General features: G+C 69.5%; 216 protein-coding genes, 1 tRNA gene and 1 riboswitch (2 of these 218 cut by a window edge). Of the genes, 82 read left to right on the top strand and 135 right to left on the bottom strand.

Annotated features, from left to right (window positions below; translation table 11 throughout):
• The 5 genes from hrpA to AC1DWR_RS02405 form a co-directional block, all read right to left on the bottom strand.
• A protein-coding gene (gene hrpA, locus AC1DWR_RS02425; protein ID WP_477623549.1) for an ATP-dependent RNA helicase HrpA crosses the window boundary here: on the bottom strand, positions 1 to 349 show its beginning. It extends 3,578 nt beyond the left edge of the window; only the first 349 of its 3,927 coding nucleotides appear in the window; the start codon lies at positions 347 to 349; its stop codon lies off the left edge, out of view.
• A 31-nt stretch (positions 350 to 380) separates the two neighbouring features.
• Positions 381 to 563 carry a hypothetical protein gene (locus AC1DWR_RS02420; RefSeq protein WP_477623548.1) on the bottom strand — a complete coding sequence of 61 codons (183 nt, stop codon included), beginning with the start codon at positions 561 to 563 and terminating at the stop codon, positions 381 to 383.
• A gap of 99 nt (positions 564 to 662) precedes the next feature.
• On the bottom strand, positions 663 to 1,982 hold the full coding sequence (locus AC1DWR_RS02415; protein WP_477623547.1) for a bifunctional o-acetylhomoserine/o-acetylserine sulfhydrylase: 1,320 nt from the start codon (positions 1,980 to 1,982) through the stop codon (positions 663 to 665).
• A 157-nt stretch (positions 1,983 to 2,139) separates the two neighbouring features.
• Positions 2,140 to 2,254, bottom strand: a riboswitch (SAM riboswitch).
• 72 nt (positions 2,255 to 2,326) lie between these two features.
• Positions 2,327 to 3,580 carry a hypothetical protein gene (locus AC1DWR_RS02410; protein ID WP_477623546.1) on the bottom strand — a complete coding sequence of 418 codons (1,254 nt, stop codon included), beginning with the start codon at positions 3,578 to 3,580 and terminating at the stop codon, positions 2,327 to 2,329.
• A complete protein-coding gene (locus tag AC1DWR_RS02405) occupies positions 3,577 to 3,867 on the bottom strand; it encodes a hypothetical protein (protein ID WP_477623545.1) in 291 nt (96 codons plus the stop codon). The genes AC1DWR_RS02410 and AC1DWR_RS02405 overlap by 4 nt, the downstream gene beginning before the upstream one ends.
• Before the next feature lie 152 nt (positions 3,868 to 4,019).
• Between AC1DWR_RS02405 and AC1DWR_RS02400 the strand changes: the two genes are divergently transcribed.
• Positions 4,020 to 4,478 carry a nitroreductase family deazaflavin-dependent oxidoreductase gene (locus AC1DWR_RS02400; RefSeq protein ID WP_477623544.1) on the top strand — a complete coding sequence of 153 codons (459 nt, stop codon included), beginning with the start codon at positions 4,020 to 4,022 and terminating at the stop codon, positions 4,476 to 4,478.
• Positions 4,479 to 4,502: 24 nt separating this feature from the next.
• On the opposite strand, the gene AC1DWR_RS02395 is transcribed toward AC1DWR_RS02400, so the two are convergent.
• The 4 genes from AC1DWR_RS02395 to AC1DWR_RS02380 all read right to left on the bottom strand — a co-directional run bounded on the left by AC1DWR_RS02395 (position 4,503) and on the right by AC1DWR_RS02380 (position 9,134).
• A complete protein-coding gene (locus AC1DWR_RS02395) occupies positions 4,503 to 4,910 on the bottom strand; it encodes a hypothetical protein (protein WP_477623543.1) in 408 nt (135 codons plus the stop codon).
• Positions 4,903 to 5,268, bottom strand: coding sequence for a hypothetical protein (locus AC1DWR_RS02390; RefSeq protein ID WP_477623542.1), 366 nt, complete (start codon positions 5,266 to 5,268; stop codon positions 4,903 to 4,905). The genes AC1DWR_RS02395 and AC1DWR_RS02390 overlap by 8 nt, the downstream gene beginning before the upstream one ends.
• A gap of 53 nt (positions 5,269 to 5,321) precedes the next feature.
• A complete protein-coding gene (locus AC1DWR_RS02385; RefSeq protein ID WP_477623541.1) occupies positions 5,322 to 6,722 on the bottom strand; it encodes an RNA polymerase sigma factor in 1,401 nt (466 codons plus the stop codon).
• A 180-nt stretch (positions 6,723 to 6,902) separates the two neighbouring features.
• Positions 6,903 to 9,134 carry an MMPL family transporter gene (locus tag AC1DWR_RS02380; protein ID WP_477623540.1) on the bottom strand — a complete coding sequence of 744 codons (2,232 nt, stop codon included), beginning with the start codon at positions 9,132 to 9,134 and terminating at the stop codon, positions 6,903 to 6,905.
• Positions 9,135 to 9,287: 153 nt separating this feature from the next.
• Between AC1DWR_RS02380 and AC1DWR_RS02375 the strand changes: the two genes are divergently transcribed.
• Positions 9,288 to 10,079, top strand: coding sequence for a TetR/AcrR family transcriptional regulator (locus AC1DWR_RS02375; RefSeq protein WP_477623539.1), 792 nt, complete (start codon positions 9,288 to 9,290; stop codon positions 10,077 to 10,079).
• 21 nt (positions 10,080 to 10,100) lie between these two features.
• Here AC1DWR_RS02375 and AC1DWR_RS02370 read toward each other — a convergent pair whose 3' ends face one another.
• Both AC1DWR_RS02370 and AC1DWR_RS02365 read right to left on the bottom strand, forming a co-directional pair.
• Positions 10,101 to 10,529 carry a hypothetical protein gene (locus AC1DWR_RS02370; RefSeq protein ID WP_477623538.1) on the bottom strand — a complete coding sequence of 143 codons (429 nt, stop codon included), beginning with the start codon at positions 10,527 to 10,529 and terminating at the stop codon, positions 10,101 to 10,103.
• An 81-nt stretch (positions 10,530 to 10,610) separates the two neighbouring features.
• On the bottom strand, positions 10,611 to 10,970 hold the full coding sequence (locus tag AC1DWR_RS02365; RefSeq protein ID WP_477623537.1) for a hypothetical protein: 360 nt from the start codon (positions 10,968 to 10,970) through the stop codon (positions 10,611 to 10,613).
• 183 nt (positions 10,971 to 11,153) lie between these two features.
• Here AC1DWR_RS02365 and AC1DWR_RS02360 point away from each other — a divergent pair, with 183 nt between their 5' ends.
• Positions 11,154 to 11,375 carry a hypothetical protein gene (locus tag AC1DWR_RS02360; protein ID WP_477613351.1) on the top strand — a complete coding sequence of 74 codons (222 nt, stop codon included), beginning with the start codon at positions 11,154 to 11,156 and terminating at the stop codon, positions 11,373 to 11,375.
• Positions 11,376 to 11,392: 17 nt separating this feature from the next.
• Here the strand turns inward: AC1DWR_RS02360 and AC1DWR_RS02355 are convergent, their stop codons facing one another.
• Complete coding sequence (locus tag AC1DWR_RS02355) at positions 11,393 to 12,268, bottom strand: LysR substrate-binding domain-containing protein (RefSeq protein ID WP_477623536.1); 876 nt, start codon at positions 12,266 to 12,268, stop codon at positions 11,393 to 11,395.
• Between the two features lie 152 nt (positions 12,269 to 12,420).
• On the opposite strand from AC1DWR_RS02355, the gene AC1DWR_RS02350 reads away from it, so the two are divergent.
• From AC1DWR_RS02350 to AC1DWR_RS02335, 4 genes are all read left to right on the top strand, one after another.
• Positions 12,421 to 13,764: an MFS transporter gene (locus tag AC1DWR_RS02350; protein WP_477623535.1), complete on the top strand. Its 1,344-nt coding sequence runs from the start codon at positions 12,421 to 12,423 to the stop codon at positions 13,762 to 13,764.
• Positions 13,765 to 13,891: 127 nt separating this feature from the next.
• Complete coding sequence (locus tag AC1DWR_RS02345; RefSeq protein ID WP_477623534.1) at positions 13,892 to 14,221, top strand: hypothetical protein; 330 nt, start codon at positions 13,892 to 13,894, stop codon at positions 14,219 to 14,221.
• The gene (locus tag AC1DWR_RS02340; RefSeq protein WP_477623533.1) at positions 14,194 to 15,363 is read left to right on the top strand and encodes a flavin-containing monooxygenase; all 1,170 of its coding nucleotides are present in this window, start codon (positions 14,194 to 14,196) and stop codon (positions 15,361 to 15,363) included. Before AC1DWR_RS02345 ends, AC1DWR_RS02340 begins: the two co-directional genes overlap by 28 nt.
• Positions 15,364 to 15,431: 68 nt before the next feature.
• Positions 15,432 to 17,057 carry a LuxR C-terminal-related transcriptional regulator gene (locus AC1DWR_RS02335; protein ID WP_477623532.1) on the top strand — a complete coding sequence of 542 codons (1,626 nt, stop codon included), beginning with the start codon at positions 15,432 to 15,434 and terminating at the stop codon, positions 17,055 to 17,057.
• Positions 17,058 to 17,271: 214 nt separating this feature from the next.
• Here the strand turns inward: AC1DWR_RS02335 and AC1DWR_RS02330 are convergent, their stop codons facing one another.
• The 3 genes from AC1DWR_RS02330 to AC1DWR_RS02320 form a co-directional block, all read right to left on the bottom strand.
• The gene (locus tag AC1DWR_RS02330) at positions 17,272 to 18,051 is read right to left on the bottom strand and encodes a hypothetical protein (RefSeq protein ID WP_477623531.1); all 780 of its coding nucleotides are present in this window, start codon (positions 18,049 to 18,051) and stop codon (positions 17,272 to 17,274) included.
• Positions 18,052 to 18,203: 152 nt separating this feature from the next.
• On the bottom strand, positions 18,204 to 18,563 hold the full coding sequence (locus tag AC1DWR_RS02325) for a hypothetical protein (RefSeq protein WP_477623530.1): 360 nt from the start codon (positions 18,561 to 18,563) through the stop codon (positions 18,204 to 18,206).
• A gap of 355 nt (positions 18,564 to 18,918) precedes the next feature.
• Positions 18,919 to 19,356, bottom strand: coding sequence for an SRPBCC family protein (locus AC1DWR_RS02320; RefSeq protein WP_477623529.1), 438 nt, complete (start codon positions 19,354 to 19,356; stop codon positions 18,919 to 18,921).
• Between the two features lie 372 nt (positions 19,357 to 19,728).
• Between AC1DWR_RS02320 and AC1DWR_RS02315 the strand changes: the two genes are divergently transcribed.
• Positions 19,729 to 20,958: a matrixin family metalloprotease gene (locus AC1DWR_RS02315; RefSeq protein ID WP_477623528.1), complete on the top strand. Its 1,230-nt coding sequence runs from the start codon at positions 19,729 to 19,731 to the stop codon at positions 20,956 to 20,958.
• A gap of 84 nt (positions 20,959 to 21,042) precedes the next feature.
• On the top strand, positions 21,043 to 22,725 hold the full coding sequence (locus tag AC1DWR_RS02310; RefSeq protein ID WP_477623527.1) for an ABC1 kinase family protein: 1,683 nt from the start codon (positions 21,043 to 21,045) through the stop codon (positions 22,723 to 22,725).
• Positions 22,726 to 22,735: 10 nt separating this feature from the next.
• Here AC1DWR_RS02310 and AC1DWR_RS02305 read toward each other — a convergent pair whose 3' ends face one another.
• From AC1DWR_RS02305 to AC1DWR_RS02295, 3 genes are all read right to left on the bottom strand, one after another.
• Positions 22,736 to 23,014: a hypothetical protein gene (locus AC1DWR_RS02305; protein ID WP_477623526.1), complete on the bottom strand. Its 279-nt coding sequence runs from the start codon at positions 23,012 to 23,014 to the stop codon at positions 22,736 to 22,738.
• 76 nt (positions 23,015 to 23,090) lie between these two features.
• Positions 23,091 to 24,101 carry an aldo/keto reductase family protein gene (locus AC1DWR_RS02300; RefSeq protein WP_477623525.1) on the bottom strand — a complete coding sequence of 337 codons (1,011 nt, stop codon included), beginning with the start codon at positions 24,099 to 24,101 and terminating at the stop codon, positions 23,091 to 23,093.
• A gap of 155 nt (positions 24,102 to 24,256) precedes the next feature.
• Positions 24,257 to 24,775: a hypothetical protein gene (locus tag AC1DWR_RS02295; RefSeq protein ID WP_477623524.1), complete on the bottom strand. Its 519-nt coding sequence runs from the start codon at positions 24,773 to 24,775 to the stop codon at positions 24,257 to 24,259.
• Positions 24,776 to 25,078: 303 nt separating this feature from the next.
• Between AC1DWR_RS02295 and AC1DWR_RS02290 the strand changes: the two genes are divergently transcribed.
• Complete coding sequence (locus tag AC1DWR_RS02290; RefSeq protein ID WP_477623523.1) at positions 25,079 to 26,077, top strand: hypothetical protein; 999 nt, start codon at positions 25,079 to 25,081, stop codon at positions 26,075 to 26,077.
• A gap of 91 nt (positions 26,078 to 26,168) precedes the next feature.
• Here the strand turns inward: AC1DWR_RS02290 and AC1DWR_RS02285 are convergent, their stop codons facing one another.
• Entirely contained in the window at positions 26,169 to 26,591 is a 423-nt protein-coding gene (locus AC1DWR_RS02285; RefSeq protein WP_477623522.1) for an Hsp20/alpha crystallin family protein, read from the bottom strand.
• A 132-nt stretch (positions 26,592 to 26,723) separates the two neighbouring features.
• On the opposite strand from AC1DWR_RS02285, the gene AC1DWR_RS02280 reads away from it, so the two are divergent.
• From AC1DWR_RS02280 to AC1DWR_RS02250, 7 genes are all read left to right on the top strand, one after another.
• Entirely contained in the window at positions 26,724 to 27,083 is a 360-nt protein-coding gene (locus AC1DWR_RS02280; RefSeq protein WP_477623521.1) for a MerR family transcriptional regulator, read from the top strand.
• A 76-nt stretch (positions 27,084 to 27,159) separates the two neighbouring features.
• The gene (locus AC1DWR_RS02275; protein ID WP_477623520.1) at positions 27,160 to 28,125 is read left to right on the top strand and encodes an NAD-dependent epimerase/dehydratase family protein; all 966 of its coding nucleotides are present in this window, start codon (positions 27,160 to 27,162) and stop codon (positions 28,123 to 28,125) included.
• A 14-nt stretch (positions 28,126 to 28,139) separates the two neighbouring features.
• Positions 28,140 to 29,057, top strand: a complete 918-nt coding sequence (locus AC1DWR_RS02270) for an RNA polymerase sigma-70 factor (RefSeq protein WP_477623519.1) — start codon at positions 28,140 to 28,142, stop codon at positions 29,055 to 29,057.
• 201 nt (positions 29,058 to 29,258) lie between these two features.
• Positions 29,259 to 30,056, top strand: a complete 798-nt coding sequence (locus AC1DWR_RS02265; protein ID WP_477623518.1) for a trypsin-like serine protease — start codon at positions 29,259 to 29,261, stop codon at positions 30,054 to 30,056.
• Positions 30,057 to 30,207: 151 nt separating this feature from the next.
• Entirely contained in the window at positions 30,208 to 30,513 is a 306-nt protein-coding gene (locus AC1DWR_RS02260) for an ArsR/SmtB family transcription factor (protein WP_477613371.1), read from the top strand.
• Positions 30,510 to 31,487: a TIGR03086 family metal-binding protein gene (locus tag AC1DWR_RS02255; RefSeq protein WP_477623517.1), complete on the top strand. Its 978-nt coding sequence runs from the start codon at positions 30,510 to 30,512 to the stop codon at positions 31,485 to 31,487. Before AC1DWR_RS02260 ends, AC1DWR_RS02255 begins: the two co-directional genes overlap by 4 nt.
• Before the next feature lie 96 nt (positions 31,488 to 31,583).
• Positions 31,584 to 31,919: a YciI family protein gene (locus AC1DWR_RS02250; protein ID WP_477623516.1), complete on the top strand. Its 336-nt coding sequence runs from the start codon at positions 31,584 to 31,586 to the stop codon at positions 31,917 to 31,919.
• A gap of 65 nt (positions 31,920 to 31,984) precedes the next feature.
• On the opposite strand, the gene AC1DWR_RS02245 is transcribed toward AC1DWR_RS02250, so the two are convergent.
• The 3 genes from AC1DWR_RS02245 to AC1DWR_RS02235 all read right to left on the bottom strand — a co-directional run bounded on the left by AC1DWR_RS02245 (position 31,985) and on the right by AC1DWR_RS02235 (position 37,857).
• On the bottom strand, positions 31,985 to 33,373 hold the full coding sequence (locus AC1DWR_RS02245) for an HNH endonuclease signature motif containing protein (RefSeq protein ID WP_477623515.1): 1,389 nt from the start codon (positions 33,371 to 33,373) through the stop codon (positions 31,985 to 31,987).
• A gap of 301 nt (positions 33,374 to 33,674) precedes the next feature.
• Positions 33,675 to 35,564, bottom strand: coding sequence for a S8 family peptidase (locus AC1DWR_RS02240; RefSeq protein WP_477623514.1), 1,890 nt, complete (start codon positions 35,562 to 35,564; stop codon positions 33,675 to 33,677).
• Between the two features lie 148 nt (positions 35,565 to 35,712).
• A complete protein-coding gene (locus AC1DWR_RS02235) occupies positions 35,713 to 37,857 on the bottom strand; it encodes an MMPL family transporter (RefSeq protein WP_477623513.1) in 2,145 nt (714 codons plus the stop codon).
• A 261-nt stretch (positions 37,858 to 38,118) separates the two neighbouring features.
• Between AC1DWR_RS02235 and AC1DWR_RS02230 the strand changes: the two genes are divergently transcribed.
• Positions 38,119 to 38,883 carry a hypothetical protein gene (locus AC1DWR_RS02230; protein WP_477623512.1) on the top strand — a complete coding sequence of 255 codons (765 nt, stop codon included), beginning with the start codon at positions 38,119 to 38,121 and terminating at the stop codon, positions 38,881 to 38,883.
• 16 nt (positions 38,884 to 38,899) lie between these two features.
• Here AC1DWR_RS02230 and AC1DWR_RS02225 read toward each other — a convergent pair whose 3' ends face one another.
• Complete coding sequence (locus AC1DWR_RS02225; protein ID WP_477623511.1) at positions 38,900 to 39,766, bottom strand: hypothetical protein; 867 nt, start codon at positions 39,764 to 39,766, stop codon at positions 38,900 to 38,902.
• Positions 39,763 to 40,374, bottom strand: coding sequence for a hypothetical protein (locus tag AC1DWR_RS02220; protein WP_477613379.1), 612 nt, complete (start codon positions 40,372 to 40,374; stop codon positions 39,763 to 39,765). Before AC1DWR_RS02220 ends, AC1DWR_RS02225 begins: the two co-directional genes overlap by 4 nt.
• Before the next feature lie 151 nt (positions 40,375 to 40,525).
• Here AC1DWR_RS02220 and AC1DWR_RS02215 point away from each other — a divergent pair, with 151 nt between their 5' ends.
• The gene (locus AC1DWR_RS02215; RefSeq protein ID WP_477623510.1) at positions 40,526 to 41,278 is read left to right on the top strand and encodes a DUF5995 family protein; all 753 of its coding nucleotides are present in this window, start codon (positions 40,526 to 40,528) and stop codon (positions 41,276 to 41,278) included.
• Between the two features lie 59 nt (positions 41,279 to 41,337).
• Here AC1DWR_RS02215 and AC1DWR_RS02210 read toward each other — a convergent pair whose 3' ends face one another.
• Genes AC1DWR_RS02210 through AC1DWR_RS02200 form a run of 3 tightly spaced genes read right to left on the bottom strand, consistent with a single transcriptional unit; the run spans position 41,338 to position 43,198 of the window.
• Entirely contained in the window at positions 41,338 to 42,024 is a 687-nt protein-coding gene (locus AC1DWR_RS02210) for a DUF4230 domain-containing protein (RefSeq protein ID WP_477623509.1), read from the bottom strand.
• A gap of 60 nt (positions 42,025 to 42,084) precedes the next feature.
• Positions 42,085 to 42,810, bottom strand: coding sequence for an SHOCT domain-containing protein (locus AC1DWR_RS02205; protein WP_477623508.1), 726 nt, complete (start codon positions 42,808 to 42,810; stop codon positions 42,085 to 42,087).
• Between the two features lie 10 nt (positions 42,811 to 42,820).
• The gene (locus tag AC1DWR_RS02200) at positions 42,821 to 43,198 is read right to left on the bottom strand and encodes a DUF898 family protein (protein WP_477623507.1); all 378 of its coding nucleotides are present in this window, start codon (positions 43,196 to 43,198) and stop codon (positions 42,821 to 42,823) included.
• Positions 43,199 to 44,140: 942 nt separating this feature from the next.
• On the opposite strand from AC1DWR_RS02200, the gene AC1DWR_RS02195 reads away from it, so the two are divergent.
• The 4 genes from AC1DWR_RS02195 to AC1DWR_RS02180 all read left to right on the top strand — a co-directional run bounded on the left by AC1DWR_RS02195 (position 44,141) and on the right by AC1DWR_RS02180 (position 53,321).
• The gene (locus AC1DWR_RS02195) at positions 44,141 to 44,887 is read left to right on the top strand and encodes a hypothetical protein (protein WP_477623506.1); all 747 of its coding nucleotides are present in this window, start codon (positions 44,141 to 44,143) and stop codon (positions 44,885 to 44,887) included.
• 252 nt (positions 44,888 to 45,139) lie between these two features.
• Complete coding sequence (locus AC1DWR_RS02190; RefSeq protein ID WP_477623505.1) at positions 45,140 to 47,401, top strand: FG-GAP-like repeat-containing protein; 2,262 nt, start codon at positions 45,140 to 45,142, stop codon at positions 47,399 to 47,401.
• 141 nt (positions 47,402 to 47,542) lie between these two features.
• Positions 47,543 to 50,635, top strand: coding sequence for a DEAD/DEAH box helicase (locus AC1DWR_RS02185; RefSeq protein WP_477623812.1), 3,093 nt, complete (start codon positions 47,543 to 47,545; stop codon positions 50,633 to 50,635).
• A gap of 328 nt (positions 50,636 to 50,963) precedes the next feature.
• Entirely contained in the window at positions 50,964 to 53,321 is a 2,358-nt protein-coding gene (locus AC1DWR_RS02180; protein ID WP_477623504.1) for a hypothetical protein, read from the top strand.
• A gap of 864 nt (positions 53,322 to 54,185) precedes the next feature.
• On the opposite strand, the gene AC1DWR_RS02175 is transcribed toward AC1DWR_RS02180, so the two are convergent.
• Entirely contained in the window at positions 54,186 to 54,527 is a 342-nt protein-coding gene (locus tag AC1DWR_RS02175) for a hypothetical protein (protein ID WP_477623503.1), read from the bottom strand.
• A gap of 176 nt (positions 54,528 to 54,703) precedes the next feature.
• Between AC1DWR_RS02175 and AC1DWR_RS02170 the strand changes: the two genes are divergently transcribed.
• Positions 54,704 to 55,000, top strand: a complete 297-nt coding sequence (locus AC1DWR_RS02170) for a hypothetical protein (protein ID WP_477623502.1) — start codon at positions 54,704 to 54,706, stop codon at positions 54,998 to 55,000.
• A 125-nt stretch (positions 55,001 to 55,125) separates the two neighbouring features.
• On the opposite strand, the gene AC1DWR_RS02165 is transcribed toward AC1DWR_RS02170, so the two are convergent.
• Both AC1DWR_RS02165 and AC1DWR_RS02160 read right to left on the bottom strand, forming a co-directional pair.
• Positions 55,126 to 55,500 (bottom strand): PH domain-containing protein, encoded by a 375-nt coding sequence (locus AC1DWR_RS02165; protein ID WP_477623501.1) that lies wholly within the window; start codon positions 55,498 to 55,500, stop codon positions 55,126 to 55,128.
• Positions 55,501 to 55,704: 204 nt separating this feature from the next.
• The gene (locus AC1DWR_RS02160) at positions 55,705 to 56,877 is read right to left on the bottom strand and encodes a hypothetical protein (RefSeq protein WP_477623500.1); all 1,173 of its coding nucleotides are present in this window, start codon (positions 56,875 to 56,877) and stop codon (positions 55,705 to 55,707) included.
• 222 nt (positions 56,878 to 57,099) lie between these two features.
• Between AC1DWR_RS02160 and AC1DWR_RS02155 the strand changes: the two genes are divergently transcribed.
• Positions 57,100 to 57,855, top strand: a complete 756-nt coding sequence (locus AC1DWR_RS02155; protein WP_477623499.1) for a DUF429 domain-containing protein — start codon at positions 57,100 to 57,102, stop codon at positions 57,853 to 57,855.
• A 133-nt stretch (positions 57,856 to 57,988) separates the two neighbouring features.
• Here the strand turns inward: AC1DWR_RS02155 and AC1DWR_RS02150 are convergent, their stop codons facing one another.
• Together AC1DWR_RS02150 and AC1DWR_RS02145 are read right to left on the bottom strand one after the other, a co-directional pair.
• Entirely contained in the window at positions 57,989 to 58,432 is a 444-nt protein-coding gene (locus AC1DWR_RS02150) for a hypothetical protein (RefSeq protein WP_477623498.1), read from the bottom strand.
• Between the two features lie 598 nt (positions 58,433 to 59,030).
• A complete protein-coding gene (locus AC1DWR_RS02145; RefSeq protein WP_477623497.1) occupies positions 59,031 to 59,582 on the bottom strand; it encodes a hypothetical protein in 552 nt (183 codons plus the stop codon).
• A gap of 241 nt (positions 59,583 to 59,823) precedes the next feature.
• Here AC1DWR_RS02145 and AC1DWR_RS02140 point away from each other — a divergent pair, with 241 nt between their 5' ends.
• A complete protein-coding gene (locus AC1DWR_RS02140; RefSeq protein WP_477623496.1) occupies positions 59,824 to 60,777 on the top strand; it encodes a DUF4268 domain-containing protein in 954 nt (317 codons plus the stop codon).
• A gap of 198 nt (positions 60,778 to 60,975) precedes the next feature.
• Complete coding sequence (locus AC1DWR_RS02135) at positions 60,976 to 61,719, top strand: uracil-DNA glycosylase (RefSeq protein WP_477623495.1); 744 nt, start codon at positions 60,976 to 60,978, stop codon at positions 61,717 to 61,719.
• 172 nt (positions 61,720 to 61,891) lie between these two features.
• Here the strand turns inward: AC1DWR_RS02135 and AC1DWR_RS02130 are convergent, their stop codons facing one another.
• Together AC1DWR_RS02130 and AC1DWR_RS02125 are read right to left on the bottom strand one after the other, a co-directional pair.
• A complete protein-coding gene (locus AC1DWR_RS02130) occupies positions 61,892 to 62,674 on the bottom strand; it encodes a nuclease-related domain-containing protein (protein ID WP_477623494.1) in 783 nt (260 codons plus the stop codon).
• Between the two features lie 388 nt (positions 62,675 to 63,062).
• Entirely contained in the window at positions 63,063 to 63,431 is a 369-nt protein-coding gene (locus AC1DWR_RS02125) for a nucleotide pyrophosphohydrolase (protein ID WP_477623493.1), read from the bottom strand.
• Positions 63,432 to 63,572: 141 nt separating this feature from the next.
• Between AC1DWR_RS02125 and AC1DWR_RS02120 the strand changes: the two genes are divergently transcribed.
• Entirely contained in the window at positions 63,573 to 65,435 is a 1,863-nt protein-coding gene (locus AC1DWR_RS02120) for a DNA/RNA helicase domain-containing protein (protein ID WP_477623492.1), read from the top strand.
• Positions 65,436 to 65,550: 115 nt separating this feature from the next.
• On the opposite strand, the gene AC1DWR_RS02115 is transcribed toward AC1DWR_RS02120, so the two are convergent.
• A complete protein-coding gene (locus AC1DWR_RS02115) occupies positions 65,551 to 68,484 on the bottom strand; it encodes a vitamin B12-dependent ribonucleotide reductase (protein ID WP_477623491.1) in 2,934 nt (977 codons plus the stop codon).
• Positions 68,485 to 68,660: 176 nt separating this feature from the next.
• Positions 68,661 to 69,173, bottom strand: a complete 513-nt coding sequence (gene nrdR, locus AC1DWR_RS02110; RefSeq protein ID WP_477615318.1) for a transcriptional regulator NrdR — start codon at positions 69,171 to 69,173, stop codon at positions 68,661 to 68,663.
• A 525-nt stretch (positions 69,174 to 69,698) separates the two neighbouring features.
• Between nrdR and AC1DWR_RS02105 the strand changes: the two genes are divergently transcribed.
• Positions 69,699 to 70,187: a hypothetical protein gene (locus AC1DWR_RS02105; protein WP_477623490.1), complete on the top strand. Its 489-nt coding sequence runs from the start codon at positions 69,699 to 69,701 to the stop codon at positions 70,185 to 70,187.
• A 30-nt stretch (positions 70,188 to 70,217) separates the two neighbouring features.
• Here AC1DWR_RS02105 and AC1DWR_RS02100 read toward each other — a convergent pair whose 3' ends face one another.
• Positions 70,218 to 70,943, bottom strand: a complete 726-nt coding sequence (locus AC1DWR_RS02100) for a ZIP family metal transporter (protein ID WP_477615320.1) — start codon at positions 70,941 to 70,943, stop codon at positions 70,218 to 70,220.
• Positions 70,944 to 71,120: 177 nt separating this feature from the next.
• Between AC1DWR_RS02100 and AC1DWR_RS02095 the strand changes: the two genes are divergently transcribed.
• Together AC1DWR_RS02095 and AC1DWR_RS02090 are read left to right on the top strand one after the other, a co-directional pair.
• Positions 71,121 to 71,720 (top strand): GNAT family N-acetyltransferase, encoded by a 600-nt coding sequence (locus AC1DWR_RS02095; RefSeq protein WP_477623489.1) that lies wholly within the window; start codon positions 71,121 to 71,123, stop codon positions 71,718 to 71,720.
• 79 nt (positions 71,721 to 71,799) lie between these two features.
• Positions 71,800 to 72,633 (top strand): hypothetical protein, encoded by an 834-nt coding sequence (locus tag AC1DWR_RS02090; RefSeq protein ID WP_477623488.1) that lies wholly within the window; start codon positions 71,800 to 71,802, stop codon positions 72,631 to 72,633.
• On the opposite strand, the gene AC1DWR_RS02085 is transcribed toward AC1DWR_RS02090, so the two are convergent.
• The 3 genes from AC1DWR_RS02085 to AC1DWR_RS02075 form a co-directional block, all read right to left on the bottom strand.
• Complete coding sequence (locus AC1DWR_RS02085) at positions 72,623 to 73,324, bottom strand: DUF998 domain-containing protein (RefSeq protein ID WP_477623487.1); 702 nt, start codon at positions 73,322 to 73,324, stop codon at positions 72,623 to 72,625. The two genes, AC1DWR_RS02090 and AC1DWR_RS02085, sit on opposite strands and share 11 nt — an antisense overlap.
• 116 nt (positions 73,325 to 73,440) lie before the next feature.
• Positions 73,441 to 74,040: a dihydrofolate reductase family protein gene (locus AC1DWR_RS02080; protein WP_477623486.1), complete on the bottom strand. Its 600-nt coding sequence runs from the start codon at positions 74,038 to 74,040 to the stop codon at positions 73,441 to 73,443.
• A gap of 113 nt (positions 74,041 to 74,153) precedes the next feature.
• Positions 74,154 to 74,582: an SRPBCC family protein gene (locus AC1DWR_RS02075; RefSeq protein WP_477623485.1), complete on the bottom strand. Its 429-nt coding sequence runs from the start codon at positions 74,580 to 74,582 to the stop codon at positions 74,154 to 74,156.
• 47 nt (positions 74,583 to 74,629) lie between these two features.
• Between AC1DWR_RS02075 and AC1DWR_RS02070 the strand changes: the two genes are divergently transcribed.
• Positions 74,630 to 75,781 (top strand): winged helix DNA-binding domain-containing protein, encoded by a 1,152-nt coding sequence (locus tag AC1DWR_RS02070; protein WP_477623484.1) that lies wholly within the window; start codon positions 74,630 to 74,632, stop codon positions 75,779 to 75,781.
• 97 nt (positions 75,782 to 75,878) lie between these two features.
• Here the strand turns inward: AC1DWR_RS02070 and AC1DWR_RS02065 are convergent, their stop codons facing one another.
• Positions 75,879 to 76,376, bottom strand: coding sequence for a hypothetical protein (locus tag AC1DWR_RS02065; protein WP_477623483.1), 498 nt, complete (start codon positions 76,374 to 76,376; stop codon positions 75,879 to 75,881).
• A 106-nt stretch (positions 76,377 to 76,482) separates the two neighbouring features.
• Complete coding sequence (locus AC1DWR_RS02060; protein WP_477623482.1) at positions 76,483 to 76,881, bottom strand: LysM peptidoglycan-binding domain-containing protein; 399 nt, start codon at positions 76,879 to 76,881, stop codon at positions 76,483 to 76,485.
• 255 nt (positions 76,882 to 77,136) lie between these two features.
• On the opposite strand from AC1DWR_RS02060, the gene lexA reads away from it, so the two are divergent.
• Entirely contained in the window at positions 77,137 to 77,862 is a 726-nt protein-coding gene (gene lexA, locus AC1DWR_RS02055; protein WP_477615328.1) for a transcriptional repressor LexA, read from the top strand.
• A gap of 211 nt (positions 77,863 to 78,073) precedes the next feature.
• Entirely contained in the window at positions 78,074 to 78,286 is a 213-nt protein-coding gene (locus AC1DWR_RS02050; protein ID WP_477615329.1) for a hypothetical protein, read from the top strand.
• Here the strand turns inward: AC1DWR_RS02050 and AC1DWR_RS02045 are convergent.
• The gene (locus AC1DWR_RS02045; protein ID WP_477623481.1) at positions 78,262 to 78,675 is read right to left on the bottom strand and encodes a DUF4259 domain-containing protein; all 414 of its coding nucleotides are present in this window, start codon (positions 78,673 to 78,675) and stop codon (positions 78,262 to 78,264) included. The genes AC1DWR_RS02050 and AC1DWR_RS02045 overlap by 25 nt on opposite strands.
• Positions 78,676 to 78,744: 69 nt before the next feature.
• Entirely contained in the window at positions 78,745 to 79,284 is a 540-nt protein-coding gene (locus AC1DWR_RS02040) for an N-acetyltransferase family protein (protein WP_477623480.1), read from the bottom strand.
• Between the two features lie 18 nt (positions 79,285 to 79,302).
• Between AC1DWR_RS02040 and AC1DWR_RS02035 the strand changes: the two genes are divergently transcribed.
• Positions 79,303 to 79,980 (top strand): class I SAM-dependent methyltransferase, encoded by a 678-nt coding sequence (locus tag AC1DWR_RS02035; RefSeq protein ID WP_477623479.1) that lies wholly within the window; start codon positions 79,303 to 79,305, stop codon positions 79,978 to 79,980.
• A gap of 6 nt (positions 79,981 to 79,986) precedes the next feature.
• Here the strand turns inward: AC1DWR_RS02035 and AC1DWR_RS02030 are convergent, their stop codons facing one another.
• Both AC1DWR_RS02030 and AC1DWR_RS02025 read right to left on the bottom strand, forming a co-directional pair.
• Positions 79,987 to 80,886 carry an NAD-dependent protein deacetylase gene (locus AC1DWR_RS02030; RefSeq protein ID WP_477623478.1) on the bottom strand — a complete coding sequence of 300 codons (900 nt, stop codon included), beginning with the start codon at positions 80,884 to 80,886 and terminating at the stop codon, positions 79,987 to 79,989.
• 19 nt (positions 80,887 to 80,905) lie between these two features.
• Positions 80,906 to 82,189: a patatin-like phospholipase family protein gene (locus tag AC1DWR_RS02025; protein WP_477623477.1), complete on the bottom strand. Its 1,284-nt coding sequence runs from the start codon at positions 82,187 to 82,189 to the stop codon at positions 80,906 to 80,908.
• Positions 82,190 to 82,569: 380 nt separating this feature from the next.
• Between AC1DWR_RS02025 and AC1DWR_RS02020 the strand changes: the two genes are divergently transcribed.
• Positions 82,570 to 83,499, top strand: a complete 930-nt coding sequence (locus AC1DWR_RS02020; RefSeq protein ID WP_477615335.1) for a LysR family transcriptional regulator — start codon at positions 82,570 to 82,572, stop codon at positions 83,497 to 83,499.
• 10 nt (positions 83,500 to 83,509) lie between these two features.
• Here AC1DWR_RS02020 and AC1DWR_RS02015 read toward each other — a convergent pair whose 3' ends face one another.
• The 5 genes from AC1DWR_RS02015 to leuS all read right to left on the bottom strand — a co-directional run bounded on the left by AC1DWR_RS02015 (position 83,510) and on the right by leuS (position 91,390).
• On the bottom strand, positions 83,510 to 85,900 hold the full coding sequence (locus AC1DWR_RS02015) for a ComEC/Rec2 family competence protein (protein ID WP_477623476.1): 2,391 nt from the start codon (positions 85,898 to 85,900) through the stop codon (positions 83,510 to 83,512).
• Positions 85,897 to 86,847, bottom strand: coding sequence for a ComEA family DNA-binding protein (locus AC1DWR_RS02010; RefSeq protein WP_477623475.1), 951 nt, complete (start codon positions 86,845 to 86,847; stop codon positions 85,897 to 85,899). Before AC1DWR_RS02010 ends, AC1DWR_RS02015 begins: the two co-directional genes overlap by 4 nt.
• 75 nt (positions 86,848 to 86,922) lie before the next feature.
• Positions 86,923 to 87,558, bottom strand: coding sequence for a glycerol-3-phosphate 1-O-acyltransferase PlsY (plsY, locus tag AC1DWR_RS02005; protein ID WP_477623474.1), 636 nt, complete (start codon positions 87,556 to 87,558; stop codon positions 86,923 to 86,925).
• Positions 87,555 to 88,451, bottom strand: coding sequence for a DegV family protein (locus AC1DWR_RS02000; RefSeq protein ID WP_477623473.1), 897 nt, complete (start codon positions 88,449 to 88,451; stop codon positions 87,555 to 87,557). The genes plsY and AC1DWR_RS02000 overlap by 4 nt, the downstream gene beginning before the upstream one ends.
• Before the next feature lie 41 nt (positions 88,452 to 88,492).
• Positions 88,493 to 91,390 carry a leucine--tRNA ligase gene (leuS, locus tag AC1DWR_RS01995; protein WP_477623472.1) on the bottom strand — a complete coding sequence of 966 codons (2,898 nt, stop codon included), beginning with the start codon at positions 91,388 to 91,390 and terminating at the stop codon, positions 88,493 to 88,495.
• Positions 91,391 to 91,659: 269 nt separating this feature from the next.
• Here leuS and AC1DWR_RS01990 point away from each other — a divergent pair, with 269 nt between their 5' ends.
• Positions 91,660 to 92,193, top strand: a complete 534-nt coding sequence (locus tag AC1DWR_RS01990) for a hypothetical protein (RefSeq protein WP_477623471.1) — start codon at positions 91,660 to 91,662, stop codon at positions 92,191 to 92,193.
• Positions 92,194 to 92,243: 50 nt separating this feature from the next.
• Here the strand turns inward: AC1DWR_RS01990 and AC1DWR_RS01985 are convergent, their stop codons facing one another.
• Positions 92,244 to 92,429: a hypothetical protein gene (locus AC1DWR_RS01985; RefSeq protein WP_477615344.1), complete on the bottom strand. Its 186-nt coding sequence runs from the start codon at positions 92,427 to 92,429 to the stop codon at positions 92,244 to 92,246.
• A 140-nt stretch (positions 92,430 to 92,569) separates the two neighbouring features.
• Between AC1DWR_RS01985 and gntA the strand changes: the two genes are divergently transcribed.
• Genes gntA through AC1DWR_RS01970 form a run of 3 tightly spaced genes read left to right on the top strand, consistent with a single transcriptional unit; the run spans position 92,570 to position 94,634 of the window.
• Positions 92,570 to 93,289, top strand: a complete 720-nt coding sequence (gene gntA / locus AC1DWR_RS01980; RefSeq protein ID WP_477615345.1) for a guanitoxin biosynthesis heme-dependent pre-guanitoxin N-hydroxylase GntA — start codon at positions 92,570 to 92,572, stop codon at positions 93,287 to 93,289.
• Positions 93,286 to 93,900, top strand: a complete 615-nt coding sequence (locus tag AC1DWR_RS01975) for a DUF1989 domain-containing protein (RefSeq protein ID WP_477623470.1) — start codon at positions 93,286 to 93,288, stop codon at positions 93,898 to 93,900. The genes gntA and AC1DWR_RS01975 overlap by 4 nt, the downstream gene beginning before the upstream one ends.
• Before the next feature lie 11 nt (positions 93,901 to 93,911).
• Positions 93,912 to 94,634 carry a GAF and ANTAR domain-containing protein gene (locus AC1DWR_RS01970; RefSeq protein WP_477623469.1) on the top strand — a complete coding sequence of 241 codons (723 nt, stop codon included), beginning with the start codon at positions 93,912 to 93,914 and terminating at the stop codon, positions 94,632 to 94,634.
• A 48-nt stretch (positions 94,635 to 94,682) separates the two neighbouring features.
• Here the strand turns inward: AC1DWR_RS01970 and AC1DWR_RS01965 are convergent, their stop codons facing one another.
• The 3 genes from AC1DWR_RS01965 to AC1DWR_RS01955 are packed head-to-tail and all read right to left on the bottom strand — an operon-like array spanning position 94,683 to position 97,430.
• Complete coding sequence (locus AC1DWR_RS01965) at positions 94,683 to 96,275, bottom strand: phytoene desaturase family protein (protein WP_477623468.1); 1,593 nt, start codon at positions 96,273 to 96,275, stop codon at positions 94,683 to 94,685.
• A gap of 46 nt (positions 96,276 to 96,321) precedes the next feature.
• The gene (locus tag AC1DWR_RS01960; protein WP_477623467.1) at positions 96,322 to 96,966 is read right to left on the bottom strand and encodes a lysoplasmalogenase family protein; all 645 of its coding nucleotides are present in this window, start codon (positions 96,964 to 96,966) and stop codon (positions 96,322 to 96,324) included.
• 20 nt (positions 96,967 to 96,986) lie between these two features.
• Entirely contained in the window at positions 96,987 to 97,430 is a 444-nt protein-coding gene (locus AC1DWR_RS01955) for a DUF4396 domain-containing protein (protein ID WP_477623466.1), read from the bottom strand.
• 105 nt (positions 97,431 to 97,535) lie between these two features.
• Between AC1DWR_RS01955 and AC1DWR_RS01950 the strand changes: the two genes are divergently transcribed.
• Positions 97,536 to 98,174 carry a hypothetical protein gene (locus AC1DWR_RS01950; RefSeq protein ID WP_477623465.1) on the top strand — a complete coding sequence of 213 codons (639 nt, stop codon included), beginning with the start codon at positions 97,536 to 97,538 and terminating at the stop codon, positions 98,172 to 98,174.
• Here AC1DWR_RS01950 and AC1DWR_RS01945 read toward each other — a convergent pair.
• The gene (locus AC1DWR_RS01945) at positions 98,162 to 99,058 is read right to left on the bottom strand and encodes an arylamine N-acetyltransferase family protein (protein ID WP_477623464.1); all 897 of its coding nucleotides are present in this window, start codon (positions 99,056 to 99,058) and stop codon (positions 98,162 to 98,164) included. The two genes, AC1DWR_RS01950 and AC1DWR_RS01945, sit on opposite strands and share 13 nt — an antisense overlap.
• Positions 99,059 to 99,447: 389 nt before the next feature.
• Here AC1DWR_RS01945 and AC1DWR_RS01940 point away from each other — a divergent pair, with 389 nt between their 5' ends.
• Entirely contained in the window at positions 99,448 to 100,143 is a 696-nt protein-coding gene (locus tag AC1DWR_RS01940; protein ID WP_477623463.1) for a helix-turn-helix transcriptional regulator, read from the top strand.
• A 26-nt stretch (positions 100,144 to 100,169) separates the two neighbouring features.
• Here the strand turns inward: AC1DWR_RS01940 and AC1DWR_RS01935 are convergent, their stop codons facing one another.
• Entirely contained in the window at positions 100,170 to 100,718 is a 549-nt protein-coding gene (locus tag AC1DWR_RS01935) for a DinB family protein (RefSeq protein WP_477615354.1), read from the bottom strand.
• Between the two features lie 16 nt (positions 100,719 to 100,734).
• Positions 100,735 to 101,040 (bottom strand): hypothetical protein, encoded by a 306-nt coding sequence (locus AC1DWR_RS01930; protein ID WP_477623462.1) that lies wholly within the window; start codon positions 101,038 to 101,040, stop codon positions 100,735 to 100,737.
• 207 nt (positions 101,041 to 101,247) lie between these two features.
• Here AC1DWR_RS01930 and AC1DWR_RS01925 point away from each other — a divergent pair, with 207 nt between their 5' ends.
• A complete protein-coding gene (locus AC1DWR_RS01925) occupies positions 101,248 to 101,457 on the top strand; it encodes a DUF6582 domain-containing protein (RefSeq protein ID WP_477623461.1) in 210 nt (69 codons plus the stop codon).
• A 147-nt stretch (positions 101,458 to 101,604) separates the two neighbouring features.
• On the opposite strand, the gene AC1DWR_RS01920 is transcribed toward AC1DWR_RS01925, so the two are convergent.
• The 3 genes from AC1DWR_RS01920 to AC1DWR_RS01910 form a co-directional block, all read right to left on the bottom strand.
• On the bottom strand, positions 101,605 to 102,678 hold the full coding sequence (locus AC1DWR_RS01920; RefSeq protein WP_477623460.1) for a YihY/virulence factor BrkB family protein: 1,074 nt from the start codon (positions 102,676 to 102,678) through the stop codon (positions 101,605 to 101,607).
• A gap of 122 nt (positions 102,679 to 102,800) precedes the next feature.
• A complete protein-coding gene (locus AC1DWR_RS01915) occupies positions 102,801 to 103,691 on the bottom strand; it encodes an NAD(P)H-hydrate dehydratase (protein WP_477623459.1) in 891 nt (296 codons plus the stop codon).
• Positions 103,688 to 104,437 carry a histidine phosphatase family protein gene (locus tag AC1DWR_RS01910; protein ID WP_477623811.1) on the bottom strand — a complete coding sequence of 250 codons (750 nt, stop codon included), beginning with the start codon at positions 104,435 to 104,437 and terminating at the stop codon, positions 103,688 to 103,690. Before AC1DWR_RS01910 ends, AC1DWR_RS01915 begins: the two co-directional genes overlap by 4 nt.
• A 229-nt stretch (positions 104,438 to 104,666) precedes the next feature.
• Here AC1DWR_RS01910 and AC1DWR_RS01905 point away from each other — a divergent pair, with 229 nt between their 5' ends.
• Positions 104,667 to 104,930, top strand: a complete 264-nt coding sequence (locus AC1DWR_RS01905; RefSeq protein WP_477623458.1) for a hypothetical protein — start codon at positions 104,667 to 104,669, stop codon at positions 104,928 to 104,930.
• A gap of 55 nt (positions 104,931 to 104,985) precedes the next feature.
• Here AC1DWR_RS01905 and AC1DWR_RS01900 read toward each other — a convergent pair whose 3' ends face one another.
• Positions 104,986 to 105,207, bottom strand: a complete 222-nt coding sequence (locus AC1DWR_RS01900) for an ANTAR domain-containing protein (protein WP_477623457.1) — start codon at positions 105,205 to 105,207, stop codon at positions 104,986 to 104,988.
• A 52-nt stretch (positions 105,208 to 105,259) separates the two neighbouring features.
• Positions 105,260 to 105,655 (bottom strand): hypothetical protein, encoded by a 396-nt coding sequence (locus tag AC1DWR_RS01895; protein WP_477623456.1) that lies wholly within the window; start codon positions 105,653 to 105,655, stop codon positions 105,260 to 105,262.
• Between the two features lie 211 nt (positions 105,656 to 105,866).
• Here AC1DWR_RS01895 and AC1DWR_RS01890 point away from each other — a divergent pair, with 211 nt between their 5' ends.
• Positions 105,867 to 106,520: a PAS and ANTAR domain-containing protein gene (locus AC1DWR_RS01890; RefSeq protein ID WP_477623455.1), complete on the top strand. Its 654-nt coding sequence runs from the start codon at positions 105,867 to 105,869 to the stop codon at positions 106,518 to 106,520.
• 36 nt (positions 106,521 to 106,556) lie between these two features.
• Here AC1DWR_RS01890 and AC1DWR_RS01885 read toward each other — a convergent pair whose 3' ends face one another.
• Together AC1DWR_RS01885 and AC1DWR_RS01880 are read right to left on the bottom strand one after the other, a co-directional pair.
• Positions 106,557 to 106,787, bottom strand: coding sequence for a DUF3263 domain-containing protein (locus AC1DWR_RS01885; RefSeq protein WP_477623454.1), 231 nt, complete (start codon positions 106,785 to 106,787; stop codon positions 106,557 to 106,559).
• 150 nt (positions 106,788 to 106,937) lie between these two features.
• Positions 106,938 to 107,567, bottom strand: a complete 630-nt coding sequence (locus AC1DWR_RS01880) for a DUF2231 domain-containing protein (protein WP_477623453.1) — start codon at positions 107,565 to 107,567, stop codon at positions 106,938 to 106,940.
• Between the two features lie 417 nt (positions 107,568 to 107,984).
• Between AC1DWR_RS01880 and AC1DWR_RS01875 the strand changes: the two genes are divergently transcribed.
• The 6 genes from AC1DWR_RS01875 (at position 107,985) to AC1DWR_RS01850 (ending at position 113,695) form a co-directional block, all read left to right on the top strand.
• A complete protein-coding gene (locus AC1DWR_RS01875; RefSeq protein ID WP_477615363.1) occupies positions 107,985 to 108,353 on the top strand; it encodes a SpoIIAA family protein in 369 nt (122 codons plus the stop codon).
• Complete coding sequence (locus AC1DWR_RS01870; protein ID WP_477623452.1) at positions 108,350 to 110,533, top strand: response regulator; 2,184 nt, start codon at positions 108,350 to 108,352, stop codon at positions 110,531 to 110,533. Before AC1DWR_RS01875 ends, AC1DWR_RS01870 begins: the two co-directional genes overlap by 4 nt.
• Positions 110,534 to 110,624: 91 nt before the next feature.
• Positions 110,625 to 110,789 carry a hypothetical protein gene (locus tag AC1DWR_RS01865; RefSeq protein WP_477623451.1) on the top strand — a complete coding sequence of 55 codons (165 nt, stop codon included), beginning with the start codon at positions 110,625 to 110,627 and terminating at the stop codon, positions 110,787 to 110,789.
• A 93-nt stretch (positions 110,790 to 110,882) separates the two neighbouring features.
• Positions 110,883 to 111,878, top strand: a complete 996-nt coding sequence (locus AC1DWR_RS01860; protein ID WP_477623450.1) for an NADP-dependent oxidoreductase — start codon at positions 110,883 to 110,885, stop codon at positions 111,876 to 111,878.
• A 44-nt stretch (positions 111,879 to 111,922) separates the two neighbouring features.
• A complete protein-coding gene (locus AC1DWR_RS01855; RefSeq protein WP_477623449.1) occupies positions 111,923 to 112,789 on the top strand; it encodes an alpha/beta fold hydrolase in 867 nt (288 codons plus the stop codon).
• A gap of 303 nt (positions 112,790 to 113,092) precedes the next feature.
• Complete coding sequence (locus AC1DWR_RS01850) at positions 113,093 to 113,695, top strand: TetR/AcrR family transcriptional regulator (RefSeq protein WP_477623448.1); 603 nt, start codon at positions 113,093 to 113,095, stop codon at positions 113,693 to 113,695.
• A 60-nt stretch (positions 113,696 to 113,755) separates the two neighbouring features.
• On the opposite strand, the gene AC1DWR_RS01845 is transcribed toward AC1DWR_RS01850, so the two are convergent.
• The 6 genes from AC1DWR_RS01845 to AC1DWR_RS01820 form a co-directional block, all read right to left on the bottom strand.
• Positions 113,756 to 113,828: transfer RNA gene (locus AC1DWR_RS01845), tRNA-Ala, on the bottom strand.
• A gap of 96 nt (positions 113,829 to 113,924) precedes the next feature.
• Entirely contained in the window at positions 113,925 to 114,575 is a 651-nt protein-coding gene (locus AC1DWR_RS01840) for a histidine phosphatase family protein (RefSeq protein WP_477615368.1), read from the bottom strand.
• Positions 114,572 to 114,946 (bottom strand): ribosome silencing factor, encoded by a 375-nt coding sequence (gene rsfS, locus AC1DWR_RS01835; RefSeq protein ID WP_082592622.1) that lies wholly within the window; start codon positions 114,944 to 114,946, stop codon positions 114,572 to 114,574. The genes AC1DWR_RS01840 and rsfS overlap by 4 nt, the downstream gene beginning before the upstream one ends.
• A gap of 7 nt (positions 114,947 to 114,953) precedes the next feature.
• Entirely contained in the window at positions 114,954 to 115,562 is a 609-nt protein-coding gene (gene nadD, locus AC1DWR_RS01830) for a nicotinate-nucleotide adenylyltransferase (RefSeq protein WP_477615369.1), read from the bottom strand.
• Between the two features lie 2 nt (positions 115,563 to 115,564).
• Positions 115,565 to 115,816: a hypothetical protein gene (locus tag AC1DWR_RS01825; RefSeq protein ID WP_477615370.1), complete on the bottom strand. Its 252-nt coding sequence runs from the start codon at positions 115,814 to 115,816 to the stop codon at positions 115,565 to 115,567.
• A 779-nt stretch (positions 115,817 to 116,595) separates the two neighbouring features.
• A complete protein-coding gene (locus AC1DWR_RS01820) occupies positions 116,596 to 117,876 on the bottom strand; it encodes a glutamate-5-semialdehyde dehydrogenase (RefSeq protein WP_477623447.1) in 1,281 nt (426 codons plus the stop codon).
• Positions 117,877 to 117,965: 89 nt separating this feature from the next.
• Between AC1DWR_RS01820 and pdxY the strand changes: the two genes are divergently transcribed.
• Complete coding sequence (gene pdxY, locus AC1DWR_RS01815; RefSeq protein WP_477623446.1) at positions 117,966 to 118,817, top strand: pyridoxal kinase PdxY; 852 nt, start codon at positions 117,966 to 117,968, stop codon at positions 118,815 to 118,817.
• 21 nt (positions 118,818 to 118,838) lie between these two features.
• On the opposite strand, the gene proB is transcribed toward pdxY, so the two are convergent.
• The 6 genes from proB to AC1DWR_RS01785 form a co-directional block, all read right to left on the bottom strand.
• Positions 118,839 to 119,963, bottom strand: a complete 1,125-nt coding sequence (gene proB, locus AC1DWR_RS01810) for a glutamate 5-kinase (protein ID WP_477623445.1) — start codon at positions 119,961 to 119,963, stop codon at positions 118,839 to 118,841.
• 10 nt (positions 119,964 to 119,973) lie between these two features.
• Complete coding sequence (gene obgE, locus AC1DWR_RS01805) at positions 119,974 to 121,506, bottom strand: GTPase ObgE (protein ID WP_477623444.1); 1,533 nt, start codon at positions 121,504 to 121,506, stop codon at positions 119,974 to 119,976.
• 176 nt (positions 121,507 to 121,682) lie between these two features.
• Positions 121,683 to 121,952 carry a 50S ribosomal protein L27 gene (gene rpmA, locus AC1DWR_RS01800; RefSeq protein ID WP_179420401.1) on the bottom strand — a complete coding sequence of 90 codons (270 nt, stop codon included), beginning with the start codon at positions 121,950 to 121,952 and terminating at the stop codon, positions 121,683 to 121,685.
• Positions 121,953 to 121,988: 36 nt separating this feature from the next.
• A complete protein-coding gene (gene rplU, locus AC1DWR_RS01795) occupies positions 121,989 to 122,297 on the bottom strand; it encodes a 50S ribosomal protein L21 (RefSeq protein WP_140741724.1) in 309 nt (102 codons plus the stop codon).
• 200 nt (positions 122,298 to 122,497) lie between these two features.
• Positions 122,498 to 125,707: an Rne/Rng family ribonuclease gene (locus AC1DWR_RS01790; RefSeq protein ID WP_477623443.1), complete on the bottom strand. Its 3,210-nt coding sequence runs from the start codon at positions 125,705 to 125,707 to the stop codon at positions 122,498 to 122,500.
• 169 nt (positions 125,708 to 125,876) lie between these two features.
• Entirely contained in the window at positions 125,877 to 126,629 is a 753-nt protein-coding gene (locus AC1DWR_RS01785; RefSeq protein ID WP_477623442.1) for a TIGR03936 family radical SAM-associated protein, read from the bottom strand.
• A 79-nt stretch (positions 126,630 to 126,708) separates the two neighbouring features.
• Between AC1DWR_RS01785 and AC1DWR_RS01780 the strand changes: the two genes are divergently transcribed.
• The 4 genes from AC1DWR_RS01780 to AC1DWR_RS01765 all read left to right on the top strand — a co-directional run bounded on the left by AC1DWR_RS01780 (position 126,709) and on the right by AC1DWR_RS01765 (position 130,832).
• Entirely contained in the window at positions 126,709 to 127,686 is a 978-nt protein-coding gene (locus AC1DWR_RS01780) for a phosphotransferase family protein (RefSeq protein ID WP_477623441.1), read from the top strand.
• Positions 127,686 to 128,603, top strand: coding sequence for a TIGR03086 family metal-binding protein (locus tag AC1DWR_RS01775; RefSeq protein WP_477623440.1), 918 nt, complete (start codon positions 127,686 to 127,688; stop codon positions 128,601 to 128,603). Before AC1DWR_RS01780 ends, AC1DWR_RS01775 begins: the two co-directional genes overlap by 1 nt.
• A gap of 79 nt (positions 128,604 to 128,682) precedes the next feature.
• Positions 128,683 to 130,050, top strand: coding sequence for a transaminase (locus AC1DWR_RS01770; protein WP_477623439.1), 1,368 nt, complete (start codon positions 128,683 to 128,685; stop codon positions 130,048 to 130,050).
• A gap of 155 nt (positions 130,051 to 130,205) precedes the next feature.
• On the top strand, positions 130,206 to 130,832 hold the full coding sequence (locus AC1DWR_RS01765) for a hypothetical protein (RefSeq protein ID WP_477623438.1): 627 nt from the start codon (positions 130,206 to 130,208) through the stop codon (positions 130,830 to 130,832).
• A gap of 164 nt (positions 130,833 to 130,996) precedes the next feature.
• Here the strand turns inward: AC1DWR_RS01765 and AC1DWR_RS01760 are convergent, their stop codons facing one another.
• Positions 130,997 to 132,940: a S53 family peptidase gene (locus tag AC1DWR_RS01760; protein WP_477623437.1), complete on the bottom strand. Its 1,944-nt coding sequence runs from the start codon at positions 132,938 to 132,940 to the stop codon at positions 130,997 to 130,999.
• Between the two features lie 456 nt (positions 132,941 to 133,396).
• On the opposite strand from AC1DWR_RS01760, the gene AC1DWR_RS01755 reads away from it, so the two are divergent.
• Complete coding sequence (locus tag AC1DWR_RS01755) at positions 133,397 to 135,343, top strand: hemagglutinin (protein WP_477623436.1); 1,947 nt, start codon at positions 133,397 to 133,399, stop codon at positions 135,341 to 135,343.
• Between the two features lie 114 nt (positions 135,344 to 135,457).
• Positions 135,458 to 136,414, top strand: coding sequence for a cupredoxin domain-containing protein (locus AC1DWR_RS01750; RefSeq protein ID WP_477623435.1), 957 nt, complete (start codon positions 135,458 to 135,460; stop codon positions 136,412 to 136,414).
• A 78-nt stretch (positions 136,415 to 136,492) separates the two neighbouring features.
• On the opposite strand, the gene AC1DWR_RS01745 is transcribed toward AC1DWR_RS01750, so the two are convergent.
• Positions 136,493 to 138,499 carry a TIGR03960 family B12-binding radical SAM protein gene (locus AC1DWR_RS01745; RefSeq protein WP_477623434.1) on the bottom strand — a complete coding sequence of 669 codons (2,007 nt, stop codon included), beginning with the start codon at positions 138,497 to 138,499 and terminating at the stop codon, positions 136,493 to 136,495.
• Between the two features lie 90 nt (positions 138,500 to 138,589).
• On the opposite strand from AC1DWR_RS01745, the gene AC1DWR_RS01740 reads away from it, so the two are divergent.
• Positions 138,590 to 139,450 carry an SGNH/GDSL hydrolase family protein gene (locus tag AC1DWR_RS01740; RefSeq protein WP_477623433.1) on the top strand — a complete coding sequence of 287 codons (861 nt, stop codon included), beginning with the start codon at positions 138,590 to 138,592 and terminating at the stop codon, positions 139,448 to 139,450.
• 6 nt (positions 139,451 to 139,456) lie between these two features.
• Here AC1DWR_RS01740 and AC1DWR_RS01735 read toward each other — a convergent pair whose 3' ends face one another.
• Positions 139,457 to 140,599, bottom strand: coding sequence for an alpha/beta hydrolase (locus tag AC1DWR_RS01735; protein ID WP_477623432.1), 1,143 nt, complete (start codon positions 140,597 to 140,599; stop codon positions 139,457 to 139,459).
• A gap of 186 nt (positions 140,600 to 140,785) precedes the next feature.
• Here AC1DWR_RS01735 and AC1DWR_RS01730 point away from each other — a divergent pair, with 186 nt between their 5' ends.
• Complete coding sequence (locus tag AC1DWR_RS01730) at positions 140,786 to 141,397, top strand: protein-L-isoaspartate O-methyltransferase family protein (protein ID WP_477623431.1); 612 nt, start codon at positions 140,786 to 140,788, stop codon at positions 141,395 to 141,397.
• 14 nt (positions 141,398 to 141,411) lie between these two features.
• Here AC1DWR_RS01730 and AC1DWR_RS01725 read toward each other — a convergent pair whose 3' ends face one another.
• The 9 genes from AC1DWR_RS01725 to rimP all read right to left on the bottom strand — a co-directional run bounded on the left by AC1DWR_RS01725 (position 141,412) and on the right by rimP (position 152,330).
• On the bottom strand, positions 141,412 to 143,280 hold the full coding sequence (locus AC1DWR_RS01725; RefSeq protein ID WP_477623430.1) for an AMP-dependent synthetase/ligase: 1,869 nt from the start codon (positions 143,278 to 143,280) through the stop codon (positions 141,412 to 141,414).
• Between the two features lie 244 nt (positions 143,281 to 143,524).
• A complete protein-coding gene (rodA, locus tag AC1DWR_RS01720; RefSeq protein ID WP_477623429.1) occupies positions 143,525 to 144,706 on the bottom strand; it encodes a rod shape-determining protein RodA in 1,182 nt (393 codons plus the stop codon).
• A complete protein-coding gene (locus tag AC1DWR_RS01715; RefSeq protein WP_477623428.1) occupies positions 144,670 to 145,629 on the bottom strand; it encodes a bifunctional riboflavin kinase/FAD synthetase in 960 nt (319 codons plus the stop codon). The genes rodA and AC1DWR_RS01715 overlap by 37 nt, the downstream gene beginning before the upstream one ends.
• A 10-nt stretch (positions 145,630 to 145,639) precedes the next feature.
• Positions 145,640 to 146,554: a tRNA pseudouridine(55) synthase TruB gene (gene truB / locus AC1DWR_RS01710; RefSeq protein ID WP_477623427.1), complete on the bottom strand. Its 915-nt coding sequence runs from the start codon at positions 146,552 to 146,554 to the stop codon at positions 145,640 to 145,642.
• A complete protein-coding gene (rbfA, locus tag AC1DWR_RS01705) occupies positions 146,541 to 147,032 on the bottom strand; it encodes a 30S ribosome-binding factor RbfA (protein WP_477623426.1) in 492 nt (163 codons plus the stop codon). Before rbfA ends, truB begins: the two co-directional genes overlap by 14 nt.
• A gap of 167 nt (positions 147,033 to 147,199) precedes the next feature.
• Positions 147,200 to 150,142, bottom strand: coding sequence for a translation initiation factor IF-2 (gene infB / locus AC1DWR_RS01700; protein WP_477623425.1), 2,943 nt, complete (start codon positions 150,140 to 150,142; stop codon positions 147,200 to 147,202).
• Between the two features lie 205 nt (positions 150,143 to 150,347).
• Positions 150,348 to 150,605: a YlxR family protein gene (locus AC1DWR_RS01695; protein WP_477623810.1), complete on the bottom strand. Its 258-nt coding sequence runs from the start codon at positions 150,603 to 150,605 to the stop codon at positions 150,348 to 150,350.
• A gap of 95 nt (positions 150,606 to 150,700) precedes the next feature.
• Positions 150,701 to 151,789, bottom strand: coding sequence for a transcription termination factor NusA (gene nusA / locus AC1DWR_RS01690; protein WP_477623424.1), 1,089 nt, complete (start codon positions 151,787 to 151,789; stop codon positions 150,701 to 150,703).
• Between the two features lies 1 nt (position 151,790).
• Positions 151,791 to 152,330, bottom strand: a complete 540-nt coding sequence (gene rimP / locus AC1DWR_RS01685; RefSeq protein ID WP_477623423.1) for a ribosome maturation factor RimP — start codon at positions 152,328 to 152,330, stop codon at positions 151,791 to 151,793.
• A gap of 100 nt (positions 152,331 to 152,430) precedes the next feature.
• Between rimP and AC1DWR_RS01680 the strand changes: the two genes are divergently transcribed.
• Positions 152,431 to 153,453, top strand: a complete 1,023-nt coding sequence (locus AC1DWR_RS01680) for a DUF4439 domain-containing protein (RefSeq protein WP_477623422.1) — start codon at positions 152,431 to 152,433, stop codon at positions 153,451 to 153,453.
• Positions 153,450 to 154,394 carry an aminoglycoside phosphotransferase family protein gene (locus AC1DWR_RS01675; protein ID WP_477623421.1) on the top strand — a complete coding sequence of 315 codons (945 nt, stop codon included), beginning with the start codon at positions 153,450 to 153,452 and terminating at the stop codon, positions 154,392 to 154,394. Before AC1DWR_RS01680 ends, AC1DWR_RS01675 begins: the two co-directional genes overlap by 4 nt.
• 15 nt (positions 154,395 to 154,409) lie before the next feature.
• On the opposite strand, the gene AC1DWR_RS01670 is transcribed toward AC1DWR_RS01675, so the two are convergent.
• Positions 154,410 to 155,108, bottom strand: coding sequence for a response regulator (locus AC1DWR_RS01670; protein WP_477623809.1), 699 nt, complete (start codon positions 155,106 to 155,108; stop codon positions 154,410 to 154,412).
• Between the two features lie 25 nt (positions 155,109 to 155,133).
• Positions 155,134 to 156,750, bottom strand: a complete 1,617-nt coding sequence (locus AC1DWR_RS01665; protein ID WP_477623420.1) for a sensor histidine kinase — start codon at positions 156,748 to 156,750, stop codon at positions 155,134 to 155,136.
• Between the two features lie 109 nt (positions 156,751 to 156,859).
• On the opposite strand from AC1DWR_RS01665, the gene AC1DWR_RS01660 reads away from it, so the two are divergent.
• Complete coding sequence (locus AC1DWR_RS01660; protein ID WP_477623419.1) at positions 156,860 to 158,281, top strand: cation:dicarboxylate symporter family transporter; 1,422 nt, start codon at positions 156,860 to 156,862, stop codon at positions 158,279 to 158,281.
• On the opposite strand, the gene AC1DWR_RS01655 is transcribed toward AC1DWR_RS01660, so the two are convergent.
• The 5 genes from AC1DWR_RS01655 to AC1DWR_RS01635 are packed head-to-tail and all read right to left on the bottom strand — an operon-like array spanning position 158,226 to position 163,520.
• Complete coding sequence (locus AC1DWR_RS01655) at positions 158,226 to 159,638, bottom strand: wax ester/triacylglycerol synthase family O-acyltransferase (RefSeq protein WP_477623808.1); 1,413 nt, start codon at positions 159,636 to 159,638, stop codon at positions 158,226 to 158,228. The genes AC1DWR_RS01660 and AC1DWR_RS01655 overlap by 56 nt on opposite strands.
• Before the next feature lie 18 nt (positions 159,639 to 159,656).
• Positions 159,657 to 161,822 (bottom strand): molybdopterin-dependent oxidoreductase, encoded by a 2,166-nt coding sequence (locus AC1DWR_RS01650; RefSeq protein WP_477623418.1) that lies wholly within the window; start codon positions 161,820 to 161,822, stop codon positions 159,657 to 159,659.
• Complete coding sequence (locus AC1DWR_RS01645; protein WP_477623417.1) at positions 161,819 to 162,781, bottom strand: alpha/beta fold hydrolase; 963 nt, start codon at positions 162,779 to 162,781, stop codon at positions 161,819 to 161,821. The genes AC1DWR_RS01650 and AC1DWR_RS01645 overlap by 4 nt, the downstream gene beginning before the upstream one ends.
• Before the next feature lie 23 nt (positions 162,782 to 162,804).
• Positions 162,805 to 163,158: an Hpt domain-containing protein gene (locus AC1DWR_RS01640; protein WP_477623416.1), complete on the bottom strand. Its 354-nt coding sequence runs from the start codon at positions 163,156 to 163,158 to the stop codon at positions 162,805 to 162,807.
• Complete coding sequence (locus AC1DWR_RS01635; protein ID WP_477623415.1) at positions 163,158 to 163,520, bottom strand: response regulator; 363 nt, start codon at positions 163,518 to 163,520, stop codon at positions 163,158 to 163,160. Before AC1DWR_RS01635 ends, AC1DWR_RS01640 begins: the two co-directional genes overlap by 1 nt.
• A 234-nt stretch (positions 163,521 to 163,754) precedes the next feature.
• Here AC1DWR_RS01635 and AC1DWR_RS01630 point away from each other — a divergent pair, with 234 nt between their 5' ends.
• The 5 genes from AC1DWR_RS01630 (at position 163,755) to AC1DWR_RS01610 (ending at position 170,635) form a co-directional block, all read left to right on the top strand.
• Complete coding sequence (locus AC1DWR_RS01630; RefSeq protein ID WP_477623414.1) at positions 163,755 to 164,171, top strand: response regulator; 417 nt, start codon at positions 163,755 to 163,757, stop codon at positions 164,169 to 164,171.
• Complete coding sequence (locus AC1DWR_RS01625) at positions 164,168 to 166,774, top strand: hybrid sensor histidine kinase/response regulator (protein WP_477623413.1); 2,607 nt, start codon at positions 164,168 to 164,170, stop codon at positions 166,772 to 166,774. Before AC1DWR_RS01630 ends, AC1DWR_RS01625 begins: the two co-directional genes overlap by 4 nt.
• Before the next feature lie 170 nt (positions 166,775 to 166,944).
• Positions 166,945 to 167,790, top strand: coding sequence for an ice-binding family protein (locus AC1DWR_RS01620; protein ID WP_477623412.1), 846 nt, complete (start codon positions 166,945 to 166,947; stop codon positions 167,788 to 167,790).
• Positions 167,791 to 167,795: 5 nt separating this feature from the next.
• Positions 167,796 to 168,566, top strand: a complete 771-nt coding sequence (locus tag AC1DWR_RS01615; RefSeq protein WP_477623411.1) for a L,D-transpeptidase — start codon at positions 167,796 to 167,798, stop codon at positions 168,564 to 168,566.
• A 92-nt stretch (positions 168,567 to 168,658) separates the two neighbouring features.
• A complete protein-coding gene (locus AC1DWR_RS01610) occupies positions 168,659 to 170,635 on the top strand; it encodes a thioredoxin domain-containing protein (protein ID WP_477623410.1) in 1,977 nt (658 codons plus the stop codon).
• Here AC1DWR_RS01610 and AC1DWR_RS01605 read toward each other — a convergent pair.
• From AC1DWR_RS01605 to AC1DWR_RS01550, 12 genes are all read right to left on the bottom strand, one after another.
• Positions 170,613 to 171,233, bottom strand: coding sequence for a histone deacetylase (locus tag AC1DWR_RS01605; protein WP_477623409.1), 621 nt, complete (start codon positions 171,231 to 171,233; stop codon positions 170,613 to 170,615). The two genes, AC1DWR_RS01610 and AC1DWR_RS01605, sit on opposite strands and share 23 nt — an antisense overlap.
• 48 nt (positions 171,234 to 171,281) lie before the next feature.
• On the bottom strand, positions 171,282 to 172,070 hold the full coding sequence (locus AC1DWR_RS01600; protein ID WP_477623408.1) for an FAD:protein FMN transferase: 789 nt from the start codon (positions 172,068 to 172,070) through the stop codon (positions 171,282 to 171,284).
• Positions 172,067 to 172,567 carry an FMN-binding protein gene (locus AC1DWR_RS01595; protein WP_477623407.1) on the bottom strand — a complete coding sequence of 167 codons (501 nt, stop codon included), beginning with the start codon at positions 172,565 to 172,567 and terminating at the stop codon, positions 172,067 to 172,069. Before AC1DWR_RS01595 ends, AC1DWR_RS01600 begins: the two co-directional genes overlap by 4 nt.
• A gap of 8 nt (positions 172,568 to 172,575) precedes the next feature.
• On the bottom strand, positions 172,576 to 174,036 hold the full coding sequence (locus tag AC1DWR_RS01590; RefSeq protein WP_477623406.1) for a ferredoxin reductase family protein: 1,461 nt from the start codon (positions 174,034 to 174,036) through the stop codon (positions 172,576 to 172,578).
• A 79-nt stretch (positions 174,037 to 174,115) separates the two neighbouring features.
• Positions 174,116 to 174,838, bottom strand: coding sequence for a nucleoside/nucleotide kinase family protein (locus AC1DWR_RS01585; protein WP_477623405.1), 723 nt, complete (start codon positions 174,836 to 174,838; stop codon positions 174,116 to 174,118).
• Between the two features lie 6 nt (positions 174,839 to 174,844).
• Positions 174,845 to 175,627, bottom strand: coding sequence for a TSUP family transporter (locus AC1DWR_RS01580; RefSeq protein WP_477623404.1), 783 nt, complete (start codon positions 175,625 to 175,627; stop codon positions 174,845 to 174,847).
• The gene (locus tag AC1DWR_RS01575; RefSeq protein ID WP_477623403.1) at positions 175,628 to 176,389 is read right to left on the bottom strand and encodes an HAD family hydrolase; all 762 of its coding nucleotides are present in this window, start codon (positions 176,387 to 176,389) and stop codon (positions 175,628 to 175,630) included.
• Positions 176,389 to 178,191 (bottom strand): proline--tRNA ligase, encoded by a 1,803-nt coding sequence (locus AC1DWR_RS01570; protein ID WP_477623402.1) that lies wholly within the window; start codon positions 178,189 to 178,191, stop codon positions 176,389 to 176,391. The genes AC1DWR_RS01575 and AC1DWR_RS01570 overlap by 1 nt, the downstream gene beginning before the upstream one ends.
• A gap of 392 nt (positions 178,192 to 178,583) precedes the next feature.
• A complete protein-coding gene (locus AC1DWR_RS01565) occupies positions 178,584 to 178,982 on the bottom strand; it encodes a DoxX family protein (protein WP_477623401.1) in 399 nt (132 codons plus the stop codon).
• Positions 178,983 to 179,055: 73 nt separating this feature from the next.
• A complete protein-coding gene (locus AC1DWR_RS01560; protein WP_477623400.1) occupies positions 179,056 to 180,927 on the bottom strand; it encodes an HNH endonuclease signature motif containing protein in 1,872 nt (623 codons plus the stop codon).
• 130 nt (positions 180,928 to 181,057) lie between these two features.
• Entirely contained in the window at positions 181,058 to 181,297 is a 240-nt protein-coding gene (locus tag AC1DWR_RS01555; protein ID WP_477615421.1) for a hypothetical protein, read from the bottom strand.
• A 33-nt stretch (positions 181,298 to 181,330) separates the two neighbouring features.
• Entirely contained in the window at positions 181,331 to 182,176 is an 846-nt protein-coding gene (locus AC1DWR_RS01550) for a GNAT family N-acetyltransferase (protein ID WP_477615422.1), read from the bottom strand.
• 279 nt (positions 182,177 to 182,455) lie between these two features.
• On the opposite strand from AC1DWR_RS01550, the gene AC1DWR_RS01545 reads away from it, so the two are divergent.
• Positions 182,456 to 183,823: an esterase-like activity of phytase family protein gene (locus AC1DWR_RS01545; RefSeq protein ID WP_477623399.1), complete on the top strand. Its 1,368-nt coding sequence runs from the start codon at positions 182,456 to 182,458 to the stop codon at positions 183,821 to 183,823.
• A 91-nt stretch (positions 183,824 to 183,914) separates the two neighbouring features.
• On the opposite strand, the gene ispG is transcribed toward AC1DWR_RS01545, so the two are convergent.
• From ispG to AC1DWR_RS01485, 12 genes are all read right to left on the bottom strand, one after another.
• Positions 183,915 to 185,075 (bottom strand): flavodoxin-dependent (E)-4-hydroxy-3-methylbut-2-enyl-diphosphate synthase, encoded by a 1,161-nt coding sequence (gene ispG, locus AC1DWR_RS01540; protein ID WP_477615424.1) that lies wholly within the window; start codon positions 185,073 to 185,075, stop codon positions 183,915 to 183,917.
• An 88-nt stretch (positions 185,076 to 185,163) separates the two neighbouring features.
• Positions 185,164 to 186,525, bottom strand: a complete 1,362-nt coding sequence (locus AC1DWR_RS01535) for a M50 family metallopeptidase (RefSeq protein WP_477623398.1) — start codon at positions 186,523 to 186,525, stop codon at positions 185,164 to 185,166.
• Positions 186,525 to 187,793 carry a 1-deoxy-D-xylulose-5-phosphate reductoisomerase gene (gene dxr, locus AC1DWR_RS01530; protein WP_477623397.1) on the bottom strand — a complete coding sequence of 423 codons (1,269 nt, stop codon included), beginning with the start codon at positions 187,791 to 187,793 and terminating at the stop codon, positions 186,525 to 186,527. The genes AC1DWR_RS01535 and dxr overlap by 1 nt, the downstream gene beginning before the upstream one ends.
• Positions 187,794 to 187,877: 84 nt before the next feature.
• Positions 187,878 to 188,945 carry a DnaB-like helicase C-terminal domain-containing protein gene (locus tag AC1DWR_RS01525; protein ID WP_477615427.1) on the bottom strand — a complete coding sequence of 356 codons (1,068 nt, stop codon included), beginning with the start codon at positions 188,943 to 188,945 and terminating at the stop codon, positions 187,878 to 187,880.
• A gap of 83 nt (positions 188,946 to 189,028) precedes the next feature.
• Positions 189,029 to 190,489: an NAD-dependent succinate-semialdehyde dehydrogenase gene (locus AC1DWR_RS01520; protein ID WP_477623396.1), complete on the bottom strand. Its 1,461-nt coding sequence runs from the start codon at positions 190,487 to 190,489 to the stop codon at positions 189,029 to 189,031.
• Positions 190,489 to 191,583: an agmatinase gene (gene speB / locus AC1DWR_RS01515; protein WP_477623395.1), complete on the bottom strand. Its 1,095-nt coding sequence runs from the start codon at positions 191,581 to 191,583 to the stop codon at positions 190,489 to 190,491. The genes AC1DWR_RS01520 and speB overlap by 1 nt, the downstream gene beginning before the upstream one ends.
• Before the next feature lie 34 nt (positions 191,584 to 191,617).
• Positions 191,618 to 192,895 carry a saccharopine dehydrogenase family protein gene (locus AC1DWR_RS01510; protein WP_477623394.1) on the bottom strand — a complete coding sequence of 426 codons (1,278 nt, stop codon included), beginning with the start codon at positions 192,893 to 192,895 and terminating at the stop codon, positions 191,618 to 191,620.
• Positions 192,896 to 192,901: 6 nt separating this feature from the next.
• Complete coding sequence (locus tag AC1DWR_RS01505; protein ID WP_477623393.1) at positions 192,902 to 193,702, bottom strand: ABC transporter permease; 801 nt, start codon at positions 193,700 to 193,702, stop codon at positions 192,902 to 192,904.
• A 1-nt stretch (position 193,703) separates the two neighbouring features.
• Positions 193,704 to 194,618 carry an ABC transporter permease gene (locus tag AC1DWR_RS01500; protein ID WP_477615432.1) on the bottom strand — a complete coding sequence of 305 codons (915 nt, stop codon included), beginning with the start codon at positions 194,616 to 194,618 and terminating at the stop codon, positions 193,704 to 193,706.
• Positions 194,618 to 195,727, bottom strand: coding sequence for an ABC transporter ATP-binding protein (locus AC1DWR_RS01495; RefSeq protein ID WP_477615433.1), 1,110 nt, complete (start codon positions 195,725 to 195,727; stop codon positions 194,618 to 194,620). Before AC1DWR_RS01495 ends, AC1DWR_RS01500 begins: the two co-directional genes overlap by 1 nt.
• Positions 195,727 to 196,953, bottom strand: coding sequence for a polyamine ABC transporter substrate-binding protein (locus AC1DWR_RS01490; protein ID WP_477623392.1), 1,227 nt, complete (start codon positions 196,951 to 196,953; stop codon positions 195,727 to 195,729). The genes AC1DWR_RS01495 and AC1DWR_RS01490 overlap by 1 nt, the downstream gene beginning before the upstream one ends.
• Positions 196,954 to 197,010: 57 nt before the next feature.
• A complete protein-coding gene (locus AC1DWR_RS01485; RefSeq protein ID WP_477623391.1) occupies positions 197,011 to 198,468 on the bottom strand; it encodes a gamma-aminobutyraldehyde dehydrogenase in 1,458 nt (485 codons plus the stop codon).
• A 171-nt stretch (positions 198,469 to 198,639) separates the two neighbouring features.
• Here AC1DWR_RS01485 and AC1DWR_RS01480 point away from each other — a divergent pair, with 171 nt between their 5' ends.
• From AC1DWR_RS01480 to AC1DWR_RS01465, 4 genes are read left to right on the top strand one after another with little or no spacing between them, the layout of a single operon-like run.
• Positions 198,640 to 199,125: an Lrp/AsnC family transcriptional regulator gene (locus AC1DWR_RS01480; protein ID WP_477615436.1), complete on the top strand. Its 486-nt coding sequence runs from the start codon at positions 198,640 to 198,642 to the stop codon at positions 199,123 to 199,125.
• Positions 199,122 to 200,558: an aspartate aminotransferase family protein gene (locus AC1DWR_RS01475; protein ID WP_477615437.1), complete on the top strand. Its 1,437-nt coding sequence runs from the start codon at positions 199,122 to 199,124 to the stop codon at positions 200,556 to 200,558. Before AC1DWR_RS01480 ends, AC1DWR_RS01475 begins: the two co-directional genes overlap by 4 nt.
• 16 nt (positions 200,559 to 200,574) lie before the next feature.
• Positions 200,575 to 201,954: an NAD(P)/FAD-dependent oxidoreductase gene (locus AC1DWR_RS01470; RefSeq protein WP_477623390.1), complete on the top strand. Its 1,380-nt coding sequence runs from the start codon at positions 200,575 to 200,577 to the stop codon at positions 201,952 to 201,954.
• Positions 201,955 to 201,968: 14 nt separating this feature from the next.
• Positions 201,969 to 202,358 (top strand): pyridoxamine 5'-phosphate oxidase family protein, encoded by a 390-nt coding sequence (locus tag AC1DWR_RS01465; RefSeq protein WP_477615439.1) that lies wholly within the window; start codon positions 201,969 to 201,971, stop codon positions 202,356 to 202,358.
• A gap of 9 nt (positions 202,359 to 202,367) precedes the next feature.
• Here AC1DWR_RS01465 and AC1DWR_RS01460 read toward each other — a convergent pair whose 3' ends face one another.
• The gene (locus AC1DWR_RS01460; protein ID WP_477623389.1) at positions 202,368 to 203,366 is read right to left on the bottom strand and encodes an aminoglycoside phosphotransferase family protein; all 999 of its coding nucleotides are present in this window, start codon (positions 203,364 to 203,366) and stop codon (positions 202,368 to 202,370) included.
• A gap of 45 nt (positions 203,367 to 203,411) precedes the next feature.
• Here AC1DWR_RS01460 and AC1DWR_RS01455 point away from each other — a divergent pair, with 45 nt between their 5' ends.
• Together AC1DWR_RS01455 and AC1DWR_RS01450 are read left to right on the top strand one after the other, a co-directional pair.
• Complete coding sequence (locus AC1DWR_RS01455; protein WP_477615441.1) at positions 203,412 to 204,554, top strand: LOG family protein; 1,143 nt, start codon at positions 203,412 to 203,414, stop codon at positions 204,552 to 204,554.
• A complete protein-coding gene (locus tag AC1DWR_RS01450) occupies positions 204,551 to 205,069 on the top strand; it encodes a DUF1990 family protein (protein ID WP_477615442.1) in 519 nt (172 codons plus the stop codon). Before AC1DWR_RS01455 ends, AC1DWR_RS01450 begins: the two co-directional genes overlap by 4 nt.
• Positions 205,070 to 205,077: 8 nt before the next feature.
• Here the strand turns inward: AC1DWR_RS01450 and AC1DWR_RS01445 are convergent, their stop codons facing one another.
• Positions 205,078 to 206,115, bottom strand: a complete 1,038-nt coding sequence (locus AC1DWR_RS01445; RefSeq protein WP_477623388.1) for a hypothetical protein — start codon at positions 206,113 to 206,115, stop codon at positions 205,078 to 205,080.
• Between the two features lie 165 nt (positions 206,116 to 206,280).
• On the opposite strand from AC1DWR_RS01445, the gene AC1DWR_RS01440 reads away from it, so the two are divergent.
• The gene (locus AC1DWR_RS01440) at positions 206,281 to 206,799 is read left to right on the top strand and encodes a SigE family RNA polymerase sigma factor (protein ID WP_477615444.1); all 519 of its coding nucleotides are present in this window, start codon (positions 206,281 to 206,283) and stop codon (positions 206,797 to 206,799) included.
• Entirely contained in the window at positions 206,796 to 207,851 is a 1,056-nt protein-coding gene (locus AC1DWR_RS01435; RefSeq protein ID WP_477615445.1) for a hypothetical protein, read from the top strand. Before AC1DWR_RS01440 ends, AC1DWR_RS01435 begins: the two co-directional genes overlap by 4 nt.
• A 23-nt stretch (positions 207,852 to 207,874) precedes the next feature.
• On the opposite strand, the gene purU is transcribed toward AC1DWR_RS01435, so the two are convergent.
• The 6 genes from purU to pyrH all read right to left on the bottom strand — a co-directional run bounded on the left by purU (position 207,875) and on the right by pyrH (position 213,817).
• Positions 207,875 to 208,759 (bottom strand): formyltetrahydrofolate deformylase, encoded by an 885-nt coding sequence (gene purU, locus AC1DWR_RS01430; protein ID WP_477623387.1) that lies wholly within the window; start codon positions 208,757 to 208,759, stop codon positions 207,875 to 207,877.
• A gap of 28 nt (positions 208,760 to 208,787) precedes the next feature.
• The gene (locus AC1DWR_RS01425; RefSeq protein ID WP_477623807.1) at positions 208,788 to 209,990 is read right to left on the bottom strand and encodes a monooxygenase; all 1,203 of its coding nucleotides are present in this window, start codon (positions 209,988 to 209,990) and stop codon (positions 208,788 to 208,790) included.
• A gap of 116 nt (positions 209,991 to 210,106) precedes the next feature.
• On the bottom strand, positions 210,107 to 211,369 hold the full coding sequence (gene rlmN / locus AC1DWR_RS01420; protein ID WP_477623386.1) for a 23S rRNA (adenine(2503)-C(2))-methyltransferase RlmN: 1,263 nt from the start codon (positions 211,367 to 211,369) through the stop codon (positions 210,107 to 210,109).
• 40 nt (positions 211,370 to 211,409) lie between these two features.
• A complete protein-coding gene (locus AC1DWR_RS01415) occupies positions 211,410 to 212,372 on the bottom strand; it encodes a phosphatidate cytidylyltransferase (protein ID WP_477623385.1) in 963 nt (320 codons plus the stop codon).
• A 32-nt stretch (positions 212,373 to 212,404) separates the two neighbouring features.
• Positions 212,405 to 212,962, bottom strand: a complete 558-nt coding sequence (gene frr / locus AC1DWR_RS01410; protein WP_477615449.1) for a ribosome recycling factor — start codon at positions 212,960 to 212,962, stop codon at positions 212,405 to 212,407.
• 87 nt (positions 212,963 to 213,049) lie between these two features.
• Positions 213,050 to 213,817 carry a UMP kinase gene (pyrH, locus tag AC1DWR_RS01405; protein ID WP_477615450.1) on the bottom strand — a complete coding sequence of 256 codons (768 nt, stop codon included), beginning with the start codon at positions 213,815 to 213,817 and terminating at the stop codon, positions 213,050 to 213,052.
• 193 nt (positions 213,818 to 214,010) lie between these two features.
• On the opposite strand from pyrH, the gene AC1DWR_RS01400 reads away from it, so the two are divergent.
• Positions 214,011 to 215,972: a M13 family metallopeptidase gene (locus AC1DWR_RS01400; protein WP_477623384.1), complete on the top strand. Its 1,962-nt coding sequence runs from the start codon at positions 214,011 to 214,013 to the stop codon at positions 215,970 to 215,972.
• A 76-nt stretch (positions 215,973 to 216,048) separates the two neighbouring features.
• Here the strand turns inward: AC1DWR_RS01400 and AC1DWR_RS01395 are convergent, their stop codons facing one another.
• Complete coding sequence (locus AC1DWR_RS01395; RefSeq protein ID WP_477615452.1) at positions 216,049 to 216,234, bottom strand: hypothetical protein; 186 nt, start codon at positions 216,232 to 216,234, stop codon at positions 216,049 to 216,051.
• Positions 216,235 to 216,336: 102 nt separating this feature from the next.
• Here AC1DWR_RS01395 and AC1DWR_RS01390 point away from each other — a divergent pair, with 102 nt between their 5' ends.
• Positions 216,337 to 216,816, top strand: coding sequence for an iron chaperone (locus AC1DWR_RS01390; protein ID WP_477623383.1), 480 nt, complete (start codon positions 216,337 to 216,339; stop codon positions 216,814 to 216,816).
• Positions 216,817 to 216,917: 101 nt separating this feature from the next.
• On the opposite strand, the gene tsf is transcribed toward AC1DWR_RS01390, so the two are convergent.
• On the bottom strand, positions 216,918 to 217,748 hold the full coding sequence (gene tsf, locus AC1DWR_RS01385) for a translation elongation factor Ts (protein WP_477623382.1): 831 nt from the start codon (positions 217,746 to 217,748) through the stop codon (positions 216,918 to 216,920).
• Positions 217,749 to 217,815: 67 nt separating this feature from the next.
• On the bottom strand, positions 217,816 to 218,847 hold the full coding sequence (rpsB, locus tag AC1DWR_RS01380) for a 30S ribosomal protein S2 (RefSeq protein ID WP_477623381.1): 1,032 nt from the start codon (positions 218,845 to 218,847) through the stop codon (positions 217,816 to 217,818).
• 334 nt (positions 218,848 to 219,181) lie between these two features.
• On the opposite strand from rpsB, the gene AC1DWR_RS01375 reads away from it, so the two are divergent.
• The 3 genes from AC1DWR_RS01375 (at position 219,182) to AC1DWR_RS01365 (ending at position 222,400) form a co-directional block, all read left to right on the top strand.
• Positions 219,182 to 220,471: an MFS transporter gene (locus tag AC1DWR_RS01375; protein WP_477623380.1), complete on the top strand. Its 1,290-nt coding sequence runs from the start codon at positions 219,182 to 219,184 to the stop codon at positions 220,469 to 220,471.
• A 40-nt stretch (positions 220,472 to 220,511) separates the two neighbouring features.
• The gene (locus tag AC1DWR_RS01370; RefSeq protein WP_477623379.1) at positions 220,512 to 221,669 is read left to right on the top strand and encodes a pyridoxal phosphate-dependent aminotransferase; all 1,158 of its coding nucleotides are present in this window, start codon (positions 220,512 to 220,514) and stop codon (positions 221,667 to 221,669) included.
• Between the two features lie 134 nt (positions 221,670 to 221,803).
• Positions 221,804 to 222,400: a peptidoglycan DD-metalloendopeptidase family protein gene (locus tag AC1DWR_RS01365; RefSeq protein WP_477623378.1), complete on the top strand. Its 597-nt coding sequence runs from the start codon at positions 221,804 to 221,806 to the stop codon at positions 222,398 to 222,400.
• Positions 222,401 to 222,513: 113 nt separating this feature from the next.
• Here AC1DWR_RS01365 and AC1DWR_RS01360 read toward each other — a convergent pair whose 3' ends face one another.
• From AC1DWR_RS01360 to AC1DWR_RS01345, 4 genes are all read right to left on the bottom strand, one after another.
• Positions 222,514 to 223,338 (bottom strand): DUF3152 domain-containing protein, encoded by an 825-nt coding sequence (locus AC1DWR_RS01360; RefSeq protein ID WP_477623377.1) that lies wholly within the window; start codon positions 223,336 to 223,338, stop codon positions 222,514 to 222,516.
• A gap of 138 nt (positions 223,339 to 223,476) precedes the next feature.
• Positions 223,477 to 224,379: a tyrosine recombinase XerC gene (locus tag AC1DWR_RS01355; protein ID WP_477623806.1), complete on the bottom strand. Its 903-nt coding sequence runs from the start codon at positions 224,377 to 224,379 to the stop codon at positions 223,477 to 223,479.
• 63 nt (positions 224,380 to 224,442) lie between these two features.
• Positions 224,443 to 225,546, bottom strand: a complete 1,104-nt coding sequence (dprA, locus tag AC1DWR_RS01350; RefSeq protein WP_477623376.1) for a DNA-processing protein DprA — start codon at positions 225,544 to 225,546, stop codon at positions 224,443 to 224,445.
• Positions 225,543 to 226,879, bottom strand: partial view of a YifB family Mg chelatase-like AAA ATPase gene (locus tag AC1DWR_RS01345; RefSeq protein WP_477623375.1) — the 3' portion only. 202 nt of this gene lie beyond the right edge of the window; the window shows 1,337 of its 1,539 coding nt (coding positions 203-1,539); its start codon lies beyond the right edge, outside the window; the stop codon is at positions 225,543 to 225,545. Before AC1DWR_RS01345 ends, dprA begins: the two co-directional genes overlap by 4 nt.

The following is a 226,879-nucleotide window of genomic DNA, read 5'->3' as shown; positions in this document are numbered from 1 at the left end:
TCGCGCCGCCGAGCTCCACCTCGAGCTCCTCGGCGATCCGCTCGGCGACCGAGCGGGCTGCGATGCGTCGCGGCTGGGTGTGCCCGATCAGTCCGGCCTGCCCGCGCCCCACCTCGAGGCAGATCTTGGGCAGCTGGGTGGTCTTGCCCGAGCCCGTCTCGCCCGCGACGATGACGACCTGGTGGTCGCGGATCGCGGCGGCGATGTCGTCCTTGCGCGTGACGACCGGCAGGTCCGGCGGGTACTTGAGCTCCGGCACGGGCGGCGGGACGCGCGCGGGCCGAGGTGGGCCCGCCCGACGTGGCCGCCGAGACCGGGACCGCTGCTCGGAGGACACGGGCGAAATCATACGGGTGAGCCCCAGCCACCCCTGGATCTGCTCAGCGCACCAGTGTCGTCAGGTTGCGCGGGTTCGGCAGCTGGTCGGGAGCCAGGATCGCCCCGCCACCTGCGACGGTCACCAGCACGAGGACGACGGCAAGGACCGTCACGACCGCGACGAGGAGAAGCGGTGCGACCTGGTGTGGAAGGTGGACCGTGTGGACGTGCAGGTGGAGCGTCACGGGCCCCGGATGCGAAGCCATGCCCCAGTATCCCCCCGCGGCCGCCGGCTGACACCTGCATTCGACGTGTTGGGTCGGACGCAGGTGTCAGCAGTCGGCTCAGACGCCCTTGGCCGCGATGAAGCCCTGCTCCAGGTCGGCAAGGATGTCGTCGATGTGCTCGATGCCCACGGCGAGGCGCACCAGCCCCGGCGTCACCCCGGCCTTCAGACGATCGCCGTCCGGGCCCTGGGAGTGGGTCGTGGAGGCCGGGTGGATCGCGAGCGAGCGCACGTCACCGATGTTGGCGACGTGGCTGTGCAGCACGAGGGACTCGACGAACCGTCGCCCCGCTTCGACGCCGCCGACGATCTCGAACGCCAGCACCGCCCCAGCACCCCGCGGCGTGTACTTCGTTGCCTTCGCGTACGACTCGTGGTCCGGCAGGGAGGCCCACACGACCTGCTCGACCTGCTCGTGCTGCTGGAGGAACGCCGCCACCTTGTGCGTGTTCTCCAGGTGCCGCTCGATGCGCAGGCTCAGCGTCTCGATGCCCTGGGCGATGAGGAAGGCGTTGAACGGTGCGATCGCGGGACCAAGGTCGCGCAGCAGCTGGACGCGCGCCTTGAGGATGAACGCGAGGTTGGCGCCGAAGGCACTCCCCACGCCGAGGTCCCGCGCGAACACCAGCCCGTGGTAGCTCTCCTCCGGGGTGTTGTAGTTGGGGAACTTGTGGGGGTCGGCCCCGAAGTCGAACGTGCCCCCGTCGACGATCACCCCTGCGATCGACGTGCCGTGACCACCGAGGTACTTGGTCGCCGAGTGCACGACGATGTCGGCTCCCCACTCCAGCGGACGGATGAGGTAGGGCGTCGCGATCGTGTTGTCCACGACGAGCGGCACTCCGGCCTCGTGGGCGACGGCCGCGACGCCCTCGATGTCGAGCACCTCCGACTTCGGGTTGGAGATCGTCTCGCCGAAGAACAGCTTGGTGTTGGGCCGGACGGCGGCCCGCCACGACTCCAGGTCGTTGGGGTCCTCGACGAAGCCCACCTCGATCCCGAACTTGGGGAGGGTGTGCTTGAGCAGGTTGAAGGTGCCGCCGTACAGGCTCGGGCTCGCCACGACGTGGTCCCCCGCCTCGGCGATGTTGAGGATGGCCAGGGTCTCGGCGGCCTGGCCCGAGGCGACCAGCAGCGCCCCGACCCCGCCCTCGAGCGACGCGACTCGCTGCTCGACAGCGTCCTGGGTCGGGTTCATGATGCGGGTGTAGATGTTGCCGAACTCCTTGAGGGCAAACAGGTTTGCCGCGTGTTCCGTGTCCTTGAAGACGTAGGACGTCGTCTGGTAGATCGGCAGGGCGCGAGCGCCGGTGGCGGCGTCCGGCTCCTGTCCGACGTGGACCTGCCGGGTCTCGAACGACCAGTTGGTGGAGCTCATCTCGGTGTCCTTCACTCTCGTATGCCGCGTGGCACGGATCGGGGGCCCGTCACCGGCGGAGCGGGTGGTCGAGGTGCCTGTGAAGGGGAGGTTCGAGCTCCCGAGGTCCTGTGATCACTGATGCCACCGCCGGAACGGTGCGGGACACGTGGTGGGTCTCCCGCGCTTGCGGACGGCAACTGCGCCGCCCGCCAGGTCTTCACCCGGGGCACCCCACCGCGGAGGAGGGTTGCCGGCCAGCGAGCCGGGGCTTGTCGCTGGCACTCATGACCTGGGCCGAGGCTACGCCGGGGAGGTGAGCGAGCGGCATACCCATCTCTCATGGCGGACGCACGAACGGCGGGTCAGCGAGCGCCGGGACGTGGGTCGGGATCGGGGGTGGTGCCGCGCGCGTCGGTGGCGTCGCGGGCCCGCATCGCCAGGTCCCCCTCGTGCCGGGCGTACAGGTCGCGCCCGGTGCCGACGGCCCCCAGACCCGCCGCGGTCGCCTCGGCCGCGAGGCCGGTGACGAACATCGTCCGCGACCGGTCGGGGTCACGGGTCACCAGGGCGAGGTCGTCGAGCCACTTGTTGCGCACGAGGACGCGTGCACGTCCCGCGACCTGCTCGGCCACCCAGTGCGCCGTCGCGGTCGGCGAGCCCGGCGACCGGGTCGCGCGGAACGTGCGGGCGTCGGGCTGGTACTCGGCTCGACCGGCGCGGCGAAGCTCCTCGGCCGTCGCGAGCCGGAGCCGTTGAGCCGTGCCGAAGCGCAGCGAGCGTCGCGCCGTCCTCGTCGGGCCCGCGAGGGCCGCGGGGTTCGTCGCCAGGGCGCCTCGCTTGAGCACGCCGGACGCGGCGCCGGTGACCGACATGGCGGCGCCCACGCCGATGTGGCCCCAGTCCCCGTCGCCGTAGCCGACCTTGACCACCGCGTCTGCCGTCAGCTGGAGTCCGTCGCACGCCCCGGCGGCGACCCCCAGCGCCTTGGACGGCGGCGTGGGAGCCATCGCCACGGCCCCTGCCGCGCTCCCGAGCACGCCGGCCCCGCGACTGAGCCCCGTCAGCGAGTCGTACATCCGTGAGTCGTCGAGGCCGTCCTGGACGAGCTGGTGCAGAACCGTGGCGCACCGGTGGTCCGCCTCGGCGAACCGATGCCAGGCTGCGGCATGGCGGCGTTCGGCGACCTGGACGAGCTCGAGCTGCTCCAGCTCCTTGCGGTGCAAGTCCGCGGCGACCGCACGCTGCGTCGGGTCGGCGCTCTCCTGCGCCGTCACCCGCCGGTTGCCGAGGGCGACCGCTAGCTGCCACGCCTCCGCGTGCGTCGTCACCGCCCAGGAGGCGTCGTGCTGCGCCTCCGCCAGGGCTGCGGCAAGGGGCCGCAGGGCCACCGCCGACACCGCGTAGCGACGCCCGACCGAGACCAGGAGCGAGGCCGCGGTGCGGGACCGAGCGGCGAAGGCGGCGCCGCCCGGCCCCTCCCAGGTCGTCCTGCTCGGGTCGCCGAGGCTTCGCACCGTGCTCGCCAGGGCCAGCAGCAGCTCGCCCTGCCCGGCCAGCCGGTCGGCGAGTGCGCGCACCGTGCCGGGATCACCCGACAGCGGCCTCAGGATCGTCATCCCTGGCCACCGTCGAAGGCAGCGGCGCTCCTGCCCTCGACGTCGGCGTACAGCCGCCCGGCCAGCGCCGTCGCGGCCGCGAGGTCCTCGAGCGCGCGGCCGAGCACGTGACGTTGGTGCTCGAAGTCACCCAGCACCGACGCGAGGGCTCCGGCGCTGTCGCCGGGGCCCAGCGCCCAGGTCTGCTCCGAGCTGCGCACCGCCTGCCAGAGGAGGTCGTCGGCCACCTCCCGGAGGGAAGCGCCCAGCGCCACGATGGTGTCGGAGTTCACCTCGATCCGGGTCATGGGTCCGAGGGTAGGTCGGTCGTGGGACGCCTCCCGGAGTTGTCCACAGTCGCATGTGCGCCGGATCCTCGGCGCCCGACAGCTCCCACCGAGCCGACCCGCCTGCTCGACCCCTCCACCCGAGATGTGCCGGTTCGTGCTGTGATGGACCCATGAGCATTGTTGGTGAGTACGTCGCCAGCCCCACCGGCTGGGTCCGAACGCAGGTCGAGCAGATCGAGGCCGCCGGGACGACCCGAGCGGTCGCCATCCAGGGTCGACGGGTCGTGATGCTGACCATGATCGGCCTCTCCGGCAAGGTGCGAAAGGTGCCGTTGATGCGCGTCGAGCACGACGGTGTGTATGCCGCGGTGGCGAGCAAGGGTGGCGCGCCGGAGCACCCCAAGTGGTACGCCAACATCCGCAAGAACCCGGTCCTCGACCTCCAGGACGACGACCGCACGTGGACGGTCCGGGCCCGGGAGCTCGAGGGTGCCGAGCGCGAGGAGTGGTGGCCGCGGTGCGTCGAGGCGTTCCCGCCCTACGCCGACTACCAGGTCAAGACCGACCGGCTGATCCCCGTGTTCGTCCTCGAACCAGTCGACGAGCCGGTCGACGAAGCCACGGACTAGCGGTCGACGACAGCCGACCAGCCCTCAGCTGGGACGGGTGCGCCGCAACCAGAGCAGGCCGAGCACCGGCAGCACCAGTGGCACGAAGCCGTAGCCGGACCCGAAGTGCGACCACACCGTCTTGTCGGGGAAGGCGTCCGTGGCCAGGTAGGACGCCAGACCCACGATGAGCACGCCTGCCAGCTCGACGCTGATCGCCACCAGCGCGACGCGGCGCGACGTGAGGTCGCCGCGCTCCAGCGCGACCGTCGCGATGAGGTAGATGACCGCTGCGAGCGCCGACAGGACATAGGCCAGCGGCGCCCTCGAGAAGTACTCGGAGATCTGCAGCACCGAACGACCGGTGGCCGCGAGAGCCAGCAGGCCGTAGACCGCGACGAGGACCACGCCCGGTCCCGATCGGGTCGAAGGGGCGGACGGGGTCTCAGCCACGGAGGTTCCAGATCTGTTGGAGTCGAGCGGTCATGACCGCGACGGCGAACGCCCCGACGGCCACGACCCCCATCGCCCAGCGGGTCTTCTCCTTCAGCGCGAGGAACAGTGCCGCCGGCGGCACGAAGGGAAGCGTGATCGCATAGGCCGCGAACGTCGCCTGTTCGGCGCCGCCACCGGGTACCCGCCCGAGATGGACGAGGCAGACCACCAGCTGCACCAGGAGCCCCAGCTCGGTCACCCCGGCCACGAGCAGGAGGCGGTCGTCGACGAGGCGGCTGCGCGCGGCATACCAGGCGGCGACGGCCATCAGGCACACCGCCGCCACGAGCACGACGACGGTCAGCGGGAGGAGCACGGCGGGAAGCCTACGCGAGCGCCCCGTCGTGGTCGTTCGCCGGTCGGGGACCGTCAGCCGCCGGTCTTGACGCCCTTGCCGGACGACCGCGGGTTCGGCGCCTCTCTGTCGCCGGTCGTGGCCGGGTCACTCGGGGCGGACGCCGAGGTGCCGGCCTTGGCCGACTTGCCCTGGGCGGGCGGCGTCACGGACTTCGTCGAGTTGGGGGTGAGGTTGGGGGCATGCGTCGCGGGCGAGTGCGGAGCCGGCGTCTTGGTGCTCGGTGCCTTGGTGGTCGACGGCTTCGTCGGGTGCGTGGGCTTGGCCGACGGGATGACGCGCGCCGTCGGTGCCGACGAACCCTTGGTGGGCTTGGCCGCGAGGACCCCTGCGCAGTACGCCTCCACCCGGTCCGCCCCACCGGCAGTGCCCGTCAGGTTGCGGAAGGCGACCGACCGGTCGCGAGCGGTGCCCTTGGCCTTGTCCGAGGCCCACGCCCTGCACAGGCCTGCGGCGGGGCTGCCCGCGGCATGGGGCCCCACGCCTGCATTCGGCGGGGTCGTCGGGTTGCTCCCGGGGTCCGATGACGTGCCCTTGCCCGGGGCCTCGGGCGCCGGTGCCCCGACGGTGTCGTGCAGGACCTGCTGGACCGGGTCGGGCAGCACCCCGACGTAGGCGGCTGCCCCGAGACCGCCCAGCGACATCACCGACACGGACAGGGCCGTCGCGGTCAGGAGCGCGGCCCGCGACCGACCGGCTGCCGCCGCGGTCACGGCGCCCGCGGAGCCCAGACCGATGGCGATGACCTTGACCCCCGGCGACCGGCGTGCCGAGGACGGGATCTTGCGGAAGGCACTCAACGCGATGTGTTCGTCAGCCAGTTCCGCCGGCGTGGGAGGGGCGGCCAACGACCACGCGAGCAGGTCGGCGTCGGTGGCCAGCCGCTCCAGGGCCCGCGACTCGGCCCGTTCGATGTTCGCCTGGTCCACGCCGACGACGTCGGCCACCGCACTGGGCGGCAAGCCCGCCCCCAGGTGCAGCACGACGACTTCGCCCTGCCCGAGGGGCAGGGCGCGCAACGCGGTCAGGGTGTCGTTGATCCCGCGGTGCACCGGGTCGCCTCCTGCGTCGGACTCGATCAGCTCGTCGATGTCGAGCTCGCCATCGCCCTCGACCTGGATCCCCGGCAGCACGGTGACCGACCCCCAGGCCCGTCGGAGCGTGCTCTCCTCGGCGCGCTGGCGGGCACAGGCGAGCAACCACACGCGCCAGGCGAGCTCGTCCCCGACAAACCCGGGCAGACCGCGCACGACGGTGATCCAGCCCTCGCAGGCCTCGTCGTAGGGATCGTCGTGCCCGACGACCCGCAGGTAGCGGATCATGGCCGGGTTGGCATCACGCCAGAGCCGGGCGAAGGCATCCTCTTCGCCGGCTTGGGCGGCGCGCAGGGTGCGCGTGAATTCGGTCCCCAGCACGATCTCAGTATCGCGGTTCGGCCCGCGCCGTCCCCTCATCCGTTTGGCCCCAAAGTCAAGACTTGGTCAAGTCACCCGAGAGCAGTCCCGGCAGCCGCCGGCAGGCAGCGGGGGCGGTGGTGCCGTGGCCAGGGCTTCGGTGAGCACCGAAGCCCTGGCACGGTATGCCGCCCGCCCGGGTCAGGGCGCGACTGCCAGCTCCGGGGCGGGCACCAGGACCGACTCGCGAGAAGCTGGCTCCTCACGGTGTCCGTGCCGCTCCCACCACCGCGCGAGTGGACCGGGTGCGTACCAGTTCGCCCTGCCCAGCAGTCGCATCGTGGCGGGCACGAGCAGGGCCCGCACGACGGTGGCGTCGAGCAGGACGGCCACGAGCATGCCCACCCCGATCATCTTGAGGAAGACGATCCCGCTCGTCGCGAAGCCACCGATGACGACGGCCAGCAGCAGGGCGGCGCTGGTGATGATGCGCCCGGACCGCTGCACGCCGGCCGCGACCGCCCGGGTGTTGTCCCCGGTGCGGTCCCACTCCTCACGCACGCGGCTGAGCAGGAACACCTCGTAGTCCATCGAGAGGCCGAACAGGATCGCGAGCATCAGGATCGGCTGGGTCACGTCGAGGTAGCCGGGAGAAGTGAAGCCCAGCAGCCCCGACAGGTGACCTTCCTGGAAGATCCAGGTGACCACGCCGAAGGACGCGACGATGGACACGCCGTTCATCACGATGGCCTTGAGGGGCAGCACGACCGAACCGAAGGCGACGAACAGCAGGACGAGCATCACGGCCGCCACCATGAGCGCCATCCACGGCAGGTGGTCGCCGATCGAGTCGATCAGGTCCACGGCGTCGGCGGTCGGGCCACCGACCAGCGCGGTGGTGCCAGTGGGCAGGTCGACGGCCCGGATGCCCTTGAGCACGTCCTGGCTGCTCGAGGTCTGGGAGTTCCCCTGCCAGGTCGCCTGCACCAGCGTGAGCTGCTGGCCGTCCACGGACCGGGTCGCCACGGCTTGCGCCTGGGTGACCCCGTCAACCGCCTTCAGGCTCGTGAGGTAAGCCGAGGTGGCCACCTCATCCGCCCCGCGCACCATGATCGACGCGGTGGACGTCTCGCCACCGAACAGGTCCGCCTGCAGGTCCGCGGCCTGGCGGCTGGGCGAGCTGACCGGCAGGACACGCTCGTCGACGCTGCCCCACTGCGCCCCCAGGAACGGGCTGCCCAGCGCGAGCAGGCCGATGACGATGGCCACGAGGTAGGCGACGGGACGACGCATCACGCTGTGCGCGACCCTGGCCCAGGTGCCGTGCACCACCTCGTGGTCCGCGCCGTGCAGCTCGTCGGGGGTGCGCGCGTCGGCGAGGTGGGCGCGCGAGCCGCGGCGCCACGGCATACGGCCGAACTCGATGCGGGACCCGAGCACCCCCAGCAGGGCGGGCAGCACCGTCAGGGCCGCCAGCATCGCGACCAGCACTGCGGCCATCCCGCCGTAGCCCATCGAGCGCAGGAAGTTCTGGGGGAACAGCAGCAGCGACGCGAGCGAGGCGGCGACGATGAGGCCGGAGAAGAGCACGGTGCGACCGGCGGTGGCCATCGTGCGTTCCACGGCCGCGCGGACGCTCTCCCGGGACGTGTCGGGTTGGTGCGCCAGCTCCTCGCGGAAGCGGCTCACGACGAAGAGTGCGTAGTCAATCGCCAGGCCCATGCCGAGCAGGGTGATGACGTTGATCGAGAAGATCGAGACGTCGGTGACCCCCGTGATGAGGCGCACCACCGCGAACGCACCCATCACGGCGATCCCGCCGACCAGGGTGGGCATCAGGGCCGAGACGAGGCTGCCGAAGATCAGCAGGCTGAGCAGGAAGACGATCGGCAGCGAGATCGACTCGGCGCGCGCGATGTCCTTGGAGACCTGCTCGTTGACGTCGCCGAAGACCGCCCAGCGGCCACCCACACTCGTGCTCAGCCCGGGGGCGTCGAGGTCACCCTTGACGGCGTCCCAGTTGTCGCTCTTGGCGTCCTGGCTGGTGCCGGCGAGGGTGACGATGACGCGCGTGGCGTGTCCGTCGCTGCTCACCAGCCCCGGCGACCTGGTGTCGTAGTAGGTCACCGTCCCGGCCACATCGGTCCTGGGCAGTGCGGTCAGGGTGTCGGTGACCGCGCGCTGGAACGCCGGGTCCTCCACCCGCAGGGTCGGGCTGGAGTAGACGATCACGAGGTCGGTCTCCCGGCCGGGGAAGGTCGCCTGCTCGAGGACGAGCTCCTTCGCCGAGTCGGTGGCGGGGTCGTCGAACCCGCCGTTGGAGAGGTTGCCGAACACTCCTATCCCGTATGCCGCGGCGGCCAGGACCACCGCTATGCCCCCGAGGAGGACCAACCAGGACCTTCGTGCGACGAGCTGACCCCACCTGTGCATCCGAACCACTCCCTCGCAACCCTGCATCACCAATGTTTACAGCAGTAACAGTGATGGGTGTAAACTAAGTTGTCAAGGCTTCATGGTTAACTCTGCAGGACAAACCAGGGCACAGGGCATCCAGACCGTTCGCGGACGAGGAAGCAGGGCGAGATGACCGCGGTTCCGACGCGGCGAGAGCGTCAGCGGCAGGCGACGTTCGACGAGATCGTCGACGTGGCGCGACAGCTGCTTCGCGACGGCGAGGACGTCTCGGTGCGCGGCGTCGCCCAGGAGATGGGACTGACTCCCCCGGCGCTCTACCGCTACGTCGACAGCCACGCCGAGCTGATGGTGCGCGTCGCCCGGTCGATCTTCGAGGACGTGGTGGCGGCCATGACGACCGCGAGGGACCAGCAGGAGCCGGATGACCCGGCCGCGCAGATCGTCGCGTCCGCCGCGGCGTTCCGGAAGTGGGCGCTGACCAACCGCAACGAGTTCCAGCTCGTCTTCGCCTCGGCGACCTCGGCCGCGATCGAGGAGGCCGCGGCGGCTCAGCCCGTGGTGATCACCTCCCTGGACGGATGCCTGCCCGAGGAGTCGGGCGTGAAGATGTTCGGGGCCTTCTTCAGCGAGATCTTCGGGCGGCTGTGGGTCAAGTACCAGTTCCCCATCCCGGCCGACTCCGACCTCGACGCTGACCTGCTCAAGGTGCTGCGCAGCGAGATCAAGCCGGCCGAGGTGACCGACCCGCTGGGTGGACCGACCCCCGGCATGATCTGGATGTTCGAGCGGTCCTGGTCACGGCTCTACGGCACCGTGACCCTCGAGGTGTTCGGGCACGTGCACCCCGCGTTCATCTCCACGGGAGCGCTGTTCGGCGCGGCCATGCTCGACATCGGACGCGACCTCTGCATCGACGGCGAGTGGCCCCGGCTCCAGAAGGTCGCCCGCGCCCAGTACTGAGGTGCGCCTGATCGCGTCAGGTCAGGACGCCTGGCACAGTGGCGGTGGCAGGGCCTCGACGCCGTCCGGCGACGCAAGGTAGAAGCCCAGCAGCCGGACCTCGTGGCGCGCGCAGGCCTCGATCGTCTCCTGGTGCCAGGCCCGGTCGTTGTCGGTCGGCGTCACGCCACGACGGCGTCCGCGAGCGACCAGGATCGCCCCACCCGTCTCACCGACCATCGGAAGCAGCAGGTCGAGGAGGCTGCGCATGTCGGCGGTCGGCGCCTCCGGCGGCACATCGGACAGGACGACCGGCTGCACTCCCCGGTCCGCCTCGTCGCACACCATCAGGGCCAGGGCACCGTCTCGGCGTTCCTCGATGCCCAGGATCAGGTCGACCACGTCAGCCTGGATCGTGGTGTCAGTCAACGGAATCGTGCGCAGCTCGCGTGGAAGGTCTTCGTAGCTCATGCCCCGAATGCTGCCCGAACCCGGCGACCTCCCCCCGAAGTTATCCCCAGCCCGACCGCTGACGCCCGGATGGAGCTCGCGTCAGTGGCGAACCACTCGGCGCAGCAGCCGCAGGTCGTCGCGCAGCCGCGGGGGGATCGGCAGGTGGAGGGAGGTCAGCGCCTCCTCGTAGTCCGCCATCGCCGTCACGAGGCGCCCGCGCGCGATCGCGAGCACGTTGGGGTCCGACGGAGGACGTCGTTGCGCGGCGACCTCCGCCTGTGCCAAGGCCATCGCCGCGTGCAGCTCGGCGAGGAGCATGCGACCGGAGGACGACAGCCGCCCTTCGCGGAGCACTGGAAATGCGGTCTTCGTCCCTGCCTGGATCATCACCGTGGTCATCCCCGTCGCGGACGGACTGGGCGCCACCCGGTCGGGCCACGCCACTATCGTCCCCTTCACAGTACGCCCCTTGGCTTCGCCGACTGACCGGCCGAAGGGGCGCGGGCGCCCGTCAGCCTGCCCGTGGCCTACCGAAGGTCCGGGAGGTGGCGCCTCTTTCGGTCAGCTTCCCCTCGGACGAACGGAGGGGGTCGGCCTTGTTGCGTGACTTGCCGTGGGGGCCCGCTCCTAGCGTGCGGTCTCGTGAAGAACTCGCCTGTTGCCTCTGGTCGAAGCGCCACCGATGCGTATGCCGCGTGGTGCCGTTGCGGGGCAGCTGCTGCTGGCGAGGTCCACCCGTTGTGCACCGGTGCGGCGGCGGTCCACCACAGCGCACGGGTCGAGGTGCGGGCCGACCTGCTGCTCAGCCGGCTTCGGGCGATCCACCTCATGGGGACGATGGACAGCGAGCTCCGGCCGCTGTAGCGCGAGCTCACGCTCGGTCAGCCTCCGGTGACCGGACCTCGCGGCGCGCCACTGGCCAGGATGGCCGACGTGAGCGCTGTGGCCGCCTCGGCGGGTGCCTGGCGGTTGGTCAGCAGCATGAGGTCGAGGTGCGGCAGCTTGGGCAGCCCGCTGGAGGCCGGGAGCTCGACCAGGTCAGGCGGCATGAGCGTGCGCGCCATGACGGAGATGCCCAGGCCAGCTCGGACGGCGGCGAGCACCCCGTTGACGCCGCGGACCGTGCAGGTGATCCGGCTGCGGCGGCCGACGCGTTCGAGCGCCTGCACGCTGATGGCCCGGCTGAGGCTGGGCGCCTGGTAGACGACGAGCGGCACCGGCTGGTCGGAATCCACCCGGGCGCCGTCGACTCCGGCCCACACGAGCTGGTCGCGGCGGACGAGCTGTCCGCGCGCCAGGGTCGAGGTGCCCGCGTTTCGCTTGACGAAGGCGACGTCGAGGTGACCCGACTCGATGCGCCTGAGCAGCCCCTCGTTCTGCAGGACGGTCAGCTCGAGGTCGATCCGCGGATAGAGCTGGCGAAAGTCCCGCAGGATGCGCGGCAGGGGTGTCAGGGCGAGGTCGTCGGTCACCCCGAAGCGGAGCCGACCGGCAAGGTGGGAGCCGGTGAAGTAGCCGACGGCTCGTTCCTGTGCGGCCAGGATCTCGCGGGCGAAGCCGGCCATCGCCTCGCCGTCCGAGGTGAGCGCGACGCTGCGGGTGTCCCTGACGAATAGCGGCCGTCCGACCGCCTCCTCGAGCCTGCGCACGTGCTGGCTGACAGTGGGCTGACGGATCCCGAGGGCCTCCGCGGCCCGGGTGAAGCTCAGCGCCTGGGTCACGGCGAGGAAGGTGCGGAGCAGTTCCGGCTCGTACACGACCACTCCTTCGGGACACGTGGCGATCATTGCGAATCGCAATGACACTTATATTACTCATTCTGTCTCAGAATGCAGCGAGGGGAACGTCGTCGCGCGCACACTGGAGGTGAACGCAACCAACCCACACGCGAAACCGTCCAGGACGACTCATGAGCTCCACCGCTGCCAACACAGTCCACCTCTCCGATCCCGCACTCCCCCAACATGTTTCACGCACCTTTCCCTCGCTCGCGAATCGCAACTTCAGGCTCTTGCTGTCCGGCCTGCTGATCTCGGGCACCGGCGGGTGGATCCAGCGAATCGCCCAGGACTGGCTGGTCCTGACGCTCACCGACAGCCCGACCGCAGTCGGGATCACGACCGCCTGCCAGTTCCTGCCGACCCTGGCGTTGGGCCTGCACGGCGGTCTGCTCGCGGACCGTTTCCCCAAGCGCGCCATCCTGCTGGCCACCCAGGTGTCGATGTCGCTGACCGCAGCCGTGCTGGCGCTGCTCACGCTGAGCGGGCACGTCCGGGTCTGGCAGGTCTTCCTCCTGGCGGCCGTCCTCGGAGTCGTCACAGCGGTCGACAACCCCGTGCGCCAGTCCTTCGTGTCGGAGGTCGTCGAGGGACCGCAGCTGCGCAACGCGATCAGCCTGGTGTCCTGCACCTTCCAGATCGGCGCGATGGCAGGCCCCGTCATCGGTGGCCTCCTGATGAGCAGTGTGGGTGCGGGCTTTGCGTTCGCGGTCAACGCCCTCACGTTCGCGGCGCCCGTCACCGCGCTCCTGCTCATGCGCGGAGCAGGCCAGAGCCGTGTCGGGCTCGCCCGCCCCGCTGGAGAGCCGGTCAAGGCCCCCGTCTCCCCCGGGATCCGTGAGGGTCTGGAGTACGCCCTCCGAACGCCGACGGTCCTGTGGCCCGTGGTCATGGTCGGGGCGTTCGGCTTCTTCACCATCAGCCTGCCCGTCACGCTGGCCGCGTTCGCCAAGGACGAGTTCCACTCGGGCGCGAGCGGTCTCGGCCTGCTCAACGGGGTCGTCGCGGTCGGGGCCCTGGCCGGCGCCCTCACCACCGCACGGCGCAGCAAGCCGCTGCGCCTGCGGACAGTGGGGCTGGCCGCCTGGGCCCTGGCGATGGCCATGCTCCTCTCCGCGGCAGCGCCCGACCAGCTGTCCTTCACCCTCCTGCTCGTCCTCGTCGGCGCTGCAAACCTGGGCTTCCTCACGTCGGCCCAGTCGCTGGTCCAGCTCGCCACCGCCGACCACCTGCGCGGCCGGGTCGTCGGCCTCTACATGCTGGTGTTCATCGGCAGCGGGGCACTCGGCGGCCCCGTCGTCGGGTTGCTGGCCGAACACCTCGGTCCCCGCACCGGGCTGCTGATCTCCGGTGCGGTCCCGGCCGTGGTGACGATCCTCGTGTGCCGCCACCTGGCGCGCACCGCGTCGCTGCGGATCGGCCTCACCGCCTTCTCCGTCCGCGTCGTGCGACCCTCGGTGATGCCCCGCGGCTGAGGTGAGGCGCCCGCGTGGCGCGCACCCGGCATACCCGTCAGTGGGTGAATCGGGTCAGGGACCGCGTGGGGTGAATGGGCGTACCGCCCGACGAGGGACCTGGCCCGCGCTCCCTAGCGTCGAGGACATGAACAGCTCCCTTCCCCTGGTAGCGGGCACCATCGCCACGGTCGTCTTCGCGGCCAGCGCGCTGCCCATGCTGGGGAAGGCCGCCCGCAGCAAGGACCTCAGGTCCTACAGCCGCAGCAACCTCGTCCTGGCCAACGTCGGCAACCTCGTCTACTCGCTGTACGTCTTCCACCTGCCGCCGGGCCCGATCTGGATGCTGCACACCTTCTACATCGTCACCTCGGCCCTCATGCTCTTCTGGAGCCTGCGCTACCGAACGTCGGTGACGACCGTGTCAGTGACACCCCCGGGGAGCGAGCAATGCGCACCGAACACATCGAGACCGTGATCATCGGGGCCGGGCAGGCAGGCCTCGCCACCGCCCACCACCTCCAACGGATGGGGCGCCCGTGCGTCGTCCTCGACTCGTCCGTCCGGGTGGGCGACGGCTGGCGCCAGCAGTGGGACAGCCTGCGGCTGTTCAGCCCGGCGTGGGCCGACGGCCTCCCGGGGATGGCCTTCCCCGCACCGCGGTGGGCCTTCCCGACCAAGGACGAGTTCGCCGACTACCTGGAGGCGTATGCCGCGCGCTTCCGGCTGCCGGTGCGGCTCGGCACGCGCGTGGAGCGGGTGTCTCCGCTGTCCATCCCACCGGGCGGCTCCCCCGACGCGCAGGTCGGGTCGTCGGGCTACGTGGTCACGACCGCGGGAGGGCAGATCCACGCCGACCACGTCGTGGTGGCCACCGGTACCTTCGGGCGGACGCCCCACGTGCCGAGCTTTGCCGACCAGCTCGATCCGTCTATCCGGCAGCTGCACTCCAGCCAGTACCGCCGCGCGTCCCAGCTCCCCGAGGGTCAGGTGCTGGTCGTCGGCGCCGCTCACTCGGGGTGCGACATCGCCTTTGAGGTGGCGGCGACCCACGAGACAGTGCTGGCGGGACCGGACACGGGCCAGATCCCGGTGCCGTTCGGCTCGCCCCTGTTCAGGGTGGTCTTCCCGACGATGCTCTTCGTCTTCCGCAACGTGCTGACCCGGTCGAACCCGTTGGGCCGCAAGGCCAAGGAGCACTTCCGCCACGGAGGACCCCGCCTGCGGATCCAGCAGCGGGACCTTGCCGGGCGTGGGGTGGACTGGGTGACCGGTCGGGTGGTCGGCGCCAGGGAGGGCCTGCCCCTGCTCGACGACGGGCGCGTGGTCGACGCCCGAACCGTGGTGTGGTGCACGGGGTTCAGGCAGGCGTTCGACTGGGTCGACCTGCCGGTCTTCGGCGAGGACGGGTGGCCGCGGGAGCTCCGCGGGGTGCCGGACGAGGTCACGGGGCTGTACTTCTGCGGCCTCCAGTTCCAGTACGCCGCCTCCTCGATGTTGATCTACGGCGCGGGGCGGGACGCCAAGCACGTCGCCACCCGGATTGCCGACCGCGCGGGCACCGTGAGCGCGCGGGACCGACGCGCGGGCCGCCCTGCTGGCCAGTCCGTGGCCTCCTGACCTGGCGCACTGTTCGCGCCGGAGGCTCAGGCAGGACGGCGCGCGTATTCTCCGAGGAGGAGGGTGCGATGGGCATCGACACAGGTGTCGTCGAGGGCCGCGAGGCGTATGCGCGCCGGGCCTGGGGCACGGCGTACGAACGGCTGCGCGCCTTCGACACCAGCCACCTCTCCCCCGCAGACCTGGGCCTCCTGGCCGTGGCCGCCTACATGGTGGGTGACCGCGACACCACCACCGCGGCCCTGGAGGGCTCGTTCCACCAGCACCTCGACGCCGGGGACTCTCTGGCCGCAGCCCGCGACGCGCACTGGCTCGGGTACGTGTTCAGCGCCAACGGCAACCCGTCGGTGGGCGGCGGCTGGGTGGCCCGGGGAGCCCGCCTGCTGGCCGACCAGCCCGACGACTGCGTGGAGCGGGGCTTCCTGCGCATCCACGACATGATTCCACTGGTCTACGCGGGTCGATTCGCCGAGGCGCTCGAGGTCGCGACCCAGCTACTGGAGATCGGGCAGCGTTGGGGTGACTCGGATCTCGTGACGTTCGGCCTGGCCAGTCGTGGTCGGTTGCTGCTCTATGCGGGACGCGTTCCCGAAGGGCTGACGCTGCTCGACGAGGCAATGCTGGGCCTCACGGGCGGCGAGGTATCGCCGATCCTCACCGGCGAGATCCTGTGCCTGATGATCGAGGCCTGCCAGGAGGTTGCCGACTACGGGAGGATCACCGAGTGGACGGGGGTGCTGTCGCGCTGGTGTGACGCGCAGCCGGACCTGGTCCCCTTCACCGGGCAGTGCGCGGTGCACCGCGCGCAGGTCCTGCGGGCAAGCGGGGACTTCCCGCTGGCGCTGACCGAGCTGGCCCGCGCACGTGAGCGGTACGCCGCGAACGGGTCGCCGCCGGCGACCGGGCTGGCGCTGTACGAACAGGGAGAGATCCAGCGGGTCCAAGGTGAGTACGCCGCTGCCGAGGCTGCCTTCGCCCTGGCGCGCACCCATGGGCACGAGGCCCAGCCGGGCCTGTCCCTGCTGTGGCTGGACCGTGGTCGCACCGCGGCTGCCGCGGCCTCGGTTCGACGCCTGTTGAACGAGGCCTACGACCCCGTCACCCGCGCGCAGCTGTTGCCGTCGGCGGTCGAGGTGCTGCTCGCGGATGGCGACAAAGAGGCCGCCCGTGCGGCCGCCGACGAGCTGCAGCAGACCGCTGACAACTTCGCGTGCGATGGCCTCTCCGCCCGTGCCGCGTACGCCGTGGGGCTCGTCGCGCTCGATGCGGGCGACGCCGCCGGGGCGCTGGCTCCGCTGCGCCGCGCCTGGAAGGTGTGGATCGACCGTGGGGGTCGGTTCGAGGCAGCACAGGCCCGGGTGAGGATCGGTCTGGCCTACCGGGCGCTGGGGGACGAGGACTCGGCACAGTCGGAGCTGACCGTGGCGCAGCGGACGTTCGCCGAGCTCGGGGCCAGGCCGGCCCAGCACGAGGTCGAGCGGCTGCTGGCCCGCGACCTGCCGGATGGGCTCACTGCTCGGGAGGTGGAGGTGCTGCGCCTGGTCGCGCGGGGGCAGAGCAACCCGCAGATCGCCTCGTCGCTGTTCCTCAGCCAGAAGACGGTGCAGCGCCACCTCAGCAACATCTTCACCAAGATCGGGGTCACGTCGCGCACAGCCGCAGGGGTGTATGCGTCGGAGCACGACCTCGCCTGAGGCCAACGGACCTAAATCGGTGATGATCTGCCGGCAACACGTCCGGGAGTGGCGGACTTGTTGCGTCCTGGTGGTCACCGGGCCCCCGAATCGGGGATCGGTGACGATCTGCCGGCAACCAGTCGGGAGGGCCGGGACTTGTTGCGTCCTGGTGGTCACCGGAGCCTCGAAATCGGGGTCTGTGACGATCTGCCGGCAACACCTCGGGAGCCAGTCAGTTGGTGACAAGCCGGGCTTTGGCGGTCTTCACGGTCAAGGTCTCGGGGGTGCCCTGGATCGTCACGTCGCCGGGGATGACGATCCACTCACCGCCGTTGACCCGGTACTGACCTGCGTACGTGACGTCGGCTCGCACCCGGTAGTTGCCGCTCTTGGCGTACTCATGGCGGATGTCGCCATCGGGGTAGGGACCCCCGAGGGAGTTGGTGCGCTCGCTCGTGCCGTCCCCGTAGTCGTAGCGGACGGACTTGAACCGCGGGCGGATGTCGACTCGGAAGCCCGCCATCCGCGCCGGGTCCACGGCGTCCACCTCGTCCGGCTGGTAGCCCTTCGATGGCCAACGCAGCTCGAAGTAGGTCGGCAGCGTCACGAGGGTGACGTTGCCTTCGGGCTGGATGTTGACCGTTGCCAACGCAAAGTTCGTGTCGTGGAAAGCCGCCGTGATCTGGGCCATCGTGAGGCGAGGCCGCTCACCCGGAACCATCTCGGGCAGGCAGGTCACACCCAGTCTCTGCCATTGAGGAGCGGCGATGGGCTTGTCCAGGCCGTCGACCGGCGTGCCGTCCTTGTCGATCCGGGCTTCCCAGACGGCCAAAGGGGGTCCCTGCCCCTGGGCAGGGGTGTTCGCCTCGCAACGGGCGACAGCGCCGCAGGCGTTGTCGGTGTCGTTGTCAGGCCGAGCGCCGCCACAAAGCCCCGTCGACGCGTACTTGAAGAACGGGCCTGCCGCTCCGGGGAGACCGACCCGGCCAGCCTTCGCCTGGAGTTGCTTCATGTAGGAGCGACCAAGCGTGTCAACACTCGCGCCGGACTCGGTGTACTGGCCATTCGTGCCGCCGCATGACGGCGGGCAGGCTGCCCACGCCGCGCATGGAAGGGACAGCGAAAACGTCACGACGCCAAGCATGCCGAGGGCGAGCCGCCGGATCATGCCTTGTCAGCCCCGTAGAGCTTCCAGGAACCGTCGACCCAGACAATCGCGATACTCACGGGCAGCGACGAAACGTCATCTTGATGCACCCTATTGCCGTCTCGGTCGACTACCCATGCCCCTAGCTGCGCGGATGTTGCCTGAAAATAGAGCTGCCCCTTGGGTGCGCCATCCAGCGGGCCTAGACCCTTGAGGGCTACCGGAGGGGATGAGTACTTGCCTCCCCCTGCGACAAGGTCCTCGACCGATTGTTCGTTTCGCTGGCAGAAGACACACGAATCCACCGCGAGACCGGGCAGTACGCCGACCTCGGGTTCGCGGAGAACCTTGTTGAGAGTCGTGTAGTAGTACTCCACGAAAACTTGGCCGCCCTCGACGGTTTGGGCTCGAGCAGCAGCCGGGTAGCCGTCGGCTGGACTGCTCGTCGTTGTCGGACTCGTGGGCGGAGAGCTTGTCGGCGAAACGCTCGACGTCGTCGAACTGCTGGGCGGCGGGTCGTCTCCCGCACCCGCGCACCCCACTAAGGCCAGCAAGGCGACAAGGCCGCACACGGCATACGGACGCACAGAACTCACGCTCGATCTCCCCTCAGTAGCCCCCCGCTACTCGATCGCACGCGAGTCTATGCAAACAGGCGCCAACGGGCGCAGAGCCATCCACAGCGCGGATACCCGGCGAGCCAAGCCCGCGCCAGCGCCGGCGCCAGAGGGCTCAGCCCCGGCTGGTTACCCCTCCAGCCAGCCGGCCGAGTGCGTCGTCCCAGTGCTGCAGGTCGGCACGTGGGTCACCGGCGATGCCGCGACCTTCGTGGAAGACCTCGACCCTCGTCGCGTCCCCCTCAGGTCGCAGCTGCACGTCGAGCATGCTCAACGGCCCGTCCTCATGGGGGTGCCAGGTGACCCGCACCTGCTCGACGGGATGGAAGCTGCGCACCACACCGTAGGACCCGTCGGCCGCGTGCCACGGCTCGCCCTTGTTGCCGATCCGGGCGCCCTCGCCGAAGAGGGCTTCGGTGCCCGCGGCACTGATCAGGTGCTGCCAGACCTGCTCGACAGGTGCGGGGACCACAACCCCCGCGCGCACGCCTGCCTCCAGGTCGCCGGCGTCTGCGTCTGCGTCGTCCGGGACCGTTTCGACCACACTGCTCATGGAGAACCTCCGTCCGAGGGCCACTCCCCGGGTGGGCGTGACCCACGAGGTCCAGTCGACCAAGCCTTGGGCCCGCTGGCAACAGGAGCGGGCAAAATTCACTGGCGGCAAGGGTGGGGACCAGCCTCGTGAGGCACGCGGGAGGCGTGTGGTGACGCGCGTGGTGAGGCGTGCGGTGAGGTATGCCGGGTGGCGACCCGCTGCCACACCTCTCGTCGGGAGTCCCCGCGCCTAGTCCGTTCGGCTCGTGTGACGGCGGTCGAGGACATGGCGCCGCGGGGGTTGAGGACGATGGAAGCCGAGTTGTGGTGGGCGGATGTGCTGGGGGGATGCGCTGGGCGTAGGTGCCCGGCGAATGTGGGAAGGAACGGCGTGGAGCTCGACGAGGTGGAGCTGTGGCGGCTCGAGGTGTCGGCGCACTGCGGGTGCGGTGAGCCGCTGTCGCGCGGCATGCAGGCCGGCTTCGACCCGACGGCCAGGGAGCTGCTCTGCCTGCGGTGTCTGGACGACCTGCGGGCAGGACGACCGCGGACCCGTAGTGCATCCGCCGTGCCGAGCACGGACCTCAGCACCAGCGAGACTTCCACCAGCGAGACTTCCACCAGCGCCGGCAGGCCCACCAGCGCGGAGACTCCCACCAGCGTCGAGACTCCGCCCGGTGCCGTGGCGGCGCCATCCCCCGTGGGTGACCACGAGACGGACTACGGCGTGGTCGGGTACAGCGTGACGCGACCACCGCGACGCAATGGTTCCAGCACCGCCACCAAGGTGTTGGTCGCGCTGCTCCTGGCTGCCCTGGCCGTCGTCGGGATCCCGCGCCTACTGCCGGGGAGCGCGGGAGCGGACGCCTTCGGCAAGGGCACGGGCTCGTCGCTCGGTGACATCGCGATGGGGTCCCCGATCACGCCGGTCGCGCCGCCTGACTCAGACGGCGCGGCCCCACCCGTACCCTCCGACGCGGGCAAGACCCGTCTGCGCCCCTCGCCCCGACAACGCTCCACGTCCACCGCCTACACGTTCCTCGCGACCACGACGTCGGGACGACCCGTCGGGTTCGACCCGTGCAGACCGATCCACCTCGTGGTGAACGGCGCCGAGTCCCCCCGGGGCGGCGACCAGCTGATCAGGGAGGCTGCCGCGCAGGTGAGCGCTGCGACCGGCCTGGTCATCACGGTCGACGGTCGCACCAGTGAGACGCCGACCATCCGTCGGCGCAGTGTCGATGTGCGGCTCTACGGGAACCGGTGGGCTCCGGTCCTCGTCGCCTGGACCCACGACAGCGCCAACTCCGAGCTGGCCGGCCGGGTCGTCGGAGTCGGGGGTCCGGTCATGGCGCCCTACCGCGACCGGGCCGACCAGCACTACGTGACCGGTGCCGTGCTGCTGGACGCCCCCGCGTTCGAACAGATCCTCGACGAGCCCGGCGGCCGGGTGGGCGCGCGCAGCATCGTCATGCACGAGCTCGGTCATCTCGTCGGCCTGGGGCACGTGACGGACCGTCGCCAGCTGATGTACGCGTCGATGGAAGGCCAGACCGGATTCGGAGCCGGCGACCTCGAAGGGCTGCGCCTGGTCGGCTCAGGCCCCTGCTTCTCCGGCTGAGGGTTCAGGCTTCTCCAGCCGAGGCTCTGACCTGTGGGAATGGCGTGTGCGAGTGCAGGGGACCCGGCCTGCCAAGATGGCGCCATGAGATCTCCGTTCGACCCTTCCAACGCAGTCCGATACGCCGCACTCGCGCGGATGCTCGTCCGTCACGGCCGATCGGACCTGGTCAGCGGCGCGGGGTTCGACGAGTTCCTCGTCGAGGACGAGCGGCCGGCCGGCGACACGTCCGCCGCCGAGTCCCTGGCCGACGACCTCGAGGCCATGGGTCCGACGTACGTCAAGCTGGGCCAGCTGCTGTCGACGCGCGTCGACCTCTTGCCGCCGGCCTACACCGAGGCGCTGACCCGCTTGCAGGACAAGGTCGAGCCGTTCCCCTACGAGCAGGTCCAGCAGATCATCGAGGACGAGCTGGGTGTCTCGATCCGGCATGCGTTCGCCTCGTTCGACCAGGCTCCCCTGGCCGCTGCCTCCCTCGGACAGGTGCACCGCGCGGTCCTGCCCAGCGGCAGGGAGGTCGTCGTCAAGGTGCAGCGCCCAGGAGTTCGGGAGGTGGTGCGCGACGACATGGAGGCGCTCGGCAAGATCGCCGCCTTCGCCGACGACCACACCGACCTGGGACGTCGCTACGGCTTCGGTCAGCTGCTCACGCACTTCCGCCGCTCGCTCGCGGGTGAGCTGGACTACCAGCGAGAAGCGGCCAACCTGGTGCGCCTGGGCGAGCTCACTGCGGACTACCCCCGGCTGGTGGTCCCTCAACCCGTTGCCGACTACACCAGCGGTCGGGTCCTGACGATGGACCTCGTGCCCGGCCGCAAGGTCACCGACATCGGCCCCCTGGGCATGCTGGACATCGACGGTGAGCCGCTCGTGCGCGAGCTCTTCGCGGCATACCTGCGGATGATCCTCGTGGACGGCTTCCTGCACGCGGACCCGCACCCGGGCAATGTGCTGCTCACGCCGGACGGCCGGCTCGGCCTCATCGACCTCGGCATGGTCGCGACGGTCCCGCCGCGTGTCCAGGACAAGATCGTCAAGCTGCTGCTGGCGATTGGCGACGCCGACGGCGAAGACGTGGCAACGGTGCTCGCCTCCATGGGGGAACCGCTCGATGGCTATGACGCGGGGCAGTTCCGCGACGAGGTGGCGGCGCTGGTGTCGCGCGCGGTGTCACTGGGCGACCAGGTGCAGGCGGGTGCCGTCCTGATGGAGCTGAGCCGGCTGTCGGGCGTCCACGGCCTGCGCCCACCACCGGAGATGACCATGGTGGCCAAGGCCCTGCTCAACCTCGACCAGGTGACCAAGCACCTCGACCCGAACTTCGCACCCGCCGCGGCCATCCGCGAGAACGTCGCCGACATCATGGGCAGTGGCCTGAACGTCTCGGCGTCTGGGCTGATGGCCGCCGCCATCGATGCCAAGGAGTTCACGGCGAACTTTCCCAGCCGCGCCAACGCCATCATGGAGAACCTCGCCGGGGGCAAGTTCTCGCTGCGGGTGGACGCCCTCGACGAGGCCCGCTTCCTGCACGTCCTCCAGCGGCTCGCGAACCGCCTGACCATGGGCATCGTGATGGCGGCCCTCGTGGTCGGCGCGGCGCTCATGATGCAGGTGCCCACCGAGAACCGCATCCTCGGCTATCCCGCCATCGCCATGGTGTTCTTCCTGCTGGCCGCCCTGGGTGGCGCCGCGCTCGTCGTGTCGATCGTGCGCACGGACAGCCGAATCGCCAGGCAGGCGGCCACCGACCGCGACCCCAGGCCCTGAGGGGCGCCGCTCAGAACCACTGGTGCGGACGAGGGCGCGACTCGCGCCGCCCGGCCAGCAGGCCCCGGCCGAACCGGACGACGGTCCAGCACCACCAACGGTCGATGTCGCGGGTCGCGAGGTCCGCCCGCCACTCCCAGTAGTCGCACAGGTGGACGAGCTCGGCCTCGTTGAGCGAGAGGCACACATCCACGAACGTGCCCTGGTGCCCGACGGTGGGGTCGACGAAGGGAGCCCCGTCGTACACCACCCAGGTGGCCCCCGCGTCGATCCGGTCACCATCACCCATGAGGTGATGGTGACCCCGATCGAGCGGTTGCGCCTCCGTCGATCGAGGGAGGCCGAATGGTGTAGCGACGGTGATCTCAGGCGATGCGCTTCTGCGGCGCGGTCTCCTTGGTCTTGCCCGGGTCGCGCTCCACGATGTCACCGAGGACCTCGTCGATCTGCTTCATGACGGCCGGCTCGAGCTTCACACCCGCAGCCTTGACGTTCTCGTGCACCTGCTCCGGACGCGACGCCCCGACCAGCGCGGCCGCGACGTTGGGGTTCTGCAGCACCCAGGCCACCGCGAGCTGCGCCATCGACAGGCCGGCTTCGTCCGCGATCGGCTTGAGCCCCTGGACGCGGGTGAGGACGTCGTCGTTCATGAACCGCTTGATCATGTCGGCACCGCCCTTCTCGTCGGCGGCGCGCGAGCCCGCCGGCGGCTGCTGCCCCGGCTGGTACTTCCCGGTGAGCACGCCCTGGGCGATGGGGCTCCAGACGATCTGGCTGACGCCGAGCTCCTCGCACGTCGGCACGACCTCGCCCTCGATGACCCGCCACAGCATGGAGTACTGCGGCTGGCTCGAGATGAGCTGGAAGCCGAGCTCCTTGGAGAGCGCGACGCCCTCGCGGATCTGGTCAGCGGTCCACTCGCTGACGCCGATGTAGAGCGCCTTGCCCTGGCGGACGACGTCGGCGAAGGCCTGCATCGTCTCCTCGAGCGGGGTCTCGGTGTCGTAGCGGTGCGCCTGGTAGAGGTCGACGTAGTCGGTCTGGAGGCGCTGCAGCGAGCCGTTGATCGACTCCATGATGTGCTTGCGCGACAGGCCGGTGTCGTTCTTCCCACCCGGGCCGGTCGGCCAGTAGACCTTCGTGAAGATCTCCAGGCTCTCGCGTCGCTCACCCTTCAGCGCCTCGCCGAGGACGGTCTCCGCCTTGGTGTTGGCGTAGACGTCCGCGGTGTCGAACGTGCTGATGCCCGCGTCGAGGGCGGCAGCCACGCATTGCGCGGCGACGTCGTTCTCGACCTGGGAGCCGTGGGTGAGCCAGTTTCCGTAGGTGATCTCGGAGATCTTGAGTCCGCTGTTGCCGAGGTATCGGTAGTCCATGCTTCAACCGTATGCCGCGGCGCGGCATCGTGCGCAATCGACCGCCCACTGCCCACGCCCTGCCCCGCCCCCTCCCCCGCCCGCAGGCAGGTATGCCGGGTGGTCACCACCCGGCATACCCTCCTCGGCAGCCCGCGTGCCTGTTTCTGGATGTCTCAGTGCTGGGCGATGACGGTCCGCCAGCCGTAGTTGTAGGCGAACCCGGTCGGGAAGTTGTCGTCCGTCGCGCTGGAGTCGAACACGCAGAACTGCACCCACGCGGCGCCCTTGGCGAGCTCACCCGAGACGTAGCCGGTGCCGAACGGGTGGTCGACGAGCTTGACCGTGAACCGGTTGACGTGCCACTTCCCATCGCACTGGATCGTCTGACCGGCGGGGTTGTTGGCGTACTGGTAGTTCGTGTCGTACCAGGCGTCCGAGGTCATCCCTGAACCCTCAGCGGTCGGGTCGGGCCCGCCCTGCTTGATCGAGGCCCACAGGTGCGTTCCGGTCTCCCCACCAAAGCAGCGGAACTTGGCCTGGATGTAGGCGTTGCTCCCGTTGGCCACCACCTGGTCCCCTACCCAGGCGATCTCCGGCGGGGCAAGCTCCTCGGCGGAGGCGGAGCCGGCAGGCAGCGCCGTGACGGCGGCCAGGGCCAGCGCTGCACCAGCAGCGACGCGGGCAAGTCTCATCGGGTTCTCCTCATCCTCGTGGGAATCTCTCGCGCGGGCCGGGTGTCGACCCCGGCGCCCCTCGACGCTAGGTGGACGCATCCACGGCCGGATCCCGCCGAAGGGTGACGGAGCCCGTACGCCGGATGCGGTAGCAGCCCAGCGAGAGGTCGGGACCTAGGGCCCGGGTGTGGTGCGGTCGCGCACCGTACTTTCGGTATGCCGTCCACCCCGGCGGCCGGGCGACGCGCGCCCCTTCCACGCCTCACCGCGCACGCCACCCCCGCGGCCCGGCCCACCTCGACTCCCCTGGAGAATTGCCACATGGTCCCCGTCCTGGCCCTGCCCGCGCTGGTCCTTCCCACCCATGAACGCTGGTTCGTGGACTCGGCGCCCGCCGACTGGGGCTTCTTCCTGCGGCCTCTGCCGCTGGCGCTGACGGCCGCGGTGGTCGTGGTGACCGTGGTGTGGCGCAGGGTCGCGCTGCGTCTCGACCGCCCCGAGCTGCCCGTGTTGCGTGGTGTCGGACGGCTGGTGCCCTGGGTGCCGCGGCTGCTCGGGATTCACCTCGGCGTGGCCCTCCTTGCTCTTGCTGCCACGGGCGCGTTCGTCACGCCCGCCGTGGACGACCTGGACGCGACCGGCGGAGGCATCCTCCTGCTGCTCGAGTCCGCCCTCGGCATGTGGCTGATCACCGGGTTCCAGCAGCGTCCGGCAGCCGCGCTGACCCTGGCGCTCGGGCCGATCATGGCGGCATTCACCGGGCCGATGGCGCTCCTGGAGTGCGCCAACATCGCGGCCGTTGCGGCCTTCCTCGTCATCGCCCCGGCGGGGGTGAACCGTCACGGCGCCACGACCCTGTCCGACGCCCAGCTGCGGTGGGCGCTGCTCGCGCTGCGGGCCGGCGTGGGTGTCGCGCTGATCGCGCTGGCGTTCACCGAAAAGTTCACCAACCCGACGATGGCGCGCGAGACCCTGGAGCACTATCCGGCGCTCAACGTGTTCAGCCTCGTCGGGCTGCATGTGCCCACTGACGTGTTCATCGTCATCGCCGGAAGCATCGAGCTGTTGTTCGGTCTGCTGGTGCTGTCCGGGGCGCTGCCACAGGTCGCGGTGCTGGTCGCGATGGTGCCGTTCAACGCCACCCTGATCCTGTTCGGCCAGACCGAGCTGGTGGGCCACCTGCCGGTCTACGGCGTCTTCCTGGCCATGCTCGCGTACGGCTCCAACCCGACGACGGCCGCCGCAGTGCGGTGGCTGCCCCGTCGGTCCGACGTGGTGCTGCCGGCGGGCCGCCCGGTCGCCTCGGTCGCCCAGCGCTGAGCGCAGGGTTGAGGGGCCCACGGCTGAGGGACGCAGTGGGGTCCCCGCCGACCGTGCGGTCGGCGGGGACAACCCGTCTCGGGTCGGAACCTCAGGCGGAGATCGCGTGCTGTCGCCGCTCGCCCGAGCTGATCTCGATCTTGCGGGGCTTGGCCTGCTCGGCGACCGGGATCGTCAGCCGGAGCACGCCGTCCCTGTAGGCCGCCTCGACGCGGTCGACATCGAGGCTGTCGCCGAGGAAGAGCTGTCGGCTGAACACGCCGCGCGGCCTCTCGGTGGCGATCGTCTCGGCTTCGTCGGAGAGCCGACCGCGCTCGGCCTTGACGGTGAGCACGTTGCGCTCCACGTCGAGGTCGATCGAGCCCGGTTCGACGCCGGGAAGGTCGAACTCCACGACGAACACGTCGCCCTGGCGCCACGCATCCATCGGCATCACCGTGGGCCGAGCCATCGTCCCGAAGACTTGCTGTGCCAGCTGGTCCAGCTCGCGGAACTGGTCAGTCCGCATGAGCATCTCAACCACCTCCAGTGTTGTGAGGGTCCTGTTCTGCCGAACCCGACTTCGATCCACTAGAATCTCAGTCATGTTCTGTAGATTTTGTAAATCTCTAGCACGGGTTTTGTCAAGCCCTCGATCGAGGGTCGTATGAGCGCTGCGACGGGCCCTTCCGACCGCCCGGTCTACACGATCTCTGTGGCAGCCGATCTCGCCGGCGTGCCCATCCCGACGCTGCGTCTGTACGAGGAGAGAGGCCTGGTCCGCCCGGAACGCACCGCCGGCGGCACGCGCCGGTACAGCGACGCCGACCTCGCCCGGATCGCCCGCGTCAGCGAGCTGGCCGAGTCCGGGATCCCCCTCACGGCTGTGGCCCTGGTGCTGGAGCTCCAGGACGACAACGCCGACCTCGCCACGCGCAACCGCAGGCTGCGGGCGCGCAACTCCGACCTCCTGCGGGACAACGAGCGCCTGCGCGGCGATGGGGAGACTCCCGCCCAGGACACCTGACCAGCTGTCACAGCGCGGAAGGCTGTCCTGTCTTGATGGGTACAGCGATCGTTTTCATGGGACAAGGGAGTGAATGATGAAGGTCTTCGTCGCAGGAGCCACCGGAGCCATCGGCCGCCAGCTCGTGCCACGGCTGGTCGGGGCGGGTCACGAGGTGTACGGCATGACGCACCACGCCTCCCACCAACAGCTGGTGCGCGACCTGGGCGCCGCCCCGGTGCTCGCCGACGCCCTCGACGCCGACCAGGTCGCCGAGGCCGTGGCCCGGGTGCAGCCGGACGTGATCGTCCACCAGCTGACCTCCATCGGCCCGATGGACCTGCGGCACTTCGACCGCGCGTTCGCGATGACCAACCGGCTGCGGACCGAAGGCACGGACCACTTGCTTTCGGCCGGCCAGGCAGTCGGCGTGAAGCGGTTCGTCGCGCAGAGCTTCTTCGCGGCATACGAACGCACGGGAAGTCTGGTCAAGACCGAGGAGGACTCCTTCGGACCGGGCCCGGCCAAGGAGATGCGCGAGACGGTCGCGGCGATCCGCCACGTCGAGGACGCCGTCCTCGCGGCCAGCTGGACCGAGGGAGTCGTGCTGCGCTACGGCGGCTTCTACGGGCCGGGCACGTCCCTCGGACCGGACGGCGAACAGACCGAGGCCGTCCGGCGGCGCAAGTTCCCCGTGGTGGGCGACGGTGCGGGCGTGTGGTCGTTCATCCACATCGAGGACGCTGCCGAGGCGACGGTCGCGGCGATCGACCACGGCCGTCGGGGGGTCTACAACGTGGTCGACGACGAACCCGCGCCGGTGGCCGAGTGGTTGCCGGTCCTGGCGCGTACGTTGGGTGCCAAGGAGCCGATGCGCGTGCCTCGTTTCGTGGGGCGGTTGCTCACCGGTGAGATCGGAGCGGTGATGATGACCGAGCTGCGCGGGGCGTCCAACGCCAAGGCGAAGCGCGAGCTCGGCTGGAAGCCGTCGCACCCGAGCTGGCGCGACGGCTTCGGTGACCTGCGCACGGCACCGGGCACCAGGAGCCAGGTGACGACGTGAGCGCTGGAGGTCCCGTGAGCGATCGGGAGGGACTGCTCGACGAGCTGCGTCCCACTGCGTTCGCCATTGCCTACCGCATGCTCGGCAGCGTGTCCGAAGCCGAGGACGTGGTCCAGGAGGCGCTGTTGCGGGTGCACCAGTCCCTCGACGCGGGTGAGGAGATCGCCTCGCCTCGCGCCTTCGTCGCCACCATCACCACCCGGCTGGCGATCAACGAGCTGCGTTCCGCCCGGGCCCGTCGCGAGCGCTATGTCGGTGAGTGGCTCCCCGAGCCGATCGTCACCGACGCCGCCGACGACCCGGCCGCGCACGCCGAGACGGCCGACTCGCTGTCGCTGGCGATGCTGGTGCTGCTCGAGAGCCTGTCCCCCGAACAGCGGGCAGTGCTGCTGCTGCACGACGTGTTCGGCTACGGCTACCCCGAGATCACGGACATCGTGGGCAAGACCGAGGACAACGTGCGCCAGCTCGCCACGCGCGCCCGACAGCACGTCAAGGCACGCCGACCGCGGTTCGAGACCACCCGAGAACGGCAGCGCGAGCTCGCGACGAAGTTCTTCGCGGCCGCCGAACACGGTGACCTCGCCGGGCTCGAGGCGTTGCTCGCCCACGACGTCGAGCTCACCGGCGACGGCGGCGGCAAGGTGCCGGCGCTGGCCCGGTCGCTGCGCGGTCGTAGCCGGGTCGCGCACACCCTGACCAACTGGCTGCGGGCGCTGGCGCGGTTCCCCCAGGTGTCGATGCGGCCCGTCGAGATCAACGGCGACCCCGGAGCCATCTACGTCGACGACCAGGAGCGGATCCTCGGTGTCTGGGCCCTCGAGATCGTCGACGGCGAGATCATCGGCATCCGCTCGATCGTCAACCCCGACAAGCTCGGCCACCTCGGCCCGGTCGGCGACGCGGTCGCCATCCTCCGCTCCGCCCGCTGACGGCCAGTCCATATCTCGCCATCCCCAGCCAGTCAGAGCAACCCGGACCAAGCCGGGTATGCCGCGCGCAAAGGGCCGCGGGTCAAGGCGCCCCTACGCACTTGGTAGGAGGCGTGGGTCGCCCCTGCCGGCGTACGGTCGGGGCGGCGGCAGGGCCCGAGCAACCTGCCCTCGCCGGTGTCGCCGGAGGAGGAGCGAACCATGAAGCGTCCCGCCGCCCTGGTCACCGCCTGCGCCACCTTGGGCGCCATGCTCTGCGCCGGTCTCGGCCTGGCTGCCTCCCCGGCGGCGGCCATCGTCAACGGCACCCTCGACACCACCCACCGCAGCACCGGTGCGCTGGTCCAGTTGGACGGCCTCGGGCACCTGCAGGCGCGCTGCAGTGGCTTCCTGGCGGCTCCGACGGTGTTCGTCACCGCACAGCACTGCTTCGCGATCTTCAAGATCCCGGACGGCGACCGCGCGATGGTCAGCTTCGACCCTGTCATCACCGACGCCTCGCCGACGCTGGCGGGGATTGCCCACCACAACACCGCAGTCGGCTCGACCCCGAGCAGTGACCCGCACGACGTCGGCGTGATCGTCCTGACGAGTCCGGTGACCGACCGCTCCCCCATGAACCTGCCCAAGCTCGACGAGCTCGTCACCTTCCAGAAGGGTGGCCAGCTCGAGGCGCACGACCCCATCCGCATCGTCGGCTACGGCGCCACCACCGTGGAACGACCGCGGATCTTCACCTTCACCAACGAGCGCCGCACGACTCTCCTGGAGTTCCAGACGCTGCAGCCGGGCTTCATGGTGTCGCAGCAGAAGAACGGCGGCGCCTGCTACGGCGACTCGGGTGGGCCCAACATCGTGACTGTGGGCGGCCGTCAGGTGGTCGGCGCCATCACCCGCCACGTCAACGCCGGCTTCGACTGCGAGACGACCTTGTGGAGCTATCGGCTCGACACCCCGGCGGCACGGGCCTTCCTCAGCCAGTTCCTGACCCCTCCCTGACCCCTGCAACCCCAAGGGAGAGGTATGCCGCGTGGTCGCCACGCGGCATACCTCTCCTTCGACCGCCCGCGCACGTTCGGGCTGACCGGGCGCACCCCAGCCGTCACGGGCTGGACAGAATGCGTTAGTCGCGACTAACGTATTGCTCGTTGTGAATGATCCTCTCTCCGCCGCCGCCGAGCCGACTCGCCGCCGCATCCTGCAGCTCCTGGCCCGCGGGCCACGGGGCGTCACGGACCTGGCCGGCGAGTTCCCGGTGACCAGGTCCGCGATCAGCCAGCACCTGCTGGTGCTCGCCGACGCTGGGCTGGTGGAGGCCGAGAAGGTCGGACGCACGCGGACCTACCGGGTCGTGCCGAGCGGGCTGCAGCGGTTGCAGGCCGAGATCGACCGGTTCTGGACGTCCGAACTCGACCTGCTCGTCGCTGACGCGCACCAGATGAAGGGAACCCCATGAGCTTCACCAAGACCGCCGTCCTGCCCGTCTCCCCCGACGAGGCGTTCGCGCTGATCACCGAGCCCGAGCGGCTGCGTCGGTGGCAGACCGTGTCGGCGACCGTCGACCTGCGCGCCGGGGGCTCCTACCGGTGGACGGTGACGCCCGGCCACATCGCCGAGGGCACCTACCACGAGGTCGATCCGGGCCGCCGGGTCGTGTTCGGCTGGGGCTGGGAGGGCAACCCCGACCTGCCCAAGGACGCGTCGACCGTCACGGTGACCATCGAGCCGGCGGCCGAGGGTTCCCTTGTGACGCTGGTGCACGAGGGACTCTCCGAGGCGCAGGCCGTCATGCACGCCGAGGGCTGGAACCACTTCTTCGAGCGGCTCGAGCGGCTCGCCGCGACGGGCGACGCCGGTGCGGACGAGTGGGCGTGGGCACCCGAGAACCTCACTCCGCTCGTGGCGGCCGAGGCGGCCCTGGCCGTCATCCAGCCCGTCCTGCGCAACCTCACGCCGGCCGACCGCCCCAAGCCCACGCCGTGCGCCGACTTCACCGCGCACGAGCTCGCGGATCACCTCCTCGGCTCCCTCGTCCAGCTCGGGGGAATGGCGGGCGCGAACCTGACCGTCCCCGCCGAAGGCTCGCTCGAGAACAAGGTCTCGGTGCTCGCCGGCCAGGCGATCGACGCCTGGCGCGGGATCGACCTCGACGGCACCGTCGCCGGCCCCGGAGCCGCGGATGTGCCCGCGATGTTCCTGGCCAGCATCCTGCCGCTCGAGCTGCTGCTGCACGGGTGGGACCTCGCCCAGGCCTCCGGTCAGGACCTGCGCGTCTCCGACGAGGTCGCCGGTTACATCCACGACCTCACGCGGGGCGTCATCGCGCAGGGCCGGGGCAGCTCGTTCGCCGACGAGATCACCCCAGCCGCGGATGCCGACGCGGTGGAGCGGTTCGCCGCCTACGCAGGACGCACGCGCATTCCCGCCTGACGGCCGTCACCTTCCGGCGCTTCACCAGTCCCACAACCGCACACCGTCAGACTCGCCACACCCCGCGGCAAGCACGCAACTCAAGGAGAACCAGTCATGAGCAAGTTCCTGTTCATCTACCACGCACCGACCACCCCTGCCGAGAACACTCCCTCCGACCCCGCTGAGATGGAAGCCGTCATGGGCCAGTGGATGGAGTGGGCCGGCCGCGTCGGCGACGGCATGGTCGACTTCGGCACCCCGCTCGCAGGCGGCGTCCAGGTCACTCCCGAAGGCACCTCGGCCAGCACTCGCGAGGTCGTGGGCTACAGCATCATCGAAGCCGCCGACCTGGATGCCGCCCTCGCCCTCGCCCAGGGCCACCCGCACCTGAACATGCCCGGCGGTTGCACCATCGAGGTGCACGAGGCCCAGCCCGTCCCCGGCATGTGACCGACCGGGCACGCCCGCAGGCATGCTTCGCACCCCGCACGAGCCGTGCGGGGTGCGAAGCGGGTTCATGGTCGGGGCGGCGGTCTGCCCGGGAGGTCGACAGACTCGTCCCCCCGCTCGGACGCGCGGTTGGCGCGCCATTCCTCGAGGTAGATGTCGTAGGAGCCGGGCGTCAGGTCCCACCGCACGAACGGCCCGTTCGGACCGGCGACGACCTCGCCGGCGTAGCGATGGTTGTGCACGACCGTGTGATGTCGCTGGCACAGCAGCGCCCCGTGCTCGACGTCGGACGGACCGCCATCTGCCCAGTGAATGAGGTGGTGAGCGTCAGACCAGGTCGGCGGCTTGGTGCAGCCGGGGAACGTGCAGTGCCGGTCTCGTAGCCACAGGTGGCGGATCTGGGCCTGGGTGAACAGCCGCACGGCCCGGCCCTGCTCGAGAGTCTCACCCTTGGAACCGAGCACCGCGGGAACGATCTCGGCGTCGCAGGCGAGCCGACGCATGGTCTCGATGGACAGGGGTTCTCCGTCCACCGTGAGGCCAGCCCCACGGCAGGTCTGTTGCAGCTCGTTCAAGCCGATGGTCACGACCACGCTGGTCTTGGCTTGGCGGGGCACACCTTCCGGGGCGCTCACGGCCCGCTGGACCAGCTCGACCAACGCGTCCGCCCGTCGCGCGCCGGGCGTGCGCGGGTCGCGCTCCTTCGTCTCGGGGTCGGTCTGCGGCTTGGCCAGCGCATCGACCGCCGCGTCGACGATCGCGGCGCCCTCGGTGTCCAGCAGCATCGTGTAGCGCCACATCCCCATCGGGCCCTTGCCCTTCACCAGGGACCGATGCGCGCGCTTCACCTCCGCGTCGTGCTCGATCAGCCGGTCCGGTCGCATCATGTCGGCAGTCCGGCGCACCCCGATGGCGAGCGACTTCTCTGACATCCCGTCGTGGCCGCGCGACCCCGTCAGCAGGTGCTGGGTTGCGTCCTCCAGCTCGACGGGGTCGGCCATGCCGCGGACACCCTCGTGGAACCGCACCAGCATGGCCGCCTTGCCCACCGGCAGCGCGTCGGTCGCCTCCGGGTCCAGTCCCTCGGCAAGGGCTTCCTGCACCCCCGCCAACCGAGGCTCACCGTAGGAGCCCGCGACAGTGTCCAGGTCGGACAGCAGCCGCGGGCTCAACCCCGGCGCCCTCAGCCGCGCCCAGTCGTGAGCCCCCCACCCCTCGCCCACCCCGAGCCCACGCGACTTCGCCTCCACCAGCACCGCCGCCAAGTGGGCCTCGGTGCTTGCATGGAGCTGCCCGAGGGTGGTCATGGCGTCCTCGACCTCGCCGTCCGACAACGCCCACAACTGACCCGCCCCGGCGCCAGCCAACGCATCGCGCGACTCCCGGGCAGCATCCAGCACCGGTCGAGCGTGGGGTGCCCGTCCTCGCGTCGTGCCATCGGGTGCGATTGCCATGACCCCAACGCTAGACCGACCCACTGACAACCCAAGCGTATCCACCCGTCGCGAATTCGCTTGCTGTTCAATACCTTTCGATCTTTCAGCCACGCATGCCGTCACGGCGCCGATACGGCGCCGTATCTCCACAACGACGCCGATACGGCGCCGTTGTGGCGCCGTATCGGCGTTGCCCGTCCACAGGTCCGCGGCATCAAGGCTGTCGCCGGCGCCCAACCCAGCGATCTGTGGACAATCTTCCGTTCAGAGCGAACCTTCAGCGGTAGCGGACAACGACGCCGTATCGGAACCAGCCGGCTCAGCCCCTCTGCAGCTGGGCCACGTGCAGGGTCACCATCCGTCCACCGACGCTGTCGGAGTCGAGGGTGTCGGGGTCGGAGACGGCGTAGTTGCCGACGACGTCCAACGTGTAGGTCCCCGCCGAGGTGACAGGCACCTGGACGGTCGCCGTCCCAGCACCTTCGGTGAAGGACTCGGTCGAGGTGCCGATGACAGCCCCGGACGGGTCCTTCACCGTGACGGTGTAGCTCGTGCCGTTGATCCCCACCGCTGCGAGCGACGGGTGCGACAGCGACACCTTGAGCGAACTCACGCCAGAGCCCACCGGCACCGTGTAGGTGTGGCTGTCGGTGCCGCCCACCGTGGCGCGCGGGCTGTCGTACGTCCAGAAGTCACCGCGCGCGACCTTCCAGCCGTCCTCGGCCAGGACGCGGGCGTCGGCCTGGGCGCTGGCCCGGGCGAGGTCCTTGGCCCAGCTGCGACCACTCACCAGGGCGACGGCCTTGTCGAGGTTCGCGTAGCCGTAGCCGATCTGCCAGAACGGCAGCGTGCCGGTGTTGTCGTCGTTCGTGACCGGGCTGGCCGTGGCCTGCAGCGCGAGCCGCACCTGGTCGGGCGTGAGGGCCGGGTTCGCCTGCTTGAGCACCGCCGCCGCGCCCGCGATGTGCGGAGAGGCCATGGACGTGCCCGAGGCAGTGGTGTTCTCCCCCGGCGGGCACGGGCCGACGACGGTGCCGGTCGTGTCGCACGTCGACGAGATGTCGACGCCAGGCGCCGTCACGTCCGGGTGCACGAGACCGATGCGGTCGCCGGTGTACGTGGTGTGGCCACCGGCCGTGATCCCGGTCGGCTGCGAGTTGTCGTGCGTGAGGCCGTTCGACGAGAAGTCGCCGCGGTGCCGGTCCACCGAGCCGGCCGCGACCGAGATCACCCAGGGCGACTGGCTGAACGGGTTGAGGCTCAGCTCGGCGTTCTCGGAACCCGAGTTCCCGGCCGCGAAGACGACCGTGACGCCCTGGTCCACCACGGCTTTCGTCGCCACGGCCACCGGGTCGCGCGGGTCGAACTGGCGGTAGGAGTTGCCCCAGCTGTTGTTGACGACGTCGATGCCGAGCAGGTCGGGCTGGTCGAGCATGTAGTCATAGGCGGTCACGACGGCCGTGGTGAACAGCACCGCGCCGATCGCGAAACAGTCCAGCTCAGTGTCGGGGGCCACGCCGTAGCGCGAGCCGTCCGTCACCGAGCTCGAATCGGCCGCGATGATCCCGGCCACGTGGGTGCCGTGCCCCGACCCGAGATCCGTGTTCGAGTACGGCCCCTGGTCAGCCGGCACGACGAGCGTGGTCGACGAGTCGGCAGGCAGGTTGGCGTACTCACCACTGATGAGCGAGACGTTGTGCTTCACCCGGTGCGCGAGGTCGGGATGCGTTGCGTCGCAACCCGAGTCGACCACCCCGACCGTGACACCCTTGCCCGTGAGTCCCTTGGCCCGCAGTGCGGCGCCGCCCATCGCATCAGACGACGTGGTGTCGAGCAGCTGGATGTTCTCGTCGGGATAGACGTCGTTCGCCACCCCCGTGGTCACCGCCGACCGGAACTGCGCCACCGTGCCACTCACCAGGGCGAGCGGCAGTCGCTTCATGGGCTGCACGGTGAGGCCGAGGGCCTTGAGGGCGGTCACCTCGGTGGCCGTGGGTATGCCGTCGAACGTCGCGATCGCGCGTCCACTCGGCGTGCCGTTGTCGAGCAGCCTGGCCAAGCCCGGGGTGTCTCCCCCAACGACCCCAGCAGGGAGGGTGACGGTGGTCGCGGAAGCCGCCCCCGCGGCATGCCCGCCAGTCACGATCAGGGCGAGGGCGGTCGCGCCGGTGAGCGCGGCCTTGGTGGCGCGGTGGGACGTGCGAAGCATGGTTCCTCCACGGAGCAGTAGGTGCACCGTTAACGCGACGCGGAGGCTCGGGGTTACGCGAGCCGCCCTCGCGGGTCATCCGACACCAATGCCAGGCCAAGGCAGGGGTATGCCGCGGGGCCCGGCCCCGCGGCATACCTCACCTTGCTCAGTGGGTGGGCTGGAGCGTGGCCTCGGTCTCCTCCGGGGCCGCCGGCGTCGTCGCGTCGAGCGAGGCGTCATGCGAGGACAGGCTGCTCGGCCACCACATCCGGCCGCGCACGTCGAGGTTGAGCGCTGTCACGAGGACGGAGCGGACCACGAGCGTGTCGAGCAGGACGCCGAGCGCGACCGCGAACCCGATCTCGGCGAAGGTCACCACCGGCAGGGTGGCCAGCACCGCGAACGTCCCCGCGAGGACCAGACCGGCGGAGGTGATGACGCCACCGGTCGCGGCGAGCCCGACGAGGGCGCCACGTCGCGTTCCGATCTCCTTGGCCTCCTCGTGGACGCGGGTCATGAGGAAGATGTTGTAGTCGATCCCCAGCGCGACGAGGAAGACGAAGACGAACAACGGCAACGACGAGTCGGCCCCGGCGAAGCCCAGCACGCGTCGGAAGATCAACGCCGACAAGCCCATTGCCGCGCCGTAGGACAGGACCACGGTGCCGATGAGGATGAGCGGTGCGGTGATGGCGCGCAGCAGCAGGATCAGGATCAGCAGCACGACGCCGAGGATGAGCGGGATGATCCGCACGTTGTCGTCGGCCGACGCGCGCAGGGTGTCGGCTCGGGTGGCGGTGTCACCACCCGCGATCGCCTTGGCCCCAGGGACTTCCGCGATGGCGGTCCGGATCCGGTCGACGCTCTGGGTGGCCGCGTCGGAGTCCGGGGCGTCGGTGAGGGTCGCCTGGATCAGCGAGAGGTTGCCCTTGGTCACCGGGTCTCCGACCGTGGCGACGCCCTTGACCGATTTCAGGGTGGTCACGACTGTGGCGGCCTGGTCGGCGTTGGACAGCACCATGACGGGCGAGCCTGCACCGGCCGGGAAGTGACGGGCCAGGACCTGCTCTCCCACCACGGATTCCGGTGTGCCGTAGAAGGCGTCCTTGTTCTGCAACCCGACGGCGTTGAGCTGGAGGATGCCGAGCGAGGCGATGGCCAGCAGCAGGGACGTGACGACCCAGGTGCGCCGCGGGGCGCGGGCGATCCGGGCGCCGATGCGCGCCCAGAAGCCGTCACGGGTGTGGTCGACGGAGCCGTAGGACGGACGCACCGGCCAGAAGATCCAGCGACCGCAGACCACGAGCAGCGCCGGCAGCAGCGTCAGCATGACCAGCAGCCCGACCGCGACGCCGATGGCCGCGACCGGCCCCAGGCCCTTGGTGGAGTTCATCGTCGCGAACAGCAGGCACAGCATGCCGGCGATGACGGTGGCGCCGGAGGCGAAGATGGCAGGCCCGGCGCGGTGCAGCGCAAAGGCCATCGCCTCGTGCCGGTCCTCGTGACGACGCAGCTCTTCGCGATAGCGGGCGACGAGCAGCAGGGCGTAGTCGGTCCCCGCCCCGAAGACGATGACCGTGAGGATGCCCGAGCTCTGCGCGTTCACCGTGAGGGTGTCGTCCTTTGCGAGGAAGTAGATGACCGCTTGGGCGACGAAGAGCGCCGTGCCCGCCGAGATCACCGGGATGAGCCACAGGACCGGGCTGCGGTAGGTCAGCAGCAGGATGATGATGACGACGGTCATCGCCGAGTAGAGCAGCTTGCCGTCGATGCCGGAGAACGCCTCCGACGAGTCCGCCGAGAAGCCGACCGGACCGGTGACCAGCATCGACAGCCCGTCCGGACGGTCCTGGGCGATGGCGCGCAGGTCCTTCACGGTGGCGCCGAGCGAGTCCCACCCGGCATCGCCGGCGTCGATCGGCACGATCACCTGCAAGGCCTTGCCGTCCTGGGAGGGGATCGGGCCCACGGAGTCGTTGCGGACCGGCTCGAGGGCGTTGAACTTCGCGACCTGGGCGGTGACCGACTGGGTGTCCGCCGTAGTCAGCCCGCCGGGCCGCTCGTAGACGATGACAGCCGGGAACTCGTTCTTGCTCTGGAACGCCTCGATCTGCTTGACCACCTGGGTCGACTGCGCGTCGGCCGGCAGCCACGCGACCGCCTCGTTGTTGAGGGCGCCCTGCAGCTTGCCCGCGGGTCCGAACGCCGCGGCCAGCACCGCCAGCCAGAAGACGAGGACGAACCACTTGGTCACCTTCGATGACGGGAACCACGCCAACCGCCCGACGTCCCCGATCCGTGTCTGTGCCATCGCTGTCGCCTCTCCCCTACCCGGTGTTGCACCTCCCAGCTCGGCGCAGTTTCGCTCCACCGTAAGCCGCGTTCGTGGTGTCGTACAACGGTTTTCACGCGCAGTGAGGTTGGTCTCAGGGAACGGTCAGGGCGGACCCTGAGACGCTTTCGGGCATTTCGGGTCGTATGCCGCGTGGCCGCGGCTACGCCCAATGGCCGACCCGGGCGTGGGCCTGCTGCACCTACCGTGGAGGAAGCAGCGTCACGGAGAGGGGACACCATGGCCAGCACCCTCGCCGTCGATGGGCAGTGGGACGACCAGCACTCACCGACATACCTCCACGAGCTGCTCGAGATCCTCCGGGTTGTCGGGGTCGTGGGCATCGGGTGGGGATTGGTGTGCCTGGGGCTGGGCGGCCGACTCGCGATGTTCCTGCTGCGCCTCACCTCCCCCGACTACGTGCGCGGCGTGCTGAGCGACGACGGCTTCATCATCGGCCGGTTCACGTTGGCGGGCACCTACAACCTTGCGGTTCTCGGGGCCGCCTTGGGGGTGATCGGGGCGGCCGCCTACATCGCGGTGGCGCCGTGGCTGATCGGTTCGCCGGGGTTTCGCCGGTTCACGGTCGCCCTCACCAGCGCTGCGATCGGCGGCTCGGGGACCATCCACTACGACGGCATCGACTTCCACGCGCTCAAGCCGCAGGCCTTCGCCCTCGCGCTCTTCATCGCCCTGCCGTTCCTCTTCGGCTACGGCGTCGCGCTGCTGGTCGACAAGGTCGCGGAGCGGGACTCGTGGACCCGTCGAGGCAGGACGGCGTGGGTCCTCCCGCTGGTGCTCCTGGTGCTGATCGCGGCCAACCCCCTCGTGGCCGTGGTCCCGACGGTCGCGGCGATCATCGCCGTCCTGCTCGTCGCGCGCAGACTGTTCCACCGGCCGATCGCGTCCTCGCCAGTGGGGACCTTCGCAGCCCGGACGTTCTACTTCGCGATCGCCGCCTACAGCTTCTCGCAGTTGGGGATGGACCTGGTCGGCTTCGCCTGACGACGCTGGGCGCCCCCTACTCGTCCGCCAAGGACCTGGCCGACCGCGCGCGAGAGCGTTCGTGTCGACCCCGGCTCCCCTGACGACCCGGGTCCCGCACTGCTGACACGAGCGAGGCCGCGAACAGCCCGACGAAACCCACCGCCATCACCCAGGTCAGCGGACGGCCGGTGAAGAACTCGTCCCTCGCCCGCACGGCGGCCACCAGGATCAGCGCGAACATCACGAGCTGCACCCGTCGCATCAGCCGCACCGACTCCCAGCGGTCGTCGACCAGCACCCCCAGCCCCGCAGCACCGAGGCAGAACGTCGCGCCCACCACCCGACTCGTCAGCGGGGTGAGCGGCCACGGCCAGATGGTGATCGCCCACCTCGGCGCGACGAACAGGACCAGCCCGGTGACGACCCCGAGACCTCCCATGTCGGCCACGAACCGTCGTGCCACGCGGCCGAGGCGAGGTGCGTCGGGAGCTGGCTCCGCGGCATACCTCTGGTTGGTGAGCCAGGCCGCCGCGACCAGGAAGGGAGCGGTGAAGTAGAGCCCCGCCCACAGCCAGAAGGCGACCGTGTCGCGGGAGAACTTGTCCCAGTGCATGATCGTGGCGACGCCGAGCAGCGTTGCGAACAGGGCGACCGAGACGAAGCCCGCGCGCACCGCCGCCCAGTGGGCCTCGAGGAGGACCACGCGGACGAAGAAGTAGCAGCCGCCGAGGTAGGCCGATGCCAGCAGCATCGAGGTCATGTGCGCCTGGATGGTCCACGACCAGAGGCGGGCGGTGTCGCCGGGGAAGCCGTAGAGGAGGATGAAAGCCACGAGCAGGAACGGCGCGATGAAGGCCGCCAGGCCGCGGGTGGTGGTGAGCACCCGGTCGTCGCGAGTCATGCCGGCACCCGCGAGACCGAGTCGAGCAGGGCTGCGTAGGAGGCCACCAGGGCGCGCCGTTCGGCGGCCAGTCGCGGGTCGGCGAGGTCGCACCCTGCGGCCACCCACGCGTCCGACAGGTCCATCGCCTCGGCCCGCCATCGAGCGGCTTCGCGCATCGTCGACCGGGGCGCCGAGTAGACGTGGGCGTACAGCTCGACCAGGGCATGCTCGAGCTCGCCCCGGGTCGCGGAGTCCGCACGCTGGTGGGCCCGATGGATCCGCCACCACTCGACCTCCAGCTCCGATGCCCGCTGGGGGTCGAAGGTCAGGTCCGAGTGCGCGAGGACGAGCTCGTAGAACCGCCGCATCGATGCCCGCGCGGCGTCAGGATCGTTGTGGGGCACCGGTGCCCACGCCTTGTTGGCGCGCAGGACGTGCCACGCCGCGACGAAGGTCAGCCGCGGTCCGAGGCCGAATCCCTGGTCGACCATGCCGACGAACGCCCGCAGCGCCGGGCCCCACTCGCGTCGGTAGTAGCTCGCCCACGCCTGGGTCTCCAGGCGCCCGAGGGCGACGGGGTCGAAGTCACGAGGACTGTGGCGACTGAGACTGTGTCGACTTGCCACGCCGCACCTGCTTCCCGGCGGGAGGCGTCCGTCTCCAGCCGCTGACGTCCCCCCGCGCGAGCCGCTGACCAACCACCAACACGAGCGCTGGCGACCGCCGGACCCACGGCTCGATACTAGTCGCGCAGGCCCGTCCGGTCAGGGGGTTCAGATGCCCGAACGCGACATCGAAACAGTCGTTGCCGCCATGGATGCCCGGCTCGTCCGGATGCCTCCCGAAAGGACCGCGCAGCGACTGTTCCTCGAGACCTACCGCCGGACCACACTGGCCGTGGGCAAGGCGATCGAGGACGCCCAGTTCGAGGACCCGGAGTGGGTCGAGCGGTGGGACGTGGTGTTCGCCGACCTCTACCTGGACGCGCTCGACCTCGACCTCGCGGGTAGTCCTTCCGTGCCACGGCCCTGGCGCTTGGCCTTCTCGGCGCCCGAGTCCCTGCCCGCGCTCCGGCACGTCTTGCTCGGCATCAACGCGCACATCAACTACGACCTGCCGCAGGCGTTGTTGGCCGTGATCACCGACGCGGAGTTCAGTGATCCGCGGGTCGTCGCGCGACGGGCGCGTGACCACGAACGCATCGATGGGGTGCTGTCCGGCCGCGTCGCCGCCGAGGACGACGAGCTGGGAGTGGCGTCGACGCGGACTCTCGTCGACCGGGTGCTGCAACCACTGAATCGCTTGAGCTCCAAGCGATTCCTGCGCGAGGCGCGACAGAAGGTCTGGCACAACACCGTCGAGCTCCAGCACGCGCGCGTTTTGGGAGACGACGTGTATGCCGCGCGGCTGGCCGAGCTCGAAGTGCTGAGCGCCGCGCGCATCGCGGATCTCTTGGCGCCGGGTCAGGTGTTGTTGCGGTTGGCCGTCGCGGGGTTCGGGGTGACCCTCCCGCCGCCGTCCCTCACCTGAGGTTGCGGACCCGGGCTGGGCCGTGGGTCGGCGTGGGCCCATCCGTGGGTCGGCGCGCGTCAGCGCGGGTCCTCGTCGTAGGTGATCGTGACGGTCGTGTAGCCGAGCGATCCGAGCAGGCCGCGAAGCATCTTGCTCGTGTTCTCCTTGGCCTGGTTGGTCAGCAGGTCCTCGCCGGTGGCGGCTGCGGTCATCTGGCTGATCGCCTTGAGCTGGGCCTGCCGCTCGAGGTCCGACCCCTGGAACCGGTTGATGAGCCCCTTCTCGTGGCTGACCACGTAGCTCGACTGCAGGTCGAGAACGGGCTTGCCGGCGGTGGGGGCAGGCAGCTTGATCGTCACCGACTTGGCGTCCTCGGAAACGACGACCCGGCTCTTGTCGAGCTCGCCGAAGTCCACGACCGCGTCCACGTCGCCCTTGCCGACGTAGAGCACCCGCTCGCCACTGACCCAGGCGGGCAGGTGGTTGGTGTCCTTGTCGAGGTCCACGACAGTCTCGTAGTGCCCCGTCACCGCGTGGTACTCGCTGATGTCAGTGAGCGACCTGAGCACCGGCGAGCCACTGCGGTCGGTCGTCTTGTCGCCGAACGGGTTGAGCGAGGGCCGCCAACCGGCGAGCAGGGCCACCGCAGCGGCGACCAATGCCACGATGACGACCGCCCCCACGACTGACGTGATCACCGCAAGGGTGGGCAGCAATCGGAGGCGGCGGTCAAGGAGGGCCGACTTGTCGGACAAATCGCGCATGCTGCGAACGGTAGCCGAGCAAGGGCCCGGTTCGCCGACAGATCGCGCGCAGAGCGGGACCTACAGGCGGCCCAAGACCTCGGCCTTCTTGGCGGCGAACTCTTCCTCCGTGACGATGCCGGCGTCACGAAGCTCCCCCAACCGACGCAACTGGTCGATCGGATCCGGTGCCGCGGCTTCGATGGCTTGGACAGGCTGTGTCGGCAACCCCTGTGTCGGAACTCCGGGGATCTGGACCCCCGGGACCTGCCCAACGTGTCCCACGAGGTGCGTGTTCTCGTGACGGTGAGTGTTCTGGTTCCTCTGGATAGCCAGCCGCGCCTGGTGAGCCGTGTCGTTGATGATTCGTTGGGCCTCACGGCCGTCGGGGATGTCTTCCATCGTCACGATCTCGATTCCGTGCGTCCGCTGGACGTGAACCAACACGGAGAAGACACCCCTGGCCTTCTGCGTCATCGACTGACGTACGTCGACGTCAACGACGGCTGAGATCGGGACCTGCTGCGAGTCGGTCCTCAGGGCGCCCTTCTCGAAGAAGAGATAGTGCGCGGTCAGCCGAAACCTGCCGGCACCGATGCCGGACAGAGGCCGGCCTACCGATCGCCAGATGGCATCGGGGTCGCTCACGGCGGAGGTGTCGACCAGCCGACCCAGTGCAGTTGCACCGGCGCTCGGCGCGAGAGCCTGCTGGGACGAGTCGTGGAAGTGCTCGGTCCAGACTTCGCCGTCCCAGTAGCGCTGGCGTCCATCGTCAACGGGGTACCAGCCGGCTGGTGCGTTCGCCACGAGGACCCGCTCAGGACTGGGTCAGCTGGTGGGAGAAGGCGCCCACCGGCATGCCCCCCTGGCCAGCGTGGGGAGAGGCGAAGTCAGTGTGTTGCCACTTCCAGGCTGCGATGCGGGGGCCGACCCAGAAGAGGTAGATCCCGAGTGTGATCACCGACAAGAAGAACCACTTGATCCAGTTGCCGAAGAGACCCATCGCGGAACCCGTGAACTCCAGCTGTTGCCCATCGATGTACGAGTGCTTCGCGCGCCACCGCTCGTTCAGCACCAAGGCAAACGGATAGCAGATACCCAACGTGCAGACCGTGATGAGCACAGCAACGATGGCTGTGCCGAGATAGGTTGCAGCGCCGCCATCGAAGGTGAATCGCCCTGAGTTCCGTGCCATCGTTTTGCTTGTCCTTGAGGTTGTTGCGACGCGGATCCGGCTGGATCGGTGTGGACGGTAGCGCTCCGGCTCATGTGGGAGTGCAGAATTCGACCGAGTCAGTCCGATTTCACCCGTTTGGCCGAGGCTGGTCACCTCAGCGCCGGGACTCCGCCAAGGGCTCAAGCCCGCTCACGGGGCTAACCCCGTGAGCGGGTCTCCGCTATGGACAGTCCTCAGCCAGCTTGACGGAGCTGAGCAGGCGATCCAGTAGGCATTCGACTCATATCGGACCTTCACGCCCGAATGGTTCAATTTGGTCAGCCGTTCGGACGACCTGTGAACGTGGTGAGGCGTCGAGGTCCTAGCAGGCCACCCCGGGCCTGGAACCTCGCGATCCGTCGCGTCGTGCCGCGACCATGGCGGCTGCATGCCATCCGGCCCGGCAGAGCTCGAAGTGCTCAGCGCCGCCGCCCGAACCTCAGACGAACGGCTGAACTTCGACTGCGTTCGCGTAGGTCGCGCGTGCGGCTCGGGCGTCCTCCGGCAAGGTGGCCCAGCAAATGTCTCACTGGCAGGGGTAGAGCACTGGAGATCGACGACGGGATCTGGCTGAGGGCCGTCCTCGCGGACGCTCGCTGCCCGTGCGGCGAACGGGTCGCCGCGGGCGAGCGGGCTGGCTTCGAGAGCACCACTGGTCGGGTGGTCTGTCTGTGGTGCCTGGCCGATCGCAAGGCGGGCCGCCGACCTCCGCGTCGCCGGAAGACCATCGCTCCGCCGGAGGGGTCCACGAATCGGCCGTTGTACGCAGTGCCCGATGTAGCGGGCCAATCACTCTCTGGTCCCGGTCGGTCAGGGCGGTCAGGGCGATCGAGTCGGTCAGGGCGGTCCGGGCAGGCCGGGCGATCCCTGCAACCCAGGCGGCCGCGGTCGTCGCCGCGCACCGGCGTCACTCTGATCCTCGTGCTCCTCGTGCTCGTGGGCGCCGCGTACGTGGACAACGGACTCCTCGGCCACGACTCCGTGTTGCGCGCGTTCGGCATCAACCAGCTGCCGGGAGTGCCGAGTCGGGGACCTGACCGCCCGATCTCGGCCGGCTCGAACTCAAACCACTACGCGTTCACGGCCACTCGTCGGCCCGATGGGAACGATCCGGTGACCTGGAGCCCCTGCCGAACCATTCACCTTGTGGTCAACAAAGCAGCCGCTCCCCCGCAGGCCGATCGGCTCCTTCGCGAATCCCTGGACCGGGTCAGCGAACTGAGCGGCCTCAGGTTCGTGGTGGACGGCGAGACCGACGAGACCCCGGCTACTGACCGGCCGCCGCAGAACAAGAATCCCTTCAAGGGCCGATGGGCTCCTGCCCTCGTCGCATGGACCACTCCGGTCGTTGTCCCCGAACTGCAGGGAATCGTTGCCGGTGTTGGTGGCCCTCGCGAGGCGCCCGCCGGCTACCCGGACGAACGCCACTACGTCAGCGGGATCGTCTACCTCGACGGCCCATCGATCTCCGACGTGCTCCAGCGCCCCACCGGGTGGGCCCAGAGTCGTGCGATCGTGATGCACGAGCTCGGCCACATGGTGGGACTGGCGCACGTCAACTCCGATGCCGAGCTGATGGACGGCGAGAACGACTCCGGAATCACCGACTTCGGAGAAGGCGACCGCGAAGGTCTGCGCCGCCTCGGCTCGGGTCCCTGCCTGCGCTGACCATCGCGCCTCAGCTGAGCTGCAGAACAGCGGGTATGCCGCGCGGCTGGCAGAGCTCGAAATGCTCAGCACCGCCCGCATCGCCGACCGGTCAGTCCGGCGGCGCCACGGCGCGTCGCGGCGACACGCCGGTGGCGGATCGTCCTAACGGACATCTTTCCGGGAGGAATGCGACACGAGGAGGGCCCAGGTGCCACTCTTCACTGTCGTCACACCAGCCTCCTGTCCCCCACGATCCCCCCGGACTCCAACGTGCGCCTGCTGCCTGCCTCCCTCGCCGTCCTGGCCATCACCCCCGTCTTCGTGGCCCTCCCCACGGTGTCCTTCGCCTCCACGGACACACCCCATCCCGTCGCGCCACGCGTGCAGTCGACCGCGGTCCGCGGGATCGACGCCGTGGCGAACGGACAGCTGCGAAACCGCCGCGTACTTCGTGCCGGCCACGCCGTCAGCACCCTCACGCCGGTGCAGGAGCGGTCCCGGTTCACGGTCGCGGGAGTGTCGTGGGCGCGCACTACCGGGCTCAGCGGAGACGACGTGATCGTGCAGGTGCGCGTGCGAGAGGACTCAGGCTGGAGCGACTGGGAGACGCCCGGGGTGACCGACGAGGGTCCGCAGGGCGGGACCACCGAGTCGAGCACGGCGCGCCTCGGCACGAACCCGCTCGTCACTGATGGCGCGACCGCGATCCAGGTGCGGGTGGACACGCCGAACGGGCAGCCGCTGCCCGATGTCAGGGTCACCACCATCAACCCCGGGATGTCTTCCGCGGACGACGACCTCATCCCCCGCACGCCCGCCGCCTCAGCCTCCGCCGCGGCCACGATGCCGACGATCATCACGCGCAAACAGTGGGGCGCCGACGAGTCGCTGCGCGGGTCGACGACCTACAACACCACCGTCAAGGCGATCACGATCCACCACACGGCCAGCTCCAACGACTACACCGAAGCCACCGCCGCCGCCCAGATTCGCGGCATCTACGCCTACGACACCAAGGGCCTCGGCTGGTCGGACATCGCCTACAACTTCCTCGTTGACAAGTTCGGCCGGATCTACGAGGGCCGCGCCGGGTCCATCACGCAGGCAGTGCGCGGGGCCCACGCCATGGGCTTCAACACCAACACGATGGGTGTCGCCGCCCTCGGCAACTACGAGACCACTGCTGCGCCCGCCGTCATGGTCGACTCGATCGCGAAGGTCGCTGGTTGGAAGCTGTCGCAGTACGGCGTCGACCCGACCGCCACGACAAAGCTGACCTCGGCCGGCGGGACGGGCACCAAGTTCGCCGCCGGTGTCGTGGCCACCCTCTCGACCATCAACGCGCACCAGAACACGTCGTACACCGCGTGCCCCGGCAAGAACCTCTACCCGATGATGGCGACCATCCGCAGCAAGGCCGCCCTCTACGCGAGTTACTCGTCAACCGCCGGTCCGGCACCGGTCACGACGGCCAACCTGTTCGCGGCCTACGGCACGCTCACCCTCGCCACGGGCTCGACCGGCTGGGCGGTCCGCGACCTCCAGCTCGAGCTCAACAAGCGCGGGTATGCCGCGGGCACAGCAGACGGTGCCTTCGGGGCCTCCTCGCTTGGTGCGGTGCAGCGCTTCCAGAAGGCTGCTCTCCTCACGGTCACTGGCAAGGTCGCGGCCAACGACTGGCGGGCGCTGTCGGGGATCAGCTACGTGAAGACTGGGGCTCCCCCACCGCCACCTGCCCCCGTGCCCGCGAAGGCGATCGTGGGCTTCAACGCCGACGGACGCGGCGATGTCATCGGCCGCACCACGTCCGGCGAACTCTACTTCTACCCCGCCAAGGTGGGCGGCATCGGGACGCCGGTACGGATCAGCAGCGGCTGGAACGCCTACCGCCAGGTCATCTCCCCCGGCGATGTCAACGGCGACCAGATCGCAGACGTCCTCGCCACCACCTCCACGGGCATGGCCTACCTCTACAAGGGCAACGGCAAGGGCGGCCTGCTCCCCGGGAGCACCGTCGTTTCCCGCTCGTGGGCGGCCTACACCGACATCCTGACGCCGGGCGACTGGACCGGCGACGGCAAGCCCGACGTGTTGGCGCGCAAGGCGAATGGTGAGCTCTGGATGGTCGCGGGCGATGGCAAGACGGGCTTCCCCGGCACCTGGCAGCGGATCGGCACCGGCTGGCAGATGTTCAGCCAGATGATCACCCCGGGCGACGTCACCGGCGACGGTCGCGTCGACCTCCTGGGCCGCACCCCTGCGGGCAAGCTCTACCTCTACAAGGGCACCGGAGTGGCCACCGCCACCGCGACCGGTTACTTGCCTGGAGTCCCAGTTTCGTCCGGCTGGCAGGTCTTTAACACGGTGCTCTCGACCGGTGACCTCACCGGCGACGGCAGGGCCGACCTGATCGCCCGCACGCCAGCCAATATCGACTACGTGTATGCCGGGACCGGCAAGGGCGCCTTCGCATCACCCAAGCGCTTCACCGCCCCCTGGGGCGCCACGACCAGAATCACCGGAGTCCGCTGACCCAACACCCCCGAGGTATGCCGCGTGATCACCGCGGCGGTGAGCGCGAGGCTCTCCCCTCGAGCCAGCGCATTTCGGGATTGACCGGACATTGCCGCACCCGCCTGGCAAGCTGCCCCCGTGACGGGGAACGACGAGAGCCTGCTGGAAGGCTTGTATGAAAGCCTCATCACTCGCGGCCTCGACGCCAGGCTGAGCAGCACTGATGACCGAACAGTCGACCGCGCATCGATAGACGAAGCAGATGAGCCTGAGGTCCTGGCTCGGCACGTGCGGGCGGTTGCCCTGCGCGCATTCCGGAGTGAACGAAACCCTGAACGCCGGCTGGAACTGGTCAACTCGATCATCGAACGCTTCGGCGACTCCGAGGATCTGTTGTCCGGCGGCCCTCGCCACCTGATGTCTGTCAGCCGTCATGCCAGGCCCGGCGTGCCTGCTCAGTCCTCTATGGAGCGGCCATCCACTCCGCTGTCCGATGCCGCCCTGCTGACGAACGCGCAAGGCGAACCCGGAATGGGACACGAGGTCCGCGCAGAGCTCGCGAGCGCCGACCGCGTGGACGTCATCATGGCGTTCGTCAAGTGGTACGGACTAAGGCTGTTCGACGACAGGCTCAAAGCTCTTCACGACCGCGGCGTGCCGGTTCGCATCATCACCACGACATACATGGGTGCGACGGAACGGGAGGCGCTCGATCGACTGGTGCGTGATTTCGGTGCGCAGGTCAAGGTCCAGTACGACGCTCAGCGAACCCGACTCCACGCCAAAGCGTGGCTATTCCGCCGCAACACCGGCTTCGACACGGGATACGTCGGCAGCAGCAACCTGTCCCGCGCAGCCATGCTCGACGGCGTGGAATGGAACGTTCGGCTGTCGTCGATCGCCACCCCCGCCTTGCTCCAAAAATTTGGCGCCACTTTCGACAGCTACTGGAACGACAGCACTTTCGAGACCTACGACCCGGATACCGACCGCGACCGGCTCGACGACGCATTGGCGGAGGCGTCAGGCCACAAGACCCATGACAGGGTGACGCTCACGCTGTCCGGGCTGGAGGTGCGGCCCTATCCCTACCAGCAAGGGATGCTCGACCAGCTCGAAGTCGAACGCGTCGTGCGCGGGCGACACCGCAACCTGGTGGTCGCCGCCACTGGCACCGGCAAGACCGTCGTGGCAGCGCTGGACTATCGACGCCTGGCCGAGGTCGCGCCTGCCCTCCCACGGCTCCTCTTCGTCGCTCACCGACGCGAGATTCTCCAGCAGTCCATGCGGACCTATCGCGAGGTTCTCAACAACCCAGACTTCGGCGAGCTATACGTCGGCGGCGCGCGGCCAGAGCGCTGGGAACACGTCTTTGCGTCGGTCCAATCGCTGACTTCGTACGACGTCCAGAACATTCCGCCCGGCTCCTTTCAGGTCGTGGTGGTTGACGAGTTCCATCACGCCCAGGCGACGACCTACCGCCGGATCCTGAACCACCTCAACCCGCGCGAGCTGCTGGGCTTGACCGCGACCCCGGAACGCGGGGATGGGCTGGATGTGCGCACCTTCTTCGATGGTCGCGTCGCTGCGGAGCTTCGGTTGTGGGACGCCCTCAAGGCTGACCTACTCACCCCCTTTCACTACTTCGCAGTCGCAGATGGCGTGGACCTCACCTGCGTCGACTGGAAGGCCGGCGCCTACGACGCGACGGAGCTCTCTAACGTCTTCACAGGAAATGACGCTCGCGCTCGCGTCGTCCTGAAGACCGTGCAGGACAAGGTCGCCGACCTGACATCCATGAAGGCCCTTGGGTTCTGTGTGTCGCGGGACCACGCCCACTACATGACCCAGGTCTTCAACGACGCCGGCATTCGGGCAGCGACAGTGCTCGGGGATACCTCGACGGATGCCCGCGACGGAGCGATCGCGAATCTTCGGAATGGATCTGTCCAGGTCGTCTTCACCGTTGATGTATTCAATGAGGGCGTCGATATCCCTGCCATCAATACGGTGTTGTTCCTCCGACCGACTGAGAGCTCGACGGTCTTCCTCCAGCAGCTCGGACGCGGGCTTCGTCGGGCGAAGGACAAGGCAGTGCTGACGGCGCTGGACTTCGTAGGCCACCACCGCAAGGAGTTCAGATTCGACCAGCGCTTCCGTGCGATGACCGGCAGCACTCGAGCGCAGCTCGTCCGCGATATCGAGCATGGCTTCCCCTTCCTGCCTGCGGGGACGGAGATTGTGCTCGATCGCCAGAGCCAGGAGCTGGTTCTCGAGAACGTGCGCAGTCAAGTGGCTAAGCGTTGGACAACGCTCACCTCCGAGTTGCGTGCTCACCCCACAGACAGTTTGAGCGACTTCCTCGCGGAGTCTGGCGTTGAGCTGTCTGACGTGGTCCGAGGCGACAGGTCATGGACCAGGCTGCGAAGGGACGCTGGGCTCTCCGTCGCCGCCGGCGGCCAGTGGGAGTCGGCCCTGCTCAAACGCGTTCGCGCTCTTACCCACGTCGACGACCCGGACCGTGCCTCCGCATACCTCCGTTGGCTGGCTGATGACGCGCCGCAGTACGAAAGGGTAGATACTGCCCTCCAAGCCTTTGGGCGGATGCTGTTCTTTTCACTGTGGCCCGACGGTGGCGGCTTCAAGTCATACTCCGAAGGCCTAGCGGTCTTGCGCGCGGAACCTGCTGTGCGAGACGACCTGCGGGAGGTCGTTGCCCTCGGGCTAGCAAATGCGGAGCGTGTAAGCCTGCGTCCGGGAGGGGGACTCGCCCTCCGACCACTGCGTGTCCACGCGCGGTACACCCGCGAGGAACTCGTCGCCGCCCTCGACTACGTCTCGATCGATGGTCGCAAGCCGAACAGCTTCCGCGAGGGCGTGCTCTTCGCGCCCGCCGCCAACGCGGACGCGTTCCTTGTGACGCTTCACAAATCTGAAGCGGACTACTCCCCCACGACGATGTACCATGACTACGCCCTTAGTCCCGAACTCTTCCACTGGGAATCGCAGTCGGGCACCACAGTCGCCTCCAAGACCGGCCAGCGGTACCTACATCATCGCTCGCAGGGCAGCCATGTCCTCCTCTTCACACGGCCAAACAAGGTGACGGAGTTCGGCTCCGGAGCGCCGTACCTCTTCCTGGGCGAGGCTGACTACGTTGAGCACCGAGGCGAGCGTCCAATAGGCATCACTTGGCGCCTGCGAACTCCTATGCCAGCCGCCGACTTCGCTGCCGCCAGCGTCGTCGCGTGATTCGTGACCTCACATTCAGGACTTACACCTGCTTTGCAGTCTCCGGGCCAGAGTTGACGGGTCAGTTCGTCCCCACGGGGCCCTCCCGTGGCCGCTGCTTACCGCCCACAAAGGGCTTCCTGAGGAAACTCACACCAGCACCCCTAGCAACTCTGCTCATCAGCCGGGACGACGAGGTGGAGGCCACTCTGGCAGCCAATTACTACGAATTGCGGTAGATCGCTCGGCTTGAATGGGTATGTTCGGGGGCCGATACGCAGACTTGAAGCCGGGGGCCGTTTTGACTTACTACGATCAGGGCGCCGCGAGCCTCGATGAGCTCTGCGCGGTGATCGACTCGGACCTGGCGGACGGTGACAACGAAGCCACAACCCGTCTCAGACTGATCGACAAGCTCCTCATGGATGTGCTGGGCTGGCCACCCGACCAGATCAACTGCGAGGAGTATCACGAGGGCGGGTTCCTCGATTACGTCGTGGGAGCCCCGCGGTCCCGCCTAGTACTGGAAGCCAAGCGTGCCGGCCTCCACTTCGAGGTCCCAGCTGGCACAGACACCGGCACCGTGTCCCTACGCCAGTTCGCTGAATACTCCGCCACGAACGGCAAGGCGGTAGATCAAGTCCTTGCGTACTGTCAGCACGCTGGGATCCCCATCGCGGTTCTGTGCAATGGCCGTCAGATCGTCACGTTTCTTGGTAGTCGCTCCGACGGTGTAGCCCCACGTGACGGAGACGCGATCATATACAAGAGTTTCTCCGACGCCCGCCGCGAGTTCGCCTCGCTCTGGGACCAACTCTCTATGCCGGGTGTTGAGAGCGGTGCACTTGCTCGGCAACTCGCTTCAGCTCAGACCCTTGCTGTGCCCCCGGCCCCATTATCCGCATCCATTCACCAGTATCCAGGTTATCGAATTGGGTCCGCGATGGAGACGGACCTCAGCATTCTGGGCGACTTATTCATTCAGGACGTCGTGAACGATGAGCTGGTGACTGAGGATTTCTTGATCAATTGCTACTGCTCCAGCGGAGCCCTGTCGCAGTATGCTGCCGTAAGTAAGGAGATTCTTCGATCTCGCTACGCATCCCTACGTCAGCAGGTTCAAGTCACTAACGCGCGGGACAAGAAAGGTCCTGCCCCAGAACTGCAGAGCAGCCTACTCGCCGGCTCTCTCACGACGCGCCCCATCGTCTTGCTGGGCGATGTCGGGGTCGGAAAGAGCATTTTCTTAAAGCACCTCTTCCGCCTCGAGGCGAAGGAGGTGCTCAGCGACACTGTGGTTTTCCAGATCGATTTCCTCAATCATTCCGGACTCGACGCAGATGTGTCATGTCACATAGTCGAGTCCATCCGCCGGGAACTAGATCGATCGAGGTCTATTGACCTGAGCGAAGATAGACTTGTCCGTGCGGTATACAACGCCGAGATAAATCGCTTCCGTAAGGGGGTCAGCGGGCCTCTCGAAGTTGATGACCCAGCCGAGTATCGCCGTCGGAAAATCGACATGCTAGAGAAGCATTTGAGTGCAAGTCTTGAGCATGTACGCCGCACGCTGGAGTTCCTGCACGCCTCACGCGGACTCAACTTCGTGATTGCCCTTGACAACGTCGATCAACATGACATCGCATTCCAGGACAAACTATTCATCGTCGCTCACTCTCTCGCCGCCCAGTGGCCAGCCACCGTCTTCCTCGCATTGAGACCCGACACCTTCCACCAATCACGCAGAAGCGGTGCGCTCTCGGCCTATCAGCCACGCGTCTTTACGGTCTCCCCGCCACGCAGTGACCTAGTCATTGCTAAGCGCTTGCAATTCGCCGCCAAGCGACTCAAAGAAGATGGGCGCCTGCCGGGCTTCCCTGCTGGATTGACGCTCGACTCGACGACACTGCTCGTCTACATCTCAGTTCTGACTAAAGCCTTCACGGAAAATCAGAAACTCATCTCCGTGGTCGACAACTTGAGCTCGGGAAACACCCGTCGTGCCCTTGACTTCATATCTACATTCGTTGGTAGCGGCTACGTGCAAACGTCACGTATTCTGGACTTGGCTGCCGCCGGGGAGACGTACACGGTGCCGCCACATGAGTTCCTGCGCGCCATCTTGTTTCAGGACCACAAGTACTATGATCCGGAAACCTCCCCCGTTCCGAACCTTCTTTGGATCTCAACGAGAAGCGCTCAGGAGCATTTTCTGTTGCCGATTCTTCTCGCAACGGTTCAACAGTTGGGCAAGGGCGAGCAAAACGGTTTTGTGTCAAAATCGCGGATCTACTCTTCCATGCAAGCACTTGGCTACCCGCCCGCGGATATTGACGTTCATTTTGAAAGGGCGATCGAGTCCGAACTTCTCGAGGCGTCCGTCGCCGGCGATCCCCAGGCGCTTGTCCGGCCAACACCGGCTGGCGCCTACATGCATCAGACACTGATCGCCGACTTTGCATACCTGGATGCYGTAGTGGTCGATACGCCAATACTAAATCCGCAATTCCGGGCGCAGATTCGGGATGTGCAGCCGATTGAAGAACGTATAGAAAGGGTCGAGGCGTTCCTCACATACCTTGATGAGGCGTGGCCCTTCGGTGACGAGCCTATGACGTTCTCCTGGCCCACAACTCGTGGTGCGGCGGGTGCCGAGTTGGCGCGCGTCAAGCAGGGAGCTAAGCGGGCTTCGAGCCGCCGTGGGTGAACCGAGTTCGTGACATCACCTGGCCGCCTCCACATCAGGGGGCTCAGGTGCGTTTGGCGAGGGCAACCGAACCCACGAGCGGATGAGGGTCGAGAGCTGAGTCACTTCGCCGCGAGCGCTTCAGCCCCCCGCCCGAGAGGGTGTACCCAAGCGGCCCATAAGCACGAGCGTGGGTGCAACGGTGGTCAGCCATGCCAACACCAGGACGACTTGCGCGAACACCCGACTGTGCGAGTGGCATGGCCGTCGTTCAGCTCTACGTGGCTCTCGACGGGTACCTGATTGCATCAATTGCCGACCTCGCCCGTGTGCCCCGGCCGGATGGCCGTAAACCACTCCTTTTGGGGCGAGAGCCGAGATAGGGATGCTCCCCTAAAAGCCGCTGCGAGTCGCTCTACTCGAACTGTGAGGTCGCTGGGGACGTCGTCTGGCTCAACGAGGCAAGCGTGGACGTCCCTCAACGCTCCCGTTACCTGGCGTTTACCGAACAACTGAACGTCCGTCTCGATGCTTGCCTTGGCTTCTTGTAGCTCTTTGAGCAAAGCCTGCTCTGAGTCGCGCCGGGACTCCAAGTGGGCCTCTGCCCATCGATGCAAGAGGAGCAAGTGATCGTGGTACTGCCTCGCAAGGTACCCGGATCTTGATCTGGCTCGTTCTGACAGCGCACCAAGGGTCAGGCCAACGGCCAAGGAAAAGAGGCTCAGCAGCAGAGCGCCTGGATCGAGCATGCGTCCAGTCTCGACCATAGGCAGTGACACTGCACGGGAGCAACGACTCGTGCCGACCAACCCGGCAGGCTGAATGCACTGTTGGCATTTTCTTCCGGGCGCGGGGCCTTTGATGCGTCTTATCTCCGCGAGCGCATCAGCCCCCACCGCCCGAGAGGGCGTACCCAAATCCGCTCACAAGCACGAGCATGGGCGCAACGGTGGTCAGCCATGCCAACACCAGCACGACGTGCGCGAACACCCGACTGCGCGACCCGGTTTGGCGTGGGTGGTGGAGCCCCCACCGCGCCAGCACCACCGAAGTCCCCGCACAGGTGACAAGTGCCGCGGCGACACCCATCACCGGCCAGGGGTTGTTGCCGTCGTCGTATTGAAGCAAAAGGAGACCCACACACTCGCCGGCCATGGTCGCCAGCGCGACCAAAAGGGCTGCCAATGAGTACCTCGGCTCCACAGCCGGACGGTTGGCCGCAACCATGGTGCGAGGATACATCTGCGGTCAGTAGAGCAGGCTGAGCGCAGCGAGTTCGCGATGCCCCGGGCGAAGCGGCGCCTTTCGCCCCTATCGGCTTCACACACCGGTTGGCAGCATCGGCCGCGTCATTTCGCCGCCTCTGCAACACCACCGTCAGACCCAGGAAGTAGCTTCTAGTTATGTCTGAGTACCCGTACGATGCACGTCGCCGTGTTGATGCCCTTATCGAGTCAATGAAGGCCCTGATCGCGCGCGACCCCGAACAGGAGGTTCGTGGCGTCGCGTTGGGTGTGGTGGATGCGGCCATAGCAGCGGTAAAGGAAGCCAAGCCGGAGGATCCCGTCGCGAAGGCGACGTCGGAGATCTTCTCGGCAGATCAGATCGGGAGCGGCGAAGGGGTGCGAGCCGCTGATCTGCTGGTCGTCGCCGAACAGCTGGCAGCCGCCATTGGTCCGTATCCGATCGTGATCGCCTAGCGGATATCTGATCTCGGCACGGCATTCCGCCTCGATCGAGGCGGTGCCTGACGTTCCCCTCCGCGTTTCAAGCGGGCCAGCACAGCCCAAGCCTCTGGGTGGGTTTGAGGTCTCAGGTCCAGTCGCTACAGAACGTGGTGGGCGATGAGCTTGTTCAAGTAGGCGACGTCTGTGTTGCCCTTGAATTCGAACTTGACACGCCCTAGCCCTGAGAACCACAGCTCCAGCTCTGCGTCCAGGTCGAAAGTTCCGGCTGTCTCCAGGGAGAAGGCCTGAACCTTGACGAATGGCAGCGAGGTGTAGTCCTTCTTCTTACCCGTAATGCCCTGGACGTTGACTGCGATGATGCGCTTGCTCGTGAAGACGATGTAGTCACGTATCCCTTTGAAGGCAAGATAACCCTGCTCGCCCTCGATCAAGAGCGGGTCGATCTGGCTCGCGACTTCCGAGTAGTCGATCCGGCCCAGCTTGATGTAGCTCGCATTCTGAAAGTCGATCACGTCAGCACACTAGCCACGACGTCGCGTCGGCGTGACTCAAACGCATCTGCTGCTCCGATGCCACTGTCCATGAGGCGCCGGACCAGACGAGGGAGGCGGCTTCGAAGGACAGAGCATCGTGCGTCAATGGGCCGCTTGGCGGGCGACGTGCACTGTAAGCGCACTTGCGTGGTCGCGGAGCTAATCGCACAGCGGATCCCACCGTTACAAGATGGCGGATCTCCTCCTCGGTTGCTCAGGTGGCGTCGATGGCACGGGCACAGCGATCGTGAACAGCTCAGCCCCGCGTTCACCCTGAGGGACGAGACCAGCGGGCAAGCGGTGGGCCACGATCCTTTGCTTCTCGGTGGCCGGCTTTGGGGCCGGGAGGGTGGCCCCGGTTGTGAGGTTCTGTAGTGTCGCTTTGACTGCGTACCACCCCAGCACGTAGCCGCCCAGCCCACCAACGACCCAGCTGGCCCAGTCTGGCCAGTAGTCGTTCGCACCCATTGCGTACAGAAGTGCGGCCAACTGACCCGCCGTAGCCGTCAATGTGAAGAATGCGGCGAAAGTCAGGGCTCGGGGGGTGACGTACAGGCCAGCAGGGATTTCAGGGGCAGTCGTCGTACCGTGCTCATCCTTCTGCTCGTCCACTTTCTCGGCCTGTCGCCGGAAACCCTGGAGCACCATCGGGCTCAGGCCAGCCAGTCCGACAGAAACGGCCGCGGCGACGAGTGCGATGGCAAGCAGGTTGCTGGCGTCCTCCCCAAGCAGCGCCGTGGTGACCTCTTTGGTCCCAAAGATGCCGGTAAAGAGAGCGGCCAGCACGGTTGCGTTGGCGGCCCAACTGTCAGTGAACTTCCAGGACGCTTCCAGACCGGGAAGGGTCAAGTCGTAGTCCTTATCACCCCGGTTCCTTGGCGGTTCCCAGTGATTCCAGGCAGCGGTCAGGACCACGATCGACGCCAAGCCGACCAGCAGATATGAGAGGACGACCGCCCACCAGTTGGGATTCGGCATCTTCGGCTTGTCGGCATGCAGTTCGAATGGGACGCCGCCGACTGTCACGATGAAATCAATGCCCTGCTCTCGGTTGCAGGCCGCGGCAAAGGTGAGGGTTAGCTTCTGCTGCCGGTGTTCTTTCAGCGTCGCGTCAACAGGGGTGATGGTGCAGCCGCTTGGCACGTTCGCCTTGGTGGCCACGGTCACTGTGGCGTCCGTCGAGCCTTGGTTCTGTAGGGTGATGCTGCCCGTGGCTTCTCCGCTTTCCTTGGCGGTGAGGGCTACGGTGCCAGTATCCGCTACCAATACGGGCCCATCGTCAGCTGGGGCCGGCCCAGCAGCAATGAGTTGCACACCAAGGATCAGGGCTACGACGACTGTCGTGCGAACGTGCATGGCAACCCCCGGTTTTGGGTGCGAGTGTAACGACCTTCGCATGGTGACATGACTCTCGAATGGCGCCAACGGGACCGGGGTCGAGAGCAACGGTCCACCTCTCACGCTCGTTGTCGGGCATCTGTGCTTGCTCGCACGGACTGACCGCCGATATCGCGATGCTCAGGTGCGTCATACCGCCGCGAGTCGCCAAGAACCACCGAGCATCACGAGGATGTGGCCATGAATTCTCGCAGCTGGGGCCTAGACGTATCCACGAACAAGGCCAAGACAGCTGCCGTCGCTATCGACTGGTCGACAGCCGGCGAGGCGCGCATCGTCGACGTACGACATCCGCTCCCCGCAGAACATATTGCACCCCTAATCGCCGAGCACAAGGCGAGCAGCTGGGCCGTCGACGTGCCATTCGGTTGGCCGGACCTCTTCGTCGACCTGATGGCAAATCGCCACCACGGACCGCTGTCTGCCCAAGCCATGCCGGATGCAGTGGATTGGGACAAGTGGCGCACGCGGCAGATCGCGCAACGACTCACTGATCGGTTCCTCACCGACGATCCCCGGATCAAGACGCGCCCGCTTCCAGCGTCCTTCCAACTGCTCGGCGCGACCGCCGCGATGTGGGTGTTGGTCGAGGCTCAGTTGGTCTCCCTCGGGGTCCCGGTCGACCGAGCCGGTCTGGATGGAACTGTGTGCGAGACCTATCCCTCAGCGGCTCTTGCCGCGTGGCACCTCGGGAAGGGGAAACAGACCTGGCCTGAGTTGAGGTCCAATTTCGCCTTCCTCACTGCCGAGGAGAACCTGCTCAGCCACTTTGCCAGTGACGACGTGTGCGACGCCATCGTCTGTGCACTGGTTGCCCGGGCACGCGACCTCGAGTTGACCATTGGCCCACCGGACCACGAGCTCGCGGAGGCGCGGCGGGAGGGCTGGATCCACGTCAGCTGCGAACCGAGTGAATTGCTAGTTAAGACGGGCTAACACGTTAATGGCCGGGCCTCCTTGAGGAGGAGGTGACAATTTTCGCATCAAGCGTCGGCGAGTGAGTCTTTCCGCCGCGTGGCGTGTCAGTCCTCATTTGTCGGAGGACCAACTGCTGACGAGCGAAGAGTTCCTAGGCACGATCGAAGATGAGATCGAAGTCCTTGCGCCACGTGGCTCCGTGATCCTCAGACGCCTCCCACCGACCCGCTACTCGGTGCGGCCCCACGTCAGCGATGAATCGCTGGAACATGTCAGGGTCCTCGCGACTCAGAACCCACTGCGAGTCGTCGAAGGTCATCGCGAAGACCCGGCACACTCCTCGTTCGTCGTGATACAGGGCCGTGTACGCGTCGCGCGCGTCGCTGCGACCGAGCACCAGGACCATCTCGCTCGTTGCGCTTCCGACATCGCCCTCCATTGTCCAGCGGAAGACCACGAACGCGTCGCCGAGCCATTCGACCGTCGCCGAACCTGGCACCTCCAAGTCGGCCGGCTCAAGGAACCACGCATTTCGCATCGTCGTCCGCCACGGTCCGACTAGGACACCCAACCGCTCCATGCCCTCGTTGCGCATCGCTTCCTCCTTGACGTCGATACTTGGCCAACCTGGGCTGGGTGATCGAGCTGACCGACCAGGCGTCTGCTGAAGGGCCTCAATGGATTTCATTCTTGCTCCTGGCGCGATCCGCTCAGTCAAGCAATTGTCGCGAGGGTGCGTCATTTCGCCGCCACTGCCTCACTCATCGCACCCGAAGCAGACCCCGCTGACGGACAACTCGTAGACGCGGCATCTCGGGCAGATCGCGGCGTTCGCGTCCTCAAACCCGCCACCGCGAGGACCCGATTCCCGCCGCGTAGACAACGCAAGGATCCAACCATCCCCATCACGAGCCACACCGTCCGGCAACCCCGCTGCCCGGTCCGCGTACCACCAAAGGAATCCCGCGGCGATACACATCAGTGCCCGCCCCTGGGCGTCGGTGGCACGGATGTAGGCGTTACTCGACGTTCGCCACAGGTATGCCGTCCGGTCGGCCAGACGGTCAAGTTCGCCAGCCACGAGTTGCCGGTCGTAGGCCGTCCAGTCCCGATTGAAAGCGATGGCCTGCGGGCGGGTGGCCGGCGTCCCTCCCCGAATCTCGTTGGGATACGGACTGGCGGTGGATTTCGCGTCAGGCACCGCGCACCTGTTTCCAACGCTTGGCCTGCTCGTGTGTAAGTGCCCAATAGATCTGGTTGTCTCTGCCCACCTTGCGTCCCTCAATGGCGACCAACGGCCAGTCGCGCGCATTCGGGTAGTGAGCCGTGAGATGGGCCGGCAGCTTACGGGGCGCATCACGCCACTGGTTGAGGGTCATCCCTGACTCTTCGCAGACCTGCTCCGTCGAGATGAACGGGAACGAGTCATCGACGTGCCCTAGGCACACATCCATGGCGCGGACCCATCGTCGCGCGGTCTCGAAGCGGTTGTCACGGTCAGCCAGCCGCTTGAGATCATCAATGTCCCAAGGGATGTGACCCGCCAGGGCGGTCGTTGCAGCACGCGCGAACTGGTCACCACCTTCCGACGCGGTCGATGCCAGGCCACTGAGTGCCGGCAGAGCGATCGCGGGCATCGCTGAACTCGTGGAGACCCCGCGCGCCCGGGCGCGCTCCGCCACTATCGCCGTGACGTCGTCATAGTCCTCACTGTCGACCAAGACCGGAATCCAGGTTCGGTTCATTTCTCCTCCATTGCAGCAATCCATTGTGTTACCCATAACAGTAATGGATTACTAGGGTGCTGCAACCCGTGTTGTGGTGGAGAGGGGCGGAGAGGGAGGGCGTTCCAAGCCATAGCCGGGTCGCGAGCAGCGTCATAGCCGCCTCGGTCGACCATCCTCAGTGCGGTCTTGGACGAGTAGTTGGCTTGTCGCTTCAGCCCAACAGCCAGACTCAGACCGTGGCCAGTGGGACAGTGAGCACATGTCTGAAGCGTCGCTCCCAAGTCTGGGCCGGCTTACCCGCGTGCCCCCGCGAGAAGTCTGGCCCCACGAAGCGCACAGCTTCACCCCCTGGCTGCTCAAGAATGTGGATGTTCTCAGCGAACTCCTCGGAATGGAACTCGCTCTCGAGGTTGCGGAGCATCCGGTCGGTGGGTTCAGCCTTGACCTCCTAGGGCGCGACGAAACCACCGGTGAAGTGGTAATCGTCGAGAATCAACTCGAGACGTCAGACCACACCCACCTAGGCCAGATCCTCACGTACGCGGCCGGCACTGATCCGACGACCATCGTGTGGGTAGCAGCCTCCTTCAGGCCGGAACACCGTGCGGCCATCGACTGGCTCAATGCGCGCACGGATGAGAACACGAGGTTCTTCGGCGTCGAACTTGGCGTCGTCCGGATTGGTCAATCAGAGCCTGCCCCCTCGTTCCGGCTGGTGGCGCAGCCCAACGACTGGGAGAAGACGGTCAGAGCCGCCACGATCCAGGTCGAAGCAACAGGCAAACAGATGCTCTACCGCTCCTTCTGGACCCGATGGATAGAACTGATGCAAGCAGAGCGGCCCGGTTGGTCAAGAGCCACTCGGCCACCCCGAGAGTCGTGGTTCACCACTACGACGGGCACGAGCGGCGTCAGCCACTACACGTCGTTCACGAGGCGTGGCCTCTCCAGCGAGCTGGTCTTCGAATCATCCGATGCGGACCTGAACATCGCGCGATACCAAGCGCTGCGAGCTCATAGGGACGCGGTAGAGAGTACGTACGGCGGACCGCTGGAGTGGCAAGAGCTGCCCGGTCGAAAGGCAACGCGAGTAGCCGACTACCTTCCCGACGCGGACGTAACCGAGGAAGACGATTGGGACCACTACCTAGTCTGGCTGCTCGACCGACAAACACGTCTGCGCGCTGCCGTCGCTGATGTACCGACTGGCTGAGACGTCTGGCTGAGCGCCATCCCTGGAGGTAGCGCCGGCTGAGTGCGGGCCTTGCTGCCCCTCGAGCTGACACCTCGAGGAGCCGTGCATCCGATTGAGTCGCGTCACAACGCCGCGACAGCGGCAGTGTTGTTGGTCGCGTCCCAGTGATCGCGTCCAAGAGTCTGTCGGATCGGTCATCACCATTACGCTCAGGTCGTGGCTAGAGCAACGCGGATCTTGGATCGCCTGGCCAAGGACGAGAGGATCGCCGCCGACTGGGTTGGTGGTCTTCGCGCTGCCGACGCCGAGATCGACTCGAAGATCGAGGCCTGCTTGGCGAAGGTGGCCGCTGCGGGCTCGTACTTGCCGGTCGAGCAGGAGAAGAACTCCGTCATCTGGCGCGCCTTCGAGTTGCCGCTCACGCAGGTGCGGGTCCTAATACTCGGGCAGGATCCCTACCCAGACCCAGCGCGGGCGACGGGATTGAGTTTCTCCACCGGTCTAGGCGGCGATGTCCCGGCCTCGCTGGCCAACATCTACGAAGAGCTCGCCATGGCCGGGTACCCGATGTCACCAACCGGCAATCTTTCCGCATGGACCACCCAAGGCGTCATGCTGCTAAACCGCGCACTGACCCTCCCCCGCGACGAGCAGTCACGGCCGAAACGGCACATCCGGTGGTGGTCGCCCCTCGCTGTGGCCGCTATGAAGGCAATCCGAGCAGAGGCCAAAGCTCGGCCGATCGCCGCGATGCTCTGGGGAATCCCTGCCCAAGGCATGCGCAAGCACTTGGAGCCCGAAGTTCAAGTCTTCGCCTCTAGCCACCCATCGCCAATGTCGGTTCACCGGACGGCCGGCGCGGAACCGGCATTCCGCTCTTCGGATCCCTTTGGCAAGGTCAACCGCTGGTTCGAGAGCCGTTCGGACGAGCCCATCATCAACTGGACAATCGTCGACTGAGCTCATCAGACAGTCTCTTCAACGTCGGTCCGCGATACCGCAAGCATCTCGCTCGCAGAGGCGACCCTCTGACTGCCTACTTGGAGGCGGTGCCGGGGAGCGTCACTCCGCCGCCTGCGACTCAGTGTTTTGAGCTGAACACCCACAGAAGTGCCCCAACGACAACCGGGTGTCACCTAATAGCTGCCTCCAGAAGGAGCGCAATTGCCGGGAGGGCAAGCCCCCCACTCCAGGTGTAAGCCGCCCACTTCCAAGTTGGTGAGTGGCGAAGGAAGTAGCTGGGGCAAAGAAGCAAGCAGGCCGATGTTGCGGTGACGGCCACGGAACGTGTCCGACTCAAGGTCTCGCCGAAGGCGACAAGCGCGAATGCCCCGGCGCCAATCCCCAGACCAGCCCTCGCGACCATCTCAGCGACGGATGGTGGCAGCGGGTGCTTCTCCATCTCAACGGGATCACGACGCGATACCTGGCTCTCAAGAGCAGACCAGCCATCATCAATTTGGTTGTCACTGAGGACACGCCGATCCATTCCTGCGGCCCATTCCTTCAATCCACCACGGCCGGTGACCACAGTGACTCCGCCGACAACGCGGCGTGGGCTCGTGGCACTCAAACCGCCACCCCAAAGCACGACGACTGGCTCGGGCGCGATGCCAAGTCTCTTGAAGGGGTACCAGAGGGCAAGCCTTCGAGCATTGTCGCGCGCCTGCGCGACGGCTTTACCGAGTCGCTGCCTGCCGTAGTCACCGTCCCAGGAACCGCTCCACTTCGTCTCGATTGCGTAAGCCCCACCAGGACCAAGCAGAATGTGGTCGGTGTCGCTTCCGGTCAGCCTCACGTGGTTTACGAGTTGCCAGCCGCGACGTACGAGGCGATGCAGTTCGCCTGACGTCCACTGCTCTGCATCGTCACCCATCATCCGCGATGCAGTGCCGGTGGCCTGGATCGTGGTCACCCACAAGGCACCTGGGATGGCGACCAGGCACGCACCCAGCACCACCCCCGAGATAAATGCGTTTGGCATCGTCCAAGCCACTGCGACCGCCACAGCCATTCCAATGGCGAGAAAGGTCGCGTATGGGATCCAGTTCCTGCGAACGAACGCTCGCTGCTCAGCTCGAGTTTTCGCACGGGCCCACGAGCCCGCCCGAGCCGCCCCAGCAAGTTCTCGTCTTCTGCGGCGGTTCCTGAGACGGTTGAGCGATGTCACTCAGGGAGTGTGCAACACGCCAGCTCGATACAGCGGGAGACTCGCAGCCGACCCGGCCACGTGACGTGCCCACTGCCTCAGTCCGAGGCTCGAGGCAATGCCGCTAGGGGCAATCTTCCGATCGGCACGCGGTCTACGCGTGCTCACCGCCACCCTCAGTCCGTGATGGCGCCACGCCCTGCACCCTCGCGACAGGATGCTTCTTGGCCGACTTTTCAATCTTGGCCAGGGCCGCAGATCCCAAGTCGACCTCGCATTGCTCCGCTAGTCCGACCAGGTAAACCAACACGTCGCCCAACTCTTCCGCGACACGTGTGTGCAGAGGTTCCTCGCTGATGCGCTGCTTTGCCTCATCAGCAGGCAACCACTGCAGCAGCTCGGCTAACTCCCCCACTTCACCAACGAGCGCCAACATCACCGACTTGGGGTCTTGGAACTGCTCCCAGTCTCGCTCCTCACGGAACCGCCGTGCTGCCTCACGAATCGCCTCTAGGTCGGACACAACGGCGAGTATGCCTCGTCATCCAGACATCGACGCCACTCCCTAATAGAGTCGCCCAGGTAATTGCGGCCCGACGGGCTTCCGTCACAGGACATGCCCCCACCCGCACGAATCGCTTCGTGCTGCCTGGGGTTCTGATCTGTGACGCTGTACCGGACGTCTGTCGCTGGCTTCTCCGCCATCGAGCACCACTTCGCTGACCTCATCGCCGAACAGATGACGATTCGCACCGGCCGCCGCCCATCCACCGGGGAATATCGATCGTGGACGCGCAGCATCCCCGCGCTCCAGGCCGACCTTGTGGCTGCGGGACTACACGACGTGGAGATGCTTCTCGAATACCAGCTGCCCCTCACCAGCAAGAGAGCTGATGTCGTTCTGGCGGGTCAGCACCCCACGACCGGCGGCGCCTCCTACTTGGTCGTCGAGCTGAAGCAGTGGAGTCACGCAGAACAGTTTGAAGACAGCGACTCGCTCGTCCGCATCGAGCAATACGGCCATCGCCCCGTCACCCATCCGGCGCTTCAGGTGCGGGACTACTGCGATTACATGCTTGGTTTCACCACGGTCCTCGCGGACGATCCGCGATCTCTGGCAGGCGTGGCGTACCTCCACAACGCGACTGAAGACGGCGTAAGCGACCTCTTCCGCATTCCTGGGGATGATCACGGACGCATCTTTACCGGACAGCGGAGGGGTGACTTCCAGGACTTCCTCAAATCGCGGTTCGCACAGGGCGGAAGTGGCGCGGCATATGCAGATCGACTGCTGGCCAGTCGAATCGCCCCTTCGAAGCAGTTGCTCGCCGTGGCGGCCGACGAGGTTCAGCGGCGCGAGATGTTCGTGCTGCTCGACGAACAGCGGGACGCCTACAACTACGTTCTCCATGCGGTGGAGCGCGCACGACGGGCCAACACCAAGACAGCTGTCATAGTCTCTGGCGGGCCAGGCAGCGGGAAGAGCGTCATCGCCTTGTCTCTGTTGGGCGAACTCTCACGCCAGGGCCGGTCAGTGCTCCACGCGACCGGATCGCGCTCCTTTACGCAGACGCTTCGCAAGGTTGCGGGGAAGCGGGCGCCTGATGTGCAGAAGATGTTCCAGTACTTCAACTCGTTCATGGCAGCAGCCCCGAATGACCTCGACGCCCTAATCCTCGATGAGGCGCACCGCATCCGAGAGACGTCCGTCTCGCGTTGGACCCGAGCCGAGCATCGCACAGGGCGTCCGCAGGTGGAGGAACTGCTGGATGCCGCTCGCGTGCCCGTGTTTCTCCTCGATGAGTTCCAAGTTGTGCGCCCCGGCGAACAGGGCACCGTTGAGGACATCGAGAAGCATGCTTCCAATCACGGCATCCAGGTCGAGAAGATCAACCTCGATGCGCAGTTCCGGTGCGGTGGCTCTGAGGAGTACCTCCTCTGGGTGAAGCGCCTATTGGGCCTCGAGAGCGGTGGCCCCGCCACGTGGACCGGCGACCCCCACTTCGAGGTCGAGGCGGCTGATAGCCCATATGAGATGGAGGCATACCTTGCTTCCAGGCTCGATGCCGGCTATTCGGCTCGAATCGCGGCTGGCTATTGCTGGCCTTGGAGTGATCCCCGCAAGGATGGATCGCTTGTCCCGGACGTGCGGGTCGGCGATTGGTCGAGGCCGTGGAACCTCAAGGGAGATCGCTCGGTGGGTGGGGCCCCGGCTGCCGCGCTGTGGGCATCCGACCCAGCCGGCTTTGGCCAGGTGGGCTGCGTGTATACGGCCCAGGGCTTTGAGTACGACTATGCGGGCGTCATCGTCGGCAATGACCTGGTGTGGCGCGACGATCGTTGGATGACCGTCCGCTCGGCCAATAGGGACCCAGACTTTAGGAACACCACCAAGGTGAGCGATGGCGACTTCGACCGACTGGTGCGCAATGTTTACAAGGTTCTGCTGACCCGCGGTCTGCGTGGCGTCATGCTCTTCTCGACAGACCCAGAGACACAGACCTTCTTGCGCCGCCTGACCTCGTAAGAGCGACCACACGGTGGCCGCGGGCTACGGGATCACGCGTTCCTAGAACTCTGCACAAACGACGGTGGGCCCGGAGCGAAATCGCTCCGGGCCCACGGTCGTACTACTGGCTAGGTCAGCTGCAGCCGCTGGTGCTTCCGCAGCCTTCGCAGACGTAGCAAGAGCCGGCGGGGCGCATCTTGGTGCCGCAGGTGAGGCACATCGGGGCGTCGGCGGAGATGCCCTGGAACTTCTCCAGGAGCTCTGCGGACGAGTGGACCTCGACCGAGACCTCGCGGGCGCTGGCTGCACCGGCGCCGGACTTCACGGAGTCGGCGTCGAGTGCCTTGCCCTCGACCGTGGGAGTCGAGGTCGCGGCGGCGGCCGGCTTGGTGACGGGGGCGGACTGGCTGAAGTTCTCCAGCTCGTCCTCGAGCTCTTCGTCCGACTCGTCAGCCTCGGTGGCCTGGTAGGAACCGGTCTCGAGCTGGCGAGCGCGCTCCTCGGCGGTGTGGATGCCCATGAACGAACGGGTGTCGAAGTCCATGTGGTCCAGCGCCAAGCGACGGAACACGTAGTCCATGATCGACTGCGCCATCCGCACGTCGGGGTCGTCCGTGAGGCCAGCAGGCTCGAACCGCAGGTTGGTGAACTTCTCGACGAAGGTCTCCAGCGGCACGCCGTACTGCAGGCCGATCGAGACGGCGATCGAGAACGCGTCCATCACGCCGGCCAGGGTCGAGCCCTGCTTGCCGAACTTGAGGAAGATCTCGCCCAGGTCGCCCGACTCGTAGGTGCCGGCGGTGAGGTAACCCTCGGCGCCACCCACGGCGAACGACGTGGTCTGCGAGGTCCGGCGCTTCGGCAGGCGCTTGCGCACCGGGCGGTACTCGACGACCCGCTCGATCTTGGCCTCGGCCGCAGCCGTGACCTTGTCGGCGGCAGCGTCCTTGGCGGTCGACCCACCATCGGACAGCGGCTGACCGACCTTGCAGTTGTCGCGGTAGACCGCGATCGCCTTGAGGCCCAGCTTCCAGCCCTGCATGTGGACGTCCTCGATCTCCTCGACCGTGGCGTTCTCAGGCAGGTTGACCGTCTTGGAGATCGCGCCGGACAGGAACGGCTGCACGGCCGCCATCATCCGCACGTGACCCATGGCCTCGATCGACCGCGCGCCCATGGCGGTGTCGAAGATCTCGTAGTGCTCGGTCTTGAGGCCGGGAGCGTCGATGACGTGACCCTTGTCGGCGATGTACTCGACGATCGCCTCGATGGTCTCGCCCGTGTAGCCCAGCTTCTTGAGCGCACGCGGGATGGTCAGGTTGACGATCTGCATCGACCCGCCACCGACGAGCTTCTTGAACTTCACCAGCGAGAAGTCGGGCTCGATGCCGGTGGTGTCGCAGTCCATCATGAAGCCGATGGTGCCGGTCGGGGCGAGCACCGACGCCTGGGCGTTGCGGTAGCCGTTCTTCTCGCCGACCTTGACCACGTCGTCCCACGCCTTGGTGGCTGCGCGGTGGATCGAGGTGTCCATCGTGTCGAGCGGACGGATCGCGTCGTTGGCGCTCTGGTGCTTGCGCATCACGCGCTTGTGGGCGTCAGCGTTCCGGGCGTACCCGGCATACGGACCCACAACGCCGGCGATCTCGGCGGAGCGCTTGTAGGCGGCACCGGTGAGCAGCGAGGTGATCGCGGCAGCGAGCGAGCGGCCACCCTCGGAGTCGTAGCCGTGACCGGTCGCCATGAGCAGCGCGCCGAGGTTGGCGTAGCCGATGCCCAGCTGGCGGTAGTCACGCGTGGTGTCGCCGATCGCCTCGGTCGGGAAGTCCGCGAAGCAGATCGAGATGTCCATCGCCGTGATGACGAGTTCGGCCACCTGCTGGAACTTCTTGGCGTCGAACGTGTCGTCGTCCTTGAGGAACTTGAGCAGGTTGAGCGAGGCCAGGTTGCACGAGGAGTTGTCGAGGGACATGTACTCCGAGCAGGGGTTGGACGCGGTGATCCGGCCGGTCTCGGGGTTGGTGTGCCAGTCGTTGATGACGTCGTCGTACTGGATGCCCGGGTCGGCGCACTCCCACGCGGCCTCGGCCATCTTGCGGAACAGCTCGCGGGCGTCGATCGTCTCGATGACCTCACCGGTGTTGCGAGCGCGCAGCCCGAACTCGGTGCCGTCCTCGACCGCCTTCATGAACTCGTCGCTGACGCGGACCGAGTTGTTGGCGTTCTGGTACTGGACACTCACGATGTCCTTGCCGCCGAGGTCCATGTCGAAGCCGGCGTCACGCAGCGCGCGGATCTTGTCCTCCTCGCGCGCCTTGGTCTGGACGAACTCCATGATGTCGGGGTGGTCGACGTCGAGCACGACCATCTTGGCCGCGCGACGGGTCGCGCCACCGGACTTGATCGTCCCCGCGGACGCGTCGGCGCCACGCATGAAGGAGACCGGGCCCGAGGCCGTGCCACCGGAGCTCAGCAGCTCCTTGGACGAGCGGATCCGCGACAGGTTGAGGCCGGCGCCGGAGCCGCCCTTGAAGATGAAGCCCTCTTCCTTGTACCAGTTGAGGATCGAGTCCATCGAGTCGTCAACGGCGAGGATGAAGCAGGCGGAGACCTGCTGGGGGCTGTGCGTGCCGACGTTGAACCAGACCGGCGAGTTGAAGCTGAACACCTGGTGCAGCAGGGCGTAGGTCAGCTCGTGCTCGAAGATCTCGGCGTCCTCCGCGGAGGAGAAGTAGCCGTGGTCCTTGCCCGCCTTGACGTAGGTCAGCACGACGCGGTCGATGAGCTGCTTGAGCCCGGTCTCACGCTTGTCGGTGCCGAGCGCGCCGCGGAAGTACTTCGTGGTCACGATCGTGGAGGCGTTGACGCTCCAGAAGTCGGGGAACTCGACCCCTCGCTGCTCGAAGATCGTCTCGCCGGTCTTCCAGTTCTGCTGGACGACGTCGCGCTTCTCCCACGTCACCTCGTCGTACGGGTGCACACCAGGGGTGGTGTAGATCCGCTCTACCTTGACACCCTTCCCGGAAGTCTTCCGGGCACCTGCACGTGCCCCTGCGGTTTCAGTCATTTCTGGTGGCCTCCCTAGCCCCTGGTGTTTCTACTGTTGATTGTCTCGTGCGGCACTGACAGTGCCGCGATGCTCTGGTGGTGCGTTGCCCTTGGTGGTGCGTCGCCTGTGGCCGTGCTTCTCGTCTGGTCTCTCGTCGTGCGTGGCCGTGCGGGACGGCGGGTATGCCGCGGGGCCTAGCCCGGCGGCATACCCGCCTGGGTCTGTGGTCGCGAGCGCGGCTCCGGCTCGGTGCCGGTGGCGTCGCGCTCGGCGCGCAGCAGGGTGATCGCACCCTCGAAGTCCTCGAGGCTGTCGAACGCCTGGTAGACGCTGGCGAACCGCAGGTAGGCGACCTCGTCGAGCTCGCGCAACGGTCCGAGGATCGCCAGGCCCACCTCGTGGGCCTCGACCTCGGCCTGCCCCTGCTGGCGGATGCACTCCTCGACCCGCTGGGCCAGGATCGCGAGGTCGTCCTCAGTGACCGGACGGCCCTGACAGGCCTTGCGGACGCCGACGAGGACCTTGCTGCGGCTGAACGGCTCGTTGGCGCCGGAGCGCTTGGTGACCGTCAGGCTCGCCGTCTCGATGGTGGTGAAGCGACGACCGCATTCGGGGCACTGGCGACGCCGGCGGATCGAGCTGCCGTCATCGGTCGTGCGCGAGTCCATCACGCGGGAGTCGGTGTGCCTGCAGAACGGGCAGTGCATGTCGGTCTCCTCCCGGTGGGCGTCTGCTGGTGCGGATCCGGCCCCGTCCTGTGGACGGAACTGGGGACTTGCTGGGGACAACGTGTGGACAACCCGCCCTAGCCTGTGCACTACATGTGGACGAACTACAGCGATGTAACCACTAGATGTAGGGATAGTCTGCCTCGCTGTGACCTGCGACGCAAGCCGTTCCCCGAAACTTGTGTCGAAGTGTGCATCGCCGCAGGTCAGAGGCTTGCGGCGGCGCGGCGCGACACGCCCAAACTGGTGCTGGTGTGACTGATGTGACGTCAGAGGCGCCCAGATGTGGGGTCTGTCCCGAATCCACTCCCCCACATGTGGTGCCCGGGATCGTCGAGGGCTCGTGAAGGGCTCGTGGGGGCGCTCACTGGCCACATCCGCAGGCACCCAGCGGAAAATCGGCTCACCGCTCGGCGACCGAGGCCTACGCAGAGTGAGGCTCCCCTCCCCGGCCGCTCGGGTGCAGCATGGGGCCGTTGCAGGGAACCATCGGAGGAGGTTCTCATGAGCCAGGGAGAGATGAATCGTCGTCAGCTGGTCCGGGCCGCAGCGGGGGTGGCCGCCGGAGGGGTGCTGATCGGGGGCACGGGGGCGGCGTCCGCTTCGGCGGGCGAGGGCCATTCGGGCCGGGGGCTGGTGGGCACGTGGGTGGTGGACCACACCGACGACCCGCCTGGCGAGCCCGACCCGGGGCGGACCCTCGTCAGCCTCGCGACGGGGGGTGTCCTCGTCGCCAACGACGTCAAGCCGCCAGGCCCGGGCGCCACGGGCGCGTGGGCATCGACCGGTCACAACCGCTTCAAGGCCACGGCCTGGGGAGCGATCCCCGGGCAGCCCGGCGGTGATCCCGACGTCACCGTGAGGCTGAAGATCCGCGGCAAGGTCCAGGGGGACACGGTCTCGGGGACCTACCGGTTCACCGTGTTCGCGCCGGACGACAGCATGTTGTTCGAAGGCACGGGGACGTACACCGGCACCCGCCTCGAAGCCTGACAGGAGGGGCGGCGCCGCGTGCCATCTCGGTTACGCCATCGAGAGCAGGAACGCGGCGCTGAACCCCACCACCGTCAGCAGGCCGACGAGGCGTCCGGCGTGCTCCACCGCCTCGGGGACCATCGTGTCCGCGAGCATCGTGAGGATCGCCCCGGCGGCGAACGCCTGGATGGTCGCGACCACGGCCGGATCCGCTCCGTCGAGCAGGACGCGACCGAGCGCCGCCGCGACGGTGGAGGCTGCGGCGACCGCGAGCCACATGCCCATGATGAACCGCGCGCTGTGCCCAGCCGACTTCATCCCCGCTGAGGACGACAGACCCTCGGGGATGTTGGACAGGAACACCGCGGCGACGACCGCCACGCCCACGCCTCCCCCGCCGATCGTGCTGACGCCGATCGCTGCCGACTCCGGTATGCCGTCGAGCAGGGCTCCGAGCGCGAGTGCGGTCCCAGCCGCGCCGGCTTGCGGGCCGTTGGGACTCTTGCGCCGGTGCCCGCCGCGGCTGTCGATCCACCAGTCGCCGAGGAAGAACACGACCGACCCGGCCAGCAGCCCCAGGACGGTCGACACTCCCCCTGCTTTGTCGTAGGCCTCACCGGCGAGCTCGAAGGTCAGCGCACTGACGAGCACCCCCGAGCCGATCGCCATGACCCAGCCGATGACGCGCTTGGAGGCGGGCAGCCAGATGCCGGCCGCCGCCCCGATGAGCAGAGCCGCTCCCCCGACGAATCCCCAGAACGCTGCTTCGAACACCCGCGTCTCCTGTCCTCGACCACGCTTGACCTGCGCCGATGCGGCAGCGGGCCCTCGGACCCTACCTGCGGCCAGTTCTCGAGCGGGTGGCAGATCGACCCCTCCGCCGGTGTTGAAAGCGGTTTGCCACCCTCTCGAGCCGCGCCGGTCGTCTGTGCCTGGTGCTTTGCTGGACTCGTGACGGCAACGGAGACGTGGGAGACGCACCCGGTGACGCCCGACCGGTTCGAGGACTTCGCCGACGTCATCAACAGGAACCGGCGTGCCAACCACTGCTGGTGCCTGTCCCACCGCCTCCAGGTCAAGGAGATCGAGGAGCTCGGCGGGACGGGACCGGGCGCCCGCGAGCGCGCCATGCGCAGCCTGTGCGAGCGCGAGCACCCGCCGGGAGTCGTGACCTACCTCGACGGCGAGCCCGTCGGCTGGTGCAACATCGGCCCGCGCGCGGAGATCACCCGGCTGGCGAAGTCGGCGCTCATGCGTCCCGTCGACGACCTGCCGGTGTGGAGCATCGTCTGCGTCGTGGTGCGTTCGGGGTTCCGCAGGCGTGGCGTGACGGAGCACCTCATCGAGGGTGCCGTGGCGTATGCCGCGGCGAACGGCGCGCCCGCCGTCGAGGCCCACCCGGTCGATCCCGGCGACCAGCGGATGGACCTCACGATGGCGTTCGTCGGGACTCGTCACATGTTCGAGAAGGCGGGGTTCGCGGTCGTCGGGACCACCGACGCGGTCGCCAGCAAGCTGCCACGTCTGGTCATGCGCCGCCCCCTCTCCTGACTGCCGGCTGCGCGCCACACGTGGCACCTTCGTGCAAACGGACGATGTCGTCCGCAAAGGCACGGAGGATCGTCGGAGCATGGCCACGATTCCCGAGGACGACTGGCGCCGACGGCCCGGCATCTTCTTCGCCGTCAACGTGATCTCGATGGCGGCGCTGCTCGTCGCCGTGCTGATCTACTCCAAGGACCCGGAGCCGAGCCGGCTCTACTGGTCGTTCTCGTTCCAGTCGGTCGTGCCCCTGTGGGTGCCGTGGGCAGGGGCGCTGGGCGGGGCGACGATCAGCCTCGTCGGCATCGTCAAGCACGCCCACAACTGGGACCCCGACTACTACCTGTGGCACCTCGCCCGCCCGCTGCTCGGCGGCGTGTGCGGCACCATCGGCGTGCTGATCGTCGTGCTGCTCATCAAGAGCGTGACCGCCTCCCCCACGACGCCCGCCAGTGGCGACTCGGCGGCCGCGGTGCCCGTGGCCTACGACGGGCCGGGCATCGCCATCCTGGCCGTGATCGCGTTCGTCATCGGCTTCCGCGAGGAGACCTTCCGGCACCTCATCGAACGCGTCGCCGACGTCATCCTCGGTCCGGGCGCGGCGACGACCAAGGACATCGTCGCCTTCGTGCCTCGCAGCCTCGACCTGACCACGACGGGCACCAACCCAGTGGGCAGCACCGTCCACCTGTTCAACGGCAGCAAGGACGCGCTCGGCATTGCGGCGGGCTCCCTCGTGGTGGAGCCGTCCACGGCCGGGTTCGTCGCCCAGCTCGAGACCGAGGGCGCCATCGCCCCCGGCGACGCGGTCTCCGTGACCGTGACCTGGACGCCGGCCGGCCCCGGCACCGCGACGGCCAAGCTCACCGCACAGCTCGGCGGGTATGCCGCGGACGTCCAGCTGCGGGGAGTCAGTACCTGAGGTCGTTGCTCCGCAACCTCAGCGCCAGGGCGACCAGGCAGGGGAACGTCACGGTGAGGATGACGACGCGCTGGGCCAACCCGGCATACCCGTGCAGTGGGGCATCCTCGGGGATCGCGAAGACGCCGAGCGTCACGAACCCGACCAACGCCAGCAGCCCCGCGACGAGGGTCCAGCGGTGCAGCACTGTGCCCCACCGCGGATCGGCCCGAAGTCCGTGCGACAGGGCGAGCAGCGCCAGCCCTGAGCTGAGGAAGAAGGTCACGCCGCCGACGAAGTGGTGCCCGGGGTCGTAGGCGACGCCTTGGGCGTCCTGCTCGATGGGGAAGGCCGCGGCGATGAACAGTCCGACGCTGCACAGCCCGAGGAGGGCCGGGCCCAGCCGGCTCAGCCGACTCCGAGCGACACCGCGGTGCATCCCCCAGGCGAACGCCGCCATGAGGACGCCGAACACGACGAAGTTCGCCTGCTGGACCCAGCCGTGCGGTCCGGCCTCGAGGTTGCTCACTGGTTCGCTGACCCAGTCGTAGGTGTCGTGGCGGGCCAGCTGCTGGACGAGGAAGACCGAGGTGAACAGGATCGGGCCCGTGATGCCGGCGAGGGCAGGCCAGTGCAGGTCTGCCGTGCCGGCGTGGGTGGCGCCACCGGTGGCGGTGGCGATTTCCTTGTGTGGGGAGATCGAGGTGGTCATGGCTGCCTCCTGGTCGGGTGGGTGCTCATGCCCTCGACGCTACGAAGGGCCCGCCTCATCCCGCGTCGGCCGATCCGCCCACTCGCGCACTCACCTGGATGGGTCGATCCACCCATCTAGCCCTTGTTCACGCTGTAGTCGATGAAGGTGGCGTACTCGCTCTGCCGGACGCCCTTGTGGGTCAGCTCGATGTCCTGCTCGAAGCCGTCGAACAACCGCTTGCCGCCGCCCAGGATGACCGGGGCCACGATGATCGACAGGTCGTCGACGAGCCCAGCGGCCAGGGCCTGCCGGATCACGTCGGCGCCGCCCATCACGTGCACGTCCTTGTCCCCTGCGACGGCCCGCGCCTGGTCGACGGCCTCGGCCAGACCGTCGACGAACGTGAACGCGTCGCCCTCGGGCTGGTCCTCCGGTCGGTGCGTGACGATGAAGAACGGCACGTCCCAAGGGTTCTGGTCACCCCAGTGCCCGGCGGCCTCGTAGGTCGCGCGCCCTCCGACCACCGCGCCGAAGTTGGCCATGGCCTCGTCCATCCACGCCTTGTCGACCTCCCCCATCTGGCCGGTCGGCTCCTCGGCATAGGTCCACGGCCCGCCGAACACCCAGTAGTGCAGCCGCTCGCCACCCTCACCGAGCCCCTTGTCCGGGCCGTCGTCCGGCCCGGTGACGTAACCGTCGACCGACGTCGTGATCCCCGCGATGACCTTGCCCATGACTGCCGCCTTCCGTGGTCCGCGCCCACGGTCGGCGTCGGCCCGGTGTTCGTGTCTCCTGGTGTTCCTGTCAGCAGTACCGACCGGCAACGGTCCACGAACTCATCGGTCCCTCAGGCGGGCCCGCCCTCGCACTGCGCCTTGAGCCCCGCCGACTCCATCGCGAGGTAGCGCTCGGTGAGCCCGTGGTAGAGCCGCCCGACCAGCGAACCCACGATCCCACTCTGCTCCACCGAGAGCCGGACCCTGCTGCCACCGCCGGGGAGTGCCTCCACCGAGTGCCTCGCCGTGGTGAGCGCCCCCGGGCCGGCCGACACCCACGTGAACATCCGCCCCGGGTCGAACTCGGTCACGACCCAGTCCACCGTCGGGACCTTGGGCTGGCTGATCTTGGCCGCCGAGCCCGTCCGCAACGGGCCGTCCTCGAGGCGGCGAACCCAGCGCACCGAGGCGGTCCAGTCCGACCAGTGCTCGACGTCCGTGAGCACCTCCCAGACCCTTTCCGGCGGGGCGGCGATGTCGACCGTCGTGCTCTGCTCCACCCCTCCATGGTCGCGCACCTGTCGGCGGTATTCGAGAGGATGACGCCATGGATCACGCGAGCGTCCTCGCCCAGCGGCTGGCCACCCAGCGGCTCAGCTCGGCGCCGCTGCCCCGCGCCGCCGACGTCGTGCGACTGCTCACCTGTGTGCAGAGCCAGGAGCGCGACCACGCCTTCTTCTCGCTCGCCATGCGCTCCCGCAAGGACCGGTATGCCGCGGTGCAGCGTGAGTTCGACGCCGGCGCCTTCCTGCGCACCCACATCCTGCGGCCGACGTGGCACTTCGTCGCTCCCGAGGACCTGCGCTGGATCCTCGCCCTCACCTCGCCGCGCGTGCTGTCGAGCATGGGAGCGCGGCACCGCCAGCTTGGTCTCGACGAGGCCAAGCGGCTCGGCGACGGGTTCGAGCTGCTCGCAAACCTGTTGCAGGACAAGAACTTCCTCACTCGACCCGAGCTCGGTGAGGCGTTCGTCGAGCGCGGTTCACCCATCAAGCCCGGCGAACAGCTCGGCCACCTGCTCATCGTCGCGGAGATGCGCGGCCTGGTCTGCTCAGGGCCGATGAAGGGTGTCCACCACTCGTACGCCCTGGTCGACGAGGTCATCGCGCCGACACCCGAACGCAGCCGGGACGAGGCTGTCGTGGAGCTGGTCCGACGGTTCTTCAGCGGCCACGGGCCTGCCTCGGTCAAGGACTTCACCCGGTGGGCCACCATGACGGTCAGCGACACCAAGGCAGCGCTCGCGCAGCTCGGCGACCACCTGGAGGAAGTGGAGATCGACGGCATCCCGCACTGGTTCGACCCCACGCAGGTGCGACGGGTCAGTCGAGGCGCCCCGGCGGCCTACCTCTTCCCGACCTATGACGAGGCGGTGCTGACCTATCCGCAGGTGAACTTCTCAGCGCTGCCGGGCCACCCCTATGCCGAACACACCGACCCGTTCTGGGCGAGCGTGGTGCTCGACGGCACCAACGTCGGGCTCTGGAAACGGACCGTGCGACCCGACGCCGTGCAGGTCGAGGTGCACCTCGCTCCTGAGGTCTCGACCCGCGGGCGCACCCAGGTCAGGGTGGCGGCCCAGCGCCTCGCTGGCTTCCTCGGACGCGACCTGTCCCTGGTCGAGAACGAGGGCACCCCGCACCTCTGGGGCGGCGAGCTCGGCCACCCAGCACGCAGGCCGAAGCGGGCCGACCGCTGAGCGGTCGGCCCGCCACCGTCCCCCGCGCCCCTGTCCCCTCGAGGGTGCGTCAGTTCGTGATCGGCAGGATCACGTCACAGAAGTGGCGGCGCGGGGTCTAGGAGGCGAAGCCCCGGAAGGTGTCGGTGATGCAGCCGACTGAACCGGCATCCAGCGTGCACGTGCGGTTGTCGCCCGCCAGCTTGCCGCCGCCCGAGCTCACGCCGGGCAGGGTCGAGTCGATGACCCACCAGTCCCCGAAGGTCCGGTAGCCGCCGCCTTCAGGGAGCACGTTCGGGTTCTGGAACGCGGGGAGGGTGATGAAGGCCTGGTAGCCGACGGTCACCGTCGCCGTGCCACAGGTGAGCTGCTTGACCCCGCTGAAGACGAGCTGGTTGTGGGTCCGCAGGTCGGCGGCGTTCTCGAGGTCGGTGACCTGGGTGCAGGACGAGAGCGGACCAGTCGCGGCCGTGATGTCGCTGGGCCCGTCCACGAACTGGGTGTCGACGGTGAACGAGGTGGGAGTTCCCGCCGCGGCGGTGGCCGGGAGGACCGAGAAGGTCACTGCTCCGGCAGCTGCGGCCAGGACGGCCGCCATCCGTGTGGTGGTGTGCATGCCGACCACGGTCCTACGAGGTTCGCGCCCAGCGCATCGTGGTTATCGCGTAGCGCGAAATGCGTAGGCCACTCGACCGACGCGCTCAGTCGGCAGCTGGCGGGTCTCAGCCGACGGCGGGGATGAGCAGCGTCTGACCGGCGTGGACGTTGCTGTCGGTCAGGTCGTTGGCGACCTGGATCTGGGCGACCGCCTCGGCCATGGACAGCTGCGGGAGCTGCTCGACCGCGATCTGCGACAGGGTCTGACCGGACTGCACCGTGGTGGAGTGGTCGATCACGGTGGCGGACGCGCCACCGGAGAACACGGCGATCGCCAGGGCCACGGCCGTCACCACGACGGTGAGCGTGATCGCGAGCCGGGCTGCACGGGTCAGGCGCAGCGGGGCGGCGGGAGCGAGGGCGACCTCTGGGCCGGTGGGCACCGAGACCAGGCGGGGGCGAGCCGGGCGAACGGGGACCCGCACCGGTGCGGGGGCGACGTCCCAAGCGACTGCTGCACTCATCAGGTCCTCCATCGTGACGTGCTCTGCTGCGTTCCTCGAACGGATGTGCGAAGAACTGCTTGACTGATTTCTAGCACGCATGTTCGAATCAATCAAGACACGCGTCGAACACATGTTTGGCACAGGCGTTCGAAGGCCATACGCTGTGTTCATGCCGCAAGCACATCAGAGGGCACTGACAACGGCTCCGCGAGCACCCGGCATACGGCACCTGACCTGCACCTGCACCCGAAACTGCTCAAGTGAGGAAGCGGCATGAGCGACGACAACGTCAAGGAACTGCCCGACCGCGATCGCGGTGACGGGCTCACCGTCCGGCAGCGACGGGTGCTCGAGGTGATCCGCAACTCGGTCGACCGGCGCGGCTACCCGCCGAGCCTGCGCGAGATCGGCGAAGCGGTCGGCCTCACCTCTCCCAGCTCGGTCGCCCACCAGCTCTCCACCCTCGAGCGCAAGGGCTTCCTGCGCCGCGATCCCAACCGGCCGCGCGCCATCGAGGTGGTCTCGCCCGACTCCCCCGCCGACATGCGGGGCTACCGCGGCGGCGCCTCCGCCGAGGACGAGACGGCGACCTACGACGAGACCGGGTCTGGTGACCAGCGCCCGGCTGCGACCTACGTGCCCGTGCTCGGGCGCATCGCCGCCGGTGTGCCCATCCTCGCCGAGGAAACCGTCGAGGACGTCTTCCCGCTCCCCCGGCAGATCGTCGGCGAGGGCCAGCTGTTCCTCCTCCAGGTCGTCGGCGACTCGATGATCGAGGCAGCGATCTGCGACGGCGACTGGGTCGTCGTCCGCCAGCAGCCCACGGCCGACAACGGAGACATCGTCGCGGCGATGCTCGACAACGAGGCCACCGTCAAGACCTTCAAGCGCAAGGACGGCAAGGTGTGGCTGATGCCGCACAACGCCGCCTTCGACCCCATCGACGGAGACCACGCCACGATCCTCGGCAAGGTCACGGCGGTGCTTCGTCGGGTCTGAGCTCGACCCTCAGGTCCGGCGACGTGTGCCGCGGAGCGCCTCGTGCGCGCCGCGGCACACGTGCGTGCAGGCGCATAGTGGGGCCGGCACGAGTCGACCCATCATCCGTTCGGCTGATGGCTCATTCGCCCGAACGGACCGAAGCGGACCTCGCGGGCCCGTGTGCGTCACGTGCCCCGTAACAGGCGACTCGCAGGAGCGTTCTCTACACATGGAGGCCCAACCCGACCCCGATCTCACCGACCAGGTGCTGGGGTCCGAGATCGAACTGCTCGCGGACCTGATCGACGCCGCGAGCCACGCCTGCTCGCAGCTGAACCTGGACCAGATCGACGCGGCTCTCGGGATCTGTCGGGCACAGGGTCAGCTCCCCGCCCAGTCCCCCGCCCATTCCCCCGCTCAGTCACCCAGCGCGTCGAGGTAGTGCGTGATCTTGGTGGCGAAGCGTTCGCCGCCGTCACCCTCGGCCCACAGCTCCCACAGCTCGTTGTCGTCTGACTGCATCGCCCGGTGCAGTGCCCGCGTGGCGAGCTCCTCCAGCTGTTCGTCCACCTCGATGGGTTCCTCGTCGACCCACCAGGGCACATTGCGTTCTCCCACGACGGATTCGAAGTCGTCGCAGGCAGCCACGAGCACCGCTGCCGCCACCGCCTGCGACATGGTCGGCGCCTCGATGTACCCCCGCGCGCGGACCACTTGGTCGAGGGCCGCCTCGACCCGTTTGCGTCGTACGTCGTGCTCGGACTCCTCGAGCTCGTCGAGCAGGTCGAGCGCGTCGTCGTTCTCGAACGGCCCGGCTCCGGTGGCGCCCATCTCCCAACCTCCACAGCGTGCGAACGATGCTCCTTCGAGGGTGCCAAGAGACGCAGCGACACGCCAGTCCTACTCGTGCGGAGTCATCCGTTGGTACCAGGCCGTGTCGACGTAACGACCGAACTTGTGTCCGACCTCGCGAAGCACTCCCACCCGCTCGAAGCCGCACGCGACGTGCAGCGCCACGCTGGCGTCGTTCGGCAGCGCGATCACGGCCACCTGGGTGTGCACCTCGGGGGCGGCGTCCAGCCGCGCCAGCAGCGCGGCATACAGGGTCCGTCCGAGGCCGAGACCGCGGGCGCCCTCCGCGAGGTAGACCGACACCTCCTTGGTGCCGTCGTAGGCCGGCCGCGGGCGGAAGGGGCCGGAGAACGCGTACCCGAGCAGCTGCTCGTCCGTGCAGGCGACGAGGACGACGTTGCCGACGTTGCCCGCACTGGTGGCGGCGAGCTTCTCACCGAGGTATGCCGCGCCGCGGGGTTCGGTGTCGAAGGTCGCCAGCGAGGTGCGGACCTGCTCGTCGTAGATGGCGGCCATCGCGGGGAGGTCCGCCTGCGTCGCATCACGGACGACGATTGCGCGGCCGCTGTCCGGGGCATTCCTGCTCATATCGGCGATGCTAGGGGGATGAGCGACGAGCACGGCCACCGCCACGACCACAGCCACGGGACGCATGACTCGGCTGCGGCGGCGAAGCTGCCCGACCCCGACCGCGGTGGGCCGACGGACCGACAGGCCTTGTGGGACGAGCGGTATGCCGCCCACGAGCACGTCTGGAGCGCGACGCCCAACGCCGAGGTGGAAAGGATCGTGGGCGCCTGGCCGCCCGGTCGCGCCCTCGACCTCGGCGCCGGCGAGGGCCGACACGCCGTGTGGCTGGCCTCGAAGGGCTGGCGGGTCACGGCGGTCGACTTCTCGGCGGTGGGGCTGGCCAAGGGCGAGAAGGAGGCCTCCAGTCGCGGGCTCCGGATCGACTGGGTGGTGGCGGACGCCCGGTCCTGGCACCCGGCGCCCCTATTCCTCTTCGACCTCGTCCTCGTGTCGTACCTCCACCTGCCCTCGGACGTGGTCTCGCGCACCCGGACGTGGCTGACGCCGGGCGGTGCGCTGGTGGTCGTCGGCCACGGCCTGCGCAACCTCACCGAAGGGGTCGGCGGCCCGTCCGACCCAGCGCTGCTGCACACACCGGAGCAGCTGCGGGCGGCGGCCGGGGACCTTCAGGTCGAGCGCTGCGAGGAGTACGTGCGGCCCACCGAGCAGGGCGACGCGATCGACGTGGTGCTGATAGCCCGGCGACCGGCGTGAGGTTCGTCAGGCGGCCAGCCGGCTGAGCAGTTCCTCGAGGGTCGGGGCGAGTGGCGCGTCGAGCTGCACGGTGGCCTCGCCGTCGCCTCGGGTCGGTCCGCGAGTGATGATCGCGACCGGGATGTCGAGCGCTGCCGCACGGCGGACGAACCGGTAGCCGCTCATGACCTTGAGGCTGGAGCCCAGGACGACCACCGCGCTGGCCTGCTCCGTGAGGCGAAAACACTTCTCCACCAACGGTTTCGGCACGGACTCGCCGAAGAACACGACGTCTGGCTTGAGCGTGTCGTGACCGCAGACCAGGCACAGGGGTGTCCGGAAGGCGGCCACGTCGACGTCGTTGAGGACGATGTCGCCGTCCGGACGGATCTCGTCGCTGGTCACCGTGTAGGTGGGATTGGCCTCGCGCATCCGGTCGTCGAGGTCCCAGCGGGAGGTGCGGTCGCCACAGGTCAGGCAGACGACCCGCGCCAGCGACCCGTGCAGCTCCTCGACGTCGGTGGCGCCGGCGCGCTGGTGCAGGCCGTCGACGTTCTGGGTGATGACCGGGCCGACCAGCCCGCGGCCCTGGAGCCTCGCCACGGCCTCGTGGCCCGAGTTGGGCTCGGCCCGGTTGAACCGTTGCCACCCCACATAGCTGCGCGCCCAGTAGCGCTGCCTCGCCTCGGAGGACCCCAGGAACTCGGCGTACTGCATGGGCGTCACGCGGCGCGTGCCGTCCGGGCCCCGGTAATCGGGGATGCCCGAGTCGGTCGAGATGCCGGCGCCGGTCAGGACGAGGACGTTGCCGCGCTCCAGCAGGGCGGCGACCGCGGCCAGCTGGTCGGCGACCGCGGCCAACTGGTCGGCCATGGCCACCTGGCCGCATGTGGCCGGTTGGTCGGTCTCGGCGGCGGTCTGCGTCACGCGGCAAGGGTACGTCGGGTCAGGACCTGCCGAGGAGTCGGCGCTTCGCCGAGTCGACCAGGGCAGCACTCGCCACCCCGGGATCGGCCACCTCGTCGTGCGGCGGGGCCGCCGGGCTGTCGCGGGTGACGAGCTCTGGGGAGTGCGCCCGGACCTGGGCGTCCGCCACGAGGTAGCCGTGGCGTTCGAGGATCTGCTGCTCCGCTGGGCTGAAGGCATCGAGGTCGGTGCGGACGGCGTTGACCAGCTCAGTCGTCTCGCGGGGGTAGGAGCCGTCGACGACCGTGTCGAGCGCCCACGACGTGCCGCGGAGGACGCCTCGCGCATAGCTGGCCTGGAGCCACCGACTGCGGACCGACTGCCCGCCGTTGGTGGCGATGCCGAGGATGCGCAGCGTGCGGCCGACGACGGTCCGCTCCGTGCGTGCGCGGAAGACTCCCCCGCCATCACTGACCAGGACCGTGGCGTGCCGCTTCCAGACCGGCTCGAGCCCGAGGTTGTCGTAGATCCCGCCGTCGGTCAGCCGGATGCGCCGCATGATCGAGGCGCGCTCCTGCTCCGACTCGAGGCCGCGGTGTCCCCCGGTGAGGTGCATCGTGAGCCCGTCCACCACCATCGGCGCGAAGAACGGCGGGAAGGCGCAGGAGGCCGCCACGATGTCGGCGATCCGCAGCCCGGCCGGCGGCGCGGCATACCCCAGGCGGTAGTCCCCCACCCGCCCGTGGGGACGGTGGGCGGTCGGGCCCTCGAACACCCAGTCGACGCCGTAGCCGATCTCGGTCGCGCCAGTCACGACTCCCGGACCACCAGTGTCGTTGTCGCGCAACGGTTTCGACCACCAGCGGACGACTTCGGCGAGTTCGTCGGCCAGCGCCCGGACGGCCGCGTCGGGGTCGAACCACTTCCACGGCGTGACCCTGGACAGCAACGCCGGCGTCCGGACGTTGCGGGAGGCGAGCCGCTGGAGGGGCATGGCCACGCACTCCTCGAAACCCTCGACGATGCCGCCCGCCGCCGGGAACCGGAGCTCGGGGTCGGCGAGCAGGTTGGCCACGATCGAGCCGCCGGACACCCCACTGATGGTGGTGAGCTGCGACAGCACGCCGAGCTCGTTGAGCCGGCGAACGGCACCGAGGTGGAACAGGGCGGCGCGGTAGCCGCCACCGGACAGGCAGAGCGCCACGCCTGTCCGATGCGTCGCCGCGCCCACCTCCGCGTATGCCGTGTCGCTGGGTTCGAGCGCGTCGCTCTCGGTGGCTGCGCGCTCGTCGGCGTGCGTGGTGCTGGTGGGCTCAGGCTTCATCGTGGACCGATGAAAGCAGAGGCCGGGGACACCCGCCCGTCGGCAGGGCTCGGCGACTTGTTGCCGGCAGATCGTCACCAGACCCCCCAAACGCGGCTCCCGTGACCACGACAACGCAACAAGTCGCAGGGCTCGGCGACTTGTTGCCGGCAGATCGTTACGAGACCCCCCAAACGCGTCCCCCGTGACCACCAGCCGGCAACAAGTCGCGGGGCGCCCTCACCTGTTGCCGGCAGATCGTCACCAGACCCCCCAAACGCGGCTCCCGTGACCACCAGCCGGCAACAAGTCGCAGGTGGCGGGTCGCCCTGGGCCGGCATCATCCATCACGATGCCATCAACAACTAACCATCTTGATAACGAGCAGTTATGCTTCATCCATGATCGACGCCGCAGGTCTCCGTGTCATGAAGGCCATCGCCGACGAGGGCAGCTTCACCGGGGCTGCGCTGTCCCTCGGCTACTCCCAACCGGCGATCTCGCAGATGGTGCGCCGCCTCGAGCAGCGCACCGGCACCGTGTTGGTCGAACGAGTCGGCCGCAACGTACGCCTGACCGAGGCCGGCCAGGTGCTGGCGCGCCACGCCGTTGGCGTGCTGTCCGCCCTCGATGCCGCCGAGGAGGAGGTCGCCGCGATTGCGGGCCTGCGCGCCGGGCGGGTCCGCCTGATGGCCTTCCCGTCCAGCTCGGCCACCCTCGTCCCGCGCGCGCTCGCCCTCGTGAAGAAGCGGTTCCCGGACGTCCAGGTCACCTTCACCGAGGCCGAACCCCCCGAGTCGCTCGCTGCGCTCAAGGCCGGCGAGTGCGACCTCGCGGTGGCCTTCGCCTACGAGGGCACCGACGTCGGCCGCGGAGAGGAGGACATGGAGCTCTTCGTGACCCACAAGCTCCTCGACGACGAGGTCCGTCTCGCTCTCCCCCGCGAACACCCGCTCGCGACGCTCGACGTGGTGGACCTGTCCGCCCTGGCCCAGGAGAACTGGATCGCGGGGTGCCCGCGGTGCCGTGGCCACCTCCTGCAGATGTGCGCGACGGCCGGGTTCTCCCCCCACGTCGGGTTCGAGACCGAGGACTACGTTGCCGTGCTCGGGCTGGTCGCGGAAGGCCTGGGCGTGGCGCTCATCCCCGACCTCATCCTGCGGACGGCCCACCACCACGATGTCGTCACCTTGCCGATCAACCCGGCCTCGCGCCGGTCCATCAGCGTGGTCACCACCGCCGACCTGCAGCGCGTCCCGGCCGTCCAGGCCACCATCGAGGCCCTCGTCGAAGCCGCGAAGGCCAAGCCCCGCGTCCTCGCAAGCACCTGATCCAGCTTGCTCATCGGCGGCGCCAGGTGACCGCCACGTCGTCCCCCTGCGAAACCACGGCGACGTCCCCGCGCTGGTCGGTGCGGTAGACGGCATACCCGTTGTGTCGCAACACCTCCAGGGCCTTGGGTGATGGGTGACCGTAGTCGTTGTCCTTGCCCACACTGATCACCGCGACCGGCGCGCGGACCGACTCCATGAGGCCCTCGTCGAGGTTTCCGGAGCCGTGGTGGGCCACCTTCACGACGTCGAAGCGTGACGCCTGTGCCGACATCGACGAGCTGCGCCGCAGCTCGAGGAGCACCGCGTGGGCCCCTTCGCGCTCCACGTCGCCGAGGAGCAAGAGGTCGACTGGGCCGGACCGCACAGCCAGCACCACGCTGGCGTTGTTCGGCACGGAACCCGACGCGATCCGTCGGGCCGGCCACCACACGTCTGCCGTGACTCCCGTCCAGGCCAGGTGGTCGCCGGCATAGAGGTCACGGATGGGTATGCCGCGCGCCCGGGCCCACGCCTGCACCTCCGTCCACTGGTAGGGCGGTTCATGCACCGGGCTGGCGAGGATCTCACGGACCTCGCGGCCCGCCAACGCACCGGGGAGCCCGTCGACGTGGTCGGCGTGAAAATGGCTCAGGACAACCGAATCCAGCACTGATATGTCGAGACGGCGCAGGCAGGAGTTGATCGCGACGGGGTCCGGCCCAGCATCCACGAGCACCGCGTGACCGGGAGTCGTGGCCAGCACGAGCCCGTCGCCCTGCCCGACGTCGCAGGCCACGAGGCGCCAGCCGGGTGGGGGCCAGGTGACCGCCGAGGTCGGGGCCGCTGCCGCGAGCACGAGCAGGCACACGCTGGTGGCGATGACCGGGTGGAGCCTGACGCGGTGGGTCCACCACGTGCCGCTGAGGAGGACGAAGACGGTCAGGACCGTCAGCAGGATCGCTCCAGCCGCACCGTCCGGCCACGGCAGGGTGCCGCCGGGGACGGTGGCACAGGTACGGGCGACTCGGGCGATCCCCAGTGCCGGCACCGCCCCGACCCAGCACAGGATCCTCGCCCCGAACGGCCAGATCGGGGCCACGGTCGCGGCAGCCACCCCGGTGACGGTCGCGGGGGCGACCAGCGGAGCAGCGAGCAGGTTGGCCAGCACGCCGACGACCGACACCGAGCCTTGGATCAGCACGACCACCGGGGCGCACATCGCCTGTGCCGCAACGGGAATGGCCATCGCAGGCCCCCATCCGTGGATGCGGCCCGGGAGCCGGCGCCCGATGGCTTCTCCCCAGCTGCGGGTGAAGAGCAGGAGCCCCAGGGTGGCGAGGGTCGAGAGGGCGAAACCGTAGGACCGGCTGAGCCAGGGGTCGACGACGAGCAGGACGACCACCGCCGCAGACAGGACCGGTATGCCGGCCGCTCGTCTCGACCGGCTCAGCCCGATCAGCCCGATGGTCCCCATCGTCGCGGCCCGGATGACGCTGGGCTCCGGCCGGGCGAGGACGACGAAGCCGGCCAGCACCAGAACCGCCACCAGCGGGCGCCAGCGACGTCGCACGCCAGCCAGCGACGCGCCGCCGAGAGCGCATGCGAGGACGATGGCGACGTTGCTGCCCGATACGGCGGAAAGGTGGGTCATACCGGTCGCGAGCATGGCGTCGGTGAGGTCCTGTGGCGTGTGGCTGGTGTCCCCGATGACGAGTGCAGGCAACAGGCCACGCGCATCGGGGGGCAGCGGGGCTGCCGCCTCACGCATTCCCGACCGCAGGTGTTCGGCCGCCCTGGCGACCAGGCCGGGCGCAGCGAGCGAACGAGGCGTGCCCCGGGGTCGCAGGACCGCGACGACGTCGTCCCCTGGTTCGGCCGCGAGCAGGATGCCTTGGACCCGCACCCGCTCGTGCCAGCGCACAGCCTCCCAGCGCTGGTCACCCATCACGAGGACCGGTGTCGACACCCGCGCAACGCGGCCTCGTCCCGTGACCTCGTCGACGCGCAGCGTGAGGCTCACGGTCGCGCCGTCGAGACGGCGGCCACCGACGACCACGGGATCCCTGGTCACGACACCGGACACGGTCACCGAGGCCTGCTGCGCCGCCAGGGACCGGATCGGGCCCGCCTCACGCGAGGACACGTGGGCAGCCGTCGCCGCGAGCACGAGCGCCACGGCAGCCAGGACCAGTCCGCCCAGCCCCGCGCCGCGCCGCCGGGAAACAGGTCGGGGCAGCCACCAGACCAGGACGGCCGCGACACCAGCACTGAACGCGGACGCGACGACCAGGAACGGAGGTCGGACGCCGAGCGTGGCGGCGCTGACCGCCCACGCCGTCACGGCGGGAAACAGCAGGCGCAGATCCAGGAGCCGAGGCTGGTCGACGCCCCGCCGCAGCGCTCCGGCGCTCCCGCTCACACCGTCACCTTGGGTTGCAGTGCGGCGAAGATCTTCTCCCCGATCCCACTGACCTCCCCGAGCTCGTCGACCGAGGCGAATCGTCCGTGTTCGGTGCGCCAGTCGATGATCCGCTGGGCCAGGACCGGGCCGACGCCCGGCAGCTCTTCGAGGTCGGCAGCGGACGCGGAGTTGAGGTTCACCCTGCCGGAAGCCGCCGAGGCACCGCCCGCGCCCGCGCCTGCTCCCGCGCCTGCCCCCGCGCCCGCGCCCGCTGTGCCAGCCCCCGCGACCACGACCTCGCCGGGCTTGGGCACGCGGAGCTGCTCGCCGTCGACCAGCGGTCGCGCCAGGTTGATGGCTGCGAGGTCCGCCCCCTTGCGAACCCCGGCCTTGGCCACGACGTCGGAGACCCGGGACCCGGCCGGCATGGTGAACACACCAGGGCTCTCCACCTGGCCGACGACGTGCACCGTCACCGTGCCCACAGGTGGTCCACCACCACCGGAGGCCGTGCTCGACGAGGCGAACCCGCTGCTGGTCGGCCCCCTGTTCCCGAGGGCCGACCCCGACTGTGACGGCGCCACCTGGGGCGTGCTCGCCGCCCTGGCCCAGGCCACGCGGGCTCCGAAGCCCACTGCCGCCACGAGCACCACCAGCAGGAGACCTGCCGCCGCGGCACGCGGCCCGCTGAGCCGGGCGCCCCGCAGGGACGCAGGGATGGTCAGGAACCGGGGGCCGGGTGGGACAGGACGGCGGTGGCGACCACCCCGTACGCCGCTGGGCGGGCGCGACGGGCCACTGGCTGGCTTGGCCGCCGCCGTCTCGATCCACGTGCGCTCCGGCAGCCAGGGGACGACCTCGGGCCGTGGCGACCCGAGCGCCGGAGGCTCACGCGTGCGGTCTGCGGCCTCCAACAGGGCCCGCGCGCGGGCTGAGGTTTCCGACGGTCGGCGACGGGACGGCATACAGGCACGCTAGGAAGCCGACCAGGCGCGCGACACGTCGTCGCAGCGGCCCTGTGGACAGCGTCCCGAGCCGGCTCAGCCTGTGGACGACGCGTCCCGTCGCGCCGAGATCCAGAGCTCAATGTTGCGCCGGTGCCGGTAGATGACGAGCAGGGCGAGGACAACGCACCAGGCCCCGGTCTCACGCTTGCCCACGGGCACCCACCGGAACCAGGTCAGCACTCCCAGCACCAGCAGCAGCACGCACGCCGACACCGAGGCCCCCGCCACCCAACGCATGCGCCAGACCAGCAGCCCGAAGACCACGAGCATGCCCACGCCGTACCACGGCTGCACGGCGAGGATCGCCCCCAGCGAGGTGGCCACCCCCTTGCCGCCCTGCCCCTTGAGGAACGGCGACCAGATGTGGCCCAGCACGACCGCGAGCCCGACCCACAGCCCCGTCACCGACCCGAGGAAGTGTTGGGCGACCAGGACCGGCAGCAGACCCTTGAGCACGTCGAGGATCCCCACAACGACCCCCCAGCGCGCGCCCAGGACGCGTCCGGCGTTCGTCGCTCCGGGGTTGCCCGACCCCGCGTGGCGCAGGTCCTTGCCGAGCAGCCTGGCCAGGATCGTCGCCGGGTTCACCGCCCCCACGACGAACGCGGCCACCGAGGCGGCCACGACCTCCACCAGGTCCCCCGTCGACACGTCCGCCAGAGCGGTCATGGGCTCGGCCGGGGTGACACGGCGACGGCGATGGTGCCCGGGCCGACGTGGGCGCCGACGACCGCGCCCAGCTCGACCACCTGGACCGCGCCCTTGCCGGCCTGTCCCCCGTCTGCCGTGGTCGCGACGTCTGCGACGCGTTCGCGCAGCCGCCCGGCGAGGTCGTCCGCCCGTGCCTGGGAGTCGAGGTGGTGCACCGCGATGTCGACGAGCGACCCGGCCTTCTCGGCGGCCTGCGCGGCCGACACGGCCAGCTCCTCCAGCCGCGCGAGCGCCCGCGACGAGGTGCGCACCTTTTCCAGCGGCCGGATGCTGCCGTCCACCAGCCCGAGGATGGGCTTGATCGCCAGGGCTGAGCCCAGGAACGCGGACGCCGAACCGATCCGGCCGCCCCGTCGCAGGTGCTCGAGCGTGTCGACGTAGAAAACCACAGTCGATGCCTCGGCTCGCGAACGGGCCCGCGCCGCAACGTCTTCCAGCGACGCGCCCTGCTCGGCCAACTCTGCCGCGGACAGCACGGCATACCCCATCGCCATGCCGAGCGACCGCGAGTCGACCACCGTCACAGGCACAGGCGACTGCTGCGCGGCGAGGTGCGCCGACTCGATCGTCGAGGACATGTCGGCCGAGATGTGCACCGAGACGATCCCGTCGGCTCCGCCTGCGGCCGCCTTCTCGTAGGCATCGAGGAAGGCCTGGGGCGAAGGACGCGAGGTCGACACGGGCTTGAAGGCTCGCAGCGCCGTGGCGACCTCGCCGGTCGTGATGTCCACGCCTTCGCTGAACTCGGTGCCGCCGACGATGACGTGCAGCGGCACCACCTGGATCGAGTGGGCCTCGAGCTCCGACCCCGGCAGGTATGCCGTGGAGTCGGTGACGATCGCGATGCTCACTTGCGCAGGCTATCGGTGCGGGCCACCGGTGCAGCGCAGGATCACATCGGGACGATGTTGACGAGCTTGGGGGCTCGCACGATCACCGTGCGGATGCCGCCCTTGGTCGCCGCGAGGACCTTCGGCAGCGCCAGCACCTGCTCGCGCAGGGCGTCCTCACTGATGTCCGCGGGCACCTCGAGGCGGTCGCGGACCTTGCCCTTGATCTGCACGACGCAGGTGACGGTGTCCTCGACGAGCAGGGCAGGGTCGGCCACCGGGAACGGCTCGAAGGTGATCGACTCGATGTGCCCCAGCCGTTGCCACAGCTCCTCGGCGATGTGGGGGGCGAGCGGCGCCACCATGACGACCAGCTTCTCGGCTGCCTCGCGAGGCACGGCCTCCAGCTTGGTCAGCGCGTTGTTCAGCTCGATGAGCCGAGCGATGGCCGTGTTGAACCCCAACGTCGGGAAGTCCTTGGACACCGCGTCGATGGTCCGGTGCAGGGCCCTGGCTGTCGCGTCGTCCAACGGCACCTCGGCCACCCGCACTGCGCCGGTCTCCTCGTCGATGACGTTGCGCCACAAGCGCTGCAGGAACCTCTGAGCGCCGACGACGGCACGGGTCTCCCACGGCTTGCTCAGCTCCAGTGGACCCATCGACATCTCGTAGACGCGGAGCGTGTCGGCGCCGTACTGCTCGAACATCTCGTCCGGGCTGACGACGTTCTTGAGCGACTTGCCGATCTTGCCGAACTCGCGGCTGACGGGTTGGCCCTGCCAGGTGTAGGACGTCTCGCCACTGGCGTGGTCGGGCACCTCGACGACCTCGGACGCCTCGACGGGCTGGCCTCGGTCGTCACGGTAGGCAGGCGCCTGGATGTAGCCCTGCGAGAAGTACTTGCGGAACGGCTCGTCACTGGTCACGTGACCGAGGTCGTGCAGCACCTTGTGCCAGAACCGCGCATACAACAGGTGCAGCACGGCGTGCTCGACCCCACCGATGTAGAGGTCCACCCCACCCGGGTCGACGACCCCCTCGGGCGAACCGACCACGGGCGTCTCCCGCGGGCCCATCCAGTAGGCCTCGTTCTCGGGGTCGACGAAGGCCTCGTCGTTCGCGGGGTCGAGGTAACGCAAGTAGTACCAACAGGATCCGGCCCAGTTGGGCATCGTGTTGGTCTCCCGGCGGAACTTGCGCATGCCGCGACCGTCGCCCAGGTCCAGCTCGACGTTGACCCAGTCCTCGACCCTCCCGAGAGGCGGTTCGGGCTGGCTGCTCGCGTCCTCGGGCTCGAACGTCTTGGGCGAGTAGTCCGGGACGTCCGGCAGCTCCACCGGCAACATCGAGTCCGGGACGGCGTGGCTGACGCCGTCCTCGTCGAAGACGATCGGGAACGGCTCGCCCCAGTAGCGCTGTCGGCTGAACAGCCAGTCACGCAGCTTGTAGCTGACCGTGGGCTGGCCGAAACCCTTGTGCGCCAACCACTCGATGATCGTCGCCTTGGCCTCGGCGACGCCCATGCCGTCGAGCGACACGTCGTCGTTGGACGAGTTGATCGCGGGCCCCTCACCGGTGAACGGCTCGTCCTCCGGGTGGCCCTCCGACGGCTGCACGGTGCGCACGCGCGGCAGCCCGAACTGGCCGGCGAAGTCCCAGTCGCGCTGGTCCTGTCCGGGCACCGCCATGATGGCGCCGGTGCCGTAGCCCATCAGGACGTAGTCGGCGATGAACACCGGGATCCGTTGCCCATTCACGGGATTCGTCGCGAACGCGCCGGTGAAGACACCGGTCTTGTCCTTGCCCTCGGTCTGGCGCTCCACGTCGCTCTTGCGTGACGCCGCCAGCCGGTATGCCGCGATGGCGGCTTCCGGCGACGCCTCGCCCCCGGTCCAGACGGGGTTGGTGTCGGGCGCCCACTCCCCGTCCGGGACAAGCACGTCCACCAGGGGGTGCTCCGGCGCCAGCACCATGAAGGTGGCGCCGAAGAGGGTGTCGGGCCGGGTGGTGAAGACCTCGATCGACGCGTCCTGGCCGACGACCGGGAAGGCGACCCGTGCACCCTGGCTACGACCGATCCAGTTGCGCTGCATGGCCTTGACCTTGTCGGGCCAGTCGACGCGGTCGAGGTCGTCAGCCAGCCGGTCGGCATACGCGGTGATCCGCATCATCCACTGGCGCAGGTTCGTCTTGAAGACCGGGTAGTTGCCGCGCTCGGAGCGCCCGTCGTTGGTGACCTCTTCGTTGGACAGGACCGTGCCCAGGCCGGGAGCCCAGTTGACCGGCGCCTGCGAGGTGTAGGCCAGCCGGGAGTCGTCGAGGATCTCGGACCGCTCAGCCGCCGACAGCTCCGCCCACTGCTGACCGTTGGGGGTGGGGCGGTCGCCGGCCTCGAACTGCTCGACCAGCTCGGCGATGGGGCGGGCGCGCCCCGTGCCACCGTCGGGGCGCACTGCCTCCGGGTCGTACCAGGAGTTGTAGATCTGCGTGAAGATCCACTGGGTCCACTTGTAGTAGCCCGGGTCGATGGTCGCGATGGTGCGGCGGTCGTCGTGACCGAGCCCCAGCCGGCGCAGCTGGCGCTTCATGACGACCATGTTCTCCTCGGTCGTCTTGCGCGGGTGCTGACCGGTCTGCACCGCGAACTGCTCAGCCGGCAGGCCGAAGGCGTCGTAGCCCAGGCAGTGCAGGACGTTCTTGCCGGTCATCCGGTGGTAGCGCGCGAAGACGTCGGTCGCTATGTAGCCGAGGGGGTGTCCGACGTGCAGGCCCGCGCCGCTGGGGTAGGGGAACATGTCGAGGACGAGCAGCTTCTCGCGACCCGCGACCTTGTCGGGCTCGGCCCAGGGACCCGCAGGGTTGGGCGCGTGGAAGGTGCCCTCCTCCTGCCAGCGGTCCTGCCAGGCCAGCTCGATCGTCTGGGCCAGGTCGGCGGTGTAGCGGTACGGCGTCTCGCTCATCTCATCCTCACGTCAGCTTGTACACATCTGAGTCTTCACACAGAAGAACCCCTCACGCAGGAGGGGTTCGCCGCGGTGACGTGGACCAGGTGGTCCGGACCGTCAACGCGGCTCGGGAAGAAGCAGCGACCGTGCCATGGCCAAAGGCTACCGCAGCGTGCTCCGGGCGGCCCATGTCCCCTCCGCGCCGGCGCCGCGCGGTCCGGTCTCGCCTACGGATACGTAGATCTGACGATGACAGGACGAGGTGGGGGTCGTACGTTTGGGCCATGCGGACAACGGACCGGATTGTGGCGCTGGTGCGGCGGACGACGCCGCTCCTGGGGCTGGTCGGCGGGCTCCTGTTCTTCGCCTACTGGTTCGTCAGGGCGCGTGAGGTGTCACTGCCGCCGCTCGTCGGCCCACTCCTGGACCTCGCGACCGTCCTGCTCCTCGGCACCGCCGTGCTCGGCTACCAGCTGGAGCAGGGCCTGGCGCCGGGGGCGTGGATCGGCTGGGCCGGCGTGGCCGCCGTCCTCGAGGGACTGGTCTCGTCACCGGCATCGGTGTGCCTGGGCCTGTTCCTGCTGGGAGTCTCGATCGCTCGCTGCGGTGTCCACCCGCGCGTGCCGGGGATCATCATGGCCACCAGCGGGATGGCCCTCTTCATCACGTACTTCATGTCCTCGGGTTTCGGGCGCGGATACGCCGAGGTCGGGTTGCTCTCCAAAGTCGTGATGGGGCTCGCCCTGATCGGCGTCGCCGCCTCGCTCGCAGACCTCCTCGTGCTCGAGCGGGGAGCCGAGCAGCACGCTCGGGCCTGACAGCCCGAGGCGGGCCTGACAACCCCGAGGCGGGCCTGACAGCCACGGACTCAGTCCGGCGGTTCCTTGGGGGTCTGCCCTCCATCGGCGGGGGTCTGCCCTCCATCTGCCGGGTCGGCCATCAGCTCGGCGCTGTCCAGGAGCACCGGCTCTTCGTACCCGGGCGGGTACGGCGGGTCCGGGGTCACGGGTGGAAAGATCGTCCCGTCGGGCTGCAGGTGTGAACTCTGGGTCATGGGTGACCACCTCCGTCAGCTACTGAAGTGCCCTTTGCAGCAGGGTTCAAACGTGTTTGCGAAGGTGAGCCCCTGGGTACAGCCACTGGGCCCGGAGGTGATCAACCCTGCCCCGGGCTTTCCCATCGTCAGGAGCACCAGTGTCCAACGACAGCCTCCCTGCCCTCCTGGAGGACCTGGCCGGCGACCACGACGCGTCCAGCCCCGTCGAGGAGATCGCCGAGGGTCTGGAGGCAATGGTGCTGCACCCGGACTACCCCTGCCTGGGAGCCCGTTCGGTGTTCAACCGCGATCGCGCCACCGTCGTCGTGCTGGAGGAGCTGGGCACGACCGCGAGCACCCGGCGCCTGCTCAGCGCCCTGACGTCGTTCGGGCGGGAGACAGATCGAGAGGCGGGCTTTGCGTCCCTGGTGGCCGTCTTCCGCGCGACCGAGGTCGCCGGCGAAGCCGATTTCGAGGAGCTGCTCTGGCGGCAGCTGGAGCTGCTGCACGAGGCCGACCACCAGCCGTGGGATCCACGCGTGTCGGACGACCCTGCCGACCCGCACTTCGCCTTCAGCGTCGGCGGGACCGCGTTCTTCGTCGTCGGCCTGCACCCGCAGTCCTCCAGGATCGCCCGACGGACTCCTCTGCCCACCTTGGTCTTCAACCTGCACGAGCAGTTCGAGGAGCTCCGGGGGTCGGACCGCTTCGACCGGATGCGTGACACCATCAGGCGCCGCGACCTCGAGCTGCAGGGAACCCTCAACCCGATGGTCGCCGACCATGGGCGGAGCTCGGAGGCCCGGCAGTACTCCGGTCGGGCAGTACCCCCGACCTGGGTGGCGCCGGCCAGCTTCGACGACGAGGAGACGACGTGAGCACCACGCTGGCACCGCAGACCGGGACGGGGTTCCTCCTCCTGGCCGGGCAGGTGCTGACCGTCACCGACCCTGAGGGCGGACAGGTGAGCGACCTGTTCTGCTTCAGTGCCGACGACCACGACGAAAAGCTGTCAAGCGGTCGCACCATCGACTACGCCAACACGATCTTCCTCACGACCCCTCATGTGCTCTACAGCAACCGCAGCGCCCCGATGCTGACGGTCGTCGAGGACACCTGTGGTCGTCATGACTTCCTGCTCACCCCGTGCAGCCAGGACACCTTCGACCTGCTCTACCCCGAGTTCGACGGGGCCTACCACCCCAGCTGCCTGGAGAACCTCAGCTCCGGCCTCGCACCTTTCGGTGTCCGGCCCGACCAGATCGGGACGACGCTCAACATCTTCATGAACGTCTGGCCCGAACCCAGCGGGGAGCTCCACATCGACCCCCCGACCTCCGTCGCGGGCGACCGGTTCTCCGTCCGGGCCGAGATGGACCTTCACGTGGGCCTGACGGCCTGCTCCGCCGAGAAGTCCAACGGTGGGGTGTGCAAGCCCATCGAGTACCTCGTGACGGACGACGTGGCCACGCGAACTGGCAGCGGGTGATACTGGGCGTCATGCAGACGCCCATCCCGCGGGAGACGACCGAGGCCTTTGCCTCCCTCGCCAAGCTCGTCTACTCAGGAACCGGATCGAGTGACGTCCTCGCCGCGATCTGCCGGACCGCCGTCGACGTCATCCCCGGGGCCGACCACGCCTGCATCTCGACGCTCGACGCGGACCAGCAGCTCCACACACAGGCCTCCACGGACGACGTCGCGAGCCTGATGGACCGGCTCGAGTCCGAGGCCGGCGAGGGGCCGTGCCTCGACAGCATCCTGGAGGACTCCGTCCAGCACGATGCCGACATCACCACCGCGACCAAGTGGCCCCGGCTCGCAGAGCTGACCCTGGCTCGCACCCCGGTCCGGGGAATGGTGGGCTACCAGCTCCTCGAGGGCCTGGGCGCCCGGGCGGCCTTCAACGTCTTCTCGGACACCCCTGGCGCCTTGACCGAGGAAGCTGCCGACGTCGGCGCCGTGCTCGCCGCCTTCACCTCCGTCGCGCTCGCGGCCACCGAACAGCGGGCCACCGCGGAGAGCCTACGGCTCGGGCTCCAGAGCAACCGCGAGATCGGCAAGGCTGTCGGGCTGCTCATGGCCGCCCACTCGGTGGGCGACGACGAGGCGTTCCGCATCCTGCGCGCCGCCTCGAACCACACCAACACCAAGCTCGCGGCTCTGGCCGAGCAGATCAACGCGAACCACCGCGAGGGTCTGCACGACGAGGCCCTGGACTGACCGCAGCGCGGCCGTCCACGCGCGAAGCCAGCCCGCACGATCCGGCCCCTAGGACCTGAGCAGCCGGTCCCAGGCCGTTCGGCTGAGGGCGCGGCGCAGTCCGCCGGTGAGGCGTGCGTTCGCACCGAGTGCGGCTCGAGCGGCGTTCCAGCCGCAGGCGCCGTGGACTCCGCCACCGGGGTGCGCGGAGGCGCCGGCGAGGTAGAGCCCCGGCACCGGTGTCTCGGGGCGTCCCAGTCCCGGGGTGGGACGGAACACGAGCTGCTGATGCAGTCCCGCGGTCCCGGCGTTGATGGCCCCGCCGAACAGGCTCCGGTTCTGCGCCTCCAGGTCCCCCGGCCCCTGGACGTAGCTCGCCACCCGGCCGTCGCGGAACCCGGGTGCGACACGTTCGACCGCGGCCTCGACCCGCTCCACGTGGTCGGCCAGCTGCTGAACCGACCAGTCCGGGCCCTGCGGGACGTGGGTGTAGGCCCAGGCCGACTCCGTGCCTTCAGGGGAGCGCGTGGCATCCGACGTCGTCATCTGCCCGAACAGGATGAACGGCCGCTCGGGGGTCCGCCCCACGGTCAGGTCCGCGGCGAAGTCGACGAAGCCGTCGTTGTCGACGCCGAGGTGCACGGTGCCTGCGCCCCTCGCGGCGTCGGCCGTCCAGGGCACCGGCCGGTCGAGCGCCCAGTTCACCTTCACGGTGGCGTGGTCCCACTGGAACCTCGCCAGGTCACGCTGCAGTCGGGCCGGCAGCGGGTGGTCGGCCAACAGGTCCCCGTAGAGGCTCGGTGCCGGCACGTCGGCGAGGACCGCACGCCCAGCCCCCAGGAGGGTGCCGTCCGCGAGCCTGACACCCGTGGCGCGGCCATGAGCGGTGGTCACAGCGGTGACCGGCGTGCCGGTCAGCACGCGCACTCCCGCGCTCTCGGCGCGACGACGCAGCGCACCCGCGAGCTCGCCCGCCCCGCCCTGTGGCACAGGGAACCCGACGTCCTGGCCGAGCATGCACAGCAACCAGCCGAACATCCCGCTTCCGGCGGAGTCGGGCGACAGGTCGCTGTGCAGGGCGTTGCCGGTGAGGAGCAGTCCGCCCCCCTGGCCGGAGAACCGCTCCTGTCCGAGCCGGCGGCTGGGGGTGATCGCAAGGCGCGCGAAGTCGAGGGTGTCCGCGGCGCCGAGACTGCGCAGCATCCGGGCGGCCGAGGCGACCGGGGGGAAGGGTGTGAACAACGCGTCCAGCAACGGGTCGCGAATCCGGTCCCAGCCGCGGACCAGCTCCAGCCAGGCCTCCCCGTCGCCGGCGGCCTCCGCCTCCAGTCCGGCGGCGGTGTCCTCGGCGCGCGAGCAGAGGAGGGCCGCGCTGCCGTCGTCGAGCGCATGGGCGAGCACGTGCGGGGCGCGCCGCCAGACCAGACCGTGCTCCTCCAGGTGCAGGTCGCGGATGATCGGGCTCGCGGCCGCCAGCGGGTAGAACGCGCTGAACAGGTCGGTGACATATCCGGGCGACGTCACCTCCGCGCTGCGGACTGCTCCACCCACGTCCTCGTTGGCCTCGACGAGCAGGACGTCCCACCCTGCGTCAGCCAGGGCGATGGCGGCCACCAGGCCGTTCGGTCCCGCCCCGACGACGACCGCATCCGCAGTGCTCACGCGCCTTGGTCCCTCTCGCTGGAGAATCGCTGGTTCGCCCACTGTGTCACCTGAGGACGCCGAGCACGATCAGGACCTGGCCGAGGTGGTAGGTCACCATCACCGTCAGCGGCCCGAAGCGGCGCGCCCGGACGAACCGGTCCAGCGCCAGGACCGCGTCGCTCACCATGAACACGGTGGCCCCCAGTGCCACCAGCAGGTGCCCCGTCGCCCACGCCGCGACGACCATGGCGCCGATGACCCCCATGTATGCCGCGACGGCGCCTGCCAGCACCGCCCCACCTTCGGCGCGCGCCGCCGGGACCACGCGACGACCCACCACGGCGACCATGGTCACGACGACTGCCAGGCCGACGAGACCGAGGTCGGCACGCGGCATACCGAGGTGGAAGAAGGCGACCACGAACGCCACGTGGGCCGCCAGGAAGCTCCCGAGCCCCACGATGAACCGCGGTTCGCTGTCGGAGAGGAGAGCGACGTCTCCGGCCAGGCTGAGCCCGAGCGCCGCGAGCAGCCACCAGCCCGCGGTGGACTCAGACGCTCCCATCGCCGATGCAGCCACCGCCAGCAACACCAGGACCAGTGGTTTGAGGACCCACTCGCGTCGGCGGCCGCGCACTGCGACGGCCCACCAGTCCAGGGGTGCCGCGACCGCCACGGCCGCCAGGCTGGTCAACGCGAGCTCGGGCACGGGCCCAGCGTGACAGACGCTCAGTGGTGGTATCGATGCATCAGGGCGTGACCTCGCCCACGGGCGATGAGCCAGCGATTCACCGGCACGGTGACGACGAAGGCAATCGCCAGGGAGGCCAGCAGGGTGCCCCAGAACAAGGAGCTCGCGAGCCCGGCCTCCATCGCGCCGGGGATGGCCACGACGAACGCGTTGTCGACCAGCTCCATCACCGAGATGGACACGGTGTCGGAGGCGAACGCGACGCCGAAGGCCGCCGCGAGCGGCAAGCCGGCCGCCAGCACGGGCCGCAGAGCCAGCGAGTAGCCGAAGACGAACGCCAGGGCGATCGACAGGACGACGGTCGCGAGGTTGCTCCAGCCGAGCGCGGAGCCGATCACCATCCCCAGGACCTCGCCGATGGCACAGCCGGTGAGGCAGTGCAGCGTCGCGCTCACCGCCTGCCGCCACAGGGACTGCGTCATCACATGCGTGTGCTGGTGGCTCATGACGAGGCCAACCATACCCCCTATGGGTATATTCCATGCCATGAGGACCCGGTGTCGGGCCCTGCACCTACGCTCGCGACCATGACCGCACCCGTCCCCAGCCCCGACGACCTGCGCATCGTGGTCGACGCGATCATGATCGGCTTCGCCCAGGTGCCCGACGACGGGTGGGCGCGGCAGGCCCACGGCCTCGTCTGGGACTGTCGCGACACCGCCGCCCACGTCGTCGACGACTTCGCCGCCTATGCGATGAACCTGTCGAGCCGTGAGGTCCACCTCGACGAGTACGTCCCGTTCCTCGACCCGCCCCAGTGGCAGCCCACCACCCCGCCGAACCTGGTGTGGCCCGACCCCGCCAAGGGCACGGCGGCCATCGTGCGTTGTCTCGACGCCGCCGGGGGGCTGCTTGTCGCCGTGACTGCGACCGCTCCCCCGGGCCACCTCGGCTACCACCCAGCCGGCAACTCCGACGCGTCGGGGTTCGGCGCGATGGGCATAGTCGAGGGGGCGGCCCACGCGTGGGACGTCCTGACGGCGCACGGCATCGACTTCAGCATCGACGACGACATCTGCGTCTGCGTCCTCAACCGGCTCTTCCCCGGCTCCATCCGCACCGGCGACGGCTGGCACGACTTCCTCACCGCCACCCACCGCACCGAGGCCAACCGGGCCCCGCACTGGCGCTGGGACTCGACCGTGCGCGACAGCTACGGCGACTGAGTCTCCCGACCTGAGCGCAGCCGGCGCACGACGGCCAGGAGGCGTTCGGTCTCGTCTTCGGTCAGGCCGACGCGCAGCTCACCCAGCAGGGTCGGGAGCTCCCCCGCCGCCAGCTCGCGGTGTTCGGAGGGCTCGCCGGGACGGCGAACCGTGACCGCCTCGTGCGTGACCGTCACGTGCCGGTCCGGCAGGTGACGGGTGAGCATGAGCCCGTGCCGGAAGTGCGACGTCGGATAGGTGCTGGTGAAGTGGTGCCCCGCCCGCACGTCGACCTGCTGGACAGGCAGGTCGTCGGTGGTGTGCATGAGCTCCCAGGCCCCGTCCCGCTGGCGTTGCAGCTCCCACGTCGGACCACCGGCCGGGTTCTCGTGGCGCTGGAGACGGTAGGCCCAGCCCCCGTGGTCGTCCAGCGCGCCGTCCACGAAGCGGATCGGGTGCATCAGGCTCAGGCCGAAACCGGGGTCGGCCAGCCACGACGTTCCGTCGACCTGGAGCGCGAGCACGCAGTGGGTCCTGGCCGAAGCGGTCACGTCGCCGACCCGTGCGAGCCGCCGCTCCACCTCGTACCCGAGGGCGGTGAGGACGGCGCCGAAGAGCGTGGCGTGCTCGAAGCAGTACCCCCCACGACCACGACCGACGAACTTGGCCTGGACGTCGGGCAGCTCCACACCGGGGTGCTGCTCGAGCAGGACGTCGATGTTGTCGAACGTGAAGGTGCGCACGTGCGCCTCGTGCAGGGCCTGCAGGGTGGCCAGGTCGGGCTTCTCGACCCGGACGCCGACTCGCGTGAGGTAGCCGTCGACGTCCACCACCGTCGACGGCAGCCTCAAGACTGCGTCGGGTGGGCGCACACCGGTGTTGCCCTTCTCGAACGCGGTCGCCACGTCCGCATGCTACGTCGCCGGTGTTCGGGCTGCGATGCGCCACAGCGCGATGAACGACCGGACGAAGAGCACCCGGTCGTTCATCGTGGGCGGGCGTGCCGGTCGCTGCCAGCGCCCAGGCATCCCCTGTTGCCTTCCCGACGCTCACCTCGACCGACCTCAGCCACGGCCAAGCGGACGGTTCCCACCGTTCGTGCGAACCGCTGGCAGCCGCCCTCACCCAACCCAGCCGGCGCCACCACTCGGTGTGGGTCGCCGCCTGATGAAGGGTTCCACGCGCGCCCGTGGCACGAGTAGTGTCAAAAGCGGAACTTTGGCGCGTCATTGCGGGGGCGGCTGTGGGGGATCAGGACCTTGTGAGGCTCAGTGTCGAAGCTGCCCACCTGGCCGTGCGCGGCCAACCGTACGGCGAGCTGCTCGCGAACGCCGTGCACCGTCAGCTGCGCGCCGACGCCGGCGCCGGCCTGACGACCTGGACTGTGGGGGCTGACGGAGCGGACCGCGTGTCGGTGGACGTGGCCGGGCAGGACCCGCTGGATGCAACCTACGTCGAGCGGGCCAAGGCGGTGGTGTCGCAGCACCCGTCGTTCAGCGCCGGCCTGCCGGAGCTGGCGACCCACCGGGTCAGCGACCTGACCCCCATGGGCCCGTTCTGGGACTCTGAGCCGTACGAGGCGATGCATGGCTTCTGCGGCGGACGCTACCCGGCCGCCCTGACTCTGCTCGCGACCCCCACCACCCTGGTCTTCCTCGGCGTCCACCGCAGCCGTCACGACTTCAGCGACGACGACATGCGCCGCCTGGAGCTGGTCCGTCAGCCCCTGGCCAGCGCTCTGGTCTTCCGACACCAGCTCGAGGACGCCGCCCGTCGGATGCAGACGATCCTGCCGCCCAGTGTGACGTTCACCGACCGTGAGGCCGAGGTCCTGGCCCTGGTCGCGCGGGGCTGGACCGACCGGCGCATCGCCCACCGCCTCGGCATCACCGAGCGCGGCGTCCGCAAACGGGTGTCGACGGCCCGCGAGCGCGTCGGTGCCCACAGCCGAGCCCAGGCCGTCGCACTCTGGTCCAAGCTCAACCCCTGAGGGCAGCGGGACCGCACGGCGCGGCGTCAGGTCCAGAGCGTGAGCTGCCTGCGATGGTGCGCGTAGTGCAGTGCGGGGTAGGCGTACACGTCGAACAGGGTCATGTGCGGCTCGAAGTACGGGTCCCACCGCGTCGGGAAGGGCATCCCCTGAGCCAGCCGGTCCTCGGGTGCCTGCTCGAGGCTGCGGACCAGCGCGCCTATCGTCCGGTCACACAGCCACCCCATGCGGGCGTGGTCGAACACGAGCGCCCCGCCGCACGAGCCGGCGTAGTTGACCCAGTGGAACGGCACCGTGCCCGCGTCCAGGAACCACACGAAGGTCCGGCCGACCGAAGGTGGCAGAACGGAGAGAAGACGAACCAACGGCACGAGTCGTCTGACGATCAGGAACCCGAACACCATGTGGAAGAGCAGCTGCTCGTTGGTCCATCTGGTGCCGTTGGAGCGTGCACGGAGCAGTGCTGGGGTCGTCGCCGCCAGCAGGCGGTGCAGGTCGTCCCTGCACCAAACAAGGTCGGCGACGACGGCGTTGCGGTCAGCAACCTCCCCGCCATCGCTCTCGCGGTGCCTCACGGGGCGGCCACGACCATCAGGGCAGGTGTCGGTCCAGGCGGCGCAGCAGCGACCCGACGACCGGCCAGTCCTGGGCGCCGGCGCGCATCACGCGGCCACGGACCACCGCGACGCCCCGGCGGACCCTGACGCCCGGGGCGCCGCGCCCGGCGTTGGCGCGGGCTCGCGCGCGTCGGTGGAGCCATCGCGCGCACCCGGTGCACACCCCCACCTCCGGGTGCGTCCCCAGCCGCGTGAGGTCGCGCTCGTCGAAGCCGTTCCCGCAACACCAACAGAACAGCCGCTCCACCCGCTCGTGCTCCACCGCCGCCTCTGCTGCCATGAGCCCATCGTCACCCCACCACCCACCCTGTGGCCAGAGGTGTCGCACGCTGAGGGCCTCGTCGAGGTGCACACCGGGGCGGTCGGGCTCCTGCGTGACCTGCAAGACCTCCACCGTCCAGCCGCGCTTGGCCACACCTCGGCCCAGGGCGGGGGTTTGAGCTTGGCGCCTGCGGGTATGACCTCAGCCTCTGGAAAGGAGTCGACCGTGTCGAAGGATCTCAGTGACAGCGAGAACCGCAAGAAGCTGAAGAAGTCGTCGTTCGCGCTGCCGGAACAGGAGAAGTACCCGATTCCTGACATCGAGCACGCTCGGAATGCTCTGGCCCGGGTGGCCCAACATGGAACAGCGGCCGAGAAGAAGCAGGTCCGGTCGGCTGTCGAGAAGAAGTATCCGAGTCTGAAGAAGGACGACTGACGAGCCGGATAGCCACCCTCACACTCGACTGGCGGTCGACTCACCCAGAGGTCGAAGTGGGCGTCCACCCGCAAAGGGTGCGCTGATGGTTCGCTTTCGGTGTCGCTCGCGAGATCGCGTTCGCGCTCCAGGACTCGTCGCGGTAGCTCAACGAACGTCGTGATCGCCACCACGAGTAGCCCGCAGGCGGCGCCCACGCTCCACGTCCTCGGCTTCCTTCGCGTCCGCCTTGTCCGTGCCCCGGGTGTCGCGGGCCGGCAGCTGCACCGTCTCCTCGGCGGGTATGCCGGACTGGAGCTCCCGTCCGCGCTCGAGCTCGGCGTCGAGCTCCGCGCCGAACAGCAGCGCCACGTTGGTGATCCACAACCACAGGAGGAAGACGACGACGCCTGCCAGTGCGCCATACGTCTTGTCGTAGTTGGAGAACGAGCTGACGTAGAAGCCGAAGGCGGCCGACGCGAGGATCCAGACCACGATAGCGACGACCGCACCCACACTCACCCAGCGGAAGCGTGGTTGCTTCACGTTGGGTGTGACGTAGTAGAGGATCGCCACCACGAGGACGACCACGAGAAGGATCACCGGCCACTTGGCGACGTTCCACAGCAACACCGCGGTCGAACCGAGCCCCATCGCATCACCCACGGCACGGGCTGCGGGACCGGTCAGCACCAGCGCCATCGCCACCAGCGCGACCAGGACGACCTCCGCCAGCGTCACTGCGAGCATGACGGGGCGCAGCTTCCAGAACGGCCGTCCTTCCCGGATCTCGTAGATCCGGTTCATGGCACGCCCGAACGAGCCGATGTAGCCGGAAGCAGACCACAGGGCAGTCACGAGCCCCACCACGAAGGCGATCCCGGCGGCCCCCTCCCGATCTGCCATGGTCTTGAGCGTCGGTCCGAGCGTGTTCGCGGCCGAGCCGGCGCCGACGTCGCGCAGGATCCCCAGCAGGGTGTCGACGGTCTGCTGGCCCTGGCCGAAGAGGCCGACAAGGGACAGGAGGGCGATGACAGCGGGGAACAGCGCCAGGACGGCGTAGTAGGTCAGGGCCGCCGCGAGGTCGGTGCACTGGTCTTTGCTGAACTCGCGAAGGGTCTTTCGCGCGATGTACTGCCACGACTCACGCGTGACCTCCGTCGGCGAGTCGGGGACGGCAGCATCCGGGCTTGAGGATTGGCGTTCGGCTTCGTGGTGCGTGGAGTGGGTTTCGGCGGACATGACGCTCCTTCAGGCGGGGAGGGCTGGGTCGGTCAACCTCTGGGCGCAGCGTCCCCGACCTCATCTCTCGTGGGTATGGGTTTCGTGGTCTGAGCGGGCCAATGCGCATACGCGACCATCGTTCAGGTTGCCTGCGACGACAGCTGCGTCATCACCCGCGGGACCCACGGGAGCACCTCTCGGGCGAGGAAGCCCACCGGCGCCTGGTGTTCACTGACCGCCCTGCCGGCCGTCAGGTGGAGCACCACGCCCCAGGCTGCCGCGCCCTCCGCCGGGACGCCTCGCGCAAGTAGTCCGGCGACGATGCCTGCCTTGACGTCGCCAGACCCTGCGACCCCGAGACCGGGAACTCCCGGGTGGCGCCACACGACCGCCGAGCCAGGTGCGGCGATGTACGTCGTTTCGCCACCCGCGACCACAGTGGCGCCGCACCGGTCCGCAAGCTCGGCACAGCACTCCCCGGGATGGGCTGCGACCTCGCTCTTGTCCCGCCCGAGCGTCTCTGCGAGCTCGGACTCGTTCGGTGTCAGGACCGCCCTTCCGTCGAGATGAGCGACCCCGTCCGGGTGTTCGGTCAGGTAGGCCATGGCCAGGGCATCCAGCACCAGAGGACAGTCCAGTCGCGGCACCAGTTCGTCGAGCAGGTCGTTGGCCGAGTCCGGTGACATCAGCCCCGGCCCCAGCAAGAGCGCGTCGCAACCGTCAGCGAGCGTGAGCACCTGTTCGGCCGCCTTCGCGGCGATCTCGCCGTCGCTGGTCTCGTGCAGGTCGGTGACCAGCGCCTCTGGGAGGGCGACGCTCACGGCGACGGCCACGCTCTTCACGGTCGCGAACTGTGGCTTTCCGGCGCCGGCCCGCATCGTGGCCTCCGCAGCCAGGAGCACCGCTCCGGGAGTCCGTCGGCTGCCCCCGACCACGACCACGCGACCCCGTCCCTCCTTGCCCCCGCCCGGGTCCGGTAGTGGCCACGCGCCGAGTTGATCGGTGCCCAGGTCCCGGACGGTCCGGCTCATGACGCGCTCCCGCGCCCTGCGTGCTCTGGCTCGTGCGTGGCCGGAACGCCGCTCGACTCCACCACTGCGGACGACGCGTACTCGACGAGCTCGGGTACGCCCGCCGGTCCGCGTCGGTACGTGGTGGTCGAAGCGTTGGGGACGTCCACCGTCTGGTCCAGCGTGAGGACTGCGGCCTCGTCCATCCCCTCGAGCACGTAGCGGAAACAGGTGATCACCGCCTGGTGGGTGAAGATCCACAGCCGGTCGGTGGCCGGGCGGGTGCCGACGTCACGCAGGAACGAGCGGACCCGCAGGGCTACGTCACACCAGCTCTCACCGCCGGGTGGCCGGTAGTAGAACTTCCCGAGGTGCTCACGCCGCCGCGCCTCGTCGCCGTACTCGTCGCGGATGCCGGTGCCGGTGAGCCCGTCGAACAGTCCCAGCTCGCGTTCGCGCAGCCGCTCGTCGCGCATCACTGGGGTAGCGAGACCAGCCGTGGCGAGCGCCAGCTCGGCCGTGTCCGCGCTTCGCCGGTAGGGCGAGCTGACGACGGCAGTCGGTCTCGCGGTCGCGCCCAGCTCGCGCAGATGCCGCCCCAAGGCGTCCGCCTGTTCGCGCCCCGTGTCCGAGAGGGGCACGTCCGCGTCGCGGTCTTGCAGGTCGAGTCGGGCGGCCCCGGCTTCACGGGCCGCGCGATCTGCCAGGTTGCCGATGCTCTCGCCGTGACGCACCAGCACGAGGCTGGCCGGTCCTAGTCGCTGCATGTCGAGCACGAAGCTCTCCCTCCTCGCGAGGACCGCCGTTGGCCGCTCTAGGTGTGCGATGCATGTACATGCCCGCTACCCCGTCCCCGGGCCAGACAAACAAGCCCGCGCCATCCGTCCCGCGATCGTGAACCCTGCCGTTGTGCGCGTTTGAGTCAGAGTGGTTGTGGGAACGGTGAGGTGAGCACCCATGGACACGCCGGRTGTGATGCAACCCCGGGAGACACCAATGACCTCGCCCACCGCGCCGACCAGCCCCCAGGCCTCGAGCTGGGCGGACGAGCTCGGCACCTACCTGAGCCCTCGATGCTTTCCAGCCACGCACGATCACCTCGCCGCCACGTTGATCAAGCAGCATGCTCCAAGCCATCTCCTGTGGCACCTGTCGGTCGCCACCAGGACACAAGAGTTCCGGTCGTTGGACGAGCTCGTCGAGCACTTGGTCATCGCGGCTACGCGCGCCCCACTGACCAGTTTCGGCGATCCCGCCTGACCCACAGCGGCGCGTTCGGCCCCCGGATCAGCAGTGCGCAGCGCCCGACATCGGTCTAGAGCAGCCGGGTCTTCACCAGGATCCGGGCGAGTTCCGCATCCTGTATGCCGGCTCGTTGGGCGGCCTCGTGGAGACGTTGGCTTGCCGCCTGGTCACCCACGCGATGCGCGGCCATGATCATGCCGACGGCCTGGTCGGTGACGAACTGGTCTCGCATCGTCTCCGGTGTCTGTTGCGCCCGACGCACCCCGGAGAGGGAGAGGTCGGCATTGGTCACGGCGCCTGCCGGCCACCCGCCGCATTCGGCGGCCAGCTCGGAGTGCAGCCCGTCAAAGGCCGTGGGTGTGCTTCCGTAGGTTGACCCCGCCGACGACGACGTGGTCCTCCAGGAGGGGAATGGAGAGCGTGCTTTCGACGCCGGCGGTGTTCTCCGCTCGCGCGAACAGCAACCAGTTGCCTTCGTCGAGGGGATCCGAGCCGGTCGTCGCCACGACGGCGCCCTGCTGCATGGACTCGACGCAGGGGCCGTTGCCGAGGTACTGCACCGCGTCCAGAGACGCGACGTCCAAGCCGGTGGCGACCCACGTGAACGCCAGTCCTTGCTGCAGAAAGGACAGCGTCAGGCCAACACACTCCGGGGCAAGCGCGCCCACCCGGTCGGCCATGGCGCCGAACCGAGCCGTCAGGTCCTCATCATGGAACCGTGACATCTCGGCCAGCGCCAAGCGCGTCTCGGGAATTCCTTCCATGCTCTCGCTGACCTCCGCTAGACCGTCTACGTCACATCTACCCGATCCCGCGTCAACTATGCAATGCACCGACCACTCGCTTCGAGCCCGTGGCGTCGGCGGATTCCGCGTCGTATTCTTGGCCTTGGTCGAGAAGTGGCCTTCCCACTTGGGAGATCCCTCAGGGTCGTCATGTAGGAGGTAGCCGGTGACCCGCGACGGTGCGCAAAGCGACGGCCAGACGATGTCGTTCGAGTACGAGGCCGAGAGTGGCCGCTGGACCTGGTCCGAAGGTCTGCGAGAACTCCACGATCTGGCACCTGACGAGGCACCCACCACCGATCTCATCCTGGATCACATGGTCGAAGAGGACCGTCCGGTCATGATTGCCAGGTTTCAGCATCACCTCGACCACCCGGGCCCGTACTCGTGTGTCTACAGCCTCGTTCGCGGCGATGGCCAGATTCGCCGAGTCATCTTCGTCGGGGAGAGCGAGGCCGTCGGTGGAGAGGTCAAGCGGCTCACTGGTTTCGTCGTCGACCTCACCGAACCCATACGCGAGACCGCCAGGGCTGCGGTGGCCGCCTCCGCGGAGCATCGGGCAGCCATCGAGCAGGCCAAAGGGGCGTTGATGCTGACGTTCGGCGTTGAGGAGGACGGCGCCTTCGAGCTGCTCCGGGCGTACTCCAGCCGGCACAACATCAAGCTCGCGGAGGTGGCGCACCGCATCGTGGCCGGCCTCTGCGACCCTGCCTTCAGCCGGGACGAGCCGGTCCGCAGCCTGCTTGACATTGTCATGTCCCTTGAACCCAGCGATGGTGCAGGCAGTCTTCCGACCCGTTCATCGTGGCACTCGACCTGACGCATTCGTGTGCTGGCGCGAGGCTGACGTGTCTGGTCACCTACCGCCGAACTGCGCGCGGATCGGGGGGACGAGCCGTCTGCGGATGCGCCGCACCGTGAGCGGGTCGTACGCCATCGCTTCGGGACGCATCGCAATCGCGATCAGCCGACGGTCGTACTCGGAGGCACTCATGCCCCACCGCTGCGCGACCTCTTGGTCCCTCGCACCGGCGTGGCGCCACCATTCTCGTTCGAAGTCGAGGATGGCCATCTCCGTGTCAGTCACAGAGGACCTCCTTCAGCAGGGCGCCCGACGACGGGTGCGGATAGGCCTTCCTTACCCGCTGGAGGTGCTCGTCAATCCACCACTCGGTCCCCGATTCCCGGGGCTTGGGGGTAGCGAGCCGCCATCCGCTCACGCCTGCGCCGGTGGGGTTCACCGGGGATCCGGTCGGCCGAGGCTCGGCCCCACCGCGTCAGTTTCGTATGCCGGGTGCCGAGTTCCGGCCTTCCTCGCGATTGCGAGGTGACCACCGAGGTATCCCGCCCCGCTGGCGACGACGGTAGCCGCCATGCTGGCGGCCACGCCCGAGCCGTGCTGGCCGCGACGTCGCAGACCCAGGGACACGGCATACAAGCCAACAGCCCCGAGGTTCAGCGCCGCGTGCAGCGCGCCGACACGGTTCTCCGGCCGGTTCAGCTGACGCCACTCAGCCATGCCCGTGACGACGGTGGGCAGCACAGACACGAGGCCCGCCGCCAGCAACAGGCGCGCAGCGGGGCGGTCAGCTCGCCTGCCACGCACGTCGAGCAGCACCGCCGAAGACCAGAGCCCGATGGGGACATCCGTCATGACCGGGTGAAGTGCGTGACCCGTACCTGCGCCCAGCAGCAGCGAGCGAGTGGGCTCCGCGGCGAGCGGCCTCGACGCAAACTCGAGCACACGACCCAGTCGGTCCAGAGCCGCCGACGACTCGAGGCGGTGCATCGCGCGGACGACCATGTCGTCGCCTTCGCCGCCCTGCGGGACTGCATCGGGTAGGGCACACGGATCCGTGAGTGTCATCCCCACCCATTACCCAGGCGCGGGAGATCCCAACCCCCGGGCGACAGGGAGAGGGCCCCTGACCAGCGATTCCGCTGGCCAGGGGCCATCTCGTCTTCGGTGGAGGGGATCCGCCAGGGGACGCGAATCGGCCCTGTGAGCAGCAACCCCTCTGTGTGGAGGTTGGCCCGCAACGAGCGGGCGCTCCTCAGTGGGTGTGGCTTGGCTCGCTGATGGCGCGAAGGGTTGCGGGGGCCGCAACAGGCACTCGGCGGACCCCGACCGATCAGCCGCCTGTCGGCAACGTCAGGCTGTCCACCTAGATGTAGGACATCACTACTTGGGGGAGATATGTCCCGACCGATGCCGTTCTGTCGTTTACGGACGGCACTAGGGTACCTTGGCGCTAGATCGGGGACTCTGGCTGGAGGTGGCGGGATGAGTGCCGAGGACAAGTGCTACGAGGTCTCGTGGGACGAGGCAAGCGGTACGGCACGGACCGATTGGCTCCCGGGTGCGGTGTGCGGCATCGAGGAGGCTCGCGCTGTGGACGCCGAGATCAAGGCCCTAGGACGGGGCAAGGTGCTCTCCTTGGTCGACCTTCGTCAGGTTGAGTCGATTGACCGTCCCGCTCGGGAGTTCTTCATGGACCGCAATCCCAACTACCGAGCCGTCGCGCTCATCGCCGCGTCGGCCTCTACGCGAATGCTGGCCAACTTCTTCATGGGGCTGAAGCGAGGCGCGATCCCGGTGAAGATGTTCACCTCCGAGGCGGACGCCGTCGCGTGGCTGCAAGTGCAGGCATGACCGAGGCCCGTCAGACGGGCATCGACAGCATCATCGAGCTGCTCACCAGCCTCGCCGCCGGCGACCTTGATGCCCGCGGGGCACGCCCCGCGGAGGATGACGACCTCGACGCCGTGGTGGTCGGAATCAACATGCTGGCTGAGGAGCTCAGCGCCAACCGCTCCGAGCTCGAGCAGCGCGTTGCCAGCCGCACGGCGGAGCTCGAGGTCGCCCGCAAGGAGGCCACGGAGGCTTCACGCTTGAAGTCAGAGTTCCTGGCCACGATGAGCCACGAGATCCGGACCCCCATGAACGGAGTCATCGGGCTCACCGAACTACTCGGGCACACCGACCTGGACGAGACCCAGGTCCAGTACGTCGACAACCTCCAGAACGCCGGGCAGGCCCTCCTCCAGGTCATCAACGACGTCCTCGACTTCTCCAAGCTCGAGGCAGGAATGGTCGACTTCGAACTCGTCGACCTCGATCCCCGGTCGTTGGTCGAGTCCGTGGCGACTCTGATGGCACCCATGTCCGCGCGCCAGGAGCTGGAGCTGATCGCCTACTGCGCCCCCGAGGTCCCAGCGCGACTGGTCGGCGATGAGGGACGGCTGCGCCAGATCCTGCTCAACCTCGCCTCCAACGCGGTGAAGTTCACCGACAAGGGCGAGGTGGTGATCACCGCACGGATGAGCACGACGGACCCGGGCCGGGTGCGCTTCCAGGTGACCGACACAGGAATCGGCATCGCGGAAGATGCGCAGCACGCCATGTTCGACTCCTTCACCCAGGCCGACCCGTCCACCACGCGCAGGTTCGGTGGCAGCGGTCTCGGACTGGCGATCTCGCGCAGCCTGACCGAGGCGATGGGCGGCGCCATCGGAGTGGACAGTGAAGAAGGCGTTGGCAGCACGTTCTGGTTCGAAGTGCCGCTCCCCGTGTCGGCGACCGGTCCACCCCGGGTACCGCGCCGCGACCAGCTACAGGGACTGCGGGTCTTGGCCGTGGACGACAACGCCACCAACCGGCTGGTGCTCCACGCGCATCTCACGGAATGGGGAACGCGACCCGACGTCGTCGAGCATCCAAACGCGGTCGTTGGCATGATGCGCGCCGCACTCGCCTCTGGCGATCCCTACGCGATCGCGGTGCTCGACAGGTGCATGCCGTACATCGACGGCCTCGAGCTGGCGGGCCTCATCCGCGCCGAGGATACGTTGCGCGGCACTGCGCTGATCATGCTGTCGTCGTCGATCGAGATCGACCGGGCCGAGCTGCGGCGCGCCGGGGTCCAGGACGCGTTGAGCAAGCCGGTGCGCAGTTCCGAGCTCTTCGACCGACTCCTCAAGCTGGTGGCGGATGCGCCCACCACGGCGTCCCAGCAGGCGGAGAAGCCCGACGCGGCGCGCGCGGCGACGGCTTCGGGACGCGTGCTCGTCGTCGAGGACAACACCGTGAACCAGCTCGTCGCCGAGGGGCTGGTCACACACCTGGGCTACGACGTCGACATCGCCGAGAACGGTGTCAAGGCCGTGGAGGCCGTCACGTCCGTCGACTACGTGGCCGTGCTGATGGACTGCCACATGCCCGTGATGGACGGGTACGTCGCGACCCAGGAAATCCGGCGGCGGGAGAACGGCGGTATACGGGTGCCGATCATCGCCATGACAGCGGGCGTGACGCCCGCGGATCACGAAAGGTGCTTGGTGGCCGGGATGGACGCGTACATCCCCAAACCCGTCGCCCTGAGAACACTCAAGGACGTTCTGGACCGCTGGGCGCGCCCCGCCCATCGCCGGGCAAACCAACCCGACCCTGAGCCGCCGAGCTCGCTCGACAGCGACACATTGGCCTTGGACCCGGAGCGCCTCGCGGCCTTGGACCCCGGGCGCCTCTCGGCCCTACGCGAGCTCGGCGCAGCAGCCGGGCCCGGGCTCCTCCCGGCTCTAGTCGACGCCTTTACGACCGCTTCCCCGGCCCTGCTCGCGACGATGCGCCGAGCCCTCGACGCCAACGACACCAACAGCCTGCGAAGCGCTGCCCACGAACTCAAAGGGTCAGCGGCGAACCTAGGCGCCCGCCGCGTCGCCGACCTGGCCCGTCAGGTCGAAACCGGCGGAGAACCAGCTGACGTCGCCTTGCTCGATTTGCTGGGGTCCGAGCTCAAGCTCGCAGAACGACTGTTGCGCGCTGCCCTCTGACAGAGGGAACGCGCAGCCCACGTCGCTATCGCATACGAGCCGAGCCCGGTCAGCCTTCCAGGTTCACCACCGCTTGCGGCAAAGCATGCTGATGGACACCGTCAGCGGGATCAAGACCATCGACGAGTCGCTGTCGGACGCCTTTGGACGCGGGACGCTCAAGACCCAGCACGGGTCCACGAGGGCCGAAAGGCTCGGCCGACCCGCTTCCGGCGTTGCGCACAAGGAGGATGTGGCGCCGCGTCCAGCCAGGTGACGCCTTCCGGCTGAAGACGGCTCCCGCTTGACAGATTAACTGAGCGTGCTCATTATTGAGGTCACTCAGTTAATCTGTCGAGGAGAAGTCAGCATGCGAGCGTTCGTCGTGAGGCAGTACAAGGGTCCGTTGCAGCAAGCGGATGTCTCCGAGCCCGTGGTCGGAGAGCGCGACGTGCTGGTAGAGGTCCAGGCTGCCGGGCTCAACATGCTCGACGAGAAGATCCGGACGGGCGAGTTCAGGCAGATCCTCCCGTACAAGCTGCCGCAGATCCTCGGCAACGACGTCGCCGGAACGGTGATCGGCGTCGGTGCGAAGGTGCAGGGCTTCAGGCTCGGCGACGAGGTGTATGCCCGGCCCGACAAGGACCGCATCGGAGCCTTCGCGGAACGCATCGCGGTTGCCGAGGCGGATCTGGCGCTCAAGCCCGCGTCGGTCAGCTTCGAGGAAGCGTCCTCATTACCGCTGGTGGCGTTGACCGCATGGCAGGCGCTCGTCGAGCGGGGCAACGTGCAGCCAGGACAACGGGTCCTCATCCACGGCGGCGCCGGCGGAGTAGGAACGATCGCGATCCAGCTCGCCAAGCACCTCGGTGCCACGGTCGCCACCACCGTCAGCACCGGCAACGTCGACTTCGTGCGCGCACTCGGGGCGGACGTGGTCATCGACTACCGCCGCCAAGACTTCGAACGGCTCCTTGACGGGTACGACCTCGTGCTGGACAGCCTCGGCGGGACAAACCTAGAGAAGTCGCTCCGCGTGCTGCGCCCCGGTGGCAAAGCGATCGGGATCGCCGGACCACCCGATACGGCCTTCGCCCGCGAACTCGGCGCGAACCCGATCCTCCGGCTGGTGATGACCGCCCTCAGCAGCCGCATCCGCCGCCAAGCCCGGCGCCTGGGCGTGACGTACGAGTTCCTCTTCATGCGCGCCAGCGGTGACCAGCTTCGCCACATCACCGATCTCGTCGATGCCGGCGCACTGCGCCCCGTCGTCGGACGGGTCTTCGACTTCGACCAGACCGTGAAGGCGGTTCAGTCGCTCGACAAGGGCGGCATCCGCGGCAAGGCCGTCATCAGCAGGGCCTGACCAGCCCACCTCATCACCCGAGAACCAGGACACAGGAGAACATCATGAGCACGAACAGCCACGCACAGGACGACGTCATCACCTCCTACAAGGACGCGCCGACCCGCACCATCCACGCCGGCGGCGTGACCTACGCCTACCGCGAGCTGGGGCCGAAGGTCGGGGTCCCCGTCGTCTTCTTCGTCCACCTCGCCGCGAACCTCGACAACTGGGACCCCCGGATCATCGACCCCATCGCCGCTCAGCACCACGTCATCACCTTCGACAACCGCGGCATCGGGGCTTCCACCGGCACGGTTCCCGACAGCATCGAGGCGATGGCCGACGACGCCGCCACCTTCATCAAGGCGCTCGGCTTCGAAAAAGTCGACATCTTCTCCTTCTCCCTCGGCGGCATGATCGCCCAGGCCCTCGTGGTGAAGCACCCCGGCCTCGTCCGCAAGCTCGTCCTTACCGGCACCGGCCCCGCTGGCGGCAAGGACATGGACAAGGTCGCCGGCGTCACCTACTACGACATCCTCCGCGCCGCCGTGACGCGGTCGGACCCGAAGGAGTTTCTCTTCTTCAACCGCAACGCCACGGGCAAGCCTGCCGCCCGCGCGTTCGTGGAGCGCCTCAAGGAGCGCACCGTGGACCGCGACGCGCGAGTGGCGGTGAAGGCCTTCCAGACGCAGCTCAAGGCGATCAAGCAGTGGGGACGCTCGCCCGCCGCCGACCTGTCGAAGATCACCCAGCCCACCCTGATCGCCAACGGGGACAACGACCGGATGGTGCCCTCGGTGCTCTCCGAAGACCTGCACCGCCGCATCAAGGGCTCCGAGCTGGTCATCTACCCCGACTCCGGCCACGGCGGCATCTTCCAGTTCCACGACAGATTCGCCCCGGTCGCCGTCGAGTTCCTCGCCCGCTGACCGACCGGGCGACCCAACCCAGGAGGAGTCAGCGACATGAGCAAGTCACTGGCGAAAGCGCCGATCGAACGAGATGCAGCCAACGGCGCTCGTGACCGAGGTCCACGACGCTGTCGAGGCCGGCGAGTACGAGGTCATCGCCGATGACCTGACCGGCCAAGTCAGGGCGGCTCTCGGCGGACCGGTGGGGCGCTCTAACCGGAGTTCCGAGATACGAGAGCTCTCGCACCGCCGTGGAAGAATGAGCGCCGGCACCTTCGAGCCGGCACCCCGGAGCCCAGACCGCAGAGAAGGGCGGCAGACATGCCACTCACCTCCCAACCCGTCGGACGGCGCGAGCGGAACAAGCAGCAGAAACTCGACCGCATCACCGCCGCCGCACGGGAGCTCTTCGCCGAGCGCGGCGTCGACGAGGTCACCGCCCAGGAGATCGCCGACAGGGCCGATATCGGTGCGGGCACGCTGTTCCTCTACGCCAAGTCCAAGGGCGAGCTCCTGCTGCTCGTGCAGAACTCCACCTACGCCGATGCGCTCACCCAAGGCAGGAGGGCGGCCGAGAACATCCCCGACATGCTCGACGCGGTCATGGCGATCGTCCGCCCGGTCGTGGAGTGCAACCGCAAACAGGTCGACAACGGACGGACCTACCTACGAGAGATCGTTTTCGGCGACCCCGAGGAACCCCACCACCGCGACGCGCTCAACCTGACCGTGCAGACCGAACTGGCGATCGCCGATGTGCTACAGCGGGACGATCGCATCCACTCCGACGACGCCGCTACCCTCGCGCACATCGTCTCCGCGATCATGTTCGTCAGCATGGCCGCGACAATCAACATCGCCAAACCGGCCGACGACCTCGTGCGCCAGGTGAGGGACCAGGTCCGGGTTCTGCTACCCGCGTGATGCCGTCGGAAATGGCCCCTGACCAGCGTTTCCGCCGGCCGGGGGCCATCTCGTGTTCGGTGGAGCTGAGGGGATTCGAACCCCTGACCCCTTCCATGCCATGGAAGTGCGCTACCAACTGCGCCACAGCCCCGGTCTCCCGAGTGGGACATCCCCCGAGGGGGACTGCGGAAGTTTACCCAGTACCCCCACCCAATCTCCAAATCGGGGCGGCGTCCGCGCCCAGACCTCAGGCCGACGCGTTCCAGGCCTGGATCCGCCAGCCGTTCTCGGCCTCGACGACCTCGGCCCAGTGGCAGTTGCCGAAACCCCCGAGCACCCGCCAGGCGGTGAGCCGGTCGAGGTCCACGAGCTCGGCGATGACCACGCGGCCGGTCACCCCGTGCGTCGCCACGATGGCCGTCTGCCCCGCCGGAAGGCCGTCGAGCAGGTCGTCGAGAGCGGCGCGGACCCGCTGCGCCACGTCCGACAGCGACTCCCCGTCGACCCCCCGCACGAAGTCCTCGCCGCGCAGGTGTCGCAGCCGCTCCTCGGGGAACTCGCTGCTCACCTGTTCGCTCGTCATGCCTGCCCACTGACCCACGTGGATCTCTCGCCACCGCGCGTCGTAGCTGATCGGCAGGCCACACGCCTGCGCGACCTCCGCGCCGGTCTCGGCCGCTCGTTTCAGGTCCGAGGCCACGACCACCGACGGTGCGTATGCCGCCAGCGCACCGGCCGCGGCGCGTGCCTGTTCGTGGCCAAGGGAGGACAGGTCACTGTCGACCTGTCCCTGCCAGACGCCCCGCGCATTGTCGTCGGTCTGGCCGTGCCTGAGCACGATGATCCGGCGCCGACCAGAGGTCGTCGGGGCGGTCGAGGCCGAGGCCTCGCCGCTCATGCGTCCCGGCGCTTGGGCACGCCGAGGTCGATCTCGGGGCAGTCCTTCCAGAGCCGCTCGAGCTCGTAGAACTCGCGCTCCTCATCGTGCTGGACGTGCACGACGATGTCGCCGAAGTCGAGCAGCACCCAGCGGCCGTCCCGCTCGCCCTCGCGGCGGATCGGCTTGGCACCCTTCTCGCGGAGCTGGTCCTCCACCTCGTCGACGATGGCGCCGACCTGTCGGTCGGTGCTCGCCGAGACGATCACGAACACATCGGTGAGGGCGAGCTGTTCGCTGACGTCGATGCCGGCCACTGTGGTGGCCAGCTTGTCGTCGGCGGCTTTGGCGGCCGTCATGGCCAGGTCAAGGGATCGTTCGGTGGCGGGCACTGCTCTCCTACGTTCGTGCCGGTGCGCCGGCAGGTGAGCCGGCGGCATACAGGCGGTATTTGTTGACGTACTGGACGACGCCGTCGGGCACGAGGTACCAGACGGGTTCGGCGCGCTCGACGCGCGCTCGACAGTCGGTGGAGCTGATCGCCATCGCGGGCACCTCTTGCAAGGTGACCCGGTCGGCGGGGAGACCGGACTCGGAAAGGACGTAACCCGGCCGGGTGACGCCCACGAAGTGGGCGAGGTCGAACAGCTCGTCCGCGTCCTTCCAGGACAGGATCTGGGCGAGCGCGTCGGCACCGGTGATGAAGAACAGCTCGGCATCGGGCCGCTCACGGTGCAGGTCGCGCAGGGTGTCGATCGTGTAGGTCGGGCCGGGACGGTCGATGTCCACCCGGCTCACCGTGAAGCGGGGGTTGGAAGCGGTCGCCACCACCGTCATGAGGTAGCGGTGCTCCGGTGCGCTGACCTCGCGCTCGTCCTTCTGCCAGGGCTGGCCCGTGGGGACGAAGACGACCTCATCGAGCCCGAACCGGGTCTGGACTTCGGAGGCGGCCACGAGGTGGCCGTGATGGATCGGGTCGAACGTCCCGCCCATCACTCCGAGGCGCATGGTCAGTGGTGGCTGCCCTGGTGGTCGGTGTGCGCGCCGTGGCTGTCGTGCTGGTGGCCACTGCCGTGCGAGGCGTGACCGAGGACGTGCTTCTGCGCGGTGCCACGGAAGGCCCACAGGACGCCGAGGAGGGCGAGGAACGAGACGAACGCGAGGGCCCCGAAGGCATAGGGAGACATCGGCAGCTCGCGAGTGTGCTCCTCGGCGACAACGACCAGGTTCGACAGGGACACGGACGACGACGACAACGACATGGGCCCCAGCGTACCCGCCGGCAGGGCCCGGGCCGTGCCCATCGCCGCCCCCGCCTCGCAAGCCCCCGCTCTCCCGGGATCCGCCCGGGGATCGGACCGGATTCATCGGCGCGTCTGTCCACGGATGTTGTGCACAGGGGTGTGTACAACATCCCGTGCGAGCACGGCCGGGTGTGGACAACGGTGTGGGAAACCGGTGGACGAAAAATGTTTCGCGAAACCTATTGCGGCACAACGGATGCGGCCATTAGAAATCTCTCACGCGCTCCGGTCGGAGGGTCGAAACGGGGAGACCCGGGACGGCCGTGAGACAGGAGCACAGGTCAGCCGGATAACGGACGACCGCCTCGACCGGGTTCGCTCGGACGAGGTCCTTGAAGCCTTCGGGCTGACAGGTCCGCGGGCGACGCCGCGGAGGAATGCCGGGCCCGTTGACCAGATCGCATCGCCGTGGCTTGCACCGGTTCGCCGGAGCAGGCAGGGCGCCATCGTCGCAGTGGCCACAACATCCGGTTCGCCGGAGGACGTGGGCGATCGACAGGGGCAGGGACATGGCCGGTTCGCCGGCCGAGGAACTGCACCACCCGTGGGGAGAGTCGTCACCTCGGTGACGACAGCACCCGCACCGCGAGCATGGCGCCACCTCGGTGGCACCGGACCTCGCACCCGGAGATCCACCCAGCAGCTGGCTCTGTCAGCGGCCGGGAGGATCGCCACCGAGGGCCCCTCGAACTCATACTTCGAGGGGCTCTCACCTTGTCCCTGGACACACCCGAGCGTCAGGCGCGCACCTGTCCGTCGCCCTCGACGATCCACTTGGTCGTGGTGAGCTCCGGCAGGGCCATCGGCCCCCGGGCGTGCAGCTTCTGGGTGGAGATCCCGATCTCCGCGCCGAACCCGAACTCTCCCCCGTCGGTGAACCGCGTCGAGGCGTTCACCATGACGGCAGCGGCGTCGACCTCGCTGGTGAAGCGTCGAGCGGCGGCGCGGTCCTCGGTCACGATCGCCTCGGTGTGCCCGGAGCCGTAGGTGCGGATGTGCTCCATGGCGGCGTCGAGGTCGGGCACCACGCGGACGCTCATCTCCAACGCGAGGTACTCGGTCCCGTAGTCCTCCTCGGTGGCCGCCTGATGGGCCACCCCGGCAGCCTCAGCAGCCGCGCCCGATGCGTCGTCGGTGTGCAGGACCACACCGGCACCTGAGAGCTCGGCCAGGACCTTGGGCAGGAAGTCAGCCGCGACCGCCTGGTGGACCAGCAGCGACTCGGCGGCGTTGCAGACGCTCGGTCGATGGGTCTTGGCGTTGACCGTGATGGCCAGGGCCTTGTCGAGGTCTGCGGCAGCGTCGACGTAGACGTGCACGACGCCCACCCCGGTCTCTATCAGCGGCACCGTGGACTCGGTCACGACGGTCTGGATCAGGCCGGCACCGCCGCGAGGGATGATCAGGTCGACCAGCCCGCGCGCGGTGAGCAGGGCACGCACCGAGTCCCGTCCGCCTTCGAGGAGGGTGATCGCGTCCGCCGGCAGGCCCTGGGCCTCAAGGCCCGCCCGCATCACGTCGACCAGCGCGCGGTTGGTTGACTCGGCGGCCGAGCCTCCCCGGAGGATGACGGCGTTTCCGGACTTCAGGCCCAGCCCGGCGGCGTCGACAGTCACGTTGGGGCGCGCCTCGTAGACCATGCCGACGACGCCCATGGGTACCCGCACCTGGCGGATCTGCAGGCCGTTGGCGAGGGTCGAGCCCCGGACGACCTCCCCCACCGGGTCTGGCAGGGCGGCCACGTCACGCAGCGCCTGGGCCACGGCGGCGACCCGCTGCGGGTCGAGAGCCAGGCGGTCCAGCAGGCCCTGCGGCATACCGGAAGCGCGGCCGCGCTCGAGGTCCTCGGCGTTGGCCGCGACGACGCGGTCGGTTGCGGCGTCGAGGGCATCGGCGAGCGCGTGCAGCGCAGCGTCCTTGTCCGCCCGTGAGAGCAGCGCCAGCCTGCGGGAGGCCGCGCGAGCGGCGCGGGCCGCGGTGGCGACCTGCGCGACGGCGGCGTGGTCGATCTCAGCCATGCCCCAAGGGTATGCCGCGTGGCCACCCCGCCATGCGCCCGTCCAGCAGCCGGGTGGGGACCTTTCCGCCACGCTGGTTGAATGCTGGCGTGAGCATCCTGTCGATCCAGTCCTCGGTCGCCTACGGCCACGTCGGCAACAGCGCCGCCGTCTTCCCCCTCCAGCGGCTGGGGGTCGAGGTCTGGCCCGTCCACACCGTTCACTTCTCGAACCACACGGGTTACGGCGAGTGGCGCGGGCCGTTGCTGCCCGCCGACGACGTCCGCGCAGTCCTGCGGGGCGTCGAGGAGCGTGGCGCGTTCGCCGAGGTCGACGCGGTGCTGTCCGGTTACCAGGGAGGCGAAGACATCGGGGACGTGATCCTCGACGCCGTGGCGCGGGTCAAGGCGGCCAACCCCAGTGCGATCTACGCCTGCGACCCGGTGATGGGCAACGCCAAGAGCGGCTGCTTCGTGCACCCGGCGATCCCGGTGCTGCTGCGCGAGCGCGTGGTCCCGGCCGCCGACCTGATCACGCCCAACCAGTTCGAGCTCGGCTACCTCACGGGCACGCAGCCTCGGACCATCGAGGAGACGCTGGCCTCCGTTGACCTCGCGCGCGACCTGGGTCCGTCGATCGTGCTGGTCACGAGCGTCGAGCGTCCCGACGCCCCCGCCGACACCATCGAGATGATGGCCGTCACCGACGACGGCGCATGGATCGTCCAGACGCCGCGACTGGCCATGAAGGCCAACGGTTCCGGCGATGTCACGGCTGCCCTGTTCACCGCGCACCTGCTGTCGACCGGCGACCCGGCGGTGGCCCTGGCCCGGACGTCGAGCAGCGTGTTCGACCTGCTCCAGAACACCCTCGACTCCGGCGAGCGAGAGCTCCAGCTGGTCCAGTCGCAGGAGACCATCGCCGAGCCGCGACTGCAGTTCGAGGTCAGCCGGCTCCGCTGAGGGCGCCAGGTGAAGACGGTCCTACAGGATGACGAGGTCGTCGCGGTGGACGACCTCACGCTCGTACTCCGGCCCGAGCTCCTTGGCCAGCTCGTGGGTCGAGCGGCCCAGCATGCCGGGCAGCTCGGCAGAGCTGTAGTTGACCAAGCCCCTGCCGACCACGCGCCCCTCGGGAGCACACAGGTCCACGGGGTCGCCGTCGGAGAAGGTGCCCTCGACTCCGGTGATCCCGGCGGGCAGCAGCGACGTACGCCGCTCGGTGACCGCTCGCACTGCCCCCGGGTCGAGCAGCAGCCGGCCCATCGGCGTCGTGGCGTGGGCCAGCCACAGCTTGCGGGAGGTGCGGCGCGAGCCCGTGGGGACGAACACGGTGCCCACGTCCTCGCCGGCCAGCGCCTGCTCGACCTGGGTCGCACTGGTGAGCACGGTCGTGATCCCCGCGGCGTTGGCGATGGAGGCCGCCTCGACCTTGGTGACCATTCCGCCGCTGCCGACGCTCGAACCCGTGCCGCCGATCGCGATCACGTCCAGGCCCGCTCCCCCGACCACGGTCGGCACCCGCTTGGTGCCGGCTCGGCTGGGCGGCCCGTCATACAGGGCGTCCACGTCAGTGAGCAGGACGAGCCCGTCGGCGTGCACGAGGTGGGCCACCAGGGAGGCAAGCCGGTCGTTGTCCCCGAACCGGATCTCGTGGGTGGCCACGGTGTCGTTCTCGTTGACGATGGGCACGATGCCCAGCTCGAGCAACCGGTCGAGGGTGCGCCGTGCGTTGGTGTAGTGCGACCGACGGGTCATGTCGTCGGCCGTCAGGAGCACCTGCCCCACCGTGAGCCCGTGGACACCAAAAGCCCGCTGGTATGCCGCGACGAGGGCTCCCTGCCCCACACTGGCCGCGGCTTGCTGGGTCGCGAGGTCCCAGGGCCGCCTGGTCAGGCCGAGAGGTGCGATGCCCGCGGCGATGGCGCCCGAGGACACCAGCACGACCTGGTGACCGGCGAGGCGTCGCTTGGCGAGCACGTCGACGAGGGCGATGAGCCGCTCCTCGTCGAGCGCCCCTCCCCCGACGTCGGTCAGGCTCGACGAACCGACCTTGACCACGAGGCGCCGGGCGCGGGCCACGTCCCCCCGGCGGTCAGCCGCGCTCATCCCTCGACGCTCATTCCTCGGCGTCCTCGTCCTTCGCCGTGGCCCAGTGACCGGCCCGACGCTCGGCAGCGAGCTCGTCGCGGGCGGCGGTCTTGGCCGCGCGACGGTCGGCGTAGTCGGCCCGCTTGTCGTCGCGGGTGGGACGGGCAGCGTCCTCGAGCCGCAGGTCGGTGCCGCGGGCGCCCAGCAGCTCGGCGCCGGCCACGAGGGTGGGTTCCCAGTCGAAGACGACGGCGTCGTCCTTCGGGCCGATGAGCACGGTGGCTCCGGCGACCGCCCCGGCGGCGAAGAGCGCCTGCTCGACGCCGGCCCGGCCCAGCCGGTCGGCGAGGTAACCCACGGCCTCGTCGTTGGAGAAGTCGGTCTGGCGCACCCAGCGGGTGGGCCGCTCACCGTCGATGCGGAAGACCTCGCCGTCCGGGGTGTTCTCGCGGATGACCTTGAAGCCGGTGTCGTCGACCGACTTGGGCCGGATCACGATGCGCTGCGGGGTGGCCGCGGCTGCGGCCTCGATCTCGGCCCGAGCGGCCTTGACCTGCCGCGCCATGGCGAAGGTCAGCTCACGCAGCCCCGTGTGGGCGACCGCGGACACGACGAACACCTCGATGCCGCGCGCCTCGAGGTCGGGCTTGACCATGTCGGCCAGCTCGTTCGCGTCAGGGACATCGGACTTGTTGAGCACGACCATGCGCGTGCGCTCGGCCAGCGGTCGGCCGCCGAGGGTCGCGTCAGGGACGTACTGGGCGAGCTCGCGCTCGATGACGTCGAGGTCGCTCATCGGGTCGCGGCCGGGCTCGAGGGTCGCGCAGTCGATCACGTGCACCAGGACCGAGCACCGCTCGACGTGGCGCAGGAACTCCAGCCCGAGGCCCTTGCCCTCGCTGGCGCCCGGGATCAGCCCGGGGACGTCGGCGATGGTGAAGCGGGCGTCACCGGCCTGGACGACGCCGAGGTTGGGCACCAGCGTGGTGAACGGGTAGTCCGCGATCTTGGGTCGCGCGGCCGACAGCACCGACACGAGTGAGGACTTCCCTGCAGAGGGGAAGCCGATCAGCGCGACGTCGGCGAGCGACTTGAGCTCGAGGACGATGTCGAGGGTGTCACCGGGCTCACCGAGCAGGGCGAAGCCGGGCGCCTTGCGACGGGCCGACGACAGGGCCTTGTTGCCGAGGCCGCCGCGGCCACCCTTGGCGACGACGAACTCACCGTCGAGCCCGACGAGGTCCATCAGCACCGCCCCGGAGCCGTCCTTGACGACCGTGCCCTCGGGAACGGTCAGCACCAGGTCGCCACCGTCGGCGCCGTTGCGCTCGTCGCCGGCGCCGGGCTTGCCGTTGGTGGCCTTGCGGTGGGGGTGGTGGTGGTAGTCGAGCAGCGTGGTGACGTTGGGGTCGACCCGCAGGATGACGTTGCCGCCCCGTCCGCCGTTGCCGCCGTCGGGGCCTCCGAGCGGCTTGAACTTCTCGCGCTTGACCGAGGCGACTCCGTGTCCGCCGTCGCCGGCGGCGACGTGCAGCACGACGCGGTCGACGAACGTGGTCATGGGGGCTCCTCTGGTCTCAGGCATGAATTCTAGGTGGGACGGGTGGAGGGGGCGGGCCCGTGTCGGGCCCSCCCCCTCCGGTGCGGTGCGTCGCGTGGCCTGGCCACGCGGCATACCGAAGTTTCTGATCTCCTGCTTCGCCCGGAGGTATCTGATCTCCTGCTTCGCCCGGAGGCTCAGCTGGCGTCCGAGGTCTCCAGCGGGACGATGTTGACGACCTTGCGCCGACGCTTCGTGCCGAACTGGACGTTGCCCGCGACGAGCGCGAACAGCGTGTCGTCGCCGCCACGGCCGACGCCGTCACCGGGGTGGAAGTGCGTGCCACGCTGGCGGACGAGGATCTCGCCCGCGTTCACGAGCTGGCCGCCGAAGCGCTTGACGCCGAGGAACTGTGCGTTCGAGTCGCGACCGTTGCGGGTCGAGGACGCACCCTTCTTGTGTGCCATGTCAGTACCTGCCTATGTCTTGTTCTGGTCCGAAACTCAGGCGTCGATCGAGGTGATCTTGACCTGGGTCAGGTGCTGACGGTGGCCCTGACGCTTGCGGTAGCCGGTCTTGTTCTTGTACTTCATGATCGTGATCTTGGGGCCCTTGGCGGCCTTGACGACCTCAGCCTTGACGCTGACCTTGGCGAGCTTGGCAGCGTCGCTGGTCACGGTCGAGCCGTCGACGACGAGCAAGGGGGTCAGGTCGATGCTGTCGCCAGCCTTGCCGCTGACCTTGTCGATGATGAGGACGTCGCCGACGGAAACCTTCTCCTGGCGACCACCAGCGCGAACAATCGCGTACACGTGGAACTCTCTTTCCTACTTCGGGTGGCACGCGCTCTCTGTCTGGACCGGCCGGCAGCTACCCGCGCTGTGACTCAACTCAGCCGCGGACGCCGGATGGTGGGCGCACCAAGGGTGAAGATTACCGGCTAGGGGCCTTGCCGACCAAACCGGCGGTCGTGCGGCACACCGACGGGTGATCCACCGGTATGCCGCACGGCTCAGGCTTGCTCTGCCGTCGCCTCCGCGGAGGGCTCGCCGTCGGCGTCGCCGGCGCCTGCGCGCRGCGGGCCGGCCGGTGCGACGACGCGGCCGCGCTTGCGGCGCTTCGGGGCCAGGGCCACGGGCTCGGGAGCGAGCTCGCGGACCGACTCGGGCTCCGTCAGCGTCTCAGGGACAACCTCAGGGGCAACCTCAGAGGCAGTCTCCGGGACAGCCTGGTCGGGCTGCTCCTGGTCGACGTCCTCGTGCACCTCGACGACCGGTGCATCCTGCCCACCCAGGTCGTCGTGCTCGGGGTGGTCGTGGTCGTCGTCGTGGTGGTGGTGGTCGGCCGACTTCAGGGCCGCCGCGTGCGCGGCTGCGGCGATCTGGGCCGGGGTCGGACCGGAGTGGACCGGCTGCGGCGGGGCCTGCTCCTCAGGGGCCGAGGTGCCGGAGCGTCCGCGACGGCCGCGGCCACTGCGTGAGTTCTGGCCGCTCGAGCCGGCGCCACCCTGACTGCCCCCACCGCTGTCCCGGTTGTCGCGGCTGTCCCGGCCGTCGCCACCGGACGACCGGTCGACCGGGTCGGCGTGCACGATGATCCCGCGTCCACCGCAGTGTTCGCAGGTCTCGGAGAAGACCTCGATGAGGCCCGACCCGACGCGCTTGCGGGTCATCTGGACCAGGCCGAGCGAGGTCACCTCGGCGACCTGGTGCTTGGTCCGGTCCCGGCCCAGGCACTCCAGGAGGCGGCGCACCACGAGGTCGCGGTTGCTCTCCAGGACCATGTCGATGAAGTCGATGACGATGATGCCGCCGATGTCGCGCAGCCGGAGCTGGCGGACGATCTCCTCAGCCGCCTCGATGTTGTTCTTGGTGACGGTCTCCTCGAGGTTGCCCCCCGAGCCGACGAACTTGCCCGTGTTGACGTCGACGACGGTCATGGCTTCCGTGCGGTCGATGACCAGGGAGCCACCCGAGGGCAGCCAGACCTTGCGGTCCATGGCCTTGGCGATCTGCTCGTCCACGCGGTAGTGGGTGAACAGGTCCTCCTCGGACGTCCACTTCTGGAGCCGCTCGGCGAGGTCGGGGGCGACGTCGCCGAGGTAGTCGCTGACCTCGCCGTAGGCCTGGTCGCCGGCGACCACGAGGGAGGTGAAGTCCTCGTTGAAGACGTCGCGGATGACGCGGACCGTGAGGTCCGGCTCGCCGTGGACGAGGGACGGGGACCCGCCCTTGGCCTTGCCCTTGGAGTCGGCCTTGCCCTTGATCTTGTCCCACGTCTTGGTGAGTCGCTCCACGTCGGCGCGCAGCTCCTCCTCGCTCGCCCCTTCGGCGGCCGTGCGCACGATGACGCCGGCGCTGTCCGGCACGACCTCCTTGAGGATGCCCTTGAGGCGGCTGCGCTCGGTGTCGGGGAGCTTGCGGGAGATGCCCGTCATCGAGCCCTCGGGCACGTAGACGAGGTAACGGCCCGGGAGCGAGATCTGGCTGGTCAGCCTGGCGCCCTTGTGACCGATCGGGTCCTTGGTGACCTGCACGAGAACGGTGTCACCGGACTTGAGGGCGTTCTCGATGCGCTTGGGCTGGTTGTTCTCCAGCCCCGCGGCATCCCAGTTGACCTCACCGGCGTACAGCACGGCGTTGCGGCCCTTGCCGATGTCGACGAAGGCAGCCTCCATGGACGGGAGCACGTTCTGGACCCGGCCGAGGTAGACGTTGCCCGCCATCGAGGCGTTGCTCTCGCGCGACACGTAGTGCTCGACGAGGACGTTGTCCTCGAGCACGCCGATCTGGGTGCGGCCCTCACGCTCGCGGACGACCATGACTCGCTCGACGCTCTCGCGACGGGCGAGGAACTCGGCCTCGGTGATGATCGTGCGACGACGGCCGGCCTCGCGGCCCTCGCGGCGACGCTGCTTCTTGGCCTCGAGGCGGGTCGAGCCCTTCACGCTCTGCGGCTCGTCGCGGCGGGACTCGCGCACGCGGGTCACGGTGCCGGGCGGGTCGTCCCCCTCGGCCGAGGAACCACTGCGGCGACGGCGACGACGACGACGGCTTGACGACGCGTCGCCGTCACCACCCTGGTCGTCGAGGGCATCGGAGTCGGGGCCCTCGGAGGAGGGCTCGTCGTCGTCCTCAGAGGAAACAGCGGCGTCGGCGTCGCCCTGACCTCGGCCACGGCCGCGGCCCTTGCCGCCACGGCGGCGCCGGCGGCGACCGCCCTCGGAGTCGTCGTCGCCTGCGTGGCCGTCCCCACCCTGGTCGGCCTGCGCGGCGTCCTCGGTGCGTTCGGCGGTGTCGGCGTCCTCGCGGGCGGTTGCGTCGCCCTGGGCGCCGCCCTGCTGCCTGGCCCCACGGCCGCGGCGGCGGCGCGGTGCGGGTGCGTCCTGCACCTCGCCGACCTCGGCCGCGCCATCGGCCTGCTCTGCCTCGCCTGTCGTGTCCTGCTCGACGACCGGGGCTGCCTCCGTGACCTGCGGCGGTCCCGCCGCCTTGGTGGCCGCGCGGCGGCGCGTCGGCCGGGCCGCTGCCGGGTCCGGCGCCTGGAACACCACGCCGAAGCTCGGCACGGCAGCGGCAGTCGCTGCGGCCTCGTCCTCGGAAGTCTCGTCCTCGGGCGTCTCGCCCTCGGTGGCCTCGGTGGCCTCGGCGTCGATCGTCTCGTCGTTGATCGTCTCGTCGAGCGCCGGCTCTGCCGTGGCGCGGGTGGCCCGACGCGACCTCGTCCTGCGGGCGGCGGTGGCAGGCTCGGCGTCCACCGCGGTCGGGTCGGTGGTCTCGTCGATGGTCTCGCCGATGGCCGTCCCGTCGACGGCGGGCTCCACGTCGGCGGCAAGGGAGTCGGCGGTGGCCTTGGCGGCCTTCTTGGGAGCCGCCTTCTTCGCGGTGGCCTTCTTCGCAGTCTTCTTGGTGGCCGACTTGGTGGCGGCCTTCCTCGCCGCGACGGGAGCTTCGGTCGTGTCGGCGGCATCCGTCTCGGTGGAGCCGAGGGCAGCGTCCAGGGCCAGGACGTCCTGCGCGACGACGGCTGCGCCCGAGTCGGTGACCTCGACAGCTTCCGGTGCGGACGCCTTCTTGGTCGCCCGTCGTGCACGCTTGCGGGCTGGTGCCGGGGCGCTGACGCCAGCGTCCGCAGCAGGCTCCTGCGCGGAGGTACCCGAGGTGTCTGGGCCCTCTGAGGTGCCTGAGGAGTCTGATGTGAACAGGTCTTCGTTGGAGGCCATTCGGCGCCCTTCCGTCACCCACGGGCGAAGGCCACACCGAGAGTCCCGGAGGACTCTCCCATCGGCCACGTGGTGCGCGGTGTTGCGTCGTGTCGGTGGCGGGTGCCGTCGACACGGAAGTCGGGTGGGCTACGCCCGTCAAGGCTCGCGCAGGTCGCGCGGCACCAGGTCAGGCGCCGTCGTCGTTCTTGTCGGCAGCCAGTGGATCAGCCACCCCAGCGGTTGCGGGTCGCAGCGGGCCTTGCGCCAGTCGGGTCACCAGGGGTGGTGTCGGTGGCGTGAGCTCCGTGGCTGCTCGCAGCGCGGTCAGGACGTCGTCGGGGCGTACGGCCGGTGTGGTGTGCCGTACAACCACCCGCAGTATCGCACAGTCGGGGCGCTGCGACGGCTCCGTGGTCATCGACACGACGGCCGATCTCACGTCGAAGGTCTTCGGACCGGTCTTGAAGGTGCGGGTGACCTCGACCCGGTCGAGCGCGAGGAGCTGGTCGGCGGCCTGCTGGAGCTGCTCGACGGTGAGCCCCGGGAAGTCCATCACCCAGTCGCTGCCCTGGAGCCGGTCCGCGAGCGCACCGGGGGCCGCTTCGACCACTTCGAGCACGTCCAACCCCTCGGGCAGCGCCTCGTCGAGGGCCCGACGCACGGACTCGGGGTCGACCCTCTCGGTCACCGAGATCTCGAAGTACTCGGCCTCGCTGGCGGTCCCGGTGGGCGCCGCGTTCGCGTAGCTGATCTTCGGGTGCGGGTGGAAGCCGGCCGAGAACGCCATCGGCACCCCCGCACGGCGCAGGGCACGCTCGAGGGCACGCTGGAAGTCACGGGTGGAGGAGAACCGCAGCCGACCCCGCTTCGCGTACCGGATCCGCAGCTTCTGCACCGCCAGGGCGGGTGGGGGTCCTTCGGGAACGCGCTGCCTGGCCATGGGGCAAGCCTAGGCACCGGCTCCTGAGTGGCTCCATCGGGCCATGGTGGGCGGCTGCGCTCCGTGCCACGGTGGACTCGTGGCAGCGGGCGACGTCCTGAGCGACGTCGTGGAACGCACAGTGGTCTCGGACCACGTGGGCAAGTCGGGAGTGGGGCTCGAGCGGGTCCGGCTCCGGGACGGGCGTGCGCTCGTGGTCAAGCGGGTCGACCCCCGACACGACGTGACCCTGGCCATGACGGGCGGTGGGCCCTCCCCGGAGTACGTCCTGTGGCGCGACGGCGCCTTCGACCGGCTGCCCTCGGGCGTCGGTCACGCCGTGGTGGACGGCTGGGTCGAGGGTGACAGCACGGTCCTGGTGCTGCGGGACCTCGGCGACCGCGTCCTGACGTGGGAGGACCGGCTCTCGGCCGAGCGGGCCGCACAGACGATGACCGCAGTCGCCTCCCTCCACCGTGCCTTTCTCGGCCAGGCGCCGCCCGGACTGGCTCAGCTCGACCTCGTCGTGACGCTGTTCACCCCGCGACGCGTCCGGGAGGCCCGGGTCGCCGAGGTCGAGCTCATGCGGCTGGCGCTGCGCGGATGGGAGCTGTTCGCCGATGCCGTCCCGCCCGACGTCGCTGACCCCGTGCTCCGCCTGCTCGACGACCCCACCCCGCTCGTCACCGCCCTGCACCGTTCGCCGTCGACGTTGGCCCACGGTGACCTGGCCACGGTCAACATGGCGTTCGAGGGAGACGACCTGGTCCTCCTGGACTGGGCGATGGCGACGCAGGGACCGGGAGCCCTCGACATCGCCAGGTTCGTCGCCGGGTGCTCCTCGGTCGTCGAGGCGACGAGGGAGGACCTGATCGGCTGGTATCGGGCAGCGGCCGGCGAGGCGTGCGACGACCGGACCATGCACCTCGGGCTCCTGTCGGCCATGGTCTGGCTGGGGTGGAACAAGGCGCTCGACGCGGTCGAGCACCCGGACCGGGCGATCCGGGCCCGGGAGAGGACGGACCTCGACTGGTGGGTACGGGCCACCAGAACGGCACTGCAGAGCGGAGCTATCTGATGGACCTCAACACGCTGTACCACCGCACGGTGGAGCGCTGGGCCGACGTCGTCGTCGCGGTCCGCGACGACCAGTGGGACTCCCCCACCCCCTGCAGCGAGTGGAGCGTGCGGGACCTGGTCAACCACGTGACGTCGGAGGACCTGTGGACCGCTGCCCTCATGGAGGGCGGCACGATCCAGGAGGTGGGCGACCGCCTCGACGGCGACCTGCTCGGCGACGAGCCGGTGGCGCGGTCGATCGATGCGGCGAAGGCAGCCACCACGTCCGTCGCCGAGCGGCTCCCCCGGGGCGGCACGGTTCCCCTGTCCTTCGGCGACACCGACGTCGCCGAGTACGTCTGGCAACTCGCCTCGGACCACCTCATCCACTCCTGGGACCTGTCGGCGGCGACCGGGACGGACCGGCGGCTCGACCCGACCCTCGTGGCGGGCGTGGCCGGCTGGTTCGCCGAGCGCGAGGAGGCCTACCGCAGCGTCGGCGCCGTGGCGCCACGGGCCATCTCCCACGGCGGGTCCCAGGCCGACCTGCTCGCCACCTTCGGACGCGACTCGGAGTGGGGCCCCAACCATGCCTGCGCCGCACGCTTCCTGCGGGCGTTCGGGAACGGGGACATGGACGCGGCCCTGCTGGAGATGACGCCGGACTGCCTGTTCGAGGCCACGGGGCCGGCGCCGGACGGGGTCCGCCACGAGGGGGCCGATGCCGTGCGCGCCGTGTGGACCCAGATGTTCGCCGAGACGACGGACCCTGTCTTCACGACCGAGGAGCAGTTCGTCGCAGGTGACCGGGCGCTGTTCCGCTGGTCCTACGCCTGGACGAACGACGATGGCACGCCGGGCCACGTCCGCGGCGTGGACGTCGTCCGCTTCCGCGACGGGCTCATCTGCGAAAAGTTGTCGTACGTCAAGGGCTGACCACGCACCGCTGACTACGCACCGCAACGGAATCCGCACTCGCCTGCGACCGGCCCGCCCGGGGTCCTAGCGTGGCCGCATGGCCCACCTCGACCGCGCCCGGCTCACCGCGCTCCTCAACCGCGAGCAGGCGGCATACACCGACAACCACCCCCGCAGCAGCGCCTTGTTCGAGGAGGCCGACAACCTCTTCGGCCGCGTGCCGATGACCTGGATGAACATGTGGTCCGGCGGATTCCCGCTCTACCTCGACCGCGCGACCGGCAACCGGGTCACCGACGTCGACGGCCACACCTACGTCGACTTCGCCCTCGGCGACACGGGTGCGATGGCCGGCCACTCCCCTGCCGCGACCGTGGCCGCCGTGCAGCGCCGGGCCGGCGACCTGGGCGGCATCACCACGATGCTCCCGACCGCGGACGCCCAGTGGGTGGGCGCCGAGCTGGAGCGACGCTTCGGTATGCCGTTGTGGAGCTTCACGCTGTCCGCGACCGACGCGAACCGCTGGGCGATCCGGCTGGCACGGCTCGCCACCGGCCGGCCCAAGGTGCTGGTGTTCGCCTACTGCTACCACGGCTCGGTGGACGAGGCGTTCGCCCTGCCCGGCCCCGAGGGCAAGGCGCAGAGTCGCCCCGGCAACGTCGCTCCCCCGGTCGACCTCGACCTCACGACCCGCGTCGCGACCTGGAACGACCTCGCGTCGGTCGAGGCAGCGCTGGCCCACGGCGACGTCGCCGCGATCCTCACCGAGCCCGCCCTGACCAACATCGGGATCGTGCTGCCCGGCGAGGGATTCCTGGCCGGGCTCCGCGAGCTCGCCACCCGGTACGGCGCCCTGTTGATGATCGACGAGACGCACACGTTCTCGGCCGGGTGGGGTGGCGCGACCCGTGAGTGGCACCTGGAGCCGGACATCTTGGTCATCGGCAAGTCGATCGGTGGCGGGATCCCTTGTGGCGCCTACGGGATCTCCCGAGAGGTCGCCGACGCGGTCACCCGCCACACCGATGCCGGCGAGGCCGACATCGTCGACGTGGGTGGCGTCGGCGGCACGCTGGCGGGCAACGCCCTGTCGACGGCGGCGATGCGGGCCACGCTCGCGGAGGTGCTCACGCCCGACGCGTTCAGCCACATGACCGAGCTGGCGACGGCCTTCACCGCCGGCGTCCAGGCGACACTCGACGAGCTCGACGTCCCCTGGTCGATCAGCCAGCTCGGCGCCAGGGCGGAGTACCGTTTCGCGCGTCCCGCACCCGGTAGCGGTGAAGAGTCCGCAGCGGCCGCCGACGACGTGCTCGATGCCTACCTGCACCTCGCGATGTGCAACCGGGGCATCCTCATGACGCCGTTCCACAACATGGCCCTGATGTGCCCCGAGACGAGCCGGGCGGACGTCGACCTGCACACCGCGACCTTCCGCGAGGTCGTGGGGGCACTCTTCGCGTGACCTCGGTCCTCGCGCAGGGCTGTCGGCCAGTGCCTGGCCGACCGCTCGGCGCACAGCCCGGATTGTCTGGTGACGTGGCAGCGGCCCCGGCGTAACTTCGTCAGGTGGACCACTTCAGTGGGAAGCGGCCCCTGCAGAGAGCGGAGGGTTTCGAGGTGTTCATCCAGATCATCCAGGGAAAGTGTCGGGACGCGGACCGAATGCACCAGCTGACCGATGAGTGGCGAGAGCAGCTGGGACCGACGGCCGAGGGCTGGCTCGGGGGGACCTACGGCATCACTGACGACAACGAGTTCGTGGGCGTGGTCCGGTTCGAGAGCCGGGAGGCCGCTGCGAGGAACTCCACCAGGCGCGAGCAGGGTGAGTGGTTCACCAAGATGCAGGAGTGCTTCGACGGCGACGTCACCTTCCACGACTGCGACAACGCGCAGATGTTCCTGAACGGCGGTTCCGACGACGCGGGCTTCGTGCAGGTCATGCAGGGCCGGCTCAGTGACACCGAGCGGTTCCGGCGCTTCATGGACCAGCCGATGGACATGCTCCAGGAGCAGCGTCCCGAGATCATCGGCGGCACCATCGCGATCGACGAGGACGGCTTCTTCACCGAGACCATCGCGTTCCGGAGCGAGGAGGAGGCCCGCGTCGGCGAGAAGAAGGAGATGCCCGAGGACCGTCGTCGCGAGTTCGAGGACGAGATGGCCCAGGTGAGGGACATGCGCTACCTCGACCTGCACTCCCCGTGGTTCGCCAGCGCACCAGCCGGCGGGATGTCGATGAGCTGACCGGCTTGCCGACCCTCCCTCCCCCGTGCGGAACGTACGCCGCCCGCCCACCTCAGGCGCTGAGCCTGGGTGAGCGGGCGGCATACCCTGACCCTCTCCGCACGAGGAGCCAGGGGGTGGCGCCGACGAGAGGGTGAAGGGGCCCCACCCGCCGGCGCGCGCGGTCAGGAGGAAGCGACCGCGTTCAACCACGCCTGTCCGTTGGGGACCCCGACGCCGGTGACGTCGTCGTACCCGGGGCGGACGTGGATGGTCAGGGCGTCATCACGGTCGAAGTAGCGAGCGCTGTAGACGTAGCCGTCGCCGGCGTCGACGCCGTTGACGTAGTCGGAGCGAACGTCACCGGGGTAGGCCGCGATGTCGGACTTGGTGATGTCGATGCTGGTGCTGCGGGCTCCGTAGAGCACCGGGTTGGCGAGACCGAACGCGTGACCCGCCTTCTGCTGGGCCAGCGCGAACATGCCCGCGTAGAGCGGCGAGGCGAGCGAGGTGCCGCCGATGCGGTACTCGGAGTACTGCTGCGACCCGTCCGGGAAGGTCTGGGTCTCACCGACGAGCATGCCGGTGTTGGGGTCTCCGAGGGCCGCGACGTCGGGCACCGAGCGCATCGCGCCGCCACCGTAGGTCTGCGAGATGGCCGCAGGGACCACACCCGCCTGGTAGGAAGGCTGGGCGAACAGCCGCGAGGTGCCGCCGCCGCTGCCGTAGAGGAACGCCGGGGTGTTCCACGTCGTGGTGGTCTTGTTCAGCGTGCCCTTGGCGGTCTCCCAGCCGAGCTCGAAGACTCGACCGTTGGCCTGGGACACGCCGGCGCTGGTGCCGCCCACCGCCGTGACGTAGGGGCTCGAGGCCGGCCAGTCCGGGCTGGGGGTGGCGCCCGCGACCCCGCCGGTCTCGTCGCCGCTGTCGCCGGAGGAGAAGAACAGCGTCATGCCCTCTGCGGCCGCCTGGATCTGGGTGTCCAACGACGGCTTGATGGTGCCGGCCGGGAGTGCTTCGCCGCCGTAGCCGTAGGAGTTGCTGACGATGTCGGCGAGGTGCTTGTCCACCACCTTGTTCATGATCGCGTCCATGTCGCGGTAGTTGTTCGGGGCGCCGATGTAGGTGATGTCGGCTCCCGGAGCCATGGTGTGGACAGCCTCGACGTCGAGGGTCTCCTCACCGGCCCAGCCCTGGGGGTCCTGCCTGGGGTTCTCGGGACGGTTGTAGGTGCCCGGCGCCACGACCTGGGTGAAGTGACCGTTGAGGGACGGCAGCCCGTGGGCGGCCGAGTAGGTGTTGGCGTCCTGGAGGATCGTCGGCGACGCGTAGGCGTCGATGATGCCGACCGTGACTCCCCGGCCGTCGTTGCCGGAGCCGATCGCCCCGGTCATGCCGTACAGGCCCTGGAGCTGCGCCCCGGCATACCCCTTGGGCGCGAAGGCGCTCGGGGAGGCCGGCAGGGCGGTGCCGTCCGGCGTCGGGGTGTTCTGCACCGTCTTCTCGCCCCAGTAGGCGCTGGTCGGCTCGGCGTTGCGGAACAGGTCCGGTCCCGGGGTGACCTTGTCCTCGTGGGCCAGGGTCTGCGACTCGTCGAGCCCGACGACGCCCTCGACGGCGGTCAGGCTCGCCGGGACCTTGAGCGCCGAGGCGTTGGCGCGCACCACCTTGCCCTCGGTGCGGTACTCCGCGAAGGAGGTGTCGAAGGCGGCGGCCGCCTGGGCAAGCGTGCCGGTGGCCTCGACGTACTTGCGGTTGTCGGGGGTCGTGCCGATCGAGAAGCCCTGGCTCTTCAGCCACGCCGAGACGCTGTTCACGTCGGCCTGCACGGGCGAGAACTGGGCGCGGAACTGCGCCGGGGTCAGGAACTTCTTGTAGTTGGCGCTGCCGGGGGTCGAGACGGAGCTGGCGTATGCCGCGGCCGCGTCACCTCCGCGGTAGTTGAGGTAGACGCGGAACGTGACCTGCTGGGTGCCGTCGGTGCTGGCGGCGCGGTTCTTCGCGACGGCCCAGGACGGGACGCTGCCGGGCAGGGCGTGAGGTCCCGACGTCGCAGCCAGGGCGGATCCGGCGGTTGCGGCAGTGACCAGTGCGGCTGCGCCCAGTGCGGCGCAGGCGGTTCTCGACATTCGTGACATCAGACCTCCGGGACGAGTGGCCCGGGGCAGCCGGGTCTCGGCCGCCCGCAGGTGGAGCGGTCTCATTCGACACCGGGGGTTCGTCCCTGCCCGATGACAAATGTCACCGGTTTCATGTGAGTTCCCTGAGAGCCCTGTGGTGCGAGGGGCCGGCTTGGCCGTGAATCGCCGGATTGCCTGCTTCCTCCAGCACATTCGGCGTGCTTCCACCTGCGCCTGGTGGCGGTGCTGCTCGACGCCGGGCCGTCCTAGCGTGGGAGACCGGCACCGACCGACAGTGCCCGACGACCCCAGCGTCCTCCGAACCCCCTGCTGGCGGGAGCTCCCCTGACGACGGAGCCGCGGTTTACACCGCCGGCGATGCCGACCCGGCTCCAACCCGGGCCGGTGCAGCTGAAATTTGGAGGAGTCATGACACAACGCATGACCGCAGGGGGCGCAAACAGGATGACCCGCAGGTCGCGGCTGAAGGCCGCCCTCGCCATTGCCGGGCTGGTCGTCGCCGGAGCGGTGGCCGTGCCGCAGGTGGCCTACGCCGCCGACGGCCCCTTCAGCATCGACGGTACGGTGCCCGATGCCAACACCACCGAGCTCGCGGACGGCTTCGGCAACGTCAAGGAGCTGGGCCCGAAGAACTCGAACGTCACCAAGATCGGCGTCATCCACAGTGCGGCTCTGCCGATGCTGGACACGACGAACCCGAACGGCCAGGTCGACCTGCGCCGTGCCTGGCTCGACACCGAGCGTGACACCGCCGCCCCCAACCACGACTGGCTCTACTTCGCCTGGGAGCGCGACGCCAACAGCGGCAGCGGCTTCATCGCCTACGAGTTCATGCAGAGCGCGGCGCCCGCCGCCTGTGCCTACGACACCGCCACGGACGCGCAGCTCATCGCCGCGTGCAACCCGTGGGCCAACCGCAAGGCCGGCGACTTCATGATCCTGTGGGACCAGCAGGGTGGCAGCAAGGACCTGTTCCTGCGCACCTGGTCCGGCACGGCGCCCAACCTGGTCCTGAGCGCCCCGACCCAGCTCAACGCCACCGTCTCGCAGGCCGAGTACAGCTCGGACGGGTTCCGCGGCGAAGCAGCGGTCGACCTGACCGCGACCATCTTCGGCGGCAGCACGGCCTGCAAGACGTTCGCCAACACCATCCCCAGCACGGTGACGGGCAACTCCGACTCGGCCGACTACAAGGACACCATCCTCAAGAACGCTCCTCCGATCACCAACTGCACCTCCACGACCGTCACCACGCCGAAGACCGGCGCCGGTGGTGACATCCCTGCAGGTGGTCTGTCCATCGGGACGGGTGTCGTGTCCGTGAAGGACTCGGCCGTGGTTGACCTCGTGGGCGGCACCGCCACCCCGACTGGCTCAGTCGCGTTCAACCTCTGCAAGGTCGACTCCCCCGGGCTGTGCACGACTGGCGGGACCTCGGTCGGATCGACCAACCTGACCGGCGCGGCCTACCCCGTGACGGTCCTGTCGCCGATCGCGTATGTGACGTCGGCAGGTCGGTACTGCTGGCGGGCAGCGTGGAGCGGTGACTCGGCCAACGGCATTCCCGGGTCGTCCGACTCCCGTGCGAGTGAGTGCTTCACCGTGAACCCGGTGACACCCACCCTGGCCACCAGCGCCAGTGACGACGTGGTCCTCGGTGGTTCCGTGAGTGACAGCGCCACCCTGAGCGGCTTGGCCACCCAGCCGGCCAACCCGGTCATCAACCTGACCGGTACCGGTGGTGCTGCAGCGGGCGGCACGGTCACGTTCACCCTGTTCGGGCCGGACAACTGCACCACCGTCGCCTACGCGTCGTCGGCAGTCACCGTCAGCGGTAACGGCACCTACAACACGCCGAACCCGCAGTTCGTCCCGACCGCCGCAGGCACCTACCACTGGGCGGCCTCGTACAGCGGAAACCTGCCGAACAACAACGGCACGACCCACAACACCGCGTGCGACGACACCAACGAGGACGTCGTCGTCACCACCGTGCCGTCGTCGCTGACCAGTGCGCAGACCTGGGTGCCGAGCGACTCGGTGACCGTGTCTGCCACCGCCGGCGGCGCCATGGCTGGCACCGTGTCGTTCGAGTTCTTCACCAACGGCGCCTGCACCGGATCGAGCGCGTTCTCGACGACCAAGACCGTCGCCGGCGCCTCACCGCAGTCCGTCCTGTCGGGCAACGCCCCGACGCAGACGGCCTCCGGCTCGTTCTCGTGGCGGGTCAGCTACGACAGCACCAACCCCGGGCAGCGTGACATCCCGGCCAGCTGCCACGAGACGTCGGCGCTGACCGTGGCCAACGGCGGGACGATCTCGCGCCGCCCACGCCTGCGACCGATGGCGCGTCCAGGAGCGGAGGACGCCGGAAATCGTCCAAAGGCATGAGGTCACGTCATGGACGGACGAGCACCCTTGTCATGGAGTGCGCGCGCTGAAGGGGCCCACGAGCAATCCGACGCGGCCGCGACCGCGACCGTGAGTCCCCCTTGAGGAGCACCCATGTCCGCGAAGTCAATGCTGCGACGGCTCGTGCTGGCCGTCGTCTCCGTCATAGCCCTCGCCATCCCAGTCGCCCTCGGCTCGAGTGCCTCGGCGGCAACGGCCGGACCCGTCACGTGGCACGTGCGCGTCGGCGCCGAGACCCCCGACATGGCCGTCACCGCCATGGCCTTCCTGCCCGAGAACATCTGGGTCGACGCCGGCGACACCGTCCACTGGACCTCCAACAGCGCAGAGCCGCACACCGTGACCTTCCTTGCCCCCGGGACGGCGCTGCCCGAGTTCAACCCGTTCGACCCGTCACAGACCGCCGCCCAGGGATCCTCGCTCTACAACGGCACCGCCTACGCCAACTCCGGAATCCTGGCCACGCAGCCGATCTTCGTGTTCACCAACCCCGCCACCAGCTACCAGCTGACCTTCACGACCACCGGCGACTTCACGTACGTCTGCCTGCTGCACGGTCTGATGATGACGGGCACGGTGCACGTCCGTCCGGCCGGCACCGCCTACCCCTACACCCAGCAGGACTACGACAGGGTCGGCACGCAGCAGGCCCAGGCCGCGCTCGGTCACGGACGGGACGCCTGGCGGCAGGCCCGGCAGTCCCACGCCACCACCGGGTCCCGTGTCCTGGTCGGCGTGGACGGCGAGGGCTTCGGGGTGTCGCGGTTCGTCCGCGACCACCTCGTCGTGCACGTGGGCCACACGGTCTCGTTCTACGTGGCCGGACCCGGCGCACCGCACACCGTGACCTTCGGCGAAGAGCCTCCCGGGCTCGCGATCCTGGCCCCATCCGGCGACCCGACCCACTTCGCCGGTGGCGACCTCAACAGTGGGGTCCTCGCGCCCGGCACCCCGTTCGACGTCACCTTCACCACCGTCGGCACGTTCCACTACATCTGCGCCATCCACGACGACATGGGCATGGTCGGCGACGTCGTCGTCGTCCCCTGAGAGCCGGGCGCCCGCGAGTCTGAAGGATCGTCCGGACCCTGGTCCGGACGATCCTTCAGACTCGGTGGCTGTGCCGCGTCAGTGCGTGTGGTCGCCCGCGAGCATCGCCTCGCGACCGGCGCCGAGGACGGTCAAAGGGAGCAGCGTCTTGCCCGTCGGGCCGACCTCGATGTCGGTGCCCATCTGGGGGCAGACCCCGCAGTCGAAGCACGGCGTCCAGCGGCAGTCGTCGACCTCGGTCTCGTCGAGGGCGTCCTGCCAGTCGGCCCAGAGCCACTCCTTGTCGAGCCCCGAGTCGATGTGGTCCCACGGGAGCACCTCGGTCTCGCCGCGCTCGCGCGTGGTGTACCAGGCCACGTCGACCGGGAGGTCGGCCAGCGCGGTGTCGGCCGCGGTCATCCACCGGTCGAACGAGAAGTGCTCGCTCCAGCCGTCGAACCGCCCGCCGTCGCGCCAGACCTGTTCGATGACCCGGCCGATCCGGCGGTCGCCACGGGACAGCAGTCCCTCGACGATGCCGGGCTTGCCGTCGTGGTAACGGAATCCGATGGACGAGCCGTAGCGGCGGTCGGACCGGATCGCCTCGCGCAGCTTGGCCAGGCGGGCATCGGTCTCCTCGTCGCCGAGCTGGGCGCACCACTGGAACGGCGTGTGCGGCTTGGGCACGAACCCACCGATCGACACGGTGCACCGGATGTCACGGCGACCCGAGACCTGGCGACCGGTCTCGATGACCTTCTTCGCGAGCTCGGCGATCTGGAGGACGTCCTCGTCGGTCTCGGTGGGCAGGCCACACATGAAGTACAGCTTCACCTGGCGCCAGCCCGCGCCGTACGCCGCGGCGACGGTGTTGATGAGGTCGTCCTCGGACACCATCTTGTTGATGACCTTGCGGATGCGTTCGCTGCCGCCCTCGGGCGCGAAGGTGAGCCCGGAGCGGCGGCCGTTGCGGGTGAGCTCGTTGGCGAGGTCGATGTTGAAGGCGTCGACGCGGGTCGACGGCAGCGACAGCCCGGTCTGCGTGCCTTCGTAGCGGTCAGCCAGACCCTTGGCGATGTCGGCGATCTCGGAGTGGTCGGCCGAGGACAGCGACAGCAGCCCGACCTCCTCGAAGCCTGTGGCGGCCAGGCCGCGTTCGACCATCTCGCCGATACCGGTGATGGAGCGCTCACGCACCGGGCGGGTGATCATCCCGGCCTGGCAGAACCGGCAACCGCGCGTGCACCCACGGAAGATCTCGACGGACATCCGCTCGTGCACCGACTCGGCCAGCGGCACGAGAGGCTGCTTGGGGTAGGGCCACGCGTCGAGGTCCATGACGGTGTGCTTCGACACCCGCCACGGCACTCCGTGGGCGTCAGCCTTGGGCGCGACCCGCTGGATCCGCCCGTTGGGCAGGTAGGAGACGTCGTAGAGCGACGGGACGTAGACCCCACCGGTCCGAGCCAGGCGTAGCAGCAGCTCGCGGCGGCCGCCCGGCATACCCTCCGCCTTCCAGGCACCGATGTGGTGCGTGACCGCGAGCACGGCCTCCTCGCCGTCGCCCACGATCGCAGCGTCGACGAAGTCGGCGACCGGCTCCGGGTTGAACGCGGCGTGACCGCCGGCGATGACGATCGGGTCGTCGTCGGTGCGGTCGACCGCGTGCAGCGGGATACCCGCGAGGTCGAGCGCGGTGAGCATGTTGGTGTAGCCGAGCTCGGTCGAGAAGGACAGCCCGAGCACGTCGAAGTCCCGCACCGACCGGTGCGCATCGACGGTGAACTGAGGCACGGCGTGCTCGCGCATCAGTGCCTCGAGGTCCGGCCAGACCGCATAGGTCCGCTCGGCGAGGGCGTCCGGGCGCTCGTTGAGCACTTCGTAGAGGATCATGACGCCCTGGTTGGGCACGCCCACCTCGTACGCGTCCGGGTACATCAGCGCCCAGCGGGTGGTCAGCTCCTGGCCGTCCGGGCCGTGACCGCCGCAGTTCCAGTCCTTCACCGTGGAGTTCAGCTCGCCCCCGACGTACTGGATGGGCTTGCTGACCTGCTCGAGCAACGGCTCGAGCAGCGGGAAGACGGAGGCGCCGCAGGTGTGGGTCATGGTGGGACAAGGATAACGGCGGCACCGCCGGGTGCCGAAAATGCGATGATTCCCACGCTTCTCACAGCAAGGGCTCCTACCATCGCGCGGGTGCCTCGCCACTTGCCGCCGCCGCGCGTCGTGGCCGGCGGCGCCGCCCTGGCGGTCGGTGCGGTCGCCATCGCGGCGGTGGTGGGCGTGGTCGGCTCGCGGCCACTCGCTGGATCGACCCCGGTGCACACCGCCCTCCCCCACGAGCGCAGCACCCCGTCGGCGTCGCCACAGGGGGCGACCCCGACCACCTCGGACACCATGTCCATCGTGGGACTCGGCGACTCGGTCACCGCCGGGTCCAACTGTGACTGCGCAGCGTTCGTGGAGCGGCTCGCCGACCTGGTCTCGGCGCGGGACGGGCGGGCTGCGACCGCCACCAACCTCGGGGTGCCGGGCCTGACGACCGGCTCGCTCGCCGCGCAGCTGACCCAGCCGGGACCGTCCGGGTCGGTGGCGTCGGCTGACACGGTCGTGGTGACCATCGGGGCCAACGACCTCGGACCACTCGAGGACCAGTGGGAGCGGACGGGGTGCGGTGCGGCCTGCCGGGCGCCAGCCGTGACGGCCATGGCGCGCGGGCTCGCTGACGACCTCGCCCGGATCAGGGACCTCGGGCACGCCGGTCAGCGGGTGGAGGTGACGACCTACTGGAACGTGTTCGAGGACGGCGACGTCGCCGACCAGCAGCGCGGGCTGGGCTTCGCGGACTGGAGCGACAAAGTGACGCTGTCCGCCAACCGAGCGATCTGCGCGACGGCGCGGATCTTCGGTGACACCTGCGTGGACCTCTACACGCCCTTCCTCAGCGCGGAAGGCAACCGCAACCCCACCCCGCTGCTGTCCTCCGACGGGGACCACCCGAACGCCGCCGGTCACCAGGTGATCGCCCGTGCCCTGCTGGCGGCGACACCTCCCTGAGGACGGTCAGGCGCCGAGGTGGGCGGACAGGAAGTCGAGGGCCTGCGGCATCAGGGCCGACCACGTGGCGAAGTTGTGTCCGCCGCCGGGGACGACCACGGTCGTCACGGACATCGGGGCGTGCACGAGCGCGACGAACCGCCGGGTGTCGCGGATCCCCGTGCCCCCGACTTCGCCGGTCCCGATCGTCGCAAAGAGCGAGACCGGGGGTTCGGGCTGGTGGCGCACCAGCCATTCCGGGTCGTTGAGGTCCCGCAGCACCGACGACCCACCCCAGAGGTCTCCGGTCGTCCCGTCCCGGAGCGTGTGGTAGTAGCCGGAGAGGGAGGCCGCCGTCGTGAACACCGAGGCGTGGGTGAGCAGGAGCTTGGTTGCGCAGTAGCCTCCGGTGGAGTCACCGATGGCACCCCAGCCGACCGGAGCGACCCGCAGGGTCTGCGACACCGTCCTCGGGACGTCCTCACCGAAGTAGGTCAGGGTCTGGGGTCCGGCCGGCACGTCACTGCACTCGGTGTCCCGTGGCGGTGCCACGGTCGGTCGCATCATGACCAGGACCATCGGCCGCGCGCGGTGCGCGTCGATCTGCGACAGCAGGACATCCGGGTACTTCATCCGCGAGACCAGGTTCCTCGTGGTTCCCGGGTAGCCGGTGAACACCTCCACCCCCGGGAACACGGTCCGCGCGTACGCCCGCTGGAAGTACTGCGGTGGCAGGTAGACCGCGGCAGGTTCGGACAGTCCGCTGTGCGCGCCCGACAGGGTGAGGGTCTCCACCCGCCCGCGCGTGGCCCACTGCGCAGGCGTCGACCAGGAGTCGACACCCCCGAGGGAGGCGTCGCTGGTGGCTGCCACCGGGAGGGCGCCGTGCCGCCTCGTCGGTGGGTTCACCCCGGCGTGGACCGCCGCAGCCGCCGAGGACGACGTGCCCAGCAGCTCCGACCAGGATCCGTAGAAGAACCCGTAGTCGTTGAGGGCAGCTGCGACCAGCAGCACCGCGCCGAGCTGGGACGCCACGACCAGCGCGACCCTCTGCCCCACGCGCGCAGGGGCAGGGCCGCGGACGCGGGACCACATGACGAGCGCCAGGACGGTTGTGGCGACCGTCGCCAGACCCAGCGTCACGAGCAGGGGCCAACCAAGCAGGGGCATGCGCAAACCTCCGACCGGCCCCGGCACCAGGGCACGAACCCAGCGTGCGCGCGGCCGATGTGAGCAGACTGCGTGCTGGCTGGGGGTTGGCTGGGAGCCTCAGCGCGCATTCAGGTTCGCGTGGGGCCGGCAGGTCAGACGCAGCCCGCGGAGCGCTGGGCGACCCCGTCCGGCGATACTGGACGGGTGCCGAGCACGGCCGAACGAGTGGCTGCGGCGATGCAGGCGGTCCCCCGTCTGGCGTTCCTGCCGCCCGCCCAACGACGTCACAGCGAGCGCGATGCGCCGCTCCCGATCGGTCACGGCCAGACCAACAGCCAACCGACGACCGTCCGGCAGATGTTGGAGCTGCTCGACGTCCAGCCCGGTGACCGGGTCCTCGACGTCGGCTCCGGGTCCGGCTGGTCCACGGCCCTGCTGGCCCACATGACCGGACCGGCGGGCCGGGTGACGGGCGTGGAGCGGGTTCCGGACCTCGTCACCTTCGGCGCCGCCAACCTGGCGCTGAGGGGTATGCCGTGGGCGCACGTCGAGGCGGCGGTGCCGGGCGAGCTGGGCCACGCGTCATACGGACCGTATGACCGCATCCTGGTGTCGGCGCAGGCGCCGTCGCTCCCTGCCGAGCTCGTCCGGCAGCTGGCACCACGCGGGGTGCTCGTCATCCCCGTGGCGGGACGGATGGTCCGGGTGGTGGCACGCGACAGCGGGCCGGCGGTCGAGGAGCACGGGTGGTACCGCTTCGTGCCCCTCGTCGCCGACCCGCCGCGTGGAGCTGCTGCTCCGGGTCCTGCGGACTAGCCCTCTGGCGCGACCTACTGGCTGGTGTAGAGCGCGTCGAGCGTCGTCTGGTACTTCTCGCTCACGGCCTTGCGGCGCAGCTTGAGGCTCGGCGTGAGGTCACCGTCCTCGATGGTGAGGTCGTGGTCGAGGATCGTGAACTTCTTGATCTGCTCCCAGCGGTTGAGGTTGACGTTGAGGTTGTCGACGTACATCTGCACCATGTCGCGCACCTGTGGGGAGGTGACGATCGCGCGGTAGTCGCCGGCGACTCCGTGCAGGTCGGCCCACTCCTTGATCGCGTCGGCGTCGAGGGTGACCAGGGCCGTCACGAAGTTGTGGTCGGACCCGTAGACCATGAACTGGCTGACGTAGGGGCACAGGCCCTTGAAGGTCGACTCGATGAGCGAGGGACCGACGTACTTGCCACCGGACGTCTTGAAGAAGTCCTTCTTGCGGTCGGTGATCTTGAGGTACCCGTTGTCGTCGAGGGTCCCGATGTCGCCGGTGTGCAACCAGCCATCGGCGTCCTTGGTCTCGGCCGTGTCCTCGGGCTTGTTGTGGTAGCCCTCCATCACGCCGGGACCACGCAGCAGGACCTCGCCGTCCTCGGCGATCTGGACCTCGGTGCCGGGCAGGGCCCAGCCGACGGTGCCGATCGCGTTGGTGGCCGGCCGGTTGACGAACGACGCCGCGCTGGTCTCGGTGAGGCCGTAGCCCTCGAGGATGACCAGGCCGACGGAGTCGAACCAGGTCGCGATGTCCTTGTTGAGCGCCGCAGACCCGGAGATGAAGAACCGGATCCGACCGCCGAAGCGGGCCCTCACCTTGTGCAGCACGAGCTTGTCGGCGACGGCGTACTGGCGGGCGAGCATGCCCGAGGGCTCCTCGCCTCGCGCGCGGGCGTCGGCGACCTTGGCGCCCACGCCGGTGGCCCACGCGAACAGCTTGGCCTTCACGCCGCCCTCGTTCGCGACCATCGTCGTGATCCGGCCGTAGGCCTTCTCGAAGATGCGCGGTGCAGCTCCCATGAAGGTCGGCTGGACGACGGCGAGGTTGTCGACGATCTTGTCGACGCGGCCGTCGATCGCCGTCGGGAAGCCCATCTGCAGGGGCAGGGTCAGCAGCACCTTGCCGAAGACGTGCGCCAGCGGCAGCCAGAGGTACTGGAGGTCGCTGGGGTTCAGGATGCCGATCGAGTCGACGGCAGCGGCTTCGTAGGTCCACGCGTCGTGGCTGAGGCGGACGCCCTTGGGACGGCCCGTCGTGCCCGAGGTGTAGATGATGGTGGCGAGCTGGTCCTTGGTGAGGGCGTCGATGCGGTCGTCGACGGCCGAGGAGTTCGTCGTGAGCAGCTCGGCGCCCATCTGCTCGAGCTCGTCGAGGCTGATCACCCAGTCACCGTCCGTGGTGCCGTCGATGGTCACGACGCGGACGATCTCCGGCAGGTCGATCCGGCGCTCCCGAAGCTTGGCGACCTGGTCGTCGTCCTCGGCGAACACGACCACGCTGCCCGAGTTGGACAGGATGTAGGCGACGTCCGGGGCGATCGTCGTCGGGTAGATCGTCGTGGTGGCACCACCGGCGCACATCACCGCGAGGTCCGCAAGCGCCCATTCGTAGCGCGTCGAGGAGGCGATGGCCACGCGGTCCTCGGGCCGTACGCCGAGGGCGATCAGGCCGGCGGCGAGGCGGTAGGCGCGCTCGCGCACCTGGCTCCAGGTCACCGACGACCAGGAGTCGTCCTCCGCGAAGCGGAACGCCTCGGCCTGCGGCGTCTTGGCGACCCGGTCACGGAACAGGTGGGCCACCGTGGGCGGGCGTTGCTCCAGGACGGCGGCGTTGAAGCGCTCGTTCCTGGAGGCGGCTCTCGTGGAGGTGGCATGGGGGGCTTGAGTCGACATTGACCGTCCTCGGCTCGGTGACAGGGAGTGTGGGGTGACAGTGGGGTGAGACTGCGTGCGGTGACAGTGCGGTGACACGGCGTGACAGGGGTGACAGGGGTTGCCGGGGATAGTGCCACGCACGAGGGTCCAACGGGGGTGATCGAGCGCGATTGTGGCCAAACAGTTGGACGTTGCCGCGGAGCGCGTTGAACGCGTCACGCTTCGTGCGGTCAGGTCTCGTGTCGGCGGTATGCCGCGTGGTTCAGCGCCGCCGCGAGGCCAGGTGTGCGTTGTTGACCAGGCCGACCGCCAGCCAGCAGGCGAACATCGAGGACCCGCCGTACGACAGGAACGGCAGCGGCAGTCCGGTGACCGGCGTGATCCCGAGGTTCATGCCGACGTTCTCGAAGACCTGGAACAGGAACCACACCGCGACCCCGGAGGCCATCAGCCGTCCGAACGCGTCCTGGGCCCGTGCGGCCACGAGGACGGCGCGCAGCACCACGAACCCCAGGAGCAGCAGCAGGCCTGCGGCGCCGAGGAAGCCCAGCTCCTCCCCCGCCACGGAGAACACGAAGTCGGTCTGCTGGTAGGGGATGAACCCGCCCTGGGTCTGCCGACCCTCGAACAGCCCCTGGCCCTGCCAGCCCCCGGAGCCGATGGCGATGCGCACCTGGCGGGTCTGGTACCCGATCCCCTGAGGGTCCGCCTGCGGGTCGGCGAAGGCCGTCAGCCGATCCCGCTGGTAGTCACTGAGGACGGGCGTGGTGAGGGCGACGACGACAGCCGCCGCCACCAGGGCCGTTGCAGCCGCGAGGTAGCGCTTGGGGGTGCCGGCGACCGCGATCACGCCGAACCCGAGCGCGCCGAGGACCAGGGCCGATCCGAGATCGGGCTGGAGCATGACCAGCCCGATGGGGACGCCCACCACGAGGACGGCGAGGAGCAGGTCACGACCGTCGGGCTGGGCCTGGCGGTCGATCCGCTCCCCCAGCAGGATCGCCAGGCCGAGGCACAGGGCGACCTTGGCAAACTCCGACGGCTGGACCGAGAATCCCCCGGGCAGCAGGATCCACGAGTGCGACCCGTTGACGGTCGACCCGACCGGGGTGAGCACCAGCACGAGCCCCGCGACGGACGCGAGGTAGAGCAGGGGCGCCACCGCCCGCAGCAGCTGGTACCCGGTCCTGGTCACGGCGGCGGCCAGCGCCACGCCGAGGACGGTGTTGGTCAGGTGCCGCACGAGATAGGCCGACCCGGCCTGGTGCCGGGTCGCCGACCAGACGAGCAGCGCCCCGATCAGCGAGAGCCCGAGGGCCGCGACGACCAGCCCCCAGTCGCTCCGGCTCCACCGCGCCGCGCCGCCACTCGCCCTGGCCCAGGTCCCGCCGGAGCGGGACCTGCTCGTCAGGACGGGACGATCGAGGTGAGGACCTGTCGACACTTCTCGATGTCCCCGGCCATGGCCTGGAGCAGCTCGTCGATGGAGTCGAAGCGCAGCGTGGGGCGGATGTGCTCGACGAACTCGACGGTGACCTCCTCGTCGTAGAGGTCGAGGTCCGTCCGGTCGAGGACGTAGGCCTCCACGGTCCGCACGGTCCCGTCGAAGGTCGGGTTGGTCCCCACCGAGATCGCTGCCGGCAGGGTCCGCTCGGGGTCGTTCGCGGGCTTTGCCACGCGGGTGAGCCACCCGGCATACACCCCGTCCGCGGGGACGAGGCCGAGCGAGTCCGGCGCGAGGTTGGCGGTCGGGTAGCCCAGCTCACGCCCGCGGTGGGCGCCGTGCACGACGGTGCCGGTCATGCGGTGCGGCCGTCCGAGGATCGCGGAGGCGGCTCCCACCTCGCCGGCGGCGAGGTGGCGACGGACCGCGGAGGACGACCAGCGCTCGCCGTTGCCGAGGTCGTCGAGGACGATCACGTCGAAGCCGTGCTCCTCCCCCAGCGCCGCGAGGGTGGACACGTCGCCGGTGTAGCCACGCCCGAACCCGCGGGCGTCCTCGCCGACGACGATCGCGCTGACACCGAGCGTCTCGACGAAGGTGCGGACGATGAACTCCTCCGCGCTCTGCTGCGCGAACTCCTCGGTGAAGTCGAGCACGAGCAGGCCGTCGATGCCGGTGGTCTCGAGCAGCTCGTCGCGCAGCCGCCCCGGCGCGATGAGCTCGAGGGTCTCGGGGTGGAAGATCGCCGCCGGGTGCGGGTCGAACGTGACGGCCACACTGGGCAGGCCCCGCTGGCTCGCCTCGGCGAGCAGGCGGGCCAGCACCGCTCGGTGTCCGAGGTGGACTCCGTCGAAGTTGCCGAAGGTGGCGACGCAGGGGCGCAGGCCCTCAGGGGTCTGGGCGGGATCGGTCCAGCGGTGCACGGAGGACACTCTACGAACCAGCGGGGGCAAACACGACGTGCGCCCTGGCCTGACGTCCGGTCTCGTCGAGCATCGCGACCAACCGGCCGTCCGGCGAGAAGGCCGCGACCGGCTCGGTGCGCCCCTCCTGCGCGGACTCGACCCGCTGGCCATAGCCCACCGCAGTCGTCTCCGAGTCGGTGAGCTCGCGCACGATGAACTGGGCGCGAGCCGCGTCGGCGAGCGGGGTGACCGGCATCCGCTCCGAGTCCTCGACGGCGCCGAGCGCCTCGAGGTCGTGCGCCCGGTCGAGGGTGAAGGCCCCGACCCGGGTGCGGCGCAGCGCGCTGAGGTGGCCGCCGACGCCGAGTGCGGCACCGAGGTCGCGGGCGAGCGCACGGACGTAGGTGCCGGAGCTCACCGTCACCTCGACGTCCACGTCGAGCACGGGTATGCCGCCCACGTCACCCGGGCGCGTCGCGAGGATGTCGAACCGGCTGACCGTCACCGGTCGTGGGGGCAGGTCGACGTCCTCGCCCGCCCGGACCCGGTGGTAGGAGCGCTCACCCTTGACCTTGATGGCCGAGACCGAGCTCGGCACCTGCTCGATGTCGCCGGTCAGCTGGCTCACGGCCGCCTCCAGCTGTCCCGGGGTGACGCCATCTGCGGCCGTGGAGGAGGTGACCTCCCCCTCGGCGTCGTCGGTGATCGTGGCCTGGCCCAGCCGGATGGTGGCGGTGTAGTCCTTGTCGCAGCCGACGAGGAAGGTCAACAGCCGGGTGGCCCGGCCAATGCCGAGCACCAGGACGCCGGTCGCCATCGGGTCGAGGGTGCCGGCATGGCCGACCTTGCGCGTCCCGCACAGCCGACGGGCCCGGCCGACCACGTCGTGGCTGGTCCAGCCCGACGGCTTGTCGACGACGAGCAGGCCGTCAGGCGCGGGCATCCGCGCCGTTGTCGCTGGTGTCGTCCCTGGTGTCGTCCGTGGAAGGAGCCTCGTCCTCGGGCTCGGGCTTGCGGTAGGGGTCGGCGTCGCCGGCGTAGGTCGCGCCGGCCGCAGCCGCAGCCACCGCCTCGTCGCGCTCCTTGGCCTCGCGCAGCAGGTCCTCCATGTGCGCGGCGGTCTCGGGGATCGCGTCGGCGAAGAAGTCCAGGCTGGGCGTCAGCCGGATCTGGATCTGCTGGCCGACGAACGACCGCAGGCGACCCTTGTTCTTCTCCAGCAGGGCGGCCGTCTTCTCGCGCTGGGCCTCGTCACCGAACACGGTGTAGAAGACCGAGGCGTGCTGGAGGTCGCCGGTGACGCGGACGTCGGTGACGGTGATGAAGCCCAGGTCGGGGTCCTTGACGATCGACACGACGTTCGCGGCGATGAGCGTCTTGATGCGATCGGCGATCTTGCGCGCGCGTCCGGCGTCAGCCATGCGAGGACTCCTTGCTGGTGTGGGTGAGGTGGGAACTCTCAGGCGAAGGCTGATGATGGCGCGCACCACCGTAGAGCGAGCCTGCGAGAGGTGCAGGCGCCATCATCCGGCTTCGCCGGGTGGGCCGGCGGTGACATGCAGCCGCCGCCGGCCCACCCGGCATACCGTCAGGCGCGGGGCTTCTCCCGCATTTCGTACGTGGCGATGAGGTCGCCGAGCTGGAGGTCGTTGTAGGACCCCAGGTTGATGCCGCACTCGAAGCCCTCACGGACCTCGGTGACGTCATCCTTGAACCGGCGCAGTCCGGCGATCTCGACGTTCTCGGAGACCACGACACCGTTGCGGGTGATCCGGGCCCGGGTGCCGCGCTTGATCTCGCCGCTGCGCACGATGGAACCGGCGATGTTGCCGAACTTGCTGGAGCGGAAGATCTCGCGGATCTCGGCGGTGCCGAGCTCCACCTCCTCGAACTCCGGCTTGAGCATGCCCTTGAGGGCCGCCTCGATCTCCTCGATGGCCTGGTAGATCACCGAGTAGTAGCGGATCTCGACACCCTCGCGCTCGGCGTAGTCGGCGTTCTGGCCCTCTGCACGCACGTTGAACCCGATGATCACCGCGCTGGACGCCATGGCCAGGTTGATGTTGTTCATCGTGATCGCACCGACACCGCGGTCGATGATCCGCAGGTCGACCTCGTCGCCCACGTCGATCTGGAGCAGCGCGTCCTCGAGGGCTTCGACGGAACCGGACACGTCACCCTTGAGGATGAGGTTGAGGGTCTCGACCTTGCCTGCTGCGAGGGCCTCGGTGAGGTCCTCGAGCGAGATGCGCTTGCGGGCCTTGGCCAGGGAGGCCTGACGGTCCGCAGCTTCGCGACGCTCGGCGATCTGTCGGGCCGTGCGGTCGTCCGGGGCCACCACGAAGGTGTCACCGGCGCGCGGGACCGAGGACAGACCGAGCACCTGCACCGGACGGGACGGACCCGCCTCGGTGAGGTTGTTGCCGTGCTCGTCGAGCATCGCGCGGACGCGGCCGTAGGCCGAGCCCGTGACGATGGCGTCCCCGACGTGCAGCGTGCCGGCCTGGACCAGCACCGTGGCCGTGGCGCCACGGCCACGGTCGAGGTTGGCCTCGATCGCGACACCGCGGGCGTCGCGGTCGGCGTTGGCGCGCAGGTCGAGCGCGGCGTCGGCGGTGAGCAGGACGGCCTCGAGCAGCGCGTCGATGTTCTGTCCGGCCTTGGCCGACACGTCGACGAACATGGTCTCGCCGCCGTACTCCTCGGCGACGAGGTTGTACTCGGTCAGCTGCTGGCGCACCTTGGCCGGGTTGGCACCCTCGACGTCGATCTTGTTGACCGCCACGACGATCGGCACGTCCGCAGCCTGGGCGTGGTTGAGCGCCTCGATGGTCTGCGGCATGACGCCGTCGTCGGCCGCGACCACGAGGATCGCGATGTCGGTCACCTTGGCACCACGGGCACGCATGGCGGTGAACGCCTCGTGACCGGGGGTGTCGATGAAGGTGATCGGACGGTCGACGCCCTCGTGCAGCTTGTGCACCTGGTAGGCACCGATGTGCTGGGTGATGCCGCCGGACTCGCCACCGGCGACGTCCTCGTTGCGGATCGCGTCGAGCAGGCGGGTCTTACCGTGGTCGACGTGGCCCATGACGGTCACGACCGGCGGGCGCGCCTCGAGGTCCTCGTCGTCCTCACCCTCGATACCCGTCTCCAGGTCGATGTTGAAGGCGTCGAAGAGCTCCTTCTCCTCCTCTTCGGGGGAGACGACCTCGATGTTGTAGCCGAGCTCGGCACCGAGCAGCTTGAAGGTGTCCTCGTCCAGCGACTGGGTGGCCGTGGCCATCTCGCCGAGGTGGAAGAGCACCGTCACCAGGGCACCGGGGTTGGCGTTGATCTTGTCGGCGAAGTCGCTGAGCGACGAGCCTCGGCGCACGCGGATGAGCGTGTCGCCGTTGCCGCGGGGCACGCTGACGCCACCGAGTGACGGCGCCTGCATCTGCTCGAACTCCTGGCGCTTCGCACGCTTGGACTTGCGTCCGCGCACGGGACGGCCACCGCCGCGCCCGAAGGCACCTGCGGTCGAGCCTCGACCGGCGCCACCACGGAAGCCACCGCCACCGGGGCGACCGGCGAAACCGCCGCCACCACCACCGGGGCCACCAGGGCCTCCGGGACCACCGGGTCCACGGCCGCCACCGGCACCGCCGGGGCCGCCGGGGCCCCGTGCGCCACCGCGGGCGGGACGGTCACCGGGACGGCCGACCGCACTGCGGTCGGGCATCATGCCGGGGCTGGGACGGGCTCCGGCCGGACGCGGTCCACCGGGGCCGGCAGTGCCGCCAGGGCGCGGACCGGCGGCACCGGGACGGCTCTGGGGGCGCGGCATACCCTGGCTGGGCGCGAAGGGGTTGTTGCCCGGACGGGCGCTGTCGCGGCCGCCACCCTCACGGGGTGCGCCTTCGCGGGGTGCGGCGTCGCCACGACCCGGCTGTCCGCCGTCACGGCCGGTGCGCATGCCCTGGCTGGGCGCAAACGGGTTGTTGCCCGGTCGCGGTGCGCCGGGACGGGGAGCGCCCGGGGCGGAGCCGGCCGGACGCGGGGCGCTGCCGGGACGCGGGGACGCCGGGACGCCGGGACCCTGCTGGTCACCATCACGAGCGGACTGGACGTCGGCACGGGCGGCGGGAGCCTCCGGAGCGGCGGGCGCGGTGGGAGCCGGGCTCGCCGGTGCGGCGGCAGCAGGAGCCGTCACCGTCTCGGGAGAGGCGGGCGCCGGTGCCGGTGCGACCGGAGCCGACGGGGCAGCAGCCGGAGCCGACGGGGCAACGGCAGGCGCTGCCGGCGCCGCAGGGGCGGCGGCAGCAGGCGCAGCGGGAGCGGCCGGACCGGCCGGCTTCGCTGCAGCCTTCTTGGCGGGAGCCTTCTTGAGGTCCTCGGGGAATGTCTCGGTCGCCTTGCGGACGACGGGGGCCTCAATCGTCGAACTGGCGGTCTTGACGTACTCGCCAATGCTGTTGAGGTGGGCGATCAGCGTCTTGCTGTCGGTGCCGAGCTCTTTGGCGAGCGCGCTTACACGGACCTTGGCCACGTTTCTCCTGTTCCTGGTCCGCAGTCAGGTGACAGGCGCGGACCGTCGTCAATGCTGGTTGGAGCTCATTGCTGAGTTCTCATCGGATGCTCATCAGCGTCAAACCCATTCTCGGTTCGATGGACATAACCGGTTCCATGGACGGTGCCCATGGAGGCGGACGGTTTCCCTCGGGATGAGGGGGATTGCATTTCAATGACACTGCCTAGCTCGTGGTCCGGTCCAGGCCCTCGACGTATGCCGTGACCGCTGCCGGATCCGGCGCGGCGCTGACACGCAGCGCGCGACCGAACGCCCGGCGGCGAAGGGCCTGCTCAAGACAGTCGCCCGTGGGGTGCAGCCAAGCGCCGCGCCCCGGCAGGCAACGCCGCAGGTCAGGAGTCAGCCGGACTGCTCCGGTCTCATCCGTCTCCGCGACCACTCGCAGGAGTGCCGACCAGCTATCCGTCCGGCGGCATCCCACACACGTCCGGGTCGGTTGCCCGTGCGAGGTGTGGAGGGTCGTGCGCGATGCCGCTGGCCGGAGTCCAGTCCGGTCGGTCACCACCAGTCTAGCCCCTACTGCCGATCGGACGCGTCATCCGCACCTGCGGAGGACGCCGCGACGGGGGCGGTGTCAGGGCGGATGTCGATGCGCCAACCGGTCAGCTTGGCGGCCAGGCGGGCGTTCTGGCCCTCCTTGCCGATGGCCAGCGACAGCTGGTAGTCGGGGACGATCACGCGCGCCGAACGCAGCGTCGGGTCCACGATCTGCACCGACTGGACCCGCGACGGCGAGAGGGCCGCGGCCACGAACGTGCGGGCGTCCTCGGAGTAGTCGACGATGTCGATCTTCTCCCCGTGGAGCTCGGTCATGATGGCCCGGACGCGGGCGCCCATCGGGCCGATGCAGGCGCCCTTGGCGTTGAGCCCCGCGACCTTGGAGTGCACCGCGATCTTGGTGCGGTGGCCGGCCTCACGCGCCAGGGCGGCGATCTCGACGGAGCCGTCGGCGATCTCGGGCACCTCGAGGGCGAAGAGCTTGCGGACCAGGTTGGGGTGGGTGCGGGACAGGCCGATCTGGGGACCCTTGGGCCCGCGCCGCACGGACACGACGAAGCAGCGCAGCCGCTCCCCGTGGACGTACTTCTCCCCCGGCACCTGCTCGGCCAGGGGCAGGATGCCCTCGACCGTGCCGAAGTCGACGGTCACGACCCGGGGGTCCGGGCTCTGCTGGATGATGCCGGCGACGACGTCGCCCTCGCGACCCTTGAAGTCGCCCATGATCGCGTCGTCCTCGAGGTCGCGCAGCCGCTGCACGATGACCTGCCGCGCGGTGGACGCGGCGATCCGGCCGAACCCGGTCGGGGTGTCGTCGAACTCCGGGCCGTACTCACGGACCGGGCGCTCGACCGACGCCGGCGGAGCGTCGGAGTCCGTGTCCCCGTCCGGCTCGGCGGCCTGGGGCTCGGGCTGCTCGAGCTCCTCCTTGGCCCAGACGATGACGTGTCCGGTCTTGCGGTCGAGCTCGACCCGCGCCGAGCGGTAGGCGCCTTCGGTGCGGTGGTAGGCCACGAGGAGGGCCTGCTCGATCGCGGGGATGAGGATGTCGAGGGAGATGTCGCGCTCGCGCTCCAGCGCCCTCAGTGCAGCCAGGTCGATGTCCATGTCAGTGCTCCTCAGAATCGTCGTCGTCGTCGTCGCTGGCTGCCCTCGAGAACTCGACCTGCACCACGGCCCTGGACACGTCGGCATACGCCACGTCCACGGACTGTGCCGGCACCTGCTTGACCGCAGGGACCTCGAGGGTCACACCCGTCTCACCCGCAGCGGTGATGCGGCCGGTCACGGCCGGGCCCTCCAGCGGGGTGATGGTGACCAGCCGGGAGACGTTGCGCCGGAAGTGGCGAGGCTCGGTCAGCGGCCGGTCGATGCCCGGCGACCCGACCTCGAGCGTGTAGGGCTGCTCGCCCATCGCGCCGGTCTCGTCGAGGGCATCGCTCACGGCTCGGGTGGCGTCGGCCACCTCGTCGAGGGTGAGGGGCGGCGTCCTGGTCGTCGTGTCACCCGTCGCGTCGAGGATGCGGTCGATCCAGAGGCGGACCAGACGACGCTTGCCTGCGGGGGTCACGGCGACGTCTTCGACCAGCAGGCCGAGGTCACGCAAGGGGCCCTCGACGGCGGGACGAATCTGTTCCTTGACGCTCACTGACTCGTCCTCTCTGAAGTTTGGTGGCCGTGCACCGCCACTCTATCTGCGCCGTGAGTGGGCCGCATGCCCGCACCTGCGGGCATGTCATGATCGGCCCATGCCCCAGGACGACGCCGGTAGGCCGCCGTGCCCCACCCGGCGCCGCGTGCTCACCCTGGCGCTCGGCGCCATGGCGGCAGCCTCGCTCGCGGCCTGCGGCATCAGGCTCGAGGACGACGCGCCGAGCGTGCCACTCATCCCCACTCGGGCACCCATACCGAGCGAGGCGTTCCTGCTGGCCCTGTGGCGGCACAGCGACGACCTCGCCGCGCGGGCCACCTCCCTGGCCGGTCCGGCGACCGGAGTGCCCGCACGGCTGGCCGCCCTGCACCGCAGCCAGGTGTCGGTGCTCGAGGCGGAGCTGCTGAGGCTCGGGGTACCGCGCAAGGTGCTGGACACCGCCGCCGCCGGCCCGTCGGCCTCGTCAACCGCGACGGCCACAGCGTCCGGCACCTCGGAAAACCCCACCGGCTCGGCGAGCACGAGCACCGCACCTGCGGTCCCGGGTCCCAGGGGTCTGGGCGCCGAGGAGGCCAGCGACCTGGGCCCGACGGCGATCGCCTCGCTGGCGAAGGTGCCCTCGCAGGCCATCCCCCTGGTCGGAAGCGTGCTCGCCCAGCGGGCCGCCGCGGCGACCCTGCTGGGCGCGCCGGCGACGTGGCCCGAGACCAGCTGGTCGGCCCCCTCCCTGGCAGCCTCGTACCTCGAGAGCACCCGCGCCGCCGTGTACGCCTTCGAGGTCGTGGCCGCCCAGTCCCCGAGTGGGGCCCAGCACTCCCTGGCGCTGGCCACCCTCTCCGCCCTGGAGTCGCGCGCGCAGGACCAGGAGTCCCTCGCCGGCGCCTCCGCCGGGCCGCCTGCCCTGGGCTATCCGCTGCCCTTCCCCGTGACGACGACCGCGACCGCACGCAGGCTGGCCGGGCAGGTGCTCACCCAGCTGCGGGCGTCCGTCGCCAGGGACCTGGGGTCCACCGGAGGCGACCTCGGTCCCCTCGGCGCGCTCGTCCAGTGGCTCGCCGACACCGAGGTCCTGGCGTCGCAGTGGGGGGTCCGGCTGTCGGCCTTCCCCGGCCTCACGTGACGCGTCCCGAGGACGTTGTCGAGCTCGTCCCGGAGTCGTTCCGCTCCGCCGTGCGCCGTTTCTCGGCGCAGGACGGTGCGGTGGGCGGCCCGTCGGGTGCCGACTGGTCCGCACGGCTACCCCGGCTGCTGGCGGAGGTCCTCGACGACTGGGGCCTGGAACCGCTGGGCGTCGGTGCGACCGGGTGGACAGCCGTCGTCGTGCCGGTCCGTCGCGACTGCGAACGGCTGGCCCTGAAGCTGGTGTGGCCCCACGTGGAGTCGCGCGACGAGCCGCTCGTGCTGCGGCACTGGGACGGCCGCGGTGCCGTGCGACTGGTGGCGGCAGACCCTGGCAGGAGCGCCCTCCTGCTGGAGGCCCTCGACCCCGACCGCGACCTGCGCTCGGTGGACGTCGACCAGGCCTGCCAGACCGTCGGGGAGCTGCTCCGCCAGCTGCACGTTCCGGCCCCGGCGGGGCTTCGGCGCCTGTCGACCTTCGCCCGCGAGCAGCTGTCGCGGCTGGAGTCCGCAGAGGGAGCCCTGCCCCGTCGCATGCTGGAGCGGACTGCGTCGCTGGTCCGCGACCTCACCGCGGACCCGGGGTGCGACGCGACCCTGGTGCACACCGACCTGCACTACGAGAACGTGCTGGCGAGCCTGCCCGAGTCGGGTCGCCCGGACTGGCTGGCCATCGACCCGCACGCCATGGCCGGACACCCCGGCTTCGAGATCCAGCCCCTGCTGCGCAACCGCACCGACGAGCTCGGCAACGGGGCGGCCTTCCGCTACCTGGTGCGGCGCCGGCTCGAGATCTGTTGCGAGGCAGCCGGGATCGACGAGGGCCAGGCCCTCGCGTGGACCTATGTCCACACGGCGATGGAGGCAGGTTGGGCGGCCGGGGACGGCGACCGCGACGCGGTGTCCTTCAACGTCGCCCTGCTCAAGGCCCTCGACGGCTGACCCCGCTCAGCGCGCTCACTGCCAGCGGTACTCCACCTCGGGACGCCCGGCACCGGCATACCTCTGGGTGCGTACGGCGAGGCGGTTGTCGCAGAGGTGCTCGGCATAGCGGCGAGCGGTCACGCGACTGACCCCGATGGCCTCGGCGAGCTCGGTCGCCGACAGTCCCTGTCCGGTGTCCCGCAGCGCGCGGGTGACGCGCGCCAGCAGATCCTCGCTCATCCCCTTCGGCAGCGCGGTGGGGCTGCTGGTGCGCACCCCGGCGAAGACCTCGTCGACCTCCGCCTGGGTCGACAGGTGCTGGGTGTGGCCGAGCTGGGTCCGATAGGCGCGGTAGGCCTCGAGGCGGTCGCGCAGGGTCGCGAAGACGAACGGTTTGAGGAGGTACTGCACGACGCCCAGGGACACCGCCGCGCGCACCACGTCGAGGTCGCGGGCGGAGGTCACCGCGATGACGTCGGCCTGGTGTCCCCCGGCGCGCATCGCCCGGATGACGTCGAGACCGTGCCGGTCGGGCAGGTTCATGTCGAGCAGCACGACGTCGACCGGCGTGGCCTGCAGGGCGCGCAGCGCCTCGTGACTCGTGGCGGCTGTGGCCGCGACGACGAAGCCGGGCACCCGCCCCACGTAGGCCGCATGCGCCTCCAGGGCGACCGGCTCGTCCTCGACGACGAGGACCGTGAGGACAGCGGGCTGGGCTGGGTCGGCGGGCAGGGCTGTGTTGGCGGGCAGGTCGTCGTCAGGCACGCGTCTTCGCCTCCAGCGGCAGGCGCACCGTGAACCGGGCCCCCGGCGGCCCCGACACCTCCAGCACCCCGTCAAGGCGCGCCACCGACTGCGCCACGAGGGCCAGCCCGATCCCGCGGCGACCCGCTCCCCCCTGCTCCTTGGTGGAGAACCCGCGGCGGAACGCCTCGTCGACGGCGTCCGGCGGCAGCCCCGGCCCGGAGTCCGCGACGCTGAGCACCACCCGGCCGGCCTCGATCCGCGAGCTCACCTCGACCTGGCGTTCGCCGGACCCCGAGGTGACGGCGTCGAAGGCGTTGTCGATGAGGTTGCCCACGATGGTCACGACGTCGCGCACGGGTGCGACGTCCTGTGGCCAGACCGCGTCGTCCGCGATCCGGAAGTCGATGCCGCGCTCCGCGGCCTGCGCTGCCTTGCCCAGCAGCAGCGCGGTCAGGGCCGGTTCACCCACCGACGCCACCACGCTGTCGGTGAGCCGCTGCGAGACCTGCAGCTCGTCGGTGGCGAAGGCCAGCGCGCGCTCGGGATGGCCGAGCTCGATGAGCGACACGATGGCGTGCAGCCGGTTGGCCGACTCGTGGGCCTGCGAGCGCAGCGCCTCGGTGAGCCCGCGGGCCGAGTCGAGCTCGCCGGTGAGGTGCTCGAGGTCGGTGCGATCGCGCACCGTGGCGACGAATCCCAGTGCGCGGCCGTCCCACTGGGCGCGCGCCTTGTTGAGGACCAGCACCCTGGCCGAGGTGACGTGCAGCTCGTCCTCCCGTGGCTCGCCGTCGGTCAGCGCGGCCAGGAGGGGAGCGGACAGCCCCAGCTCGGCGACGGGGCGGCCACGGGCGTCGTCCGGCAACCCCAGCAGCCGGACCGCCTCGTCATTGGCGAGCCGGAGCCGTCCGTCGAGGTCGGTCAGCAGGAGTCCCTCGGTCACCGCGTGCAGCACCGCGTCGTAGTACTCGACCATCTCCCGCAGCTGCACCTCGCCCAGGCCGTGGGTCTGGCGACGGATCCGGCGGCTGACGAGCAGGGTGCCGAAGCCGGACAGCAGGGCTGCTGCCAGTCCGGCGAGCAGCAGCGCCGGGAGCTGGCCGCGCAGCCGCTCGCTCACGGCTGCCTTGCGGATGCCGACCGCCACCAGCCCGACGACCGCCCCGTCGTCGGCCCGGACGGGCACCACCACCCGGCGGGACGGCCCGAGCGTCCCGGTGTAGTCCTCGACGACGGTGCCTCCAGCTCGGGCCGCCGCGATGTGACCGAGGAACTGGCCACCGATCTGCCGGGGGTCGGGATGGGTGTAGCGGATGCCGGTCGGGCTCATGATGACGACGAAGTCGGTGCGCGTCTCGCGACGCACGTCCTCGGCAAACGCCTGCAGCCCGGCTCCCGGCGCACCGGTGCGGACACCCGCGACGACGGAGGGCGTGCTGGCAACCGTCTCGGCGACAGCGGTCGCCCGTGCGGTCGCCTCCTGCGTGCCGGCCCGCTGCGCCTGCGCGTAGGCCGCGAGGGTTCCCACGCCGACCACGAGCAGCGCGACGAGCACCTGCAGCACGAAGGTCTGCGCCGCCACGCTCCACCGCGCCGGTGCGGTGAGCCACCGAGGTGCGCTCACCGGCATACCGGGAACTCAATGAACACAAACGTGACCCTAGTCACTCGTGGGGCCACCCTCGTCCTTGTTCACCGCTCCCGGGCCGCGCCCGGGACCCGATCCCCTGGAGACCACCGTGAGCACCAGCGCCGACAGCGTCGTCGAACGCCCCGTACCGAAGCGGGACCGCACGCACTACCTCTACATCGCCGTCATCGTGGCGATGGTCCTCGGCATCATCGTCGGGTTCGTCAACCCCGAGTTCGGGGTCAAGCTCAAGTGGCTGGGCACCGGCTTCGTGAGCCTCATCAAGATGATGATCACCCCGGTCATCTTCTGCACGATCGTGCTGGGCATCGGTTCGGTCCGCAGGGCCAGCCAGGTCGGCAAGGTCGGCGGTCTGGCGCTGGCCTACTTCGTCACGATGTCGACGTTCGCCCTCGCGATCGGCCTGCTGGTCGGCAACATCGTCAAGCCCGGCGCCGGCCTTCACCTCACGGACACGCTGGCCGCCGCCGGCCAGAAGCAGGTGGGTGAGGCCCACACTACGACCACCGACTTCATCCTCGGCCTCATCCCCGACACCGTCGTCTCCTCGCTGACGTCGGGCTCGGTGCTCCAGGCCCTGCTGGTGGCTCTGCTCGTGGGCTTCGCGCTGCAGAAGATGGGCCGCGCGGGAGAGCCGATCCTGGTCGGCATCAAGCACCTCGAGCGCCTCGTCTTCCGCCTGATGGCGATGATCATGTATGTCGCGCCGATCGGTGCGTTCGGAGCGATGGCCGCCGTGGTCGGCGCCACCGGCGTCGACGCGCTCAAGAGCCTGGCCCAGGTGATGGTCGCGTTCTACATCACGTGCGCGCTCTTCGTGTTCGTCGTCCTGGGGACGCTGCTCAAGCTGGTGACCGGGGTCAACGTCTTCGCCCTGCTGCGCTACCTCGCCCGCGAGTTCCTCCTGATCCTCTCGACGTCCTCGTCGGAGTCGGCCCTGCCGCGCCTCATCGCCAAGATGGAGCACGCGGGGGTGTCCCGGCCGGTCGTCGGGATCACGGTGCCGACGGGCTACTCCTTCAACCTCGACGGAACCGCGATCTACCTCACGATGGCGTCGCTGTTCATCGCCGACGCCATGGACAAGCCGTTCTCCATCGGCCAGCAGGTCTCGTTGCTGGTGTTCATGATCATCGCCTCCAAGGGTGCTGCAGGCGTGACCGGAGCGGGTCTGGCCACGCTGGCCGGCGGCCTCCAGTCGCACCGCCCCGACCTGGTCGACGGCGTCGGATTCATCGTCGGCATCGACCGGATGATGAGCGAGGCGCGGGCGCTGACCAACTTCGCCGGCAACTCGATCGCGACGGTGCTGATCGGGCACTGGGTCGGCGAGCTGGACCGACCTCGGCTCGACGCGGTGCTCGCCGGCGACCTGCCGTTCGACGAGTCGACGCTGATCGACGACCACGAGCCCGACGGGGGCCCCGGCACCGCTGGCCACGGGTGGGCGACGGTCAGGCAGGCTGGTCGGTCCCGTTGCCGGACACGGCGACGGCCACGAGCTCGTTGAAGCCGGCGCGGATGCCGTCGGCGATGACCTCGACGTCCGGGAAGCTGTCGAAGTCGGCCGTGATCCCGAAGCTGAAGGTGTCGAGGTAGGAGAAGATCCCGGTGGCCACCCGCACGCCGGCGAAGACCGGCACGTAGGGGTGCGACCCGATGAGCCGGCGGCCCAGGAGGTACAGCGGGATCCGCGGACCCGGGACGTTGGTCGTGCCGGTCTGGGTGAGCTTGTTGGGCATCCGCGACATCGACCGTGCGCCGAGGGCGAGCAGGGTCGGAGCGGCGTAGTCGGCCAGCCCGACGATGGCCGCTGCGTCCACCGCGCCCATCCCCCGCTTGTTGCGGTCCATCTGCTCACGGATCAGGGTCAGCCGCCTGCTCGGGTCCTCCTCCCCGACCGGCAGGTCGACGACGACGCTGGTGACCTGGTTGTTGACCTGGCCGCGTCCTGACGCCTGGCGGGTCGACACCGGCACGAGCGAACGCACCACCATGTCGAGGACCAGCTCACCCCTGCCGGCCAGGAGGTCGCGATGGCCGCGGGTGACCGCCGCGAGGATGACGTCGTTGACGGTGCCGCCGAGTGCGGTGCGAATGGTCTTGACCTCGGCCATCGTGGCCTCGGTCCAGACCCAGCGGCGGTTGGGGCCGAGGGGGCCGTTCATGCTCACGGGAGTGAGCTGCCCACGACCGGGAATCAGTTGCGCGATCTGTTGCGGGACAAGCTCTTTGGCCGCGACGCCGACACCGGCGAGCGCCAGGGGCACCTTGCCCAGGTCGGAGATGCTGGGCACCCCGAGAGCCTGCAGGGGTTCGGTCACGAAGTCCCGCAAGGACCCCGCCGTGAGGGCGACCAGGGACGGGGACGGCGAGGGCGACCAGTCCGACGGCTCCCGACGCTGCGGCTCCGGCTCGACGTCGAAGATGACCTGCATGAGGTCGGTGCTGCCCTCGCCGTCGATCATGCAGTGGTGCGCCTTGGAGATGAGCGCCCACCGGTCGTCCGCGAGGCCCTCGACCAGCCACGCCTCCCACACCGGCTTGGTCATGTCGAGGCGCTGGGCGAACACGCGGCCAGCGAGGTTGCGCAGCTGCTCCGGTCCGCCGGGCTTCGGCAGCGACGTGTGTCGCACGTGGTAGAGCAGCTGGAAGTGCGGGTCGTCGACCCAGACCGGGCGACCGAGCTGGAACGGCACCGTCTTGATGACCTGCCGGTAGCGCGGGACCAGGTCCATCTTGGCGGCGAGAAGTCGGACGAGGTCGCCGTAGGCGGGCGCGGGACCCTCCAGGACGGAGACCCCGCCCACGTGCATCGGCGTGTTCTCGCCCTCCATGTAGTAGAACATCGCGTCCATCGCGCTCATCCGGTCCACGACGGCTCCTCAGGCTGGGGTGAGGGTGATCGGGATGCCGTTGAGGGCGGCCGTTCCCGTAAGGGCGTCGACGAACAGGTCGTCGGCGAGGACGTTGCTGTTGACGCCGGCGTGCGACGCCGCGACCGCGGTACGGGCGCCTGGACTGGAGTGCCCCCAGCCGTGCGGGATGCTGACGACGCCCGGCCGCACCGTGTCGGTGACCTCCACCGGCACGGTGATCGACCCGGCCCGCGAGCGGACGACCGCGTCACCGCCGTCGCGCAGCCCGAGCCGCGCCGCGTCCTCGGGGTGGACGTGGGCGGTGCAGGTGTTGGCCCCCCGCACCAGTGGGGCCAGGTTGTGCATCCACGAGTTGTTGGAGCTGAGCTGACGCCGCCCGATGAGGACCATGCCGCCGGTCGGAGCCGTCTCCAGCACGGCGACCAGCCGTGCCACGTCGTCGGTGATGGCCGTCGGTGTCAGCTCGATGGTGCGGCTGGCGGTGCGCAACACCTCAGGGATGCGAGGTGAGAGAGGTCCGAGGTCGCGTCCGTGCGGTGCGGCTTCGAGGTCAGCGAGGGTCAGGTCGTAGGGGCCGCCGCGAAGCATGAGGTCGAGCAGCCGCGCAGGTCCGTGCCGCGGCTCGCTCACGGCCGGGTCGAGCTGGTAGCGGGCCGCTGTCTGCGCGGCCAGGAGGTCGTCGAGCCGCTCGACGTCTGTCTTGGGCCCCTGTCCGGCCGCGATTCCAGCCAGACGCAGGAGGGTCTGCCACTCCTGGGGCAGGTCGGTCTCGATGGCGGCCGGACTCCAGTTCGCCATGTTGCGCACGGACAGCTGGGTGAAGGTCAGGTCGAAGTGGTCTCGGGCGAGCGGGGACGGCCCCGGCAGGATGACGTCGGCGTGCTCACTGGTCTCGTTGAGGTAGACGTCCAGCGACACCATGAGGTCGAGGGTCTGCACCGCCGCACGGAGCCGGTCGGCGTTGGGGGTGCTGAGGCAGGGGTTGCCTCCGACGACCACCAGGGCACGCACCTGCCCCCACCCCGGCGTGAGGATCTCCTCCGCCAGGGTCGCGACGGGCAGCTCCCCCATCACCTCCGGGAGGCCCCGCACCCGACTGCTCCAGCGCCCGTGTCGCCACACCTTGCTCGGCGTATCGCCTTTCGCCGCAACGCTGTTCGTCTGTCCGGCCGGGGCGAGCGGGAACATCGCGCCGCCCTGTCGGTCGAGGTTGCCGGTGATGACGTTGAGCACGTCGACGAGCCAGCTGGCGAGGGTGCCGAACGCCTGCGTCGTCGTCCCGATCCGGCCGTAGACGGCTGCAGCCTCCGCAGCTGCGAGCTCCCGGGCCATCCGCTCGATCTCAGGGGCCGCGATGCCGGTGTGCTCGGCGACCGCGTCCGGCGTGAACGGGGCGGCGAGCCCCGTCAGTGCCTCGAGCCCGGTCACGTGGTCGGCGAGGTGGCGCAGGTCGGCAAGGCCCTCGCGCAGGATGACGTTGACCAACCCGAAGAGCAGGAGGGCGTCGGCGCCCGGCCTGATGGCGTGGTGCTCGTCAGCCAGCTCGGCGGTGCGGGTCCGTCGCGGGTCGACGACGACGACCTTGCCGCCACGGTTGCGGATCGCCTTCAGCCGTCCGCGGGCATCCGGCACGGTCATCAGCGACCCGTTGGAGACCAAGGGGTTGGCGCCGAGCATCAGCAGGTGCCGAGTGCGGTCGAGGTCCGGCACCGGGATGGTCATGGGGTCGCCGAACAGGTAGCCGGACGAGTAGTGCTTGGGCAGCTGGTCGACGCTGCCGGCGGTGTAGATGTTGTGGGTGCCGACTGCGCGGTAGAACGCACGGCCGTAGAGCGTCACCCCGAGGTTGTGCGAGGAGGGATTGCCCAGGTAGAACGCGACCGCGTCAGGGCCGTGCTCGGCGATGATCGGCACCAGCCGTCGGTCGATCTCCTCGAACGCCTCGTCCCAGCTCACGTCGTGCCAGTGCCCGTCACGTTTCACGAGGGGACCGCGCAACCGGTCGGGGTCCTCGTGGAGCGCCTTGAGCGAAGCGCCCTTGGGACAGATGAAGCCGTGCGAGAAGGCGTCGTCCGCGTCGCCGCGCACGGACGTGACCGTCTCACCGTCGAGCGTCACGGCGAGGCCACAGGTGGCCTCGCACAACGGACAGGTCAGGTATGCCGTGGTCATGGGCTCGGGGCGAAGCCGTGGTCTCCCAGCCAGGTCACCATCCGGTCCCTGACTGCGTCGGGCACCTCGAGCTGAGGGGTGTGCCCGACTCCGGGGAGGAACATCGTCTCCCAGGACGGGTTCGCGGCAGCGACGGCTCGCGCGGCCGCGACGGGGACCAGCCGGTCCAGCTCGCCGTGCACCAGCAGGACGGGCCTGTCGATGCTGCGCATCACCGACCGGTACCGGCGCGGGTTCGCCAGCACCCTCATCAGAGACCGCGCGGCGCCGAGGAAGGCCGCCTCCTGGCCCGGCACACCCCGGCGATGTGCCGCGAGGACGACACCGGCGTCGACGACGTCCGGGTTGGCGCGACTCGGATCGGCGAAGCACAGGTTGACGACGCTCTGGACCCGTTGGCGGTCGCTGGTCCGCCGGGTCAGCAGCTCCAGGTAACGCTCACCGACGAACGGTGTGGCGTAGACCAGGAAGGTGGCGCTGACCGCGAGGTCCGGGCGTTGCCGTGGCACCGGGATGGACGGGTCGATGAGCACGAGCCCTTCGACCAGCTCGGGGTGGGCCGCCGCCGTCAGCAGTGCGACCATCCCACCCATCGAGTTGCCGACGAGAACCGCGGGACGCCCCACGACCTCCCTGACGAACCGCGCCAGGAGGTCTGCGTTCGCCTGCACCGAGGTGGACCGGTTGGTCCCCGGCGTGAGTCCGAAACCCGCCTGGTCCACGGCATACACGTGGTGCCTCTGAGCAAGCGGCGGCGCGACCCCGACCCAGTTGAGGTGCGAACCGCCGAGGCCATGCACCATGACGATCGGCACTCCCGCAGTGGCGTCGTCCGCCTCGTCCGGCCCGCCGTAGTCCACCCAGTGCACCGGCCCGCCGAGGTCGGTGACCCACCCGGTCCCGCCCCAGGGCTCGGCTAGCTGAAGGCTCGCGGGCCGCGATGCCGTCTCTGTTGTCACCTGTTGCTCACCCTCAGAGGATCTCAACCAGAAGTCGGGATCGCCAGTGCCTCGCGCAACCGTTCGACCACGTCCAGCCTCCGTTGGGCCCGGACCTGTCCGTCCTCGGCGTCATCCGCCTCGTCCAGCAGGGACTCCAGGGCGCGACCGAGCTGGCTCGCCTCACCGAACCCGAAGGTGCCTGCCGAACCCACCAGGGAGTGTGCGGCCCGGCGCGCGGTCAGCCGCGCGTCGTCGGCCGGGCCCCCGTCACCGAGGCGGTGAAGGGCGTCCGCGATGACCTCCACCCGCGCGAGGTTCGTGAGCCTGGCGCGGTCACGAAAGGATGCCATCGCCGGCAGCGCTGTCTCCGGATCGATGGGCTGGTCGGGGGGCATCAGGACCAGCCGAGAATCGTGGACAGCTCAGCCGGGAGCAGCATCGGGTCGAACGGCTTGCGCAGCACCCCGTTCACTGGCAGGGCCGCCAGGGCGGCGCGCTCGGCGGCCAGGACACTGGCCGTGAGCAGCACGATGGGTATGCCGGCCGTGGCGGGATCAGCCCGCAGGGCCACCACCGCCGTGGGACCGTCCATGCGCGGCATCATCACGTCCATGACGATCGCGTCCGGCTGTTCGCTGCGAGCGCGGTCCAGCGCCTCCTGGCCGTCGGCTGCGGTGATGACGATCCAGCCGCCGACCACCTCCAGGCTCATCTGCGCCACCTCGAGGATGAGCTCGTCGTCGTCGACGACCAGCACTCGGCGGGCAACGCCTTCCTGAGAACCGTGCGCGGCCCCGTTCACCTGCAGGGGTGCTGGGATGGGAGTGGTTTTGCGGCCATTTGGCCAGTGTGCAGCACCTTCACCCCCTGCGCACACTCGACCGGCTGGCGCACACACTGCGCGTTGGCCGCGAACCGGTGCCGCAGGGTCAGATAGAGGGCACACTGTGCGCATGAGGACAAAAGCACCAGCGAGCGACCAGCGCACTCGATGAGCGACGCCGGGGGTGGTGCCGCGGGACCGACAGGGGTGGGGGCCCGACGGGTTCTCGTCGTCGACGACGACGAGCTCATCCTCGAGGTGGCCCAGATGTGCCTGGAAGCGGTGGGAGGCTGGCAGGTGACCACGGCCAGCAGCGGCCAGGAGGGGCTGGACCGGGCGGTGTCGGAACGACCCGATGCCATCGTGATGGACGTGATGATGCCCGGCATGGACGGCCCCACGACTGCTGTGGCGTTGCGCGAGAACCCGGTGACAGCCGGCATACCCATCGTCCTGCTCACGGCGAAGGCCCAGGGAAAGGGGCAGCCGGACCTGTCCGCACTGCCGGTGGTCGGCGTCCTGAGCAAGCCGTTCGACCCGATGCTCCTGCCGGGAACCTTGGCCTCGATGCTGGGCTGGTCGTGACGACCGCCACCGCCGACGCGCAGCGAGGTCCCGCGTGGGTGCGCCGGCTCCGGTCGGGCGACCCGCTCGGCGGCCTGCCGCTGGGCCGCGCCCTGCTCGTGGCGGCGGTGGTCGCGATCATCCTCCCGCTGCTCGTGGTCACCACTGCCCTGACCGGCTTTGCGGCTGTTGAGCGCGCCCACGCCAAGGCCACCGGCCTGCTCACGGCCCAGCAGTACCAGCAGGATGCCAACCTGATGTACGCCACCCTCCACGGCGACGTGCTCGAGTCGCTCGAGGCCTTCGGGGGCAACAACGAGACCGGCGCCGAGCTCGCTGCCCGCACCCGGACCCACGTCGCCCGGCTCGAGAACGACCTGCGCAGGCTGGCCGCGTCGACACTGGACAGCACGCTCGCCCCGGACGTCCGCGCCCTGGATACGAGGCTGAGGGCCTACGCCGCCGAGGCCGTCCGGCTGACCGATCTGGCCACCACGTCACCGAGCCGGGCTCGTGAGGAGCACGCGGCCTTCGACGACGCCTTCGACGAGCTGGGGGGGCCACAGTCGACGTTGACGGCCGCCTTGGCCCGTGAGGCCGGCACGGCGAACAGGGCAGCCGACCGTCGGCAGGAGACGGCGATCCGCTGGACGGCCATCGTCGCGGCCGCGACCTTGGGCGCGATGTTGCTGCTTGCCTTCGCGCTGTACCGCCTCGGTGTCGGGAACGAGGCTCTCTTGCGGCGCGTGGAGGAGAACGCCGAACAGCTGGCCTTCAGCAACGCCGAGCTCCAGGACGCCCAACAGCTCGCTCACATCGGCAGCTGGCAGTGGGACCTCGCGAGCGGGCAGACCCAGTGGAGCGCCGAGTTCTACCGCATCCTCGGCATCCACCCGGACACCGAGGGCGATCACGCCGACCTGTTCACCGCCCGCGTCCACCCTGAGGATGCCGCCGACGTCGTCCGGGCCCAGGAGGAAGCAGCCACCGCGCAGCGTGATATCCACTCGGAGTACCGCATCGTGCGCCCCGACGGCACCGTCCGCGACGTCCGGGCCATGGGGCGGGCGGTGCGCGACGACTCCGGCACCATCGTTCGCCTGGTCGGCACGGTGCAGGACGTCACCGAGCAGCGCGTGGTCCAGCGGATGAAGGACGAGTTCGTCGGCGTCATCAGCCACGAGCTGCGCACTCCCCTGACGTCCATCCGCGGCGCGCTCGGCCTGATGGCCGGCGGCGCCGTGGGAACCCTGCCGCCCAAGGCGCAGCGGATGGCCGATGTCGCGCTGAACAGCTGCCAGCGCCTGGTCCGCCTGGTCAACGACATCCTCGACGTGGAGAAGCTGTCCGCCGGAAAGCTCGAGCTCGACCTGGAGCTGCTGTCCGTGGACGAGCTGGTCGCTGCGGCCCTCGAGGAGATGCGTGCGATGGCGCAGCAGGCGGGGGTGACGCTCAGCGCGAACCACAGCGACGCCTTCGTGCTCGCCGACCGGGACAGGATCGCCCAGACGCTGGCGAACCTGCTCAGCAACGCGGTGAAGTTCTCCCCCGAAGGTGGGGTGGTGACGGTCCACGCCGGGCCGGCGTCGCCCGAGGCCGGTGGTGACGACATGGTCCTGTTCACCGTGACCGACCAGGGCCCCGGGATCCCCGCCGACAAGCTCGAGACCATCTTCGACCGGTTCGCCCAGGTGGACGCCTCGGACACCCGCGCCAAGACCGGCACCGGTCTCGGCCTCCCCATCTGCCGTGGCATCGTCGAACAGCACGGCGGCCGGATCTGGGCGACCAGCACACCGGGGTCGGGCAGCACCCTGACGTTCATCCTGCCGGCCGCCCCGGCTCAGGTGGAGGACGAGCAGGCGGGACCCAGGCCGGTGGGCGCTGTCCTGATCTGCGACGACGACCCGGACATCGTGGAAGTCCTCGCCGCCATGCTCGAAGCCCACGGCTACTCCACCCTGACCGCCCGCACCGGCCAACAGGCCCTGGAGCTTGCCACCGGCCAGGCACCCAGCCTGATCCTGATGGACCTGCGCATGCCGGGGATGTCGGGCTGGGAGACCATCGCCGCCCTCGGCGCGAACCCGGCAACCGCGCACATCCCGGTCGTCATCCTCAGCGCGCTGGCCCCGGACGACTACGCCGTCCCCACCGCATCCGCCTGGCTGACCAAACCCGTCGACCAGGGCGCCCTGATGAGCTCCTTACGCAAGGCGCTGGGCACCGACGCCACCACCAGCGTCCTCGTCATCGAGGACGACGAGGACCTGGGCGAGGTCCTCAAGGGCTTCTTCACCGACCACGGGGTCCACGCCCGCGTGGCCCACACCGGGATGCAGGCCCTGGCCATGAGCCGTGAGGTGGCACCTGACCTGCTCGTCCTCGACCTGGGGCTGCCTGACATCGACGGGTATGCCGTCGTCAGCGCCTTGCGCCGCGACGAACGGCTGCGGTCCCTGCCGATGGTCGTCTACACCGGCAGGGAGCTCGACGAGACCGACCGGCGCCGGCTGCGCCTGGGCGAGACCCGGTTCGTGACCAAGGCGGGAGAGTCTCCGGAGGACTTCGAGCGACAGGTCATCGGACTCCTGCGGACCATCACGTCCCCCACCCCAGCCTGAATCCCCGACAGCGGAGCCATCCCACGAGTCGTGGCAGGCCAACGCCCCTTTGACAAACCGTAGAAAGGGGGCGACCCTCAACACGAGCAACAGCGGGGAAGATTCGCGCGGGCAGCGCCCCCAACTGGTTCGGCCGTCCGCAGCATTTCCTTTCTGTTAGGGCGCCCACCGTGGCCACACGTCGCATCTCCATCCCTTCTGCCGCCTCCCTTCCCACTCACCGCAGCCGCCGGCTTCTGACCGTCGCCTGCGGGCTGGCCATCGCACTCGTGGTCGGCTTCGTGGGGACGCGACCCGCGGAAGCGGCCACCGCTCCCGTCGGGCTGGGCACTGCGGCCAGCTTCGCGGTGCTGGCCGGATCGACCATCACCAACACCGGAGCGTCCCGCATCAGTGGAAGCGCTGGCGTCAGTCCAGGCTCCGCAGTAGTGGGCTTTCCTCCCGGTCTGGTGTTCAACGGGACGATCCACCGCGCCGACGCGGTGGCGCGGCGGGCCAAGTCCGATCTCACCACCGCCTACAACGATGCCGCTGGGCGGAGTACCACGGCGACCGTACTTCCGGAGCTTGGCGGCAGGACACTGGTTCCCGGCGTGTACAGCGGGACCACGCTCGAAGTGACCGGCGCGCTCACCCTGAACGCCCAGGGCAACCCGAACGCCGTCTTCGTCTTCAAGTCGGCCAGCACCTTGGTGACCGCTTCCGGGAGCCGCATCCGGCTGATCAACGGCGCCAGCCCGTGCAACGTCTACTTCCAGGTGGGCAGCTCGACCACGCTGGGGTCGAACTCGGTCTTCGTCGGCACCGTGATGGCCCAGGCCTCGATCACGGCAGTCACCGGCGCCACCATTGCCGGTCGACTCCTGGCCCGCACCGGCGCGGTGACGCTGGACCGCAACACCATCACGCGGCCGGGCTGCGGGACTGCCGCTGCATCCACCCCGTCGGGCGCCGGCACACCGGGAGTTGCAGGGGCTGCGGTCCCAGTGCGCTCAGGAGCCCGTTTCACCGGGTAGAGGTCATGCCCCGGCGACGCCTGCCCCAGCTCTTCGTGATCGCCTTGGCGGCGACCGTGCTGGCAGGCTGCAACCCCACGGCCCCGACCGCAGGCCCCGCGCCCGCCACCGCTACAGGGTCGGTCACCGCCACCCGTGCACCCGCGGCAGTCACGACGGCGCCGGGGACCGGCGACTCACCGTCGGCCACCTCAGCCCTCTCGGCCACCGCCGTGGGGCAACCCCTGCCCGTGTACGCAAAGCCGGACGGCCCGGTGACCCACACCCTGTCGAACCCCCAAGCCAACGGGGCGCCCCGGACGCTGCTGGTCATGAAGCGCGAGGGAGCCTGGCTGCAGGTGTCCCTGCCCGTCAGGCCGAACGGCACCACCGGCTGGGTGCGGAGCACCGACGTGTCGACCGCGCGGGTCCTGTACCGCATCGCTGTCTCCACCACCGCTCACCGGCTGCGGCTCTACAAGTCCGGGCGACTGGTCGCCACCTTCCGCGCGGCGACCGGCACCGGGGGCACCCCCACCCCGCTGGGCACGTTCTTCCTGGCCGAGCTCCTGGCCCCGACCAACGCCGGCTACGGCCCGTACGCCTACGGCCTGTCCGCCTTCTCGGACGTCCTCACAAGCTTTGGCGGTGGTCCGGGCCAGATCGGACTCCACGGCACCAGTGACACCTCCAGCATCGGCCGCTCCAGCAGCCACGGCTGCATCCGGCTCAGCAACAAGGACATCACCACCCTCGCCAAGCTCCTGCCCCTGGGCACCCCCGTCACCATCGCCTGAGCAGGCTCAGCACCCACAGCGCCACCAGCACCCGCTGCACCGGCTCCACCCGCATTCGCCCTCCCCGAGGCCTCTGAGGGAGAGTGGGACCCATGCCGAACCGTCTGGCCGACTCGACCTCCCCCTACCTGTTGCAGCACCAGGACAACCCCGTCGACTGGCAGGAATGGGGTCCGCAGGCGTTCGCCGAGGCGCGCGAGCGAGACGTCCCCGTCCTCCTCTCGGTGGGGTATGCCGCGTGCCACTGGTGTCACGTGATGGCTCACGAGTCGTTCGAGGACCAGGACGTGGCAGGGGTGCTCAACGCGGATTTCGTCGCGGTGAAGGTGGATCGCGAGGAACGACCCGATATCGACGCGGTGTACATGGCGGCCACCACGGCCCTGACGGGACACGGCGGCTGGCCGATGACGTGTGTCCTCACGCCGGACGGCGACCCCTTCTTCGCCGGCACCTACTTCCCCAAGGGTCAGTTCCTCCAGCTCCTCGCGGGGGTCACCGACGCCTGGACCACCCAGCGCGACCGCGTCCTCGAGAGCGGCGCCCACATCGCTTCGCGGCTCCGCGAGCTGTCGGCCCCGGTCACTGGACAGGTGCTGGACGAGGGCGCACTCGAAGCGGCTGCGGTGCAGCTGCGTGGCCAGTTCGACCACGGCGCAGCGGGATTCGGCGGTGCGCCGAAGTTCCCGCCGTCGATGGTGCTCGAGTTCCTGCTGCGCCACCACGCCCGAACCGGGTCCGAGGACGCCCTCGCGATGGCGGCGAGCACCTGCGAGGCGATGGCACGCGGCGGCATCTACGACCAGCTCGCGGGCGGGTTCGCGCGCTACTCCGTCGACGCGCGCTGGGTGGTTCCCCACTTCGAGAAGATGCTCTACGACAACGCCCAGCTGCTCCGGGTCTACACCCACCTGCACCGGATCACCGAGGACCCGTTGGCTCGCCGCGTCGCCCTGGAGACTGCCGAGTTCCTGCTCCGAGACCTGCGCACCGACGAGTGCGGTTTCGCCTCGGCGCTGGACGCGGACACCGACGGCGTCGAGGGCCTGACCTACGCGTGGACACCGGCCCAGCTGGCCGAGGTCCTCGGTGACGACGACGGCGCTCGGGCGGCCACCCTGCTCACCGTGACCACCGGCGGCACGTTCGAGCACGGATCGTCCACCCTCCAGCTGCCGGCCGACCCTGACGACGGGGCCTGGTGGGCCGACGCGCGACGCCGGCTGTTCGAGGCACGCCAGGCACGCCCGCAGCCCGGCCGCGACGACAAGATCGTCACCTCGTGGAACGGTCTGGCCATCGCCGGGCTCGCCGACGCGGGTGCCGTCCTCGGCAGGCCCGACCTCGTCGAGGCCGCCGCGGCGTGCGCTGAGTTCGTCGTCGCGACCCACGTCGTCGACGGCCGCCTGCGCCGGACGTCGAGGGCTGGCACGGTCGGAACCGCCGCCGGTGTGGCCGACGACTACGGCAACCTGGCGGAGGGGCTGCTCGCGCTGCACCAGGCCACCGGCGACGCGAAATGGCTTGCGACCGCACGAGATCTGCTCACCACGGCGGTCGAGCACTTCGCCGCTGACGACGGCGGGTTCCACGACACCAGTGATGACGCCGAGGCGCTGTTCACCCGCCCGCGCAGCGCCGCCGACAACGCCGAACCATCAGGCCAGTCGGCGCTGGCCGGCGCCCTCCTCACCTGCTCGGCCCTGACCGGGGACACAGCGATGAGAGACCGGGCAGAGGCAGGGCTCTCAGCAGCAGGGCAGCTGGCCTTGCGCGACCCGCGCTTCGCAGGCTGGACGCTTTCGGTGGCCGAGGCGTCGGTCACCGGCCCCTTGCAGGTTGCCGTCGTCGGCACGGGCGCCGATGCCGACGCCCTGGCCGGAGTCGCGCGCCGCTCGGCCTCACCCGGACTGGTCGTGGTGCAGGGCGAGCCCGATGCCCCGGGGCACCCGCTCCTCGCCCAGCGGCCCCTCGTCGGTGGTGGCGCCGCGGCATATGTGTGCCGTGGTTTCGTGTGCGACGCCCCGGTGACGGACGTCGCGGCGCTCACCGCGGCGCTGGCTCGCTGACGAGCTCGGTCAGCCGGGCCGCATCCCAGTCGGGCTGCATGCCCGGGCGCCCGAGCAGGTAGTCCGTGAGCTCGTCGTCCGACAGGTCGTGGGCCTCGCGGACGCCTGCGGCGAGCGTTCGCAGGTAGGCGGGTGTCGGTGAGTTGGGTTGCACCGCAGTCGGATCCGGCGTCGTGAAGGTGAGGACCGGCGTCCCCTCGAGCTCGCCGACCAGGTGGAGGGCTTCGTAACGACCCGGCCCCACCTCGTGCCGCGCGTGCTCGAGCACGTGCGAGAGATCGAGGTCTGCGCCCGGCGCCCGATGCATCTCCTGGGCAGCGACGTCGGCGAACTGCTGCTCGGTCACGAGGTAGGCGCGCGCCAGCGTCGTGCCCGCCGTGTCGGCGTCGTAGAAGGCGATCCCGCCACCCCACGTCGGCGAATCCCACCCGAAGACCAGCTCGCCCGGCAACGTCAGCGCGCGGTCGTCCTGGGGAGGACTCTGGTCGCGGGCGCCCGGGTAGGTGCGGCTCGCGCCCTCAGGCCGACCGCCGCCCAGGTAGCACTGGAAGCGGTCGCGGGAGAGGTTGCTGCCATAGCTCGCGTACCAGACCTGCACACCTCCACCATGCCACGCCGAGGCCGGTGCCACCCCACCACCGCTCATTCAGAGCAACAGCGACCGGTATGCCGGGTCGGCGCCTTCCAGCGCACGTTCCCCCGCCAACGGGTCCACAAAGAGGGCCGTCGCCCAGACGTCCGCCCACAGGAGGCTGGGGCCCCAGACCGTCGCCGAACCGGGGCGGGTGATGGCCGCGCCGCTCCGCGGGTCGACGACGTGCGCTCCCCTGGCGGCTGCGCCGGACGTCGCCAACCCGCCACTGCGCAGGGGGATCGTCGCCGCGACGGCGGAGGGCTCGCGAGGGTCCTCGACACCGACGCGCCAGGTGCTCGGCGGGGCCGCACGACCGGCGCCGGCGAACAGGTCGCCGCCCGCGTTCAGGCACCACGAGATCCCGGGCACGTGCCGCAGGTGCATCGCCGCCCGCTCGACGGCCCACCCCTTGACCAGCCCCGTCGGGTCGTAGGAGGTCCCGCTGGTGGCAGCGCTGTCGTGGGAGGTGCTGTCGTGGGAGGAGCTGGCGTAGGAGGCGCTGAACAGCCCAGCCGTGCGCCACTGCGCCTCGGCACAGAGTTGCTCGACCTCGGCCAGCCACGGATGCGCCTGCGCCGCGGGGAGCTCGCCTCGCCTCACCCGCATCAGGTCGCTGTCCTCGCGCCAGGTGCTGAAGACCGAGTCGACCCTGCGCAGCACGGCAAAGGCCTGCTCGACGGCGGTGACGACCCCGGGGTCGTCCAGGGCACCCCGCGCCTCTCCTCGGAGGTGGATCGAGACCGGCATCCCCATGACCTGCTCGACGAACGCCCTGCGCGGGGTCGCCGTCACGGCAGTCACAGGTGGGCCTGGTCGATCGCGGACTGCAGCGACGACAGGTAGCCCTCGGAGGTCACGGTCGCGCCGGACACCATGTCGATGTCGGCACTCTGCTGCTGCACCGCCTCCTGGCTGAGGACCGGCAGCGCGGCGGAGTTGATCTGGACGTCCTCGTGGTTCCCGTTGGGGTACACGATCGCCTCGGAGGCGGTGATCTTGCCGTCCTGCACGGTGATCCGGACCTGCACGGGCCCCCATCGCGTCTGCACCGTGTCTCCGTCGTAGGTCTTGGCGGCGGAGGTGCTCGAGCCCGAGGTCGTCCCCGAGTCCGTGGTCCCCGAGTCCGTCGTTCCGGAGCCCGTGGTCCCCGAGTCCGTCGTGCCCGAGGCAGCGGCCGGCGCCTGGACCGAGGTCCCGGCGGCCAGCGTCGTCCCCGAGCCGGCGGTGGAGGTGTGGTAGCTGAACAGCAGCACCAACGTGGTCAGGGTGGACAGGGCCCACAGGGTGATTCTTCGCATGGGTCCTCCTAGTACTCGAACCGCTCGAGGTGGATGTTGGTGGCCGGGACCCCGCAGTCGAGCGCCGCCCGGCGGGCGGCGTCCATCCAGGCAGGCGCCCCGCACAGGAAGACGTCACGTTCGGCGACGTCCGGCACGAGCTGGGCCAGGGCGGCCGCGTCGGTCAGGTGCGCGGCGGCCGCAGGCAGCCAGGTGTCACGCCCGGGCACCCGGTGTCCCTCGACGGTGACGTAGCGGGCGCCGCGGTCGGTCGCGATCCGGAACAGCTCTTCGCCGAGCACGAACTGCTCTCGCGTGCTGGCCCGGTGGATGACCACGACGTCGCCAGGGTCCTGGTCGAGTCCCTCGAGCAGAGCCCGGATGGGGGTGATGCCGATTCCCGCGCCCATGAGGAGCACCTTGCGGCGAGTGCGGACCCCGGGGTGGAGTCGGCCGTACGGCCCCTCGACGAGCACCCGCGTGCCCGGCCGCAGGGTGGCCAGCCGCTCGGTGCCGTCCCCCACGTGGGCAGCGGTGACGCGCAGGTGTCGCCCGTCCGGAGCCGCCGACAGGGAGTAGGGGTTGGCCCGGGTCCAGCCGGGCCCGTCGACGAAGCGCCACTGGAAGAACTGCCCTGCCGCGGGTCGCATCCGCGCCACGCCGGGCCCACCGACGACGACCGTGGTCACCCCCGGCGCCTCGGCGTGCACGGCGACGACGCGCAGCGGCGCCCGCAGTGAGCGGAACAGGGGCAGCCCCACCCGGAAGACGAGCACGGTCGCGGCGCACACGGCATACAGGCCCCACCAGAAGACGGTCGACGCCGTCGAGGCCAGGAACTCCTGACCGGTCCACAGCTGGTGCGGCAGCGCCAGCCCGGCGCCGAGGTAGCCGTAGAGGTGGATGAGGTGCCAGGACTCGTACCGCAGCCGCCGTCGTGCCTTGCGCACCGAGGTGACGACGACCAGGCAGAGGGCGACCGTGCCGGCCACCGCCAGGAGCATCCCGGGGTAGTTGAGGACGAAGTCGACGATGGTGCCCCACAACCCCAGGGGTGAGGCGGCGGCATACCCGAGCGTGATGAGGACGATGTGCGCCCACAGCAGGTTGAAGGACGTGAACCCGACGAGCCGGTGCGTGCGCGCGAGCTCGTCCTGGCCCCAGGCCTGTTCGAACCACGGCACCCGGGCCATCAGGAACACCTGGACCAGCAGCAGGGCCGAGGCGACCAGCCCGGTGAGGCGCCCGAGGCTGGTGAGCGCACCCGAGAGCGACCCGAGGTCCTGGATGCCACCGTGCTGGACCCACAGCGCGGTCACCCAGAGCTGCACCAGCCAGAAGGCGCTGACGGACGCATCGCGCCACCAGCGCGGCACGACCCGCACGGCGGGACGGCGGGCGTGGGCTCGACCGGCGTCAGCTCGGTATGCCGCGTGCGCGGGGTCGTGGGCGGAGGTCACCGCAGAGCGCGGCAGGTCGGTGGTGGTCACATCCAGCACTGTGGGTCGCGAGTCTGGGTGTTTGCTGTGCACCAGCCATGACCGGTGCGTGAGTCCAAGGGACCCCCTCTCAGGGTGCCGCAGGGCCTCGGACGATCCGGCCGTCGACCAGCACCAGGTCCGCGAAGTTCCGGCCTCCGGCGACGAGCCGGGCATTGGCCTCGTCGGACCGGTCGACCCAGGCCGTCGCGTCCTCGAGGGCCCTGCCGGTCTTCACGTGGCGGTCGATGAGGCGCTGGCGGCGCCGGTCGTCCGCCAGGGCGCAGAACCACGCCTCGTCGAGCAGCGCCCGCACCGGGCGCCACGCCGGGTCGTCGAGCAACAGGTAGTTGCCCTCGGAGACAACGAGGTCCGCGGCGGGGCCGACCTCGATGGCCTCGGCCTCGGGCTCCCCCACCGCGTGGTCGAAGGCGGGGGCCCGGACCACCACGCGCGGTGAGCCGCGAACGGCGGCGAGCAGCGCGGCATACGCCTCGACGTCGAAGGTGTCCGGCGCCCCCTTGCGGTTCAAGCGGCCCAGCCGTCCCAGCTCGGCACCGGGCAGGTGGAAGCCGTCCATCGGCACGTGGGCGACGCGGCCGGCCAGTCGCGGGTCGGCTGCCACGGCGTGCAGCAGCGCCGCGACCAGGGTGGTCTTGCCTGCGCCCGGTGGCCCCGCGATGCCCAGGACCCGTCGGCGTCCGCCGGCAGCCTCGGACACGAGGCCGGCGCACCGGTCCAGCAGCTCACTCAGCGCGGGCAGCGACGGCGCGCCGGCGACCTCCGGACCACCGGGTTCGCGGGAGGCGTCCATCCCCGGTCAGCTCCACCAGCCGAGCACCGAGCCGCCGATCCTGACGATGAAGGCCACGAGCACCACCACGAAGACCACGCGGACGAACCGACTCCCCCGCGCCACGGCCGTCCGCGCTCCGACGTAGCCGCCGGCGATGTTCGCCACGGCCATCACCGCCCCGATCTTCCACATGACGTGGCCACCGGGGACGAACACGGTCAGCGCCCCGAGGTTGGTGGCGAAGTTCGCGATCTTGGCCTTCGCGCTGGCCTCCAGGAAGGCGTAGCCCATCAGCCCGACGAGCGCGAAGACGAGGAACGAGCCGGTACCCGGACCGAGGGCACCGTCGTAGACCCCGATGACGAAGCCCGTGATCATCGCGATGACGGTGTGCCGGTGACCCGCGAAGCGCAGGGCGGTCTCGGCGCCGAGGGAGGGCTTGGCGATGGTGTAGGCGCCGACGACCACCAGCATCACGAGGATGATCGGGTTGAACGCACTCTTGGGGATGTGCAGGCCGAGCAAGGCACCCCCGACCGCGCCGAGGTAGGCGACGGCCGCCATCGGCAGCGCGGTGCGCAGGTCGGGACGGACCCTGCGCCAGTAGGTGATCGAGCTGGTCGTCGTGCCGAAGATCGAGGCGATCTTGTTGGTGGCGAGCAGCTGCGCGGGTGACGCCCCGGGGAAGCCGAGCAGCAGGGCGGGCAGCTGCACGAGGCCGCCACCGCCGACGACCGCGTCGATCCAGCCCGCACCGAACCCCGTCAGGGCCATGAGGAGGACCGTGGTCAGGTCGACGTCCGGCACCTACTGCCCCAGCCAGCCGTCGACGATCGAGAGGATGTCGAGCAGCTCGTGGGCCTGGGCGTCGGGGGTCACGTCGACCGCTACCTGCTGGTTGACCGGGATGTCGCTGTGCGGGATCCAGATCGCGCGCATGCCGACCTGCTGCGGCCCGTGGACGTCCTCGAAGAGGCGGTCGCCGACGTAGACGGCGGCCTGCGGCGCGACGTCGACTGCCTCGCACGCCGCCAGGAACGCCTCCGGGTGCGGCTTCACGACGTGGATCTCCGAGGAGTACACGTCGCCGTCGAGCAGGTCGAGGACACCGTCACGCTGGAAGACCTCGCGGTGGTAGGCGCGGCTCCAGATGGTGTTGGACAGCACACCGACCTTGAGGCCGCGGTCGTGCAGCCCCTCCCAGAGCGGGCGCACCTGCGGGTCGGTGTGCGTGTGCGGCTCCCAGAACCTCCGGTATGCCGCGAGCGCCAGGAGGTGCCGGTCGTGGTCCGCGTCGACCCCGGCGTCCGCGAGGATCTCCTCGATGGAGGCGCTCTCATGGGTCTGGCGGCCGCGAGACCAGGCCTTCTCCTCGGCCTCGTGGATGCGGATGGCCAGCGAGTCGGCCTCGGCGAGCTCCTCGACGGGCATGCCCGGGTCATCGACCGGCAGTCCGTGCACCTCGCGGGCGAAGACGCGCCACTGCTGGGGCAGGTCGACGTCGTGCCAGGGCGTGAGCGTCCCGCCCCAGTCGAAGATCAGCGCTTCGATCGGCGCAGAGCCGCCCATCAGGACTCGGAGCCGCGGACCTCGCGGTCGCCGCGGACCTCTCGGACCACCTCGGCCACGACGTCCTGCACCGGGACCTCGCGACGGTCGCCGGTGGCGCGGTCCTTGATCTCGACGATGCCGTTCTCGAGCGACTTGCCCACCACCACGATCGTCGGGACCCCGATCAGCTCGGAGTCCTTGAACTTCACGCCGGGGCTGACCTTGTGGCGGTCGTCGTAGAGCACCGACAGGCCCTGGGCCTCGAGGGCGCGCGTGATCTCCTCGGACGTCGCGAAGACCTCGGGGTCGCGGGTCGCGTCCTTGCCGGTGGCGACGACGTGCACGTCGACGGGGCTGATCTCCCGGGGCCAGCGCAGGCCGAGCTCGTCGTGGTTGCCCTCGGCGACGCAGGCCACGGCACGCGAGACGCCGACGCCGTAGGAACCCATGACCACGGTCTGCAGCTTGCCGTTCTGGTCCAGCACCTTGAGGTCGAGCGCCTCGGCGTACTTGGTGCCGAGCTGGAAGATGTGTCCCATCTCGATGCCGCGGGCCGACTCCAGTCCGTGGCCACAGCTCGGGCACGCGTCGCCGGGGCGCACGTCAGCGGCCTCGATGGTGCCGTCAGCGGTGAAGTCGCGGCCGGCCACCAGGTCGATCACGTGCTTGCCGGCCTCGTTCGCACCCGTGACCCAGCGGGTGCCCTCGGAGACCCGCGGGTCGAGCACGTAGCGGATCTTCGAGGCAGACTCCGAGCCGAGCGCGCCGGGCCCGATGTAGCCCTTGACGAGCGCCGGGTTGGCGGCGAAGTCCTTCTCCTCGAAGGCCTCCACCTCGGCCGGGTCGACCTGGGCGCCGAGCCGCTTCTCGTCGATCTCGCGGTCGCCGGGCACGCCGATGGCCAGCGGCTCACGCGTGCCGTCGGGGTGGACCACCGTCACGATGACGTTCTTGAGCGTGTCGCCCGCAGCCCAGGGTCGGTCCTCGCGGGGGAAGTGCGCGTTGAGGCGGGCGACGAGCGCGTCGATGGTGGGGGTGTCCGGGGTGGACTCCGCGTGCGCAGCGGGCACGTCGGCATACGAGATGGCGTCGGGGACGGGGACGCGCACGGCCTCGACGTTCGCGGCATACCCACAGTTCGGGCAGCGGACGTAGGTGTCCTCGCCGTTCTCGGCGGTGGCGAGGAACTCCTCGCTCTTGCTGCCACCCATGGCACCGGCCATCGCCTGGACGATGACGTAGTGGAAGCCGAGCCGGTCGAAGATGCGGATGTAGGCGTCGCGGTGCAGCTGGTAGGCCTTGTCGAGGCCGGCCGCGTCGAGGTCGAAGGAGTAGGAGTCCTTCATGACGAACTCGCGGCCACGGAGCACGCCGGCCCGCGGACGCGCCTCGTCGCGGTACTTCGTCTGGATCTGGTAGATCGCCAGCGGAAGGTCCTTGTAGGACGAGTACAGGTCCTTGACCGCGAGCGTGAACATCTCCTCGTGGGTCGGCCCGAGCAGGTAGTCGCCGCCCTTGCGGTCCTGCAGGCGGAAGATGTTGGGGCCGTACTCGGTCCAGCGACCGCTCGCCTCGAAGGGTTCCTTGGGCAGCAGCGCAGGGAAGAGCAGCTCCTGGGCGCCGATCTCGTCCATCTCCTCGCGGACGATGGTCTCGACCTTGCGCAGCACGCGCAGGCCCAGCGGCAGCCAGGTGTAGATGCCGGGGCTGACCCGTCGGATGTAGCCCGCCCGGACGAGCAACCGGTGGCTCGGCACCTCGGCATCGGCCGGATCCTCGCGAAGGGTTCGCAGGAACAGGGTCGACATGCGCAGGGCCACGTGGCACTCCTCGGTTGGCGGACAACCCCCAGAGGATATCCGTCGGTATGCCGCGTGCTCACCACGGTTTCCTTCGTCGCCTTCGTCGGGTTGACGGGCGCCGCAACCAGCAGCGATCAGATCTCTGGGGGACGGGGTGCGACCTGCAGGTATTGGTCCCCGCCGGCTTGTGAGTTTGTCCGTTTTGCGGAAGTCTGTCGGTCGGGTCGGGGGTTCCCAAGCGGGGGGGTGATGGCTGCGTGTGGCCGTTTACACGAAAGCGATCGATGGATCGTCGAGAGCAAGAGGCTCTGAGGATTTCCAAGGCGAAGGCGGCGCGGGATCGCGCCGAGAACAACGCCAAGCAGCCGGCAGACCAGACCACGACCTAGCGCGACGACCGCCCGCGCGCGTCAGCGCCCAGCGGCCCTGAGGGCGGTGCGGATCAACGGGAGCTGCAGCGGCAGCCGTGCCACGGTGCCCGCGAAGGCGGCCTGCGCTGCCGGAGTGCCCTTTCGCTGCGCGCGCTTGCCGTAGTTGGCGCTCATCTGCACGTTGCCCGGCAGGATGGCGAGGAGCAGGGCGGCACTCGCCCACCCGGCATACCGGCGGGTGCGCGGGTGCAGCAGCCCCGCCGCGCAGGCGAGTTCGGCAACGCCCGAGAGGTAGATCAGCTCGCGCCGGCGCGGCAACGAGTTCGGCACCAGCGGCTCGAACAGCTCGGGCTTGACGAGGTGGGTCGTCCCCGAGGTGATGAACAGGCCGGCGAGGCCGACGATGTCCTTGGTCAGGGGCGCGACGGAGCGGGGCATGCCGCCATCCTGTCAGGCAGAGCTCGCGGCCAGCGGCGAGCTGCTGCGATCCATGCGCACGCCGACTCGCCGTCTAGAACGGAGGCGGGTCCTCGGGGGACGGGCCTCGGATCAGGCGCGAGGTGGAGCCATGGCCGTGGAACAGGAGTCTGTCCGCGTCGAGCCGGTCGCACACCTGGATGATCTCCACCCTCGAGCGCCCCCTCGTCGAGAACCACTCGAGGCGGCCGAAGTCGACCCGCCGCCCGGTCCGCAGCGCGCGGCGGTTGCGGGTGGTGAGGTTGCCGGGACGGCAGGCCAGTTCGACGAGGTGGTGCTCGGTCAGGTGCTGCACTCCCTCCTCCAGCAGCGAAGTCAGCCCGGCGATCCCGTCCATTTCCACGGCTATCTCGACGCCCACCTCGACGTCCACCTCAGCGTCCACGACCACCGCCGGGTGGGCGTCACCACTCATGGTGGTGATCGCTGAGGCGGCCTCAGATCCACACTGAAGCTGGTCGAAGGGCACGGTGGTGCTCAGGTGGCCTGTGGGATCGGTCCAGACCAGGGCGCCGTCCGCGTCGAGGCGCGATCGCCACCGTGGCCGTTGCTTGATGCGGTGATGGCGTCGACACAGGCACACCAGGTTGGTCGGATCGGTCGCGCCCACGGGCCACGGGACCACGTGGTCGACGTCGCAGAACCTCGCACTGATCGCACATCCGGGAAAGCGGCACTGACCGTCCCTCGCCTTGACGAAGTCGATCATCCACTGGGGAGGTCGATAGCGACCTGAGTCGCGACTGCCTGCACGGGACCCGCCCCCTGGAGCTGGGAGGCTCCGAAACCTTCGGGCTGGGCGCTCCGCGCTCATCGGCAGGGACGCGAGCGCGCCCGACGTGTCGTGACACGCCACCACGTGGAACGATGCGGTGGACTTCGGAGCTGACGGCGCGCCCGCGTCGCCAGCCGGCGCAGGCTCCGTCGCGCCACCGCGCGGTCCTTGTCGGCGCTGCGCCACCGACGCAACCCAGGAGGCGCGCACATGGGTGACACCCGGCATACCGAATCCCGTCACCGGCACCAGTTCGGCAGCGCGTCGGCCGCCGTCCCCGTCGCTCCTTGCGCCCTCGTCACGAGCCGCCTCTGCGGCGGCGGCCTCGCGGGCGACCGCGCTGGCCGGGACCGTCAGGTGCACCGTGACCTCACCGGTGGCCCGAGCGTGGATGAGATCCATCAGGGCGTCTGCCCGGGCCTGCTCGATGCCCGCGCACTTGCCGTCGAGGACATAGCTCCGGGCCAACCCGTCGACCACCGACCACGCGGTTCGCGACTCCTCGACGGGCACCTTCGCACTCCACTCGTCCACCCCGGGAGAGAAGGCGCTGCGACGCAGCGACCGCTCGGCCCGCGCGCGCTCGGCCTTGCGCCGCACGAGGTCTGCATCCACCGACGCCAGGACGCGACGAGTCCGGCGGCGCAACGCACCGCCTGCTTCGGTGCCGAGCCGCTCGCCGATCCGGTCGGCCACCTCGGCGCAGACCTCCGGCGTGGCGTCGGCCAGCTCCTCCGCAACGATCCCGGCGCGGTAGGTGTCGAGCCGCCCAGCCGCCATGGCCTCGACCAGGGCGGGGTGACGCGTCACGAGGTCCACCGCGGTCGCGACCCGGTCAGTCGCTCCGGACGTGGTGAGCCCCAACCGGTCCTGCACGAGAGCGGGAGCGTCCAGCCGCTGGTGGCCGAGGCCCCGGAACTCCTCCTCGATGGTGCCGTCCTCACACACGACGTCATCGGTCGCGGCCACGTGCGCCAGGGCAACCGTCTGCATCGCCGCCGCGACGTTGATCAGCTGCTGGCACGAACCCGCCAGCTCCACCCACTCCGCGCCCGACGCCTCGGCCCCGACGGCGCGCACTCGACCGAGCTCCGACTGGAGTCGAAGGTGGAGGTCGGCGAGTTCGAACATATGTCCACTCTAGCCCACGCAACACTCCCTTTCAACCTGTACGAGCGATGAATTCGATTGCCAGACAACAGAATTGGCGCAGTGACCCCACCACTTCACTGTCAGTGCCGCCTGCTATGAAGGCCGGGCTTCAGTCGCTGCGGTGCTCGCGCCGATAGGACAGCCGAGCCCTGAGGGCGAGCGCAAAGGTCGCGCCACCGACGACCAGCAGGACGAGGCCGACCCACAGCCACGTGCGCCCGGCTGTCTCCCGGCCAGGCACGGCGACGAGGAAGGCACCGAAGAGGGCGAGCGACCCGGTCATCCAGAGCAGCGCGTTTCCGGCAGCGGGTGTGTCCGGGCGCGGCTCCGACCGCAGCGAGGGGTCCATCAGGAGGGGTCCATCAGCAGCGAACGCCGCTCATCAGAGCAGGACGGTCGAGAAGTTACCGACGTCCTCGAAGCCGACCCGCGCATACGTGGCCCGGGCACTCTCGTTGAAGTCGTTGACGTACAACGTGACCCAGCGCGCGCGGGTCTCCATCACCTGCTCGACCACGGACGCCATGAGGGGCACGGAGAGTCCGCGCCCCCGCAGGTGCGGTGCCAGCCACACCCCCTGGAGCTGCGCGCAGCCGAGCGCAACGGAGCCCACGTCGGCCTTGAAGATCACCGCGCCGTCCTCGACCGCGATGAAGGTGTGGCCACGGTCGATGAGGGCCAGGAGTGCCGACCGGTATGCCGCGCCGGAGCCGGTGTAGGGCGGGTAGCCGATCTCGCCCTCGAACATGTGCGCCGCGGCAGGCATCACGAGGTCCACCTCGTGCTCCCGGGCCGGACGCACCCTCGGGTCGAGCTCGATCCCGAGGGCTGAGGGCCGGTCCATGCTGCTCATCAACGGCTGGTTCGCCCGCACGGCGCGTGCCGGTCCCCATGCGGGTGCGAGGTGCCGCCAGAGCTCGGCCACCTGGTCGGCCGGCCCGAGGATCGAGGCACAGTGGCGGCGCCAGCGGCGGACCCGGTCGGCGAAGAAGCTCAGCGTCTGCTCGTCGGCCTCCACCGGGACGAGGTTGGCGCTGGACCAGCACAGCGCCTCGAGACTGCCGCCGACCTTGTGCCCGAGAACGGTTCCGGGCTGGCTGCTGAGCACTCCCTCGAGGAGGCGGGCGGCCACGAACACGTTCGCCGGCAGGTTCCGCGCGCACACCTCCAACGCGGCGTCGCGGTCCGAGGGCGACAGCGCGTGGACCGGGTTTCGAGTGCGCAGCACGGATCCAGCCTAGGGCTCGCCGGGTCAGCGCGCCGCAGAACGCCGCCCTCCCGTCGTCCTGCGGTCCACAGCTGTGGCCGAGGGGGCGACGTAGTCGGGCTCCCTGGTGGACGACGCAGCTGCGTCTGCCACGGGATCGTCGAGTTTGCCGCAGCTTGCTGCGGATCCACGAGCCACCGCTCGTGCGGCAGCGACAAGCAAGAGCGACACGAACGCCGACACCAGGCGGGAAAACCAACACCAGCACCAACACCGGACCAGCTCACCAAGGAGACCATCATGTCCACGAACGACCGGGCCCTCGCGGGCCCACGTCCCGCAAGCCGTCGCCGTGCCTGGAAACGTGCGACCGGGGCTGCCGCAGCCGGCGCCCTCTGTGCGACCGCCCTCGCCTCATCGCCGAGCGGCGCCACGGCCGGCGTCGGGGGCGCCACCGTCGATCCCGACCCCGCGACGACAGCCGCCCAGGCCCGGCTGGTCGGGCGCTCCTCGCTCCCGGCCGAGACCTATCGACCGGGTACTGCGTCGTCGGGATACTTCCAGACCGGGACGACGGCGGTTGCGCGTCCCTACCCTGCCCAACCAGTACAGGGCTTCTCGGCCATGCACCGCAACGCCGACGGCAGCTACCTCGTCATGACCGACAACGGCTACGGCCAGAAGGGCAACAGCCAGGACTTCGAGCTGGTCGTCAACCGGATCCGGCCCGACACCAGCACAGGGACGACGACCTTCCTCGGTCTGCAGTTCCTGCTCAGCGACCCCGACCACCATGTCGACTGGACGATCTGGCGCGACGGCGGCTGCGCGGCGGCGGCGACCCTGCCGGCGGGCTACGCATGCCCCCCGCCGGACCGAGTGCTGACCGGCTGGGACTTCGACCCTGAGTCCATGCAGGTCGCGCCCGACGGCACCTTCTGGTTCGGCGACGAGTTCGGACCGTTCCTGCTCCACGCGGACGAACACGGTCGGCTCCTGGAAGCGCCCGTTCCGGCCCCGGGGGTGAAGGCGCCCCAGAACCCCACGCTCGCAGTTGGTGAGCAGCCCAACCTCGCGTCGTCGCGCGGGTTCGAGGGCATGGCGATCTCCCCGAACGGCCAGCGGCTCTACCCGATGCTCGAGGGTTCCATCGCCGAGGACAAGGCTGCCGGTCTGGCCTCGGACCTGCGGATCTTCGAGGTCAAGGTCAACCAGGACCTCGGGGCGCAGTTCACCGGCACCTACTGGCGCTATCGCCTCGAGAGCCCCGGGGACTCGATCGGAGATGCGATCGCGCTGAACGACCACGAGCTCCTCGTTGTCGAACGCGATGCGGGAGCGGGACCGAACGCGCGCTTCAAGGCGGTCTTCACCGTGGACCTCAAGGACCGGGACCACGACGGGTATGCCGACAAGCAGCTCCTCGTGAACCTCCTGGCCGTTCCTGACCCGGCCAACGTCGGCAAGCTGGGAGCCTTCTTCCCGTTCGCCTTCGAGACCATCGAGGACCTCGCCGTCGTCGACGACCACACGATCGCGGTGATGAACGACAACAACTTCCCCAACACCGGTGGCCGATCGGCAGTCGTCCCCGACCCGAACGAGTACATCGAGGTCACCCTGGACCAGGCGCTGGGCATCGACCCGCGGTTGCTCCCGCAGGGGTGAGCTGAGGGGAAGTTGCTGGCTCGGTCGCGGGGCTGAGCCGGGGAGCAGGTCACTCTCGGGTCCGCTGGTGGGGGCGGGCCCGAGAGCCTGGTCAGCCGACCGTGACCGACGGAGCCCCGGCGCTTTCCTCGTCGATGGGCTCACCCATCTCGTCGGCGATGCGCATCGCCTCCTCGATGAGCGTCTCGACGATCTGGCTCTCGGGCACGGTCTTGATGACCTCGCCCTTGACGAAGATCTGGCCCTTGCCGTTGCCGGACGCGACGCCGAGGTCGGCCTCGCGAGCCTCGCCGGGACCGTTGACGACACAGCCCATGACCGCGACGCGCAGCGGGACCGTCATCCCCTCCAGTCCGGCAGTGACCTCGTCGGCAAGCTTGTAGACGTCGACCTGGGCCCGACCGCACGAGGGGCAGGACACGATCTCGAGCTTGCGCGGCTTGAGGTTCAGGGACTGCAGGATCTGGTTGCCGACCTTGACCTCCTCGACCGGCGGGGCGGACAACGACACGCGGATGGTGTCGCCGATGCCCTTGGACAACAGCGCACCGAAGGCGGTGGCGGACTTGATGGTGCCCTGGAACGCAGGCCCCGCCTCGGTCACCCCGAGGTGCAGCGGCCAGTCGCCCCGCTCGGAGAGCATCTCGTAGGCCTTGACCATGACGACGGGGTCATTGTGCTTGACCGAGATCTTGAAGTCGTGGAAGTCGTGCTCCTCGAAGAGGGAGGCCTCCCACACGGCCGACTCGACCAGGGCCTCCGCCGTTGCCTTGCCGTACTTCTCGAGAAGCCGGGGGTCGAGCGAGCCGGCGTTGACGCCGATCCGGATCGAGACACCGGCATCCTTGGCCGCCGCTGCGATCTGCTTCACCTGGTCGTCGAACTTGCGGATGTTGCCCGGGTTGACCCGCACCGCAGCGCAGCCGGCGTCGATCGCCGCGAAGACGTACTTGGGCTGGAAGTGGATGTCCGCGATGACCGGGATCTGGGACTTGCGGGCGATCGCCGGGAGCGCCTCGGCATCGTCCTGGCTCGGGCACGCGACGCGCACGATGTCGCAGCCCGAGGCGGTGAGCTCGGCGATCTGCTGCAGGGTGCTGTTGATGTCGGTGGTGGGCGTCGTGCACATCGACTGCACCGAGATGGGGGCGTCACCGCCGACCTCGACCTTGCCGACCTTGATCTTGCGCGTCTTGCGGCGGGGCGCGAGCACGGGCGGGGGCAGGGCCGGCATACCTAGTCCAACAGTCATGCGTTGAGTATCTCCCAGAGAGAGGTGGAGGCCGACGCCGGCTGGAAGCCGGCTCCGCGCCGGCCGCGTGGCCGACCCGAGGCCGGGGTCAGCCGAGCTTGACGGGCTTGACGAAGTCGGCGTAGATGAGCAGCGCGGACATCACGATGAGCACCGAGGACACCGCATAGGCGACGGGCAACGCCTTGGCGACGTCCACGTGCCCGGGGTCCGGGCGATTCAGCAGGCGTGCCGCGTTGCGCTTGAGCCCCTCCCACAACGCTCCCGCGACGTGGCCGCCGTCCAGGGGGAGCAGCGGGATCAGGTTGAAGACGAACAGCGCGAGGTTGAGGCCGGCCATCAGGTTGACCAGGATCGCGATCTTGCCGCCGAGGCTGTCGTCGAGTCCCTTGATGGAGCCCGACGAGATCTCGCCGGCCATCCGGCCCACGCCGACCACGGACACCGGACCGTTCGGGTCGCGTTCCTCGGAGCCGAACGCCGCCTGCGCGACGTCGGTCATCCGCTGCGGGATGTGCAGGAGCACCCCGGCGATGTGCGAGACCTGATCGCCGAGGATGCCAGGAACAACCGTGACGCTCTGGCGCTCGAGGGCCAGCACGGGAGCCGAGGAGACCCCGAGGAAACCGGCCTCGAGGACCACGGGCTGACCGTCGGCGTCCACCAGCGGGGTGCCGTCCGGGCCGACCTGCTGGACGGTGTTGCGGATCGGGCTGACCCGCAGCGTCTCCCGGACGCCGTCGCGCAGCACCACGATCTCGGTCTGCTCGCCGACCCTGGGCCGGATCTGCTTGCCGACATCGATGGTGCGCTTGATGGGTTGGCCTGCGATGGACAGGATGTGGTCGCCGGGCCGGATGCCGGCGATGAAGGCCGGGGTCTTGGGGTCGGAGGGGGCACAGGTCGTCTTGGCGGCCGCCTGGCTGGCGGGCACGACGCACTCGCTGACCGAGGCCACGACCGCCCCGTCCTTCTCCACCTGCATGCCGTAGATGGTCACCAGACCGGTGAGCAGCACGACGGCGATGACCAGGTTCATCACCGGGCCGCCCATCATGACGACGACCTTCTTCGGCACCGACAGCTTGTAGAAGACGCGGTCCTCGTCGCCGGGCCTGATCTCCTCGAGGCTGAGCTGACGTGCCTCGTCGGCGAGCTGGGTGAACCGGCCGGTGCTCGACACGCGCAACGTCCCGGGCTTGTCTCCCGGCCGCGGCGGGAACATTCCGATCATCCGGATGTAGCCGCCGAGCGGGATGCCCTTGATGCCGTACTCGGTCTCGCCCCGCCTCGTCGACCACACGGTCGGCCCGAAGCCGACCATGTACTGGGTGACCTTGACCCCGAACTTCTTGGCGGGGACGAGGTGCCCGATCTCGTGCAGCCCGATCGACAGGCCCACCCCCAGGACCACGAAGAGCACGCCGAGCACGTACAGCAGGGCCGTCATCAGCGAAGCGCCCCCTCGGTGTCCGCCAGCGACTCCTCGGTCATCGATCCAGTCTGCAAACCCAGCACCTTCCGAGCCTCCTCGCGCGCCCACGCGTCCGCGCGCATCACGTCCTCAACGGTCAGTGTCCCTGATTCGATCCCGCGTGCACCGCCGGACCCGTGGATGTCCACGATCCTGGCCACCGTGTCGACGATCTCGACGAAGCCGATGCGACCGTCGTGGAAGGCATCGACGGCGACCTCGTTGGCTGCGTTGTAGACCGCTGGACTGGTGCCCCCGGCCTCGCCGACCTGTCGGGCAAGGCGCACGGCCGGGAAGGCCGCGTCGTCGAGCGGTTCAAACTCCCACGACTGTGCCTGGGTCCAGTCCACGGGGACGTCGACGTCGGCGAGCCGCGCCGGCCAGGACAGCCCGAGCGCGATCGGCACGAGCATCCGCGGCGGTCCGGCCTGGGCGATGGTCGAACCGTCCACGAACTCCACCATCGAGTGGATCAGCTGCTGCGGGTGGACGACGACGTCGATGCGGTCGAACGGGATGTCGAAGAGCAGGTGCGCCTCGATCACCTCGAGCCCCTTGTTGACCAGGGTCGCCGAGTTGGTCGTGATGACGCGCCCCATCGAGAAGTTCGGGTGCGCCAGCGCCTCAGCCGGGGTCACGGGGCGCAACGACTCGCGGCTGCGCCCACGGAACGGTCCCCCACTGGCGGTGACCACCAGCCGGCGCACCTCGTCGGCGCGCCCCCCGCGCAGGCACTGGGCGATGGCCGAGTGCTCGGAGTCGACGGGCACGATCTGGTCCGGCTTGGCGGCGGCCTTGACCAGGGGTCCGCCCACGATGAGCGACTCCTTGTTGGCCAGCGCGAGCGTGGAGCCCTCGGTCAGGGCCGCCAGCGTCGGACGCAGCCCGATGGCCCCCGTGATTCCGTTGATGACGACGTCTGCGCCACACCCAGCGGCCGTCACCGCAGCGTCGTCCCCGACCACCACCTGGGGCCGGTATGCCGCGCGGCCGGCCCGCGCGGCATACGCACCAATGGCCTCGGCGACCTGCTCGTGGGTGCCGCGGGCCACCGCGACGAGGTCGACCTCGAACGTGACTGCCTGCTCGGCGACCAGCTCGACGTTGGACCCCGCGGAGAGGGCGACCACCCGGAAGCGGTCGGGGTTGCGCGCGATGACGTCCAGGGCCTGGGTGCCGATGGAGCCGGTCGAGCCGAGGACGGCGACGGTGCGCGGGGAAGTCACTGGTTCATTGTCGCGCATGTCGGCAGGCACGCGGTCCCGCCCCGCTCGAGCCGCTGGCCGGACGACCGTCCTGCGCCACCTGGGTGGCGCGTCCGGGCACACCTACTCCTGGAAGACACGCTCCTCGATGAGCTGCTCCTCGACCACGCGACCGGCCGGCTCGAACCGGCCCTGGTCGAACCGCTTCTGGAACTCCAGCTCGAGGTGGTCGGCGCCGTTGCGGTTCTTCTCGATCGACATGACGACCCAGTGGCGGAACCGCTCGGCGTTACCCAGGTGGTAGACGAGGTGGTGCTTGGCGACGATGTCGTACTTGTCATTGAGGATCAGGACGACGTCGGCCTCGTAGGCGAGGGCCGACGAGCCACGCAGGTCGTTGACCCGCATCCGCCGGCCGGCCACCAGGCTGGACTTGTCGGCGGCGACGATCGCCAGGACCGGGACGCCCAGCTCGAGCGCCATGTCCTTGAGCCGCTCGACGACGATGGAGACTCGCTCCTCCTCGCCCATGACCCCGGCCACCGGGACCTTCTGGAGGTAGTCGACCAGGACCAGTGGGGGGCGTCCGTCGGTCTCGATGATCTCGGCAACGGCGGCACGGATCTCATCGAGCGTGGTGTGCATCCCGCTCGAGGTGTGCACGTGCAGTCGTTGGCCGTAGCTCTCGAGGGCCTCGACGGCCTCCATGCCGCCGACGGTCTCACCGAAGCGCTCGCGCATCGACTTCGTGCGGCTGTGCCTGGCTTCGAAGCCGGCCCTGATCTTGTTCAGACCGACGGCGTCGGTGCCGGCGATGGCTCCCGCCTCGATCGCGATGAGCCGCTCCAGGATGCTGTGGGCGTCGTGCTCGTAGGAGAAGAGCACCGCGCTGCGGTTGGCCGCGACGGCGTTGCGCAGCATCTGCAGCGCCATCGCCGTCTTGCCCAGTCCCTGCGGCCCACCGAGAAGGACCAGCTCGCCCGAGCGGAAGCCACCGGTCAGGGCCACGTCGAGGGCGTCGAAGCCCGTGGGCCAGACGCGTGCTCCGGCGGTCTGGCCCAGCCGCAGCTTCTCGTCCGTCTCGAGGAGGACGTCGGCGAGCGATCGCAGTCGGCCGACGTTGCGCGACTGCACTGGCGGTTCGCCGGTGATGGACAGGACGCTTGCTCCCGCTGGTTCAGCGCTGGTCATGCGACAGATTGAACCGTCGATGTGCCTCCGGTGGAAACGGTTCGGTGAACTTTGGCACCGAACGGATGACCCCAGTTCAGCCCTTAAGGGGCAATCCCGACATAGGTGGTCTCGAGGTACTCCTCGATGCCCTCGAAGCCACCCTCCCGGCCGAAGCCGGAAGCCTTGACGCCGCCGAAGGGGGCTGCCGGATTGGAGATGATCCCCTGGTTGATGCCGATCATCCCGTACTCCAGCGCCTCACTGACCCGGATCACCCGTCCGAGGTCGTTCGTGTAGACGTACGAGGCGAGGCCGAACTCGGTGCTGTTGGCCTTGGTGATGGCCTCGGCCTCGGTACGGAAGGTGGCGATCGGGGCCACGGGCCCGAAGATCTCCTCCTTCATCATCCGAGCCGTCATGGGCACCCCGCTGATCACGGTCGGCTCGAAGAAGTAGCCCCGGCCCTTGACCTGTCCTCCGCCGGTCAGGACCGTGCCCCCCTTGGCCTTGGCGTCCTCGACCAGCTCGCTGACTCCGTCGCGCGCCTTGGCATCGATCAGCGGACCGACGTCGACGCCCTTCTTGGTGCCCTTGCCGAGGGTCAGGCCGGCCATCCGCGCGGCGAACTGCTTCGCGAACTCGTCAGCCACACCCTCGTGGACGAAGAACCGGTTGGCCGCCGTGCACGCCTCACCGATGTTGCGCATCTTGGCGAGCATCGCGCCATCGACGGCCCGGTCGAGGTCGGCGTCCTCGAAGACGATGAACGGGGCGTTCCCGCCGAGCTCCATGGAGACCCTGAGCAGCTGTTCGGCCGACTGCTCGACCAGCCTGCGACCGATCCCGGTTGAGCCGGTGAAGGTGAGCTTGCGCAGCCTGGGGTCGCGGATGAGGGGTTCCATCACGTCACCCGTGTGGGACGTCGTGACGACGTTGAGGACACCGGCGGGCAGCCCGCATTCGCGCAGCAGGTCCGCCAGGGCGAGCATGGTCAGCGGGGTCTGGCTGGCCGGCTTGACGACCATGGTGCAGCCGGCAGCGATGGCCGGCCCGATCTTGCGCGTGCCCATCGCCAGCGGGAAGTTCCACGGCGTGATCATCAGGGTCGGCCCGACGGGCTTCTTCATCGTGAGCAGCCGGGTCGCCCCGTTGGGAGCCGTCGACCAGCGACCGTGGATGCGAACGGCTTCCTCGGAGAACCAGCGGAAGAACTCGGCGCCGTAGGTCACCTCTCCGCGCGACTCGGCAAGCGTCTTGCCCATCTCGAGGGTCATCAGCGTGGCGAAGTCCTCGGCGCGCTCGGTGATCCGTTCGAACGCTGCACGCAGGATCTCGCCCCGGTCGCGCGGACGCGTCTTGGCCCAGTCCCCTTGCGCCGCAACGGCTGCATCGAGGGCCGCCTTGCCGTCGGCCACCGTGGCGTCGGCCACGTGGGCGAGCGTGGCACCGCTCGAGGGGTCCTCGACGGCAAGGGTGCCGCCGCCCGTGGCGTCGCGCCACGCGCCGCCGATGAACAGTCCCTTGGGAACCGAGTCGATGAGGGTCTTCTGGGTGGTGGCCATCAGCCGTGGTCCTCCGGTGCGTGGTCGTGCGTGGCGTGGGTGTGGTGGTGCTGCGGGATGTGCCCCTCGGGAATGGCTCCGTTGCGCCCGGCGAGCAGCGGTTGCGAGGGGTCCCAGCGAGTTCCCTCCCGCTCGTCCTGCCGTTTGCGCGCGATCGCCGAAAGGGCTTCGAGGACAACGCGGTTCGCGAGCGCGGCGGTGATGTCGGCGTGGTCGTAGGGCGGGCTCACCTCGACGATGTCGACACCGACGACCGGTAGCTCGAGACAGATCCGGCGCACGGCGTCGAGCAGCTGTCGGGCCGAGAGCCCACCGGGCTCCGGGGTGCCGGTGCCCGGCGCATGGCCCGGGTCGCAGACGTCGATGTCCACCGACAGGAAGACACCGTCGCAGTCGTCCGTGGCGATGGTGAACGCCTCGGTGAGGACCTCGTCGAGACCCCGGTGCACGATTTCGGTCATCTCGAACGACCGCATCTCCTGACCGGCCATCCAGTCGAGGGTCTCCGGCGGGGGCCAGTAGCCCCGCAGCCCGACCTGGAGGAACCGGTCGCCTCGCAGGGCACCGGACTCGATCAGCCGGCGCATGGGCTGGCCGTGCCCCCACAGGGAGCCGAACTCGATGTCACCGGTGTCGGCGTGCGCGTCGAAGTGGATCATCGAGATGCGACCGTGGCCGAGGACGTTGGCGACACCCTTGGCGTCCGGGAAGGCGATCGAGTGGTCGCCCCCGAGGACGACGGGTATGGCGCCCGCCCGCGTGACGCGCTCGACCGCGGCCTCGAGCTTGGGCAGGGACCGCTCGATGTCGCCGGAGTACATCTCGACGTCGCCCGCGTCGACGACCCGGAGGTCGACGAGGCCGTCGGTCCGCAGCGCCAGGGAGGGGCGCGACCCGTCGTGCGGCAGGTAGTCGGTCATCCGGATCGCCTGGGGTCCGAAGCGCGTTCCGGGCCGGTGTGAGGTGCCCCCGTCGAAGGGCGCACCGAGGATCACGACGTCCGCATCGGCATACGTGCTCTCGTCTTCGAGGTCGCAGCGGTCCACGCCGAGGAAGGTGAAGTCGGGGCCGTACTGCTGCCCGTATCGCGTCATGATTCGACCCTAGTGCCGTTTCGAGGTCATGGTCTCAGCGGTCTTCCTGGCCCCAGGGCGAGCCGTACCCGCCGGGCTTCGGCGCCGCCAGGAGCTCGAGGAACGGCACCGCGTCGAAGGCCTCGGGGCCGAGGACACCAGACCCGCTCCAGGTGCCGTTCGCCAACAGCTCCAGGGCCACCACCGGGTTGACGGCGGTCTGCCAGACGACGCACTGGGCGCCGTAGTCACGCATCGTCTCCTCGTTGTCCACCACGTGGTAGAGGTAGGTGCTGCGCGGCTGACCGTCCTTGCCGGTGCCCGTGACCCAGACCCCGGCGCAGGTCTTGCCCTTCATCCGCGGGCCGATGGTGGCGGGATCGGGCAGCACCGCGGCGACGACGTCGCGGGGCGACACCTGCACGCCCTTGACGCTGACGGGGTCGGTGCCGTCGAGGCCGAGCGTGTGCAGGGTGCGCAGGATGGTGATGAGCTCGTCACCGAGGCCGTACTTGAAGGTCACCCGCTGCGCGTCGAGCCAGCGGGGCATGAGGAGCACCTCCTCGTGCTCGACGTGGACGCACTCCACCGGCCCGATGCCCTCGGGGAACTCGAAGACCTCGGGCTCGCTGAACGCCGGCAGGGTGAAGAAGCCCGCTTCGACGTCTCCCCCGCCCGCGTCGGCCCGCGAGCGCTCCCACACCACCGGCGGGTTGAGGCACTCCTCGATGATGGTCCACATCGAGAAGCTCGGCGCGAAGGTCTCGTTGCCGTCGTCGTCGAGGACCGCGAGGTTGGCGCCGTCACGGGTCCCGAGCTCCTCGATCGTCGAGAACAGGTGGTCGGACGCATAGCGCGCGAGGACGTCCGACAGCCCCGGCTCGACCCCGATCCCCAACAGGGCCAGCTGACCCGACTCCTCCCAGGCCCCCTGCATGGCGAACTGCTCGTCACCGAGCTTGACGCCGACCTTGGCGTAAGGCTCCTCGGGGTGGCGGCGGGACAGGCTCATCGCCATGTCGAGGTAGCCCGCACCTGCTGCGAGGGCGCCCCTGAAGATGGGCATGACGAACCGCGGGTCCACGGCGTTGAACACGTGCGTCGACCCGTGCTCGCGAGCCAGCGCGGCCACCGCGTCCTCATCCGACGCGTCGACCTGGGCCGCGACGAGCCGCTGCTCGCCGTCACGCCTGGCGCTCGCCGCCGCGACCGTGGCCTGAGCACGACCGAGGTCGTAGTCGGCCACGACGAAGGACTCGAAGAAGTCCCGTTCGACGGCGATGCGTGCGGCAGCGTCACCGACGCCGCCGGCGCCGATCATCAGGATGCGCATGGCGGATCAGGCTGCTTTCTGACGTCGGCTGGAGAGGAGCTGCCCGGTGATCACGAAGCCGAGGGCCGCCAGGAACATGACTGTGCCGATGACGTTGACCTGGACCGGGACACCACGTTGGGCCGCACCCCAGACGAACATGGGGAAGGTGATCGAGCTGGGTGAGGCGTTGAAGTTGGTGATGATGTAGTCGTCGAAGCTGAGCGAGAAGGCCAGCAGCGCCCCGGCCGCGATACCGGGCGCCGCCAGGGGCAGGGTCACCCGCAGGAACGTCTGGGCGGGTGTGGCACCCAGGTCGGCCGCAGCCTCCTCGAGCCGTGGGTCGAGCGTGGCTACCCTCGCCTTCACCGCAACCACCACGAACGAGACACAGAACATGATGTGCGCGATGAGGATCGCCGTCGCACCTGAGGGGATCCCCAGCATGAGGAACAGGGTCAGCAGGCTGGAGCCCATGACGACCTCGGGAGTGGCCATCGGGACGAAGATGAGCAGGTTCGTGGCCGCCCGCCCACGGAACCGGTAGCGGCCAAGGGCGAGGGCCACCATCGTGCCGAGCACGGTGGCGACCACGGATGCAGTCACGCCGATCCGCAGGCTGAGCCCCAGCGAGCTGCAGATCCCGGGCGACCCGCACGGGTTCGTCCACGCGTCCGTCGAGAAGCGTGCCCAGTTGTAGTTGAACTTGCCCACGGGGTCGTTGAAGGAGAACACCGCCACGACGACGTTGGGGATGAGCAGGTAGAGCAGCACGGCGAACGCCGCGAAGGCGACGAGGTGCCGGCGAATCCTGGCGAGGACGGCCATGTCAGACCAGCTCCTCGGTGCCGGCCTTGCGCACGTAGGCAGCCACCAGGGCGACGATGAGGATGAGCAGGATGAACGACAGCGCCGCAGCCAAGGGGTAGTCGAGCACCCGCAGGAACTGGCTGTCGATGACCTGGCCGATCATCACGGTCTGGGTGTTGCCGAGCAGCCGCGAGTTGATGAAGTCGCCCGCGGCCGGGATGAACGTGAGCAACGTGCCGGCGACGACCCCGGGCAGCGACAACGGCCACGTGACGCGCCGGAACGCCTCCCTCGGGGAGGCGTAGAGGTCGCCCGCCGCCTCGACGAGTCGACTGTCGAGACGTTCCAGCGACGCGTACAGGGGCAGGATCATGAAGGGCAGGAAGTTGTACGTGAGTCCGCAGATCACGGCGAACTTGGACGCCAGGAGGGTGTCGTTGTCGGTGAGGCCCACGGCCTGCAACAGGCTCGTGAAGCCCGTGTTCTGGGCCAGTGCCACCACCGGGCCGTCGTCGGACAGGATGTTGCGCCACGCCAGCGTGCGGATGAGGAAGCTCGTGAAGAACGGCGCGATCACGAGGACGAGCAGGATGTTCTTCCAGCGACCGGCCTTCTGGGCCATGAAGTACGCCAGCGGGTAGCCGAGCAACAGCGCGAGAATCGTCGCACTGCCGGCGTAGCCGACCGACCGCACCAGGTGCGGCCAGTAGCGCTCGAAGGCGTCGGCGTAGATGCCCACGTTGCCCGTGAACGTGTAGCCCTCGTCGACGTTGCCCTCCTGCAGCGACTGGGACCCCAGCGTGATCATGGGTGCGACGAAGAAGACCAGCAGAAACAACAGACCGGGGGCCAGCAGCGCGTAGGGAACCCAGCGACCCCGACGGACGGGCTTGTTGACGGGTGTCCCCGCGCCGATGGCAGCGACCTCGGCCACTACCCCTCCTCCTCGACGCCGGCGTCCGCGGCCTGCGCCGCGTCGAGTGCGAACCCGTGTTCGGCCGCCCACGAGACGGTGACGTCGTCTCCCCGCCTCGCCCGACCCGACCCGTCGTTCTGCTGCACGACGGTGAGCTCCTGGCCCCACGGCATACGCACGAGGTATTGCGTCGCCACACCCGAGAAGGAGACGTCGGTGACCGTGCCACTGAGGCGGTTGGGTCCTCCGTGCTCCCCCAGGCGGAGCTTCTCGGGCCGCACCCCGAGCCAGATGTCCTTGGTGCCCTCGGGCAGGTGGTCAGCAGCCACCGTGAGTGGCGTGTCGTATGCCGTGACCGGCACCTCCGCGCCTGTCGCACCACCCGTCACCGTGGCCTTGAGCAGGTTGGACTGGCCCAGGAAGTTGGCCACGAACGTCGACGCCGGACGCTCGTAGAGGGTGGCCGGGTCACCGAGCTGCTCGATCCGCCCGGCGTTCATCACCGCGATGGTGTCGGCCATGGTCATGGCCTCTTCCTGGTCGTGGGTGACGTGGATGAAGGTCAGACCGACCTCCTGCTGGATCCGCTTGAGCTCGATCTGCATCTGGCGTCGCAGCTTGAGGTCGAGGGCGCCGAGGGGCTCGTCGAGCAGCAGCACGTCGGGACGGTTGACGACCGCACGGGCGAGCGCGACGCGCTGCTGCATGCCCCCGGACAGCTGCGCCGGCTTCTTGGTCGCGACCTCCCCGAGCTGGACGAGCTCGAGGACTTCCCTGGCCTTGGCCTTGGCGGCCTTGTCGCCTCGGCGCTTGAGCCCGAACTCGACGTTGTCGATCACACTCATGTGGGGAAAGAGCGCGTAGGACTGGAACACCGTGTTGACATTGCGCTGGTGCGCCTTGGTGTCGGTGATGTCCGTGTCGCCGATGTGGATCCGCCCCCCGCTCGGGTGCTCGAGCCCGGCCACCATCCGCAACGTCGTCGTCTTGCCGCAGCCTGATGGGCCGAGCAGCGCGAAGAAGGAGCCCTGGGGGATCACGAGGTCCATGGGGTGGACCGCGGTGAAGGTGTCGAACTGCTTGGTCAGACCGGTCAGCCGCAGGTCCCCGGACGTCTCCGTCGCCATCAGCCCGTCGCCAGGTTGGTGAACATGCGGGTGTACTCGGACTCTTCCTTGGCGGTGAGGTCCCGGAACTTCTTCGCCTTGGACAAGGTCTCGGCCGAGGGGAAGATCAGCTGGTTGGCGCCCAGGCTCTTGTCGATCGCCACGACCGCGTCCTTGGTGCCGGTCACCGGCGAGATGTAGTTGACCCAGGCCTCGACCTCGCCCATCACCTTGGGGTCGTAGTAGTAGTTGATCAGCTGCTCGGCGTTCTTCTTGTGCTTGGCCATCGCGGGGATCACGAAGTTGTCCGACCACAGGGTGTATCCGGCGGCGGGGAGGGTCAGACCGAGCTCGGGGGCGTCGAGCCCGAGCGATGCCACGTCACCCGACCACGCGACGCAGGCGGCGATGTCGCCGGCGCTGAGCCCGTCGGTGTACTCGTTGCCGGTGAACTTCTGGATCTGGCCCGCGTCCTTGGCCTTCTGGATCATGTCGATCGCGGCCTTGAAGTCGGCATCGGTGAAGTTCGACGGGTCCTTGCCCTGGTCGAGCAGGACGAGACCGACGGTGTCGCGCATCTCCGACAGCAGGGTGACCTTGCCCTTGAGCGACGGGTCCGTGAGCAGCTGGGTGATCGTCTCGATCTTCTTGCCACCCGTCGCCTTGGTGTTGTACCCGATGCAGGCGAAGCCGGCCTGCCAAGGCAGGGAGTACTTGCGGCCGGGGTCGAAGGACACGTCCTGGAAGGCTGCCTCGAGGTTCTTGGCGTTGGGGATGTTGGCCTTGTCGAGCGGCTGCACGTAACCCTGTCGGATCAGCCTGGCGACCATCCAGTCGGTGGAGCACCAGACGTCGCGACCGGTGTCCTGGCCGCCGGCGAGCAGCGGCCGGACCTTGGCGTAGAACTCGTCGTTGTCGTTGTAGTCCTCGGTGTAGTTGACCTTGATCCCCGTGGCCTTGGTGAAGGCATCGAGTGTCGGGCGGCTCTTCTCGTCGTCCGAGACGTCGATGTACTGCTGCCAGTTCGACCAGTTGATGACCTTTTCGGTGTCGGACATGTCCTGGGCCGCCTTGGCCGTGGGCGCGGTGGTGCTGCTGCCCGAGTTCGTGGCGGTCTTGCCCTTGGATCCGCAGGCTGCCAGGGCGGCGACCCCGAGACCGGCGGATCCCACCATGAGGGTGCGGCGGCTGAGCACGCCACGCAGGAACGCTGCCTGTATGGGGGTGACGGGGGTCTGTTCGTTCATCGATCTCTCCTGCGGGGTGGGGGCAGTCGGGGCGTTGGACCGCGTGACGCGGGTGGCTCAGCTGTCGATGTTGGCCATCACGTGCTTGATGCGCGTGTAGTCCTCGAAGCCGTACATGGACAGGTCCTTGCCGTAGCCGGACTTCTTGAACCCTCCGTGGGGCATCTCGGCGACGATCGGGATGTGCGTGTTGATCCAGACGCAGCCGAAGTCGAGGGCCTTGGACACCCGCATCGCCCGGCCGAAGTCCTTGGTCCAGACGCTGGAGGCCAGCCCGTAGTCGACTCCGTTGGCCCACCGCAGGGCCTCCGCCTCGTCAGTGAAGCGCTGGACGGTGATGACCGGACCGAAGATCTCGTCCTGGATGGCCTCGTCGTCCTGCTGCAGCCCCGAGAGCACGGTCGGCTCGAGGAAGAAGCCGTCACCCAGGCCGGACATCCGGTGGCCACCGGCGGCGACCGACGCGTGGTCGGGCAGTCGCGACAGGAACCCTTCGATGCGCTCGAGCTGGCCACGGTTGTTGACGGGGCCGAGCAGCGCGTCGTCGTTGTCCGGCAGACCGACCGTCGCCGAGTTCTTGGCGTACTCCCCCAAGGCCGCGACGAAGTCGTCGTGGATGTGCGGAGCGGCCAGCACCCGGGTCGCGGCCGTGCAGTCCTGACCGGCGTTGAAGTAGCCGGCGATGGCGATGCCCTCGACCGCTGCCTCGATGTCGGCGTCGTCGAAGACGATGACCGGTGCTTTGCCACCGAGCTCGAGGTGGACGCGCTTGAGATTGCGGCTGGCGCTCTCGGCGACCTGCATCCCGGCCCGCACGGAGCCGGTGATGGCTACGAGGGCGGGGGTCTTGTGCTCGACGACCGCGCGACCGGTGTCGCGGTCACCCGTGACGACGTTGAACGTGCCTGGCGGCAGGAACTCCGAGGCGATCTCGGCCATCAGCAGGGTCGTCTCGGGAGTGGTGTCGGACGGCTTGAGGACGATGGTGTTGCCGGCGGCCAGCGCAGGGCCGATCTTCCAGACGGCCATCATCATCGGGTAGTTCCAGGGGGTCACCTGGCCGACGACCCCGATCGGCTCGCGACGGACCCAGCTGGTGTGACCCTTCATGTACTCACCCGCGGCGCGGCCCTCGAGCACCCGAGCGGCGCCGGCGAAGAACCGCAGCTGGTCGACCATCGGCGGGATCTCCTCGCTCGCCGTCAGGGCGTGCGGCTTGCCGGTGTTCTCGGACTCGAGGCGGACGAACTCGTCGGATCGCTTCTCGATGGCGTCGGCGAACTTGAGCAGCGCCTGCTGCCGCTCGCTGGGGGTGGTCTGACCCCACTCCTCGAAGGCCTTGGCGGCCGAGGCGTAGGCGGCGTCGACATCGTCCGCGGTCGAGATGGGGGCAGTGGCGACCACCTGGGCGGTCACCGGGCTGACGATGTCGGAGGTCGCATCGCCGCGCGCCTCCACGAACTCGCCGTTGATGAAGTTGCGCAGGACACGGGGGCCCGCGGACGTGGCAGTCACTGATGCTCCAATGCGGATCGGCTACTGATTCCGGTGTGTGGCACTGTAGCCGCCTCACAGCGGATTTCAATAGGTTCTGGCCGTCAGAATGCGGAAATCGTCGCCGATTTGATGCAGTGGCGATCGATTCCGTCGTGTTGGGACTTGCGCGAAGCGGTTTCGAAGGACACCATGGCCACCGTGACCCGGCCCGCCAGCACCAGCACCGATGTGCGCCTCGACGATGTGTCGAAGGCGATCATCGAGCAGCTGCAGGTGGACGGTCGGCAGTCCTACGCGACGATCGCGAAGCGCGTGGGGCTGTCCGAGGCGGCGGTGCGCCAGCGCGTGCAGCGGCTCCTGGACCAGGAGGTCATGCAGATCGTCGCGGTCACCGATCCCCTGCAGGTGGGCTTCCGCCGGCAGGCCATGATCGGCATCCGCGTCGACGGTGACCTGCTACCGGTCGGCGACGCCCTCACCGCCATGTCGGAGGTGTCCTACGTCGTCACGACGGCAGGTTCCTTCGACCTGCTGGCCGAGGTCGTCTGCGAGGACGACGCCGAGCTGCTCGACCTGCTGACCCGGCGCATCCGCACCCTCCCCGGGGTGCAGACCACCGAGACGTTCGTCTACCTGAAACTCAACAAACAGCACTACAACTGGGGTACTCGATGACCACTGACCTGTCCATCTTCGAACCGTCCAGCGACACGCACACGCCGCTCGGCACGCTGCACAGCGAGGCCGCTCGCGACCACCTGTGGATGCACTTCACGCGCCACTCGGTGTTCGAGGACCGCAGCGAGGGCGGGATGGGCCACAGCGTCCCCATCATCACCCGCGGTGAGGGCCACAAGATCTGGGACGACCGCGGCAACGAGTACATCGACGGACTCGCCGGGCTCTTCGTCGTCCAGGTCGGCCACGGCCGCGAGGAGCTCGCCGAGGCGGCCGCCAAGCAGGCCAAGGAGCTCGCCTTCTTCCCGCTGTGGTCCTACGCCCATCCCCGCGCCATCGAGCTGGCCGAACGCCTGGCCGCCGGCGCCCCCGGTGACCTCAACCGGGTGTTCTTCACGACGGGTGGAGGCGAGGCCGTCGAGACGGCCTGGAAGCTGGCCAAGCAGTACTTCAAGCTGACCGGCAAGCCGACCAAGCACAAGGTCATCAGCCGCGCGGTCGCCTACCACGGCACCCCCCAGGGCGCCCTGTCCATCACCGGCATCCCCGCGGCCAAGGAGATGTTCGAGCCGCTCGTGCCCGGCGCCTTCAAGGTCCCCAACACCAACTCCTACCGCGCTCCGGAGCACCTGCGCGACGACGACAAGGCGTTCGGCCGCTGGGCCGCCGACCGGATCGCCGAGGCCATCGAGTTCGAGGGTCCCGACACCGTGGCCGCCGTGTTCCTCGAGCCGGTGCAGAACTCCGGAGGCTGCTTCCCGCCGCCGGCCGGCTACTTCGAGCGGGTCCGCGAGATCTGCGACGAGTACGACGTCCTGCTCGTCTCCGACGAGGTGATCTGCTCCTTCGGCCGCATCGGCTCGATGTTCGCGTGCGACGACTTCAACTACGTGCCCGACATCATCACGTGTGCCAAGGGCATGACCTCGGGCTACTCCCCCATCGGCGCGATGATCGCCAGCGACCGGCTCTTCGAGCCGTTCAAGAAGGGGACGACCTACTTCCCGCACGGCTACACGTTCGGCGGCCACCCGGTCAGCGCGGCAGTGGCGATGGCCAACCTCGACATCTTCGAGCGCGAGGGCCTGAACCAGCACGTGAAGGACAACGCCCCCAAGTTCAGGGCCACCCTCGAGAAGCTGCTCGACCTGCCGATCGTGGGCGACGTCCGCGGCGCCGGCTACTTCTACGGCATCGAGCTGGTCAAGGACAAGGAGACCCGCGAGACGTTCAACGACGCGGAGTCCGAGCGACTGCTGCGCGGCTACCTGTCCAAGGCGCTGTTCGACGCCGGCCTCTACTGCCGTGCCGACGACCGCGGCGACCCGGTCATCCAGCTCGCGCCGCCGCTGATCATCGGGCAGACCGAGTTCGACGACATCGAGTCGCGTCTCCGCTCGGTGCTCACCGGCGCCGAGAAGCACCTCTGACACGCGTCGACGCCCCGTGACCGAACCCCTGTGGTCGAGTGACGGACATGAGCAGGGCCCGTATGCCGCGTCGCCGGCACCCGGGCCCTCCTCACGTCCCGTCCCGCCCCGTGCGGACGTGGTCATCGTCGGCGGCGGTTTCACCGGGCTCTGGACGGCGCACTACCTGCTGCTGGCTGACCCCTCGCTCGACGTCCTGGTCCTCGAGGCCGAGCAGGTCGGCTTCGGTGCGAGCGGGCGCAACGGGGGCTGGGTGTCCGCGCTGTGGCCGGTCGGTCCCGAGGCGCTGGCCCGCCGCCGGGGTCGCAGCGCCGCCCTGGCCATGCTGGAGGAGCTGCGACGCACGGTCGACGAGGTCGGCAGGGCAACGGAATCCGCGGCGATCGAGTGCGGATTCCGCAAGGGCGGCTCCCTCGCCCTGGCGCGGTCCGACGCCCAGGTCGCCAGGGCGCGGGCCGAGGTGGCCCACGCGGAGCAGTGGGGCACCGGCACCCGCTGGCTCGACGCCACCGAGGCGACCGAGCGGCTGGCCGCCAGTCGGGTCCAGGGCGCGACGTTCACCCCACACTGCGCCCGGGTGCACCCGCGGATGCTCGTCGACGGCCTGGCTGCGACCGTGCGGTCGCAGGGCGCCGAGCTCGTCGAGGGGGCGCGGGTCAGCACCATCGAGCCCGGCCGCGCGACGCTGTCCGACGGCGGTCACGTCATGGCGCGCCACGTCATCCGGGCCACCGAGGCGTGGACGCCGCAGCTCGCCGGCGAGCGCCGCACCGTCGCCCCGGTCTACTCGCTCGTGGTCGCCACTGAACCACTGACGGCAGCGCGGTGGGAGTCGATCGGGCTCGCCGAGCGCGAGGTGTTCAGCGACCAGCGCCACGTGATCATCTACGGCCAGCGGACGGCCGACGACCGACTGGCGTTCGGCGGGCGAGGAGCGCCCTACCACTACGGCTCGCGCATCAGGCCCGAGTTCGACCACGAGCCCACCGTCTTCGCCGACCTGCGCGCGACCCTCACCGACCTCCTCCCCCAGCTGGAAGGCGTCCGCTTCACGCACGCCTGGGGTGGCCCGCTGGGGATCGCGCGCGACTGGCACCCCTCCGTGGGCCACGACCGGTCCACCGGCCTGGGCTGGGCAGGGGGCTACGTCGGGGACGGGGTCGCAGCCGCAAACCTCGCGGGACGCACCTTGGCCGACCTGGTGACTGGTCGGCCCACACCGCTCACCGAGCTGCCGTGGGTCGGGCACCGCAGCCGACGCTGGGAGCCCGAACCCCTGCGGTGGGCCGGCATCAACGCGGGTCTCAGGCTGGCTCACGCCGCCGACCTCGAGGAGGCGCGCACCGGCCGTCCGGCCCGGCTCGGCAGGCTGCTCAGCGCCCTCACCGGCCACTAGGGAAGACTCCACTCGTGTCGACCGCCCCCGCTGACCTGTCCCCCGCCGCCCTCGAGTTCGTCACGGCCCGACACCTGGCCACGCTCACGACGTTGCGCGCCGACGGGTCACCCCATGTCGTGCCGGTCGGATTCACTTGGGACAGCGCGGAACTCGTCGTTCGCGTGATCACCAGTGGCAGCAGTCGCAAGGCCCGCAACGCCGCCCTGGGAGGTCGCGCAGTCGTGTGCCAGGTGGACGGCCGGCACTGGCTCTCCTTCGAGGGGACGGCCCGGGTGCTCACCGACGCGGCAGCGGTGGCCGACGCGGTCGACCGCTATGCCGCCCGCTACCGCGTGCCACGGGAGAACCCCGAACGGGTCGTTGTCGAGATCGCCGTCGACCGCGTGCTCGGCAACGTCTAGCGTCGGTCGCTACGGGCCGGACTCCGGGTCAGCCGGCGGGAACGGTTCGAGTGCCAGCCTGAGGTAGTACAGCGGCGCGTCGCCCCACTCGGCCAGCTCGTCGGGCTGCGCTCCCACGACGGCACCGAACCAGGTGAAGGACCGGTTGACCGCGTGGGTGACCATCGCGGGGCCCATCAGCGCCTGGAGCGCCTCGGCATCGATGACGTCGGACCAGACCGCGGCGTACGCGTCGAGGATCTCGGCCCACGGCTGGTGCGTGACCCGGGTCGCGAAGCCGTAGGGCACTGCGAGGACCTCCAGCACGTGTGCCCACTGGGCATCGCCGAAGTCGAAGAAGCGCAGTCCGTCGTCGAGGACGAACACGTTGCGGGGGTGCAGGTCACCGTGCTGAAGGCTCGAAGGCATCGGCGCTGCGAGCAGTGCTTCCACGGCGGCGTCCACCACTGCTGACCGATCACGCAATGACCGCGCTTCGTCAGCGGGGAGATGCGACGGATGGTCGGTGGGCAACGCTTCGAGCTGCCCCACGAGCCACGAGTACCGCTGAGGGACAGTGCCCGGAGAGCAGTCCGGCAGGCCGCGCTCGACCAGCGTCCCGCCGTGGCCTGCCACACGACGCTGGACGCGTGCCGCCCGGGCGACGACGGCTTGCCAGTCCGCCAGCGTGGCGTCGTGGCGCTCCCCCAGGGTCAGCCCGCGGTCGGCCGTCATCATCCAGCCGCGCTCGGCGTCGATCGCCAGCGGCGCCTCGACCTCCCCCGGCTCGAGCTCCGCGAGGGCGAGGTGGACCGCCGGCTCGAACGCGGCCGAGGGGCAGTTGGCCTTGAACCACACCGTGCCCTGGTCGCTCGGCACGACGAGCTGGGTCGACCACGGTCGGATCCGCGGCTGCTCGATGTCGCCCGTGACACCCAGACCAACCGCGGCGAGCTCGTCGGTGATCCACCGCGTTGCCTCGGCGCGCCAGGCGTCGGTCGCCACCTCCTGTGAGAAGCCCGCGTCCATGCCACCCGACTCTAGACAGGCCACGGCCGCGTCTAGAGTCAGGCCATGGACGGCGCCCGCAGGAGCACCCCCGACCCGGAGGTCGAAAACCTTGCCGACCTCGACGCCGTGCTCTCGTCAGGCCGCCCGCTCACCGGCCTGCGCTTCCAGGACCTCGACCTCACGGCATACGAGGACAGCCTGCTCGCTCGAACCGACGTCGAAGGGCTCGTGGTCCTCGGTGGGCGCCTCTCGCCCGCCCTGGGCGCGCACCTCGGTGCGCACCGCGCGCTGGTGTTCCCGACCGACCCGCACGCACCGATCGACCCCTATCGCGCCTCGCTCTACACCGCCGACGAGCTGTATGCCGGACTCGCTGGAGGCGGCTACGAGTCGACACCGGATTTCCTTGCGTACCAATGGATGAGGGACGGCGCGGTGCACCGTGACGCCTTCGTCACCCTCCTGCGGGCGATCCACGACGACTCCATCACGGATGCCCTCGACGAGTTCGTCGCAGGGCGCCCCGTCGTCGGTGTCATGGGTGGCCATGCACTGGCGCGTGGCACCACGGCGTATGCCGCCGCGGCGGGACTCGGGCGTTCCCTCGCTGCGGGAGGACTGGTCGTCGCCACTGGTGGCGGACCCGGTGCGATGGAGGCCGCCAACCTCGGAGCCCTCGCCCGCGACGAGTCCTCGGTCGCAGCTGCCCTCGAGCAGCTCGCGGCAGTGCCGTCGTTCCGACCGTCGGTCTCTGCCTGGGTGAGCTCCGCCCTGGCGGTGCGGGCGCAGCTGCCGCGCGCTGACGACGCGGGCAGCCTCGGCATCCCCACGTGGTTCTACGGCCACGAGCCGCCGAACGTCTTCTGTGACGGCATCGGCAAGTACTTCTCCAACGCGATCCGCGAGGACGGCCTCCTCGCCCGGGCCACCGCGGGGTTGGTCGTCCTCGAGGGAGCGGCGGGCACCGTGCAGGAGATCTTCCAGGCGGTCACCCCTCTCTTCTACGCGCCGGGAGAGTCCCCGCTCGCGCCGCTCGTCCTCGTCGGCCAGGAGTACTGGTCGGAGACGGTGCCGGTCTGGGCCGCCGTGCGCGCCCTGGGCCAGGAGCGCGGCATGGGTTCGGTGATCCACCTGGTCGAGACCGCCGAGCAAGCCGTCCAGATCGTCCTCGCGTCCACCGCGGAGCGCACCGAGGAGGCTCCGTGAAGCTCGCTGACCTGGCCGCACGCCAGTTCACCTACCAGCCGCGAGGCCTGACGCTCGACGGCCCGCTGCCCCAGGGCTACCACCACCTCGCGGTGGAGCGGCGGCTGGGAGCCGGCGACGCGGCATACCGATCGGCCAGTGAGTCCGTGATGACCTATGGGGCCCAGCGAGGACTGGGGCTGCGGCCACAGGCGACGGCCCCGCGGGCTGCCGTCGGCGTGGAGATCCTGAGCCGTCTCCTCGTCGTCGGCGTGCCGTGCCGCATCGTCTGGGCCGAGGAGGGCCCGGAGCGCACCGGGTTCGGCTACGGCACCCTCGAGGGCCACGTCGAGAGCGGCGAGGAGGGCTTCCTCGTGGAGCGCCGCGGCGCCGACGTGTACGCCGTCGTGCGCGCCTACTCACGACCCGCCGGCTGGCTGACGCGTCTCGGCGGTCCGCTGACCCGCAGGCTTCAACACGTCGCCGCGCTCGGTTACCTCAGGGCGGTACAGCGAGCGGTCGACCACGGCTCGTGACGGTCGGGTCACGGCACGGGCCTGGATCGTGGATGCACCCCGGCGACGAGGCCGCCGAGGGCCGGCGACACCGCGCCGGTGGCCAGGTCCACGACCCTGAAGCGCGGCTTTCCGGACGCGTCGGCGCCGAGGAAGACCACGGCGGACCCGTCCTCGGTGAAGTCGGGGTAGAGGGCCCCGCTCCCTGCGGCCACGAGGTTCGTCAGGCGTCGGGGGGCGCCGCCGTCAGGTCGCACGAGGTAGAGGTCGTTGGCGGAGGAGCCGGCCTTCGGGAGTGCGGCGTAGACGATGAGGTCGCCGGTGGGACTCCAGTCGGGTGTCTGCGCGAACACCGCAGGAGGGGTCAGCCGCGTCACCGTTGGCGGTGTCTTCGTGAGGTCGACGCGGGCCAGCGTGACCCCCTTGATGTCCTCGTGGTCCTTGGGGGTCGCGAGCACCCACTCGACCACGAGCGCCTTCCCCGAGGGCGCGTAGCGTACACCGGAGAAGAACTCCCCCGCCTTCGCGCTGAGCAACGTCCTGGTCCTGCCCGTCCCCACCTCCACGGTCTCCAGGGTGCCGCCCGTCTGACCGTGAGGTTGCATGCGGCTGTAGGCGATCTGCGACCCGTCGGGTGACCACGCCGGGTCGTCGAGGTACTCGCAGGGCGTCTCACAGCTGACGACCCGCGTCAGGCCGCTGCCGTCGGTGCCGATCACCCACAGCCCGGCGTTGCTGCCCGCCTGGTCGCCCGAGCCCACGAACGTCAGGCGCGTCCCGTCGGGAGACCAGTCGGGATTGTCCTCCGGTCCGGTGCTCACGGTGTCGAGGGCATGGTCGTCCGAGCCGTCCGGACGCACGAGCTGGATCCGGAATGTGCTGTCCTGGTAGGCCAGCCACTCCTCACCCACCGCCGGCACGGGAGCCGCGGCCGGGGTCGACCTGGTGGCGGTGGTGCCTGACGTGACTGGTGGCGACGTGGCCGCCGCCGAGTCCTCCCCGCTGCAGCCGGCCACTGCCAGCAGCAACACCCCCGACACGGCACCGAGCACTCGAGTTGCCGACATGGCTCCTCCCTTCCGTCTATCCGTCACGAGGCCTTGGGGGCGGCAAAAGGTTGTCGGTGTCGACTTCGTGCCGGACGAGGAGAATGGCGCTGGTCGACCTGGCTCCCGATGACAACCTTGTGGGTGGGTCGGCCGCTCTTCCTGGTGGAGCGAGAGGAGAGGGGCATGGCCGTCGTGGGCACCGCCGAGCACGCCACCACGGCGGGGTTCGACGCCTTCGTCACGGCACGTGGCCCAGCCCTCCTGCGCACCGCCTTCCTCCTGACCGGCGACCGGCAGAGGGCCGAGGACCTCGTCCAGACGGCTCTCGGGAAGACCTGGCCCCGATGGGACTCCATCGAGGTCGGTCCGCGGGAGGCGTACGTCCGTAAGGTCATGCTGACCACCTACATCGCCTGGTGGCGTCGGCGGTGGAACGCCGAGTACCCGACGGAGCAGCTGCCCGAGCTCCCCGCCAGGGGCGTCGACCCCGACCAGCGTCGTGACCTGCTGGTGGCGCTCGCCTCCCTCCCGAAGGGGCAACGTGCCGTCATCGTGCTGCGCTACTTCGAGGACCGCACAGAGGTACAGACGGCGGAGCTGCTCGGCTGCACCGTCGGGACCGTCAAGAGCCAGAGCGCGCGGGCGCTGGCGACCCTGCGCCAGTGTCCTGCACTCGCCGTGACCGAGGGAGAACTTCGATGAGCGACCTCGACACCCGACTCCGTGAGGCCCTGCACGAGCTCGCCCCGGCCCAACCAGCCACCGACGGGCTGGCCGACGGGGCACGCCACTACGCCGCGCGTGCCCGACGGGCCCGCCAGCTCGGAGTCGCCGGCGCAACGGCCGCCATCCTGGTCGCCGCCGGGCTGCTGCTGGGATCGTTCGACCCGCCAACCCGCGTCGTGCCCGCGGGGCCTTTCCTGACGCCCGCTGACTGCACCCGCCAAGCGCGGGTCACCACCATCGCCAGCGTCAACGGTCCCGACCTGGCTGGCTTGCGCGCCGCCTGGGTGTGCCCTGACGCCACCCCGGCGGGGACCCAGACCTCGAACGGCACGGACAACGGCTGGATACTGCCAACCGATCGGATCACTGGTCGGCAGACGGGCATGCTGAACCTCCTCGGTCGAAGCGACCAGTGGCCCTGTGGCACAGGGCGCCCCGGCCCGGCCTTCACTGTCACGGTGGAGTCGGGCACCGGACAGCTGCGCACCTTCCGGAGTCGCGAGCTCGCCTGCGATGGCAGCCGCGCGCTGGCCTCTTTCCTGAATGGTCTCGCGGAGGAAGAGGCTGACGTGCGAGCGCGGTCGGCCAGCCGTCCGCAGTACGCCTGCCGCGGCGAACAGAGTTGGCTCACGACCCGCAAGCCTGGCTCCCTGACACACGAGCTTCACTCGCCATTCGTGGCTGCGACGTTCTGCCTTGCACCGAGCTTCCTATCCGGCGATCCGGTGAGCCCGGTGGAGCCCCTGACCGCGCGGAGCTACCGGTCCATCCCCGTCCCCTCCGACACCCTCGCCCAGCTCAACGCGGACGTGAGCTCCCGCTGGCCCAGTTTCTTCGGGGGTAACGAGGGCTGCAGCGGCGAAGGTCACTGGACCTACTCCATCGTGGGGGTGACGGAAGCCGGTGACGAGCGCAGGCTGAGCACCGCGTGCCTCGACGAGCTCTGGGTCCGTGGAGTGAACCGCACCGGATTCATCCCCTCAGCCCAGACCACAGCGGCACTGCGAGCCCTCGTCCCCCCGAGCTGAGCTGAGCTCGGAGGGCGGGGCGCTCAGTCGAAGACGATGGTGCGACGGCCACGCAGCACCACGCGGTGCTCGGCGTGCCAGCGCAGCGCCCGCGCGAACGCCATGGCTTCCAGCTCCTGTCCCACCGACGCCAGCTCGGCCGGGCTCATCCGGTGGTCGACGCGCCGGAAGTCCTGCTCGATGATCGGGCCCTCGTCGAGGTCCGCGGTGACGTAGTGCGCCGTCGCACCGATGACCTTGACCCCGCGGTCGTGGGCCTGGGTGTAGGGCTTGGCCCCCTTGAAGCTCGGCAGCAGCGAGTGGTGGATGTTGATGATGCGACCCTGGAAGTCGGTGCACAGCTCGCCCGACAGGATCTGCATGTAGCGCGCCAGGGCGACCGTGTCGGCCGAGTAGTGCTCCACGAGGCGCCGGAGCTCGGCCTCGGCCGCCGGCTTGGTGTCGCGAGTGACGGCAATGTAGTGGTAGGGGATGCCGTGCCACTGCGCCAGCGCGCGGAAGTCCTCGTGGTTGGAGACGATGGCCGGCACCTCGATCGGCAGCGACCCGCTCTCGACCCGGAACAGCAGGTCGTTGAGGCAGTGACCCTGCTGGCTCACCATGACCAGCACCCGGCGTCGCCGAGACAGGTCGTGCGCGGCATACGTCATCGCGAACTCCGTTGCGACGCTTGCCATCGCGGCGTCCAACGCCTCCACGGGCAGGGCAGAACCCTCGCGCAAGAGGTGCATCCGCAGGTGGAACTCCCCCGCCCTCAGGTCGGCGAACTGCTGGCTGTCGAGGATGGTCATCGACAGGTCCAGCATCACCCCGGAGACGGCGTGCACGATCCCGCGCCTATCTGCGCACGAGACGGTCAGGACGAACTCTCGGCCCGTCTCGGCAGGTGCGGCAGGAGTGGAGCTCACGCGGCCAGCCTAGGGGCGGACGGGAGGACTACGGGCGGGTGACCATCACGATGCCGAGGCACATCTCGTCGGTGGTGCCCTCGCCCCAGACGATGTAGCGCTCCGGCTGGCCCTGGAACGACGGCAGCTTGTCGCGCAGGCTCTGGTCGTGGGTGCACGACACCGTGAGGGTGTCCCCGATCTTGATCCTGACGGCCGGGTTGACCGGGCGGCTCCCCTGGTCGTCGAAGTCCCAGATCGGGATGTCGAGGACGGTGCGCTCGTTGGCCTTCCCCTTGTTGACGGTGATCGAGATCTTGGTGCCGAGCAGGTGCATGTGCCCGGCGACCGCCCGGATCGTCGACCCCTGGGTCACCGTCCGGGTGCAGGTCTGCGTCGGGCCGGCCTTGTTGCCGGGGCACAGCAGGTGCAGCGCGTCCCCCGCGCGGCTCGCGCCCCCGAAGCGACGCTGCACGTCGGCCATCGCCGCTGCCCGGTCGCACAGCGGACCCTTCTTCCCGGGCCGGCACGGCACCTCGACCGGCGCGGGGAGCAGCACCGTCTGCAGGGTCTGGCGCGAGCCGTCGTCGGCGGCCACGCGCAGCTTGGCGGCGCTCAGGTCGGGCGACCGTCCCGCGAGCAGGTTGTAGTGGACCTGCATGATGATGCGCGAGCCGGCTTCGACCGGCATACCGAGGTCCTTGGCGAGGACCCGCTCGCCACCACCGGGCGCCCACGCACCCAGCCACGGCGCCCCGTTGAGGCCGGCACCCTGGCTCTCCACGCCGGTCCCACCGAAGCAGGTCCAGCCCTGGCCGGTCTGACTTCGATCCATCGCCTCCGCAGCGGCCACCTTGTCGGGCGGCACCCGGAACAGGATCACATGGTGCACGACATCGGGGTTGCCCGGCAGCACGTTGATCCCGGTCACGACCGACTTGGCCGTCAGCTGGGGGTCGAGCAGGAAGCAGCGGTAGTCGTCCGTTCCCGGGGCGGCCGGCGCCTTGGGGGTGTATGCCGCGGGCATCCGGAGGGTGACGAAGCGCTCCCCCGTGCGCAGTGCAGCCTCAGGCGGTGCAGTGCTGCCCGAGTGCTCGTGACCGGCCGACGGTGTCGAGGTCGCCACGGGAGCCGCAGGCGTCGACTGGGTCGCGCGCGACGCCGGGGCGGCCCCAGGCTCGGGGTCGCCGGCGGCGCAACCAGTGAGGAGCAGGAAGAAAGCCCCAGCCGTCAGGATCGGCGCACGCAGCATCACCGCACGAGCATAGGCAGACCAGCCGCCGCCCGGTGCTCGATCGCTGTGACCGGAGGCTCTCAGCGGGTGTGGCGAGCACCACAGCGTCACACGCGGGGCTGGTCTGGTGATCGCTAGGCCGTGGAGGCCGCGAGCTGGCCGCAGGCGCCGTCGATGTCCTGGCCCCGGGTGTCGCGGATCGTCGTCGGGATGCCGTGGGCGCGCAGCCGTTCGACGAACTGCTGCTCGACCCCGGGTCGGGAGGCCGTCCACTTCGAGCCCGGCGTGGGGTTGAGGGGGATCGGGTTGACGTGCACCCAGCCCCGGCCACGGGCGTTGAGCTTCTTTCCGAGGAGGTCGGCCCGCCACGCGTGGTCGTTGATGTCCTTGATGAGCGCGTACTCGATGCTCACCCGGCGCCCCGTCACCTCGTAGTAGCGGTGGGCAGCGTCGAGGGCCTCGTCAACGCTCCACCGGGTGTTGATCGGCACGAGCTCGTTGCGCAGCTCGTCATCAGGCGCGTGCAGCGAGAGGGCCAGCGTGACCGGGATCCCCTCCGCGGCGAGCTTGTCGATCGCCGGGACGAGGCCGACCGTCGACATGGTGATGCCCCGCGCCGACATCCCGAGGCCGTCCGGCGCGGGGTCGGTCAGCCGCCGGATCGCGCCGATCGCGGCCTTGTAGTTGGCCAGCGCCTCGCCCATGCCCATGAACACGACGTTCGAGATGCGGGTCGGGCCGGTCGCCTCGGCGGGACGCTCGTCGCCGTCCTCGGTGCCGTCCTCGTCGCCCAGCTCGGCCTGGTGTTCGGCATTCCCGACAGTGCGCTGGCTGCGCGCTCCGGCGCCGCCCGCGCCCTGCGCGAGCTCGCCACTGCGCAGCAGCCGCGCACCGGCCACGACCTGCTCGACGATCTCGGCCGCACTCATGTTCCGGGTGAGCCCGGCCTGTCCGGTCGCGCAGAAGGGACAGTTCATGCCGCAGCCGGCCTGGCTCGAGATGCAGATGGTGACGCGCTTGGGATAGCGCATCAGCACCGACTCGACGATGGCACCGTCGTGCAGCTTCCAGGCGTTCTTGATCGTCATGCCGTCGTCGGCCGTGCGCTGCACGAGGGGGGTGAGCAAGGTCGGCAACAGGTCGGCCACGAGCTCGTCGCGGATCGCCTTGGGCAGGTCGGTCATCTCCTCGGGCGAGGCGACCAGCCGTTCGAAGTAGTGCGTCGACAGCTGCTTGGCCCGGAAGCCCTTGTGCCCCAGCGCCTCGACGGCCTCCTTGCGCTCAGCCGGAGACAGGTCGGCCAGATGCCGTGGTGGCTTGCCCCGACGAGGGGCGGTGAAGGTCAGCTGGCCAGGTTGGGGGCGCTCGCTGGTGGGCTCGGGGAGGTCCGTGGTCATGGTGCCCCCAGTCTCGCAGGTGCGCGGGTATGCCGTGGTGTCAGGCGGGTGGGACGACCCAGGCGAGCAGGGCCCAGGCCAGCGGCGCGACGAGCAGCACGGAGTCGAGCCGGTCCATGATCCCGCCGTGCCCGGGCAACAGGGTGCCCATGTCCTTGATGCCGAGGTCACGCTTGATCGTGGACTCGGTGAGGTCACCCACGGTGGCAGCCACCGCTGCACTCGCTCCCAGCAGCGCGCCACCCCACCACGGCCCGTCGAGGGTCAGCACGACCGCGATCGCACCGCCGACGACGCACGCGACCATCGAGCCGGCGAAGCCCTCCCAGGACTTCTTGGGGCTGACCGACGGCGCCATGGGGTGCTTGCCGAACAGGACACCGGCGGCGTAGCCGCCGACGTCGCTGAGCACCGCGACGAGGAGGAAGATGAAGACCCGGCGGGCGCCGTCGTGCGGAGTGGCCAGCATGAGGGCGGCGAAGCCCGCGAGGAAGGAGGGGTAGACCGCGACGAAGAATCCCCCGGCGATGTCGCGCACCGCGTCGAGCACGCCGTCGGCGATGCGCCACAACAGGATGCCGACACAGGTCAGGCCGACGGTCACGACCAGGGCCTCCCCGCCGCCGACGTAGGCCGAGACGAGCATGCTGACGCTGCCGACGACGCTGGGGACCAGGGGCACGTTGATCGACACCTGGGCCAGCGCCCGACGCAGCTCCCACACGCCGACGACGATGGCCACCACGATGATCCCGAGCATCAGCTCCTTGCGCAGAGCCAGCGAGCCGATGATGAGTGCACCCAGGCCCAGGCCGACCCCGATCGCCGCGGGCAGGTTGCGCCCCGCCCTCGACGGCCGACCGCCCCGGGCCGACGCGGGGACGGACTCGTCGGGAGCCGCACCGTCGCGGGAGGTGTCCGGCGAGGTCGACCCTCCGGGCACGCCAGAGCCCGCGGCGTCGGAGGCCGCGCGACGGTCGCGACGGGACTGGGACATGTTCATGACCAGCGCTGGCTGAGGTTGAGGACGAGCGCTCAGACCTCGCGCAGCTCGGTCTCCTTGCCCTTCAGCAGCTCGTCGATGAGCTCGACGTACTTCTTGGTGCTCGCGTCCAGCTCCTTCTCGGCGCGGCTGCCGTCGTCCTCGCCCACGTCGCCGTCCTTGACCAGCTTGTCCAGCTCGTCCTTGGCCTTGCGGCGGACGTTGCGGATCGACACCTTGGCGTCCTCGCCCTTGTGCCGAGCGAGCTTGACGTAGTCCTTGCGACGTTCCTCAGTGAGCATGGGCAGCACGCAGCGAATGACGTTGCCGTCGTTGCTGGGGTTCACGCCCAGGTCGGAGTCGCGCAGCGTCTTCTCGATCTCGTGCATCGCCGACTTGTCGAACGGCGTGATCAGGATGGTGCGTGCCTCCGGCGTCTGGAACGACGCCAGCTGCTGCAGCGGGGTCGGAGCGCCGTAGTAGTCGACGGTGAGCTTGTTGAACATGCCCGGGGTCGCCCGGCCCGTGCGGATTCCCGCGAAGTCCTCCTTGGCGACCTCGACGGCCTTTTCCATCTTCTCTTCGGCCTCGAGGAGAGTCTCTTCAATCATGTCCTGCTCCTTCTCGGGCGCTCCCCTGTCGGGGCCACGCCAGTCGTGGTGTGGTCAGTCTGGTGGGTGGGTCAGTGAGGTGCCGACTCAGCCCGGCGTGACCAGCGTGCCGATCTTCTCACCGCGCAACGCCCGCACCACGTTGCCCTCGCCTTCCATGCCGAACACGACCATCGGCAGCTTGTTCTCCATGCACAGGCTGAACGCCGCCGCGTCGACCACGCGCAGGCCCTGTTGGAGGGCTTCCTGGTAGCTGATCTCGTCGAGCTTGCGGGCCTCCGGGTTGGTGCGCGGGTCGGAGTCGTAGACGCCGTCCACGCCGTTCTTGCTCATCAGGACCGCGTCGCACTTGATCTCCAGGGCCCGCTGGGCGGACACCGTGTCGGTGGAGAAGAACGGCATACCCGCGCCCGCGCCGAAGATGACCACGCGGCCCTTCTCGAGGTGGCGGATGGCGCGACGAGGGATGTATGGCTCGGCGACCTGGCCCATCGCGATCGCGGTCTGGACGCGGGTCTCGATGCCTTCCTTCTCGAGGAAGTCCTGCAGGGCGAGGCAGTTCATCACGGTGCCGAGCATGCCCATGTAGTCGGCACGCGTCCGGTCCATCCCCTGCTGCTGGAGCTCTGAGCCCCGGAAGAAGTTGCCACCACCGATCACGACGGCCACCTGGATGCCCTCGTTGACCGACTGGGCGATCTGCTGGGCGATGCCCCGCACGACCTCGGGTGCCAGTCCGACGCGACCACCACCGAAGACCTCACCGGACAGCTTGAGCAGGACCCGGCGATGCGGTGCCGACGAACCAGGGGCGGACGATCCGGCTGGGGCGGTCTGCTCGGGGACAGCAGTCACGAGGGATCCTCCTGAAGATGTGCGGGCGGTCACCGAATCCTTCCACACTCCCGGGAGCGGCATGGTGTCGGTTGCACCACCGTCAGCCCTGCGTGGCAGGGTGTCACCATCACGCGGTCCGCACTCCACGGACCACGGACCACGGGCCACGGGCCACACCACTGTCCATCGATGCACCAAAGGAGACAAGCGCATGAGGTCAGGCATCCTTCCGGGGCATCGCGACGAGACGGTTCGCCCGCAGGACGACCTGTTCGGCCACGCGAACGGCACCTGGGTCCGCACGACCGAGATCCCCGGCGACCGGGGCCGCTACGGGACCTTCGACATGCTGCGCGAGCAGTCCGACGAGCGGGTGCGCAAGATCATCGAGCGGGCCGCGGCGGACCACAGCGCCGCTCCCGGCTCGCCCACCCGCAAGGTCGGCGACCTCTACCGCTCGTTCATGGACGAGGCCCGGGCCGAGACGCTGGGGCTGACCCCGATCGAGAAGGACCTTGCCGACATCGCGGCGATCAGCGGGACCGACGACCTGTTCCGGGCCCTCGGTCGCCTGCAGCGCCAGGGTGGACCGGGCCTGTTCGACTTCGGCGTCGCCCCCGACGCCAAGAACCCGGAGGAATACGTCCTCTACCTCGGTCAGGGCGGACTGGGCCTGCCCGACGAGTCCTACTACCGCGAGGAGCGGCACGCGGCCATCCTCACGGCATACCTGCCGCACGTGGCCCGGATGCTCGGATTCGCCGGCATCGGCGACGGCTCGACGGAGGACGGCTCGCCGGCCGCCCGCGTGGTGGCCCTGGAGACGCGGCTGGCCGGCCACCACTGGGACAACGTCGCCACCCGCGACGCGGTGAAGAGCTACAACCCCTACGCCTTCGCGGCTCTCGAGGGCCTGGCCCCCAACGTCCTGTGGGGTGACTTCGTCGGTGGGCTCGAGGCACGCGAGGCGTTCGAGCACGTCGTCGTGGGTCAGCCGTCCTACCTCGAGGGCGTGTCCGTCGCGCTCGACGAGGTCGCCCTCGACGACTTCAAGTACTGGTTGGCCTTCCACGTCGTCGCCTCGGCGGCGCCGCTGCTGGGCAAGGAGCTGGTCGACGCCGAGTTCGACTTCACCGGACGGGTCATCTCGGGCCTCCCGGAGAACCGCGAGCGCTGGAAGCGCGGCGTCTCCCTCGTCGAGGGGGCAATCGGCGAGGCGGTCGGCCAGCTGTATGCCGCGGAGTTCTTCCCCCCCGAGGCCAAGAAGCGGATGCTCGAGCTCGTCGGCAACCTCGTCGAGGCGTTCAGGCAGTCCTTCGAGGGGCTCGACTGGATGGGCCCCCAGACCCGGGAGCAGGCCCTGGCCAAGCTCGCTTCATTCACGCCCAAGGTCGGCTACCCCGACCGCTGGCGCGACTACTCCTCGCTGACGATCGACGACGACCTCGTGGGCAACGTGCGCCGAGCCAATGAGTTCGAGCTCCAGCGCCAGCTGGACAAGCTCGGGGGCCCGATCGACCGCGACGAGTGGCTGATGCTGCCGCAGACCGTCAACGCCTACTACCACCCGCTGATGAACGAGATCGTCTTCCCGGCCGGCATCCTTCAGCCGCCGTTCTTCGACATGGACGCCGACGACGCCGTCAACTACGGCGGGATCGGTGCCGTCATCGGTCACGAGATCGGGCACGGCTTCGACGACCAGGGGTCGCGGTACGACGCCACCGGGGCCCTGCGCGACTGGTGGACCGAGGAGGACCGGTCCCGCTTCGACGAGCGCACCCAGGCCCTCATCGCCCAGTTCAGCACGCTCTCCCCGCTGGCTGCCCCCGACGAGAAGGTCAACGGCGCCCTCACGGTGGGCGAGAACATCGGCGACCTCGGCGGGCTGGCCATCGGCTACTCCGCCTACCGCATCGCGACGCAGGGCCAGGACGCACCCGAGCTCGACGGCTACACCGGGCCGCAGCGGTTCTTCCTCGGGTGGGCGCAGGTCTGGTCCGGCAAGGCGCGCACCGAGGAGGCCAAGCGGCTGCTCGCGATCGACCCGCACTCTCCCACTGAGGTGCGGGCGAACGCCGTCCGCAACTGCGACGAGTTCCACGAGGCGTTCGGGGTGACCGAGGGCGACGGCATGTGGCTGGCTCCGGAGGAGCGCGTCCACATCTTCTGACCGACCCGTCGAGCGGTCATCGGTCCGCGTTCCCGGGTCAGGTTCCCGGGTCAGACCCCCGCGTCAGATCCCCGCGTCAGATCCCCGCGTTCCGCAGCATGAACTCGGTGTCCGTGTCGCGTCCACCGCGTGGGTCCGGCCCGGGGTCGACGTCGTGCGTGGTCGTCAGGTCCTCGGGGGCCACCCGTTCGGGCAGGTGGGTGAAGTCCGGCAGCTCGTGCTCCACCTGACGACGCGGCGTGTGCTTCGTTCGTCTCCCCATGGCGTGAGTATGCGGCAGAAGTGGTCAGTTTTCGAGAAGCGCTGCAGCGGCCCCCTCTCGGAGAATGGTCTCGACAGCCCACCACGACCTCGGGGAGACACCATGGCGACCACGACGAAGGCCACCGACAAGACGGCCACCGCGAAGAAGACCACCACGAAGGCCGCGCCGAAGACCGCCGGCAGCAAGAGCGGGTTCACCGCCGACGAACGCGCCGCGATGAAGGAACGCGCCAAGGAAGCCAAGGGCGCCGTCGGCGAGCAGGACCTGCTCGACAAGATCGCCGAGATGCCCCCGGAGGACCGCGAGCTGGCCGAGCGCCTGCACGAGATCATCACCAAGGCCGCTCCGGACCTCGAGCCCTCGACCTGGTACGGCATGCCCGCGTACAAACGAGACGGCAAGGCGGTGGCGTTCTTCAAGCCCGCCAGCAAGTTCAAGGCGCGCTACGCCACGTTCGAGTTCAACGACAGCGCCAAGCTGGACGACGGCGACATGTGGCCCATCGGCTACGCCCTCACGCGGCTGACGCCGGCCCTCGAGAAGCAGATCGCCGCCCTGGTCAAGAAGGCGGCGGGCTGACGGCGCGGCCGGCTACCCGGCATACCCCAACGACGCGACGAGGCCCCCCACCATCCGGTGGGGGGCCTCGTCGTGTGGTGCTGGATCGTGACTGAGCGAGGTCAGCCGCCGACGCGGTAGCGGACGAAGGAGGTGACCTTCGTGCCGGCCTCGGCGAGGACCTTCTCGACGGTCTTCTTGGCGTCCTTGGCGAACGGCTGCTCGAGCAGGACGTTCTCCTTGAAGAAGCCGTTGACGCGACCCTCGACGATCTTGGGCAGGGCAGCCTCGGGCTTGCCCTCCTCCTTGGCCGTGGCCTCGGCGACGCGACGCTCCTGCTCGACGGTGGCCGGGTCGACCTCGTCACGAGTCAGCACGGTCGGGCTGAACGCCGCGATGTGCATGGCCACGTCGCGAGCGATCTGCTCGTCGCCACCCTCGGCGCCGACGAGCACACCGATCTGGGCGGGCAGGTCGGGGCTGGTCTTGTGCAGGTAGGACACGACGACCGGGGCCTCGACGCGGGAGACGCGCTTGACCTCGATCTTCTCGCCGATGGTTGCGTTGGCGTTGTCGAGCAGCTCCTGGACGGTGGAACCGTCCTCGAGCGAGCTCTTGAGCAGCGCGTCCGCGTCAGCGGCGCCGGAGGCGACGCTCTGGGCGAGGACCTGGGCAGCCAGGGCGATGAACTTCTCGCTCTTGGCCACGAAGTCGGTCTCGCACAGGACCTCGACGAGAGTGCCCACGCCGTCACCGGACTGGGCAGCGACCAGTCCGTTGGACGTGGTGCGCCCCTCACGCTTGGTGACGCCCTTGAGGCCCTTCACACGAAGGATCTCGGTGGCCTTGTCACGGTCGCCGTCGGCCTCGTCGAGCGCCTTCTTGACGTCGAGCATGCCAGCGCCCGTGGACCCGCGCAGGGCCTTGATGTCAGCGGCGGTGTAGTTCGCCATAGATGTTTCTCAGCTCATTTCTAACAAGGTGCCCATGCCGTCAGGCAGGGCTGCGGAAGGGGTGGGCTCAGGCCTTGGCCTCGGCAGCAGCGGTCTCCTCGGCGGCCGGCGCCTCGGGGGCGGCGGTCTCCTCGGTGGCGGCCGCAGCCTCAGGGGCGGCGGTCTCCTCGGTGGCGGGCGCCTCGGTGGCCTCGGCGACGGGCGCCTCGACGGGAGCAGCAGCCTCGACGGGGGCAGCAGCCTCGACAGGGGCAGCCTCGGTCGCGTCGGCGGCAGCGGTAGCGCCGGCCTCCGGGGCGGCAGCCTCGGCGGTCTCGGCGGCGTCGCCACCGAGCAGCTCGCGCTCCCACTCGGCCATCGGCTCGTCACCGGCGACGACACCCTCGGCCTGCTCACCGGACTTGCCGGAGCTGCGGGCGATGAGGCCCTCGGCCACGGCGTCGGCGATGACGCGGGTCAGCAGGGTGACGGAGCGAATGGCGTCGTCGTTGCCGGGGATCTTGTAGTCGACCTCGTCGGGGTCGCAGTTGGTGTCGAGGATGGCAATGACCGGCAGGCCGAGCTTGCGCGCCTCGAAGACGGCGAGGTGCTCCTTCTTGGTGTCCACGATCCACACGGCCGAGGGGACCTTGGCCATGTTGCGGATGCCGCCGAGGGTCTTCTCGAGCTTGTCCTTCTCCCGCTTGAAGATCAGGAGTTCCTTCTTGGTGTAGCCCGACCCTGCGACGTTGTCGTAGTCGAGCTCCTCGAGCTCCTTGAGGCGCGTGAGGCGCTTGGAGATCGTGTTGAAGTTGGTGAGCATGCCACCGAGCCAACGGTGGTTGACGTAGGGCATCCCGACCCGGGTCGCCTGCTCGGCGATGGGCTCCTGGGCCTGCTTCTTCGTGCCGACGAAGAGGATGGAACCGCCGTGGGCGACCGTCTCCTTGACGAACTCGAAGGCGTTGTTGATGTAGGTCAACGACTGCTGCAGGTCGATGATGTAGATGCCGTTGCGCTCGGTCATGATGAAGCGCTTCATCTTGGGGTTCCAGCGACGGGTCTGGTGCCCGAAGTGGACGCCGCTCTCGAGGAGCTGGCGCATGGTAACGACGGCCATGCCGTGTCTCCTTGTGTCGTTGTCAGTTGCGTCGGTAGGCCGCATGGGTGCGACTACCTGCCTGGCGCCTGCAACGCACCCCACCGGCATACTCACCGGACTGCTGTGGTGCGCCCCCGTTTCGTCGGCGAGCCGAGTCAACGGGCGGAAGACGCGCGAAGTAGGTCTGCGTGTGTGAACACACGTGGACCGCCGACCATCGTACGTGCTCACGGGCGTGATCGAGAAATCGCCAGCGCCTCTGACGTGCCCCTCCCGTGCCCCTCCCCGGCCCCCCGAGCCCCCCGAAAACCCGGACGACCTCTCGCACGGACGCCGGTAGGCTCGCCCTCTTGTGACCACCCTCCTGTCCCGACTCGGCGAATGGGTCGCACCGGCACGCATGGGCGTGCCGTTCCGCTGGAACCTGGCGTCCTCCTGGACAGGCCAGCTCGGCGACGGGATCGCGCTGGCCGCCGGTCCCCTGCTCGTCGCCTCGCTGACGCGCGACCCCGCCCTCATCGCCGCGGCGGCGATGGTCCAGAACCTGCCCACGCTGCTGCTCGGCCTGTATGCCGGCGCCGTCGCCGACCGCGTCGATCGCCGCTGGCTCGTGCTCACGGGCAACCTCGTGCGGGTGGTCGTGCTGGCGATCCTGGTCGTGACCATCGCCACGGGCACGGTCTCGATCGCCCTGCTCCTCGTGACCCTGTTCGCGGTGGGTGTGGCGGAGCTCTTCGCCGACACCGGCTGGCGGGCCGTCCTACCGATGATCGTGCCCAAGGCCGACCTCGGCGTCGGCAACGCCCGGCAGATGTCCGGGTTTCTCGTGGCCAACCAGTTCATCGGTCCGGCGGTCGGCGCGAGCCTGTTCGCCCTGGGGTCCGCCGTCCCGTTCGGGGTGCAGGGCAGCGCCCTGCTGCTGTCGGCCGCGCTGTTCGCGAAGGTGCGCCTGCCACGCGAGGACACCCGCGAGCGTCCGGAGCAACACATCGGCCACGACATCCTGGACGGGCTGCGCTGGATCGCCGGCAACGCGCCGATCCGCACCCTCACCCTCGTCATCTTCATCTTCAACATCACCTGGGGCGCCCCTTGGGGCGTCCTCGTCTACTGGGCGCAGGAGCGGCTGGGTGTCGGCGCGGTGGGGTTCGGCCTCCTCACGACGGCCTCGGCGGTGGGCGGCGTGACCTCGGTGCTGCTCTACGACCGGCTCGAACGACGCGTGCCGCTGGCCCGCCTCATGAAGATCTGTCTGGTGCTCGAGGTGCTCACCCACCTCGCCCTCGCGCTGACCACGGTGCCCTGGGTCGCCATGGGGATCATGGTCGTGTTCGGCGGGTACGCGTTCGTGTGGGGCTCCCTCTCCTCGGCCGTCCGCCAGCGAGGCACGCCGAACGAGTTCCAGGGCCGGGTCGGGAGCGTCTACTGGGTGGGGCTGATCGTCGGGCTGCTCGTGGGCCAGTTCCTCGGGGGCCTCCTCGCTCGCCACTTCGGCGCCGCGGCCCCGTTCTGGTTCGCCTTCATCGGCTCCGGCGTGACCCTGGTGCTCGTGTGGCGTCAGCTCGGACACATCGCGCACGCCGACGAGGCGCACGCCGACGAGGACGAAGCGCGGGCCCGCCCGCCACGCGCCGAGGGATAGGTTCCGCTCCACGGTCGTCACGCGGCATACCCTCAGGCGCATGGCCCGTCCACCCGGCAAACCCGCACTGGCCCCGTTCGGCACCACGATCTTCGCTGAGATGACGGCTCTGGCCACCGAGCACGGCGCCGTCAACCTCGGCCAGGGCTTCCCCGACACCGACGGGCCCCGGGCAATGCTCGACGCGGCCAAGGCGGCCATCGACGGCGGGCGCAACCAGTACCCGCCTGGCCCCGGTGTCCCCGAGTTGCTCGATGCCGTCGCGGCCCACCAGGCGCGCTTCTACGGCCTCGGCGTCGACCCGAAGTCCGAGGTGCTCGTCACCGTCGGCGCCACCGAAGCCATCGCCGCGACCATCCTCGCCTTCTGCGAGCCGGGCGACGAGGTCGTCACCTTCGAGCCCTACTACGACTCGTATGCCGCGTCGATCGCCTTGGCGGGCGCGGTGCGTCGCACCTCGGTGCTGCGCTTCCCGGACTTCGCGGTGGACGAGGAGTCGCTGCGGGCCGCCTTCTCGTCACGCACCCGGCTGGTGCTGCTCAACACGCCCCACAACCCCACGGGCAAGGTCTTCAGCCGAGCCGAGCTCGAGCTGATCTGTTCTCTCGCAAGGGAGTTCGACGCGTGGGTGGTGACCGACGAGGTCTACGAGCACCTGGTCTTCGGCGATGCCGTGCACCTGCCTGTCGCGACCCTGCCCGAGATGTGGGAGCGGACCCTGACGATCTCGTCCGCCGGCAAGACCTTCTCCGCCACCGGGTGGAAGGTCGGCTGGGTGTCGGGGCCCGCAGCTGCGGTGGCCGCCGTGCGCGCGGTCAAGCAGTTCCTCACGTTCGTGGGGTCTGGCCCCTTCCAGCCCGCCGTCGCCCTGGCCCTCGCCCTGGACGACGAGGTGTATGCCGGGCTGGCGCGCTCGCTGGAAGCCAAACGAGACCTGCTCGTTGCAGGGCTCCGGTCGGCGGGGCTGGAGGTGTCGGTGCCCGGCGGGACCTACTTCGTCGTCGCCGACGCAGCTCCCCTGGGCGCAACAGACGCCCTCGCGTTCTGCCGGGAGCTGCCCGCACGGGCAGGCGTCGTGGGCGTGCCGGTGTCGGTGTTCCACGACGACGTCGCGGCCGCCCGGACCCTGGTGCGGTTCGCGTTCTGCAAACGGGACGAGGTGCTCCACGAGGCGGTGGAACGGCTGAGCCGGCTGTAGGTCGACAGCCGGGCGGTATCGCTGCCCGACATCCACACCGCCCACGTGAAGGACCGCGCCGTCCACAGGTCGCCGTCCCCTGCCGGGCGCCCGCAGGAGCGGACCGCGATCCTGAGCCGATGCATCCAGCAGCCGTGTCGCTTCTGCCCGTCGCTGCGTTGGTCCTCGCCGGCACCACCCTGTCGGCGGTTCCGACCGGGCGGGAGCACCCTGGCCTCCCGTCCTCCTCCGCGTCGACCAGTGCGCCATCGTGGAACCAGCTGGCCGCAGCGGTCCCGCGCGACTCGAGCCGCGCCCCGTCCCCCGCCCTGCGCGGCCGCTGGGCCTGGCCGCTGCAGCCGCAGCCCGCCCTGGTCCGGCCCTTCGTGCGACCGGCCACGACGTACGGCGCCGGGCACCGCGGCGCGGATCTCACCGGGGCGGCGCAGCAGGAGGTCCATGCCGTCGAGGCGGGCACGGTGACCCACGTGGGCAGCATCGCGGGTCGTGGCACCGTCAGCGTCCTGCACGCCACAGGGATCCGTTCGACCTACGAGCCGGTGGAGTCGGCGGTGGTCGCGGGTTCGGCCGTGGCGCGGGGAGCTGTCCTGGGGCGGCTGGACGAGCACGGGTCGCACTGCGGCGCCGCCGTGTGCCTGCACCTGGGGGCGATCCGGGGCGACGTCTACCTCGACCCCCTGACCTTCCTGGAGGGCGGCCGGCGAGTGCGCCTGCTGCCGCTGGCCCCATAGGTGTTGCCGCTGCCGGCTCCGGATCGATTGCCCCTGACCCCAGTGCCTCTGGCCCCAGTGCCCGCGGACCGACTCCCTCCGGACCACGTGTGCCGAAGCCCGTGGTTGGCGGGTCAGGCGCCCGAGGGGTAGGGCCAGGGTCTGCACCCACCGAGGTCGAGGGTCTGCTGGACCATCACGGGGGCGCGCTTGCCCTTGCCGGGGCAGGTCCGGTGCTGGTGACCGAGGCCGTGACCGACCTCGTGGTTGACCTGGTACACGCGGTAGAGCGCCACGTCGGCGCCGTAGCTGTCGTCGCCCAGGGCCCACCGGCGGAAGTTGAGCACCGACCGCTCGCCGTTCCAGCACGACACCTGGGACAGGGTCCGCATCGGGGCACACAACCTGTCGGTCAGGCCAGGGCTGGCCAGCGTGACCCGAACGTCCACGTGGGCGCCCTTGGCCTCCTGCTGCGGGGTGACGTTGACGAAGCGGACACCGTCGACCTTCTGCCACCCCTTGGGGTCGAGCAGCACGGACTGGATCGTCGTCCCCACTTGCACCGGGTCGACACCGAGCCCACCCTCGATCTCCACCGTGTACCTGACGGTCCGCCCGGAGGTCGCCACCGGAGCCCGGGGCACCGAGACGACCGTGAGCTTGCCGGTGCCCTCCTGCGGGACCTCGGTGGCACCCGCCGCGGTCGTCTCGGTCGCCGCCGAGCCGTCCTCGTTGTTGGTCGTCCGGGTGGCCGTCGCGGACGGTTTCGCTGGAGTGGTGACCCGTGAGGCAGCTGCACCGACCGGAGCCGTGTCGCCCCTGATGGTGAGTCGCACGGTCACCACGGCCACGAGAAGGAGGATGACCGTGACTGCGATGGTGCGGCGGAGCCGCACCTGCCGGCTGGGGCGGCGGCGGTGCCGAGGCGGCGTGCGGGTCATCCGCGAGTCCTCACTCACGCGCTGGCACTGCTCCTCTCGAGAGACGCGGACCCCGTGGGGTCCGAGCGACGACTGTGGCATCCATCTTCCCCCTTCCGACCGGCTCGCAGACCACGGCGCGCCCAGGTCGCGACTGCCGAGAGCTCGAATCGGTCGTCACGCACGCGGGTGCGCCTGTCGGTAGGACTGCTTGAGCCGGTCGACGGAGACATGGGTGTAGATCTGGGTGGTCGCCAGCGACGCGTGGCCGAGCAGTTCCTGGACGAGCCGCAGGTCGGCTCCCCCTTCGAGCAGGTGGGTGGCCGCACTGTGGCGCAGCCCGTGCGGGCCGAGGTCCGGTGCGTTCGGGACGTGTTCGAGCAGGGAGTGCACCGCTGCCCTGATCTGTCGCGGGTCGGCCCGACGACCCCGACGCCCCAGAAGCAGCGCCGGGCCACTGCCGTCCACGGCGACCTGGGGTCGTCCGAGGGTGAGCCAGGCCTGAACGGCGTCGCGCGCCGGGGCCCCGAAGGGCACCGTCCGCTCCTTGCCCCCCTTGCCCATGACGCGCACCACACCCCGGTCGAGATCGAGGTCGTCGATGTCGAGGGCAGTGAGCTCGCCGACGCGGATCCCGCTGGCGTAGAGAAGCTCCAAGGCTGCCCGGTCGCGCAGGTGCATCGAGTCCTGGTCGTCGCTGGCCACCGCCGCGACGTCCATCAGAGCCGTGGCGTCAGACTGCCGCAGCACCTCGGGGAGGTGGCCGGCGCGTTTCGGCGCGGCCAGCCGCAAGGAGGGATCGTGCTCGACTCGCCCGGTGCGCGTGGCCCAGCCGAGGAAGGTCCGGGCTGCGGCTGACCGCCGCGCGATCGTCGAGCGAGCCGCCCCCGACTCCGCCTGGGCCGCCAGCCAGCCTCGCAGGTCACGCAGCCCCACATCGGCGAGGTCCGTGATCCCGCACTCGGCGTCCAGGAACTCCACCAGGCCCCGCAGGTCGCCGAGGTAGGCCCGAGTGGTGTGCTCCGACCGGCCTCGCTCGCTGCGCAGGTGGCGCTCGAACGCAGCGAGCGTCTGCGCCATGGACTGACTCACGCCGTCACCGTCGCAAACGCAGCGACGCGGCACAAGCCGCCACCCCGCAGCTCAGCGCGGCACTGCGGGTTTGCGCCAACCACTCCCCTCGCGGATCGCGAGACCAGCGACGTCGAGGGCGCCCAACGCGCTGCGGACCTCGTGGGCTGCGAGCCCGCACCTGCGAGCCAGGTCCTCGGTCGTGACGGCGTTGCGAGTCGGGAGAGCCGCCAGGACAGCCTGGTGGGTGAGCGACAGGTCGTCGTCGCGCTCTGAGGGCCCGTGCTTGCGCGGTGCCAGCTCCCCGATCGGACCCACCTCCTCGGCGACCTCCGCGGCGTCGGTGACCAGGGTGGCCCCGTCACGGACCAGCTCGTGGCAGCCGGCCGAGACCGCCGAGGAAACGGGTCCCGGTACGGCGCAGACCACCCTCAGGTGCTCACCCGCCAGCCGCGCCGTGTTGCGGGAGCCGCTGCGCAGGCCTGCCTCGACGACGACCGTGCCCTGGCTGACCGTGGCGATGAGCCGGTTGCGGCTGAGGAAGCGCCACTTGGTCGGAGCGGATCCCGGTGGCACCTCACTGACCACGAGACCTGCCGAACGGATGCGGTCCAGGAGCCCGGCATGGCCACTGGGATAGGGCCGTTCGATGCCTCCGGCCACGAACGCGATGGTCACGCCGTCCACCGCGAGGGCGCCCTCGTGCGCGGCACCGTCGATGCCGTACGCCGCACCGGACACGACTGCGAAGTCGCGTTCGGCCAGGCCGGCGGCGAGGTCCTTGGCCACATGGACGCCGTAGCCGGTGGCAGCGCGCGCGCCCACGATCGAGACGCTGCGGGCCACCACCTCCGCGAGGTCGGCAGGTCCCTGCAGCCACAGGCAGAGCGGGGGCGCGGCCAGGTCGTCGAAGCCGTGCGGCCACTCGTCGTCGCCCGGGATGATGATGCGGGCGCCCAGCCGCTGAGCGATCTGGAAGTCCCGCTCGACATCCAACCCGGGTAGCCGCTCCGCCATCCTCGCGCCGACGGTCGTGCCCGGGGTCACGGTGTGCCAGGCCTCCTCCGCCCCGGCCACCGCGATCCGGGCCGCCACGTCGGCGTCGCCCGGTTCGACCAGCCGCGCCCAGGCGACCCGTGCCCCGCGTTCCCCCCGAAACGCCCGTGGCGCCGTCACGCGGCCACCGGCCCCTGGTTGCGCAGGGCCAGGGCGGCGCCGAGGTCGTCTCGCACCGGCGTGCTGCGCCCGCCGAGGTCGGCGACGGTCCACCCGACCCGCAGCACCCTGTCGTAGCCCCTCAGGGTGAGCTGAGCGCGGTCGAGTGCCCGGTCAATGTCGACCGTGGTCGACCTCGGCAGCCGCCACCGTCCACGCCGCAGCTCGGACCCCGGGACCTCGCTGTTGACGCGCCACGAGGTCGAGTCCCATCGCTGCGCCTGCGCCTCCCTGGCCTCCCGGACCCGCGCGGCCACGACGGCGCTGCTCTCTCCGGTCAGACCTGCGAGGGAGGCGCGGGTCACCGCGGGCACGTGAACCTGCAGGTCGACCCGGTCGAGCAGCGGCCCCGAGAGTCGGCCGATGTAGCCGCGCTTGGCCATGGGGGTGCACGCGCAGCCGATGCCCTTGCCGAAGCCCAGCCCACAGGGGCACGGGTTTGCCGCCATGACCAGCTGGAACTGTGCGGGGAACCGCACGGTGGCCCGCGCCCTCGAGACCATGACGTGGCCGGACTCCAACGGCTGGCGCAGGGCCTGGAGTGCCTGGGTCTTGAACTCGGGGGCCTCGTCGAGGAACAGCACACCGTGGTGGGCCTGCGAGATCGCGCCGGGCCGCACGGTACTGCTGCCGCCACCGATGATGGCTGCCTGGGTCGCGCTGTGGTGCGGGGCGACGAACGGTGGCAGCCCCTCGACGTCGAGCTCGGCGGCCGTCACGCCCAGGAGCGAGCGGACCGCCAGCACGTCGATCGACTGCTCGCGGCTGAGCCGAGGCAGGATCGAGACGAGGCGTTCGGCGAGCATCGTCTTCCCCGAGCCGGGCGGGCCGAGCAGGAACAGGTGGTGACCCCCGGCAGCAGCCAGCTCGAGCGCTGTCCTGGCCTCGTCCTGACCGACGACGTCGGCAAGGTCCAGCGGATCCGCCCGGGCCAGGGCCGGCGCGATGGCGGAGTCCGGAACGCCGAGGCCCAACGTCTCGGACCCGCCTGAGTACGCCGCGATGAGATCGGCCAGGTGGCTGACAGCATGCACCCGGATGTCGGGCACCAGCCGCGCTTCGGCCGCGTTGGCCACGGGCACGACGACGTCGCGACACCCTGCCCGCGCCGCGGACAGGACGGCGGGGAGGACGCCGCGGACAGGACGGACCGAACCGTCGAGCCCCAGCTCACCCAGGTGCACGATGTCTCGCACCCGCTCCGGAGACACCATCGCGAGCGCTGCCACCACGGCCACCGCGATCGGCAGGTCGAACCCACTGCCGTTCTTGGGGATCGACGCCGGAGACAGGT

The sequence above is a fragment of the Pedococcus sp. P2_E2 genome (genome assembly GCF_056403955.1).
This window is presented reverse-complemented; position numbering and strand designations above follow the sequence as displayed.

Coding starts and splice junctions, on each gene's coding strand:
- AC1DWR_RS01475 (WP_477615437.1), top strand. CDS start 199,122: ATGACCACTGACCTGTCCATCTTCGAACCGTCCAGCGACACGCACACG.
- AC1DWR_RS01970 (WP_477623469.1), top strand. CDS start 93,912: ATGCAGACGCCCATCCCGCGGGAGACGACCGAGGCCTTTGCCTCCCTC.
- AC1DWR_RS02020 (WP_477615335.1), top strand. CDS start 82,570: ATGATCGACGCCGCAGGTCTCCGTGTCATGAAGGCCATCGCCGACGAG.
- dxr (WP_477623397.1), bottom strand. CDS start 187,793: ATGCGCGACAATGAACCAGTGACTTCCCCGCGCACCGTCGCCGTCCTC.
- AC1DWR_RS01440 (WP_477615444.1), top strand. CDS start 206,281: ATGGCCGTCGTGGGCACCGCCGAGCACGCCACCACGGCGGGGTTCGAC.
- AC1DWR_RS02215 (WP_477623510.1), top strand. CDS start 40,526: ATGCCCGAACGCGACATCGAAACAGTCGTTGCCGCCATGGATGCCCGG.
- AC1DWR_RS02050 (WP_477615329.1), top strand. CDS start 78,074: ATGGAGGCCCAACCCGACCCCGATCTCACCGACCAGGTGCTGGGGTCC.
- plsY (WP_477623474.1), bottom strand. CDS start 87,558: ATGACCGCTCTGGCGGACGTGTCGACGGGGGACCTGGTGGAGGTCGTG.
- leuS (WP_477623472.1), bottom strand. CDS start 91,390: ATGAGCGAGACGCCGTACCGCTACACCGCCGACCTGGCCCAGACGATC.
- AC1DWR_RS01370 (WP_477623379.1), top strand. CDS start 220,512: ATGGCCCGTCCACCCGGCAAACCCGCACTGGCCCCGTTCGGCACCACG.
- AC1DWR_RS01785 (WP_477623442.1), bottom strand. CDS start 126,629: ATGGCCAGGCAGCGCGTTCCCGAAGGACCCCCACCCGCCCTGGCGGTG.
- AC1DWR_RS01735 (WP_477623432.1), bottom strand. CDS start 140,599: ATGCCCCTGCTTGGTTGGCCCCTGCTCGTGACGCTGGGTCTGGCGACG.
- proB (WP_477623445.1), bottom strand. CDS start 119,963: ATGAGCGCGGCTGACCGCCGGGGGGACGTGGCCCGCGCCCGGCGCCTC.
- AC1DWR_RS01390 (WP_477623383.1), top strand. CDS start 216,337: ATGGCGACCACGACGAAGGCCACCGACAAGACGGCCACCGCGAAGAAG.
- AC1DWR_RS02245 (WP_477623515.1), bottom strand. CDS start 33,373: ATGGCAATCGCACCCGATGGCACGACGCGAGGACGGGCACCCCACGCT.
- frr (WP_477615449.1), bottom strand. CDS start 212,962: ATGATTGAAGAGACTCTCCTCGAGGCCGAAGAGAAGATGGAAAAGGCC.
- AC1DWR_RS02150 (WP_477623498.1), bottom strand. CDS start 58,432: ATGCGCAACGAGGGCATGGAGCGGTTGGGTGTCCTAGTCGGACCGTGG.
- AC1DWR_RS02065 (WP_477623483.1), bottom strand. CDS start 76,376: ATGCACACCACCACACGGATGGCGGCCGTCCTGGCCGCAGCTGCCGGA.
- AC1DWR_RS02040 (WP_477623480.1), bottom strand. CDS start 79,284: ATGAGCAGGAATGCCCCGGACAGCGGCCGCGCAATCGTCGTCCGTGAT.
- AC1DWR_RS02070 (WP_477623484.1), top strand. CDS start 74,630: ATGGATCACGCGAGCGTCCTCGCCCAGCGGCTGGCCACCCAGCGGCTC.
- AC1DWR_RS02115 (WP_477623491.1), bottom strand. CDS start 68,484: ATGACTGAAACCGCAGGGGCACGTGCAGGTGCCCGGAAGACTTCCGGG.
- AC1DWR_RS01480 (WP_477615436.1), top strand. CDS start 198,640: ATGGCCACCGTGACCCGGCCCGCCAGCACCAGCACCGATGTGCGCCTC.
- AC1DWR_RS01615 (WP_477623411.1), top strand. CDS start 167,796: ATGCCCCGGCGACGCCTGCCCCAGCTCTTCGTGATCGCCTTGGCGGCG.
- AC1DWR_RS01920 (WP_477623460.1), bottom strand. CDS start 102,678: ATGTCCGCCGAAACCCACTCCACGCACCACGAAGCCGAACGCCAATCC.
- nadD (WP_477615369.1), bottom strand. CDS start 115,562: ATGCGCCTCGGAGTGATGGGCGGGACGTTCGACCCGATCCATCACGGC.
- AC1DWR_RS01760 (WP_477623437.1), bottom strand. CDS start 132,940: ATGTCGAGAACCGCCTGCGCCGCACTGGGCGCAGCCGCACTGGTCACT.
- AC1DWR_RS01595 (WP_477623407.1), bottom strand. CDS start 172,567: ATGCGAAGAATCACCCTGTGGGCCCTGTCCACCCTGACCACGTTGGTG.
- AC1DWR_RS01520 (WP_477623396.1), bottom strand. CDS start 190,489: ATGGCCACCACCCAGAAGACCCTCATCGACTCGGTTCCCAAGGGACTG.
- AC1DWR_RS02085 (WP_477623487.1), bottom strand. CDS start 73,324: ATGACCACCTCGATCTCCCCACACAAGGAAATCGCCACCGCCACCGGT.
- AC1DWR_RS02275 (WP_477623520.1), top strand. CDS start 27,160: ATGAAGGTCTTCGTCGCAGGAGCCACCGGAGCCATCGGCCGCCAGCTC.
- AC1DWR_RS01880 (WP_477623453.1), bottom strand. CDS start 107,567: ATGACACTCACGGATCCGTGTGCCCTACCCGATGCAGTCCCGCAGGGC.
- AC1DWR_RS02330 (WP_477623531.1), bottom strand. CDS start 18,051: ATGAAGCAACTCCAGGCGAAGGCTGGCCGGGTCGGTCTCCCCGGAGCG.
- AC1DWR_RS01490 (WP_477623392.1), bottom strand. CDS start 196,953: ATGAACGAACAGACCCCCGTCACCCCCATACAGGCAGCGTTCCTGCGT.
- obgE (WP_477623444.1), bottom strand. CDS start 121,506: ATGACCACGTTCGTCGACCGCGTCGTGCTGCACGTCGCCGCCGGCGAC.
- rbfA (WP_477623426.1), bottom strand. CDS start 147,032: ATGGCTGACGCCGGACGCGCGCGCAAGATCGCCGATCGCATCAAGACG.
- AC1DWR_RS01495 (WP_477615433.1), bottom strand. CDS start 195,727: ATGGCGACGGAGACGTCCGGGGACCTGCGGCTGACCGGTCTGACCAAG.
- AC1DWR_RS02160 (WP_477623500.1), bottom strand. CDS start 56,877: ATGCACGTTCGCACGACAGTCGTCGTAGCCCTGATCCTTGGTGTGCAA.
- AC1DWR_RS01930 (WP_477623462.1), bottom strand. CDS start 101,040: ATGGCAGCAGAGGCGGCGGTGGAGCACGAGCGGGTGGAGCGGCTGTTC.
- AC1DWR_RS02350 (WP_477623535.1), top strand. CDS start 12,421: ATGAGCTCCACCGCTGCCAACACAGTCCACCTCTCCGATCCCGCACTC.
- AC1DWR_RS02035 (WP_477623479.1), top strand. CDS start 79,303: ATGAGCGACGAGCACGGCCACCGCCACGACCACAGCCACGGGACGCAT.
- AC1DWR_RS02060 (WP_477623482.1), bottom strand. CDS start 76,881: ATGAGTGCAGCAGTCGCTTGGGACGTCGCCCCCGCACCGGTGCGGGTC.
- AC1DWR_RS01650 (WP_477623418.1), bottom strand. CDS start 161,822: ATGACCACGGCATACCTGACCTGTCCGTTGTGCGAGGCCACCTGTGGC.
- AC1DWR_RS01640 (WP_477623416.1), bottom strand. CDS start 163,158: ATGCCCCCCGACCAGCCCATCGATCCGGAGACAGCGCTGCCGGCGATG.
- AC1DWR_RS01725 (WP_477623430.1), bottom strand. CDS start 143,280: ATGTCGACTCAAGCCCCCCATGCCACCTCCACGAGAGCCGCCTCCAGG.
- AC1DWR_RS01560 (WP_477623400.1), bottom strand. CDS start 180,927: ATGTTCGAACTCGCCGACCTCCACCTTCGACTCCAGTCGGAGCTCGGT.
- AC1DWR_RS02210 (WP_477623509.1), bottom strand. CDS start 42,024: ATGCGCGATTTGTCCGACAAGTCGGCCCTCCTTGACCGCCGCCTCCGA.
- AC1DWR_RS02300 (WP_477623525.1), bottom strand. CDS start 24,101: ATGGACTACCGATACCTCGGCAACAGCGGACTCAAGATCTCCGAGATC.
- AC1DWR_RS01505 (WP_477623393.1), bottom strand. CDS start 193,702: ATGGCCGTCCTCGCCAGGATTCGCCGGCACCTCGTCGCCTTCGCGGCG.
- AC1DWR_RS01665 (WP_477623420.1), bottom strand. CDS start 156,750: ATGCCGGTGAGCGCACCTCGGTGGCTCACCGCACCGGCGCGGTGGAGC.
- AC1DWR_RS01950 (WP_477623465.1), top strand. CDS start 97,536: ATGACCGCACCCGTCCCCAGCCCCGACGACCTGCGCATCGTGGTCGAC.
- AC1DWR_RS02225 (WP_477623511.1), bottom strand. CDS start 39,766: ATGACTCGCGACGACCGGGTGCTCACCACCACCCGCGGCCTGGCGGCC.
- AC1DWR_RS02230 (WP_477623512.1), top strand. CDS start 38,119: ATGGCCAGCACCCTCGCCGTCGATGGGCAGTGGGACGACCAGCACTCA.
- AC1DWR_RS02235 (WP_477623513.1), bottom strand. CDS start 37,857: ATGGCACAGACACGGATCGGGGACGTCGGGCGGTTGGCGTGGTTCCCG.
- AC1DWR_RS02155 (WP_477623499.1), top strand. CDS start 57,100: ATGAATTCTCGCAGCTGGGGCCTAGACGTATCCACGAACAAGGCCAAG.
- AC1DWR_RS01910 (WP_477623811.1), bottom strand. CDS start 104,437: ATGCAGCGACTAGGACCGGCCAGCCTCGTGCTGGTGCGTCACGGCGAG.
- AC1DWR_RS02345 (WP_477623534.1), top strand. CDS start 13,892: ATGAACAGCTCCCTTCCCCTGGTAGCGGGCACCATCGCCACGGTCGTC.
- AC1DWR_RS01525 (WP_477615427.1), bottom strand. CDS start 188,945: ATGACCAGCGCTGAACCAGCGGGAGCAAGCGTCCTGTCCATCACCGGC.
- AC1DWR_RS01400 (WP_477623384.1), top strand. CDS start 214,011: ATGAGGTCAGGCATCCTTCCGGGGCATCGCGACGAGACGGTTCGCCCG.
- AC1DWR_RS02145 (WP_477623497.1), bottom strand. CDS start 59,582: ATGAACCGAACCTGGATTCCGGTCTTGGTCGACAGTGAGGACTATGAC.
- nrdR (WP_477615318.1), bottom strand. CDS start 69,173: ATGCACTGCCCGTTCTGCAGGCACACCGACTCCCGCGTGATGGACTCG.
- AC1DWR_RS01555 (WP_477615421.1), bottom strand. CDS start 181,297: ATGGACCCCTCGCTGCGGTCGGAGCCGCGCCCGGACACACCCGCTGCC.
- AC1DWR_RS01860 (WP_477623450.1), top strand. CDS start 110,883: ATGCGAGCGTTCGTCGTGAGGCAGTACAAGGGTCCGTTGCAGCAAGCG.
- lexA (WP_477615328.1), top strand. CDS start 77,137: ATGAGCGACGACAACGTCAAGGAACTGCCCGACCGCGATCGCGGTGAC.
- rpmA (WP_179420401.1), bottom strand. CDS start 121,952: ATGGCACACAAGAAGGGTGCGTCCTCGACCCGCAACGGTCGCGACTCG.
- AC1DWR_RS02090 (WP_477623488.1), top strand. CDS start 71,800: ATGGCCACGATTCCCGAGGACGACTGGCGCCGACGGCCCGGCATCTTC.
- AC1DWR_RS01425 (WP_477623807.1), bottom strand. CDS start 209,990: ATGCTGCGTGCGCCGATCCTGACGGCTGGGGCTTTCTTCCTGCTCCTC.
- AC1DWR_RS01840 (WP_477615368.1), bottom strand. CDS start 114,575: ATGAGCGGCGAGGCCTCGGCCTCGACCGCCCCGACGACCTCTGGTCGG.
- AC1DWR_RS02295 (WP_477623524.1), bottom strand. CDS start 24,775: ATGAGACTTGCCCGCGTCGCTGCTGGTGCAGCGCTGGCCCTGGCCGCC.
- AC1DWR_RS01445 (WP_477623388.1), bottom strand. CDS start 206,115: ATGTCGGCAACTCGAGTGCTCGGTGCCGTGTCGGGGGTGTTGCTGCTG.
- AC1DWR_RS01875 (WP_477615363.1), top strand. CDS start 107,985: ATGAGTGCCGAGGACAAGTGCTACGAGGTCTCGTGGGACGAGGCAAGC.
- AC1DWR_RS01680 (WP_477623422.1), top strand. CDS start 152,431: ATGCCCCAGGACGACGCCGGTAGGCCGCCGTGCCCCACCCGGCGCCGC.
- AC1DWR_RS02375 (WP_477623539.1), top strand. CDS start 9,288: ATGACCGCGGTTCCGACGCGGCGAGAGCGTCAGCGGCAGGCGACGTTC.
- AC1DWR_RS01535 (WP_477623398.1), bottom strand. CDS start 186,525: ATGACGGCCCTGCTGTACGTGCTCGGCGTGCTCTTCGTGGTCCTGGGG.
- AC1DWR_RS01990 (WP_477623471.1), top strand. CDS start 91,660: ATGCGGACAACGGACCGGATTGTGGCGCTGGTGCGGCGGACGACGCCG.
- AC1DWR_RS01455 (WP_477615441.1), top strand. CDS start 203,412: ATGGACGGCGCCCGCAGGAGCACCCCCGACCCGGAGGTCGAAAACCTT.
- AC1DWR_RS02285 (WP_477623522.1), bottom strand. CDS start 26,591: ATGCTCATGCGGACTGACCAGTTCCGCGAGCTGGACCAGCTGGCACAG.
- AC1DWR_RS01825 (WP_477615370.1), bottom strand. CDS start 115,816: ATGTCGTTGTCGTCGTCGTCCGTGTCCCTGTCGAACCTGGTCGTTGTC.
- AC1DWR_RS01915 (WP_477623459.1), bottom strand. CDS start 103,691: ATGAGCCGGACCGTCCGGGACCTGGGCACCGATCAACTCGGCGCGTGG.
- AC1DWR_RS01355 (WP_477623806.1), bottom strand. CDS start 224,379: ATGGCGCAGACGCTCGCTGCGTTCGAGCGCCACCTGCGCAGCGAGCGA.
- AC1DWR_RS01755 (WP_477623436.1), top strand. CDS start 133,397: ATGACCCGCAGGTCGCGGCTGAAGGCCGCCCTCGCCATTGCCGGGCTG.
- AC1DWR_RS01575 (WP_477623403.1), bottom strand. CDS start 176,389: ATGGGCGGCTCTGCGCCGATCGAAGCGCTGATCTTCGACTGGGGCGGG.
- rpsB (WP_477623381.1), bottom strand. CDS start 218,847: ATGGCCGTCGTTACCATGCGCCAGCTCCTCGAGAGCGGCGTCCACTTC.
- AC1DWR_RS02170 (WP_477623502.1), top strand. CDS start 54,704: ATGTCTGAGTACCCGTACGATGCACGTCGCCGTGTTGATGCCCTTATC.
- AC1DWR_RS01460 (WP_477623389.1), bottom strand. CDS start 203,366: ATGGACGCGGGCTTCTCACAGGAGGTGGCGACCGACGCCTGGCGCGCC.
- ispG (WP_477615424.1), bottom strand. CDS start 185,075: ATGACTGTTGGACTAGGTATGCCGGCCCTGCCCCCGCCCGTGCTCGCG.
- truB (WP_477623427.1), bottom strand. CDS start 146,554: ATGCCCGCGCCTGACGGCCTGCTCGTCGTCGACAAGCCGTCGGGCTGG.
- AC1DWR_RS01585 (WP_477623405.1), bottom strand. CDS start 174,838: ATGGACGCCTCCCGCGAACCCGGTGGTCCGGAGGTCGCCGGCGCGCCG.
- AC1DWR_RS01750 (WP_477623435.1), top strand. CDS start 135,458: ATGTCCGCGAAGTCAATGCTGCGACGGCTCGTGCTGGCCGTCGTCTCC.
- AC1DWR_RS01565 (WP_477623401.1), bottom strand. CDS start 178,982: ATGCCCCGCTCCGTCGCGCCCCTGACCAAGGACATCGTCGGCCTCGCC.
- AC1DWR_RS01770 (WP_477623439.1), top strand. CDS start 128,683: ATGGCCCACCTCGACCGCGCCCGGCTCACCGCGCTCCTCAACCGCGAG.
- AC1DWR_RS02400 (WP_477623544.1), top strand. CDS start 4,020: ATGAGCATTGTTGGTGAGTACGTCGCCAGCCCCACCGGCTGGGTCCGA.
- speB (WP_477623395.1), bottom strand. CDS start 191,583: ATGACGCGATACGGGCAGCAGTACGGCCCCGACTTCACCTTCCTCGGC.
- AC1DWR_RS01745 (WP_477623434.1), bottom strand. CDS start 138,499: ATGACCCACACCTGCGGCGCCTCCGTCTTCCCGCTGCTCGAGCCGTTG.
- AC1DWR_RS02415 (WP_477623547.1), bottom strand. CDS start 1,982: ATGAGCTCCACCAACTGGTCGTTCGAGACCCGGCAGGTCCACGTCGGA.
- AC1DWR_RS01415 (WP_477623385.1), bottom strand. CDS start 212,372: ATGAACATGTCCCAGTCCCGTCGCGACCGTCGCGCGGCCTCCGACGCC.
- AC1DWR_RS01850 (WP_477623448.1), top strand. CDS start 113,093: ATGCCACTCACCTCCCAACCCGTCGGACGGCGCGAGCGGAACAAGCAG.
- AC1DWR_RS02380 (WP_477623540.1), bottom strand. CDS start 9,134: ATGCACAGGTGGGGTCAGCTCGTCGCACGAAGGTCCTGGTTGGTCCTC.
- AC1DWR_RS02255 (WP_477623517.1), top strand. CDS start 30,510: ATGAGCTTCACCAAGACCGCCGTCCTGCCCGTCTCCCCCGACGAGGCG.
- rlmN (WP_477623386.1), bottom strand. CDS start 211,369: ATGACCACGGACCTCCCCGAGCCCACCAGCGAGCGCCCCCAACCTGGC.
- AC1DWR_RS01820 (WP_477623447.1), bottom strand. CDS start 117,876: ATGGCTGAGATCGACCACGCCGCCGTCGCGCAGGTCGCCACCGCGGCC.
- AC1DWR_RS01610 (WP_477623410.1), top strand. CDS start 168,659: ATGCCGAACCGTCTGGCCGACTCGACCTCCCCCTACCTGTTGCAGCAC.
- AC1DWR_RS01655 (WP_477623808.1), bottom strand. CDS start 159,638: ATGAGCGCGATGGACGCGATGTTCTACTACATGGAGGGCGAGAACACG.
- AC1DWR_RS01510 (WP_477623394.1), bottom strand. CDS start 192,895: ATGCGCATCCTGATGATCGGCGCCGGCGGCGTCGGTGACGCTGCCGCA.
- tsf (WP_477623382.1), bottom strand. CDS start 217,748: ATGGCGAACTACACCGCCGCTGACATCAAGGCCCTGCGCGGGTCCACG.
- AC1DWR_RS01870 (WP_477623452.1), top strand. CDS start 108,350: ATGACCGAGGCCCGTCAGACGGGCATCGACAGCATCATCGAGCTGCTC.
- AC1DWR_RS01435 (WP_477615445.1), top strand. CDS start 206,796: ATGAGCGACCTCGACACCCGACTCCGTGAGGCCCTGCACGAGCTCGCC.
- AC1DWR_RS02370 (WP_477623538.1), bottom strand. CDS start 10,529: ATGAGCTACGAAGACCTTCCACGCGAGCTGCGCACGATTCCGTTGACT.
- AC1DWR_RS02240 (WP_477623514.1), bottom strand. CDS start 35,564: ATGCTTCGCACGTCCCACCGCGCCACCAAGGCCGCGCTCACCGGCGCG.
- AC1DWR_RS02265 (WP_477623518.1), top strand. CDS start 29,259: ATGAAGCGTCCCGCCGCCCTGGTCACCGCCTGCGCCACCTTGGGCGCC.
- AC1DWR_RS02290 (WP_477623523.1), top strand. CDS start 25,079: ATGGTCCCCGTCCTGGCCCTGCCCGCGCTGGTCCTTCCCACCCATGAA.
- AC1DWR_RS01630 (WP_477623414.1), top strand. CDS start 163,755: ATGAGCGACGCCGGGGGTGGTGCCGCGGGACCGACAGGGGTGGGGGCC.
- AC1DWR_RS02140 (WP_477623496.1), top strand. CDS start 59,824: ATGTCTGAAGCGTCGCTCCCAAGTCTGGGCCGGCTTACCCGCGTGCCC.
- AC1DWR_RS01855 (WP_477623449.1), top strand. CDS start 111,923: ATGAGCACGAACAGCCACGCACAGGACGACGTCATCACCTCCTACAAG.
- AC1DWR_RS02105 (WP_477623490.1), top strand. CDS start 69,699: ATGAGCCAGGGAGAGATGAATCGTCGTCAGCTGGTCCGGGCCGCAGCG.
- AC1DWR_RS01985 (WP_477615344.1), bottom strand. CDS start 92,429: ATGACCCAGAGTTCACACCTGCAGCCCGACGGGACGATCTTTCCACCC.
- AC1DWR_RS01905 (WP_477623458.1), top strand. CDS start 104,667: ATGACCTCGCCCACCGCGCCGACCAGCCCCCAGGCCTCGAGCTGGGCG.
- AC1DWR_RS02025 (WP_477623477.1), bottom strand. CDS start 82,189: ATGAAGCCTGAGCCCACCAGCACCACGCACGCCGACGAGCGCGCAGCC.
- AC1DWR_RS02175 (WP_477623503.1), bottom strand. CDS start 54,527: ATGGTTGCGGCCAACCGTCCGGCTGTGGAGCCGAGGTACTCATTGGCA.
- AC1DWR_RS02310 (WP_477623527.1), top strand. CDS start 21,043: ATGAGATCTCCGTTCGACCCTTCCAACGCAGTCCGATACGCCGCACTC.
- AC1DWR_RS01395 (WP_477615452.1), bottom strand. CDS start 216,234: ATGGGGAGACGAACGAAGCACACGCCGCGTCGTCAGGTGGAGCACGAG.
- AC1DWR_RS02340 (WP_477623533.1), top strand. CDS start 14,194: ATGCGCACCGAACACATCGAGACCGTGATCATCGGGGCCGGGCAGGCA.
- AC1DWR_RS01775 (WP_477623440.1), top strand. CDS start 127,686: ATGGACCTCAACACGCTGTACCACCGCACGGTGGAGCGCTGGGCCGAC.
- AC1DWR_RS01545 (WP_477623399.1), top strand. CDS start 182,456: ATGTCCACGAACGACCGGGCCCTCGCGGGCCCACGTCCCGCAAGCCGT.
- AC1DWR_RS01865 (WP_477623451.1), top strand. CDS start 110,625: ATGGACACCGTCAGCGGGATCAAGACCATCGACGAGTCGCTGTCGGAC.
- AC1DWR_RS02080 (WP_477623486.1), bottom strand. CDS start 74,040: ATGGGCAAGGTCATCGCGGGGATCACGACGTCGGTCGACGGTTACGTC.
- AC1DWR_RS02405 (WP_477623545.1), bottom strand. CDS start 3,867: ATGACCCGGATCGAGGTGAACTCCGACACCATCGTGGCGCTGGGCGCT.
- AC1DWR_RS02335 (WP_477623532.1), top strand. CDS start 15,432: ATGGGCATCGACACAGGTGTCGTCGAGGGCCGCGAGGCGTATGCGCGC.
- AC1DWR_RS02200 (WP_477623507.1), bottom strand. CDS start 43,198: ATGGCACGGAACTCAGGGCGATTCACCTTCGATGGCGGCGCTGCAACC.
- AC1DWR_RS02410 (WP_477623546.1), bottom strand. CDS start 3,580: ATGACGATCCTGAGGCCGCTGTCGGGTGATCCCGGCACGGTGCGCGCA.
- AC1DWR_RS02045 (WP_477623481.1), bottom strand. CDS start 78,675: ATGGGCGCCACCGGAGCCGGGCCGTTCGAGAACGACGACGCGCTCGAC.
- AC1DWR_RS02320 (WP_477623529.1), bottom strand. CDS start 19,356: ATGAGCAGTGTGGTCGAAACGGTCCCGGACGACGCAGACGCAGACGCC.
- nusA (WP_477623424.1), bottom strand. CDS start 151,789: ATGGACATCGACCTGGCTGCACTGAGGGCGCTGGAGCGCGAGCGCGAC.
- AC1DWR_RS02305 (WP_477623526.1), bottom strand. CDS start 23,014: ATGGGTGATGGTGACCGGATCGACGCGGGGGCCACCTGGGTGGTGTAC.
- AC1DWR_RS02010 (WP_477623475.1), bottom strand. CDS start 86,847: ATGCCGTCCCGTCGCCGACCGTCGGAAACCTCAGCCCGCGCGCGGGCC.
- AC1DWR_RS02250 (WP_477623516.1), top strand. CDS start 31,584: ATGAGCAAGTTCCTGTTCATCTACCACGCACCGACCACCCCTGCCGAG.
- AC1DWR_RS02280 (WP_477623521.1), top strand. CDS start 26,724: ATGAGCGCTGCGACGGGCCCTTCCGACCGCCCGGTCTACACGATCTCT.
- AC1DWR_RS01955 (WP_477623466.1), bottom strand. CDS start 97,430: ATGACGCAGTCCCTGTGGCGGCAGGCGGTGAGCGCGACGCTGCACTGC.